We start from the raw sequence: 186,169 nt of genomic DNA on the forward strand, positions 1-186,169 counted from the left end.
AATGGAACCTGCCGGCTGCAGTGTCAAACTCCGGCGCTTCCGGCGCCATGTCAGAAACAACCACATTGCATCCCACGTTTAAAAATTCCTGGGCAACTGCTTTCCCGATTCCGGATGCTCCGCCGGTCACGATGACTGTTTTGCCTTCAAGGCCCAACCATGATTCGCTCATAAATAATCCTCCTAACATGTGACTTGTTTACTTGATGGTCTCATTATAAAGTCAAAGAGGAAGAAATTTAATTCTGTCTTTTTCCATGCCGATGAAAAGAAGTGTCTTATTTATAAAATAAGCGAAAATTATACTTTATATATTATTCAGATTTGTTTATAAAATATTTATACCCAAGGTATTTTATTATAACTTATGAAAAAATCATAATCTACTTTTTTTGTTCACTTTCACTCAAAAGTATCGCTCCGCCAACCGGGTCAGGCTGGTAAGAAAATTCATTTTCTCCACACTTTCTATGGCTTTCACCGGTTTTTTCAAGAGAATTTCATCTCCTCTTTTATAAATTATATAGCCGAGCACCTGGCCCTTTTTCACGGGAGCTTTTACCTGTCCGATGCGGATCTGTTTCTTTACATCACTTTTGCTGCCCTTCACCAAAACGATTTTGGCAGGAATATCCCTGCTGTAAGAGACCGTCTCTTTCTTGCCCTTTGTCACGGTGATCTTTCCGATGTCCTTCGCCCTCGTGTGGTCCTCCATCACCTGACAGTGAGAAAATCCATAGTCCAGCAAAGCACTTGCATCCTTCACCCTTGTTTTGGAATCGTCACTTGCCATGACAACGGCGATCAGATTGACTCCGTTTCTCGTAGCCGTGGCACTCAGACAGAATTTTGCGGTACTGGTACTTCCTGTCTTCAGGCCGGTACATCCATTATACTGCTTTAACAGTTTATTTGTATTGCTGAGACCGAATTCCTTAGTTCCCTTTTTCGTCTCATGGGTAAATTTGTCCATCCATATTTTCGTATATTTAAAAATATCCGGGTGTTTTGTCGTCAGTTCTCTTGACATCAAGGCAATATCATAGGCTGAAGTCTCATGTCCTTTGATATCCAGACCGCAGCTGTTTTTAAATGTGGTATTTTTCATGCCAAGCTGCTTCGCCTTTTCATTCATCCGCTTTACAAAAGCGCCCTCGCTTCCTGCGATATGTTCCGCCATGGATACAACCGCATCGTTGGCGCTGGAGATCACGATACATTTAAGCATCGTGTCCACTGTCTGGCTTTCTCCAGGCTCTAAGAACACCTGGGACCCTCCCATGGAAGCCGCGTGCTCGCTGACTGTCACTTTATCTGAATACTTAAGATTTCCTTTGTCCAGTTCTTCAAAGATCAGAAGAAGAGACATGACTTTTGTCACACTGGCCGGAGGCAGTTTCATGTCTTTGTCTTTTTGATACAGTATGGTACCGCTCCCCGCCTCCATCACAACTGCAGATTTTGCAGTCAGGTTAAGTCCTTCTCCGTCCTGAGCCACTGTAAGCAATGTTTCCGGTTCTGTGGCACGCACCACTGTTCCGGATGAAATGCATAACAGTAAAGAAAGAATAAAAATTGCTGCTTTTTTCATAAAATAAACCTTTCACCTCTTATGTTACAGTTTAATAAGGAACAAGCCGATTTATTACAAAAAAAGAACTGTAAATGGATTTATCCATCTACAATTCTTTTTTCATCTTCTTTGCCTGATTCCCCATTGATTTTTGGATTTTAGCTTTTTGTATTCTTCGTATGCTTCCTTTAAAATCTCTTTTTCATTCGGGAACTTTAACAAGTGGTAGGCTTCGTGAAATTTGTAGTACCCAGAGTCAACGAAAAACTCTTCTTTCTGCGGCTTTGAATGATACCCTTCTGCCTCCATCAAATACCAGTGAACGCTTTTTACGATCTGCTCATGGAAAGAGTAAAAGGAATACTCGCTCTTTCCGACATATTTGATAATACGGGCATTGGCATCTGTCTCTTCTTTTACTTCACGCAAAGCGGTTTGTTCATGCGTTTCCCCTTTTTCAACTGTACCTTTCGGAAGTACCCAGCCGTCATATCTGTTCTTGTAACTTTTGTACAACAGCAATATCTTCCCTCTGTAAATTACGACACCTCCACAGCTTGTTGCCTCTGTCATCGCGGCCTCCAATCATCCTGCCTCAACGCTATTTTGGGTCTCTCTAGAAATTATTATAACGTTAATGGATATGCATTTCAACATTGGATTTTGCTTTCCCTTTACTTACCTGAAATAAGCGTCAAAGACATTTTTTGCAATCGGAGCTGCCACGCGGCCTCCGGATCCGCCGCCTTCCACGATCACGCTTACGACGATCTTTCTGCCGTTATGCTCCGCACAGCCGATAAACCATGCGTGGGAATCCTTATCATCGTTATACTCCGCAGAACCGGTTTTTCCATAGACTTTATATCTTGAAGAGTAGGCTGATGTACCTGTTCCGTTTGTCACAACTTTCCTGAGCATTTTCCTGAGTTTTTTACACTCCGCGGCGCTGAGCGGGCTGGCGATCTCTTTCGTCTTCGTCTCTTTGATCACCCCTCCGTTTACATTTTTCACCTTGTCCACAAGGTATGGTTCCATCATGACTCCGTCATTGACGATGGTGCTCATGACTGCCGCATTCTGAAGCGGCGTAATCAGTGTGCTTCCCTGTCCTATTGCGATCTGGGGAACCTGGCTGTCTTTGGAACTGCCGTCAAATGTAAACCGGCTGGATACCGCCGCCAGATTAATCGGAATTCTGGAGTTAAACATCATATCCTCTGCGAGGGAAGCAAATTTACCTTTATTCAGCTGGGAAGCCATATGGACAAAAGCAGTATTGCACGATTTTTCCACTGCTCCTTCCAGATCTACAGTTCCATGGGCAGTTCCCCCATAACAGCGGATTTTTACATTATTGATGGTCGTATATCCGGTGCAGTGGTAGGTAAAGTTTTTATAATCTTTGTGTTCCCTCATAAACTCCAGGGCAGTGATCACCTTAAAGGTTGACCCCGGAGGATACAGTCCCTGTGTCGCCCTGTTGATCAAAAGTGCATCTTCATCCGTATTCAGTTCTTTCCAGTTTTCCTTTACCAGAGCCGGACGGAAATCCGGTTTTGAAACCATGGCGATCACTTTTCCGGTTTCAGGGTCCATGGCCACCACCGCTCCTTTTTCACCGCTCAGCGCATCATACGCTGCCTTCTGTACCCTTGTATCCAGCGTAGTATAAACATTATCCCCGATGCTCTTTTCTCCTTTCAGATTACTCTCAATCTGGGATAAAAGATTTGCATTGGATTTCAGCAGATCAAAATTACATTTGGATTCCAGGCCGGACTTTCCTTTGGCATTATATCCCACCACATGGGCGAACATCCGTCCATACGGATAATCCCTTGTCTCGCTGTCTCCGTCGCTGACGGTCTGGGCCAGGACTTTTCCGTTCGCACTGATGATTTTTCCTCTCACCACATATTTCTCCAATTCCTGAAGCCTTAAATTGTGGGAATCGGTGATCACATTCCGGCTGTCTCTGACGACAAAGTGTATGATATAACCGATCAGCACAAGGAACAATCCGACAAAGATATATGTAATCTGAAGGATCTGTCTATTTGCGTGCTTTTTCTTTCTTCCCGCGCTTCGTCCTGTTTTTAGAGAAGGAGATTTCTTTGGTATCTCCGTTTCCGCTTTCTTTCTGCGTTTGAATAAGCTCATTTTCTTCTTCCTCACTATTTGCTAACATGTGCAGTCCCTGAATGACACTTAAAATAATCAAAGTACTCAGCACCGATGTTCCTCCGTAGCTTACGAGAGGGATGGTAACACCTGTGGACGGTATGAACTTGGTCACCCCGCCGATACTTAAAAATACCTGAAAAATAAAACAAACACCAAAGCCCAGACAAAGCAGCTTGTTGAACAGTGTACGGCTTCTGGTGGAAATGTCCATAAACAAGATAAAACAGCTGATCAGTACGAAGATCAGACAGATCCCGAAGATCACACCGAATTCCTCGCTGATCACGGAAAAAATAAAATCTGATTCCCGGACCGGGATATCAAACGGTCTTCCCTGGGTAAGGCCCATCCCGAACCAGCCGCCGGTGCCGATGGCAAATAGAGACTGGCATACCTGTGCACCTCTCCCCTCGATCATGGAAAACGGGTCCTGCCAGACAGCTACCCGGACCTGTACATGGGAGAACAAATGATATGCGATCACTGCCGCAAATGCTCCTGCCCCTAATCCGCCCAGCAGATAGCTCGGCTTGGCAGTCGCAACATACAGCATCATCAGATAGATCATAAAATAGAGGAGCGCTCCTCCCAAATCCTTTTCCACCACAAGCACCAGAACATAGAGGCCTGCGATAACCGTGATCTTGACAAGATCTCTGAATTCTTTTGCTTTGCTCAGCATGGCCGCAGCAAAAAACACGAAGATGATCTTGACAAATTCGGACGGCTGGAATGCCAGACTTCCGAACTGAACCCAGTTATAAGCACCGTTTTTCATAACTCCGAAAACAAATACGGAGGAAAGCAGCGCAAAGCCGCCGATGGCATAGACCCATCCCAGCTTATTCCAGAATGACAGTTTATGCATCATCAGGGGGATCAGTCCTGTGACGAGCACCCCGATGGCTACGATGGCAAATTGCTTCATTGCCAGTTCAAAAGAAAGCCTTGTGAGGATCACAAATCCTGTTCCCAAAAGGAAACACATATTGTTGATCAGAAGCCTGGATGACCTCTTATAAATTTTCGGATATAAGATCATGACGATTTCAAAAAACACGATCTGTGCCGCAAAAAATATTAGAACTTTCAATTCCAGTGTCTTTAAAAACAAGACCAGATTGCACAGAAACAAAAATATAAACATATAAATGACCTGATTGTCAAGCAGTGCCTCCTGCCGTTTTTTATTTTTCGGCCGGAACATAGTAAAACAAGAAAATGTATAGACCAGACACATGATCAGTATCAGGTATTTTGCAGCCACTGCAATGATTTGAATCATATTACCACCTATAATATTCCTCTCTTAAAGTGTCCTTTTGTATAATTTGGGAATGGAAGTTCAGCCGTCTTTCCCTCCAGTATTTCACAGATAGCCCGGTAGACTGCAAAAGCTTCCTCTCCTGTCTCTTTCGTGAAATGAAGGCGCAGATTCTGGGGAGCCAGCCTGCAGACTTTTCGGATCTCAGATCCAAGCCACAGAGGCTCTCCATTGTAGATTTCATTAAAACATCCTTTACATTGATTTTTGACATAAAAATCTTTTCCATACCGGTCTTTTAATGTCATCCATGAGCTCTGCCGGTCACATCCTATACTGTTTTTTCTCTGGCACTGCGCCGAAACCATGAGGGGCAGATGTCCGTAAAACAGAAAATCTGCATCTGTACAGGTCAGGTCCTGCAGTTCGTCAAAATTTAGTTCTGCGGGCATTGTCATGCGGATATCCTGTCCATATATCTGTTTCAGCGTCCGGTATGCCTCCCTGTTGTAACAATAGACCATATAATCGGCCAGTACATTCTTCCTGCATTGTTTTTCTCTGAGCCATATGAGTTCTTCTAAACTGCGGACACAGATTTCATCCACATCCGGACCGGACAACAGATCCCAGGACTGTTCCAAGAGCCGAAGCTCCGGTTCTCTCACGACCTGAGGCAGCATGACCGTGACCTGCTTTCCTGCCCTCCTGCACTGTGATAAAATCTCCGGTTCCTCCGCTGCTTCATAAAAGGACAGATAGATCTTTTCTGCCCTGTCCCATGTTAGAACCTCAGGAAGCAGGGACCGGTCTTCCAGAGAAATGCACAAGGCAGGCGTCCCATTCCCCTGTATTTCTGCTCTAACCTGCAAAGCAGGCATCGAATATGCTGCTGATCTCCTGCGGCTTTTTTTCAGAATCTCTTCTGTAAGTTTTTCAAAGGCATCTCTTCTCAGCTGTTTCAATGCCGCTACCGGGAGAAAGATATCACCATGGATTTCTGCCTCAAGCTCTGTAAAGGTAAAATCACTCTCTCCGGTTTTGGTTATCTGCTTTATGATGTCCTCTTTGGAGAGGGGGCGTTTCCTGGCCGGTTCTGCCGCGGCGCCCGAAACCTCCACTTCCAATTCTCCTGAAGTTATCAAAAGTTTAGCATACTTTCCAGGAGAAATTATAATTTTTCCCTTAATATTTTCTTTCGATTTCTGTTTCAGATTCTCTGCCGCCCTGTCCTTTAAGGACTGGTTCTTCGTCCGGAATATATGCATACCCGGTTTCAAATGTTTCAGCTTCTGTCCGTTTAAGCGTACTTTGTCCCCCTTTTTTCGGGAATCCGGACAAGTAAGCTCCACTTTTTCTCCTCTTTCCAGAGATATCTCCAGCACATCTCCTTTTCCCAGATCCTCGGCTGCATGAAAAATAATATGCCGGCCCTGAACAGACTGGATTTTCCCAACGAAAATTCCCTGATGGTTCGGCCTGTATAATGACATCATGTCCCTGCCGTTATGCTTTTTATAATAGCCGGACGTAAATCCGCCCCTGTTAAAAAGCTCCAGAAGTTCCTTCTCATCTTTTTCATCCACCTGATACGGCTGTCCGCTTTCATAGAGATCCACATATTTTCTGTAAATCCTCGTGACAGTTCCCACATACTCCGGCTGTTTCATCCTGCCCTCGATCTTCAGCGAGTCCACGCCGTGTTCGATCAATTCAGGCAGTTCCCTGATCGTACAGAGATCTTTTGGACTGAGCAGATAATTCTGTCCTCTGTGGTTTAACTTTGTGCCGTTCTCATACAGATCAAAGGGCAGACGGCAGGTGCCGGCACACCTCCCCCGGTTGCCGCTCCTGCCTCCCAGCATACTGCTCATCAGGCATTGTCCGGAATAACAATAACAAAGGGCTCCATGGACAAAACACTCCATATCCAGCCCTGTATCTTTTTTTATCTTTTGTATTTCTGTAAGCGAAAGCTCTCTGGCAGGGACGACTCTGCTTCCTCCCAGCTCTTTTACTATTCTTGCCCCATGGATTCCGGTCACGGTCATCTGCGTGCTGGCGTGGATCTCCATGCCGGGAAAACAGCGGCGGATCACACTCACGGCTCCTAAATCCTGAACAATAACTGCATCCAGTCCTCTCTCATAATAAGGTTCTAAAAACCCTGCAAGTCCCGAAATCTCCTCCTGCTTCATCAGGGTATTGACTGCCAGATAGACCTTCCGCCCAAAAAGATGAGCGTAGTCTATAGCCCACGGCAGCTGTTCCTGATCAAAATTATTTGCGTAAGCTCTCGCCCCATAGCGGCTCCCACCCAGATAGACGGCGTCGGCTCCGTTTAAGACGGCAGCCTTCAGGCTCTCGGGAGAGCCAGCGGGGGCCAGTACTTCTGTTGACTTCATATGATTACCGTTCCTTTTTTGCAACTGATTCCTCTTCCAGTACCCGAATCCTTTCCCGGTACTCTGTCAGCTGTTTTTTCAGTGATTCATTCTTGATCTGGAGTTCTACCAGTTCATTTTTCATATGGTACAATTCCGTATCCTGTATTTCCATGTCTTCCCGGCTTTTCTCAAGCGTATTTTTCATACACATATATTCGTCGGCCACACTCAGTGCCAGATGAAAACTCTGCATATCCGGCGGCAGCTTCAGGTAATGCTCCGAAGCTTTCATGTCACGGATCTTTGCGTTCAGATAAGATGCGATCTGGTGCATAAACTCCTCCGGCTCTTCTCCGCCAAGATAATATAACTTTCCGTCTATGACTACTTCTACGACGTTTTTCTTCATAAGTAAGCCCTCCTATTCCGGGATTGGCAGTCCAAAATGCCGATAGGCAGCGTCGGTGACGATCCGTCCTCTCGGCGTCCTCTGGATCAGTCCGTTTTGGATCAAATACGGCTCATAGACATCCTCAATGGTTCCGGAATCTTCTCCTACGGCTGCAGCCAGTGTGTCGAGTCCTACCGGACTGCCGTGAAAGACTTCGATCATCGTCTTAAGCAGGGTCCGGTCGGTCTGGTCGAGTCCCAGAGTGTCTACCTCCAAATGGTTTAAGGCAGACATTGCCACCTCTTTTGTGATGACTCCATCGTACTTTACTTCCGCAAAGTCCCTGACCCTCTTTAAAAGCCTGTTGGCGAGTCTTGGTGTCCCTCTGGATCTTCTGGCGATCTCCCTCGCTCCTTCTTCTTCAATCGGAATGCCTAGCACCGCCGCCGAGTTAATGACAATGGTCATCAGCTCCTCTGTCTCATAAAAATTCAGCCGGTTGACAACACCAAACCGGTCTCTTAGCGGAGCCGTCAGCATCCCGGCCCTGGTCGTGGCACCCACTAAAGTAAATTTTGGAAGTTCCAGTCGGATAGACCGGGCGGCCTGTCCTTTCCCCACCAGGATATCGATGGCGAAATCCTCCATGGCAGGATACAATACTTCTTCTACTTGACGGTTCAGCCGGTGGATTTCGTCGATAAACAGCACATCCCCTTCCTGGAGATTGTTAAGCAGCGCGGCTATCTCCCCAGGCTTTTCGATGGCAGGTCCGCTTGTGACCTTTAAGTGTACTTCCATCTCATTGGCGACGATGCCGGCCAGCGTAGTCTTTCCCAGTCCCGGCGGTCCGTAAAGAAGGACATGGTCCAGGGACTCGCCTCTGCTCTTTGCCGCCTCGATGAAAATTCTCAGATTCTGCTTTACCTTTTCCTGTCCGATGTAATCGTCCAGGTTCTGAGGCCTTAGATTATTTTCTATTGTAATGTCTTCTTCCACCAGTTCCGTGGAAATCATTCTATCTAACATAATGTTCCTCTATATCAGCTTTGTCAGCGCCTTTTTCAGCAATTGCTCAGGGCCGTACTCTGCTGCATTCTCTACTTTCTTAATGGCCATCATCGCTTCAGACCTGGAGTAGCCAAGGCTTACAAGCCCCTGTGCCGTGATCGCCACAGAATCTTCTGCCGATGAATCCCCCACAAAGTCCATCGGTTCAGCCTGCTCAAATTCTTCAAAGTTCAGTTTGTCCCTGAGTTCCAGGATCAGCTTTTTTGCTCCCTTCGGTCCAAGCCCCGGAGTCTTTGATATCGTCTTGGAATCATCACTCATCACCGCAATCTTTAATTCATAGACAGACAGGGTGGACAGCACCGAAAGACCTACCTTAGGGCCGATGCCGCTGACTCCGATCAGCAGTTCAAACGCTTCCAGCTCCTCCTTCGTCCGGAATCCGAAGAGGCTTACATCGTCTTCCCTCACATGCATGTGGGTATAGATCTTGACTTCCTGTCCGATTCCTCCCGGAAATTCCTGTCCGGCCGGCATCATGATATCATATCCTATGCCGTTATTCTCTACCACCGCTCCCCCAGGCGTCATGGAAACTAAAATGCCCTTAATATATGAAATCACTCCATATCCTCCTTGCGACGTTTTGAAGTCATTATAACACAAATCTCTCGCCTGTGGTTAGGGATTGAAAAAATTTCACACAGGAACTATAATGAAGGACAGCAGTTTTGGAAAGGAAACCGGCCGATGGAAACAAAAGAAAAGCTTTTATATCTGGATATCGAGACTACAGGACTTTCGCCGGAAACCTCTGCCCTCTCAGTCATCGGATGCTGTGAGAAAGGCCGGGAGCCCAGGCAGTGGTTTAATGAATCCGGGCTGGAACAAAAAGATATTCTAGCCTCATTTTTAAGCTATGCGGGTCATTTTGACACCGTCGTCACTTATAACGGCGGAACCTTTGATCTGCCTTTTTTGAAAAAGAAATGTGAGGAATTTGGTCTTCCTTATTCTTTGGAGTGCAAACGCTGCATTGATCTTTATAAAAATCTCCGCTCCTTCAGACACCTCCTCCCATTAAAAAATCTCAAACAAACATCAGTGGAAGAATTCCTGGGGATTCAAAGAACGGACCACATATCCGGACGGCAGCTGATCAGAGTTTATCAGGACTACATAAAAACCAAAGAACCGGAATTAAAATCTGCGATTTTGCAGCATAATAAAGAAGACATCTTATCTCTTTCCCGGATTCAGTCCCTCCTGATCTTTGAACCTTTAGCCAGCGGCCATTTTTCAGTGGAAGAATACAGCCTGTCGGAACATGCTTTTTCTGTCCGCCTTTCTCTCCCTTTCAATACTCCGGTGCCTCTTTCTTTTAAGAAATCAGGACACCGGCTTGAGATCGCCGGGTCAGAAGCAAACCTTTACTGCCCCCTGATACACGGCCAGCTGAAGCACTACCATAAAAACATAAAGGATTACCGGTATCTTCCTCTGGAAGACATCGTAATCCCTGTATCCATGGCTGCCTTTGTAGACCGGTCTGCAGTTTTAAAGCCGGTTCCGGAAAACTGTTATACCAAGTTTTGCCCGGATGAAACTTTTTGCTCCGACCCCAGTGACCTCTTTCAATACTGCAAAGATATCGTATATTACTTACTTAGAAAGGATAAATAACATGAGACACTTATTACAAATGAGCTTCCTTTTCTTCGTCTGTCTGGCCGGGGAAGGGCTGGCTAAGCTGCTTCCGTTTGCATTTCCGGGAAGTATCATGAGCATGTTCCTGCTCCTTCTCCTCCTGCTCTCAAAAATTGTAAAAGAGCATCAGATCCAGGATATCTGTGATTTCCTTCTCCATCATATGGCCTTTTTCTTTCTCCCCGCCGGAATTGGCATTATGGAAAAATACCAGCTGTTACAGGGCCGGATCATACCGTTTCTCCTGATCTGCCTGCTCACAACCGTTTTCACATTTTTTACTACTTCGTTATCTATGAAGCTCATCTTCGCCCTGCAAAAGAAAGGAAATGACAATGAAAGAACTGACTGCTAATCCAATGTTTCCAATCGCGCTTTCTCTCTGTGTCTATGAAGGATTTCGTATCCTGCAGAGAAAAACGAAAATTTCTGCGCTGAATCCTCTGCTGCTCTCCATTGCATTTATCATCCTATTTCTGAATATATTCTCCATACCGCTTGAGGATTATAACAGCGGAGGTGCTGTAATCTCCATGTTCCTGGCTCCGGCCACCGCATCTTTAGCTCTCTCCATCTACCGTGAGTTTGATCTGCTGAAGAAACACTGGGTGCCTATCCTCGTGAGCTGTTTTGTGGGATCTGTAACATCTATGTTAAGTGTCTGTGTCCTCTGCCGTCTCTTTGGTTTTAATGAGCATCTTACGGCCTCCCTGATTCCCAAATCCGTCACGACCCCGATCGCCATAGAAGTCAGCAGCCAGCTTTCCGGCATCCCGTCCATTACAGTGGCTGCAGTCGTTATCACCGGCATCCTAGGGGCCGTGATCAGCCCTGTACTGATCAAAATCTTCAAAGTCAATGATCCTGCTGCCGCCGGTGTCTCCATTGGAACATGCAGCCATGCCGTCGGAACCTCCAAAGCAGTGGAACTGGGTGAAATCGAAGGGGCCATGAGCGGTATCTCCATAGGGATTTCCGGTATCATCACGGTCATTCTGGCATTAATTCTTTTCTAATACAAAAACCTGCGCAAAAATTTACGCAGGTTTTTTTTATTTTCTTTTATTGCTCAGTGCCTCTTTAAAGGCCTCGACAGAACGGTTCACCACCAATTCTTCCGGAAAATCAACTTCTGAAAGCAGGGCTTTTGCCTCATTCAGGTTGCCTACCGCATATGGAGTATGCGCATCGCTGTTGACAATCACAGGTACATTATGCTTCCTGCACAGATCCAGCATCACAAAATAGTTTTCTCTGGCATTGACCCGGAAGCTTTCGGGACAAAGGGAACTGTTGTTGACCTCTAAAAGTGTTTTCGTCTCTTTTGCTCCCATCACCAGTGCCTCATAATCAATCGGAATCCTTCCGTCATCGGGATGGCTTATGATATCCACCAGAGGATGCTTCATGGCTCCTAAGTATGCGGCGGTGTTCTGTTCCTCATCTCCTATTTTGTAACAAAGTTCATGAATTCCCGCAATCCTGATATCTAAAAATTCCTTCATCAAGTCATCATCAAGGCTGAGTCTTCCGTTATAATCGATAATGTTGATTTCTGAACCAAACATCATCTCGATGCCGTACAGCTGCCTCGGCAGTACTCTCAAATTTTTAAAATAAATGTCTGTACAGGTTCCCGGAATCCCTTTGGCATGTTCCGTGATCCCAAACAGTTCAAAACCGCTCTCCGCCGCAGCAGCAGCCATCTCGCTGACGGTTCCGAACGCATGTCCGCTGGCAATAGTGTGAGAATGCACGTCTAATTTAAACTCCATAAATCTTACTCCTTCTTTTCAGTCAGTCTGATTCTTTCCCTCTTAAAATTTACACATTATGTTTTATCATACTATAAAGTAAAAGAAATTGGAACCTCTCCAACGAATCTCTCCCCTGCCTCACGGTTTTCTTCTCCCAATACTTTGGGGCAGACCGTTTGATCCATCAGAAGATCCAGCAGCCCGATTGTGTCCTTTTCCATCAGACTGTCTAAGAGAAAACTGCTGGTCCCCCCGGTCATTACGGAATCAAGTCCAGTCATAAGAAGGTCTTTTCCCGGGCACTCATTCCACAGCATTTCTATATTTTCACCGATGAAACGGATCTTCAGCAGACGAGTCGATGCTTCCTCAATAAAGGAAAATTTCAGCTTCAGAACGGTATACCCGTCCTCATCAAAAGCTGCCTGTCCTTTTACCGCCACCAAATAAGGCTCTCCGTGCATATCGATTTCGGTGATCCTGGCTTCCTTCCATCCCACTTCCAGGCAATAAGGTTTCTCTCCTTCCCGGAAACAAAAATAGAATTTCCGGTTTTTTGTGAAAAATCCTGCCTCGCTGATCCCGTCCGTATAGTTATTGTGAAACACCTGCATGATCAGCGGGAAAAGGCCCACATGCTGTTTTTTCAGCTTAAAAAATCTGCCCCCAACTCCAAGGATCAGTTTTCTTCTCTTATAGGATTCACTTCCGCGCCAGAGAATTCTTTTCAGCCCGCGATAAGAGACCGCCGGAAATCTGGTGTCGTGTAGTCCTGTCTTATTCTGGAATTGTAAAAGCTTTTCATATGCCCGCCGGTTTTTCTTTAAATTCTCCCCGGGAGTAAACCCGTTTTCAAAATATTTGGCCACTGTGTCTAAGAGCAGGGATGTGTGGAATAATTCATTGCTTCCCGCATTGGTGACAATGACCATATCCAAATCGGGATATACCATGACATTCTGTCCCAGCATGCCGTTAAAGGCATAGCTCCCCGGACGGCCTGCCATCCACATTTGATAGCCGTAGCCATACTCGCCGAACTGCTTCGGGGTTTCCACATGACATATGGACGCCTCTTCAATCCATCGCTGCGGTATAAGCTGCCGCTGATTCCATACTCCTTTTTGAAGACAGAGCTGTCCGATCTTCGCCGCATCTTCCGGACAGAGAAATAACCCCCATCCTCCTTTCGTAATGCCTTTGGGACAGCTCTCCCAAAAGATCCTGGTAATGCCAAGGGGCTCAAACAGTCTGGGTTTCAAATACTCCATCAGAGATTGTCCGGTTATTTCCGTCACAATGGCGGACAGCATATAGGTGTTCATACTGTTATATTCAAATTTGGAGCCCGCCTGGCCATTTACCGGCGAATCCAGAAAACCCTGGACCCAGTCATTGCAGGCCACGGCACCTTTTTCATTGAATGCCACCCGACTGGTCATGGTAAGCAGATGTTCCACTGTCAGATTCCTCTGCTGAAATCCTCTGATAGAGAATACACTTTTATCGAATATCCCCAGAATCTTATCATCAAGCCTTAAACTGCCCTCTTCGATCAGTATGCCAATGGCCATTCCGGTTATGCTCTTGCACAGTGAATGGGTAATATGCCAGAGATTTTCCGGATATGGCGCATAATGGCACTCTCCGATCACATATCCATGTCTTAAAATCATCACCTGATGAATGTCCACTTTAGAAAGATTCAAAAGTTCCTCCATCAATCTCCTGACCTGATCCGATTCGATTCCCTGTTCCTCAGGCGCCGACCTGGGCAGCTTCTGCCCTGACTCGGGCAGACTGTAAAATGACGGTTTCTGTGGAATAAAATCTACTTTGCTTATATGTTCTGTGTTTCCTCTTACTAAATTAAAAACAAGTTCCAGCATTGCCTGCTGCTCTTTTAACATCGCACTGCACCCTCTTCTATTACTGCCTGTTCTTCTTTTGCTTTCTGTATAATATAGCACATATTTAAAAACGGAAAAAGCACCTTAGCATTACGATTCTTCTATGTTTAAAAAAATATACAAAGAATTTAAAATTTTGTCTTTACTTTTTCTAAAAAACCTATATAATAGATAAAGGTGACAGCAAGACGGCCCCATGGTCAAGAGGTTAAGACGCGACCCTCTCAAGGTCGAATCACGAGTTCAATTCTCGTTGGGGTCATACAGCCGGAACATCGTATTTATGCGGTGTTTCGGTTTTTTTGATTTTATTAAATAATTGATTGCCGCATTCTCGCCTTATATCCTGCTTGTATTATTTACCATTGGAAATATTTCGTAGATATTTTATAATAAAAGCACCAAAATACATAGGAGGAGCCGTAAATGAAATGTACAGGTGTTGTGAGAAAACTCGATGAACTGGGACGTATTACCTTACCAATTGAACTGAGGAGGAATTTGGGTGTCGGCGACAAAGATCCCCTCGAAATCTTTGTAGATGAGGATACAATTCTACTGAAAAAGTACAATCCGGCAGACATCTTTACCGGGGAAATGGATGATCTCATTGAATACAAAGGAAAGAAAATATCCAGGGCATCGATCCTGCGGTTAGCCGAGATAGCCGGCCTTAATATCTCAGAGTAAAGTTTATCCCAGGACAAACAGCGTCCTGGGATTTTCTAATTCTTCACTTCTGCTTCATGGGACAAACTCTCAGGTTCGCTGTGCAGCAGATGTTCAAATGTCTCATCACTGAACCAGTCCTCAATGTCGCTTTCTTCTATGATTATGGGCATCCGTTCATGTATTTCCCTGACCGAGCGATTTGCCCTGGTTGTCAATATGACAAATCTGCTGCTGTCTTCATCCGGCCTGTAAAAGCCGGCCATAAAAATCACCGGGGATGTCTCTTTAAAAAAAGCAATTTTATTTTTCTCCTTGTCCCACTCATAAAATCCTGCCGCCGATCAAAATATAACAGTCAAAAGCATTTTAAAACGTTCCTGCCCATACACCGCATGTGGAATCTCCGCCGGCATAACAATGCTCTCTCCATCATTTAAAATATACTCTTTTCCGTCTATGGTAAATTTCCCTGTGCCCTCGAGAACTGTTGCCATCGCATCACCGCCTGATTTGTGGGTGCTGATTTCCTCTCCTTTTTCAAAGGCAAACAATGTCAGACTAACTGCTTGGTTTTGGGACAATGTCTTGCTGACCACCTGTCCATCCTGATACTGCACTTCATCTTGCATATTAAATACCTCAGCCTTTTCTATGTTTTTTATCTTTGTTCCCATTTTTGTACCCCCTGTCGAATACTATTTAAGCTTTTGCTGATAGTATGCTTCCAATGCCTGTTCTATATACCGTGTGATCCTCAGTGATGAAGAGAAAAATAGCGCCCGGAAAATTCCTCTCAGAAAGTTCCGGGCACTATAATATATTCAGTATTTATCCTATTTGGCTCAACGCCTGGTCAAGGTCTGCAATGATATCCTCAGTATTTTCGATTCCCACGCTGAAACGGATCAGATCCGGCTGTACTCCGGCCTCCAAAAGTTCCTGGTCATTCATCTGACGGTGGGTATGACTGGCAGGATGCAGAACACAGCTTCTGGAATCTGCCACATGTGTTACGATGGCCACCAGCTTTAAGCTGTCCATCATCTGGATCGATGCCTCGCGTCCGCCTTTCAGGCCAAACGTAATAACCCCGCAGGTTCCGTTTGGCATATATTTCTGTGCTCTCTCATAAGCCTCATCGCCTTCCAGCATCGGGCAGTGCACCCATGCAACCTTATCATTGTCTCTCAGCCATGCAGCTACGGCTTTTGCATTTTCACAATGTCTGGCCACTCTTAAATGCAGAGTTTCCAGGCCAATGTTCAAGTAAAAAGCATTTTGAGGTGACTGGATGGAACCCAGGTCCCGCATCAGCTGGACCGTAGCCTTTGTAATATAGGCACCTTTACCAAACTTTTCTGTATAAACCACACCATGGTACGTCTCATCCGGCTGAGTAAGACATGCAAATTTGTCTCCGTATGCATCCCAGTCAAAGTTACCGCTGTCGACGATCGCTCCGCCCACACATACCGCATGGCCGTCCATATACTTTGTTGTGGAATGGGTGACGATATCCGCACCCCATTCAAACGGGCGGCAGTTGATCGGCGTTGCAAATGTATTGTCAACGATCAGAGGAACTCCGTGTCCGTGAGCCGCTTTTGCAAACTTTTCGAAATCAAGAACGACCAAAGAGGGATTTGAGATCGTTTCTCCAAACACGGCCTTTGTATTATCTCTGAATGCCGCATTTAAATCTTCTTCACTGACTTCCGGATCTACAAACGTTGCTTCCACGCCCATCTTCCTCAAGGTATGGGCAAACAGGTTATAAGTCCCCCCATATAGAGCCGTTGTACAGATGATATGGTCTCCCGACTCCGCGATATTCATGATGGCATAAAAGTTGGCCGCCTGTCCGGAAGAAGTGAGCATTGCCGCCACTCCGCCTTCCAAATCACAGATCTTTGCTGCCACCGAGTCGTTGGTGGGATTCTGAAGTCTCGTATAGAAATATCCCGCATCCTCCAGGTCAAAAAGGCGTCCCATCTGGTCACTTGTGTCGTATTTAAATGTAGTGCTCTGATATACCGGCACCACCCTCGGCTCCCCTTTTTTCGGCTCCCATCCGGATTGAATACATTTTGTCTCAATTTTGTAATCGCTCATGTTTCTTCCTCTCTCTTATGATAATAACATTCTGTCGTTGGCAAAATCTTCCCCGCTGGTTTCCTCAAACTTCTGCAGAAGATCAGTAACTTTCAGGTTCTTCTTTTCTTCTCCTGAAACATCATAGATGATCCTTCCGCTGTTCATCATGATCAGGCGGTTTCCAATGCGTATGGCGTCTTTCATGTTGTGAGTTACCATCATAGCGGTCAGACTGTCCCTCGCGATAATCTTCTCCGTAAGCTCCAGTACTTTTTTCGCCGTCTTTGGATCAAGGGCCGCCGTGTGCTCGTCTAAGAGCAGAAGACTCGGCTTATTCAGCGTAGCCATGAGCAGTGTCAGTGCCTGTCTCTGTCCTCCGGACAATAGTCCTACCTTTGAAGTAAGACGGTCCTCGAGTCCCAAATCCAGCATCGCCAGCTTCTCCTTATACAGCTTTTTCTCGCTTTTCGTAATGCCCCAGCGCAGGCCGCGGTTTTTCCCACGGCGGTGAGCCATCGCCATATTCTCCTGTATCTCCATACCGGCTGCGGTTCCCATCATTGGGTCCTGGAACACCCGCCCAAGCATATAGGCCCGTTTATGCTCCGGCAGGTCCGAAATGTCTTTGCCGTCCAGGAGGATCGTTCCCTGGTCGATAGGATATACGCCTGCGATCATGTTCAGCATCGTTGACTTACCTGCCCCGTTGCCTCCGATCACAGTCACAAAGTCCCCTGGATTCAGGTGAAGATCGATCCCGTCCAGCGCCTTCTTTTCATTGACAGTGCCTTTATTAAATGTCTTGTGCACATCGATGATGTTTAACATGCGGTGTTTCCTCCTTTTCCAGGAATTCTTTTCTGGGAATATCTGGACTTGATCGCCGGAATACCCAGAGCTAATGCCACGACTAATGCCGTAAACAGCTTCATATCGTCTGTGCTCAGTCCCATATACAGCACCAGTGAAATAATCATGCGGTAAATCACAGAGCCAAACACAACAGAAGCCAGTATATACATGAAATTAAACCGTTTTCCAAAGATTACTTCTCCGATAACGATAGATGCCAGACCGATGACAATGGCTCCGGTCCCCATTTTAATATCACCGTATCCCTGGCTCTGTCCAACCAGTGCACCTGAGACGGAGATCATTCCGTTGGAGATGACAAGGCCGATGACTTTTGATGTATTCGTATTGGCCCCCAAAGCCCGGACCATATATTCGTTGTTTCCGGTCGCCCTCAGTGCGCATCCGAGTTCAGTACCGCAGAACCAGTAGATGCACAGCACCACAAAAATGCTGATCACTGCTCCAACCAGCAGTGTTGCCATCGTCTGGTCCAGTTTCAGCGCATCAATGGCCTGAGTGAATGCGGTATCCTCTCCCAGCAGTGATGTATTTGGCTGTCCCATGATACGGATATTGACCGAATACAGGGCAATCATTGTCAGAATACCGGCTAAGATCGCAGGGATTTTTAATTTCGTATGTAAAAATCCAGTCACTGCTCCTGCCGCCATTCCCGCTGCCAATGCGATGACAAGAGATACAAAAGGGTTTACTCCTTTTACGATCATAACTGCGCTGATGCATCCCCCCAGGGCAAACGTACCTTCACAGGACAAATCCGGAATATCCAATATCCTGAATGTAATATAGACACCAAGCGCCATGATTCCCCACAGTGTACCCTGGGCAATCGCACTTTGCATGTTTACTGCTAAATCCATTCTTCTTCTCCTTTTCTTACTTTACTGTCCACGAAAATTTATTATATCACGATTTAAGGCTTTGCACCAGTAAAGTTCTGTGAATCCTGCACGAAGTACTTTTTTATTTCATTAGGGAAGTTCTGCGACCTTCCCTATGAAATAAAAAAACTGTCTTCTTTCAATTAACGAAAGAAGACAGTTTTGTACCCATCATTCAGGACGGTGCATTTATTTTTTCTTTTCTGTGATCGTTGTCACCATCTTGGCCTTTTTCTCTAAGTTTTTCGGAACTTTGATTCCCAGCTTCTTTACGGTATCTTTGTTGATGATCAAGTCAGCATTGCTCTGATATTCGATTGGCATTGTCTTTATCTCTGCTTTGCCTTCTAAGATCTTGACTGCCTGTGCAGCGGTCTGTTTTCCGAGTTCATAGTAATTGATTCCGTATGTAGCAAGGCCTCCGCCGGTACACATACCTTCCTCTCCTACGATGACAGGGATCTTGGCTTCGTTGGCTACCATAGATACAGTGTTCATTCCGGCTGCGATCAGGTTGTCTGTCGGCGCATAGATGGCATCCGCTTTCCCCTTCAGAGATTCCACTACCTGGCGGATCTCGCTTGATTCGGACACTGTGGCGTCCATGGTCTCAAATCCTAACTTCTTTGCCTCTTTCTTTGCCATAGCGATCTGGATCTTTGAGTTTGCTTCTGCTGAGCAGTATAACATAGCCACTTTCTTCGTCTTCGGAAGCATTTGTTTTAAGAGTTCCATCTGCTTTTTCACCGGTGTCAGGTCTGAAGTTCCGGAAACGTTGTTGCCTGGCTCATCATTGCTCTTTACAAGCTTAGATGCAGCCGGATCCGTCACGGCTGTCACCAGGATCGGAATATCCTTTGACTCATTCGCCATAGCCTGGGCCGCAGGTGTGGCGATCGCCAATACCAGGTCACACTTGTCATTGACAAACTGAGATGCGATGGTCTGACAATTGGACTGCTCATTCTGAGCATTCTTATATTCAATCTTGATCTTATCTCCGTCTTTATATCCGGCATCTGCAAGGCCTTCTTTAAAGCCTTTGTAAGCCGCATCTAAAGCTGCGTGCTCAGTAAGCTGCACAACACCGATTTTCTTTTGTTCCTTTTTTGCCTCGTCTTTCTTGTCACTTCCCCCGCATCCGGAGAGTAGCGCTGCACTCATCACGGCTGCAAGTCCCACTGCCATAAACTTTTTTAAACTCATAACTCTGTCCTCCGTCCTTGTTGTTGCGTCAGCACTTCAACGCTTTTATGTGCTAAATTATAACACTGCCGTTCCTCATTGTCAAGCAAAGAACAAAGTAGGCAAGCCCATCTCATCTCTTCAACTCTCATTCTTTAAGGGGCTTGACAACTTTGCGTGCCAGATGCGATTTGACGCAGTCAAATGATATCCTTACGCATCTGTGCACAACCTGCGGAGCGTTTTTTGTTTCTTAGAAAAAGACCTTGTCACGCTGATGCATGAAAGTTTTCCCCTAAGAAGCAAAAAACTGCCCCGGTCTCCCGGAGCAGTCGCTTATTTACTCTTATTCTGTGTTTTAACGAACTTAGCTGTTTTTTTCAGTTCGTCCGGGACCCGGATCCCCAGTTTTTTTACCTGGTCTTCATTGATGATCAAGTCATACTGATCCTGGTATCCTATCGGCAATTCAGAAACCTTTTTTTTGCCTTCCAGTATATCTTCTGCCTGTTTTGCGGTCTGCTTTCCGAGCCGGTAGTAATTGATGCCGTATGTGGCAAGCCCGCCTCCCGTGCAGAGAGCTTCCTCTCCGACGATCACGGGAATTTTAGCCTCATTGGCCACCATGGTGACGGTATTCATGCTGGCGGAGATGATATTGTCAGTCGGCACGTAGATCACGTCTGCCCTGCCTTTTAAAGACTCCACAACCTGCCGGATTTCACTGGATTCCGACACCGTTGCGTCCATCGTCTGAAATCCCTGTGTTTTAGCCACCGAACGGGCCTGTTTTACCTGGAGCACAGAATTTGCTTCCGCCGAACAATATAAAAACGCAGCTTTTTTTGCTTCTGGCATCAGCTTTTTAATCAGCCCGATCTGTTCTTTCACCGGAGCCATGTCAGAAGTTCCCGACACATTTGTATCCGGTTTTTTATTATCCTTTACCAGCTTGGCTGCCTGGTGGTCTGTCACTGCCGTGGCCAGGATCGGAATATCCTTCGTCTCCGTAGCCATGGCCTGTGCCGCCGGTGTTGCAATGGCCAGCACAAGATCACTCCGGTTTCCGACAAACTGGGAGGCGATGGTCTGACAGTTGGACTGATCATTCTGGGCATTTTTATACTGAATCTCAATATTTTTGCCGTCCACGTATCCGTCTTCTTTCAGACCGTCAATAAATCCTTTTCTGGCGTCATTTAACGCATCGTGTTCTACCAGCTGCAGAATTCCAATTCGCTTTACATTATCTGACTTTTTGTTTGCACATCCTGTAAAAGCCATCACAGCCGCAAACACTGCCAGGATGCCAAACGCTTGTGCTTTTCGTCTCATATTCTACCCTATGATAATTTTTCTTCCAGTTTTAAGTTGATTCTGCCCATCTTGTCAATTTCCAGTACTTTGACGGCTACGCGGTCCCCAATGTTGACCACATCTTCCACTTTCTCCACACGCTCTTTGGCAAGCTTGGAAATATGGATCAGTCCGTCTTTGTTCGGTGAAACCTGTACAAAGGCACCGAACTGCATGATCCTGACAACCTCGCCCTCATAGATATCTCCTACATTCAGCGGCTCTACGATGGACTTGATGATGCCGATGGCTTTGTCGATCATCTCCTGGTCTTCGCTCAAAATGTCCACTCTTCCGGACTCGTCGATATCGATCTTTACGCCGGTCTCATCAATAATGGCGTTGATCGTCTTGCCCTGTTTGCCGATGACCTCGGAAATCTTCTCCGGATCAATGGTGTACTGGGAGATCTTAGGCGCATATTTTCCTACATGGTCTCTCGCCTCTCCGATGACCGGATTCATGACCTCGTGAAGAATATAGGTTCTTGCTTCTTTTGTCCTTGCGATCGCTTCACGGATGATCTGGTCTGTGAGTCCGTGGATCTTGATATCCATCTGGATCGCTGTGATTCCCTTATCGGTTCCTGCCACCTTAAAGTCCATGTCACCGAAAAAGTCCTCCAGACCCTGGATATCGGTGAGGATCAGATAATCATCGTCGCTGTCTCCTGTCACCAATCCTACAGAAATACCGGCAACCGGTGCCTTCACCGGCACACCTGCTGCCATCAGTGACAGAGAGGATGCACAGATGCTTCCCTGGGATGTGGAACCGTTGGATTCCATGATCTCAGACACGGTACGGATCGCATACGGGAACTCTTCTTCTGTCGGAAGCACCGGTATCAGTGCACGTTCTGCCAAAGCTCCGTGTCCGATCTCTCTTCGTCCCGGACCTCTGCTCGGTCTTGTCTCGCCTACTGAGTAGGAAGGGAAATTATAGTGGTGCATATAGCGCTTGCTCGTCTCGTCCTGATCCATGCCGTCCAGTCTCTGAGCTTCTGAAAGAGAGCCTAGAGTGGTCACAGTCATAACCTGGGTCTGTCCTCTCTGGAACAGTGCAGAACCATGGACTCTCGGCAGACAGTCAACCTCTGCCGCCAGATGGCGGATCTCCGTGATATCCCTTCCGTCCGGACGCTTTTTATCTTTTAAGATCATTTTTCTCACTGTCTTTTTCTGGAAAGTATACACAGCCTCCCCGATCTGGGACAGCCACTCTTCGTTATCGGCATAGCGCTCCGCTAATTTTTCTTCAATGCCGCGGATATTTTCTTCCCTCACCTGTTTTTCGTCAGTGAAGACCGCTTCTTCCATGGCTTCCGGTGTGATAAAGGAAACCATGTCCTCATACATCTCCTGATCGATTTCATGGTGCTCATATTCATGCTTTTCTTTGCCGCATTCTGCCACAATAGTGTCGATGAATGCGATAATCTCTTTATTTACCTCATGCGCTTTAAAGATCGCCTCAATCATTACGTCTTCCGGCACTTCATTGGCTCCGGCCTCAATCATGATGACCTTATCTCTCGTAGACGCCACGGTCAGTGCCATCTCGGATACTTCTTTCTGGGCCGCAGTCGGATTGATGATAAACTCTCCTTCGATCAGTCCAACCATAGTGGATGCAGTAGGTCCGTCGAAAGGAATGTCAGAAATGCATGTCGCGATAGCAGATCCGAGCATTGCGGTGAGTTCCGGGCTGCAGTCCGGGTCTACGGACATGACAAGGTTGTCCAGCAGTACGTCATTTCTGTAATCCTTCGGAAACAGAGGACGCATCGGCCGGTCGATCACGCGGTCCGTAAGGATTGCATTCTCAGAAGGCCTTGCCTCTCTCTTTAAAAATCCTCCCGGGATTTTACCTACTGCATACTGTTTTTCTTCATACTCGACACTCAGCGGAAAGAAATCAATCCCGTCTCTCGGTTTGTCGGAAGCCGTAGCTGTCGAGAGGACAACTGTATCTCCGTAGTGCATAAATGCCGCACCGTTTGCCTGTGCCGCCACACGTCCTACTTCTACAGTTAAAGTGCGGCCTGCAAGTTCCATACTAAATTTTTTTACCATGTTTAATTCTCCTTAAAACGATATTTAAAAGACGCCGAAACAACTAAGCGGTCCACAGCACAGCCTATGGGCTCCTTAGTAGTCTCGGAATACGTCTTTCACAACTTTTTTATTGTATCACAACTGCATGAAAAAAAGAAGACAGGAATTTGACTTCCTGTCCCCATAATTCTGCTATTTTCTCAGTCCGAGTCTTTCGATCAGCGCACGGTATCTTGCAACATCCTTATTCTTTAAGTATGCTAAAAGATTACGTCTCTTACCTACCATCTTTAACAGACCTCTTCTGGAATGGTGATCCTTCTTGTGCATATCAAAATGCTCCTGAAGTTCTTCAATCCTTGCTGTAAGGATCGCGATCTGTACTTCCGGTGAACCGGTGTCATTGGCATTCCTTCCGAATTCTGCAACGATCTGTTTTTTCTTTTCTGATGAAATCATTTTGTTTCCTCCTTAAATTATATAAAATAGCCGCCAGATACTAAGACTTGGTCGGAGATGTCCGAAATCTGAGTACCGGTCAACTCGATGAGTATATCACAGAAAAATTTCCTTGTAAAGGATCATTTACATATTTCTGCTCACTTCCACAGCCGCGCTGGCCGCTTCCATGACAGCACTTCTGAGACCTTTTTGTTCCAGGACTCTCACGGCTTCGATCGTCGTTCCCGCCGGAGAACACACCGCATCTTTTAATTTACCCGGATGGTCTTTTGTCTCGAGGACCATTTTGGCACTTCCCAGCACTGCCTGAGCCGCAAAGGTATATGCTTTTTCTCTCGGAATCCCTCCGAGCACCGCAGCGTCTGCCAGCGCCTCGATAAACATATAGACGTAGGCTGGTGAACTTCCGCTGACACCGACTACCGCGTCAATGAGCTTTTCATCCACGATTTCTACCTTCCCGAAACTTTCAAAAATCTTCCGGACTTCCCGGGCTTCTTCCTCCTCAACATATGGATTCATACACATGCCGGTCATGCCTTCTCCTACCAGAGCCGGTGTATTCGGCATGGTACGGATAATTTTTGTCTCTTTTCCGAAGCTCCGCTCCACAGTCTCCATAGAAAGCCCTGCCGCAATGGTGACAACGATCTGGTCTTTGCCGACCTCGTCCCGGATCTCCCGGATTACCTTATCATACATCTGCGGTTTTACGGACAAAACAATGATCCTTGAATTCTTCGCCGCTTTTATGTTGTCTGCTGTTGTTGTTATGCCGAGCTGTTCTGAGATCTGATCCATTTTGTCCTCAGAAGGCCCGGAAGCAATAATCTCGTCTTTTGTATATGTGCCTTCTGCAAGAATTCCCGAAATCATGGCCTTCGCCATATTTCCGCACCCTATAAATCCAATTTCCATGCTGATTTCCTTTCTTTAACCTAAACGTTTTAAAAGCTCTTCAAAGTATGCAGGAAGCCCCACCTCAAACTCCATGTATTCCTTCGTCCTCGGATGGACAAATCCGAGGACTTTGGCGTGAAGGCACTGCCCGTCAAGGGAATACCTTGACTTTTTCGGACCATAGACGGTGTCGCCCAAAAGCGGATGGCCTATGGATGCCATATGCACCCGGATCTGATGGGTCCTTCCCGTCTCCAGACTGCATTCGATGTAGGTAAAACCTTCTTTCAGGCGTCCCAGCACCCGGTAATGAGTGACTGCTCTCCTGCCGGTCTCCCGGTCTATCGCCATCTTCTTCCGGTCTTTTCTGCTTCTTGCGATCGGTGCATCCACCGTTCCTGATTCTTCTTTTATATTGTGATAAACAATGGCATGGTAACGCCTTGTAATCGTGTGATCCTTCAGCTGTTCTGCAAGACACTGGTGAGCCATATCATTTTTGCAGACGATGAGAATTCCTGTGGTATCCTTATCGATCCTGTGGACGATGCCGGGGCGCAGTACCCCATTGATCCCTGACAGCTCATCCCTGCAGTGTTCCATCAGCCCGTTGACCAGAGTGCCCTCATAGTGGCCCGGCGCCGGATGAACTACCATATCCTTCGGTTTATTAACCAGGATGATATCCCGGTCTTCATAGACAATGTCCAGATCCATTTTTTCAGGCCTTATGGAGAGCTCGGTCGGCTTCGGAACCTTCAAAATGACCTGTTCACCCTCCCGGACTTTATGATTGCTCTTTTTTTCCGCGTCATCTACCAGCACCGCTGAATCCCTGCAAAGTTTCTGCAAATAGGATCTGGTAAATTCCGGGAACCTTCCGGCCAGACAGACATCCAGTCTGCTGCCGGCCTCTTTCTGCGAAACTGTAAATTGTCTCCATTGTTCCATCAGACCTGTTTCCTTTTTTCTAAAAATGCAAAATCGTCTTCTTTATAGTAAATGAGAATGAGAAAAAACAGCACTGTCATAGATACTGTCACATAGATGTCAGCTACGTTGAACACAGGAAAATTGATCGGTTTAAAATAGAAAAAGTCCACCACATACCCCCTGAAAATTCTGTCTATAAGATTGCCGACGGCTCCGGCACATAAAAAAACGTAGCAAAAGCGGAGCGGGCGGTATTTTTTCTCATCCGGCAGCTTAGAATAAGCAAATGTAAGCAGCGCCACAGCAAGCACCGTGATGACAAAAAACAGCCATTGCTGATTTTGTAAAATCCCAAAAGCCGCCCCCCTGTTTTCCACATACTGAAGTTCAAATATATCTTTCAGGATTGAAATCCCTTCTCTCCCTTTCAGGGACATCACCGCCGCTGCCTTAGAAATCTGGTCTGCAGCCAGAAAAATTACGATCGCGGCGAATACTTTTATCTGCTTCATCTCAGCTCTTCCTCTAATACTTCCATCATTTCTTTGTCGCTGACCGTGAGGTCAATGCAGGCCTCCCCGATCCTTTTTAAAAGAATAAAACGGATATGTCCTCCTGCCATCTTCTTGTCAGACTTTGTTGTCTCTATGATCCGCTCCGGCGTCAGCCTGTCAAACCTTTGATCCAGAGAAAAGGCATCAAACAATGCACATGCTTCCTCTGTCTCTTTTTCAGATAACATCCTGCGGTTTCTGGAAAGCTTCAGAGCGAGCCTGCACCCGGCCGCCACACACTCTCCGTGAAGCAGGGAAAAATCCATCAGAGTCTCCACTGCGTGGCCCAGTGTATGTCCAAAATTTAAAAGGGCACGCTCTCCCTGCTCTTTCGGATCTTCCTCCACGACCCGCCGTTTGATATCACAGCTTTTTCGGATCATCTCAAGCATTGTATCCGGATCTTTCGAGAGGATCTGTTTTTTATGGTCTCTGATCCAGCGGTAATACTCCTGATCTTTGATCAGTCCGTGCTTTACCACCTCTGCCATTCCGGACAAATACTCCCTCTTTGGAAGACTCTTTAATGTGTTGACATTGATATAGACCAGCTTGGGCTGGTGAAAAGCACCGATCATATTTTTGTATTGGATAAAATCTACGCCGGTCTTTCCTCCGATGCTGCTGTCCACCTGAGAAAGCAGAGTCGTCGGAATCTGAATGAAATCGATCCCTCTTAAATAAGTCGCTGCGGCAAACCCGGCCATATCTCCTGCCACACCGCCGCCCAGAGCCACAATCAGGTCCTTCCGGTCAAAATGATTCCGGATCAGCTGCTCGTATAAATGTTCCACGGTCTTCAGCTGTTTGTGGGCTTCTCCCGCACTGAAGCTGAATGTGGTCACTTTCGTGCAGACAGGGCCTAACAAGTCATACAACTCTTTTAAATAGAGCGGTGCTACATTGCTCTCTGTCACAATGCACACTTTTCTGTTTAATAGGCCAGCATCAGAGAGTGCCTCTGTCAGGTCATCAAAAGAGTCCCTGAAATAAATATCATATATCTTTTTCCCCTGTTCCCTGACGCTAAGCTTACTCTCTTCCATCATAATCAGGCTCCTCAGCAGCCGCTGCCTCTGTCTCTTCTGTCTCTTCTTTCTCTTTTTTGGAGATCTCCAGATCATATACCGGGTTCTTCAGATAATCCAGCTGCCCGTTGATAAACTGCATCATTCTGGATTTGTATGACACATAATCCCCAGTCAATTTGTTGATCTGTTTTTCCAGAGACGCGATCTCTCCCAGCTTTTCCTGGTTTTCTTTGTCAAATGCCTCTCTCGCCTGCCTTGCAAAATCCTCGGCTTCTCTTCTGGCTTTTTCAAGGATCTCCCTGGCTTCCATCTCTGCCTGCTCTTCCATGGCTTTGGCCGCCTTGTCGGCATTTGCGATCGTCTCCTTGGAAGTTTCCTCCGCAAGCACCAGTGCCTTTTTTAATGACTCTTCGATGACACGGTAATGATTCAGATTCTCTGTAAGGGCTGAGACTCTCTCTTTCAGCTCGTTGTTTTCTTTGTAAACTTTCTCGTAATCTCTGGCCACTTCTTCGAGAAATTCATCGACTTCAATAGCTTTATAGCCAAATCCTCTTTTCAGTTCCTTACCTAATAACTCGATTGGTGTAATCATGTGCATCCTCCTATTTATAAATTTGCAGCTTTACGTGAAATCTGCCCTTCTTCGTCTCTCTTCCCAGTTTCTGAAACCGGAATTTGCCGAATCCCCGGACAGATATGACGTCTTCTGGTTTTGCCTGGTAACTGTTCCTTGTCTCCATTTTTCCTCGGATGAATACTTTCTGACTCTGAAATAATGAAAGAGCCTTGCTCCTCGAGAGGCCGAAAGCCAGCCCCACAAGCGCATCCAGCCTTGGGGAAGACACAAATCCATCTTTTGTAATATATTCCTGGCAGTAATGAATGTCCTTAAAATCCATCTGGACGGTTTCCACCTGTGTATTCCTGACCTTTGTAAGTTCCCGGCACAGAAATTCAGCCATATGTCTGAAACAGAAAACATAAGCCTCCCCATCCGAAACTAAGATATCACCGATCTGGCTTCTCTCAATCCCCAGGTTCATGAGAGCGCCAAGGTAGTCCCTGTGGGTGAGCGTTTCTGCAAACTTTTTAAAAAGAGGCGAGATTTTGGCACATGCCAATGGAATCTCACCTTCATATCCAAACATCTCTTCTGAGCCGAACACAATAATACAGCGGTCATAATCTTCATGGCCGCCATAAAGTGATGCGTCTGCAAAAGAAAGATCCTGTCTCATCTCATGAAAGAGGCTCTGTTCCCTCTCCGACAAAAACGGTGTATGGGTATACACTGAATTCATAAATGCAGTCTGAGCCAATTCTTCCAGTCGCTTTTTAAACAGCTGCTCGTCCATGGCTTATTTTAGCTGAGGTGAGATGATATTTTCATTCATGATCTCACTTCTTAAATCTCCATTGACCTCAATGCTGTCCGGTGCCGCAATAAAAATATTGTTGGAAACAGCCTGAAGGGAGCCGTCAATCGCATAGGTCGCTCCGCCCACAAAGTCGATGCTTCTCTGGGCAACCGTCAGCTCAACTCCTTCTAAGTTGATGACAACTGTCTTGCCTTCTTTCAGAAGATCTGCTGCCGTCTGGGCCTCTGCAAAGTCCTGAGGCTTGATCACGTAAACTTCTACACCGTGTCCGTTCATGGATACTACTTTTCCGGAGCCGAAGCGGCGGGGTTTCGGATCTTTCGTTTCTCTGCTCGTATATGTGATCGGTTCAATCACATTTGACTCTTCTCTGACAGTGTCTTTTTTCCGGAAGAATGAGCGCCGTTCTGTATCCGGTTCTTCTTCTTCCTCTTCGTATTCGTCGTATTCATCATATTCTTCATCTTCCGTAAGTTTCATAAAATTCAACAGCTTATCCACTGCACCCATGCTCTTTATCCTCCACTATTTATTGTAGTCTCTTTCCCCAAAAATACCTGTTCCTACCCGTACCATGGTAGAGCCTTCTTCCACCGCAACCTGATAATCATTCGTCATACCCATGGAAAGGATGTTCATAGCTATATTATCAAAGTTTTTCTCTTTGATGTCAACAAATAATTGCCGCATCCTTCTGAAATATACCCGGTTATTTTCTGGATTTTCCACGAATGGTGCGATCTGCATGAGTCCCTGCACAAAAACACCCGGAAGGCTAGAAATTTCTTCCAGCGCACTGTAGAGATCTTCTTCCATAAAGCCGGATTTTGTCTTTTCCCTTGCCAGGTTCACTTGAATCAGTACCGGCACCTGGATCTTGTGTTTTAAGGCTTCTTTGCTGATCTGTCTTGCCAGCTTTATAGAATCCACAGAGTGGACCAGCGCCACCTTATCCACGATATATTTCACTTTATTTGTCTGGAAATGGCCGATCATATGCCAGCGCACCGGAGACTTGATCTCCTCATATTTCTTCATGATCTCCTGGACCTTGTTTTCCCCGAAATCCATGACCCCGCAGTCCATAAGCTCCTCGATCATAGACAGAGGTTTTGTCTTGCTGACCGCAATCACAGTAACCTCTTCCGGATCTCTCCCCACCTTTTCACAGGCAGCCTTTACATTTTCTTTCACTAGATTGTACTGATCGATTAACATATCACACACTTCCTAACTTTAATATATGATCTGGTTTTCCTTGATCGCTTTGCTGTCGAGAACAACAAAGTCATACAGTCGAATACCGTTTAACGTATCTGTCTGTACTATGGTATAGCCGTCTTTATTTACAATAACCTGTACCGGACGGAAATCAGCATAGCCCTGATTCGTGCAGTAGACTCCTTTCAGTCTCTTCTTTTCTCCTACGGTAAAGCGGTCACCGGCGTCCATTGCCTCAAAGGTAGTGCCTTCCTCCACCTCTTCCGGATTCAGATAACAGTAATTCTTTGTCTTCTTATAAATCTTAAATTCTTTTTGTTCTACCTTGACATTTCCGTCCTTGGACGTGGTTCTGACACTGAAGCCCTCGCTTGCTCCGTTATTGCCCTTTGTAATGTACTTGACCGGAACCTGATAAAACTGTTTTGAGACAATCGCAGAATCCGGAATTTTAAGTCCCTGGTAAGTATCCAGGAGCAGATCGATATCCACATACCGCTCTCCGATGTAACGGATCAGATATTGGTCCAGAGACAGATAGGCAAAATAGCCGTCTTCTTTTTTTTCGGTCTCAACGCCGGCCTCTGCTTTCATCTGGTCATCCACGAATTTCACGGTTACGGTCTTTCTGCCTTTAAGGCTGGTATACTGTTCTTTATCAAGAAGTACCGTCAGTGTCCATTTCTCATTTTTCGTCACTCTGCATACGGTGTCCCCTTTTTTCACTTTGTCTGTAGAATTCAGTTTTGTGACCCTGTAATTTTCTCTCTCAAAATCACTCGCTTTAATCTGGCCTGCCTCCCTGCCGTCGAAGGAATCCGAATAAAAGCTTGCAATGCCGCTTATACTGCTCCTTCTGGTAGAAAACGACGCATCCCCAACCTGTTCTTTCACCTGTTCCATGACCTTCTTCAAAGATTTTTCATTAATGCCCAGCACAGCATTTTTCAGGTCATATTTCAAGTCATAGACATCTTCAAAATCCTTGTCCGAGTAGATTGATTTAAACTCGGAAAGCCGGTTTTTAATCCTGGTATTCTCCTGGATATCTCCTCTTCCCTTCATCTCTTCCACCTGATTGGCAAACTCTTTCTGGACCTTACCGTTCTTGTCCAAAACATAGAGCATGCCGGACTTTTTGACCCTCTTTCCCTCTTCCGTATAATATGTAATATAACCGTCATCTTCGGCCTTCAAAAGTTTCTCGTTCCTGAGGGCGATTCCGGTGAGGGAATATGTCGATAAAATTTTATCTTCTGTCACTTTATAAACCGTCAGCTTTTCCTTGCCTACGAAGATCATTACATTGATCAGAACATAGATCAGCAGGACAAGAAAAACGATAGTCCCGATATTCCATCTCGATTTTTTTCTAGCCATCTATATCCTCCAGCGCCTCAAAGCTGCCCCGTCTAAATAATCACATCTGCATCCCTGGACATATCCTTTTTGTTTCATTGTTTCCTCAAACAGATCCTTTAGCTTCCACCAGCTGACTCCCCAGTTTGAAAATACGGCATCTTCCTCAGGCACTCTGCTGAACAGCCTCTCGATGACAATATCTTCTCTCAGGTTAGCCACAAACTCTGTCAGCCGGTTTATGTATTCTTCTTTTGTGCATAAAGATATTTTACCATCCCTGTATTCTTCATACAATACGGAGTTCTTCGGAATATAAAGAGAATGGGCTTTGACCACAGACACGGGCAGGGCAGAGATCACCCTGGCTGTCTCCACTGCATCTTCGGCTGTATCTCCGGGCAGATTCAGAATGACATGAGTGCAGATCTCAAACCCGTAGGGTGCCGTGAGAAGGACCGCATTCAAATACTCTGCCAGAGTATGGCCCCTTTTGATCTTCCTCAGAGTATGGTAATTGACCGTCTGAAGTCCGAATTCCATGGTCACGGCGGCTCCCCGCTCCTTTTGTATCTCATTTAAAAATTCCAGATAATCTTTCCGGATACAGTCGGGTCTGGTGGATATTGAGATCCCCACAATATCTTCTTCCTCCAGTGCTTCCAGCACATAGTCGCGAAATTCCCCAAGGGGCAGAAATGTGTTCGTGTAATTCTGAAAATAAGCTAAAAACTTTTTTGCCCCGTACCGTTTGCCGATATAAGCTTTTGTTCTATTCAGCTGGTCCTTTACGGGCACTGTTTCAGACATGGCTTCAAAGCCGGTCCCGACTCCGGCACAGAAACTGCAGCCTCTGCCTTCTATCCGGTTCGGACAGGTCACCGGGAGATTGACCGGGAGTTTATATACTTTCTCACCGAATCTCTTCTTCAAATGTGCCGAGTAAGTGTTGTAGCGTTCCATCTTCTTAATTTTCCTTTTTCAGTACTTCTGTCATCGTGTGATATAGAGTCTGTTTGCTGGAAGCCTTTAAGATGACAGAGATAAATTCTTCCCCCTCCTCGTTTTTCGTGAGAATGATCAGACAGGAACCGGCTTCTCCCGTTGTCCCCGTCTTTCCTCCCAGCATAAACACTTTGTGAGGAAGATTGTAATTGCCCAGCAGGTACTGATTGGTCGCTGCCATATCAAATGCCTGCAGCTTGTTCTTCTGGTTCGTATATTCTATATAACTGCTCGCCTTTCCTGCAATGGATAAAAATTCATTATGTTTCACCAGTTCCTGGAAGATCAGGTACAGGTCATACGCAGTCGTATAATGATTCTTCAAATGAAGGCCGTTTGGATTCTGAAAATTTGTATTGGTAGCTCCCAGCTCACGGGCTCTCTTATTCATCATCGCCACAAACTTTTTATCGCTTCCGGCCACCTTTCTTCCCAAAGCAATGGCAGTATCGTTGGCAGACATGACGATCAGTCCGTTTAAAAGTGCTTCCACCGTGATCTTGTCGCCCTTTTTCAGATGAAGGCTCACTGCTGCCGGGTCATCGAAGGTGATATCCCGGTCAATGGTCACAACATCATCAAGACTGCAGTTTTCCAGGACCAGAAGGGCAGTCATGATCTTTGTGATACTCGCAGGGTAGGCCTTGTCAAATACCTTCTGCGCAACGAGCACCTGATTTGTCGTATTGTTGACGAGCAGCGCCTCTTTCACTCCGGAATACTGCTCTGTGTCGGCATCCTCCCTGGATATAACGCCTACATAGGCTCCTTTCGACTTCCAGTTATCCCCCAGAGTCTCCGTTCTAAGCTCATCCTGGTTCTGCTCCAGATGTTTTTCATAAGTGACAGAAAGCTGCGTCAATGTATCCGCCGCGCTGCACCCGGTCAGAGAAACGAGCAATACTGCCGTCATACATATACATAAAATTCGTTTTTTCATTCTGTCCTCCTGATTTCAAGCAAATGTCCTAAGAAATGAAAAGAAAGACTGTCATGTGACAGCCTATTGAGTATACATCTCTCTCCAGTCCAGATCCCCCCGGTCCAGGGCCATAATCAGAGCCTCTGCCGTCGGCAGATTGGTGGCACACGGGATGTTGTGTTTGTCACAAAGGTTCAATACATCATAGAAGCCCTGTGTCCTCTGCTTGTTGTCCGGATCCTGCAGAAAGATAAGAAGATCCATTTCATTGTTTTCGATCAACGCCCCGATCTGATGCATGCCGCCGAAATGTCCCACCTGAAGCTTATGGATCGTCAGGTTTGTCACTTCCTCGATCACCTTTCCCGTGGTGGCTGTGGCGTACAGCGTATGCCGTCTTAAAATATCCTGATAAGCAATGCAGAGGTTCTGCATCAGCATTTTTTTCGCATCGTGCGCAATTAATCCTACATTCATAAAGGTTCCTCCTAATATTTTTTGCGTTGAAGATAAATATTCAGCATCAGGCCGATCGCAATGGATGCCGACAAGAGTGAACTCAGGCCATAGCTGATAAACGGCAGCGGAAGTCCTGTATTGGGCAAAGTCCCTGTGGCAACTCCTATGTTGATAAAGGACTGGAATCCCATATAGGCAGACACGCCCACAGCTACCATTTTGGCTGCTCCATTATCGGCTTTCCGGGCCACATTCAGGCACTGGGCTACTAAAAGAACCAGCAGGCCGATCACAACAAGACACCCTAAAAACCCGAACTCTTCTCCAACCACAGAAAAAATAAAGTCTGTCTGGCGTTCTGACACCAGATTTACATCGCTGGCAGAGACATCAGAGATCGTATTTGATCCGAATCCCTTTCCGAACAAACCTCCGGACCCGATGGCCATAACAGAGTTGGCTGTCTGCAGTGCCGTAGAATCCGCATAGGCAGCCGGGTTTAAAAAGGACATGATCCGCGCCACCTGATGAGACTCTAAAAGAATCTGTCCCGGTGTCTGGACATACCATATAAACACTGCAAAAAGAGGAATCCCTATGATCAAAACTCTCAGGATCAGCTTAGAGCTTAATCCTCCCACAAAGACGATGGCAAGAATGATAAAAACGATATCCAGTGTCGTGGACAGATTCGGCTGTTTCAGAATCAGATACAGCGGCGGTGCACATAAAAGTGCAAGTTTCCCCAATACTTTCGGTTCGTTCAGATCGTCCTCGTGGCGAACTACGAAATCTGCGATGACAATGATCATCACGATCTTGCTGAGCTCTGACGGCTGAAGCGTCCCCAGGGGCCCCAGTGAAAACCAGCGCTTTGCCCCGTTTACGTCTTTTCCAAACAGCTTAACGCCTATCAGCAACAAAAGATTGATGATATAGAGCAGATTGGAACTCCGAAGCCACGTCTGATAATCGATCAGAGAAACTACTGCCATGACCGCAAAACAAAGGATCAGACCCAAGCCCTGTTTCATCACAAAAGACGGATTTGCGCTGTGGATAAAAATAATTCCTAATGTGGCCAGCACCAATACATTGAGAACCAGCTTTATATTGTAGTTTTGCAGTCGGTAGTTTCTAAGCATTTTATCACTCCATGTCTATTTTTTCTTTTTCATTTCCCGGATCGGGATATTCGCAAACAGCGCCGGTCCGCTGTGTTCTTCGTCGTTCTGAGTAATCTGAATATCCAATCCCTGCGGATCGATCTCCATATATTTTGAGATCACCTTGATGATGTCATTTTTGATCAGTTCCATAGTTTCCGGAGAACAGTTGGAACGGTCAGATACCAGCAAAAGCTTCAGCCGGTCCCTTGCTTCATCAGCGGAATTTTTCTTTTTAAAAAAGCTATCAAACAAACCCATTCTTCTCCTCCTTGACTATTTCTTAAAAATGCCGGCAAGTTTCTCGAAGAATGATTTGGTATCCAAATCCAAAAACGGTACTTCTTGTCCCATAACCCTCTTACAGATGTTCATATAAGCTTTTCCTGCCATACTGTCGCTGCCCACAAGAGGTTCCCCCTGGTTTGTAGATACGACAATGTTTTCATCGTCCGGCACAACGCCGATCAGATCGATTGCCAGGATATCCAGGACATCATCCTTTGACAGCATGTCCCCTCTTTTTACCATGTCCATACGGATCCTGTTGATGACTAAATCGATCTTATGTATATCGTTGGCCTCCAAAAGTCCGATGATCCGGTCTGCATCACGGATCGCAGATACCTCCGGAGTCGTCACGATCAGTGCGCGGTCTGCTCCTGCGATGGCATTCTGGAATCCCTGTTCGATCCCTGCCGGGCAGTCCAGAAGGATATAGTCAAACTCTTCTTTCAGCTCATCCACAACTTTTTTCATCTGCTCAGGACTCACAGAAGATTTATCCCTTGTCTGTGCAGAAGGCAGAAGATAAAGATCCGGATATTTTTTGTCCTTGATCATCGCCTGTTTGATCCTGCAGTTTCCCTCTACCACATCGACAAGATTATAGACAATCCTGTTTTCCAGCCCCATGACCACATCCAGATTCCTGAGACCGATGTCCGTGTCGATCAGTACGACCTTTTTCCCTTCTTTTGCCAGACCGGTTCCTACGTTGGCCGTCGTGGTTGTTTTCCCAACGCCGCCTTTTCCTGATGTGATTACGATTACTTCACTCATTGTTTTCTTCCTCCATTGTTTTAAGCTGTAATTTCATTCAGAAGTGATTTTGATATAGGTTCTATGTAAATATTTTCATCCTCTACAAATGCAATCTTGGCTTCCTCGTCGCCTTGCTTTGCTTTTTTCCCAAACAGCCGCTTCTTTGCAGATACCTGATCGGATGATCTCGCAATATAGCTGCCGATCCGGATCTGCATCGGCTTCATCTCAAGGGCAGCGATGAAAGCCTTGTCATTCCCGTCCACTCCTGCAAACACATAGCCTTTTACACACCCCAGTACGACGATATTGCCCTTTGCCTTCACGGTAGCTCCGGGGTTCACATCCCCGATGACTACCACACTGGCATCGGATTCCAGACTCTGTCCGGATCTTAAAGTCCCCTGGTAAAATTGTCCGAAGGAGACTCCTCCGCTTTTTAAACGGGATTCGCTCCTGGACTCTTTCAGCCTGATGGCTCTCTCCTCGATCAGCTGTTTAAATTTGGTTTCCAGAACCTGGTCCCCTTCCATCACATAGGCGATGGAGAGGGAGCTGTTCTCTGTGATCGTTTCCAAAACCCGCTCCGTTTCCTCCACGCTTAAAACCCTTCCTTCGATTTTTAATACAACCTGAGTTTTGGTGTTGAAAAACTTCGCGGCTTCCACAAACTTTCTCGCGATAATCGCCAGCAGTTCTTCAAACTCTATCTTGTCATCCAGGACAATCGTCAAACCAAAATTGTTTCCTTTCAACAATACTGGTTCTTTCATATATTTTCACCTCTCTTAATCGGATACTGAACCGGCCGCAGAAATTACTTTCTTGTCCTTCCTTAATTTCGCCTTCTCTTTATCATTTGCAAAATAATACTTGTAGAGATCCTTCGCCGCGGCTGCCGCATTGGATGACGTATATCCGTAAGGGATGACTGCAGTGACCGTGATCTCCGGGTCTTCATAGGGACCGAAAGATATGAACAGCGCATGGTTCGGCCTCTTTTTATCTTCCTGTGCGGTTCCTGTCTTGCCCGCCACTTTCACATTAAGCCCTTTGAATATGCTGGTCACAGCGCCTTTCTTTCCTGAAACAACCCTGCGCATGCCGGACCAGACCGCATCCCAGTAAGAGTCATCATTCAGAGTGAGTTTGCTCTTCTTCTTGACACCGTATTTTTTCACCGTCTTTCCGCCCGAAGTGGTAACTTTGTCTAAAATACTCAGGTCGTAGACGGTTCCCTTATTTGACAGCGTCGTCACGTAGTTGGAAATCTGGCTCGGCGTGAAACTGTTCGTGCCCTGTCCGATGGCAGAACGCACAGAGGTTTCGTCTGAAATATGCGGAGCCATCTCGCTCAGCTCAATACCGGACTTTTTATTCAGGCCGACCTTGGTCGCATATTTTTTCAGGGCCTCCAGGCCTTTCTTGCTGCTGTAAGATGCCCCTGTCATTCCTAAGTCATATCCTACCTCATAAAAGAAGCAATTACAAGAGACTTCTAATGCCCCGGCCACATTATTGTAGCCGTGCCTTCCGTTGGGATAAATCCAGCAATGGGCCGCGGGACTGATCTTGTCAAACACGCCGGTACACTGTATCTGGGTGCCTGTGGAAATCGTTCCCTCATTCAGGGCGGTGATCGCAGATAAAGGCTTGAAGGTGGACCCCGGAGCCGTTCTGTGATTCAGCACCTGATTATAAAGAGGCGTCGCCGTGGAATTGGACAGCTGGCGGTAGTAGTCGTTGTCGATTCCATTGGACAGCTTATTGCTGTCATATCCCGGATAACTGACCATGGCTTTTACTTTTCCCGTGTCGGGATCTGTGATCACAATGGAGCCGGAACACGGGTCCAGGCCGAGCTGGGCCGGCGTGATTTCTCTTTTTGACAGCTTCTGCCGTATGAAGGAGTAGGCATCCAGGGAACCGTTTTTCAGACTCTGATAGGTCCCCGCGTCTTTTTTCTTATTCAGGACTCCCTGCTCGTACAAAAGCAGACATACAGACCTTCCACTGAGTTCACCGGTTCCGAGCTTTTGTTCACATACTGTCAGATCAAATTCATCATCCTTCTGAAGCTGTTCTTCAACATAGGACACAAGCGCGTCAAAGATCTGCTCTGTATCACTGTATTTGGACGGCAGATCCAGCATGGAAATATCGATCCATTCTTTATTGATGGCATATTTAAGGAACTCACCCAGGCCGATCTTTTCATCTTTCCACCTGAGATATGTCTTGTCCTTCGTGTCGACGGAGCCGGTTAGGAAAACTTTTTTCCTGGAAAGCATCTTATACACGTAGTCAGCATAATTCTGCTTTTCCTCACTCTCGTCTTTGTAGGCCTTTGTACTGCCTGTAAGATTCTTCCGAATCGTTTTGATACTGTCCTTTTTGAGGCTCTGAATCTTTTTATACATGCTCTTTTCATAAGAGTTTGCACGCTCTCCGTTCAGGTCCGTGATATCCACAATACTGTTTCCGATCAGTGAATAGTAGACGTCTTTGATTGGAATCCTTATATTGCTCCGGTCACCCTTGGAATCAGAGGTGGTGAGTTTGGACAGAACGATGCCTGTAATCCTTCTTTCTAACAGGTTATATGCATATTCCTGAAGATCACTGTCGATCGACAGGACTACGTTGTTTCCTGTTCCTGCCTTTTCCGTCTTGGTCGTCTTTACGATCTTTCCTATATTGTTGACGATCATGGTCTGGCTTCCGCTGCTGCCGTGCAGATAAGACTCCAGTTCTTTTTCAATGCCCGCCTTTCCGACCGCGTCGTCCATCGCATAATAGTCCTTGTCACTTTCTTTTTTTCCCTTATTATAGTCATCAAGTTCCTCGGTATTGATTGTACCGGTATAGCCGATTACATGAGACATGGCCTCACTGTTTTTATAAACCCGGATGGACTTGGTACTCACGTCGATCCCGGTAAGTTCATTGGAACGCTCTTCGATCTCCGCGATGCTCCTGCTGCTCACCTCTGTGGCAAAGGTCACCTTCATATATTGTGAATAACGGCTTAAGTAGGCGCTGTATCGGACAGACATGATCTTTAAAGCATCTTTGTCTGAATACTTCTCATCAATGTCAAACATTTTCCCGACTCCGGGACTTCCCATAGTCCCGTTTCTTAAGTACTCAAAGACTTCCTCCGCACTGGCATTAAGCTGCTGCTGACGGAGCTTTAAACGCTCCTTGGAAAGACCCTTGGTATCTGTTCCGATGCCGAATGCCTCCCTCTTGAACCGTTCCAGTCTGGAGCCTTTCTCCGTAAAGCGGAACGTGCCGTTTCCTGTGATCTCGATCGGGATATCGCTCTTGAAGGAATCTTTGTTCTTCTCTAAGATCTTGATCACTTCATAAATCACCTTATTTTTTTCATAATTCTCAGATGTATCGTTTTCCTGGGCTAACGTTTTGAATTTATTGTCATTCTGAAAATTGACTGTATAGACCATTTTGTTGTAAGCCAGAAGTTTTCCGTTGCAGTCATAGATATTTCCCCTCGTACCGGAAGTCTTGACGGTCTTTTCTACTTTGTAGGTGAAGTCTTCTTTATGTGACTGCCCCTGAACAATCTGAATGACAAACAGCCGGCAGACGAGTAAAAGAAAAAGCACTGTGAATAAAACAGCCATTGCCAGAAGCCTGTTTGCCAATAATTTTTCAACCCGGTTTTGTAACTTTCTAAACACTAGAACATGCTCCTTTTTTCTGAATCGCTGATGCGTACGTCGATGAACAGAAGAAGTTTATACAGCGGCAGAGCGATCAGCCCTGTATAGACTGCTTCCGGTATCATAATATCTTTTAAGTAACTGAAAAATGCAAATCTTCCTCTCAGTGCAAAGAAAAAGAAAAAAATTGCAAAGCTGTAAGCCAGGGTATTGATGACTAAAAGCCCGAACGGCAGAAGGACGTCGTCTTCATAAAAGAAAGAGTTGAAACATCCGTTGATATAGCCGATGAGCAAATAAAGAAGGGCATACTGCCCGAGAACGTCACCGAAAAATATATCGATCAGCAGACCGCAGGAAAATCCGATGCCGATCCCTGCTTTCTTTCCCCTGATCAATCCCAGGGTCACAGTGAGGATCAGCAGAACGTTCGGCATGACATCGGCAAGCTTTAAAAACTGAAACACCGATGTCTGCAGAAGAAAGCAAAAAATCACAGATAGAATATAAAATAAAGTCCTTTTCAGTCTCATCATCCCACCTGCCTATTCTTTTGTCTTTTCATCCAGGTTGACATTTTCTTTCAGGTCTGTGATCACCAGGACTTCCTTTAAATGCTTGAAATCCACGATCGGTGTGACCTTTGCGGTCTTTGTAAGCTTTGTGGAATCCAGTTTGATATCGGATACTTTTCCGATGGAGAGCCCTTCCACAAATTTAGAACTCAAATATGAGGTCACCAGCTCGTCGCCTTCTTTGACCTTTGCGGTCTTATCAATATATACGACTTCCAGGTAGCCGTCAGACATCGTACTCAGACTTCCCCTGACGATGCAGGAGTCCTTTGTCTTCAAAAACATGGCGCTGACCATGCTGGTGTCATTGATGATCGTCCGCACCTTCGCATAATGATCGGACACATCGTATACGATGCCCACCAGCCCGTTGTCCGCGATCACATTCATGTTTTTCTTAATGCCGTCTTTGCTTCCTTTGTCGATGGCGAAGATTTCAAACCAGTTGCCGGAGCCCTTACTGATAACTCTGGCCCCGACCGTACTGTATTTTTTATATTTTGCTTTGAGCTTTAGAAGTTCCTGGAGACGCTCAAGCTCTATCTGGTCCTGCGACAGAATCCGGTTCTGCATCTTCAGGGAATCGATCTTCTCCTGAAGAACTTTGTTATCTTCTTTCAGCTGTTCCTTGGTCTTTATATTTTCATTCCAGGAAAAAATACCGTTCCCAATGGAATTAATCCCTTTCTGCATAGGACTTAAAATTCCTGTGGCCAATGCTTTGACCGGAGACAGCACGCCCCCCGCAAAAACACTGATCCCGATTAACAAAAAGCACACTCCCACAAAAATAAACAGGTAATGCCTTGAACGCATATTTTTCTTCTGAAATTTCATTTCTCTTTCCTCACTGGTATTTGCAATCTTTGTTCATGATCGTCTTCAAGCCTCGGACAACACTCTCCTCCGGCTGTTCCCCGGGGCGGATATGAATGCCGATGGCATCTTCCATCCATTCCGGAATCTTCTGAAAGGAGGAACTTCCCCCTGACAGATAAATGCCCTCCACCATGATATCCGATGCCAGTTCCGGAGGAATCACCTCCAACATGGCTTTGGCCTCGATAATGATGTCGTTGACATAGCTTCTTACCTTTTCTTCTGCCAGATCTCCCGGAACCTGGATCTTCTTTGGAAGCCCGCTGACAAGGTCTCTGCCTTTTACATAGGCAGGCTTCCCTTCTTCTTCCCTTCTGGAATACAGAAGCTTTAACCGCTCCGCGCTCTTCATCCCGATCTCAATATTGTGGTTTCTCTTTAGCTTTGAGATCATCCACTGGTCGATCTGGCTGCCTCCCTGCTTTACCAGACGGCTTCTCACGATGCCCCCGAGGGAGATCACGGAGATCTCGGTCGTGTCGGCTCCCATATTGATGACCATGTTGCCGCAGGGGGCCCCTACATCAATGCCCAGTCCCACGGCATCCGCCATCGGCTTTGGCCATAGTATGACCTCTTTTACCGACCGGAACGACTCAAGCATCAGATCATAGAATGCTCTGCGCTCCACGCCGGTGATGTCTGACGGCACAGCCATGTAAAATTCATATTTTTTTAACTTCCTCAGATAACGTCTGAGAATCTCCGCAAGAAGCCTGCGCATATTCGTATAATCGCCGATCACCCCGTGGACCATCGGCGTAATGATCTGTATCTGGTGTGGCTCTTTCTCATACATTGAAAACGCTTCGTTTCCTACTGCTGCTGTCTCCGAATCTTCTGTCAGGGCAATGACATTTTTAAGCCTTAGAATCTGGTCTTTTTCTTTCGAATAGATCCTAAGATTCTTAGAGCCCAGCTCGATTCCAATCAGTCCCTTCTTCATAAGCACTCCATTCCATACCGCCCCATCGGGCTAAAGTAATTGTTGTTCTTTAAAACTTACGTAAGAACGGTCTCCGATGATGATATGGTCGGACAGATAAATGCCGAGCAGTTCTCCTGCTTCTTTTATCCGTTTCGTGACAGAGACATCCTGCCTGCTGGGAGTGGGGTCCCCGGAAGGGTGATTGTGCAGCAAAATTAAATAGACCGCTTCATACTTCAATGCTTCCAGGAATACTTCCCTGGGTGACGCCACTGTCTGATTGACCGTACCTACGGATACCTTCAGTTCTTTGATGACTTTATTCTTCCCATTAAAAAGAATTAAAATCATTTCTTCCCTGTTCAAGTGACGCATTTTTTCCATATAATAATCCGCAATGGACTTTGGAGTATGAAAACTGATCTTCTTATGTACTTTCTGTGAGGACAGCCGCATGGAAAGTTCTGCAATGCAAAGGATCTGTACTGCCTTCACCCTGCCGATGCCCCTGATCCTCATCAGTTCATTCATTGTAACATGACAGATGCCCAGCAGCCCCTCATAATATGGGTGCAGGCCTAAGATCTCCACAGCCAGGCCAGTGGCCCTTTTATCCTTCGTACCACTTCTTAAAACGGCGGCTAAAAGCTCCGCATCTGTCAGTGCCCCCGGTCCCAGCCGCTCGCATTTTTCATAAGGGCGCTCAGACTCCGGAAGCTCTTTTATTGTGTAATGTCTCTTTTCCATAGATTCCTTTCCTCAAAGGAATACGTAAAAAAACATTTCTCATTAATAAATCTTACCATAAGATCTTTTTCTTGTATACCCAGGAACTATGACGGTTTCCTTAAATTTTTCTTATTCTCCCGACATAAAAATCCGGCATCCGACATCACAGCAGTACGAGCCCTTTTTCCGCCATCCGCTGAAGGGACATTGTAATCCCGTACTTGGCATGTGGATAGGTAAGCCCCCCCTGGAAATAGGCTGCATACGGAGGTTTCATCGGACCGTCTGCACTGAGTTCGATGGAGGAGCCTGAGACAAACGCTCCTGCCGCCATAATGACCTGACTGTCATAGCCCGGCATATCCCACGGCTCCGGCGTCACATAGCTGTCCACCGGCGAAGCCGCCTGGATTCCCTGGCAGAACGCTTTGAGTTTTTCAGGGTCGTTGAATTCTACCGCCTGAATAATGTCGTGTCGGCTCTCCTTTCCGTCAGGGACCACTTTAAATCCGAGGCTTTCATACAGGTTAGCCGCAAATACAGCCCCTTTCAGGGCGCTGTTTACCACTGTGGGCGCGAGAAACAGTCCCTGCAGGAACTGGCGGTTGACTCCTAAAGATGCACCCACTTCTTTGCCAAGGCCGGGTGTAGTAAGTCTGTATGCACACTGCTCGATCAATTCCTTCTTTCCACAGATATAACCCCCGATGGGTGCCAGCCCTCCACCTGGATTTTTAATGAGCGAGCCTACGACTAAGTCTGCTCCTGCCTGGGACGGCTCCGTCTCCTCGACAAACTCTCCATAGCAGTTGTCCACCATGACGATGACTGACGGCTTTATATCCTTTACGAATGAGATCAGCTCCCCGATTCTCTCAACAGAAAGTGTCGGCCGTGTGGCATAGCCTTTCGACCGCTGGATCGTGACCAGCTTTGTCCTATCGTTTATGGCTTGTTTTATGGCTTCATAGTCAAAAGAACCGTCCGGCTTCAGATCCGCCTGGGCATAGGTGATCCCATATTCAGCCAGAGAGCCTTTGGATGGCCGGATACCGATCACTTCTTCCAATGTGTCATAAGGCTTTCCGACCGGAGACATGACTTCATCGCCCGGTCTTAAATTAGCATTTAACGAAAGGCCCAGGGCATGGGTACCGCAGGTGATCTGCGGGCGCACCAGGGCATCTTCTGTCTGGAAAATATCCGCATAGACTCCCTCAATTGCCTCTCTTCCGATATCATCATATCCGTATCCCGTGGTCTCTCCGAGATGTGCCTCTGAAATACGGTTCTTCTTCATAGCTTTCAGCACTTTCAGCTGATTAAATTCTGCCACTGCATCAAATTCTGCAAATCTTTCGGAAAGCGATGACTCGATGTTCTTTGCATAGTCATATACCTCTCCGGACACACCCAATTCTTTATAATATTCTTTTAACTGATCCATCCCATATGCCTTTCTCTCTGATCTTTTCCAGCATAAATGCCAGAATCTCGTCTTCAATTCGGTAATTCTGCCTGTTAATCATGGTGACTTCTTTTTCCCGCCGAAACCATGTGAGCTGCCGCTTTGCAAAGTGCCTCGTATCTTTTTTGATGCGCTCTGCCGTCTCTGAAAGATCCTGTTTTCCTTTCAGATAGTCAAAAACTTCTTTATAACCAATCCCCTGCATGGATACCATGTCTTTTGTATACCCTTCACCGGCAAGCTGCCTGACCTCATCGATCAGCCCTGCTTCTATCATCCGGTCAACTCTGTGGTTAATTCTCTCATACAGAATCTCCCGCTCATGAGTCAGGACAAAATAGACAAAATTATAACGGGATTCCTTGGTTCTCTCCTGTTCATTGTGCATGGAAATCTTGGTTCCCGTCTTTTCATAAAACTCCAATGCCCGGATCACCCTTTTTGTATTATTTTCATGGATAGCCTGTGCAGATTCCGGGTCAACTTCTTCCAGTATCCGGTGGAGATATCCATTTCCTTTTTCCTCTGCCAGCTTCTTTAGTCTGTCTCTGTATCCCCGGTCTGCATCTTCCCTGGAAAAGTCTATATCGTATAAGAGAGCCTGAATATAAAAACCGGTTCCTCCGACTACAATCGGAATCCTGCCCTTTTCATAAATCTTCTCTGCCGCTCGCTTCGCCATCTGCTGGAACCGGACTACATGAAACTCCTCATCCGGTTCCAATTCATCCACCAGATAATGAGGGATTCCATCCATCTCCTCCGGCATGATCTTTGCCGTCCCGATGTTCATTTTTTTATAGACCTGCATAGAATCGGCAGAAATGATCTCTCCTCCGACTGCTTTTGCAAGTCTTATAGACAGCTCCGTCTTCCCCGCCGCCGTAGGCCCGGTCAGTATGATCATCGGCTTCATAAGCTGTCAAATCCTTTCGGCAGCAGTTCTTTTAACGAAAAATCCTGCCAGCTTTCTCTATCCTGGCAGATCACCCGCATATCTTTAGAAAACTCATTCATCACCTGCAGGCAAATACCGCACGGATAAACACACCCGTCTCCCTCTGCCGCGATGGCAATGGCATCAAACTCCCTGTATCCCGCCGCCACGGCAGTGCTAACGGCATTGCGCTCCGCACAGATCGCCGCGCCGTAAGAAGCATTCTCCACATTACACCCGGTAAATACGGTCCCGTCCTTACACAACAGAGCCGCACCCACAGAAAAACCGGAATAAGGCGCATAGGCATGCCCCCTGGCCTGCTTCGCCAACTCCAACAACTCTCTATCGTTCATAATCCCATCCTTTTTCTATAACAGTTTTTTACCATTATTGGAGGAGCGCATTTCAAAACGCGACAGAAATAATGGTAAAAAACTCACACGATACGCTTAAATTTCTTCTCTAGCTCATACTTGCTCATCTTGATCATCGTAGGCCGTCCGTGGGGACATGTATACGGATTTTCACATTCCATCAGGAGTTCCAGAAGATGTTTTATTTCGGGAAACGACATTCTCTGGTTTCCTTTCGCCGACATTTTGCATGCCATGGAAGCGATCTTATCCGTAATCATCTCCGGATCTTTTTTCACCCCATCCGCGGTGAGAGAGTCTAAAAGCTCCATAAACAGTTCTTTCTCTTTCAGGCCGTATAAGTTTGCAGGCACCTGCCGGATGCAGAACTCATTGCCTCCAAACGCCTCAATCGTAAACCCAAGTTCCTGAAAGATGTCTTTTGTCTCATCGAGCACTTTTGCCTCCGCCATAGACAGCGTCACCACGTAAGGCGGCTCCACTCCCTGGCTGTAAATCTTTTTTTCCCTGAAGCTCTCCATAAGCTTTTCATAATTCACTTTCTCATGCGCCGCATGCTGGTCCATGATAAACAGCTGGTCTTCGTACTCGATCAGCCAGTAAGTCTTAAAGAGCTGTCCGATCACTTTCCGGTCCGGCTTTGCCTCCTCATCCAGAAGAGAGGTTTCATTGAGTGTCATCTGCTGTATATCTTCTTTCCCGGCATCTTTATGATAATTGACTCCTGCAAAGACAGACTTCTTTGCCTCCGGTTTCGTAGTATTTTTTTTCAGTGTCCCCTGCGGTTCGGCCGGAGTTTCGGGAGCAGTATATTTTGCTGCCTTATCCCCGTGATGTTCTTCCCTTCTCACCTGTTCAAAAGGCTCAGGCATTTTCCCCGGAAGTACAGGCTTTGCTTCCTTCTTCTGCTTCCCGAGTTCCGCTTTCGGTATCATTTCTCTGTGAGACAGCGTCTCCTTAATGCCTGACACTAAAAGCTCATACAGTTCTTTTTCGTTGCGGAAACGGATCTCCATCTTTGTCGGATGTACATTGACGTCCAGAAGTTCCGGCTCCACTTTTATGTTCAGACATACAAAAGGATACTTATGGGCCATGGTAAACGTTTTATACCCATCCTCAATGGCCTTGTAGATGATCTTGCTCTTAATATACCTGCCGTTTATAAAATAACTTTCATAATTCCGGTTCCCGCGGGAGATAAATGGTTTTCCCACATATCCGTCCACACTGACCGTTGGCCCCTTTAACGAAATCGGCAGGAGAGCTCCCGCTACGTCTCTGCCGTATAAATGGTAGATGATATCTTTTACGTTTCCATTTCCCGACGTATACATCTTATTCTTGCTGTTATGGATAAATTTAAACGCGATGTCCGGATGGCTCAATGCCATGTGCACCATGATCTGTTCCACATATCCCGCCTCGGTCACCGGACTTTTCAGGAATTTCCGTCTGACCGGCGTATTGTAAAACAGATTGCGCACGAGAAATGTCGTGCCGTCCGGAGCGCCTATCTCCTCAAAGCCCTGTTCCTCTCCGCCAAAGATCTTATAAGAAACCCCGGAAAAAGCCCCTGCGGTTTTGGTGATAACTTCCACCTGTCCAACCGCGCTGATGCTTGAGAGTGCTTCTCCCCGAAATCCCAGAGACGAAACGGATACCAGGTCCTCCACGGAGCGTATCTTGCTCGTCGCGTGACGCAGAAACGCGGTCCTCACTTCCTCTTTCGGAATGCCGCACCCGTTGTCCGTCACCCTCATAAGAGTCATGCCGCCGTCTCTGATCTCCACGGTCACCGCCGTCGCTTTGGCATCAATCGCATTTTCCACCAGCTCCTTGACCACGGAGGCCGGCCTCTCGATCACTTCCCCGGCGGCGATATTATCGATTGTCTTCTGATCCAATAACTGAATTTCTGCCATAACTATTCCTCTTCTCTAAGCCTGTTCTGCAGAATATATAAATAGTTCAGTGCTTCCAGCGGTGTCATGGAAGACAGGTCCTTTTTCCGGATCTCCGCCATAAACGGGTGCTCCATCGTAGGCTCACCGTCATTTGCAAACAGAGAAAGCTGCTGGGGCTCATTGCTCACCTGGATTTTCTGTGCCCTGGAAACAATATCACTGTCGCTCAGCTCTGACACAATCTCCTTTGACCTCTGAATAACCATATCCGGCACTCCTGCAAGCTTGGCAACCTGAATGCCGTAGCTTTTATCCGCTCCGCCTTTCACAATCTTCCTTAAAAATACAATGTTGTCACCCTGTTCTTTCACCGCGATACAGTAGTTATTGACGCTGCCGATCTTGCCCTCCAGCTCCGTAAGTTCATGGTAATGGGTAGCAAACAGAGTCTTGGCACCTAAAAGCTTTGGATTGCTTATGTACTCCACCACAGCCCATGCAATGCTCAGACCGTCATAAGTGCTGGTGCCCCGGCCGATCTCATCCAAAATCAGCAGGCTGTCCTTTGTGGCGTTCCTTAAAATATTCGCCACCTCGCTCATCTCCACCATAAAGGTACTCTGTCCGCTGGCAAGGTCGTCAGAGGCGCCCACCCGGGTAAAAATCCTGTCCACAATGCCGATGTTGGCTTTTTGGGCCGGCACAAAGGAACCTATCTGGGCCATGAGAACGATCAGGGCCGACTGTCTCATGTAAGTTGATTTACCTGCCATATTCGGCCCGGTGATGATGGAAACCCGGTGCCGTTTGCTGTCCAGATACGTGTCGTTGGAAATGAACATATCGTTGGACATCATCTGCTCTACCACAGGATGCCGCCCCTCCTTGATATCAATCAGCCCTTTTGTGTTCAGTTTCGGCCTCACATAACCGTTCTGCTCTGCCACACAGGCCAGAGAGCAGAGTACGTCCAGATATGCGATGACTCCGGCGGTTTTCTTGATCCGCTCCATTTCTCCTGCCAGGGTTTCCCTGATGGACGCAAAGGTCTCATATTCCAGTGCACACAGTCTGTCCTCAGCCCCGAGAATCGTGTCTGCCAGCTTATTCAGTTCCTCCGTTGTATATCTCTCGGAGTTGGTAAGCGTCTGTTTCCTTATATAATGTTCCGGCACTTTGTCCTTGTAGGAATTCGTCACATCCAGATAATATCCGAACACCTTGTTGAATTTCACCTTCAGGGTTTTGATTCCGGTGGCGCGCCTCTCCCGCTCTTCCAGCTGCATCAGCCACTGTTTGCCGTCCGTCTTGGCACGCTTTAACTGATCGATCTGCTCTGAAAAACCATCCTTGATCATACCGCCTTCTTTGACTGCAATCGGAGGCTCCTCCAGTATAGCGTCCTCTAGAAGGCCTGCCACATCGTCCAGCGTATCCAGGTCTTCTCTGAGGCCGGACAGCAGGCTGTCACCGCATTCTTCAAGGATCGTCCTGATAGGCGGAAGCCACTGGAGAGACACTTTCAGGGCGATCATGTCTCTTGGGTTTATTGTTTGATAGCTGACCTTTGTCATCAGACGCTCCAGATCATAGACCGGATTCAGGTATTCCCTGATCTCCTCACGGGCAATGGCCTGTTTTGTCAATGTCGTCAGCGCATCATACCTCTCCTCGATCTTTGCGCGGTCGATCAGAGGCTGTTCGATCATACTCCGCAAAAGTCTTGCCCCCATGGCCGTTTTCGTCTTATCCAGTACGCCCAGAAGGGAACCTTTCTTCTTTTTGTCCCTCAGCGTCTCGCATAGTTCCAGATTCCTCCGGCTGGAGCTGTCGATAATCATATATTCACTCGTCTCATACGGAGAGACGGACATCAGATGATTTAACGCATTTTTCTGAGTTTCATGCAGATATAAAAGAAGCGCTCCTGTGGCAATCTTCCCCATAGGATGGTCTGAAAGGCCCAGGCCGTTTAAATTTCCCACATGGAACTGGGATTTGATGGCGGCCTCCCCCTGCTCTTCGTCAAAATAATAATGGTCAATATTGGAAACAGAGACGCCCAGCTTATCTTTTATAAATTCTATGTCCGCACCGCTGATCATAAATGCATCATTGCATATAATCTCGGCAGGGGCAAACTTAAAGATTTCATCCACAACTTTGTGGAGTTCATCCATGGATGTGGTACGGAAATCTCCCGTCGTCACATCCACCACGGACAGTCCGAAACTATCGTCGCTGCAGAAGATACACATGAGATAATTGTTCTTCTCGTCTTCTAAACTCTGCTGAGAAATATTTGTTCCCGGAGTCACGATCCTGATGACTTCCCTCTTTACGATCCCTTTGGTCTGTTTCGGGTCCTCCACCTGCTCGCATATCGCAACTCTATATCCCTTCTCCACCAGTTTATTGAGATAGGAATCCACCGCATGGAACGGGACTCCGCACATAGGGGCCCGTTCTTCCATACCGCAGTTTTTTCCTGTAAGTGTTATCTCCAGTTCCCTGGAAGCCGTCAGTGCATCGTCAAAGAACATCTCATAGAAATCTCCCAGCCTGTAAAACAGGATACAGTCCTTATTCTGTTCTTTGATCGCCATATATTGTTCCATCATTGGAGTTAATTTAGCCATTTACCTGTTCTCCCATATAATAAAAACCTTTTTCTTCCGTGATCTTTACCCGGACGATCTGTCCGATAAGACTCTCGTCTCCTTTAAAATGTACTAAGATATTGTTGGAAAGCCGGCCGGTGACCATGCCGCTCTCGTGGGTATTTTTCTCCTCCACAAGAACGTCCTCCTCTTTTCCTATTCCTTCTTTCCTGTTGTCTTTGGAACTTTTCTTGATTACCTCAAGGAGCCGTCCGAACCTTTCTTTCACCACCGAAGGCTCCACCTGATCTTCCATGGCAGCCGCCGGCGTCCCCGTCCTCCTGGAATAGACGAACGTATAGGCGCTGTCAAACTTCACTTTTCTTACCACATCCAATGTCTCTTCAAAATCTTCTTCCGTCTCCCCCGGAAATCCTACAATAATATCTGTAGTCATCGCGATCCCCGGAATTTTCTCTTTGATCTTTTGGGCCAGCGCAAGATAGCTTTCCTTTGTATAATGCCGGTTCATTTTCTTTAAGATTCTGCTGCTTCCGGACTGTACCGGCAGATGCATGTGTCGGCATATTTTCTTCGACGAAGCCATCACTTCGATCAATTCGTCAGAGAGATCCTTGGGATGGGGTGTCATAAACCGGATGCGGGCAAGCCCTTCGATCTGTTCGATCCTCTGTAAAAGCTGTGCAAAACTCACAGGTTCAGCGAGATTTTTCCCGTATGAGTTTACATTCTGTCCGAGCAGCATCACTTCCCGGACCCCTTCCTTTACCAGACCTTCAATCTCCTTTATAATGTCCTCCGGCTTCCGGCTGCGCTCCCGGCCCCTCACATAAGGGACGATACAGTAACTGCAGAAGTTATTGCACCCAAACATGATATTTACGCCGCATTTAAAAGAAAACTTCCGGTCGCTCGGAAGGTCCTCGACGATCTGATCCGTATCTTTCCAAATATCCACTATCATTCCGCCGGAATCTGCCCTTGCTTTCAAGAGCTCCGCCAGCTTAAAAATGTTGTGGGTCCCGAATATAAGATCCACAAACGGATAGCTCTTTCTGATCTTCTCCACGACCTGCTCTTCCTGCATCATACAGCCGCAGAGGCCGATGATCATTTCTGGATTCTGTTCTTTTGCTTTCTTTACATGTCCCAGGTGGCCGTAAAGTTTCGTATTTGCATTCTCCCTCACGGTACACGTATTAAAGAGTACCAGGTCCGCATATTCTGTATCGGTCTGCCGATAACCGATGGTCTCTAAAACTCCCAGCAGTTTTTCTGAATCTTTTTCATTCATCTGGCAGCCAAATGTGGTGATATGACAGGTGAGAGGCCTTCCTAGGCGTTCCTCCTGTACCTTCACCCACTCTTTCATTTCTTCCATGTAGGAATACTGTTTTTGTGCTTCGTCGTTATATATCTGCATTGGTATTCTCCATTCTTTTTCATTTCATGGCATATAGAATTTATTATAACAAGATTTAAAAAATCGTGCAAACCCCCTAGGACAAAAAAAGACCGTTCAGAATTCTGTGAGAAATTCCAAACGGTCTTTTTAAATTTTTTCTGTTAACCCCGGCAGAATTTACACGAAAAGCATCACAGATTCAGCGTATCCTTCGTAAACCGCAGAGCAGACTCGATGACTTTATCCATATCGTAGTATTTGTACTCCCCGAGTCTTCCTCCGAACAAGACTTTTTCTTCTTTCCTGGACAATTCGCGGTATTTTTCAAACAGCCGGTTGTTTTTCTCATCGTTGACCGGGTAGTAAGGTTCCATCCCGTCTTCCCATTCTGCAGGATACTCTTTTGTGACTACAGTCTTTTCCTGCTTTCCGAATGCAAAGTGCTTGTGTTCGATCTTTCTTGTGTACGGCGTCTCCCGGTCCGTATAGTTCATGACTGCCACGCCCTGATGGTTTTCTTCTTCCAGCAGTTCGTGTTCAAATCTGAGACTCCGGTAGGCCAGCTTTCCAAAACAGTATCCATAGTAAGAATCAATCGTTCCGGTGTAGATGACCTTGTCCCCCATAGCCTCCAGCTCCTCTCTCTTTTCCAGATAATCTGTGGAGAGCATCACATCACAGCCATCATACAGCCTCTCGATCAGCTTGTTGTATCCTTCTTTCGGTATTCCCTGATGCGGATCGTTAAAATAGTTGTTATCATAGATGTACCGGACAGGAATCCTCTTAATGATCGATGCGGGCAGGTCCTTACAGTCTCTTCCCCACTGTTTTTCCGTATACCCTTTGATGAGTTTCTCATATATATCTGTACCCACCAGACTGACGGCCTGTTCTTCCAGATTTGATGGCTCTCCCTCCACCTTCTGTTTCTGTGACTCTATGATCTCTTTTGCCTCGGCGGGGAATGTGATTCCCCACATCTTGCTGAAGGTATTCATGTTAAAAGGAAGATTATATGTCTCACCGTGATAGTTGGCTACCGGACAGTTGATGTAATGGTTGAATTCTGCCAGCGAGGTCACATACTGCCACACTTCCTCATTGCCTGTGTGGAAAATGTGTGCTCCATACTCATGGACCAAGATCCCCTCCACATCTCTGCACATGATATTTCCTCCCAGGGCGTCTCTTTTTTCCACGACCAGACATGTTTTCCCCTGTTTTCCTGCTTCTCTGGCCACGACTCCGTTAAAAAGTCCTCCGCCCACTAAAATATAATCATAATGCTTCATAAACTTCCTCCTTATATTTGGTTTATTATACCTTGTACAATGAAAAATGACAATCTGTTTTTCTTGTCTCTTTGCTTATTTTAAAGTAAAATAGAAGTAACGTATTTGTAAAATCTATGTTAAATTTTATATAAACCAAGGAGGCAGCAATGAGTTCTTTTCTATTACCGATGGCCGGCGGCCTGGGACTTTTTTTGTACGGAATGAAATTGATGAGTGACGGTCTTGAGAAAGCCGCCGGTGCCAGGCTGAGAGGGATCCTGGAATTTTTCACAACCAACCGATTTTCCGGGATGCTGGTAGGCATCTTCTTCACAGCGATCATCCAGTCGTCCAGTGCCTCCACGGTCATGGTCGTAAGTTTTGTAAACGCAGGTCTTATGAATCTGTCACAGGCAGCGGGCGTGATCCTCGGCGCCAACATCGGAACAACCGTGACCTCCCAGCTGGTAGCATTTAATCTCTCAGATGCAGCACCTGTTTTTTTAATGTCCGGCGTGATCATGGTCATGTTCGTACAGAACCCAAGGATTAAAAAAGCAGGGGAAGTTGTTCTGGGATTCGGCGTGCTGTTCACCGGCCTTACCACCATGTCATCTACGATGTCATTCCTCAAGGACTCACCGGCTGTCATGCAGGCCCTTTCCGGATTGGACAACCATTTTGCCGCTGTATTGATCGGCTTTGTCATCACCGCTGTACTCCAGAGTTCCTCTGTGACGGTCAGCATCGTACTCCTGATGGCTTCCCAGGGACTGCTGGGACTTCCCATCTGTTTTTTCATCATTCTGGGCTGCAATATGGGTTCCTGTGTGTCTGCACTCCTCGCCAGTTTAAGCGGAAAGAAAAATGCAAAGCGCGCCGCAATGATTCACTTTTTATTTAACATCTTCGGAAGCGCTGCAATTTTTACAATGCTCAGCTTATTCCTCGGCCCGATCACCGACACGATCTTACATATATCAAGCGGCAATGTAGGGCGCAGCGTTGCCAACGCTCATACTTTTTTCAAAATCTTCGAAGTCCTGATCATGTTCCCGAGCACAGGACTGATCGTCAAACTGGCAGAAAAGATCGTCCCCGGAGACGAAGTAAAGCCTGCCCGCTCCGATCTTAACTTCATCGGCGAGTACCGCTCTCCGATCTCCGCGATTCCTCAGGTCCGGCAGGAGATTTCCCGCATGGCAGAGCTCGCGAACAAGAATCTGGAACTGGCTTTCCACGCATTTTTAAATTGCAGTACAAAACATTTGGGAGAGATTTACCAGAGAGAGGAGGAGATCGACAGTCTGAGCCAGAAGATCACCGACTTCCTCGTCAATTCCAATCTGCAGGAACTGCCCGTAGGCGACCGCGAGATTCTCGGCAGCATGTTCTATACCGTCGGCGACATCGAGCGCATCGGCGATCTTGCCGAAAATTTCGCTGACAGTGCCCGCTCAGCGGCTGACCACAATTCCCGTCTGAGCAAAGATGCGAAGCGCGAGCTGGTGAATTTGTACAACGCTGTATCTGCCCTTCTTAAGGACGCCGTGCTGATCTTTAAAGAGCACAAAAAAGAAATGATCCCCGACTTTTATAAACACGAACAGGCCATAGATGCCATGGAACGCCGCTATCAAAAACGCCACCTGAACAGAATGGCCCAGGGCATCTGTGAGCCCCGGGCCGGTCTGTTATTTTCTGATATGCTTTCATCCCTCGAACGGATCGCTGATCACGGGACAAATGTTGCATTCTCCGTCATGGATCATGCGGACGAAGAGTTATTGACGGAATTATGACAGACGCATGATCTTATAGTCTGATTTTTGTACCTTTGTGTGGACACGGGTATTGCCAAGCATCTTGACGAGACGCCTGTGTTCCTCCTCAGGCACCCCTTCCCTGTGATCCGCGATGTCAAATTCTATTTCTTCTTCCTCTTCTCCCGGATTGACAAGCAGGAGATAGGCCCCTTGTCCGCACGGTTCTCCAAATATATCTTTATTCCCGGCGACAAAACGCAGGACTGCCAAAACGTTTTCCGATGCACCGATGTACAGCGCATACCCTGTCTGAAGGATTTTCTCCCTGCTCCTGAACACAGAAACCGTCTTCAATTCTTCATAAATTTTCGTGTCATGTTTAAAATAAGGTCCCCGGTTAAACGGGTCCATCAGGCCGTTCATCCCATATTCATCCCCATAATAAATCGAGGGAATTCCCGGAATGAAAAACTGGATCGCAAATGCCAGCCTGGAAAGCACGGCTCCCCTGCGGTCATTTTCTGATGTGACCACATAGTCGATCTGGTTTTCCCTTGACGGCAGCATCTCATTCATGCCGGAAGCCAGTGTCGTCCGGATTCTTGGGATGTCGTGGGACGAAAGCAAATTCATCACACTGTAATAAAACGGCTTTGGATAATTGCACTGCTGCCCCAGCAAAAACTGCTGCATGGCATACGCATCTTCATTTCCAAGCAAAAAATTGACACAGTTTACCTTAAACGGATAATTCATAGTGCTGTCAAGACCCCTGCCGAGAGCATATTTTCTCTTGACCCCATAGCTTTCCTTGGTGGTCACATCTTCCCACACTTCCCCGATCAGGGCATAGTTCTTAAACATCTTTTTCATCGTTTTTCGCATCAGGAAAATAAATTCATCCGGAAGCTCATCTGCCACATCCAGCCGGAATCCCGATGCCCCCAGGTTAAACCAGTGCTTTAACACGGAATTCCTTCCCGTGATAATATAAGACAGGAAGCGGTCATCCAGCTCATTGACTTCCGGCAGACTCCGAAAGCCCCACCAGCTCTTGTAATCTCCCCTGCTGTCAAAAGAATACCAGTCATAATATGGTGAATCCTGGCTCTGGTACGCGCCCACGCTCTTATAATTCCCATTTTTATTGAAATACAGGCTGTCTGCTCCCGTGTGCGAGAAAACCCCGTCCAAAATAATATGGATTCCTTTTCTTCTGGCAACCTCGCATAATTCCCTGAAGTCATCGTTGTCTCCAAGGAACGGATCTACTTTTTTATAATCTCCCGTATTGTACCGGTGATTGGAGCTTGACTCGACGATCGGATTAAGATAAATGCATGTAACCCCAAGCTTTTTCAGTTCATCCAGCCGCTTTTTGATCCCTTCCAGATCGCCTCCGAAGAAATCACACGGATCGTAAAATTCTTTTCCCTCCATCGGTCCGAAAAGCGGGCGTTCCTCCCAGCTTTTATGCACATAAATATCACGGCCCATTTTTCTGTGGTATGCTTCCCCTCGTACGGTATTCTGCCGGTCTCCCCGGCAGAACCGGTCCGGGAATATCTGATACATAATGCCTTTTGAAAGCCATCTAGGCGTCTCAAACCCTCTTTCGTAAACCGTTATCTGAAAGCCCTGGACATCTTCTTCTACCCGAATGCCTTCCCCGCAGGTCCGTCCCGGCCTTGCTCCGTAATAATACGTGTAATTACCCTCTGTGATCCTGAAATAATACCACAGGATACACGCTTTTTCGGGCATCTCTATGATACATTCATAGAAGCCCTTTTTCTCTCTCATTGAAAAGGTCTTATGGTAATCTTCCGAATATAAGACCAGTTCCACAGTGACAGCAGTTCCCTCTAAGGCAAAAAGGCGAAGTTTTACCTCTTCGCCTTTTGTGACAGCCCCAACAGGTTCTCTGTACTGCTCAATTGATGCATTATGGATCATGTTCTCTCACCCTGCCTATTTGTATGTTGGTAAATTCCAGATTTTTTCATTGTATTCTTCGATTGTTCTGTCGGAAGAGAAAAATCCGGATTTGGCGGTATTGATCACCGCTTTCTTCACCCATTCATCGTGGTGATTGATATACATGTCGTATACCTTCTCAAATTCTTCCACATAAGAAGGCAGATCATACAGGACAAAATACTGATCCGGGATATTATGTTCTCCAAACAGCAGAGACTGATAAATATCAGAGTATTTTCTCTTTCCGTATCTCGGAAGTTCTCCGGCGATCAGACAGTTGCACACCTCACGGATCATTGGGTTTTGTTCAAAAATGGTTCCCGGATTGTATGTCCGGTACTGTTTCATGGAATTAATCTCATCCACAGTGGCTCCGAAAATAAAGATATTTTCTTTTCCTACCTGCTCAAAAATTTCTACATTGGCTCCGTCCATGGTTCCCAGAGTCAGCGCACCGTTCATCATAAACTTCATGTTTCCGGTTCCGGAAGCTTCCAGTCCGGCTGTTGAAAGCTGTTCACTGATGTCAGCCGCCGGTATCAGCACTTCAGCCACAGACACAGAGTAGTTTTCTACAAATACAACCTGCATCTTATCCTTCGTAGCAGGATCATTGTTGACCATATCTCCGATGGAGTTGATCAGACGAATGATCTCCTTTGCCCTCTGATATCCCGGAGCCGCTTTTGCCCCGAAAATAAAGGTGATCGGCTTGCTTAAGAAATCAGGATTTTTCTTCACCTGTTTGTACAGATAAATAATATGCAGGCATTTTAACAGCTGTCTTTTGTACTCGTGAAGCCGTTTGCACTGTACATCGATCAGAGAATCCGGATTGATCTCAATTCCCTGTTTCTGTTTCAGATACTTGGCAAGCCTTCTCTTATTGCGCTGTTTAATAGCATCATATTTTTTGCAGAATTCCGCGTCATCAGCCATCGGCATGATCTTTTCAAACAGACGGTAGTCACCGAGCAGGTCTCCCCTGACATTATCCTGGATCAGATCACACAGTTCCGGATTTGCCAGAGCAAGCCATCTTCTGTGTGTAATGCCGTTGGTAATGGCAAGGAATTTTTGAGGATAAATATTGTAAGAATCGTGGAACAGATTCGTCTTTAATATGTCTCCGTGAAGCTGGGATACTCCGTTTACCCTGTGGCAGACGGCAACACAAAGATTTGCCATGCGGATCTGGTTATTTCCGATGATCGCCATATAAGCAATCTTGGCCTCATCATTCGGATAATAAGTTCTCAGGCGCTCACAGTACTTCTGGTTCATGACACAGATGATCTGATAGATTCTTGGCAGAAGGAGCTTAAACATATTCTCGTCCCAGCACTCCAAAGCCTCGGCCATGATCGTATGGTTTGTATAGTTAAAGATCTGGCTTACGATGTCCTCTGCTTCTTCCCATCCAAAGCCTTCTTCGTCCATGAGAATCCTCATTAATTCAGGGATCGCAAGGGTCGGGTGAGTATCGTTGATCTGGACAGCCGCATACTCAGGAAGAGTATGGAGATCTCCTCTTTTTTCCTTGTGGTGTTTCACCATAAGCTGCATAGTGGCAGATGTCAGGAAATAAAATTGCTTTAATCTGAGCAGTTTTCCCTGCATATGGTCATCCGCAGGATAGAGAACCTTTGAGATCACCTCTGCAAACTCTGAGTCCGCAGAGGCCTTCTCATATCTTCCCTTATTGAAGGAGTGAAGGTCAAAGTTCTGCTTGCTCTTTGCACTCCAGAGTCTCAATGTGGCCGGGGCATTGGTCTTATATCCCATTACCGGCACATCGTACGGTACAGCCAGCACTGTGTGATAGTTGTAGTGCTCGATCTTTAAGCCGTCCTCCGTCCAGTTTTCCCTGATCTCTCCGTTAAAGTGGACTTCCATCGTCAGTTCCGGGCGTTCTACTTCCCACACAAAACCGTCTCTCAGCCAGTCATCTTCTACCTCTACCTGGCTGCCGTCGATGATCTTCTGCCGGAACAGTCCGTATTCATAACGGATACCGCATCCGATCGCCGGCAGATTTAATGTAGACAAAGAATCCAGGAAACATGCCGCCAGACGTCCCAGCCCTCCGTTTCCAAGCCCCGGATCGCTCTCTTCATCTAAAATATCGTCAAAGTCAATGCCCATCTTTTCGAAGGCCTCTTTATAGTCCCTCAAAACCCCGGAATTAATCAGGTTGTTGCTGTATGCTCTTCCCATAAGGAATTCTGCAGACATATAATATAATTTTTTCAGTCCCAGATCCTCTGTCTTTTTACGGCTCTTGGTCCAAAGATGCATGATATCATCCCGGATGCAGCCAGCTCCCGCTTTATAAAGCTCATCTCTGGTCGCCTCCTCCAATGTTGTTCCGAAGTTGTTGTTCAGCTTGTTCTCAACATTGCTGATGATCTCCTTCACCTTGCTGTTATTGTTTACAATTTTCATCCTCTGTTGCTCCTTTCACCAGTTGTCTAAAGAATGCTCTGGTATAATTCTAGATATTTTTTGGCTGATGACCCAAAACTGTTGTCAGACTCCATCGCCCTTTGAATCAAGCCTTTCCTGCGCTTTGGACTGTGCAGCGTATTCAATGCATAACGAATGATCGAAAGCATCTCATGCGCATTATAATTCCTGAAAGAAAATCCGTTTCCTGTCTCTTCAAATTCATTGTAGCTCTGGACCGTGTCACAAAGTCCTCCGGTCTCCCGCACGATCGGCAGAGTTCCGTATCGAAGTGCGATCATCTGTGAGATGCCGCACGGTTCAAACTTGGAAGGCATAAGGAACAAGTCGCTGGCAGCGTAGATCTGATGAGCCACCGCATTGTTGTATGCGATATATGAGCATACTCTTCCCTTATACTTATTCTCCATAAAGCGGAAAAATTCTTCATAATCATGATCGCCGGTTCCCAATACGACGAAAGCAATATCTTCCGTACACATCAGCTCATCCAGGATATACTTGACTAAATCAAGTCCCTTCTGTGCAGTAAGACGGCTGACCATGCCGATGATCGGCACTCCGGGAGAAATGCTCAGTCCCAGATCACTGATCAGTTTTTCCTTGTTCTTTTTCTTTCCTGTCAGATCATCTTTATTAAAATGATACTGCAGATACGGGTCCGTCTCCGGATCAAATTCTTCTGTATTGATGCCGTTTACAATTCCCCATGTATCCCAGGCTCTGGCATTCAAAATGCCTTCCAGCCTGTATGCAAACTCAGGAGTTTTGATCTCCTGTGCATAAGTGGGACTTACCGTGCTGATCCGGTCTGCAAATACGAGGGCTGCTTTCATGAAGCTTGCACACTCATAATTATGCATAAATTCCGGTGTATCATACCTCGGATCGATACCCAGCCAGTGATGAAAAGCCTCAAAGGCATACTCACCCTGATACATCATGTTGTGAATCGTAAAGATCGTCCTGGCACGCCCGATCTCCCAATGGCTGTACTGAGTCTTCAAAAGAAGCGGGATCAGCCCGGTCTGCCAGTCATTGCAGTGGAGCACATTCGGAAGGAATCCAATCCTTCCGGCAGCTTCGATTACAGCGCGGCAGAAATATGCGTACTGCTCTCCTTCTGCGTCCCCGCCCCTGTAAACCGCATCGCCGAAGTACTCTTCATTGTCAATAAAGTAATATGTGACATCGTTGAAAAATAATCCCTCAACGCCTACATATACGTCTCTTCCGGCAAAATGTATATAAAAATCTGCCATATGCTTTGTCTGTGCAGCATACTTATCCTTAATCTGACGGTGGAACGGCATCATGACTCTGGTATCCACATGGAGCTTGTTGAGCTCCTTCGGCAGAGTACCGATGACATCGGCAAGGCCGCCCAGCTTCACAAAGGGAGCACATTCCGCTGCAACCATCAGTACGTTCATCATACACTCATTCCTTTTATTCATTGACGCTGGCTCCCTTCGGTATGAACACCGGATGCTGTCTGGATCCGGATAAATGTGCGTTAGAATAGATCTTTACATGACGGTCCATGATCGTATGGTTGATGTCCGCACCCTTTCCGATAAAGCCTTCCGCCATAACGATAGAATTTCTGATCACTGCGCCTTTTTCAATCTGGCATCCGCGGAAGATAACAGAATTTTCTACGGTTCCGTCGACTTCACAGCCGCTGCTGATCAGACTGTTGCTGATATTCGCCTCGATACCATAGCGGGCAGGCGCACTGTCACTCGTCCTAGTATACACTTTATTCTTACCAAAAAACAGTTCTTTCTGCACATCCTGTTTCAATAAATCCATATTAATATTGTAATAAGCCTCCACAGATGTGATGCAGCCTACATATCCTTTGTATTCATAGCCCTGAATATACAGGCGGTCAAAATTCGGAATAAGTACGTCGAAGAAGAAATGTTTTCTGTTGTGGGAGACTGCCTCCTGGATAAAGTCGATCAGGAGTTCCCGTTTCATAATATACACATCCATGCTCTTCTTACCGTAGCGGTGCTTCGTCTCAGAATAGCACATATCCGTAATGCGTCCGGACTCATCCGGTTTCAGGTATACGCCGTCGTAATCACAGTTGGTGGCGTCATCACTGTTGTCAAAATACATCATGGAGATATCTGCGCCGCTGTCGATATGCTTTTCCAGCATGTCGTTAAAATCGGAATTAAATATCACATAAGAACGGCCAAGAAGAATATACGGCTCGGTAGCTTTCTTTAAAAATCCCAAAGTTCCCCTCAGACCATCCATGACACTGGCATATTCTCCGGATCTTCCGCTTCCTGATATGTACGGAGGAAATGTGTAAAGTCCTCCACGTTTTCTGTTGAGGCCCCAGTCTTTCCCGGAACCAACATGGTCCATCAGAGAGCTGTAATTGTATCTTGTCATGATTCCGACGTTTTTAATGGCAGAGTTGACCATATTGCTCAGGAGGAAATCTATGGTCCGGTATCTTCCGCCTACCGGGAGTGCCGATAAGCTTCGGGTGCGCACCAAATCCTGAAGTCTTCTGTTTTCTTCTCCTGCATTTATAATTCCAAGCATTTGATTTTCCATAGTTTCTACCTCCCTAGTGTAAAATAGATTCCGGATAGATCATTGCACCATCCTCAACGACAGCATCCTCAAGCACCACACTGTGATAGCCGATGACGGTAACTTCATTGCCCTCTCCGATTTTGCTTCCTTCTTCCACGACAACTTCTTCATCAATGATCGCTTTATTGATCTCGCTGTTTTCCCGGACGATGGAATCCTTCATGATGACACTGTTCTTCACCACCGCACCTTTTCCGATCTTTACGCCGGAATGAATGACACAGTTTTCCACGGTTCCCTCAATGAAAGAACCATCTGCGATGATACTCTTTTTCACACTGGCGCCTTCTGCTATGTAATGAGGCGGAAGTCCGTAAGTCCTTGTGTAGACTTTCAGCTTGTCATCATTTAAATTCAGCTGAGGATTCTCTTCCAGCAGCTCCATGTTGGCCTCCCACAGGCTTGATATCGTTCCTACATCTCTCCAGTATCCGTCAAAGCTGTATGCATACATCTTCTTTCCTTCTTCCAGCATTCTCGGAATGATGTTCTTGCCGAAATCGTGTTCTGAATCTGGATCATTGGCATCATCGATCAGGTACTGGCGGATCAGTTTCCATTTGAACACATAAATACCCATAGATGCTTTCGTGCTCTTAGGATGAGCCGGTTTTTCTTCAAACTCCTCGATCTTGTTGTCCTTATCGGTGTTCATGATCCCAAAACGCTTCGCTTCTTCCAATGTAACTTCCAGTACAGAGATCGTACAGTCAGCACCTTTCTTCTTATGGTAATTGAGCATTTTCTGGTAATCCATACAGCAGATCTGGTCACCGGACAATACAATGATGTGGTCCGGATCATAGTTGTCGATGAAATTGATATTCTGGTAAATGGCATCAGCAGTTCCGCGGTACCAATTCCCTTTTTCTCCTCTCACATACGGCGGAAGCACGAAGGCTCCTCCGTTCATATTGTCTAAATCCCAGAATCCTCCAGTTCCGATATAGGAATTAAGCTCCAGGGGTTCATACTGAGTCAGGACACCCACGGTATCGATCCCTGAATTCGCGCAGTTGGATAACGGAAAATCTATAATCTTATATTTACCGCCGTAGGGAACGGCAGGCTTCGCCTTCTTCTGGGTCAACGCAAATAATCGGCTTCCCTGGCCGCCTGCCAGCAACATTGCTACACATTCTTTTTTTGTAATCATAGTTTTCCTCCTTCTCACAATACCTATTTTGTTTCTTCTTTTTTATCTGCACTCTTCGCTGCTGTTTTCTTTTTAGTGGAAACTTCAGTCTGCTGCTTTACTTCTTTTTCGGCCTCCTTCTTTTTAGGTTTTTGTATATCTTTTGTTGTCTGTTCTTTTTTTGCTTCCGGCTTCTCGGCTTTCTTCACTGCTACCGGTTCCGCAGTTTTTGGGGTCTCCTTTTTTGCCGCTGCCGGTTCTGTAATTTTAGAAGCTTCCTTTTTCACCGGTGTCTTTACAGCCTCAGTTTTTACAGTCTCCGCTACTTTCGGTGACGGCTTCTTTGCTGCTGCCTTCTTTTGTTCCGCCTTCTTCTTGGCCGGAGTGTCTTCCAGCGTATATTTATACATAACAGCACTGAGCGGTTTTAATGTGATGACCGCATAATGCTCACAGGCGTTCCTCTTGCCTTTGATCTTCTTTTTCCGGACTTTCGCCGACTTCTGGCTGACTTCTCCGGTTCCTCCGTATACCTTATCCCCGGTATCCAGGATCTTTGTAAGCTTTCCGCCTTTCGGCATCGGGATATGGTACTTATCCCACTCTACCGGCGTAAAGTTAAAGATACACACGATCTGCTCCTGCGGTTTTCCTCTGCGCTTTTTAGATTTTCTGATGAATGCCACAACACTGTGATCTGCATCTCTCTGAAGCAGCCATTCAAATCCTTCCGGTTTGTTGTCCAGTTCGTACAGAGCCGGTTCGCTGCAGTAAAGTTCGTTTAACTTCGCCACATAATCGTTCATGGTTTTATGTGTCTCGTATTCATCGATCAGGAACCAGTCTAATTCTTCCTTGTCTCTCCACTCTACAAACTGTGCAAAGTCGTCGCCCATGAACAGCAGTTTCTTTCCCGGATGAGCAAACATAAATCCATACAGCGTTTTCAGTGACCCAAACTTCTGCTCGTATTCTCCGAACATTTTGTTAATCATGGAACCTTTTCCGTGCACAACTTCATCGTGTGAGTATGGCAGGATATAGTTTTCACTGTACGCATAGTCCATAGAGAATACAATGGCTCCATGGTTTTCTTTCCGGAACAGGGAATCCAGTTCCATGTAATAGAGGGAGTCGTGCATATATCCCATGTTCCACTTATATGTAAATCCAAGTCCTTCTTCATCATCTATACTGCTGGTCACTTTAGGATACGCGGTAGATTCCTCAGCCACTGTGATGAATCCGTCAAAATTAGAGCGCATCGTATGATTCAGCTTCTGAAGAAACTCTACGGCTTCGTAATTGATATTGGTACCGTCTTCATTGGGCACAAACTCTCCCGGCTTTTTGCCGAAATCCAGATACAGCATGGCGCTGACCGCATCAATTCGGATACCGTCGATGTGATATTTCTCGGCAAAAAATACGGCGCTGGAGATCAGAAAACTCTGCACTTCCGGCTTTCCATAGTTAAACAGCAGTGTGCCCCAGTCCGGCTGGCTTCCTTTTCTCGGGTCTGCGTGGTCATAAATGTGGGATCCGTCAAACAGGGCAAGTCCGTGTTCATCCCTCGGAAAATGTGCAGGCACCCAGTCTAAGATCACGCCGATATCTGCCCGGTGAAGCTTATCTATAAAATACATAAAATCTTCCGGTGTGCCGTAGCGGGAAGTCACAGAATAGTATCCGGTCACCTGATAGCCCCATGAAAGATCATACGGGTATTCTGTCACCGGCATCAGTTCTACATGGGTATATCCCATCTTCTGCAGATATGGAACGAGCATGTCTGCAATCTCACGGTAATTATAAAACTCCCGCTCTTCCTCTTTCGGCATCTTCCATGTGCCCAGGTGCATCTCGTAAACGGACATCGGCTGGCTTACATCCTGTTTTTTCTTTCTGCGGCTTAAATAGCGCTTGTCCCTCCACGAAAAACCGTCGAGCTCATCCCACACAACAGATGCCGTATCCGGTCTCATCTCTGAATAAAATGCGAACGGATCACTCTTATATCTGCATTTGCCGTCCATGCCTTCCACGTAGTATTTATATAAATCCCCTTTTTCCAGTCCTTCTACCTGGATCGAGTAAATCCCCGGTTCTGTCTGCTTCATCGGATGTGAAAGCGGATTCCACTGATTAAAATCTCCGACCAGACTGACAGACTTGGCATTTGGCGCCCATACCACAAACTCGTGGGAGTCCGCTTCTTTCAAGTAATGGCATCCAAACATTAAATATGCTTTCTGCGCTTTTCCCGTCTGAAATAAATATAAGTCCTCTTTGCTAATGTTTGTTTCCATGGGATAAATCCTCCTCCTTCAAATACATACTAAGTATTATATGTATAAGCTAATAAAAAAAGTGCAAATTTCACCATTTTGTCCTTGCAAATGGTCAAAATCACACTTCCTAATCTACGTATAATCAAATTCTGTATAGCTAAGAACGTAACCGATGCTGTCCTTTACAAGATCAAATTGCTGACATCTGTTTCATAAACCTATTATAACATAAAAAGGGGACTTTATACAACAAATTGTACAAAATTTAATACATTTTTTCCGTCCTTTTTTTGTTAATTTTGAAAACCTAATTTTTGCACTTATTGTAACACTGTGATGCACTAAAAAGTGCAAAAAAACAGTTTCTGTCTTCTGCGGAAACTGTTTTTTGATGACTTTTATTTATCCTTTGTAAAAACTGCTAAAACACACTTTTTGAGCTTCTGATTTCCGGTTTATAGCCGGTGTCCTGAAGCGCCTTGATGATCTTGTTTTTATGCTCTGTACCGAAAGCTTCCATCGTGATCGTAAGTTCCACTGCGCTGTTTCTGTTGATACTTACAAACTGGTTATGCTCTAACTTCACGATATTGCCCTGAGCCTGGGAGATAACCCTTGAAACTCTCGTGAGTTCTCCCGGCTTGTCCGGCAGAAATACGGAAACCGTAAAAATCCTGTCCCTGATAATCAGACCGTGCTGTACCAAAGATGCAATCGTAATAACATCCATATTTCCGCCGCTGATGATCGGGACCACTTTTTTCCCCTCTGCTTTTAGATGCTTCAGTGCCGCAATGGTAAGGAGGCCTGAGTTCTCTGCAAGCATCTTATGGTTTTCCAAAAGATCCAGAAAGCACGGGATCAGTTCTTCATCTTCTACCGTAATGATATCGTCGATATTGTTTTGTATGTAAGGGAATATCTTTTTCCCCGGCGTCTGAACAGCCGTACCGTCGGCGATGGTATTTACATGTTCGCAGGATACAACTTTTCCGGCCTCCAGTGAAGCCTTCATGCAGGCCGCTCCCGCAGGCTCAACACCGATGACTTTGATCTTTGGATTTAAAAGCTTGGCCAGGGTAGAAACTCCTGTCGCAAGTCCTCCCCCGCCGATCGGTACTAAAATATAATCCACGGTAGGCAGTTCCTTGAAGATATCCATCGCAATGGTCCCCTGCCCTGTTGCAACAGCCAGATCATCAAAGGGATGCACAAATGTAAATCCTTTCTCCTGTGCAAGCTTCAGCGCATGTTCACACGCTTCATCATAGACATCTCCGTAAAGGACCACTTTTGCGCCTAAATCTTTCGTCCGGTTGACTTTCAAAAGCGGAGTCGTAGTCGGCATAACGATGGTAGCCTTCACACCCTGTCTCTTTGCGGCCAGCGCCACTCCCTGCGCGTGATTTCCGGCAGATGCGGTGATCAGTCCTTTTACTTTTTCTTCTTCGTTCAGTGTGCTGATCTTATAATACGCTCCCCGTATTTTATAGGCACCGGTCAGCTGCATGTTTTCCGGCTTCAAATAAACGAGGTTTCCTGTCTGCTCAGAAAAATAATCGCTTTTGATCAGTTTTGTGGGCAGAACGATCTCCTGTACTTTGTCATATGCTTTCTCGAATTTGTTTAATGTTAACATCTACTCATCTCCTCTATCAAACAGTGCGTTTACAAACATATCCGGATCAAACGGCTGCAGGTCATCCACCTGTTCGCCGATTCCGATATATTTCACCGGAATTCCCAGTTCTGCCTGGATTGCTATGGCTATGCCTCCCTTTGCCGTACCATCCAGCTTTGTCAGGATAATACCGGAGATGTCTGTGGCCTCTTTAAACTGTTTTGCCTGTGCAAGGGCATTCTGACCCGTCGTGCCGTCCAGTACGATGAGTGTCTCCTTGTACGCTTCCGGGTATTCCCGCTCAACAATGCGGTTGATCTTCTTCAGTTCATCCATCAGGTTCTTTTTGTTGTGAAGCCTTCCGGCCGTGTCACACAGAAGCACATCTACATTCCTGGCTTTCGCAGCGGAAACCGCATCGTACACCACGGCTGCCGGGTCCGCCCCTTCAGCCTGGCTGATAATATCTACACCGGCGCGGCCTGCCCACTCTTTCAGCTGTTCAATAGCACCCGCACGGAATGTGTCCGCCGCCGCCATCATGACCTTCTTCCCCTCGCCTTTCAGCAGGGATGCCATTTTGCCCACTGATGTGGTCTTGCCCACGCCATTGACGCCGATGACCAGCACAACGCTCTTTTTATCTTTAAAATCATATGCCTCTTCGTCCAGCTTCATCTGCTCCTTAATGGAGTCAATGAGAACCTGCCTGCACTCTTCCGGCTCTTTGATCTTATCTTCTTTTACTTTCTTTTTCAGATTTTCAATGATGCTCATGGTAGTATCAATCCCCATGTCGCTCATGATCATTATCTCTTCCAGTTCTTCATAAAAATCATCGTCAATGCTGGAAAACCCTTTAAAAATAGAGTCAAAACCTGAGGCAATGTTATCTCTGGTCTTTGTAAGTCCTGCAGCCAGTCTGCTGAAGAATCCTTTCTTTTCTGCCATTTCAAATCTCCTTCCTATCAAAGCTTTATTCGTCCAGATCGTTTTCGATCAGACTCACGGACACCAGTGTGGAGATACCTTTCTCCTGCATGGTGATCCCATATAAAATATCCGCTGCTGTCATTGTACCACGTCTGTGGGTAATTACAATAAATTGTGTTTCTTTTGTAAGCTTATGCAGGTATTGTGCAAATCTTGCCACATTGGAATCATCCAGCGCAGCCTCGATTTCATCCAGCAGGCAAAACGGCGAAGGTTTCAGATTTTGAATAGCAAACAGAAGGGAAATAGCTGTCAGGGCCTTTTCTCCTCCGGAAAGCTGCATCATATTCTGCAATTTTTTCCCCGGCGGCTGTGCAATAATCCGGATACCGGACTCCAGCACATCGTCGTCGGTGAGTTCAAGCCTTGCATATCCTCCCCCGAAAAGTTCCTGAAACACCGTCTGGAACATCTCCTGAATATCCTTAAATTTCTCTCTGAACTGATTCCTCATGGCAGCTTCCAGTTCATTAATCAGCCCTGCCAGATGTGCCTCTGCCTTTACGATATCTTCGTGCTGTTTTTTCAGAAATTCATATCTCTCCAAAACATCTTTGTAGTCCTCTATTGCATTGACATTCACCGGCCCCAGTTCCCTGATCTGTGTCTTGATCTCAGCAATTTTCTTCTTCAATTCTGTAAGGCTTTCCTGAGGTTCTTCCCCTGACAGCGATTTTGCCTGATGATATGTAAGCTCATAATTCTCCCACATGTATTCCAGGAGCTCCTGCTGTTTTTCCTCAAGCTTTTCCCTTGCAGACGTAAGCCTCAGCACTTCTTTGTCAAAACCGTTGACTCTCTGCATAAGTTCTTCTCTGACTTTCAGACTCTCCTTATACTTCTCCTCAGTCTCTGAAAGCAGCCTCTGCTTTTGAGAAAGATTCTTCTCTTCTTTTTCGATCCAGAGACTTTTTGATTGGACCCCCTGTCTGCATGCTTCTATCTGCCTCTCAATGTCTCCGATGGATGAATCGACAGAACCGGTCTGCCTGCCAAGTGCCTCCAGATCCTCTTCAATTTTTAAAAGTTCCAGACGAAGCCGTTCTCCGCCGCTCATGATAAAATCCTGGCGCTGCTTCAACTGGCCGGCTTTCATATGTGCCTCGGAAACTTCCCTGGCCTTTTCTTCTGCCATGCGTCTGGCTTCCTCCAAATGTTTGGAAAGGCTGTGGATCTTCTGTTCTTCGGTCTGGTTTGCTTCCTCCAGCACCTGTTTTTTATCAGATAAAGATGTCACATCGCCATCCATGGACCGGTATTCTTGGCGCAGAGCCTGAGCCTGATCTAAATATTCCTGCTCCCTCTCTGCTTCCTCATGAATCTGTTTGTCAATGGATTTCATCGTCATCACCACAGTGTTTTCCCGAAGCGTATTTTCCTGAATCCTGCCTTTTAAACGGCTGATCTTCTTTTCCGCCTGCCCGTACTGCTCTGTCTTTTCCTCAAGCACTTTGGAGAGACGCAGAATTTCATCTCTGTCCTTTAGGAGCTTTTGCTCAAGTTCTTTTAATTCACGGTTTCTTCCGAGAAGATTGCTCTTATTCTTATAGGCACCTCCGGACATAGAACCCCCGGGGTTCAGTGCATCCCCTTCCAGCGTTACGATGCGGAAAGAGTGTTTGTACTTTGCTGCGATCCGAATCCCGTCGTCGATGGATTCCACTACGAGTACACGGCTGAGAAGTGACTGGAACAAGTCTGAAAACCTGTCTTCATAGCTGGCGAGACGGTCACAGGTGCCGATCACTCCCTTCTCATGCACTGCCTCAGGCCTTGGAAATCCGCCCCTGTGCTTTACTGCGTTGAGCGGAAGGAATGTCACCCTGCCGTACCGGTTTTTTTTCAGAAATTCGATCATTTCCTTGGCCGTCTGCTGGGTATCCGTGACTACATTTTGAATCGCTCCTCCGAGAGCAGTCTCCACGGCAAGTTCATATTTTTTCCTGACTTTCATGATATCGGCTACAGCACCGATAATGCCCGGATATCTCTCCTTCTGCTCCATCACCCTCTTGATGCCGAATCCATATCCCTCATAGCGTTCTGCCATGTTTCTTAACGTCTCATAGCTGGACTGGCTCCTGTGGAAACCCTCCTTTTTCAGGGTGAGCTCCTCCTGGACGGATCTTCTCTCATCTCCCAGTCCGCCGCAGATCTCCTGCTCTGTCTCCAGTTCCTTGAGGATCCGCCTTTTTTCTTCCGCCAGTCCGAGCCTCTTATATTCTTCCTGTTCTTTTCTCTTCTCCTGCTCTGCCCTGTGATGTCCGGAGTTTTCTGCCTGCGAGATCAGATGGCGAATCCGCACATCCAGCTGCTCCCTCACAGTCTCCACATGCTGCAGCCTGTTGGAAAGATTCATCTGATTGTTGGCAAAACTCTGCTGATTTCTGCGAAGCTTCTCAAGTTCTTTCTCCGTATCCTGAATATCCTTCTGGAGAAATGCGACTCTGCTCTCTCTTTCCACAGTATCTTCCTGGGCTTTCAAAACCGCCTCTTCGATTTCCCTGCGCTCTTTTCGAAGTTCAGAAAGCTGTGAGCACTTGTCCTCTTTTTCTCCGGTAAGCCGGCGGATGTCAGATGTCAGATGAGTCTCCCTCATCCGCTCCGTGTTCATCTGTTCTCTTAAGACCTTGATCTGGCCTTCCTGTTTCTCTTTGTCGACTTTGGCCATAGAAAGTTCTTCTGTCCCGGCCTCGATCTTGTGTTTCAGCTCATTTAAATACCGGTCCTGTCTCTCATACTCAGCTTTCGTCTGTTCCAGGCGCCTGTCCGCGTCATCCACTTCTCCCTGGGCGATCCGGATCTTCCCATCCAGACTCTCGATCTCATCGGACAGCCGGCCGTTTTCCATGAGGAACATTGATGTGTCATATTCCTTCAGCCTGTCTCTGTACGAGAGATATTCTCTTGCCTTTTCAGACTGAGACTTCAGAGGGCCAACCTGCCGTTCCAGTTCCGAAAGGATATCCGTTACCCGGTTTAAGTTTTCCCGTTCTGCCTCCAGAGATTTTTCTGTCTCAAGTTTATTCTTTTTATATTTTACGATGCCGGCAGCCTCATCGAACAGTTCTCTCCGATCCTCCGGCTTACCGCTCAAAATCTGGTCGATCTGTCCCTGACCGATAATAGAATAGCCCTCTTTGCCTATTCCGGTATCAAAAAACAATTCCACGATATCTTTCCGCCTGCACGGACTGCCATTCATCAGATATTCGCTTTCACCGGAGCGGTAAACTCTCCTGGCCACCGTGACCTCTTCAAACCCGATCGGCAGACTGTGATCGCTGTTGTCCATAGTGATGGCAACGTAAGCAGAACCCATCGGCTTTCTCATCTCCGTGCCGGAAAAAATCACGTCTTCCATCTTGGCGCCCCGGAGCTGTTTTGCGCTCTGTTCTCCGAGCACCCACCGGACCGCATCCGCCACATTGCTTTTTCCGCTTCCGTTGGGACCAACAATTCCCGTGATGCCGCTGTCAAATTTAAAAATCATTTTGTTGGCGAAGGATTTAAATCCATTCACTTCAATGCTTTTCAGATACATAGCTACCTCAATATCCCGTCCTTATGTTTCATTGCCTCATAGGCTGCCGTCTGCTCCGCACTTTTCTTGCTTCTTCCCGTTCCGGTTCCAATGACTTTTTCCCCGAGCCTGGCCTCCACCGTGAAAGTCTTCTGGTGGTCAGGTCCCTCTTCCTTTATCAGTTCATAAGTAAGGGGCTGCTTGGAGAAGCTCTGCACAAGTTCCTGGAGCGAAGTTTTGGCGTCATAAAACAACACCTTTTCATCCACGTCCTGAAGCAGATACGTTTCCACGAACTTTCTGGCCTCATCGAAGCCCTGATCCAGATATACGGCTCCGATCACGGCCTCAAACGCATCCGATAAGATGGAATCCCTCTCCCTTCCTCCGGTCAGGTCTTCCCCTTTGCTCAGCAGCAGATAATCGCCCAGAGCGAGATCCTTGGCGCAAAATGCCAGAGTAGGCTCGCAGACAAGGCTAGCTCTCATTTTTGTCAGTTTTCCCTCCGGTTCGTCTTTGTAAGTCTTAAACAGATAGTCGCTCATGATCAGTTCCAGCACCGCATCTCCCAAAAACTCCAGCCGTTCATTGTCTTTCCCCCGGGGAAGTTTCCGCTCATTTGCATAGGAACTGTGGGTCAGTGCAGTCGTCAGCAATTTCTTGTCATGAAAACGAATCTTGATTTTTTTCTGGAAATCTTCCTGATTTGATTGATTCATACCTTTTATTTTTCCTTTACAATCTGTTCTTTGATCTTTTCATTGATTTTTGCCTCTGAAAAAGCAATACACTGTATGATCGCATTCTTCGTCTCTTTTGCCTTGGAACTCCCGTGCATCTTCACGACCAGGCCGTTTAAACCGAGAAGAGGAGCTCCGCCGTGTTCCGATGCGTCAAAGCGTTTCAGGGTCTTTTTCAGTGACGGTTTTACGAGAAGCCCTCCGATCTTTCCGCGGAGACTCTGCATCATTCCGTCTTTTACAATTGACATCAGTGTTGAGGACAGGCCTTCTGACAATTTCAGGATCACATTTCCCACAAAAGCATCACAGACTACTACATCTGCCTGACCGGAATGAATTTCTCTGGCCTCGATGCTTCCGGTAAAGTTGATCTCCTCACATTCCTTCAAAAGAGGAAATGTTTCTTTTACAAGTGCGTTTCCCTTTGCCTCTTCCACGCCGACATTTACGATGGCAACTTTCGGATTTTTAACACCTACCACGTCTTCCATATAAATAGAACCCATCTTTGCAAATTCCAGAAGGTATTCCGGTTTTGCGTCCATGTTGGCGCCGCTGTCGATGATCAGGGAAACCCCTTTTGTAGTCGGCATCAGAGCGGCCAGAGGCGCGCGTTTCACCCCTTTGATCCTGCCCACCACGAACTGTCCTCCCACGAGAATCGCTCCTGAACTTCCCGCCGATACGAATGCATCTGCAGTCTGGTCTTTTACCATCTTCATCCCGACTACCATGGAAGAATCTTTCTTCTTACGAATCGCCTCTACCGGTGATTCATCACAAGAAATTTCTTCTTCTGCATTGATCACTTCGATCTGCTCGCTCTTATATCGGTATTTCTTTAATTCCTCGTGGATTCTCGGGGATTTTCCGACAAGGTAAACTTTAATATTGCTGTTTTCGTTCACCGCATCCACCGCGCCTTTTACGATCTCTCCGGGGGCATTGTCCCCTCCCATGGCATCCAGCGCTACTTTAACTATCTTTTCCATTTACAACCTCCTTGATACAAAATTACCAGATGAAAAGAAATGCCATCCGCTTAAACTCATAAAGTCTAAACGCATGGCAATTCATGACAACATATGCTGCTGTCAACTCTTACTGAGCATTTACGATTTCTCTTTTATTGTAAGATCCGCAGGCTTTGCACACTCTGTGAGGCATCATTAATTCACCGCACTTGCTGCATTTTACTAAAGCTGGTGCAGTCATTTTCCAGTTAGCTCTACGTTTATCTCTTCTCGCTTTTGAAGATTTATTCTTCGGACAGATTGACATTGGTATTACACCTCCTTAAAATTCTTAAAAATATCCTGGATAGCTGCCATCCGCGGATCTTTAACCGCCCGGTCACAGCCACACTCTTCCTTGTTCAGATTCGTTCCGCACACTGGACAAAGCCCTCTGCAGTCTTCACCGCATAACACCTTTGTTGGCAGCAGGGGAATCACTTCTTCAAGAATAAGTTTATCCACATTAAGACTGCTTCCATCTACGAAAGACACTTGATCCTTACAAGTTTCTTCTATGTCATCAAAATCCAATGTCTTTGAGACATTGAGCCTGATCTTTTCCGGAACCTCGGTGAGACACCGGTCACAGGGCATCCCGACTGTGATGCTTGTCTGAAATGAGACGGAAACCGTCCTCTTCCCTTCATTTTTTAAAATAACCGGAAAAGAAGGCTTTTCGAGGATCGGATAGCTTTCTCTTTTGAGAATAAGCTCCTCCATATCCATGGAACATTCCACCGTCTCTTCATGATCCGGCATTGATAACAATTTTGATAACTGAATCAGCATACTATCTCCTAAAATTTCATACTTGTCTATTATACAAACGCAATATTTGTTTGTCAAGTAATTTTATTTTACAAGGGCTACCGTATCCCTTGCGATCATCACTTCCTCGTTGGTCGGAATACAGAGCACTTTGACCCTGGAATCATCCGTTGAAATGACCGCCGCTTTTCCATGCACATCGTTCTTCTGAGCATCGATCTTTGCACCGATGCAATCCAGATATTCTCCGATGGCCGCTCTCGTGGCGTCGTCATTTTCTCCCAGTCCCGCTGTGAAGGCGATGGCGTCCACCCCGTTCATAGCCACAGTGTAAGCTCCGATATATTTTGCCACACGGTAAACATAAGCAGCCATCGCAGCCTCTGCCGCTTTGTTGCCCTCTGCCTTTGCGGCTTTGACATCTCTGAAATCAGAAGAAATACCGCTGGACATTCCGAGCACTCCGGATTCTTTGTTTAAGATACTGACTACTTCGGACACGGTTTTATTTTCTTTGTTAGCGATAAACTCAAGGATCGCCGGATCCAGGTCTCCGGAACGTGTACCCATGATCAGCCCTTCAAGCGGTGTCAGCCCCATAGAAGTATCTACAGACTCTCCGCCTTTGACTGCTGTGACACTGGCACCGTTTCCTAAATGGCATACGATGATATTGATATCCTTGATGTCTTTTCCGAGCATTTTGGCAGCCTCACGGGAAACAAACTGATGAGAAGTCCCGTGGAATCCATAGCGGCGGATTCCGTCTTCATCATAGTACTTTCTCGGGATTCCATAGAGAAATGCTTTTTCCGGCATCGTCTGATGGAATGCGGTATCAAAAACTGCCACCATCGGCTTATTCTTCATGAGTTCCCGGCAGGCCTCAATTCCGATCAGAGCCGCAGGGTTATGGAGCGGTGCAAATACGTTGCACTCCTCGATCTCTTTTAACACATCCTCTGTGATAATGCAGGATTTCGTAAACTTTTCTCCGCCGTGTACGACTCTGTGTCCCACGGCACTGATCTCGTCCAAAGATGCGATCACACCGTTTTCTTTGTCTGTAAGCTGCTCAAGCACAATGCCGATGGCCGTCTTGTGGTCCGGCATAGCCGGAGTAGTCTTGATCTTGTCTTTTCCGGCAGGCTCATGCGTCAGGGCTCCGTCAATCCCGATCCTCTCACAGAGACCTTTTGCCAGTACGTCTTCTGTGTCTGAATCGATCAACTGGTATTTGAGGGAGGAACTTCCGCAATTAATAACTAAAACTTTCATCTTCATTCTCCTATATATTCTAATCTTTTAATCTCTAATTGTTCTCCGTAAGCTGCGCCTGCACTGCTGTAATCGCCACAACTCCGACGATATCCTCCGCCTTGCATCCACGGGACAAGTCATTGACAGGCTTTGCAATCCCCTGGGTAACCGGGCCGTAGGCTTCCGCTTTTGCCAGCCTCTGGACTAATTTGTATCCGATATTTCCTGCATCCAGGTCCGGGAAGACGAGCACATTGGCTTTTCCTGCCACTTCGCTTCTCGGAGCCTTTGATGCAGCCACCTCAGGAACAATCGCCGCATCCAGCTGCAGTTCTCCGCAGATCAGTGTATCCGGATAATCTCTCTTTGCGATCGCTGTTGCTTCCACAACCTTTGTCACATCGTCGTGCTTTGCACTTCCCACTGTGGAATGGGAAAGCATGGCAACCCTCGGTTCTTCTCCAACCAGCTGTTTAAACGTCTGCGCAGAGCTTCCGGCAATGGCTGCCAGCTGTTCTGAATTCGGATTCTGATTCAATCCACAGTCTGCGAATACGAAAGTGCCGTTGGCGCCGAGTTCACAGTCCGGCACTACCATCAGGAAGAAGGCAGAAACGATCCTTGTCCCCGGAGCCGTCTTGACAACCTGAAGGGCAGACCGCAGAACGTTGGCGGATGAGTTTACCGCCCCCGCAACCATACCGTCCGCATCTCCGGCACGCACCATCGTAGCTCCGAAAAACAGCGGGTTGGAAAGCAGGATTTCTTTTGCGTCTTCCGGAAGCAGTCCCTTGCTCTTTCTGGCTTCGCACAAAGATTCGATGTATGTATTGAGTCTTTCGCAGTTATTTGGATCTACAAAATAGGCCTTGGATAGATCTAATCCCTCTGCGCGGCTTAAAATCTCCTCCTCGTTTCCCACAAGAATAATGTCAGCTATCCCTTCTCTCAGCACTGTGTCTGCCGCCTCGAGAGTACGGGGATCTCCGGTCTCAGGCAAAACAATCTTTTTTTTCTCACTCTTAGCTCGTACTTTAATCACATCAATAAAACTCATTACGTTGCTCCTTCCAACTTTCTACAAAGATGAATTCTTCTCATGGAAATTATACAATATTCGTTTGTTGTATACAATATGCCTTGTTGTACTTTTCCTAGTACATCTCATCTCATAATGTTTTCATTTTACTATCTTTTATTTTTAATAGCAAGTTTCAGCCTTTTATTTCCTCTTTTTTGTGCAATTTTACCTTTTTTGAGTTCTTTGTTATAATGATTTCACAAAAGAAAGGAGAGCAGCAATGAAAACTGCGGCAATTATCTGTGAGTATAACCCATTTCACAACGGACATCTTTATCATATCGAAGAGACAAAGCGCATCTTAGGCGCTGATTATATCATTGCACTGATGAGCGGAAATTATGTACAGCGCGGCGCCCCGGCCGTCATCGAAAAAAAAACAAGGGCCAGAATGGCACTCATGAACGGAGCCGACCTGGCGCTGGAGCTGCCGCTCTGGTTTTCCTCCGGCAGCGCCCCGTATTTTGCAGACGGCAGTGTCGCCCTCCTGGAAGGCCTTGGTGTGGTAGACATTCTCTCTTTCGGGAGTGAATGCGGATCTCTGAGCCTTCTGATCTCCCTCGGAAGCCTTCTTGCAGACAGAGAGGAGGATCTCACTGAGCAGATCAGAAAATTTTTAAAGACCGGCATTTCCTATCCCAAAGCGAGGGAAAAAGCGATTCTCTCACTTGGCTGTTCCAAGAGTGACGCCGATATCCTCAGAGAGCCAAACAACCTTCTGGGGCTCGAATATATCATGGCGCTGAAACGCAGAAACAGCAGCATCCGTCCATTCTGTATCCCAAGGAAACAGAGCAGCCACCGGAGTCTTGACCTGACCGGCAGCATCAGCTCTGCCTCCGCCATCCGGTCACAGCTGGCTGTTTTTGACGGCCTTAACAAGTGTCTGGAAAGCATGCCGGAAAATCTGCACCCGATCCTCCGTGAGGATTACCGGCGCCGGTTTCCCATCCTGCTGGATGATTTTTCCAATCTGCTGTCCTATAAACTCTGCATGGAAGATTCCTTTGAGGACTATTGGGACGTCTCAAAGGATCTGAGTGACCGTCTGATCAGTATGACCGTTCCGGGCCAGCCCTTTTCCTGCCAGATCGAAGCCGTCAAAAACAAAAGCCTGACCTGGAGCCGTATAAGCAGAGGTCTCCTGCACATCCTCCTCGGCATGAAGCAGGAAATAAAGGACAGCTATACCCGCTCAGAACAGCCCCTGTATTTTCAGATCCTTGGCTTTAAAAAAGAGGCTTCCTCTCTGATCCGGGAAATCAAAAAGAAAAAAACCTGGCCGATGGTCCGACATTTAAGACCGCTTCACGATCCGCTTACGAAGGTCCAGGAACAGATGCTTCAAACAGAGAGAAAAGCGGATGCCCTCTACCAGATGATGCTTCGGGCAAAATTTAAGACTCAGGTAAAAGAAGAACAAATCATAATATAACCGTCCGTCTCATAGGCTTAAGAGGACAGGGGGTTTTTCTATGGGTAAATACTTTTATCAGTTTTGTTTGATTTTAACTGCGTTCCTTCTATTTTTATTTCCGGAACAGTGCGTAGCAGGTGCCAAAAACGGCCTGCTGCTCTGGTCCGGAACCATCGTACCCACGCTCCTGCCATTTTTTCTTCTGACAAACCTTATGATGAAATACCAGACAGTCCACTATATTTCCTATCTGTTTTATCCTCTGTTTAAAATATTTCCATGGCTGAACAAAGACCTGGCCTATACGATTCTGATTGGCTTCTTGTGCGGCTATCCTCTGGGCGGCAAGATCATCAACGATCTGGTGCTTTCTGGTTCCTACACAAAAAAAGAAGGGGAATCCCTTCTTGTGCTCTGCAACAATGTAAGCCCGATGTTTTCGATCGGCTTTACGCTGACCCTGATCTTAAAAGGGACCCTTAATGTACCCCTTTATTTTTTCTGCCTTTATACGCCCAATCTCCTGTACTTTATCTTCATCCTCTGGAAATTCAGAGGTACAGGATTTTTACACGTGCATCAGAAACACCCGAGGACTGCGGCGATCAAATCCTTTGACGAGATTATTTTTGACAGTTTGAAGACGATTTTTACCATCGGTATTTTTATCATGGTATTCTCCATCGTATCTTCTCTTCTCCAAAGCGGCATGCTTCCCTCCTATGTCACGGCACCGGTAATCGGAATGCTCGAGATCACAACAGGGATCTCTCATATAAGTTTTCTGACCCTGGGCTTCAGACAAAAAGCAGCCGCAATCCTTGCCGTCAGCTCTTTCGGCGGCCTGTGCAGCCTGGCACAGGTCAAGAGCGTCTGCCAAAAATCACAGCTGTCTATGAAAAGCTATCTAATTTTTAAGATGCTCTTTGCCTGCATAAGCAGCGGAATGCTACTCCTCTTCCTGTGACACGAAATCTTCGGCGGTTCTCGCCTTTGTCCGGGAAGCCCCGTCAAGCTGCTGCCGGATTTCCTCGTAGTTGGTGCTGATCGACTCTATATCGCTGTCTAAGGTAGATAAAAGCTGTTCAAAAAGGCTCTGCTGACCCTCTTTTACTTTTGTTATGTAGTCCTGGACATCTTCCATAATATCGCAGGTGTACTGCAATGCGCCGTATCTCACCTGATCAGCCTCTTCATTAGCATTATGAATGACATCATTTGCGTGGTTTAAAGCAGCCTCTTCAATCTCTTTCGCACGCATTTTTGCCATCTCTACGATCTCATTTTCATCAATCAGCTCTCCGGCTTCTCTGGCCGCCTGGTCTACGATATTCTGGGCCTTGATCCTGGCATCTTCCAAGATGGCATCTTTGTTCATCATGACCTTGCGGCTGCGCTCCACCTCACCCGGAATCTGTTTTCTCAGCTCCTCGATGACCGTGATCAGCACATCCCTGTCAATGACAACTTTGCCCGGATTAAACCTTGCCGGCTTGGCCTCATCGATCAAAATTTCAATATCATCGATCATTTCATGCAAATATTTCTCACTCATGCTTCTCCCTCTATTCTTTCTCTAAATTTTTGCTTCAGCTTCTGTTCCACATACGGAGGCACCAGTTCACTGACATCTCCGTGATAGGATGCGATCTCCCTCACGATTGTAGAGCTCAAGTATGCATATTCCGTACTTGTAGTAAAAAACATCGTATCCAGATTAGAGTCCAGCTTATTATTGATCTGGGCGATCTGCAGTTCATACTCGAAATCTGTGACGGCGCGGAGCCCGCGGACCGTAATATCCGCGTTGTTTTCCCTTGCAAAGTCCACCAGCAGACCGGAAAAAGATTTCACCTCAACATTCTCCATATCCTTTGTGGCTTCCATGAGAAATTCCACTCTTTCTTCCATCGAAAATAACGGATTTTTTTCACTGTTCAGCAAAATCCCTATGACCAGTTTATCAAAAACTCTGATAGAACGTTTAATAATATCCAAATGCCCATAAGTTACCGGGTCAAAGCTTCCCGGATACACTGCGATGCTCATTTCTCAGCCCTCCTGCACTTTTTGCAAAAAAGTATGCTTATTAGTTTTATATTCCTTTATCTTTAGAACCTTGAGATACTCAAACATCTCATCTTGAATCTCTGTCTGTAAGCTGGATTCCGCAATGACCAGGGCGTTCTCCTTCAAGAGCTCCGAATGATCCAGCTCGTTAAGCACTGCATTCTCCATTCCTCTGTCATAAGGAGGGTCCATAAAAATATAGTCAAATTTCCGGCCCTCTGATCCAAGCTTCCTCAATGCACTTATGACATCTGTCACGAGGATCTGCGCTTCATCTGCAAGCTTCGTATGTACCAGGTTGTCCTGAATGCAGGAAGCCGCCTTTTTATTATTTTCCACAAAAACAGCATGCTTACAGCCCCTGCTCAGAGCCTCTATCCCAATGGCTCCGCTGCCCGCAAACAAGTCCAGAAAATCTTTTCCTGCAAGTTCATGCTGGATCATATTAAACAATGTTTCCTTAATGCGGTCCTGTGTCGGTCTCGTATCCATGCCTTCCACTGTTTTAAGCCTTAAACTTCTGGCTTTTCCTGAAATCACTCGCATTTTTTTATCTTCCTTTGTTTTTTCTCCCTACTATTGTATTATATTCAGATAATTTGTCAACTAAATAACAAAGAAATTCCTGCACCATGCAAAAGGAGCAGTCAGAACTGACGCTCTGATTGCTCCTCTTTTTTCTTTCGTTCTCTCATCAAAATTACGAGTAAAAACTGATTCGTTTGAATCCGTTAACTAACGGCCAGACATTTCCTCTTCCTGTCTGCGGATCATTTTACGAACCATTTCTCCTCCAACAGAACCTGCCTGAGCAGTTGTTAAATGTCCGTTGTATCCTTCTTTTAAGTCTACACCGATTTCATTAGCAACCTCGAATTTGAATCTGTCCAGTGCTTCCCTAGCCTCTGGAACTTCCACTCTGTTGTTTCCTTTGCTGTTTGCTGAAGTACGTTCTTCCATTTTGAAAGACCTCCGTTTCTTTTGTTGTTTTTTGTTACGAAGATAGTATGTTTAATAATACAAAAGATACACTGAGAGTTTTTACATGGAATAACATTTTTTTCTTTGGAAGTTTAATACTTTACTTTGAAGTCCTTTTCTCCCTCACTGAGCGGACATTCTTCAACTGTTACATGGTCGATCCGCATAAATCTGTGTCCGTGTTTCATGGCTTCCATAAAATCTTCAATCTGTTTTTTTGTCCCCTGGGCTTCTGCGGTGACAGAACCGTCATACATATTTTTCACCCAGCCTGTCACATGAAACTGTGCAGCATTCATCTGTGCAAAATACCGGAATCCTACTCCCTGGACTCTTCCTGTAAACCGCAAACGTACACGAATCATAGCGAACCTCCTTTATATCCTGTTGGCAAGCGAAATCTGTTTTTCCAGTCGGCTGTTTTTTAATGTGGAGAAATCAAATCCTTCCTCACACAGCTGATGTACCGCATCGCTTGCCTGTTTTAAAAGATCTGCGTTGGTATAAATATCGGCCAGGACAAAATCCATCATCCCGCTCTGCCGGACCCCGAAAAAGTCTCCCGGACCTCTGAGTTTCAAATCCTGATTGGCAATGTAAAATCCGTCATTGGACTTATTTAACACTTCCAACCGCTCCATAGTCTCTTTCTTTTTTGCTCCGCTCATGAAAATACAATAGGACTGGTGTTCTCCCCTCCCCACCCTGCCTCTCAGCTGATGCAGCTGGGCGAGGCCGAATCGTTCGGCGTTTTCCACCATCATGATCGTGGCATTGGGCACGTTGACACCGACCTCGACGACCGTGGTGGACACCAGGATGTGGATTTTCTGCTCCGAAAATTCATCCATGATCTTCTGCTTTTCCTTTGGTTTCATTTTACCATGAAGCACCCCGATCTGTACACCGGGAGGAAACTGTTCTCTCAGCATATTGGCATACTGGATCACATTTTCACCCTCCATGGCCTCGCTCTCCTCCACCATCGGACAGATGATATAGACCTGCCGCCCCTCTGCCACCTGCTTTTCCATAAACCGATATGCGTTCGGACGGTAACTCTGATTGACGACACAATTTTTAATAGGGAGACGATTTTTCGGCAGCTCATCGATGATGGACACATCCAGATCGCCGTACATGATGATCGCCAGGGTCCTCGGGATAGGCGTGGCACTCATGACAAGGACATGGGGCTCCTTCCCCTTCTTCGAGAGGATCTCTCTCTGCCGGACCCCGAACCTGTGCTGTTCATCCGTGATGACCAGGGCCAGCCGGTCATACTCCACAGCATCCTGGATCAGGGCATGGGTCCCGATGACAATATCATACTCATGGTTTTTAATCCCCTGATAGATTTCTCTCTTTTCTTTTGCCTTTGCAGAGCCTGTGAGCAGTGCCGCAGACACGCCGAACGGTCCAAGAAGTTCCTGGAAAGTCTCGTAGTGCTGGCTTGCAAGTACTTCCGTCGGAGCCATCAGAACGCCCTGATACCCGGCCTTCGCGCACATCAAAAGAAGGATCACCGCAAGGATCGTCTTCCCTGATCCCACGTCCCCCTGCACGAGGCGGTTCATGACCTTCTCTCCCATTAAATCCTTCTGCATCTCCAAAAGAGCCCTTTTCTGTGCTCCGGTCAGTTCATAAGGAAGTGACTTGATAAGCCTGTCCGCCTCCCCGCATACCGGGATCAGATAACGGTTTTTTTCCTCCCGGTGCTCCTGTTTCATCAGGTTCATCCCTGCCATAAAGATAAAAAACTCATCAAAGATCAGTCTTTTTTTTGCTTCTACCAGTGTCTGCTTATCTTTTGGAAAATGAACATTCCAGATGGCCTCGCTGTAATCCATTGGACGGTATTTTTGAAGGATCTGCTCCGGCAGATACTCCCGGATCTCCTTTATATACTCCTCGGTCTGCATGACAGCCTTGCTGACTGTTTTATTCGTAATTCCCGAAGTCAGCGGATAGACCGGCTGTAAGGTCTGCTGTTTTGCGCTGTAATCCTCCTCTTTAAAAATCTCCGGGTGCTCCATCATCAGGCGTCCGTTTTTAAATACCGGTGTACCCACGAAGATATAATCCTCTCCCCGGTGGATCTGTTTTTTTAAGTATGGCATATTAAACCAGGTAAATGTCATAGTGCCTGAACTGTCCCTTCCGAGACAGGAGACAATCTTTAATCCTCTTACGTATCGGATATTCACATCTGATGTAATCCTCACCTGAACTGCGGCTCTCTCCCCTGCCGTCAGTTCAGAGAGCAGGACAGGATCTTCATAAGTCAGATAGTATCTGGGATACATGGTGATCAGGCTGTCCACAGTCTCGACTCCCAGCTTTTTAAATCCGTTATATGTTTTTTCACCGATTCCCTTCAGGCATTGGATATTTGTATCCCCGTTCATAAATCAACTACTCCTTTATAAATGTGGACCTCCCTATGAAAAAGGAAAAGGGAACAGCATCTGCTCCCTTTTGATTGTCCATTCTTTTCTTATTCTACAGACAGCAGGAAATAATAAATCGGCTGTCCTCCATATTCCATCTGGACTTCACAGTCCGGATACAGTTCCTCTGCCTTTTTAGAAAGCTGCACAGCCTTCTCCTCCGGCGTCTCATTCCCGTAATATATACAGATCAGTTCGCTTTCCTTGTCCACCATACTGCGAAGGAGTCCCAGCGTCACCACCTCTACATCATTCCCAACTTCCTGAATGCCGTTGTCGTCAATTCCCATAATGTCATCGACTTTGATCGTCTTGCCGTCAATGGTCGTATCACGGACTGCATAGGTGACTTCTCCGGTTTTTACGCCGTTCATTATCTCGGTCATGGCAGCCTCATTCTCTTCCACACTGCTCTCCGCCTCAAATGCAATCAAAGCAGAAATACCCTGCGGTACAGTCTTGGTTGGAATAATAATGATCTCTTTATCTTCCACCAGGGCTTTCGCCTGCTGGGCAGCCAATATAATATTTTTATTATTCGGCAGGATGAACACATGATCCGCATTGACCTGTCCGATTGCATTGAGCATATCTTCCGTGCTCGGATTCATGGTCTGTCCGCCTTCTATCAGATAATCTGCACCCAATTCCCTGAAAATGTCGTTGAGGCCGCGTCCGATCGAAACCGCAACGAATCCCATATCCTTTCTAGGAGCCGTTTTCTTTTCCTCTGCCTGACGGCTTAGATTCAGACGCTCCTCATGCTCTTCCCGCATGTTGTCGATCTTCATGCTGGTCAGTGCACCGTAAGAAAGTCCCTTTTCAATAGCCTTGCCCGGATGATTCGTGTGGACATGCACTTTCACGATGTCTTCATCCGCCACAACTACAATGGAGTCTCCCATACCGGTCAGATAATCTTTAAACTCCTGTTCCTGCGCCGAACCAAATTCTCTTTCCAGCATGACAATAAACTCTGTACAATATCCGAACGTAATATCCGCTGTCTCTCCGGATACGGCTCCCATCGGTTTTTGCACCGGTTTGGAAACTGCTTCAACTTTCAGATCTACTTCCTTTCCGAGCAGAACATCATAGGCTCCCTGAAGAACTTCCAAGAGTCCCTGTCCGCCGGAATCCACGACCCCGGCTTCTTTTAAAACAGGCAGCATCTCCGGTGTCATCTGAAGTGCTGTATTGGCTTCCTGCATGACATTTCGGGCAAACTCTTCAAAATCGTCTGTCTTCTTTGCCGATCTCAATGCGCTGTCTGCAGCCGCCTTGGCAACGGTGAGGATCGTTCCCTCTTTCGGCTTCATAACCGCCTTGTAGGCAGTATCCACAGCCTTCTTAAATCCCGCCGCCACATCTCTGGTTGTCAGTCTGTCCAAATATTTGATCTGTTTTGTAAAGCCCCGAAACAGCTGGGACAGAATCACCCCTGAGTTTCCTCTGGCTCCTCTTAATGATCCACCCGAGATAGCCTTTGCCAGCTCCTCGATAGTAGGATCTTCTATCGCACCGACTTCTTTTGCCGCCGACATGATCGTCATCGTCATATTGGTTCCCGTATCGCCGTCCGGCACCGGGAATACATTCAATTCGTTAATATGCTCTTTTTGAGCTTCCAGTCTCTTCGCTCCGCCGATAAACATCTTTTTGAGCAAAGCTGCGTCAATCTGCTTCATTTATCCTGCCTCCGTAATTATCCTATATCTTTCACACCCTCAACGTATACATTGATCCGTTCTACTTCCAGACTGGTGAACTCTTCTACCTGGTACTTCACAGAAGACATCAGGTTGTCCGCCACCGCAGAAATGGATACACCATAAGAAACAATAATGTGAAAATCTATGGAAATTTTGTTGTTCTTCACAGAAACAAAAACACCTTTTCTTATATTATCTCTAGTCAGCAGCTTTACGATTCCGTCTTTCATATTGACCATTGCCATGCCGACAATACCAAAACAACCAAGGGCACAAATCCCGGCATACTTGGCAATCACTTGATTTTCGATAAAAATCTCGCCGTTCTTCGTGTTCATATGTCCTTTCATCGCTTTACCTCCATACTTCGTATTCTTGTGCGCCCACACAGCTCATTTTACCCGGAACGCTACTTAGATTATACTATTTACCTATGAAAAAGAAAAGAGAATTTCTTCTTGATTTTTAGAAATCAATCTGGTAGAATGAAATAGTTGTCAGTCCCAGAGAGGGATAAGATCGAGTTAAGGAGGTGCTAACATGGCAAAATGTGCTATCTGCGGTAAAGGCGCTCATTTTGGTAATGCAGTCAGTCATTCACATAGAAGATCAAATAAGATGTGGAAATCAAATATCAAATCTGTAAGAGTGAAGGTAAACGGTGCAGCTAAAAAAATGTACGTTTGTACTTCTTGTCTGAGATCAGGTAAAGTCGAAAGAGCGTAATCTTTCCCGATTATTATAAACCTAGGGAGCTGGAATATCCGGCTCTTTTTTTCATTATCTTCTCCCCGGCTCTCTCTGCCGAAAAATTTACTGAAAAAACAGAAAATAGGACAGCGTGATGCTGACTCCTGTCATGGCAAACTGTGTAAAATCTCTTTGGATGAACATTCCAATAAACAGCCCGAGGCCGAAAAAGAAAAAAGCAACTCCGCAAACACGTTTCATACATACACACCTAATTTAAGCTTATTAGCTAGTATATGCAGAACAACACAAAGTATTGAATAAAAAATACCCTGTATTACAGATTTCTGTTCATACAAGGTATTTTAAAGCAGGGAGGTTATCGTTCGTTTTCCAAGTCTTCCACTATATCTTCCAGTGTCTCTTCTTTTTTCGCAAATTTATCGATCACATCCGGCACCATATCCAGAAGCTTCGTGATGGTCTCCTGATTCTTGACGTTTACAAGCTTCGTCTGCCCGTCTCTGATCACGAGAACCGCGCTTGGCGTCATCTTGCCCCCGATACCTCCGTATCCCCTGGCTTTCCTGTCTCCGCGGTAATCCCCGGCTCCCATGCCAAAAGATACGTCTACCAGAGGCAGAATGATCGTGTCCTTCACATAAATAGGATCTCCGACCACTGTCTTTGAAGTCATAAATCCTTCGATTCCCTGAAATAACGAGTCCACGGTCTCATTAAACTTTTCTTTGTTCATAAAACTAACCTCCTATTGTTCTCATAATACGTTCCTTCTGTCTCCAAAGCTCCTTATCCCGGTAAACATCCCATAAGATCTTCAGAAAATGAAACGCGTATATCCGGCCTGAAACTGTCAGTGCGGCCTCAAATCTGGCTTCCGTAAAGTCCGGCTCCACAGACAGTCTGTCGTTAAACAGCGGCATAAAAACACTGACAGCAGCAAGTGTCTGTCCTGTCATAGAGGGATCATCAAAGCCGAAGGCCACGTCTCCCGAAAATTTCTTCGGCAGAAAATGCCTGATCCCTTTTTTCCCATATCCAAATAAGCGTTTGACGACGCGGATCAATTCCTCATCTCCCAGCAGTTCTTTGAAAGATTCTGCCTGTTTTAAGGCGCCTCTTAATCTCCGATACAGACGCTTACCTGTATTATAGCATCTTTGAAAGAAACTTTTCACCCTTTTTCTGAACGGCTGCTTTCCGGGCGGTTCCTCTGTGACAGATTCAAACTCTTCGCCGTCTCCGGTATAATCCAGAATATCTCCTGAAAAACCTGTCTCCGGATCAGGATCAGCCGATTGTCCGGTTTCTTCCCGGGGCACTTCTGTCCGGTCTCTTATATCCTTCCCAGATTCCCTGATTTCTACCACATCTTCAGCCGCTTTCCTGTTGAGCAGTGACCATCTTTCTTCATTCGAGTGATAGACGGGAAATCCCAGAATTCTAAAAGAAACTGCCGGTTCTTCTCCCTCTTTCCATGACACCTTCATGCGGATAAAGAAGAAAAGCCATGATACCCGGCCTTTGGCCCATTTCCCGCAGTCATTGTAAACTCCCCGGGCGCAATAGCCTGCCGGTGCGAACAAGATCAGAAACAGGAACACGAGGATACAGAGCAGAAGGATTCCTATGATTTTTATAATAATCCATAAAACTGCCATCGTCTCACTCCTCTTCAAAAAATTCCGGTATCCGAAACATAGAATCCTGCTGTCTGATGTCTTCCACAATCCTTCTGAGTACCACGAAGGCATCCTGTTTTGACACGGCACATCCCACAACCGTGACATCCCTTTGCCGATAATAATCTTTCAGCAGTTCCCGGTATTCGTAAATCTCCAGCACTCCTACGTTTCCAAGCGGAAGCGTAATACAATACAGCGAAGGAATGCTCTTTCCTTTTACAATCCGCTTTATTAACTTTTCTTTCGTTATCGTTAAAATTTCCGATATGTAAAACTTTTCAGCAGCCTTCATATATTCACCTTACCAAAAAGGGGATGTTTTCACACCCCCTGATCCTTTTTATTCGCCGATCTTTACAACTTTCAGCATGTTGGTCACACCTTTTCCGCGGTGGTCTGCCGGACCGCCTCCGGTCAGAACGAGAATATCATTCTCCTGTGCCAGATCTGCACTCGTTACGATTTCCGTAGCCTCATCCAAAAGTTCCCTCGTTGATGATGCTTTGTGAGATTTGAATGGACGCACACCCCAGTAAAGCTGCATTTTACGCACAACCGCCTCATCCGGAGATAATCCGATGATCTGTGCATCCGGTTTGAACTTGGATACGATCCTTGCCGTAAATCCGGACATGCTGGAAGCCAGAATACATTTTGCATTGATGTTATGCGCAGTCTGTACTGCAGAATAGGCAACTGCCGCTGAGATTCCCCGGTTCACATAGATAGAGCGGAAATCCTTGATCTTCGTATCCAGATGAAGCTCCGTAGAAATAGCGATCTGATTCATCATCTTGACTGCTTCCACAGGGTATTTTCCTTTTGCGGTCTCTCCGGAAAGCATGATCGCATCAGTGCCGTCATAGATAGCATTGGCAACGTCTGTTACTTCTGCTCTCGTAGGACGCGGGTTGCGGATCATAGAATCCAGCATCTGTGTAGCCGTGATAACCGGTTTAAATGCGTTGTTGCATTTTTTGATGATGGCTTTCTGCATGAAAGGAACTTCCTCTGCAGGAATCTCCACACCTAAATCACCTCGGGCTACCATGATCCCGTCGGAAGCCTGGATAATGGACTCGATATTTTCTACACCTTCTACATTTTCGATCTTGGAGATGACACCCACTTCCAGGTTGTGAGCTTTTACAATTTCTTTGATTTCATTGACTGCGTCAGCGTTGCGGATGAAAGAGGCAGCGATAAAATCAATGCCGTTTTCCAGTCCGAATTCAATGTCGCTCTTATCTTTTTCTGTGATAGAAGGAAGATTCACACGCACATTCGGCACGTTGACACCTTTGCGGCTTCCTAAGAATCCGCCGTTGATAATATCACATACGATATCTGTCCCGTCTTTGATCTCTTTGACTCTCAGTTCGATCAGACCGTCGTCGATCAGGATCGTGTTGCCTTCTGCTACGTCCTGAGGAAGTTCTTCGTATGTAATTCCTACGATAGAATCATTTCCTTTGATATCTCTTGTGGTAAGGACAAACTCCTGTCCCTCTTTTAATTCTACGTCTCCGTCTGTATCCAAAAGTCCGGTACGGATTTCCGGTCCCTTTGTATCCAATAAAATCGCAATCGGAATATTCAGTTCTTCACGGAATCTTTTAATCCTCTTAATCCTTCCAAGCTGTTCTTCATGGTCACCATGTGAGAAATTTAGTCTCGCAATATCCATTCCTTCCAGCATCAGCTGTTTGAGCACCGCGTCGTCATCCGTCGCAGGACCCATTGTGCAAACAATTTTTGTTTTTTTCGTCAGCATAGTTAATCTCCTTTTCATAACAATGTATAATAAATTAATCTATAAAAATTAATTATTTCCTTATTTGTCTTTTTTCACATGGACGTGTGTAAACAAATGATCCTGGCAGTATTCATAATTGCCTTCACACTTAGAACAGTAGCGGAATTCCAATGTGGGATCATCCAATTCTGTCCGGTGGCAGACAGCGCATTCATGCCTGGCGCCGTTCTTTTTCGGCTCCGCGTGTCCGGCAGATTCCCCGAAACTCGCTTTCCGCTTTCTCTGCCGCACCTTCTGGCCAAACATGGCACCCTTTGCCTTCATCTTTTTCGTTGAGAAAAAGAACAGAACAAAATTCAGCAAAGCGACTACTATTGATACTTTAATCGAAATTCCCGTAACTGTAAAGTCTGTTGCAATAAAAAATGTATAAAACAGGTATGCGGCGTCAAGATATGCCAGCCACTTTACCTTCATTGGAATGATCATGTAAAACAATACCTGCATGTCCGGGAACATCATGGCATAGGCCAAAAACAGAGATAAATTCAGATAGAAGGTATCCATCTGCACAAACATGGCATTAAACTCTCCCCCTGATAAGACAAGGATCAGGTATGTAAGAAACGCTCCTGAAATGGTCCCAAGCACACCGATCATATAGTACATGGTAAATCGGAAACTTCCCCAGACCTGTTCCAGCGATGAAGCGATAGAATAATAAAACAGCAGTACAAAAATCATAAAGAACAAATTGGTAGACGGTGCGATCAGAAGGAACGTAAAAATCCTCCAGACTTGTCCGTGCAGTATAAGGTATGGATTCAATGTAAACTGACTGTACAGCTCCGGCGCGGCAAACTGTACCATGATCCCTACGACATATAAAAGAATAATATACTTTGGAAGTCCCGGAATAGAAAACCGTCCAAACTTCCTCTCCAGCTTATTTAACCAATTCATAAGAAACCTTTCCTAAAATGTTTTTTTCTTTCCTAATACAATACTTCCGATCACTGTCAGCACCAAAGACACCCCTACCAGTCCGAAAAATCCGAATGGGCTGTCCGCAAACGGCACAGGCACGTTCATTCCCCAAAAGCTTGCGATCATGGTCGGTATGGACATGACGATCGTGATAACCGCCAGAACCTTCATAACGATGTTCAGGTTATTGGAGATAACAGACGCATAGGCGTCCATCGTACCGCTTAAAATATTACTGTAAATATCCGACATCTCGATCGCCTGCTTGTTCTCAATGATAACGTCATCAAGCAGTTCCTCATCTTCCGGATACTGTTTGATCTTTTCAATCTTTAACAGGCGCTCTAATACCAGTTCATTTCCCCTCAGTGATGTTGAGAAATAAACCAGTGACTTTTCCAGTTCCAAAAGCTCGATGAGCTCCTGGTTCTTCGTAGATATATGGAGCTGTTTTTCGACTTCGTCACTTTTTTTATCGATGATCCGCAGGTACTGAAGATAAAGGGATGCATTCCGAAACAGGATCTGCAGGATAAATCTGGTCTTCTTATATGTCCAGAAATTCCGTACCCTTCCCTCTTTAAAATTAGAGAGCACCGGCGTGTCCATCAGACAGATGGTGATCAGGCACAGTTCCGTCAATATGATCCCGCATGGAATCGTCACGAAATAGTTCTTCTCTTTTCTCTCCTCTGTGATCGGCACGTCCACGATGATCAGCGTATAGTTGTCCTCAACTTCGATACGTGAGCGCTCTTCTTCATCCAGCGGTGCTTTTAAATGATCCAGATCGATCTGGTACTTCTGGGAGAGTTCCACCAGCTCAGTGGCCGTTGGGTCTACCACGGAAATCCAGCAGCCCTCTATGGGCTCAGATATTTCATTGATCCGGCCGTCCATTGTCCGAAAAATCTGTATCATTTGAGTCTCCTTCCACTCCGCTGCGGTCACAGGCAGATGAGATCATCCGCCTGTTTTCCACGAGTTCACGTTTCATTATAGAGATATTATTTCCCTTTGTCAATTAAGAGCACTGTCCCGACAGGAAGGGTCAGCTCTCTGACGCTTTTGTTTGATTTTGCTAATTTTTCAAAGGAAACATTCTTATTTTTCATAATATTCATAAGAGTGTCTCCTTTTTTCACTACATATGGCTCAAAAGCACCCGAAATCACCGGTCCCGCTGACGGAATACATAATTCATCACCAATCTGCAGATTATAAATGTTCACATAAGGGTTTTTCCTCATGATCTCCCTTACACTCACATTATATTGTTTTGCGATTTGATATAAGGTATCTTTTTCCTTAATTACATAAACTGTTCCATTACAGTTTCCCCGTTCTGCCATATCTTATACTTTCCTTTGCCTTTTTATTATAGACTATGCCTTGTTTTTTATTTGTTTCCGATTAATTTTAGTGAATTTTTTTCTCATTTCCATTTTCTTCGCCTATTTAATAGGTAAGAAGACCACACTTGAATCTTGTTATTTCAAAATCTTTATTTTATAATAAGACTACTATCGAAAAGGAAAGTAGGTTACAGTTAGATGAAACGATTAGGAATTGATATCGGCTCTACCACCGTCAAAGTAGCGGTGATCGATGAGCAGCACAATATATTGTTCTCAGACTATGAGAGACATTATGCAAATATACAGGAAACACTGGCATCACTTTTAAGAAAGGCAAAGGATCAGATCGGAGACGTCACTTTTGCCCCAACAGTCACAGGCTCCGGCGGGCTTTCTATTTCCTCTTATCTGGAAATCCCGTTCTGCCAGGAAGTTGTCTGCGTCTCCACAGCTCTCCAGGACTATGCCCCAAGGACCGATGTCGCCATTGAGCTCGGCGGCGAAGATGCTAAGATCATTTATTTTACCAACGGCATTGACCAGAGGATGAACGGCGTCTGTGCGGGAGGCACCGGCTCTTTTATTGACCAGATGGCCTCACTGCTTCAGACAGATGCGTCAGGCCTCAATGAATATGCAAAGAACTACGATACGATCTACCCCATCGCAGCCCGGTGCGGTGTATTCGCGAAATCAGATATTCAGCCTCTGATCAATGAGGGGGCAACAAAAGAAAATCTTGCGGCTTCTATCTTTCAGGCAGTGGTAAACCAGACCATCAGCGGCCTGGCCTGCGGAAAACCTATCCGCGGCAACGTTGCATTTCTGGGAGGTCCGCTCCACTTCCTCTCCGAATTAAAAGAAGCCTTTATCCGCACACTCGGCCTTGAAGGAGAGGCGATCATCGCCCCGAATCATTCCCATCTGTTTGCCGCTGTGGGTGCCGCTCTGAATGCCAGGGAGGAAGTGACAACCAATTTCACGGATCTGCTGGATCATTTTAAAAGAAAAATCGAGCTGGGCCATGAGGTAGACCGCCTGAAACCTTTGTTCAAGGATGACCAGGAATACCAGATGTTCCTTAAGGAGCACAACCGCCACGTCGTAAAGCGCGGAGAGCTTTCTACATATGAAGGCAGCTGCTATCTTGGGATCGATGCCGGTTCTACTACTACCAAAGTAGCTCTGGTCAGCGACAAAGGCGACCTGCTGTACAGCTATTATACAAATAATAACGGAAATCCCCTGAATGCGACTATCGATGCGCTGAAGGAAATTCATGCACAGATGCCGGACACGGCACACATCGTATCTTCATGCTCCACGGGCTACGGGGAACACCTGATCAAAGCTGCCCTCAATCTGGATTACGGAGAGGTGGAGACCATCGCACATTATTACGCGGCTGCATTCTTTGATTCGAGCGTGGACTGTATTCTGGATATCGGCGGACAGGATATGAAATGCATCAAAATCAAGAACGGAGTCGTGGACAACGTTCTTCTGAATGAAGCCTGTTCTTCCGGCTGCGGTTCTTTTATTGAAACCTTTGCCAAGTCGTTAAACTATTCTGTACAGGACTTTGCAAAAGTCGCTCTGACAGCCAGGACACCGATCGACTTAGGTTCCAGATGTACCGTGTTTATGAATTCCAAGGTAAAGCAGGCCCAGAAGGAAGGGGCCAGCGTTGGTGATATTTCTGCGGGTCTTGCTTACTCTGTCATCAAAAATGCTCTTTTAAAGGTTATTAAACTGACAGATCCAAAGTCACTCGGAAAACACATCGTTGTTCAGGGCGGAACCTTTTACAACGACGCTGTATTAAGAAGTTTTGAACGGATCTCCGGCTGCAGTGCCATCCGTCCGGATATTGCCGGCATCATGGGTGCCTTCGGAGCCGCTCTGATCGCGAAAGAACGCTTTAAGACAGAACACACGAAGACACAGATGCTGCCGATGGAAGAGATCTTCGCTCTTTCTGTGGATACTTCTATGACACGGTGCAAAGGCTGTACCAACAACTGTCTTTTAACCATCAACAAGTTCTCCAACGGCGGCCGCTATATCACTGGAAACCGCTGTGAGCGCGGCATAGGCGGCAAGGCTAATAAGGACAATATTCCGAACTTGTATGAGTATAAATTAAAACGCACCTTCGGCTACGAATCCATTCCTGCCGGAGAAGCAAAACGCGGTGTCATCGGCATCCCCAGGGTTTTAAATATTTATGAAAACTATCCGTTCTGGCACACTTTCTTCACAAAGCTTGGATTTTCTGTGGTTCTGTCCCCTGAGTCTTCCAGGGAGATTTATGAGCTGGGCATCGAATCCATTCCGAGTGAATCCGAGTGCTATCCGGCAAAGCTTGCCCACGGGCACGTGATGTGGCTCATTAAGCAGGGCATTAAGGATATTTTCTACCCGTGCATCCCTTATGAACGGAATGAGACCGAAGAGGCCAATAACCACTATAACTGTCCGATCGTCACTTCCTATGCGGAAAATATTAAAAATAACATGGAAGAACTGCGGACAGAAAATATCAGCTTTATGAATCCATTCCTGGCCCTGGACAATGAAGAAGCCTTAAAGCCAAGGCTTTTTGAAGAGCTGGGTGAAAAATACGATATTGACGCGCCGGAGATCAACGACGCTGTGCGTGCGGCCTTTGAGGAACTCGACAGCGTGAGAAAAGACATTCAGAACCAGGGTGAGGAAGTCCTCGCTTATCTGGCAGAGACAGGACGTACCGGAATTGTACTCTGCGGACGTCCGTACCACATCGACCCCGAGATCAACCATGGAATTCCGGAACTGATCAATTCTTACGGAATTGCCGTGCTGACAGAGGATTCCATCTCCCACCTCTCCAAGGTGGACCGGCCGCTGAACGTATCGGACCAGTGGATGTACCATTCCAGACTGTATGCAGCTGCCAACTACGCCAAATCCAACAAGCAGCTGGAAGTGATTCAGCTGAATTCCTTCGGATGCGGCCTGGATGCGGTCACAACAGATACAGTCAACGATATCCTCACCCGTTCCGGAAGGATCTACACAGTATTAAAGATTGACGAGGTCAATAACCTGGGGGCAGCCCGGATCAGGATTCGTTCTCTGATCAGTGCCGTCCGTGTCAGAAAAAAACATAATATTGAGCCGAAACCGGTATCTGCTGCCATGAAGAGAATTGAGTTTACGAAAGAGATGGCAAAGGAATACACGATTCTGATCCCGCAGATGTCTCCGATCCATTTTTCCATGGTGGAGCCTGCCTTAAAATCCTGCGGCTACAAAGTCAAAGTACTCAGGCAGCAGGGAATGAAGGATGTCAACACAGGACTTAAATATGTCAACAACGATGCCTGCTATCCTTCTCTTATTGTCATCGGACAGCTGATGAATGCACTGCTGTCAGGCAAATATGATACAGACAAGATCGCCCTTGCGATCAGCCAGACCGGAGGAGGCTGCCGTGCAACGAGCTACATCAGCTTTATCCGCAGGGCTCTTGAGAAAGCAGGCTACGGACACATTCCTGTCATCGGAATCAGTACCCAGGGCATCGAAAAAAACAGTGGATTTAAGCTTACTCCGGGTCTTTTAAACCGTGCGGTCCAGGCCATAGTCTACGGTGACCTGTTCATGAGAGTGGTCTACCGCACCCGCCCGTATGAAAAGGAAAAAGGCTCTGTAAACCGTCTGCACAAACGCTGGGAAGCCAAGTGCAAGCGAGATGTCATGAAAGGAAATCTTTCTACCTTCAAGAAGAACATCAAAGGCATCATCCGCGACTTTGATAAGATTCCTCTGACGAATGAAAAGAAGCCGAGAGTCGGTATTGTAGGTGAAATCCTCGTAAAATTCCTGCCGGATGCCAACAATCATCTGGTAGAACTCCTGGAGCGTGAAGGCGCAGAGGCTGTTGTCCCTGACCTTTTGGACTTCTTCATGTACGGATTTTACAACAGCAATTTTAAATACCGTTACCTTGGAAAATCAAAGAAGACGGCGCTCATATGTAATTCCGGAATCTGGATCGTGGAACAGTACCGGAAAACGTTAAGAAAAGAACTGGCAAAGAGCAAACGATTTGATGAACCGGCATACATTAAGGATCTGGCTGCCTACGCCAAACCGTTCGTCTCCATCGGCAATCAGACCGGCGAGGGCTGGTTCCTCACCGGAGAGATGGTAGAACTGATCCACAGCGGTGCGCCGAACATCGTCTGCACACAGCCGTTTGCATGCCTGCCGAATCATGTGGTAGGAAAAGGCGTGATCAAGGAGCTGCGCCAGGCTTTCCCTGAATCCAACATCGTTGCCATCGACTACGATCCCGGTGCCAGCGAAGTCAACCAGATCAACAGGATAAAACTGATGCTGTCGGCAGCGATTAAAAATATGTGACATTTTCCTTGAATCTTTCGACATATTATGATATTATAATTTTATACAAAAGAGAAAAAACAGCAGTCTGTGATTTGCAGGCTGCTGTTTCTATTTTATATATTCTGTTTTTCATATTCTTTCTGAAGTATTTCTGCAAACTCCCTGATATATTCGTCTTCCCGGTCTTTCCTCCAGCAGGCAATGTAATTTCTTTTTAATTGCTTTCCATTTGCGCAAAGCGGAATGCTTCGGAGTGGGATATCATCCTGTCCAGGCCTTTCCCCTGTTTCTTCCGTGAGCAGAAATCCCTTATCCCAGGCTGCTAAAAGCCTGGCTTCTTCCGGAGTATCGGCAAATATAATGTTATCCTGTAATCCCAGCATATTTACACAGTCATCTCTCTGCCGTTCTCTCTGGTCATCAGGTGTGGCAATAATACAGGGGATTCTGCGTAACTCTTCAACATTCACATAATCCAGGGCACAGAGAGGACTTCTCTCCGATATCTCAATAAAAAATCTGCCTTTGGTCAGAGGAATATATTCAACGTCTTGTAAATCACCCGGCCTTCGGCTGCAAAGAATGACATCAGTTCCTCCGAAACATAGCATGTCAATCAGCTCTTCTGCATACCCTGCGGCGGTCTCCAACTCCATCGCGGGATACTTCTCAGATAATATGGCTGCTGCCCGGCAAAGTTCCGTTGCATGCAGATATTTTAAATATCCGACCCGGAGACACTGATTCATTTGTCTTCCGATTTGGGCGGTCTCTTTTTTCAGACGCCCCGCCTCATCCAGCAGCACAAGGCCGCGCCGATAAAAATATTCCCCGGCAGGTGTCATAAAAAATTTCCGGTTCCCTCTCCTAATCAGCTCTGTGTCAAGATTTTCTTCTAAAGCGCGTATCTGCTGCGACATGGCGGACTGGGATATCCCGCATTTCTCCGCCGCATCAGTAAAGCTTTGACATGTGATCACCTCTGTATAATACTTTAATTGTTTCAACAACAAAAAATCACCTTCCCTGCCATTTTTCATCCTGCTATATCTTACAGCTTCTCCAGAATATCGTCGAGAATCCGGACTGAGTCCTCCACACATCCCCGGCAGCTTCTGAGCATCGTGCCGGTAGTCATTCCTTTTAACTCCCTGCATACCGTACTTTGATTCTTCATCTGGAAACGCCTGATGAGCTCTCTTGTCAGCTGATATGTAGATCCTTTTGAGTCTGGTTTCGCAAGGTTCCCTGTGCTGTTCATCCTTCCCAGCACAGCGACTGCACCCGAAACCGCACCGCAGGTCCCTTCCATTCCTCCCATGCCGAGTCCAAAGCCTTCTGTCAGTTCAAACACGGTCTGTTCGTCAATGCCCATCTCCTCGCAATAACAGCATGCAACTGCCTGTGCACAGTTATAACCTCTCTCATGTCTTGCGGCCGCTTCTTTTATCTTACTCATTCTGATACCTCCTGTCTGTTCCTTCTAACTAATTAAAACATATCCAATCCCTAAATACAACTTATCTAAATTTTCCTTGTTTTACCATTGACAACTGTATATACGGCGTATATACTGTATATATACAGTCAGGAGGAATTCATGTGAATATTATTATCAGCAACCAGAGTGATCTTCCGATTTATGAACAGATAGCGGAAAGCTTCAAAGAAAAGATCCTCTCCGGAGAGCTGTCCGGGGGTGAACTTCTTCCATCCATCCGTTCTCTTGCCAAGGATCTGAGGATCAGTGTCATCACAACAAAACGTGCTTATGAAGAACTGGAAAAAGAAGGTTTCATAGAAACCATGCCCGGAAAGGGATGTTTTGTAAAAGCAAAGAGCACAGAACTTCTGAAGGAGGAAGTTTTGAGAAAGATCGAGGAGCATCTTGTAAACGCCGTACATATGGCAGTATCTTATGAAATTGAGCAGGAAGAATTGGAAGATATTCTTTCCTGCCTTTATGAGGAGGGTATAGATCATGGAAAATAATATAGAAATCAGGCAAATGACAAAAACATATCCCGCCTTCCGGCTGGATCGTGTGGATCTTTCAGTACCGAAGGGCTCCATCGTAGGGCTGATCGGTGAAAACGGAGCTGGAAAGACAACGCTGATCAAAGGAATGCTGGGCTTAGTCCATCCGGAAGAAGGCGAAGTCCTGATCTTCGGCAAAGATGCCAAAACTTCTATGAAAGAGATCAAAACGAACATCGGCGTTGTCCTGGACGGCAGCTTCTTTATGGAACTTTTAAAGGTTCAGGCCATTGACACTGTCATGAAAGGAATCTATGACAAGTGGGATACAGCTCTGTTTTACGATTACCTGCAGCGGTTCGGCATTGATCCCTCCAAAAAAATCAAGGAGCTGTCAAAAGGTATGCAGAAAAAACTGGAGATACTGACAGCTCTCTCCCACCATCCGAAACTTCTGATCCTGGATGAGCCGACCAGCGGCCTGGACCCTGTTGTGAGAAATGAGATTTTAGATATTTTTCAGGATTTTATTTTAGATGAGGAGTGCAGTATTCTGCTTTCCACCCACATCACAAGTGATCTGGAACATATCGCGGACTACCTGGCCTTTATCGACAACGGACAAATGATTTTCTTTGAAACACGCGACAAAGTGCTTGACAGTTACGGAATTTTAAAATGTGACCAGAAAAAGTTTGAGCGCCTGGAACCATCCGATGTCATCCGCTACCGCAGAAACCGCTATAATTATGAGGTGCTGGTAAATGACCGGCACAGTATCCGCAGGACATACCGCGATGCGGTCATTGAGAAAATTACAATCGAAGATTTAATGCTTTTATATATTAAGGGGGAAAAATTATGTTAGGGTTAATAAAAAAAGATGTGCTGCTTCTGCAGTCATACTTGAAGAATCTGCTGCTGATCACGGCAATGTTTTCAGGCCTTTCGCTGATCAACGAAAGTTACTCTTTCCTTGCCGCGTCTCTGCCATGTATGTTTTCCATCCTGTGCTTTACGCTCATAAGCTACGATGACTATTATCACTGGGATGCCTATTCATTAACGCTTCCCGTGAGTCCAAAAGACAGTGTGCGGAGCAAATATATCGTTTCCACATGTCTTTTGGCCTTTGGTACAGTTTTAGGAACTGTATTGTCATTCGTGGTCATTGCCATAAAGGATATATCTGTGCCCGGCAAAGAGGTCTTTCTCACAGCCTTAGGAGGTATCTTCATAGCATCCGTTTTGATGTCTCTGATGTATCCCATTGCCTACCGATTCGGAACGGAAAAGGGACGGTTTGTAATATTCGGCATATTTGCAGGAATTTCTATTTTTATAGTTTTATTAGGTAAAGCACTGATGACCATGGATCTGCAACTTCAGTCCGTCACCGACTTTTTCACAGGAAGCGGCAAATACCTGCTCATTCCTCTGATTCTGGTTATTATCTTTGTATCATACTGTATCTCCTGCAGCATCTTTACCAGAAAAGAATATTAGCACGCAAAAGCCGCTGGGTTACTCCCTGTTTATATGCTATAATATGTAGTAATTGGACAACAATTTGCAGAATTATCTTTCTGCAGACCTTGAAAAAAGCCATGGAGCACAGCCGCAGCCGGTTATTAGGCGAATCAGAAATGAATAAATTTATTGAAGCATTGACAAGCAAAAGTAAGAGTGCAGAACTGCCTGAAGAATATAATTATTTTGGAAAACTTGTCGGCAGCTGGAAACTCAATTATACTGACCACAGTCTGTCCTGTTCGGTTGTAGGAGAATGGTATATCAATGCTGAAATATATGCCGAGCGCACATAATTTCCATAGAACAAAGTTGTCAAGCCCCTCAATCTTTGAGGGGCTTGACAACTTTGCGCGCCAGCCTAGCCCGAAGTGTCATAATGAAAGAACTGAAACTCACGCCCGGCATGCTTCGTGAATCAAACGCGGGCTTTTTTACACATTAAAAGTTCTTCAGGATGCTCTCCGCACCTGACGGTATCTTAAAATTCAGCCGAAGGTTCAGGATTTCCGCGGATGCATAGGTACTGTCTTTGTAAAAGGTCAGAGATACCATCTTCTTCATGCTGCTCTCTGAATCCCCATTGAGTTTCTTTGTTCCTGCCTGATACAGGTCACACCGATATACGGCCTTCTCTTCATCCGGTATGGTTTTTACGGTCTTCCAGTCATCAATCCTAAGCTCATCGATCAATTTTTGGATACCATCTTTATTCTTCAGCACAGCAATCGTTTTCCGGTCCTTGCAGGATATGATTTCAATCTTCTGCGCTTTGCTGACCTGGCTGATATCGTCCTGCCTGCTTGTCACTTTGATCTGGCTTTTCTGCTTCCTGACAGAACATCCCTGGAACACACCGATGCTCAGGATAAGAACTGCTGTCAAACAAAATATCTTTTTCATATCTATTCCTCCCACATCATGTCAATAAAATCACCTGCGCATGCTGAGACCTCTGTCAGCCAGATAATCTTTTAACTCCATGATTTCCAGCTCTTTGAAATGAAACAGGGATGCCGCCAGAGCCGCATCTGCTTTTCCTTCTGTCAGGGTGTCGTAGAAATGTTCCTTTGTTCCGGCACCTCCCGACGCGATCACAGGAATATCTACAGTCTCTGCAATTGCACTGGTCAGCTCATTGTCATATCCTGCCTTCGTGCCGTCACAGTCCATACTGGTCAGAAGGATTTCTCCGGCGCCGCGGTGTTCTGCTTCAGCCGCCCAGGAAACGGCATCCAGTCCTACATCAATCCTTCCTCCGTTTTTATAAACATTCCATCCGGTGCCGTCTTCCCGGCGTTTTGCATCAATTGCCACGACCACGCACTGGCTGCCGAATTTATCTGCCGCGTCGCTGATCAGGTCCGGGGTGTTGATGGCAGAAGAATTGATGGAAATCTTATCAGCCCCTTCTCTGAGAATTGCCCTGAAATCATCTACCGTTCGGATTCCTCCGCCCACTGTAAACGGAATAAAAACTGTCTCTGCTACTTTTCTCACCATATCGATCATAATATTTCTCGCATCGGAGGACGCCGTAATATCCAGAAATACCAGCTCATCAGCTCCAGCCTTGTCATAGGCCGCACCAATGGCAACCGGATCTCCCGCATCGATCAGATTTACAAAATTGACCCCTTTTACTACACGGCCGTTATGTACGTCCAAACATGGAATGATTCGTTTTGTATGCATGTCCCTTTCCTCCTACAGTGAAATAAAATTCTTTAAAATCTGAAGACCTACCGTGCTGCTTTTCTCCGGATGGAACTGGCACGCAAATAGGTTGCCTTTTTCCACAGAAGCATGGATCACCTCCGAATACTCTGTGGTCGCCGCAACAATATCCGGTTCCGAAGCTTTCAGATAATACGAATGAACAAAGTATACATAAGGATCTTCCGGCACACCTTCAAACAGCCTTGCTCCCGCTTTTATCTTCAGGTTATTCCATCCCATATGAGGAATTTTTAACCCATCCTTTTTGGGGATCTTTACGATCTCACCTTTTAAAAGGCCCAAGCCCTCAACACCCGGCGCTTCTTCACTCTTTTCAAACATGATCTGCTGACCCAGACAGATCCCCAGAAAAGGAATTCCTTGCTCTGCAACCTGATGGATCGTGTCCGCCAGTCCATACTGATGAAGCTTTTCCATGGCATCTCCGAAAGCACCGACTCCCGGAAGGATGACGTGGGTGCTTCCTAAGATCTGTTTCCTATCTCTCGTAATCACCGCATCTTCACCCAGAAACTGGATTGCTTTTTCAACGCTTCTAATATTTCCTGCATCATAGTCAATAATCGCTACCATATCCTACCTCTCAATTTCAAGAAAATCTTTGCTGTCCATCTTTACTGCATCTGCTTTTCCCTTCAGTTCCTCACCTACCTGATATAAAGTGCGGTTGACCCTTACCATATAGGCTTTCTCATTATAAAAAGCCATCTTCTCAAACGGCCACCGAAACAGGCTCGGCACTCCAAAGCCTTCTCCCAGTTCCAGAATGAAAAGCTTCTTGTTCAGTGTAGTCTGAAGCCATTTTGTATACGCTGCCCAGCTGTTCAGATAAGCTCCCTCAATATACGTACTCTTCGTATCCTCGGTACGTATATTATAGATCAATGGCTCACCGCATTTTGGACACTCCAGGTGCTCAATCTCTCCAGTAGTCTCATAGTGGCGGATCAAATCTTCAAGGCCCGGTTTAGCCGGATACAGCTGTTCACTGCACGGCTCTTTACACTGAAAAAAGTCTCCGTTTCCGCACGGGGCAACCAGACGGTTTTTATCCAGAGCAGAATGGAAAATGAGGCCGTCATTATTGCTCGTGATTACAAAATAATCCTTTTGATCTAATACCTCCTCCAAATTCTTAAAATAAGGAACCTGGGAGAGATTCAGCAAATGGTGCCTTTCATACACCTGGCTCATCCATGCGGCATCCCTGTCTTCTTCATCCATCCTCAAAAGCTTCTGGTAATGCTCATTTTGTATCTCTGTTTCAAAATCCATTAACTCATATGCGCTAAGTTCCGGTCCAATTCCCACCAAAACCAGATCCGCATCCTGTATCCTGCTAACATAATCCTTTAACATATGCCGCTCCTTTGCTTCCATGTGAAATATCCACTATTTTATCACATTTTCAGGCATTTGCACAATCCACATCGAAGTAAAATTCAACGCCTCCCTCCACGTTGGCCACTCCATATTGTTTGCCATGGGCCTTCATGGTTGCGGCTACAATGGACAGTCCGATGCCGCTGCCTCCATATTCTCTCGTTCTTGCCTTATCCACTTTATAAAATTTCACCCAGAGCTTATCCAGATCTTCTTCCGGTATATGGCTTCCGGAGTTAAACACGGTCACCCTGAGATCATTCTCTATCCGTTTAAAGGAAATAGCAATCCTGCCGTTTTTTAAAACATGGTTTCTGGCATTGCTCAGATAGTTTCCAAATACTTCCTCCATCATAAACTCATCGGCCCATACATAGGTGGGCGGTTCATGAAATTCAACCGTAATATTTTCTTTCTGGAAAAAGATTGTGTTTGCAGAGAGCATATTCTGGATCAGCTCCTGAATATTGAACCGCTCCATGCTGACCTGGTGATTGCCAAACTCGATCTGGTTTAACGTCAGAAGTTTCTGTACCATTCGGTTCATCTTCTTGGCTTCGTCCGCGATCACATCACAGTAAAATTCACGGCTCTCCTCATCCGCTGAGACATTGTCTTTCAGGCCTTCCGCATATCCCTGGATCAGGGCAATCGGTGTTTTCAGCTCATGGGAGACATGAGATAAAAACTCCGTTCTCATCTCGTCAATCTGAACCTTTTGCTCGATGTCCTGGCGCAGCTCATTATTGGCTGTTTTGAGCTCCGAGATCGTGTACTCAAGCTTTGAGGAGAGTTCATTTAAACTCTCACCAAGATGCCCCAGTTCATCTTCACCGCAGTCTATGACCTTCACGTCAAAATCCAGATTGCTCATCCGGTTTGCAGCCGCAGCCATTTCTTCAATGGGCTTTGTAAACTGCTTGCTGTAAATATACATGGCGATTCCCCCGGCCACGATCAAAACAGCTCCCACGTAGGCAGTAAATCTCCCGGACAGCACCGCACTGGTCTGTATGCTTTCCATCGGAGTGTTGATCACCACGGCATAGCCGTTGTCAAAATATCCGAGAAGATTGATGCTGGTCCCGGTGGATTCCTTGTCGGACCCGCTCACTACGGCATAACCTTTTTCACTGATCTGCCTCTTAATCTTTCTCATATCCTCCAGCGTGCTGATCATGTCATTGTACATGAGCCCCTGTTTCCCCTCAGACGAATATATAACCTGTCCGTTTTCGTTGTTAACGATCAGCATCCGGTAATTAGACTCTCTGACGATTTTTGATATCTTATAGGAATTATTATCGGCGCCTTTTGTATTGAGCAGCTGGTTGATAGAGTCATAAACCTGTGTGATATTCTTTTTTTCCTTAAACACATAGTATGGTTCGATCATCAGGATGTTAATACAGATAGACAGAAGAATGGTGGATGCCATAATCACGATCAGCACCAGCGTCATTTTTACTTTGATGGATTGATTCTTCAGTATCTTTTCTTTCACTTACTCCTGCACCTCGAACTTGTAGCCCATTCCCCATATCGTGCGGATATATGCTCCTTTGCTTCCCATTTTATTTCTGAGTTTTTTTACATGGGTATCAATGGTCCTGGCATCTCCGAAATAATCATAATTCCACACCTGATTCAATATGTTTTCCCTTGTGAGTGCCCGTCCTTCATTTTTCATAAAGTAGGACAGAAGTTCAAATTCTTTAAAACTCAGATCAATGCTCTTATCATTGATGGTAACCATATGGGCTGCTTCATCCAGAACAATCCCGCCGGCTTTCAGCACTTCTCCGTCCTGCTGTCTGGTCCTCCTTAAAATAGCTTCAATCCTGGCCACTAAAATCTTCGGACTGAACGGCTTCGATATATACTCATCCACTCCCAAGTCAAAGCCCTGAAGCTCATCGTTTTCCTGATCTTTGGCCGTCAGCATGATGATGGGTACTTCGGAAACTTTCCGTATCTCCCTTACAACTTCCCATCCGTCCATCCGGGGCATCATCACGTCTAAAACGAGCAGATCAATCCCTTTAGTGGAAAAAAACACATCCACTGCCTCTTCCCCGTCTCCTGCCTCCAGCACCTGATATCCTGCCCGGTTTAAGAAATCCTTTACCAGTTTGCGCATCCTGCTCTCATCGTCAACTACTAATATTTTAAGATCATTCATCAAGGTTCCTCCTGCGGTTATATTCCAATTCACTATGTATAGTTTACCACAGGATTATGATAAAATTGTGAAAAAAAGACATCAGCACTGAAAATACTGATATCTCTTTCTCTTACATGATTTTTCTATTCTGCCTCAGATACTCCAGCCGCTGCTTCCTGTCTGTCAGACATAGCCTTCAGTTTCTGCAGTCCAAAGATAATTACCCCGCCGATGATGAAAAACAGGATACTGAAACTTCCTGATGTCAGTGCAGGTTTTGGAACTTCCAGTGTGGTCGGTCCCATGACAATAGCATAAAGAGATCCGATCATCATTCCGATGATGAAATATACCATCTGCGACCGGAACTTTTCAAGGCAGGTACGGATCAGCTTTACGACTGACGCAATCCCGCACAGGATGCCGCAGCCAAAAATCAGAATCACCGGAAAATAAGCCGTGTTAAAATTCATGGCTTCTTTCACTGCCGAGATAATCGGCACATACAGGCCGAAGATCAAAAGCATGGTAGAGCCTGAGATTCCCGGCAGGACCATGGCCGAAATGGCAATCATGGCCACGAGGAAAATATAGATTCCCAGTCCCAGCTTTAAATGCTCCACACTCACATTCATGCCCTTGCCGGATGCCGGATTAAAATAGGTGATCGCTGCCACCATGACAACTCCGAGCAGAGCAAACACAGCGTTGCCGTATTTATCTTTCAGACAGTCCTTTTCTTCAGACCAGATGATCGGTATAGCAAAAATAATCAGTCCTAAGAACAGGGAACTGATCTCATAAATCCTGTCACTGAAAATACCGGCCAGCACAGAAACCGCTGCCCCAAAGCCAACGACCCAGCCAATCCCGATGCGCAGCAAGAACTTCAAAGCCTCTATCTTTTTTTGTTTATTTCCTGTAATTAAATCGTCTAGCGATGAGATAAAATGGTCATAGAAACCGAGCAGAAAAGCCACGGTCCCGCCGGATACCCCCGGCACGCTGTCGGCTAATGCCATACAAAATCCCCGAATAAAATTTAGCATACTGACTCCTTTGTTATAAGAACACATACAAATGCTGGAATCTGTTCCAACACAACTTTTAGTATTATAGCACACGTTATGTAAAATAAAAAGTAAGAAAATCTTAAAGATTTATGAAACTATGTCTTTCTTTTGGCTTTTATGATAGTATATTATTACGAATATGAAGGAGGTTCTATATGATAAAATTAATTTCATCCGACATGGACGGAACACTGCTGGACAGCTACCGCCAGATCACTCAGGTCAATATCGATGCGATCCGCACACTCCAGGAAAGCGGCATCGAATTTATGATCAACACAGGACGCGAATACCAGAATGTGATAGATATTTTAGGAAAAGCAGGCCTTGAATGCGACATGATCTGCAGCAACGGCTCCTGCGGTTATGATAAAGAAGGAAACCTGCTGTTTGAACACTCCATTCCGACAGAGACGGTAAAACAGATCCTCGGGGTATTTCACGAATCCGGCCTGGTTCCGACACCATTTTCCCAGATGGGCCGTATTTCCCTGCTTTCCAGAGAGGAATTAAAAAAATATACGAAAGAAGTCATGATTCCATCCATGCAGATCAATCATCCCGACTTTGTGTATACAGATGAAGAATTTGAAGATTTAATCAGCCAGGTTACCTATGTAGACGGCGAGGCCGGACTGTTCGACAGCGAACACAGGGTTTTAAAGTTCATTTCCCAGTCAACAGAGCCTGATGCGCTGTTAAGGCTCAGGGCAGAATTAGAAAAAATCCCGGGACTTGCCGTAGTGTCCACCGTACCTACGGATATTGAGATCACCTCCTCAGAAGCCCAGAAAGGGATCGGCCTGATGGACTATGCCAAGCGAAAGGGACTGGTTCCGGATGAAATCGTTGCCATCGGAGACAGCGAAAATGACTATTCCATGCTCTCCATTCCGGGGATTCATTCCGTTGCCATGGCAAATGCCACGGAGGCCATCAAAAATATCTGTGTCTATCAGACCCGTGCCAATACGAAGGACGGCATTGCCTATATCATCCGCTGCATTCTCGCAGACCGCGATAATTTTAAACTGACATAAAATACCGTTTTATAAAAGAAGATCTGTAATCCCCTGAGAGGTTACAGATCTTCTTTTATTTTATCTTCATCCGCTTTTTCAGTTCATCCAGTGCCTCTTTATATCTGCCGGAATTAAATGAAGGAAACGCATTCAAAAGTCTCCTGCTGGTCTGACTTTTCTTCTCCGCAATCTCCTGATACCGGCTTTTCAGCTCTTCGATTCTCTGCTCCAGTTCTCCGCTGATCGTATCTTTCCGTTCTTTCAGACCTTCCGATACGGCATTTCTTTTTTCCACCAGTTCCTGGCCCGCCTCATCCAGCTTCTTTTTCGTCTCTTCCTGTTTTTCTACGGCAGACATGACACCAAGATAAATGTTTTCACCCAGCTGCTCTGAGATATTATGCAGTTCTTCTGCGATCTCACTCATTTTGCGCAGTCTCTGGTTCATCCTGAAGATGCCCGCCGCCGTTACCCAAAGATCGGCTATCATGCCGGCCAAAAGCACAATGAGCAGGACACTGCCGAAGAGACTGGGTATCAATCCCACAAATTTGGTAATCAGAGGATGAACCACATAGACGATGAGCATGCAGGCGGCACCCCAGATCAGTGAAAACGGAAGACAGATATATCCGTTTAAATTAAATGGCTGGTCCGAATAATCCCACCATCTGCTGTGGAAAATCTTCTCCAGCGCAAAGCCCGTGACCCACTCAATGGAAGATACGGCTGCGACAGAAGCAATGTACATGAAAAAAACATTGGACTTATACGGCATCAGCAAAGACACCACAAATCCAACGCCGAATCCATAAACCGGACAAATGGGTCCGTTTAAAAACCCCCGGTTCACAAATTTTCTCTGCTTAAATGCAGCAAAAGCTACTTCGCTGCACCAGCCGAGAATTCCGTAAATAAAAAAATATGACAAAAAATAATATACACTCATATTAAATTAAGCTCCCATCGGAATTACAGGATCGTAGCTCCTAAAGCCACATAATCGCCGTCATAAAACACTACCGCCTGTCCCGGGGTCACTGCCCTCTGAGGTTCATCAAACAGGACTTTTATCCTGTCCTTTCCTGCCATGCTCACCGTGCATGAAGCTCCCCTGTGGTTATAGCGGACTTTAGCCTGTAATCTCATCCCGTCTTTAACAGAAGATACCGACATTAAATTCACCTGGTCTCCATAGAGGGTATCTGTCATCAGGTCCGCATTGCTCCCGATCACCACTTCATTTCTCTCTTTATTTATTCGCACAACGTATCCCGGCTGTTTCAGGGAAAGGCCCAATCCCCTCCTCTGTCCCACAGTATAACATACAATGCCCTTGTGGGTTCCGAGGATGTTCCCGTTCATGTCCACAAAATTGCCCGGCCGGATCTTCTGTCCCGTGGTTTCTTCGATAAAGTCTCCATAGCTGCCGTCTACAAAACAGATGTCCTGGCTGTCCGGTTTGTGGGCCACCGGCAGATGTATCTTTTCTGCGATTTCCCTGATCTCATCTTTTGTATATTCACCCACGGGCATCAGCGTCTTGGACAGCTGGTTCTGGGTCAAATTATAAAGAGCATAGGTCTGATCCTTCTCAGGAGTCGCCGAGCGCTTCAGCGTATATCTTCCGTTGGAAAGCTTTTCAATCCTGGCATAATGTCCGGTTGCGATATAATCGGCGCCGATATCCAGAGACCTTTTCAACAGGGATTCCCATTTGACATAGCGGTTGCATGCAATACAGGGATTCGGAGTTCTTCCATCCAGATATTCGTCTACGAAATAATCAATGACATGTTCCTTGAAATCCTGTTTAAAATTCATGACATAATAAGGAATATCGAGCGCCTGGGCCACTCTCCTGGCATCATCCACAGCCGACAGGCCGCAGCACCCTCCGTTTTCTTCTAAAAGTGCCTGCTCCTCATCCTGCCAGATCTGCATGGTGACACCGATCACTTCATATCCCTGTTCTTTCAATAAATAGGCTGCCACGGAGGAATCCACCCCTCCTGACATGCCTACGACTACTTTCTCTTTCACGGATGCCTCCTAGTACTCTTCTTCCACTTCCTCTTCTCCGATATCGGATTTTGGTTTCTCAAGGCCTTCGATCTTAATGCCGTTCTTCTGTGCATAATCCCAGAGAGCCGCATGGATCGCTTCTTCTGCCAAAAGAGAACAGTGCACTTTGACCGGTGGAAGACCATCGAGGGCTTCCATTACCGCCTTGTTTGTGACTTCCAGTGCTTCCTGCACGGATTTGCCTTTCACCAGTTCGGTTGCCATGCTGCTGGTGGCAACCGCAGCTCCGCAGCCGAATGTCTTAAACTTCACATCCCGGATAATCTGGTCGTCATCAATGTCAAAATAGATGCGCATGATGTCTCCGCACTTGGCGTTTCCGACAGTACCTACGCCGCTGGCACCCTCAATCTCTCCTACATTTCTCGGATGCTCAAAATGATCCATAACTTTTTCACTATACATAACAGTACCTCCTGTTTTTCTTCTAAATATAAATCGAGCAAATAAACCCGTTTAATGTTTCTTTACAAAATCTTCATACAGCGGAGACATTTTTCGCAGTTTATCTACGATCTCTTTCAATTTCTCCACAACAAAATCCATATCCTCTTTGGTCGTTTCCTCCCCCAGAGTCATCCTGAGAGATCCATGTGCGATCTCGTGAGGGAGTCCAATGGCTAACAGTACATGTGACGGGTCCAGTGAACCGGACGTGCAGGCTGATCCGCTGGAAGCACAGATCCCCGCCATATCAAGCATGATCAAAAGGGATTCGCCCTCAATAAACTGAAAACTGATGTTGATATTGTTGGGAAGCCTTTTGTCTCTTCCTCCGTTTAACCGGCAATACGGGATCTCTGCCAGAATCCTGCGGACCGCGTAATCCCTCACCTCCTGCTCTTTGGCAGTTCTCTCCTCCATCGTCTCAAAAGCGATCTCGACAGCCTTTCCGAGTCCCACGATACCTGTCACATTCTCTGTTCCGGCCCGGCGCTTACGCTCCTGCGCTCCTCCGTGGATAAACGAGCGAAGTTTCAGTCCTTTGCGGATATACATAAATCCAATGCCCTTAGGTCCGTTCAGCTTATGGCCGCTGGCACTCAGCATATCAATATTCATCTCATCTACATTGATCGGAACCTGTCCGTATGCCTGTACCGCATCTGTGTGGAACAGAACTCCGTGTTCTTTTGCAATCTCTCCGATCTCCTTCACCGGCTGGATCGTTCCTATCTCATTGTTGGCAAACATGACAGTGATCAGAATCGTATCCGGGCGGATCGCCGCTTTTAACTGATCCAGCTTAATATATCCGTTCTCATCCACATCCAGATAGGTCACCTCATAACCGTTTCTCTCCAGATACTGGCAGGTGTGAAGAACCGCATGATGCTCGATCTTGCTTGTAATGATATGTTTTCCCTTTGAAGCATAGGCTTCGGCAGTCTCCTTAATGGCCCAGTTGTCCGCCTCAGATCCGCCGGCCGTAAAGTAAATATCCTGGCTCTGTGTGCCGAGGGATTCGGCAACCCTGTCCCTTACTTCGTTTACTGCCTTTTTTGCCTCAGAAGCCGGTGAATAGACGCTGGACGGATTCCAGAACTTCTCCGTAAAATATGGCATCATCGCTTCTACTACTTCCGGTCTCGCCGGTGTTGTTGCCGCATGGTCTAAATATATGATCTTTTCCATAACTTCTCCTATCTTTCACAATTTCGTTCCGCCGGTTTCCCCTGCTGAACAGCTCTTGCCTCGTCCGCCAGCTCATCTAAATAAATAGAATCCACTGTTTTAGCAATGCTGTCATTGATCCTCTTCCACACAGTTTTTGTCACGCAGTACTTAGAGCCGCTGCATGTTTCCTCTGTATCGGTAAGTTCTGTACAGTCTACCGGCGTCAGATCGCCTTCCAGTGCCCTCAGCACGTCTCCGACTGAAATATCTTCTGCATTTCCCGCCAGAACATATCCTCCCTGGGCTCCCCGGATGCTTTTTACAAGCCCCGCCTTCTTTAACTTGGAAAGAAGCTGTTCCAGGTATCGGATGGATATATCCTGCCGCTCTGATATCGCACTGACAGCCGCAGGTTCATTCTCCCCGAACACCGCAATATCTACGATCGCGCGAAGGCCGTATCTTCCTTTTGTTGATAATTTCATCTCACCACTCCAATCCCGACCAAAATAGTCGGATATCACACTGCTATGTTATCACCTGGGACTTCCGATGTCAACACAATCCCAATCATAACCGCGTATTTCTTGACATACAATAGAACAATATCAATTGGGGAGTTCTTATGAAAAAATCCAGCCCTTTTGTACAAGGTACATTAATTTTAACAGCCGCTAATATTTTTTCCAGATTTATTGGATTCTATAATAGAATATTTCTGGCTGGATTAATTGGTGCCCATCAGATGGGAGTCTATCAATTAATTTTTCCTATTTACCTGGTGGGTTTTGCCCTTTGCTTTCATGGATACGAGACTGCCCTGTCTCAGATCGTTGCCGCTCAGATGGCCAAAGGCCGTCCGGAAAACTGCAGAAAAATCTTGAAGATCACTTTGGCCGTCACGATCCTGCTCTCTGTGATCTGTGCCTGTTTCTTTTATTTCTTTGCCGACGAGCTCTGCATGAAATTTCTCCACGAGAAAGACTGCATCCCCTGCCTCAAAGCCGCTGTTTTTGCCATGCCATTTGTAGGCGTAAAAGCATGTATCCACAGTTACCATATCGGTCTCGGCAAACCCGGCCTCCCGTCTGTCTCACTTTGTATCGAACAAGTGTCCCGGATACTGGGGATTTATGCGGTTTCTGTCACCTTCTTTTTAAAGCTTGAGACACCTGCGCTGATCGCGGTTCTCGGAATGGTCGCCGGAGAAATGGCTTCCTGCCTTTACACTGTCGTTTATCACCTTTTAAAGACAAAGCAGCAAAGCAGCGGACTGCCGGCGGCTTCCTCCAGAAAGCTTTTTGGCAGCCTGCTTTCCCTCAGCTTTCCGCTGACCTGCAACTCCCTCTCCATTACACTGCTGCAGAGTCTGGAAAATATTTTAATTCCGATGATGCTGACCAGGTTTTACTGCAATCAGCACTATTCGGTAGAAGTATATGGTATCCTGACAGGAATGGCGATTCCCTTTATCAACTTTCCGTCCAGCATCACCAACTCCATCTCTGTGATGCTTCTGCCGAAAGTATCAGCCGCGACAGCGGAACAGGATTACCGCACATTACACAGGGCCACCAAATACTCCCTTTCCTTTTGCTTTCTGCTGGGGATCGTAAGTTTCTTTTTATTTTTTACTCTGGGGCCATCTATCGGACTGATCGTATTCCACAGTAAAGAGGCCGGCATGTTCCTGAGGATGCTCTCCTTTTTGTGTCCGGTGCTCTATCTTTCCGGAACCCTGTCGAGTATCCTGAACGGTCTTGGGAAGACCAAAACCACGCTGTTTAACAATTCGGTCTCCCTCCTGCTCAGGATCTCTTTTATCGTATTTGTGGTCCCAATGGTGGGGATCAACGGATATCTCTGGGGACTGATGGCAAGCACTCTTCTGGTGGTCATCATGCATTACCGGAAAATAAAATGAACTCCATACAGCTCCGGGCTTTTTAAAGCGCACAAAAAAGGAAGCTCTTTTTTTCTAACACCTGATAAGGAAGTAATTTAGGAAGTATTAACTGTACTGAATCATCTGGCATTGCAAAGGCACCGTGAAAAAAATCCGATGAATCGAAAGAAATTCGTATTCATCGGATTTTTGCTATCAATTATTTGCTCCGTTTTGATACTTTCAAAGCCTCCGCCCTTTCAGTCGGGATTGCGTTTTAACGCATATGCGGCTTACATGTTTTAACGTTTTCTTTTCAGCTTCAGCGCCAGTACTGCGCCGCCGGATACAATCAGCAGAGCAACCCATATGAAGATATTGCTGGTATCACCTGTCTGCGGAGAGTCTGTATCCGCTTTAGACAGCTTGTCGTTATCTCCGGAGGTTTCAGTACCGCCGGTTGCCGGAATTTCAACAGCCGCTTTCTCATAGCCGCAAACAGAGCATTCCTCATGCTTGATGCCCTTGCCGGTAGCCGTAGCTTCCTTATCGATAGCCCACTGGAATGTGTGAGCCGCTGCAGTATTTTTTTCACCACAGCCTGTGCATTCCTTCCAATGACTATTTTTATCATTCTTCCACTCATTTTCCCAGTTGTGCGATAATACCACTGACTTACCTTTTACCGCGTTATAATGAGCTATATCTTTCGGAGTAAATGTCCATCCGTACGCAGTTCCGCATGCCACAATCTGACTTGCATTATCCCAAGCGAACGTACCCTCAACTTCAGCGCCTAGTGCATTTTTCATCGTGCCTGACAGGGTAACTTCCGACAGAGCCACACCGCTGTTCACGGTGTTAACGGTGGGACTACCGGTGGGATTACCTTTCACGATGCTGTATCGGCGGGAAGCGTAGCAGTATGTCTTGGTATCCGGGTTGTATCCGTTCACAACGAAGGAATATACCCCCGGTTCTGTCGGAGCAATTTTTCTGATCTCCTCCGCAGTCAGTTCACTGCTCTTTTTATTATACAAGTGTGTTCCGGTAAAGAAGCTTCCCTCATCTACCGCATGGAAATGAACGGTAAACTCCGTAATGCTGTTTTGGCTATTTTTACCTTGTGTATATAATGTGGTCAGATTCCGTTCTGTCGGAACGATACCTTTTCCGCTGTACTCATACTCTTGACGGTCTTCAAAGCTCTTCAGAGGTTCTTTATCCCCTTTCAGATACATATCTACTTCGGTCAGTCCTTCTTCATGACAGTTAACATAAAGTACTATTGTATCTTTCGGCTTCCAATTTGTACCTACGGTGCAGAACCGGTAGTTCGGATTTTTCAGTTTCATTTCAACTCGGATACTGTGTGGATTTCCGTTTGCATCTTTCGTCGGGTGTATCGGCAATGTATCTGTCATAATGATATTGCCACTGACATCGTTTATATAGGTATATTCCACATCTCCATATTTTCCCATGCCTGGGGTTAGGTAGATTGGTCGTCTAGAAGTATCTGCTTCATAAGTGCCGTTTGGACCTTTTTTTGTCGGATAAAACCCTAGCAGCTCGCTGATTTTTGGCGCTGTGCCGTCTGCATTCAAGGCATATTCAATGTACGGGAGGCCATCCTTGTTAGTTTCGTTCGGTGTCCCGTAGATGATTGATAACGGTGTGACTGTAGCCTTAGCGCTAATAAAGGCTTTTTCAGTATTATTGATAACAATATAGCAAGTTATAGTTGCTTCGCCAGTTCCTTTAACGACTAAATTATTATCTTTAACAGATAAAACATCTTCATTACTGCTGCGATATTTTACCATATCGCCACTTGGAAGCTTTTTCGCATTAAAGAGTTTCAACAATGAAATGTCTGTTCCATATTCAACGGTTGCTTTATTGTGTTTTTGCAATGCATATTTGCTATCTGATACTTCAGAAAAATCCGTTGAAGGAAATCCATTGTATTGAATATAAAAACTATTTGTTGAACTTTTAATGTTTTGATTTGAGCAAATTCCCCCTACTGTTGCGTTTTGAGTTTCATTGCAAATTATTTCCACATCGGCAAACGTATTAGAAATTTCTGTTGATGCTACACCCGATCCGCAAACGCTGCCAAGTTTTAAGCTGGTCGGGGGGGTTTCAATTTTTGTAGTATCTATTTTAACATTGGATGCCAGGCAGTTTTCAATCTTTCCTGTAACATTAGCGCCCGAGCCTGCCCAGAGACCACCAGCAGTTTTATTGTTTGCAGTATTTCCAATCAGTGCTATATTCGTGTTTAATACTGCGTTATTTTTGAGGTTTACAGATATAGTGCCACCGTAGACAGTACCCTCAATGCCACCGGCATTTAATGTAGCATTGATTTGACAATCTGATACAATGCAATTTTCGATGAAGCTTTCCCAAGTACCGGCATAGTTACCCCCACTAATACCGCCTACACTTTCAGTTCCATTAATTTCACAATTAGTCACTGTACAATTCTTGATGGAACTTCCATATTGCATTCCGCAAACACCACCGGCCCCACGGCTTTCAGCAGTAATTTTACTGTCAGAAACTGAGCAATTTAGGATCTGTGCATTGGTATCTGCGTTGCCGCAAATTAACCCAGCTTTATCACCATTATTGTTGCTGCTATCTGGAGTTTTAATTGCTTTAACAGTAGTATTTTTCACCACGCAGTTCTCAACTATTCCGCCACTAAGCCAGGCAGTAATAGAACCCACATGCCCTCTTACTGCATAAAACCGACAGCCATCAATGGTTACATTAGAAATTGTTCCATGGAGTGCACCAGTAACGCCTCCTGTTGTTCTTCCATCCATCTTGCCTGATACAACTGTATAATTTTCATTAAAAATACAATTTTTGAGTGTGAAATTTTTTGCCACACCATCTCTCTGTGTATTATTGGCTCCAATTTTCCCGAATAGCCCTACGGAAGTAGTCTGATTTCCGGTTCTAATATTGCAAATTGAATGTCCATCTCCATCAAAAACGCCAGAAAAATAGTGGGCTAAAGAAGTAGCCTGGGCTGATTCCTTACCTATTGCAATCCATCCGGCTCCATCATTATAAAAAGCGCCGTTTTCTTCAAAATCGGAGTCATTAAAAACGATATCGTTTGCAAGTTTAAAGTAGCCAGTTATTGATGTTTTTCCATTTTCAGTGTGAGTATGTGTTCTAATTTTATCTAAATCAGCAGGTGTTGAAATTAAATGTGGTTTATCCTGCGAACAATCGACACACTCCTCCCATGAACTGTTATCCGAGAGCTTTGATGCCCTGGTCATCATATCCGCTGCTTTATCCCCTTCCGCAAAAACTGTAGCAGGAAACATAGTCAGCAAAATTGTGATCGCCAGCATAAGCGCCAGCAACTCACTTTGCTTTGCTCGTTTCATAATTGACCTTTCCTTTCTTCAAAAATATTTATAAACCTTTTTATTCTTGTTTTTGCTTATACGTAGTGTACGTGTAGCATAGAAATCGCATTTTTCAATGCTTTTAGGGAAATTCACTTACCGTTCTTCCCGGAAATAGTTTGTCCCGCAGGATGCCGGCTGATTATTTTCTTTTGACTGCCTGACAGAGGAAATTACAAGTACAAGCGCCGTGATCACGAATGGGAGCATATCATAAAATGCATTCGGTATACTGATGATGCTCTTCGGCACATAGTATTTCAAAACGCTGAAACAGCCGAAAGCCAGAGATCCATAGATCGCTTTTACCGGACTCCACGATGCAAAGATAACTAGTGCAACAGAGATCCACCCCAATCCATTGACACAGTTGCTGATCCATACACCTCCGCAGATAATCATAGCAGAATAGGCTCCTCCGATACCGCAGATCCCTCCGCCGATCAGTACATTGATATACTTTGCACGGATAACCCTGATTCCGGCTGCATCGGCAGCACCAGGATTTTCTCCCACTGCCCGGACATTGAGCCCGGTTTTTGTTTTCTGCAGATAGTACCAGCAGATCACAGCTGTCACAATACCGATATATACAAAGATATTGTAGGAAAACAGCAGTTTCCCCAACACCGGGATATCACTCAGCACAGGGATATGCAGATTTGCAATCTGTGCAGAAATGTGTTCCGGAAGTTTTAATGACTGAGTGGCAGAATGATTCAGCATATATTCGCCGATAAAATTTGCAAGTCCCACGCCAAAAATAGTCAATGTAAGCCCCGTTACATTCTGATCCGCCATAAACGTAATCGTCAGGACCGCATAGATCAGTGCCGCCGCCACCCCGGCAGCGAACGCAGCCAGAAGAGCAAGCACAACATTATCCGTCTGATACCCGACCATAAATCCTGCACATGCACCTATCGACATCATACCTTCTACACCCAGATTCAGATGTCCGACCTTTTCGTTCATGATCTCACCGACAGTGCCAAACAGCAGAGGCGTGCCGGCCAGCACTGCTGCCACAAACAAATTCAATACCGTACTCATTTCCCGGCACCTCCTTTTCTTCCGACAAATTTATAACGCACAAAAAACTCACATCCGAGAACAAAAAACAGGATGATCCCCTGAAGAACATCAGCCGAATAGCTGGAAAGCCCATAGGTGGACTGCATAACGCTGCTTCCCTTTTCCAGAATACTGAACAGGAAAGACACGATCACGATTGCAGCCGGATTCAGACGGGCCAGCCACGCTACGATGATCGCCGTAAATCCGACTCCTCCTGCCACAGAGGTTGCCAATGTCATGTCGGAGCCCGTTGCCTGCACCATACCCGCAATACCGCAGATAGCACCACTGAGAAACATGGTCCGCAGCATCATACGCTTTACCGGAATCCCTGCATATTTGGCCGTGGCATGACTGTCTCCCACTACGGAGATCTCATACCCCTGCTTCGTATATTTCAGATAAATATAGACGATCGCCGTGAGCAACAAAGCAATGATCCAGCCGGCCTGGACGCCCAGAACTGAATCCAGCTGTGCGTTGAGATCAAACCTTGCGATCTTGGGAAATCCGGAGGAGGCCGGATCTTTCCACGGGCCGTCCCTCAGATATACGATCACATTCAGAGCGATGTAATTCAGCATCAGAGTAAACAATGTTTCATTGGTATTGAACTTTGCCTTGAAAAACGCCGGTATCAAGCCGAACAGCCCTCCTCCGATCACACTGAATATAAACATAATGATCAGCAGAAGGACATGAGGCATCGCATTTTGATACAGTGCAAAATAGGTGGCAAAAATTGCTCCCATGATGATCTGCCCCTCTGCCCCGATATTCCAGAATCTCATCTTAAATGCCATGGTAACGCCCAGGGAAGAGATCAGCAGCGGTATCATAATGCGGATCGTAGCCTGGACTGCCATCTCACTCCGGAAGGCTCCGCTTATAATTGTCTGATACACAGTAAATGGGTTAAAACCGATGATCAGGAGGAAGATTCCTCCTGCCAGCAGGGCAAGCAGCACGGAAGCAGCGCGCAGGATCATGGTCTTTTTCCGGGAAAGCTCCGCCCGCTTCACTGTACGCAGCAGCGGTTCCCTTCCTGTCTTCTTACTTGCTTCCATCTGTGCTCTCCTCCTTCTCCTCTTTCGTTCCTTTTACTCCTGTCATAAGCAGGCCGACTTCTTCTTTTGTCGTTTTTCTCGCATCCACGATGCCGGAGACTTCTCCGTGACAGAGTACCAAAATACGGTCGCTGATAGATAAGAGCACATCCAGGTCTTCTCCCACCAGCAGCACCGCCACACCCTTTTTCTTCTGCTCATTAAGCAGGTCATATACAGTATAGGAAGAATTGATATCCAGTCCGCGGACCGGGTATGCCGTAAGGAGTACATTCGGCTCTGCAATAATCTCTCTTCCCAGAAGTACTTTCTGTACGTTTCCTCCGGACAGCATCCGCACCGGCGTATCCACACTCGGAGTCAGGATGCCCAGTTCCTTCACCATTTTCTCCGCCATCTTTCTCGGAGTTTTCCGATCTATAAAAATACCTTGCTGATCCTGATAGTGTTTCAGGAGAACGTTGTCCACCATCCCCATAGACGCCACCAGTCCCATGCCAAGCCGGTCTTCCGGTACAAAAGAAATACGAATGCCGCGGCTTCGGATATCCTTAAACGTCATACCCACCAGTTCTTCTTCTCTGTGAACGATGCTTCCTTCTTTGATCTCCGTGAGCCCCGTGATCGCTTCACACAGCTCTTTTTGGCCGCTTCCGGCGATTCCCGCCACTCCTAAGATCTCACCTTCCATCAGTTCAAAATTCACATTGGTAAGACCCGGTGTGCCGTCCGGACGTTCGACGTTCAGATTGCGAATGACGATTTCAGGAACTGCATCGGCCTTCCTTTCGGGACGGTCGATCTCCAGTGTCACCGGACGTCCCACCATCAGCTCTGTCAGCTTTTTCTCATCAATGTCTTTTGTGTCCACGGTCCCGATGCTCTCCCCTTTTCGAAGGATCTCAACACGGTCGCTGATAGCCAGCACCTCATTCAGTTTATGGGTAATGATGACGATGGCACAGCCCTGCTCTTTCATTCTCCGAAGGATCGCAAACAGTTTTTCTGTCTCCTGGGGTGTCAGCACCGCCGTCGGCTCATCCAGGATCAGGATGCTCGCTCCCCTGTATAAGACTTTCAGGATTTCCACAGTCTGTTTTTCACTGACCGACATATTATAGATCTTCTTTTCCGGATCCACCTCCAGGCCAAATTTTGAACTGATCTCTTCGATCTTTGCTTTCAGTTCTTTCGGACGGATTCTCTTTTCTTTTGTCCCAAGCACAATGTTGTCCATCGCACTGTGCACATCCACCAGCTTAAAATGCTGGTGGATCATGCCGATCCCCAGGCCGATCGCATCCGTCGGAGAATTGATGGAAACTTCCTGTCCTCCGATCCTGATGGTTCCGGCATCCGGGTGGTAGATCCCGGAGAGCATATTCATCAGAGTCGTCTTTCCCGAACCGTTCTCTCCGAGAAGGGCAAGGATTTCACCATATTTTACATCCAGATCTACGTTATTGTTTGCCACAACACTCCCAAAAGTCTTTCGGATGCCTTTGCACTCTATGGCATATGTATCCTTCTTCTCCTGTGCCATTTCATCACCTCGTATCATGTGTTTTCTGCCTCTCTTCTTTCATTAAGTTCCAAGAAAGAAGGGCACTGCCTTCTGTTTCAGAATATACAATGCCCTTCTCATTCATCCATGTCTCTCATGGAAATTTCTGCTGCGCTGCTTATTTTACAACGATGTTTTTGAAGTACCAGTTGATTTTTCCTTTGATGTCTTCGTCGCTTAAAGTCTCACCCTTTTTGCCGACCTTCTTGCCGTCGTTGGTCTCGATGACACCGTCAAATACATTGAAATCGCCGGAAAGCATCTTTTCTTTTGCCTCCTCGATCTTCTTTTCTGTACCTGGAGCGATCAGTTTCTTGTTAAGTGGAGCAATGTCAACCAATCCCTCTTTCATGCCGCCGTAGTAAACTTCCGGCTTCCATGTTCCGTCGATGAGCTCCTGAACTGCCTCTGTATAGTAAGCACCCCAGTTCCAAATAGTAGAAGTCAGCGTAGCTTTCGGAGCATCTTTTGTCATATCAGAGTTATATCCAACACCCCATACACCTGCTTTTTCCGCTTCCAGCTGTGGGTTCGGCGTATCACAGTGCTGTCCGATCACGTCACAGCCCTGAGAGATCAGAGCTTTTGCCGCATTTGTCTCTTCATTCGGGTTAAACCAGCTGTTTGTAACTTTTACATATACCTTTGCCTTTTTATTAACAGAGTAAATACCCATGGCAAATGCATCTACGCCCCCGGTAACCTCGGCATTGTCCTTGCCCATAGCGGCAACATATCCGATCTTGTTGCTCTTTGTTTTAAGGCCTGCCGCGATACCGCTTAAATATCTTGCCTGATAAATTCTTCCGAAATAGTTGTTAAAGTTGGAATCATTCTTCTTATATCCGGTTCCGTGAGAGAATGCTACATCAGGATACTCTTTTGCCATAGCTTCCATCGTGTCCATATAGCCCCAGCTTGTACCAAAGATCACATTGCAACCGTCTTCGATGCACTCTTTGATCGCAGTCTCTGTCTTGGTCGGGTCTGTGTCTGTGATATTGGTCTTTCTCACGATCTGGCTGTCTTTCAGACCAAGTTTCTTCTGCATCGCTATGATGCCCTGATCATGTGTATATGTATACCCTGACCCCTCTGAAGGATCAGAGATATGAATCACCCCGATCTTCAGATCTTTCTTTGCAATCTTGAACTGTTTTTTCTCCTCCTTCTTGTCGCTTGTGGTCTTTTTAGAGCCGCAGCCTGTCATCAATCCCAAGACAAGCACTAACGACAAAATAATGCCAGTGACTTTCAAAACTTTTTTCCTCATAAACCTTCCTCCTTCTGCCTGGCTTCCGTCTTGTGCACGGATGCCAAAACTGCGCCTGCGCGCATTAAATGATATTAAAATTATAACAAAAGTGCCTGTCCACTGCAAGGTACTTTTGCCTGCCTATTCAGGCCTCAAATGGCGAGCAATATGATCCCCGAATCAGTTTTCTGTTGCTCATTATAAACTTTCCTTATGCATCAAAAAATCCGGCGAAAACAGCCTCTTAAAGCTGCTCACACCGGATCTTGCTATTTTATACTCATATCCCGCACATATCAGCGGATACGGTCGGGAAATCCCACTTTGTGCTGTACCTTTCTCAATGTCTTCGTCGCATAGTAAGAAGCCTTTTCCCCATTATCTTTTATAATCTTATTCAAATAATCTTTATTCTTCATGATATCGTTATAGCGCTCCTGAATCGGCCGCAGTTCTTCTACAACCGTCTCTCCGACCCGCTCTTTCAGCCTGCCGTATCCCATGCCCTCAAATTCAGCCACTGCTTCCTCGGGTTTCTTCCCATTGATCGCACAGTAGATATCCAGCAGGTTTTTGATGCCAGGCTTCTGTTCAGAATATGCAATGCATGCCTCGGAGTCTGTCACCGCCTTCTTAAACTTTCTCATAATTGTGTCCGGGTCGTCCAAAAGCAGTATATGCGCATTGGCATTCTCGTCAGATTTGGACATCTTTTTCTCCGGCTCCTGGAGGCTCATGATCTTCTGTCCGACTTTGCCGATGTATGCTTCCGGAATCGTGAAGACATCACCGTAAATCTTGTTGAATCTTTCTGCAATATCTCTGGTGATCTCCAGATGCTGCGTCTGATCTTTCCCCACAGGTACCACATCGGACTGAAACAGCAAAATGTCTGCCGCCATCAGTACCGGGTAAGTGAAAAGTCCTGTGTTGATATTTTCCGGATGCTTCTGAGACTTATCTTTAAACTGGGTCATCCGGTTCATTTCCCCCATATAGGTGAAGCAGTTTAAGATCCACATGAGTTCAGCGTGTGCCGAAACGTGTGACTGGTAATAAATACAGTTTTCCACCGGATCAAGTCCTGCCGCTATATAGAGTGCCAAAAGGCTCCTGGCCCTTTTTCTAAGTTCCGAAGGCTCCTGTCTTACTGTAATGGAATGCATGTCCACAACACTGTAAAAACACATATACTGATCTTTATCAATGTCCACCCAGTTTTTTAATGCTCCCAGGTAATTGCCCAATGTAATAGTACCGGTGGCCTGCATGCCGCTGAATAATGATTTCTTTCCGTCTAACATCTGTCGTTCCTTTCTTCCATAAATTTTCTCTGGATTCATCATATCATATTGCAGGAAAGTTTCCAAACGTTCAGCGAAATCTTTTCACAGAACTTTTCAGTCGAGTCCGGAAAATCCTGTTTTAAAATCTTTAGTTCCAGTTTGTGTTACCTCCATATTTCTATTTATGTATTCCTAAATCAAACTATACTTTTTGACTATCTCTTTATAAGTTCTTATATGCTGGTATAGCCTGTATTTACAGGCTTTCCGGCATTTATCATATCGGAAGATGTTCTCAAATATTCTTATATCCCCTCATGTTTCTGCGTTCAAAGGTAGTAGAAAGAGTAGTAAAACCTCTATTTACTACTATGCAATCAGCCGTTCCATTTCCGCTAATGCACTGTCAGAAGTGGCATAAGCATAATAGTTCAACGTCATGTTGATGTTGGAATGTCCTATGATATACTGTAATGCTTTCGGGTTCATTCCGGCGTTTGCTAAATTGGTACAGAACCTATGACGTAAGGTGTGCGGCGTAGTCACGTTCGGTAATGCTTCCTCATGGCACTTGTTGTATTTCTTCACAAGCCCCCGGAACATACTTTCATAGTTTGCCGCCACCTTTGGCAAGCCGTTACGGTTAAGAAAAAGGAATTTACCGTAACCGTCAATAATGATAGGCTTTGCCCGTCCTCTGTTTTTCAGCACTCGCTCGAACGCTTCATATACTTTTGTACTCATGCGAAGCTGCCTGATACCGCTTTTTGTTTTCGGCGTTTCAATGTGATAACCAATTCCCGATACTTTTAAAAGTTGGTGGTCTATGTTGATTAGCCTGTTCTCAAAGTCAATATCATTTTCAGTCAGCCCGCAAAGTTCAGAAATGCGAAGCCCTGTTCCTCACAGTATGATAATCTCGTCATAATACTTCTGATAGACAACATCATTCTGCACAAAGGACAGGAAAGACGCTTCCTGTGTGGGGGATAAGGGAACCTTTGGTTCTGTGTTATCTTCTAACACTGTGTTCAACTGGAAGTCAAACGGATTTTTCCGAATACAATCATCCTGTATGGCTGTGTAAAAGGCAGCTTTCAGAGAACGCTTGTGGTTGTTGATGGTCTTGAACGAGTAGCCTTTTTCTTTCATTCGCAACGCCCATTCTTTCGCGTCAGACAGCTTTACATTTTCAATGCTGCAAGCTCCAAGACTATCTTCTTCCAATATTCGCATGAGCTGTTTGCGCCCCTGTTTGGTTCCATGCCGTATATTCGCCCGGTGTCTTATCTGCTTCGCGTAAAGTTGGCAGACAGTCATTTGTTTTCCTATGGGGTCGATACCGTCGTCAAGGTCTTTCTGAATTTCTTTTTCCTTTTCCCTCAATGAAATATCGTCCCGCTTTCCTGCCCACTATTCATAAGTTAAGCCCCCTTTCCAATCCGGGGGTCGGAGTAGTGTTATCCCCTTTCGGCAGCCCTCCACGACAGCGGCGGGAATATGCCAAAGAAAACAGCAAACTTTTTCAAAAAAGTTTTGCGAAAAACAAAATGCGCCCGACTGCAAAACGCAATCGGGCGCAAAGGAAATATAAACAGCATTATAATGATGTGTGTTCACCTATAAAATCAGAATATCCCGTGGTGGTGGGCGGGCTTTTTTTGAAAAAAGATTTGTCGGTTTATGTCGATACAAAAATAACACGGCAGCACCTCCTTGATACCACCGTGTCCTAAAATGGGCGACTTTAACACACCCTCCGTACTCTAATTTTTCAAAAAAACGGCGGCTTTAATTTATCAAAGCCGCCGACTAACTGGCTATCCCTTAGTCGCCATCTTTTGATAGTTATTTAGTTCATGTTCACCCATTCTAAAATTTCGTTCTTGACTTCATTTAAAATGTTTTGCCCGGTCACACTGTCCTCATTCTGACCTATTAAAGTGCAGTTTAGCGTACACACGTTTTGAAATGTGCTTACAGATAATTGAAAATCGGGTGGTAATCGGTATGTTCCTGTTGTATAGCAGCTTTTAATTTTGCAGCCCTCAAAGAACAGTTTTGTATGCTCTATTCTTCCGAAGTTCGTATAAGAAACAGGGAATAATTGGTAAGTCCATTTAATAATCTGTGCCATAACAGGGTGCGGTATTTTGTGAAACACATAGTCTAACGGGCGTATACCGACAAAACAACGATAACGTGATTTTTGCAGTTGCATTTCTATATGAACTTGCAATAAGGTTTCGTGGAAAGAGTGCTGCGGCTTAATTTCAACAACTATCTTTCTATAAATACCCGTCATGTTTGCTATGCTCAATTTATCCGACATAGACGAAAATCCACGCAAGTCTGCCGGACAGGGAATAACAATGGTCTGTATCTTATGCAAACGGGATATTACACGGGCATAAGCAGTAATAAATATGTCATTGAGCGTTACATTTTGTTTTTTACTTTTGCTGTAAAGAACTGAAAAGTCTTTAGGGCAAATACGGCTACACAAACAGAAATACAGTTTCCCATCGCTGTCCGCCCTTAAAGGTGGAACGGTAATGTGCCGTTGCCGCCGTGTCTGTTCCGTTGGTCGCCCAATATGGATATTCCTTAAAACAGGCGAAATATCTCTGCTATTCTCCAATGAAAAAGAGGGGGTCTGTCCGTTATAAAGGGAAGCCAACAAGTATAGATATTGCAAAAACCCCTCGCCGTCAGTCAGAATGTGGCTCATGCCGATTGTTATTTCATTTTCATCACCATTCATCACAATTTGAAGCTGCGGTTTTTTGCCTAAATCCCATTGTAGCAGGACAGAGGTGCGGCTAATGGTATCGTCCACGGTAAAGCCTTTATCAATAAAGCGTCCTCTTGTAAAATCGTAGGTGTAGAGGATTTCCGGCACATATTGACAGGATCGGGCGATAGCAGACCGCAAACGGCTTATATCTAAATTTCCCTCAACTTCCATGTGGCAATACATAAGAGGATATACCTTGTGTCCGTGTGCTGCTTCGACAAAATCCAAGCTCTCACATTTTGATGTTAGCCTTTTCTCTTTGTTTGCCCTGCTTTGACAGAAACGGATTACTCGCTCCTTAAAACCAATCCCAACTATCCCGATAATCCCCGTGACTAAAAATACGTTCAGAGAAACTTTCCATTCCCCCTGCCGCATAGTTGAGCCAATAATTGTTGAGGAAAGGACAGAGGGAAATAGTACAACGGTTATTCCTACAATAAGCCCTACAAATAAAATGCAATAAACAATCACTCGCTTACGAGTTTTCTTCTCCATACGCATTATCTCCGTTATCTAAAACAATCCTGTCTACAAATTGCAGCTTTCGGTAATAGTCAAGCTCTATAAAATCTGTTGGTCTGACGCGGGCGGCTTTCTGTTCAAAATAATTCAGCCCTGCAATTTCCAACATGGTATATGTGAATTGTGAACAGAACATAATATTGGGTTTCCACGAGAATTTGAATACCAATCCAATTAAGTTATAGGCGCTTCCCTCGTTGTTTATTTCCTGTACCTTGTCAAGCATGGTTTTTTTCTGCTGACGGGTCGCCGGAAGTTGATAAAGCATAATTGACGCGCCTGTTTTCTCTGTCAGATGTTCAAGCAGTTCAGGGTTAAGTCCGGGTGGCCTGATTTTTTCGCCGCCGTTATAGCTGATAATCGTCTGCAAATCTCTGTCAAAAGAAAGTGACACATGGTTAAATAGCCTGTTGGTAAACAGTCCGATTACTTCACTTGACGCACTTTTTGTCTGTGTAATGACAAGATAAATAAAGCCGTCGTTAAAACTTTCAGCAGCTTTTTGAAAATACTCTGCTGTAAGGCTTCCGTTGTTGATGTAAGAAAATGAGCTGTGGCGCGGCAAGTCATGTAAAATTTCCTGCAAATGCGCTTTAGACAATACCTGTCCTGTACTTTTCAGCTTTTCAATTTTAGAAGCTATTTCATTTTTGTTACTCAACAGTTCAGAATAGGTCAATGCCGGATATTCACCTAATACGCAAAAGGGAAAACCATTGCGCCTGTAAAAGAATATCTGCTTAATAATAATGGGAATAAAGATAAACAGTATTCCAAGTAATCGGCATAAACAGCCAATTATACCGTTGTCCTCAAACAAACTGCGTAATACTAAGGTATTGAAAAGTATCTGTACTACCATAACAAGTGCATATATAATAATCTGCACTATTTTTTCCAAAATTGTTGAAGCCGAAAAGAGAGCGTAAAAGAGCAGAAACACAAAGGAAAAAATGTATGCAAGGTTATATTCGGTGTAGCCGCCTCCAAAATAAAACGCGATGCAGGCTAAAATGACTACACCTAATATCAATATGGGAAAAAGCCGCTGTTTCATTGCGTCACCGCTATATTCCCGTTGTTGGTTTCTGTTTTTACCGTGACGGTGGGAGTGCTGCCGACAGTTCCACGGGTAGTACGTCCGTCAATGCTGATACTTTCTTGAAATGATGTAGAAACAGAGCCGTTTTTTGTAGTCGCTTCAAACTCAAATTCCAAATCCTGCGGGAGTATCAATTCAATATCGTCATTCTTGTTAAAAAATGATAGGTCGCCTGTCACTTCGGTATAAGCCACTTTTAGATTGCCGGAATTATTTGCCCGATAGCTTCCAGAGCCGACAGCAGATTTTACATCAATGTCACCACTTGTAGAGGTATAGGTGACAGCTCCGTTAAGCTCCGCACAAGTCACGTTACCGCTGGTGGTATCAAGTCTGATTTGTTCGCCTGTTATGTTCCCTAAATCCAGTTTTCCGCTTGTAGAGGACAGATGAACAACGGAAGCGTCGGCGTTGTCTAATTGTACTGTTCCGGCGGTGCTGTCAATACGAAGCGAGTTTAAGTCTAAGGCTAAATCAGACATATCAATGTTGCCGTCAGTAGTTGTAACAGTAAGGTTTGCCTGATATTCCTGCGGAAGATATACTTCTATGTACCTAGTAAAATTGCTTTTGAAGAATGGCTTTCCACCCTCGCTAACGTGAATACTTCCGCTGTCTTGCTTCACGTCAGCATAATAGCGGCTTTTGTTTTCAGTCATATATTCCTTGATTATTAACTCGTCATTTTCTGATTGGAAAAAGGTAATGTTTTCTTCATCATAAGAGATAGTTACGTCCGAAATACAGTTTAGATTAAATTGCAGCTCGTTTGCCGCTTGTGCAGGAGTAGAGTGTGAGCAGCCCGACAGGGTAAAAAGGCAAGCCGCCATAAGCATACCGTTAATGATTTTTCTTTTCATTTTCATTTTGAAAACCTCTCTTTCTTTAATAAATGAATTATTCATTCATATTGTGGTGAAAAATCAGGGGCAGTTGACTGCCCACTAATTTTTAGGATTTATATGCAGATATAATATTGTCTATGCAGATTTTTTTTGCGAGTTCGGGGGGAATGTCCTGTGTTTCAAAAGACGTGTACCGTATATCCATAGCCCACCATGATAAAATTTCAATAATCAAGGTAGTAGTCAGTTCAAGCTGCTCTAATGGTCGTACCTTGCCGCTTTCAACAAAGGCTGTTAAGTATTGTGTCATAGTTTCAAGAAATTTTTTGCGGTACGCTCTGTAATGCTCTGCTAAAAATTTGAAATCAAATTGATTTTTTTCAATGAATAGACAACCAACTGCATATTGAGCAAGAATGTCAAAAGCGTCAGACACAAGTGTTTCAAGGTCATAATCGACTGCTTTGTTCACAAGGTGCTTTGCAAAATCGCTTCCTGTTTTTTCAAATACGGCAATAATATCATTTTCCAAACCGACAAATAAATCATCTGTAATAGGTCTTTCAAAATTTTGATTGATAAATGCCGGGTCTATGGTACATTTTAAGACAAAGTGCATGATTTCCTTTTTCCCGGCAAAATCGAGATAGATTGTACCAACAGATACACCGACAGCTTTTGCAATATGGCTAATCTGTGTTTTAGAATAGCCTTGCTGTAAGAATAAATACGTTGCAGCGTCTGTGATTGACTTTATGCGATCATTCATGTTCCACCCTCCACTTCTTATGAATGAATTATTCATTTACATAATACCACCACGATATTTTAATGTCAATTACCGTTCAGATAAATTTTCCGGTCGTCGAGTCTGCATATATGCTCTATTAGAATATCTTCATGCAAATTATCCGGCTCAGGATTCACTTCCGAAATAGATTTCAAAATCACCTTGTAAATTGTATCTATATGCTTTTCCTCTCGACTTTGTCTCATGTATTGTTATTATATAGTTTTCGAACGTTTTTAGTAAAAGAAACGGCCCAAACCTATAAAATCATAGTTTGAGCCGTTTCTTACGATAAGCTGATGACGGGAGTTGAACCCGTGACCTCCTCACTACCAATGAGGTGCGCTACCACCTGTGCCACATCAGCAAGACCGTTATTAAATTTATCATACCGATCGATTCTTGTCAATAATTTTTCATATTTTTATATAAAATTCTTCCTGATCATTCAATCTCAGACAGCCAAGATTTTCACCATAGGCGGCCCCGCAGTCAATGGCGATCCTTTGATCCCATTTTGCGATATGAAATGCGGCAGCCTGCTTCCTGGCTTCTTCCGTCAAAGTCCCCGCATAATAAAGCAGTGCGCCTGTAGGCGTATGTCCAAAAATGACGGTATACGGACAGGAGAGGACGGCATTAAAAAACTCCCTGCGTGTCCACAGAAGAGTATCCCGGTCCATCTCTGAGAGCTTCTCCTCTGAATCTCCCAGTGCTGCATCAATGCCGGCATGAACCAAAAGATAACGCTTTCCTTCTACTGTGATCATCCGGTAAAGAGGGAGCTTTCGAACAAACTCGATACACTGCTCCTGTTCTTCTTTCGGAAACGACATAAGAGAAGCTAAAGTAACCCCTCCGCCGTTAAAAAGCCACGTCTCATACCATGATTCCTCATCATCCATAGTTCTTAGGAACATGTCTTCATGGTTTCCCATGAGAAGTTCCATATTCGGCTGTTCCCTTATATATTCCAGCAGCTGGATGCCGTCCGGCCCACGGTCCACCACATCTCCGATAATAAACAATTTATCCTCTGAAGAGAACCGGATCTTCTCCAGCATCTCAAAAAAAGCCCGGCTCTGGCCGTGAATATCGGACAACACATAAACATTCTGCATGTATACTCCCCCTCCGGGTGATTAACTTTCTTCCCCTAATTTTCTGCGGATCCTCTGAATCGCATTGTCGATGGACTTTTTCGGTTTGTCCAGTTTTACGGCAATCTCCACATAATTTTCTCCGCTCAGATAAAGTTCCATCACATCTTTCTCAAAGCCGCTGAGCTTTGTCTCAATTTTCTTATAGTAGTTAGAGATGTTTTCCTTTTGTATCAGAACCTGTTCCGGATTCGTGTCTTCTTCCATAAACTGGTCTTCCTCCCCCTGTTCATTAAACAGTGAGATATAGTTGTTCAATGGACCGTGTTTCTTTCTCTTGGAAGCCGTCACCGTCGTATAAATCTGCCGTTTTACACAAAGTGATGCAAATGTGGAAAATGAAGCGTTCTTTTCGTTGTCATAATTTTTTACAGCTTTAAAAAGACCGATCATCCCTTCCTGGATCAAGTCCTCCTCATCGGCCCCGGCCAGAAAGAACTTCCTGGATTCCCTGCGCACCAGTCCCCCATACCGGTTCAGCAGAAAATCCATCGCCTGATCGTCACCGCTTTTTATCTCATTTAACAGGTCCCTGTCAGAATAATGTTCAAAGTCTTTCATAGTTCCCCTATTTTAAAAGTCTCTGCCTCACGATCTCATAAGCCAGCACGCCGGCTGCAACCGATGCGTTCAGAGAATCAATATCGCCGTTCATCGGAATAGAAGCGGTATAATCACACTTCTCCTTCACAAGGCGGCTGACACCGCTGCCCTCATTTCCGATGACCAGTCCTATAGGACCGGTTAAATTCTGGCGGTACATGATGTCTCCATCCATATCGGCACAGACAAACCATAACCCCCGCTCCTTCAGTTCTTCCATCGTCTTTGACAAGTTGGTCACTTTCACCACCGGGGTATAATTAAGCGCTCCTGCGGATGTTTTTGCCACCGTCGGGGTCAGTCCCACTGCCCTTCTTTTAGGAATGATGACGCCATGAGCCCCGGCAAGATTTGCTGTTCTTATAATAGCTCCCAGATTGTGAGGATCTTCAATACCGTCCAGAAGAATAAAAAACGGATCTTCGTTCTTCTCCTCTGCCCTGGCAAACAGATCTTCTATCTGTGCATATTCATAGGCCGCGGCCATTGCGACCACACCCTGGTGATGTTCCTTGGTAAGCTGATCCAAACGTTCTTTTTCTACAAAATTCAGAACTGCGTCTGTTTTTTTTGCCTCCCGGACGATCGTCCGGACAGGACCGTCCTGGCATCCGTCCAGAATATAGATCTTATCGATGGGCTTTCCCGCTCTCAGTGCCTCCAGCACCGCATTTCTTCCCGCCAGCAGATATTCTTCGTAACTCATTCATTTTCTCCTACATCTAATCCTATTTTAATCAGCTCCACAGCCCGTGCCATCCTCCCGGATAAGTACAGATATCCGATCAGGGCTTCGATCCCTGTCGCCATCCGGTATTCCACGATCGAAGCATTTTTTGCGGCCGTAGCGGATTTGGCATTTCTGCCGCGCTTATAGACGGCTGTCTCTTCGTCTGTGAGCCTTTCTTTTATATTATCATAAACCCTGGCCTGAGTGGAAGCTTTTACCAAACTGCTGGACTTTTTGTGATATTTATTCACGCTCATGTTTCCTTCAGAGATAACCAGTGTCCGAACGGCGATCTCATAGACCGCATCTCCGATATAGGCGAGTCCGAGGGGTGAGTAAGTCTTAGGATCGATTTCAGGCAGGTCAAGCCCCTTTGTCATAAATTCAATTAAGCTCGTTTCCATTTTACGCCTTCTCTTGTATCCTTTAAAATAATCCCTTTTTCTAACAGTTCATCCCTGATCTCATCTGCTCTGGCGAAATCTTTTTCTTTTCTCGCCTGCTGACGTTCCTCGATCAGCCTTTCAATCTCTTCATCCAGAATTTCTTCTTCCTGCTTTGTCTCGATCCCGAGTACTCCGCACAGCGTTTCCATGATTTCCAGAAGCTTTGCCGCATAATCAGAGGATGACTCTTTTACGGTTGTATTGGCCAACTTCACAAGTTCAAAGATAGCAGAAACGGCATCCGCCGTGTTGAAATCGTCTTCCATGGCATCTTCAAATTTGCCGACCAGTTTTCCGGCTTCGTTAAGATGCTCTTCTTCCACTTTGTTCACGGCTGATCCTGTCTTTTCCGCCTGATCCCTTACAAGTTCAATGGCTGTGAGAATACGGTCCAGTCCGTTCTTTGCAGATTCAACCAGTGTATCGCTGAAATTCAGCGGATTGCGGTAATGAGCGCTCAGCATAAAAAACCGGATGACCTGAAGCGGATATTTTTCACTGATCTCCCTGACGGTAAAAAAGTTGCCGGCTGATTTGGACATCTTTTGATTGTCGATATTGAGGAATCCGTTGTGCATCCAGTAGTTTGCAAAACATTCGTCGTTGCAGGCTTCGCTCTGGGCGATTTCGTTTTCGTGATGCGGGAAGATAAGGTCTTCTCCTCCCGCATGAATATCGATCGTATCTCCGATATACTTTTTCGACATTTCGGAACACTCGATATGCCATCCCGGGCGGCCTTCTCCCCACGGAGACGGCCATGCGATCTCACCTTCTTTTTTAGGCTTCCAGAGTACAAAATCCAACGGATCTTGTTTGCCTTCTTCCCCGCGGACTTTGATGTCCCTGTGGCCTGCCTCCAAGTCATCGATGTTCTTTTTGGAAAGCTTTCCGTAGCCGTCAAAAGAACGGGTTTTAAAGTAAACGGTACCGTTTGCTTCGTAGGCATGCCCTTTTTCGATCAAGGTCCCAATCATGCGGATCATTCCGTCGATCTCTTCTGTGGCTTTCGGCTGGTGGGTCGCCGGCTTTACATTTAGGCCCTCCATATCTTTTTTGCACTCTTTGATGTAGCGCTCCGCGATTTCTGTGGCAGACACTCCTTCTTCATTGGCCTTTTTTATGATCTTATCGTCTACATCCGTAAAGTTAGAGACATAATTGACATCATATCCCTTGTATTCAAAATATCTGCGGACCGTGTCAAAAATGATCATCGGCCGTGCATTCCCGATATGAATGTAATTATAAACAGTCGGGCCGCACACGTACATGCCCACTTTCCCTGGATGTACCGGAACAAACTCCTCTTTTTGTCTTGTCAGTGTATTATAGATCTTCATTCTTTATCTCCTTTCGCAGCATCCTCTACACGTTTGCAGTGCTCCATAAATATATTGAGAGCACTTCTTAACTCAGCATTTTCCTTAGCCAGCTTCTCAATATCCATATCAACCGGATCCGGAAGGTCAATCTGGTTAAGTTCCAGACTCTGAATCCTGGTCCCGTCTCTCTTGATCACTCTGCCCGGCACTCCGACCACTGTCGAGTTGGGCGGCACATCGGAAACCACAACCGAACCTGCTCCTATCTTGGAATTCTTCCCAATCGTGATCGATCCTAGTACTTTCGCCCCGGCGCTGATCAAAACATTATCCTCAATGGTGGGATGGCGCTTCCCGGTTTCATTTCCGGTGCCTCCCAGCGTAACTCCCTGGTAAATGGTCACATTGTCGCCGATAATCGTAGTCTCGCCGATGACAACCCCATGTCCGTGGTCAATGAACAGCCCTTTTCCTATCTGTGCTCCCGGATGGATCTCAATTCCGGTCTTCCTGGCAATCTTTTGTGAAATCTTTCTGGCCTTATAAAAATTCCCTTCCTTATATAATTGGTGTGTGATCCGGTACCAATATAAAGCCCTGACATAAGGATAAAGATATACTTCCTTTTGGTTTTTAAGGGCCGGGTCCCGGTCCTTTATGATGTCAAACTGGCTTTTTGCAAACTCTCTAAAGCCCATACTTACCTCCAAACAAAAAAACTCCGTCTCAAAAAAAGAGACGAAGTTGTATCCGCGGTTCCACTCTTACTTAAAGTATCCTTAAGGATGCTTTCCCTTAACCTTCCGTTAACGCCGGCCACGTACAGGACTACTGCCGCTTCGCCCTGTCTGCTCCCAGAGGCATTCCCAACACATTTCCTAAAAACTGCTTTCAGCCGGTGACAGTTTCTCTCTGTTAGTTCCAGTGAAGGTACTCTTTCTGTTCTGCGCATTTCACTTACCATATAGTTTATGCGCTTTCCTTAAAAATGTCAACCGGGTTATTTGATATCCACTTGTTTAAAATGCATGACTCCGCCGGCCGCGGCAGCGATAAGAAATACGATTCCGGTTAATATCCCGGGAAGAAGTTCGGCATGTTGTACTCCGCTCTGTATGATCTGAGCCAGCATGTTGCTCGGCCAGTATTTTGACAGCTGCACCGTATGCCCCAAAAGTTTTGTGAGTCCCATATCCCCATATACTGCAATGATTCCAATAACGTCCAGCCCAATGATGGCAACTGGAAGGACAAATTGTGTCTTCCTTATTATAAATGCGGCCATAACATACAGAGATGTGATGCTGAGGACCAGAATATATTTTGTGAACAAAAAGCCTGCGGTATCGCTTATGACAGTCCCGCTCATATCCCCGGTTTTCCAGTAAAACATAGCAGTGATTCCCACAATTACAACGCTCGCCGCAAAATAAACCGTTGCCAGCAGGACGCTCACGATCCACTTGGAAGCAAAGATTTTATTTCTCTCATAATGCTTTGATGCCAGATTTTTAATGGTTCCACAGGTATATTCACTGCCTATGAACAGAGAGATAACGATTGCCAACAAAATCTGATAAGAGATATCTGTCCCCTGTATCCTTGAAATGACCGTCGTCTGCGTCCCTGTACCTCCGCCCATTTTTTCCACAAGATGATAAAGGAAATTCTCAGATCCCATCAGCAAAAGGAACAGGACTCCGCATACACGAAATGACGTTGATTTTAACAATTTATAAATATCTGCCCGAATTAAATTTAACATGCCGCACCTCCCACTGCTCTTAAAAAGTATTTTTCCAGATCCATATTTTCCACAAAGATTTCTTCTACCTGGATTCCTTCCTGCATAAGCACCTTATTGACTTTCCCCGGCTTTTCAAAAAATCCGTAGACCTTTAACTCTTCTTCTCCTACCATCTGGAATGCTTCTGCCGAAAAATGCTCTCTCATAACTTTGCACGCCTTCTCCCTCTGTTCCTTCGGCATCTTTACCGTAAGACTGGACTGACTCTGCCTGTTTAATTCTTCTTCCGTAAATTCCTGAATCAGCTCACCCTTATGGATGATACCGTATCTGGTAGCCAGTTTCGATAACTCTCCCAAAATATGGCTTGATATCAAAACCGTGATATGATGTTCCTGATTCAGCTCCTGGATCAATTCTCTGATCTCACGGATTCCTACCGGATCAAGCCCGTTGGTAGGTTCATCCAGGATTAAAAATTCCGGATCGCCCAAAAGTGCAATGGCGATCGCCAGCCTCTGCTTCATGCCAAGGGAGAAATTTTTCACCTTCTTCTTTTTGGTATCTGCAAGCCCCACCTTTATGAGGACTTCCTCAATCTTTTTCGGATCTTTCAGTCCCCTGAGCTTCATCTCCACCATGAGATTTTCTCTGGCCGTCATACCGGGAATCAGCGCCGGATATTCAATCACTGTCCCGATCTTTTCCCTTGCCTTGACCAGATCATAGGAACCGAACAGGGAAAGCCTGCCGGAAGAGGGTTTGGCCAATCCTGCCATCATCCGGATCATGGTGGTCTTCCCTGCACCGTTCTCTCCGATAAATCCGTAAATATCTCCCTTTTTTACTTCCATACTGACATTTCTCACTGCTATTTGTTTTCCAAAGGATTTTGTAATCTCCTCTGCATTCACAATCGTGTCCATAGAATCCTCCTTGTACCATCGTATTATTGTACTGATCTTTTAATACAATAATACGATGGTACAAATAATTTGTCAATAAAAAAGACATGAAAAAATTTCTTTTTCATGCCTTTTCTCTGCTATGAAGACGCTGACGCCGTTTGCTTCACCGTCTGCCGGATGCTGTTTCCTATCGCCGCAGCCAGTATCATTTTCACCAGGTCCCCCGGCAAATACGGGATGACTCCGGCCATGAGGCCCTGGAGCGGTGTAAGGTTCATCTGCGAACAGAGCCAAACAGTCCCGAACAGATATGCCGCCAGCGTTCCGATCACCATTCCCGCAAATTGTATGGTTCTTTTTCCTCCGGAATGATCCGCTGCAAATCCACAGACTGCAGCCGTCAATACGAATCCGATCAAATATCCTCCCGTAGGGCCGGCAAGCTTAGACAGGCCCCCCGTAAATCCTGAAAAAACCGGGAGTCCCGCTGTGCCAAGCAGCAGATAGATCACATAACTCACAGTGCCGGATTTGCACCCAAGTACAAATGCCGTCAAATAAATAACCAGATTTGTGAGTGAAATGGGAATCGGTGTAAACGGCAGCGGAACAGAAAGCGGTCCCGCAACGCACATGAGTGCCGACATCAGTCCTATGAGTGTCATCTGCCTTGTTTCTAGTCTCTTCATAGTCATTCTCCTCCTTATGTCAATGAAAATCCAAGCTGTGAAAACATCTTTCTGTCGTCTTCCACCCTGTTGCCGGATGTAGTGAGCATATCACCAGTGATCGCTCCGTTGGCCCCGGAACAAAACGCCTCTCTTCCGCAGTCTTCCATCAAATTCCGCCCTGCCGCCAGACGGATTTCTGCCTTGGGATTTAAGAGCCGGAACACTGCAACTGCCCTCAGTATTTCCTCTTCGCCGAGCCTTTTTCTGCCTTCCAGAGGAGTTCCTTCAATCGGCGTAAGAACATTGATCGGAATAGAATCAACTCCGAGTCCTGCGAGTTCAAGGGCCAAAGACAGCCTGTCCTCCTCTGTCTCACCCATTCCGATGATCCCGCCGGAACAGATCTCAAGGCCTGCTTTCTTTGCCCTCTCAATATTTGAGATCTTGTCAACATATGTATGAGTCGTGCAGATCTCAGAGAAAAAACGTCTTGATGTTTCTAAATTACAGTGATATCGTGTGACTCCATTTCTTTTCAGATCTAAAAAAGCTTCATAAGACAGAAATCCGTGGGATGCACAAAGGGAAACACTGCACTGTTCATACATAGCACGATAGGCCTTTAAAGCTCTTGAAAAATCTTCTCCCTCAAGAGATTTTCCGGCTGTCACGATAGAGTACCTGTGTATTCCTTTTCTTTCCTGCATCCGGCAGTCCTTCAAAATCTCTTCGGCCGGAAGAAATGCATATTCGTCCGCCTGAGTCCGGTGATGGGATGACTGTGCACAAAACCTGCAGTCCTCGCTACACTTTCCGCTTTTCCCATTGATGATCGTACAGAGATCGCCGTGGTCTTTGCAAAAATGCTTTCTGATCCTGTCTGCCGACCGGCACAGCATCTCAAGATCCGCATCCAGCAAAAACAATACATCTTCTATTTTGGTCTGTCCCTGTTCTCCTGAAAGGATCTGTCTTTTAAATTCCTCCAGCATATAAACTCCTTTCTCTTTCCCGCTTCGTTAATGAAGTATACGCTATGAATTCCAAATTGTCAACCACAATAATTATATAGGTTTACAATTCAGTTAAATGAAAACGTGCGCTGCATAATGACGCACGTCTCAGATTCTATTTTATTCTTTCTCTTCAAGGATGCCTAATTCCTTAATCCGTTCCTCAATCTTTTTCATAGATTCCTCATAGGTAAGTCCGTCTTCCGTATCTTTTTCCTGTACATCGGCACGCTTTTCCAGCAATTCGTCGATATCTTTACTGTATGGATTATTGTCTGTCACTCTTGTTAAAAGTCCCATGCATCTTCCTCCCTGCTTTCTTCTCTCCCTTTTCGCTGACCTTTATTTTATTCATTTTATCCGTTTCTTGTCAATATATTCTTATGAGAAATTTGACTTTCCGCTCAAAAAATTGTACCATGACATTGCATCAGCAAAGAAGAAAGGGGTGTTTGATATGAAAACCTATAAAATATTGTTAGATTCCATAGACAAAGTAAAAGACTTTGTCAACTTGATCAACCGGTTTAAATCCGAGATAGATTTAGCATCCGGCCGCTATGTTGTCGATGCAAAATCCATTATGGGCATTTTCAGCCTGGAATTGTCCAAACCGCTGCTCCTCACCGTTTACGGCGAAGACGAACTGGAAGACATTGAAAATGCATTAGAGCCATTTATTTTAAACTAAAAGGAAATGCCGTATCCCCGTTTTATTCTCTGGGGTACGGCGCTTTTTTATGAGTTTTTTACCACTATTTCCATCACGCTTTGAAATGCGTTCCTCCACGGCTGCTCCCCATACTGTACTTTGGATATGCAAAATAAGGCTTCAATTCCTTGGCATAGTAGGCGCCTCCCAATACATCATACTTTCCATCGGCCAGATCCTGTATAAAGGTATCTGATGTGGTCGGAACATATTCGTACTCCCAGTTCGTATATTTTGCGATCTCGTTCAGATAATCCGGCGTCAGCCCGGTATAATTTCCGTATTTATCTTTTTCGCATATCCCCTTTTTCTGATCATCACTGTCTCTATTCCGTTCTCTTCATTTTAAAGCTTTTCTCTCTTTCTGACAAGAAAAAGGGAGCCGATTCCCAAAATAAAATTAGGATTCGGCTCCTTTTGTCATCAACTTATAATATCCGCACTCTCACTCTTATGGCTTTCAGCAGCTGGATCAGCGGAAGATTTGCCAGTGCCAGTCCATATACGGTAAACAGCTGCTGCATATTCAGTGTCTGGACTTTAAACAATGTATGAAGCGAAGGTATAGTCATTACACATGTCATCAGAATTACTCCAAGTATAAATGCACCGATCAGATACATATTGTCGAAAAATTTTCTTGTAAACAGCACCGGATGATTTGACTTGCAGTTAAAGCTGTGCACCAGCCTCGACATACAGAGCGTTCCAAATGCCATTGTGCTTGCCAGAAGAGCATTTTGTTCACGGTATCCGATCATAAATCCGATCATCGTCATGACTCCGATCACAAATCCTTCGATCCCGATATTAACCAGGAAATCTTTTGTGAGTATAGATTCGTTCACAGGCCTCGGTTTCTCTTCCATCACCTTGTCGGTGTGGGGTTCCAGTCCGAGTGCGATGGCCGGAAGGCTGTCTGTAAGCAGGTTGATAAACAGTAAATGCACCGGAGCAAACGGAACCGGAAGTGCAGCGATAGACGCATAAAGCACCGCAAGGATTCCCGCAAAGTTTCCCGACAGCAGGAACTGGATCGCATTCTTTATGTTTCTGTACAAATTCCTTCCGTTTTCCACTGCCTTTACGATGGTCGCAAAGTTATCGTCTGTAAGCACCATTGAGGAAGCGTCCTTGGAGACTTCACTTCCCGTGATCCCCATTGCCACACCGATGTCTGCCTGCTTGAGCGCCGGTGCGTCGTTGACCCCGTCACCTGTCATAGAGACGATATTGCCTTTTCTCTGCCATGTCTGTACGATCCGGATCTTGTGTTCCGGCGAAACTCTCGCGTAAACAGAAATCCCTTCCACAAATTTTTCAAGCTCCTGATCGGACATATGATCGATCTCAGAACCCTCACAGGCTTCGCTTTCATGTTTTAATATCCCAATACGCTTCGCTATGGCAGCGGCAGTTACTTTGTGGTCTCCCGTAATCATAATCGGGCGTATCCCTGCCTGGATGCACTGCGCTACCGCAGACCTAGATTCATTTCTCGGAGGGTCCATCATAGAGATCAGTCCAAGGAAAGTATAGCCGTTTTCATCATCCGGCGTGAGCCGTTTCCCTTTTTCTATGGTCTTGTATGCGATTGCTAAAACTCTCAGGCCGTTCCGTGAAAATTCCTGGTTGCAGGCTTCAATCTGTTTTTTATCCCAGTTGGTAATCACTGTGGTTTTATCGCCTTTTTGAATGGATACCAGCCGGTTCAGAAGCACGTCCACAGCCCCTTTTGTTACCATGACATATCCGTTTTCCATGTCATGCACCGTAGACATTAGTTTCCGGTCACTGTCAAAGGGTATCTCCGCCACCCTCGGGTAGAAACACCGAACGCTCTCGGCTTTCCTTCCCAGCTTGTCCCCCAGATTGATCAGCGCAGTCTCCGTGGGATCTCCAATCTCCTCGCCGTTGACGTTCGTAGAGTCGTTGCAGAGCATACTGTAATCCAGCAGCTGTTTCTGGGCCGGTTTCTTCAGGTCAATATGGGCGGCAGGAATCCTGACACCTCCCACATAATAGTCTTCCACTGTCATCTTATTCTGCGTAAGCGTACCGGTCTTGTCGGAACAGATGACAGACACACTTCCCAGTCCTTCCACTGCCTGGAGTTTTCTGATGATCGCATGTTCCTTGGCCATCTTCTGTGTTCCAAAGGAGAGAACGATCGTCACGATGGAACTTAACGCTTCCGGGATTGCCGCAACCGCCAATGCTACGGCAAACATAAATGCGTCTCCCATATCCTCGCCCCGGATGACACTGATCCCAAACAGGATTCCGCAGAATACCAGGATCAAAAGGGAGAGTTTTTGTCCGAACTGATCCAGATTGACCTGGAGAGGAGTCCTTTTTTCCTCTGTATTTTTCAGCATTCCCGCAATCTTTCCGACTTCCGTGTCCATTCCCACCCCTGTCACGAGGAATTTCCCTCTTCCATAGGTGACAAAACTTCCCGAATACACCATATTGGTCCGGTCTCCCAGCGGAACCTGGCTGATGATGATGCCGGCGGTCTTTTCTACGCCCAGGCTTTCCCCGGTCAGCGCACTCTCGTCCACTTTTAAGCTGGCTGATTCTAAGATTCTTCCATCCGCGGGTATGGAATCCCCTGCCTCCAGGAGTATCTCATCCCCCACAGTCACTTCTCTGGACGGAATCTGTACGGTGATCCCGTCCCGGATCACCTTGGCCGTCGGTGCCGACAGCTGTTTTAAGCTGTTCAGGGATTGTTCTGCCTTCACGGTCTGAACGGTACCGAGGACGGCATTGACCGTGATGACGACCAAAATAACCGCGGTGCTCTCCACATCTCCCAGAAATCCTGATACAGTAGCTGCGATGATCAGAATAATAACGAGAAAGTCCTTAAACTGTTCGAGAAAGATCTGCAGTACACTTTTCTTTTTCCCTTCGACCAGTTCATTGTACCCATACTGTTTTTGATGTTCCGTGACCTGTGCAGCGCTCAAAGGTTCCATCGAGCCGTTCAGTCGCTTCCTGACTTCTTCTGCTGTCTGTTGGTAAAACTCTTTCATATTTCATCATTCTCCATTTCTATATGTATTTTCTTTCTTTTTCCGACGAAAAAAACAGCGAGACTTTTACTGCATCTTTCGTGCAATAAAAGTCTCGCTGTTTCATTACGATACGGATGAATTTCTTCATCGAGATTGACGACACCGCAAACGATTTGCTCGCCAGCTACTCCCTTTTATTAAAGTTTATATTAGCGGATTCTCTTTGGCTTGTCAACTAATTGTTGTCGACTTTCCGGCTCGAATTTTGCCTTATAAATGCTTGCCCGTCACCTTGAGCCTTGCTATGGCCCTGGAAAGCGCGGCTTTGCTGTGATAGTACTCCTTCTGGCTTTCCTTCTGCCTGAGTCTTTCCTGGGCGCGCTCTTTTGCTTCCTCTGCCCGCCGGATATCAATTTCATCCGGCCATTCTACCGTGTCTGCCAGGAGAACGACGAACTCCGGCATGATCTCTACAAAGCCGTCGCCCACAGCTGCTTCTTTCCACTCACCGTTTACTTTGAACCTGAGTGCTCCTGTCTTCACCGCGGTCACCATGGACTCATGGTTGGGCAGGATGCCCTGTTCACCATCGATCGCCGGAAAGATCATCATCTCACATTCACCGTTATAAAACTTTCGGTCACTGGCCGTAATCTCCAGATAAAAGGTCTTTCCCATGCTCATCCCTCTTTCTTACGCTTCCTTGGCCGTTTCGCTCTTTGCCTTCTCAATGACTTCATCGATTGTTCCCACCATAAAGAATGCATTTTCCGGATATTCGTCCAGCTCTCCGCTTATAATGGCTTTAAATCCACGGATGGTCTCGCTCACCGGCACATATTTGCCCTTCATGCCGGTAAAATTCTCTGCCACATGAAACGGCTGTGAAAGGAATTTCTGGATCTTTCGGGCACGGTAAACCGCGAGTTTATCATCTTCATCCAGTTCCTCCATTCCCAGGATAGAGATGATATCCTGAAGCTCTTTATACTTCTGAAGAAGCTCCTGAACCTGCATTGCCACCTCGTAATGTTCCTCCCCAACCACTTCCGCTTCCAGAATTCTGGATGTGGATTCCAGCGGATCTACCGCAGGATAGATTCCCTGTTCTACAATCTTTCTGGAAAGCACCGTGGTGGCGTCCAGATGGGCAAAGGTCGTTGCCGGGGCCGGGTCCGTCAAATCATCCGCAGGCACATAGACGGCCTGCACAGAAGTGATCGATCCATTTTTCGTGGACGTGATCCTCTCCTGAAGCTCTCCAACTTCATTGGCCAGCGTCGGCTGGTAGCCGACGGCAGAAGGCATACGGCCCAGCAGTGCGGATACCTCGGAGCCTGCCTGCACGTAACGGAAAATATTATCGATGAACAGCAGCACATTTTGATGTTCCCTGTCTCTGAAATACTCTGCCATCGTAAGACCGGTCTGTGCCACTCTCATGCGGGCTCCCGGCGGTTCGTTCATCTGTCCGAACACCAGGGCTGTCTTGTCGATGACCCCGGATTCATTCATCTCTGTCCACAGGTCATTTCCCTCTCTGGAACGCTCTCCCACGCCGGTAAAAATAGAATATCCGCCGTGTTCAGTGGCGATGTTGTGGATCAGCTCCTGGATCAGCACCGTTTTGCCCACTCCGGCACCGCCGAACAGTCCGACTTTACCGCCCTTGGCATAAGGCGCCAGAAGGTCGATGACTTTAATTCCTGTCTCCAGGATCTCCACGACCGGGCTCTGTTCCTCAAAAGTAGGAGGGTCCCTGTGGATGACCCACTGCTCTTCCCCTTCGACCTGCTCTTTTCCGTCAATATTCTGCCCCAGCACATTGAACATCCTGCCCAGTGTCTGTCTGCCTACCGGAACCGTAATTCCTGCTCCTGTAGCTGTCACCTCCATATCTTTTGACAGCCCTTCGCTGGATGCGAGCAGGATACAGCGGACAATATTGTTCCCCATATGCTGGGCAGCTTCCATGACAAGTTTTTTGCCGTTCAGTTCTACCGTCAGCGCATCTTTGATCAGCGGAAGATACCCGCCGTCAAATTCCACGTCCACGACCGGACCTAAAACCTGTACGATTTTTCCCTTTTCCATATCTTCACCACAATTCTTTCTATATCTAAATCAATTATTATTTCTTTTGAAACGCTTTCGCGCCGCTTACAATCTCTGTAATCTCCTGGGTGATTGCCGCCTGTCTTGCACGGTTATACAATAGTGACAGCTCCCTGATCATGTCTTTTGCACTTTCCGTGGCCCCCTGCATCGCCATCATACGCGCATTCTGCTCGCTGGAAAATGACTCTACCAGAGCTCCATAGATCAGGCCCTTTACATAGTTGGGCACCAAATGATCCATGACCACTTTTGGAGACGGAGAATAGTCGGCAATCTTGTGATACTTTTCGAGTTCCACATTCATTTCCTCAAAGCTCTGCCGTTTCAGCGGCAGGATCTGGATAATCTCAGGCTCTGCCTTTAAAGGCGTTACCATCTTTGTATAAATAATATAGATCTCATCCAGCTTTTCCTTCCTGTAAAGATCGACCAATGTTTCCGCAATATTTCTGGCACGCCACATGCTGGGGTCCTGGGCGGTATAGAGAAACTCCATGTCAATCCTGACATTCTTCTTCGTAAAATACTTCCTTCCCATCTGGCCGATGACAAACAGGGTATTATCATTTCCCTGTGCCAGGCGCTCCTGTGCAAGCTTCAGCACATTGTGGTTATAGGCTCCCGCCATCCCCTTATCAGCCGTCATGACCACATATCCCCGCTTTTTATCCTCCGGCTTAATCTTTTTTCTCTGGTCAAAAAAGGTATGGTTAATGTCCGGCGAATGAAACAGAATATCTTTGATCGTCGACTGGAGCAGTTCAAAATACGGAGCCGTGGCGTCCAGCTTTTCCCTTGCCTTCCGAAGCTTTGTGGAAGAGATCAGATACATTGCGTTGGTGATCTTCATGGTCTCCTGAATACTCTTCATTCTAGAGCGGATTTCTGTCATATTTGCCATGTATGCTCACCTACTTTTTAAATTCTTTTACTGCTTGAACGATCTTCTCTGCCATCTCATCTGTCAATACCTTCTTCTCGTCGATCTCACTGGCCAGTTCCCCGTATTTTGCCTCAAAGAAGGATACCAGATCTTCCGTAAAGGCTTTGACATCTTCTGTCGGAACATCCATGAGCAGACGGTTATTGGCCGCACATAAGAGAATGACCTGTTTGTGCAGGCTCATCGGATGATAAAGCGGCTGTTTCAATAATTCCACAAGCCTGTTTCCATGATCAAGGAGTTCCTTGGTCTGCGGGTCCAGATCCGAACTGAACTGGGTAAAGACCTCCATCTCCCGGAACTGAGCCAGGTCGATTCTCAGACTTCCCGAAACTTTTTTCATGGCTTTTGTCTGTGCCGCCCCTCCTACACGAGAAACAGACAGACCCACATTGACTGCCGGCCGGATGCCGGAGAAGAACAGATCACTCTCTAAGAATATCTGTCCGTCTGTGATGGAAATGACATTGGTAGGAATATAGGCGGATACATCGCCCGCCAGAGTCTCAATGATCGGCAGCGCCGTGATAGACCCTCCTCCGTGTTCTTCATTCAGTCTGCATGAACGCTCAAGCAGCCTTGAATGCAGGTAGAATACATCTCCGGGATATGCTTCCCGTCCCGGCGGCCTCTGTAAGAGCAGAGACATGGCACGGTAAGCCACCGCATGTTTTGACAGGTCATCATAGACTATCAAAACGTCTTTTCCTTTGTCCATGAAATACTCTGCCATGGCCGTGCCGGAATACGGCGCGATATACTGAACCGGAGCCACATCGCTTGCCGATGCGGATACGACGATTGAATAGTCCATGGCGTCGTGCTTCTTCAGTGTGGAAACAATTTTAGCCAGAGTGGATGCTTTCTGCCCGATGGCTACATACACACAGATGACGTCTTTGCCCTTCTGGTTCAAAATTGTGTCCACAGCGATGGACGTTTTGCCGGTCTGACGGTCGCCGATGATCAGCTCTCTCTGTCCCCGTCCGATCGGAAACATCGCGTCAATGGCAAGGATTCCTGTCTCCAGCGGAACGTCTACGGATTTTCTGTCGATGACTCCCGCCGCTTCTCTCTCAATCGGGAGATACGCGTCAGTCCTGATCGGTCCGTTACCATCAATGGGAGCGCCCAGCGCATTGACCACGCGCCCGACCAAAGCGTCCCCGACCGGTACTCCGGCACGCTTGCCGCTTCTAACGACTTTGGAGCCTTCGATCAGCCCGTGATCACTTCCCAACAGCACACAGCCGATGGTCTTCATTTCCAGATTCTGCACAATACCTCTGGTACCGTTCTCAAACTCTACCAGTTCCCCGTACATCGCATGATTTAAACCATGCACGGCCGCAATACCGTCGCCTACCTGGATGACTGTTCCTTCCTCCTGCACCTCGATCTTATTTTCATAATCTTCTATCTCACTTTTTAAAACGGAAATAATTCCTTCCGGATTTATATTGCCCAACTGTTTCACCTCCGCACAAGGCTGTTTTGTAATTTTGTAATGGAAGCCTTCACACTTCTGTCATATACATCATCACCCACAGTCAGAATGAATCCGCCGATCAATGACGGGTCTTCTTTCAGCTGCAGATTAACGCCTGTTTTATGATATTTTTGGCAGATCATATTTTTTATGCCTTCAATTCTCCTGTCATCCGGTTTGGTGACATAAGCAAAGACTGCCTTGACTACTTTATTTTTTCTTAAAACTAATTCATCATGTGAAGCAAATATCTCAAAGATGCTGTCTGCCTCACCATTGTCTGTGACGACCTTAAAAAAGCTCTGCACCGGCCCTGGGATCACTCTGTCAATGACCGCATGTTTTTCTTTTTTTGTGACTACCGGACTTGCCAGTGCTTTCACGAATTCCGGGCACTCACTGCAGATCCTTTTCGTCTCATGGATGTACTCTTCAGGAATCGTTAAGTCAAATAATGCTTTTGCATAATTATCTGTCAGCTCATTCATTGGCCTGCACCCGCTTCTCTCAAAAAGTCATCCAGTATTTTTTCATTGGATGCCTGGTCAACGTTCTCCTGAATTACTTTGGAAGCCGCCGCGATCGCCACCTGGGCAATTTCATTCTGTATTCCCTGTACTGCTTTTTCCCGCTCTGTCTCAATGGTTTTTCTTGCGTCCGCAATTATTTTGGACGCCTCCGCATCGGCATCTCTTAAAATCTTCTCATATTCTTCTTTGCCCCGCTCCTTGGCTGTCTTTACGATCCTGGCCGCCTCCTGATTGGCATTTTTAAGCTCGGCCTCGTATCTTTCTTTCAGCAGCCCGGCCTGGGTATTTTTTTGTTCCGCATCCTCTATCTGTCCGCTGATCATCTGTTCCCTTTTCTCAATCATGCCCATAACAGGCTGAAAAAGAAGCTTTTTTAAGATAATAAAAAACACAATAAGGTTCACGAACGTCCACAGGAGCCCTGAATTAAATGTTAACACCTATACCGCCTCCAAGCTTTATTTAAAGTACAAACATGATAATGATTGCAACAACCAGGCCATAGATTGCCGTTGATTCTGCAAGCGCACATCCAAGCAGCAGTGTCTTATTAATCTCCCCGGTTGCCTCCGGCTGTCTTGCGATCGCATCTGTTGCACCTGATGTGGCGATTCCGATACCTATACCTGCTCCAATACCTGATAATACTGCAATACCTGCTCCTAATGCTACTAATGACATAATCTACATCTCCTTATACTATAATTTATTGTTTCTGTTATTCTAATCCATAAGCTCTTTCATAAAGATGGCCGTCAGGAAAACAAACACATACATTTGAATCAGTCCATCAAATACGTCAAAATAAAAACTGAACGGGATCGGCACCAGAATCGGCGCTACAATCTTTAAGAGTTCCATTATGACGAATCCGCCCAGAATATTTCCGAAGAGCCGCATACACAGCGACAGAGGCCTTATAAAGACTTCCAGCACGTTAAGCGGTGCGATAAACGGAACCGGCTCGGTAAAGCTCTTTATGAACCCCTTAAAGCCCTTTTTCCTGATCCCCGAATATTCTATCAGCACGATGCTCATGACCGCCAGCCCTGCTGTTACGTTGATGTCCTTCGTAGGCGGTGTCAGTCCGACCAAACCGCTCAGATTGGAAAGGCCGAGATAGATTCCGACTGTCGCAAGATACGGGATATAGCCTTTTCCCTCGTCTCCCAGAATCCCGTGGAAAAACCGATATACTCCTCCCACCGCAGTCTCAATACAGGCCTGCTTTCTTGTAGGGACAAGCTTTAAATTTCTCACGAAGATCAGACACAGCAGGATGACAAAAGCCATAATACCCCATGTGACTACAACCGATTCCTGCACCGGAATCCCGCCGAAGAGAGGAATGGTGAACGCTGTCTTGCTCACAAGCTCTTCCATCAATTTCTCCGATAAACTCATCGACTGCTCCTCCTTTCCTAAATTTGTAGTGAGTATAATACTCCTATATTACTTTGTCAATTCTAAAAATTACCCTTTTTTTTATGCTTTTTTTCAAGAAAAATCACTTATTTTCCTCTTGAAATAAAATTTTCTTTGGTTCTACCAATTATTATTATATGTTTTATCTAATATTTTCAAGAATCCTATGTTAGTATTTGTACAATTCATACTACCCTTTTGTTCTCCACAAAAAAGAGGTCAGATTTTTCGATTTCTTCTTATTAAAAGAAGTTCATTTTTCTGACCTCGATTTTCCCGGTTCCTGCCCGTTTTATTGTCTTCTGATTCTTAGTGTATGCAATGCTTTTAAAACTGATAATTCAATAATCAATTATAATAATCTGATTTTTCTCAAATACCGGCTAAAGCATGCAAACGTATATTCATAAGCACCTCTGACACGGCTTTGTCCCCTGGACCTCACTCTTTGAGGGGCCTGACAACTTTTTCGTGCCAGATGCGATTTGCCAAAGGCAAATGATTTTCTTACGCATCTGTGCACAACCCGCGGAGCATTTTTATTTCATAGGGAAGGTCGTAGAGCTTTCCTATGAAACAAAAACAGAACGGTACATTCCATCCAAATGTACCGTTCTATTCTTCCTCAACCTATAAAAATAAATGAATGCGGATGACAGGAATCGAACCTGCACTCCGAAGAACTAGATCCTAAGTCTAGCGCGTCTGCCAGTTCCGCCACATCCGCATAAAAAATGCCATCTATACTATAAATGATAGATGACTAAGTGAGCGTGCGGGGATTCGAACCCCGGACAACTTGATTAAAAGTCAAGTGCTCTACCACCTGAGCTACACACCCGTACTGGGCTAGCTGGATTCGAACCAGCGAATGCAGCAGTCAAAGTGCTGTGCCTTACCGCTTGGCGATAGCCCATTATCTTTCAGGAAATCCAGTAGTCCTGTATTGATAAAACAAAAAGGGTGGGTAATGGGATTCGAACCCACGGCCTCCAGAGCCACAATCTGGCGCGCTAACCAACTGCGCTATACCCACCATAAACATAAACTATAAAACTATTATTTCAAACGAGCGAAATAAAAACGAGCCTGAGGGGATTCGAACCCATGACCTACGGCTTAGAAGGCCGTTGCTCTATCCAGCTGAGCTACAGACTCATATGCATAAATATCTTTACTTTGCTTCGCAAAGTGGAAGCGGGTGATGGGAATCGAACCCACGTGATCAGCTTGGAAGGCTGGAGTTCTACCATTGAACTACACCCGCAAAGTCGGGGTGACAGGATTCGAACCTGCGACCTCTTGATCCCAAATCAAGCGCTCTAGCCAAGCTGAGCCACACCCCGATATGTAATTCCTTCTTGAAAGACTTTCCAAAACTGCTGTTGTTTGGCTGCCCTCTTTCTCACAAGCAAGATTTATTATACTGGACAGGCGCGCAAAAGTCAACATCTTTTTTATATTTTTTTAAAACTGGGCTAAACCGCATAACTGCGCGCTTTGTGGCATATTCTTCCACAGTTTTATACATACTTTTTAAAAAAAGTTTTATATTATGAAGTTTCAAATAACGCTTCTGCCCCCCTAAATTTCATTTTTCGGATACGAAGCAGTCAGACCGCCTCATCTGCTCAATCCTCACACTTTGAATAACTTTACAACTTTTTTCCTGAACAACAAAAAAGAAGGCATCCCACAGCTGAGATGCCCTCTGTAAATTTTATTCTTCTTCCTCTTTTGCAGATAACTTTATATCATCTTCATCTTCAAAGAAATCATCATCAAAATCGTCATCGAAATCATCGTCAAAGTCTTCCATATAATCTGGAGTCAAATACTTGTAAACCGCATAAGCAATCCCTGCCACTGCCGCGATTGCACCGATGATTGCCAGAGCCCAGACAATTTTATTATCTTCTTTGTCTTTCTTGTGCATAATGTCTGATACTTTTGCTGCGCTTAGTAAATCGTCAAAACTTTTCATGTCATTCACCCTTTCTTATGTGTTTTTTTTATTATATCACTTATCCCGTTTCATTACTAATCTTTTTTCTAATTTTGCTCGGTTTTCTTTAATTTTGCAAAGGAAGCAAACATCTTTTTTACACCGTGTTTATCAAAGTCTACCGTAACCTCATAATCCCGGCCTCCGGAGACAATTTCCATGACGGTACCCTGGCCGAATTTGATATGGCTCACACGGTCGCCTGCGCCATAAGAAAGCGACTCTGCCTTTGGTTCTGCAAATTGATGTTTTTGGAACGGTTTTCGGAACTGAGTCCTTCGGTTGGATGAAAAAATATCATGATCCGGACGCTTGTCATTTAGATTAACGCCGTAATCCAGCTTTAAAAGCTCCTGAGGGATCTCATCGATGAAACGGGACACCTTGTTAAACTGAGTTCTTCCCTGCATCATCCTGCGCTTTGCGGCACTCAGATAAAGGCGTTCTTTGGCTCTGGTAATTCCCACATAACAAAGCCTCCGCTCCTCCTCCAGTTCTTCCTGGTCTTCAGAGATAATGGTCATATAACTCGGGAAAATCCCGTCCTCCATTCCGCTCATAAATACATATGGGAACTCCAGCCCCTTTGCACTGTGGAGTGTCATGAGGACGACCCTGTTGTCTGAATCTTCCAGGCTGTCGATGTCTGCTACCAGAGCGATTTCCTCGAGGAGACCCGAAAGTGTAGGGTCCTCCGCAGCCTCTTCATATGCAACGATTTTATTCAGAAGTTCATTGATATTTTCTATTCTGACCAGGGCCTCTTCCGTTCCCTCGGCCTCAAGTCCGGTTACATACCCTGTCTGCTTCAAAATATAGTGAAACAGGTCTTCCAGGCTTCCCTTCTGTGCCTGTTCCCTGAAATCCGCAATGAGTTCTGAAAACTTTTCGATTTTTCTCTTTGCATTGGCAAGGGATTCTATCTGTCTTGCCTCAAAGCAGGCATCCAAAAACCCTATATTCTGCTCGATCGCATAGGTCTGAACCTTGTCGATGGTCGTCGCGCCGATCCCTCTCCGGGGAACATTGATGATCCTTTTCACTGCCAGATCGTCAAGGCCGTTGTCCACAGCCTTCAGATAACAGATCACGTCCTTTACTTCTTTTCTCTGATAGAAATTCATTCCGCCCACGATCCGGTAAGGAATATTTTTAATCATAAATTTCTCTTCAAAAATACGGGACTGTGCATTGGTCCGGTAAAGAATCGCGATATTTTTATAGTTCACACCATCCTTTGCCAGGCGGCCGATCTCTTCGACGATCTGTCCCGCCTCTTCATATTCTGTCCCATATTGGTGAAATACAATCGAATCTCCGTCGTCATTTTCTGTCCAAAGGGCTTTTTCTTTCCGGCCCTTATTGTTTTTGATGACTTCATTGGCGGCATTCAGGATATTCTTCGTGGAGCGGTAATTCTGTTCCAATTTGATTACTTCGGCATCCTGAAATACTCCTTCAAAGTTTAAAATATTTTTGATATTAGCACCCCGGAATTTGTAGATGGACTGATCGTCATCGCCTACGACACAGAGATTCTGATACTTCCTTGCCAGCATGCTGATGAGCTGAAACTGGATGGTATTTGTATCCTGGTACTCATCCACCATGATATAGCGGAAGCGTTCCTGATAATAGTCCAAAACTTCAGGGTGAAACTGAAACAGCTCTACTGTTTTAAATAAAAGATCGTCAAAGTCCAAGGCATTGTTGGCCTTCAGCTGTTTTTGGTATTCCTTATAGATTTCTGCAATTTTCTTTTTCTTAAAATCAAAATTATACCGGGTCTCGTATTCTCCCGGTGTCATAAACTCATCTTTCGCTGAGGAGATTGCATTCATCACGGCACGCTCCGGCAGACTTTTTGTGTCCACCCTGAACTGCTTGCAGATGCCCCGGATCAAAGACTTCTGGTCATCGCTGTCATAAATGGTAAAACTGTTGTCATAGCCAAGCTTGTCGATATGTCTCCTCAATATGCGGACACAGGTAGAATGAAACGTGCTGACCCATATATGTTCCGCTCCGGAACCCACCAGGGCATCCACACGCTCTCTCATCTCTCTGGCTGCTTTATTGGTAAATGTTATCGCCATGATGTGGTAGGGATTGACTCCCTGTTCGATCAGATAGGCGATCCTGTGGGTCAGGACCCTTGTCTTGCCTGAGCCTGCGCCGGCCAGCAGAAGCAGAGGCCCTTCCGTACAAAATACGGCTTCCCGCTGCTGTTCATTCAATGTATCATATATGCTCATATGTAATATCCTTTCTTGCTTCTGTTCTACTTCTGTTTAACCTTCCTTTCCGGTAAGACTAACTACTATTATACTACATCCGGTCAAAACAAAGAAGCGATAAATGTGCCTGAGTTTTTACACCCCGCCTCCGGAACAGAAATTCTGCGGAAAATGTCATATCAGAGACTTGTCATATAGTTTAATAAACCGTATAATGTAGTTATCATGCAATCAAGGAGGACGATGTATGGATGATTTAAAAGAAAAACTTTCAAAGTGGCTGGAATTAGACTATATTCTACCGGAAGATATTCCAAATATCGACCTTTATATGGACCAGATCACGACCTTTATGGACACAGAACTAAAAAATTCCACACGGTTTAAGGGAGATAAGATCTTTACCAAAACAATGATCAATAATTATTCAAAAAATGATCTGCTGCCGCCTTCCAGCAAAAAGAAATACTCCAGAAATCATATGATTCTTTTAATCTATATCTATTACCTGAAAAACTTCATGTCTATCTCAGACATCAAGTCTCTTCTGGCCCCGCTGAAAAATCACTTTTATGACGATGACAGGGAACTGTCGTTTTTCGATATCTATGAGGAGATTTATCAGCTGGAACACAGACAGAAACCGGTAATCGCGGAATCTGTGGCGGATGACCTGAAAAAGGCCAGGGAATCTTTTGCTTTCGTGGAGGACGAAAAGGACAGGGATCTGCTTCAGCATTTTTCCTTCATCACACTTTTGTGCTATGATATTTATGCTAAAAAACAGCTGATTGAGAAAATGATCGACAATTTCTATACTGACAATCCAGAAAAAGAAAAAAAGAGAAAAAAATGAAGAAATAGACGAAAGCCTATTTCTTCATTCTGTTAAATACCAAATCATATCCGTCGCTTCCGTAGTTTAAAGAACGGTTGACCCTGCTGATCGTAGCCGTGGATGCGCCCGTCTTCTCTGCCACTTCCAGATACGTATGCTTTTCCCTGAGCATAGAAGCCACTTCAAAACGCTGCGCCAGGGATTCCAGTTCGTTCACCGTACATAAATCTTCAAAGAAAGTAAAACACTCTTCCTCTGTCTCCAACGTAAGAATCGCCTGAAACAGCCGTTTAGCGGCTTCCGTTTTAATCTTTTTGCTCATAATATGCTGCTCCTTTTCCTGCTTCGAAATTTCGATGCTTGATTAGTTTTAATATACAACATCAGCGCGTTAAAGTAAAGAAGATTTGCACCGATTTTTCCGCTGTGCATACTCTATGAAATAAAGTATTTTTTAGGAGTTTTTATGAAAGCAAAAAAACTTGCTGCCGTGTTCCTGACTTCTGTACTGGCTCTGGGCGTTTTGTCCGGATGCGGAACATCTAAATCCGAAGGAGAGACAAAAAAGCTCACCAAGGTCACCTTAAACGAAGTTACCCACTCTGTCTTCTACGCTCCCCAGTATGTAGCCATTGAAAAAGGATATTTCAAGGATGAGGGCATTGACCTGAAGGTTGATACAGGATTCGGTGCAGATAAGAGCATGACCGCTCTGATCTCCGGGAATGCAGACATAGGCTTCATGGGGCCGGAAGCCAGCATCTATCAGTACAACGAAGGAAACCAGGACTATGCCGTCAACTTTGCGCAGCTGACCCAGCGCGCAGGCAACTTCCTCGTTTCCAGAAAAAAGATCAAAAACTTCTCATGGAACGATATCAAGGGCAAAGAAGTAATTGGCGGACGAAAGGGTGTTGTTCACTAATCAATGTAAATCTTGAATCTATCGTTATTATATGTAACTGGATTGATGGTTTGACTAAGGCAAAAGCCTTACATTCAGCCATCATGTAACAATTTTATAAGACTTTTATCGAAAGGCGTTCCTTGATTGGAGCGACTTTTCTACATTAGGAGGAATTTACATTGAATAAAAACTTTTTAGAACACTATATGAAAACCAAACCAGAAACCAATGAACAGAAATATCTGTTTCTCGTAGATAATCAGGATATCGCATTTGCAATTCTTAGTGCGGAATATCCAGCTGTTACACTTTTATACGGACAGCAAGGCTATCATGATATAGACAGCTTCATCGAATATATGGATGAAATCGCCTATACCGGAACATATCAGATGGACTACATTTACGTTCCCGCCTGTTCCAGTAAGAAAACGAATGATTCTCTGGAGCAATATTTCCAGAATAATTATCTCACTTATCGTAAGGGATGGATTCTATTTAAAGACAAAGAATACCTTGCCAAACCAGAGCATTTGCTCCAGATAAAAGCAGTTATATCGGATTTTATCAAGCGGTTTGAAGGACAAGGAACAGACCAACCGGATTTAAACAAATTTCATAGATTTAACGAACAAGGAAAGCGAATCGGTGTATTTGATATGGAGATTGTAGATTATCTGATACAGACGGTTCCTTTTTTTATGCTAGAAAATACACCTTATATCTATGAAAGTGGCTGCTATCACGAAGATGCTAATGGAATTCGCTTAAAATCCCATATTCAGAAGCTGCTCTATCGTGATTGCATTAAAGCAACTACTATTCAGGGCATTTATAATCTTTTGGTATCTCAGCCACAGGTACAGAAACGATTTACAGACCTTAACAATCAGCCATCGCATTGGGTCAATTTCCAGAATGGATATTTTGATGTGATGGAGTGGAAATTAATTGAACATGAAACGAAATATCTGATGATTAATCAAATACCTTTTTCTTTTTATCCAGATCAAGCGGAAACTGTTCTTACTGGTGGAACACATATCCGCAAGTATCTGGATTTTTCTATTTCAGATGAAACCGATCAGCAGACTTTCTGGCAGTATCTTGGATATTGTATGACTACCGATACTCGTTTTCAAAAATTTCTAATGATAAAAGGGAAAGGCGGAACTGGTAAATCCATTGCAATTTCTTTTATACAACACATCGTTGGTTCTGGTAATTATGCCAGTATGTCACTACAGAATTTGAACCAGCGATTTTATCCTACGGGATTGTTTGGAAAGTTATTAAATGCTTGTGCGGATATTCCAAGCACCGCTATGGAAAGTGTTGATATCATCAAGAAAGCAGTTGGGGAAGATACGCTACTTTATGAAAAGAAAGGACAAGACCCGACACAATTTAACAGTAATGCAAAATTGTTGTTTTCAGCCAATAAAATGCCCTTGAATCTGGATGATAAAACAAACGCTTACTACCGCCGTTTATTGGTTCTAGATATTAACCGTACGATTCCAGAAGAAGAAAAAGATTCTAAGCTAAAAGAAAAAATGTGCAATGAATCTGACTATGCCATCCACATGGCAATGCTGGCATTGAAACAGTTATACACCGATAATCATTTTATTGAAAGTGATCACAGTAAAGAATGTATTGCACATCTTTATCGTTCCGCTGACAGCGTAAAAGCATTTACCGATGATATGCTCTGTCATAAACTCGGTGAGAAAATAAAACGTAGTGAAGTGTACAAGATGTATGAAGAATACTGTGAGGATAACGGACGAACACCGCATGGCAAGTCACGATTCTGGGAATATATAGCTGACAAAGGGTATATGATTAAACGTTATTCTGATGGAGCTTATTATTTTAAAGATACTTCTGTGAAAGAATCAGATTTTGAAACGATGGACGATACGATAGCGAATCCATTTGAACAGATGGATTTATCTTTATCGTAAAATGACAGAAATGATAGAAATGACAAAATGCAGATGGATATTCTTGGATATGGAGACTCATGGAAAATCGATTGATGTAGCATGGTATCATTTTTGCCATTTTGTCATACTGCGCTTGCTGCATTGAATATTGGTTAAATTTATTTCTTGTTAATTAACATCTGCTCAATTGTTGTTTTCTTTTGACTTTGTTATGATTGAACTATAGACAACGGCCGGTGTTAAAACTTTAAGGAGGCTTGAACGATGCAGATAGGAAAAACAATTCGAAAATATAGAAAAGAAAAAGGTATGACGCAAGAGGAAATGGCAAATCGTTTGGGTGTAACAACGCCTGCTGTGAATAAATGGGAGAATGAAAATTCGTATCCAGACATTACGTTGCTTGCACCAATCGCACGACTACTTGGGATATCTCTTGATACACTACTTTCTTTCCAGGAAGAACTGACAAAAGAAGAAATTGCTTCGATTGTCATGGAAGCAGACCAAAAACTGAAAACTGAAGCTTATGATAAAGTTTTCCGTTGGGCGAAATCTATCATCGAATCTTATCCAAATTGTTTGATGTTGATTTTGCAACTGGCAACGATTCTTGATGCACAGCGTTTGATAAAAGAAATTCCAAATGCCAGGGACTATGATGACTATATCTTAAAATGTTACAAGCGAGCATTAGAAAGTGACGAAGAAACTCTTCGCACCAGTGCCGCAGATTCTCTTTTTGGGTATTATTCAAGAAATGGACAATACGAGACTGCTGAACAATACTTACAGTATTATTCTATGCAAAATCCACTGCGTAAATTAAAACAGGGAATTATTTATAGCAAAACAAATCGAAGAGATGAAGCATATAAACTCTACGAAGAGATATTATTTTCTGAATACCAAATTCTCAGTATGACTTTGAACAGTTTATATGCTCTCAGTTTAGAAGAACAAAATTATGAGAAAGCCCATTTATTTACAAACAAGCAGCAAGAACTGGCAAAATTATTTGAAATGGGCAAATATCATGAAGTATCCAGTAAACTGGATCTGGCAACTACCGAACAAGATGTCGATACTGTATTAGACACAATGGAAACAATGCTTGCCTCCCTTAATGATATCACCAGTTTTTTGAACTCCCCACTATATGAACACATGGTGTTCAAAAAATCAAACAATACATTTTCGGAACAATTAAAACAAGAGTTATTGAATTGCTTCCAGGATAAAGAAACCTACGGATTTCTTGAAGGCAATGATCGATGGCATAAAATGATACAAAAATAATCAGCATAAATTTGTAACTGAATATGACCACTTAGGTCAGACGAAGCAGCCGATGTATTTTGAGCGAAGAGCCAATGCATCGGCTTTTCTTATGCCAAATTATCCTGCGAATGATTTGGAATAAACCGATAGAACTGAATGGAGTCATTTTTATGATGAAATCTGTTCTTTCGGTGCAGGTGTACAGAGGAATGCAATGCCTTTGTGCATGGGTACAGGGAATGCAATACCCCTGTGCAGGTCAAGGGCGCCGCCTTGCCCAGTTTAGTGGCGTTTCGCCACTTAGTACTGGGTATATTATATATTACTTGACGCAAAAAGCAACAAGGAATCAGCTTCGCTGTCTAAATCCCTTTCAGGGAAATTTTTCAAAGAATGGAGGAACATCAAAATGAAATTAACAAGGCACAATGGTCGTGCCGGAAAAAACGGTGCTTACAATCCCAAGCACAACGACCGCAGTTTTAATATTAACAATAGTGAACACATCAATAAAGAACGAGCAAAAGGAAATATTTACTGGGACTGCTTCAACGGATATCGTACTTTTTATGACAAAGAAAAAGAATGTGAACTGGCAAATACATTCGAAGAAGTGGAAGAACTTTATTACTCTAATCATTATAGAGAATTTATCGAAGGTCAAAATATTAGGAATATCAAAAATCGTCACCCAGAACGTAACCGTACCACATCAGATATCTTAAAACACAAAAAGACTTGCCCAGAAGAAACTATTTATCAGATTGGTAATTTGGATAATCATGTTTCACCAGATATATTATTACAAGTAGTTACAGATTTTATGGTTGAAATTACCGAGCGCTTCGGCACTCACGTTCACATATTGGACTGGGCACTTCATTTGGATGAGAGTACACCTCACATCCATGAACACCATGTATTCGATTGCGAAAATAAATATGGAGAATTGTTTCCACAACAGGAAAAAGCATTAGAACAGCTTGGATTTGATTTGCCCAATCCAGAAAAACCAGCAGGAAGAAACAATAATCGAAAAATGGTATTTGATTCTGCCTGTCGTGTATTGCTCTTTGATATTGCAAAAAATTATGGACTCCAATTAGAAGAAGAACCAGAATACGGCGGGCGAAAATATCTGGAAAAGCAAGATTTTATTCTTGCCAAGCAGAAAGAACAGTTGAAACTTCAAGAAGAAAAACTTGACGAGTTGACTATGAAAATTGAAGACATAGAAACTTTAATTGATGAGGTCTCCGATATTACTTATGACAAAGCTGTTGAAATTGTTACTGCTACCGTCAAAAAAGAAACCTATCTGGAAGATATCCGATTGGTGGAAGAATCAAAAAATTGGGTACTTTCTCCAGAACGAAAAGCGTCTAAGAAAGAGCGTGAATATGCAGTCAAACGATTAGACGGAGTAATTGCCAAGATCAAAAATGCTATGCAAAACACTGTCCAAAAAATCCAGGGCAAGCTCCTGCAACCAGACGTAAAGAAAGCCGGAACAGAACAAATGAAAACAAAAGCAAGGGCATCTGTTCTTTCAAAACTATCTAAAGCCAAAGTGACCGCAGATCAGAAGAATCAAGAACGTATTTCTCAAACAAAAATTCATGCGTTCAAAGAGAATTCTTTGTAGTTTTACAAAAGAAAGGGCGAAGCTCAATTATGAACTTCGCCTGCCTTTAAGAATTCTGCTCTTTATTTTTGAGGATGCAGATCACATGCGATAACTGTTTTTACAAAACGTTTTGATTTTACTCTTGTTGCAATCATACATACCAAATATACTACCACCAAATATATTACTGCTTTTTTGTCGAAAGTGATTAGCTTCATTACAAAAGACAGTAGTGTATACACAAATGTCATCAAAACTATTATAGTCGCCATATCTCTACACATCAAGTAATCTCTATGCGCAATTAAAACTTTTGTTTCTGATTCATGCTGACGTAGTAAATCATGCCACTTGCTGTTTTCATATTGACGACAAGCCTTTTTTTCAGACGGCAAATTATTATATATCTCTTCGTATGATTCAATGGCTTCTGCTGAGATAAAACGTCCATCTTTAGCATCTGTTTTTATGTCACTAAAAACAGTCTCTCCAGGCATTGGACACCACCAAAACACAATGTATCTTTTTAACTCACTTGAAATCATACAATCACAAACAGTAACCAGAGTATAAATAATGCTGGCAAATAAACCAGAGTTAATAATTGTAACGAGTAATTTCATATAATTATTTTCTTCCAAAATACCATCGAAGGTAATCAGTCCATTTAAACTTAAAATTACTAAAATATTTGCTATAACAAGTGTTTTTAATTCTTTTTCTCTATAGTCTTTTATATTCATTTTTTCTCCCTTTTAATAATATAATTTCGAGTATTTGAAGGCGATAAGATTGTCATTAAAAACACATCTTCGGATGGCTGTGTTTCACTAAATGTTTTCAAATCTCTCTGACTTGGTGACGCATCACCTGCAATATGCGTATGCCATTCTCCGATATATCTCAACAGACCATTTGTTTTTGCACGCAATGATTTTAGATATCCTTTTACACCCGATTTTCCCATCTCAACAGTATTATCTTTTCGGTCATTGTCTTCAGGAATAAATGTATCCACAATCGTAATCCGCTTAATCGTTTTTTCAATGCTTCCAATCCAAATACCTGCATTCTCCAGTTTTTCATTGGAATACTCATGAATTGTTTGATATAGAGAAGAACGAATGTGAATAGCCCATCCATCTACTTCTTGTAAAAATACCATCGGTTCCATTTCATAGATACCAACACCATTATTTGTTAAATTATCTCTATCAAAATAATTTACACACACAATTCCATTTTCTGTATCCTGGTATTTATTAATTAAATGGGGAACTACACTTGCATGATTACTTATTGTTCCATCATCCAAAATCGTAGTATCTGAGCTACACCCAAATCCAATATGATATCTCATATCTTCAGGCTGCTTATAATTAAGCCATTGTGAAATATGGGGTTCATCTAACGCTTTTCTGTATAACAATACTTGCATATCGTATATATCCGGATTTCTGCTCTTGCCTTCAATTACAGTAAGACCCATTTTCCCACCTAAATATATTTCGCTTCTAATTATGGATGATTTTATCTTATCAGTTAATGTAGCCCAAAACAGAATTCTTCTCGAAGCAGTACAATCAATAACGATACCTTCTGGTAATATATCGGTATTAAAAATATTTTCAGTATGGCTTGTACTATTATTATCATTGAACATACAATCCATCTCTATTTTCATTACCTCAGCCTTTGGATGACCAACCGCATAATTTCCACTTTCGTAATGTCTTACTAAATTGTGTGGCAAAATAACATCCTCATCATAAAAATGTTGCTCTGTATATCCCATGCGAGCCAAATTCATTGATACTTTAGATCCCAACGCACCACAGCCAAGCATAATAACGGGTTTCTTCGAGATATTTTCTGTACCTGATAATCTTTCTGCCATTGTATTGTTTAAAGCTTGTATTGGCACAACTTTCTTAATAGAACAGTTTCCTAAATTTGGAGAAGATTTAAAATCATACAACAATAGAACCGCTATAAATTCATATTCAGAAAAACCACCAAGAACTTGCATTGGACGTTTCACTGCAAGAACAACTAAGATATTTTTTAGGGAATCAATTTTGTGGGACTCATGGTATCTTCTTGAGATTTTTCGAATTCCATGTTGAATTCTACATTCACACGGAAAAATTTTCAAATCTTTCTCAGTACAAAGAGCTTGACTGATGTAATCATGAACTACATCTTCTCTATCAAATACAAATATACATGGCAGGATATCATCACTTAACTCTTTTGAATATTCTTGATTCAAAATCTGAAAATATCTGTTCGCTTTTTGTTTCATTTGTAATACTTGAGCACCATGAGTAGTTCCATACGTTGAGATTATCTTACATAAATAATCAAAATCCATTTCTGCAAATCCTGCTGTATTCTCATATCGAACAGTTTCAAATCCATCACCATTCATAAGTTCTCCATTAATCAAATCAGAAAACCAATCATTCACACGATCACAAAACGCCCTAGGACCATTCTGAAAAAACCATTCGTTAACATCCCCTCTATATAAACAAGGATTCAAAAGATGAATATTGCTATTTGCAATACCAAGATTTAGATGCGGAATTCGGCTGGTAGGAAAGTCATTCCTTACAAATAAAATCGCTGGTGCAAAGAATGGATAGTCCGATTTGACAAAAATTAATATTTCTTCATCAGAACGAACATCCAATTCTTTATATACGCCGTTAGTCGGGAGTGAAAGTTCCAATCTGCAATGAATAAATAGTCCATCAGAAAGCGAACTCTCATAAAGTCCCAATCTCTCCATACTATAATTTTCATCTATGGCCGATATCAACGGCATATATTTTTCACAACAAGTTTCCAATTTATGAAATTCATAACGTTCAAAAATTGTACCCGGCATACTATTCTCCACCATAAGATTTTTGTGTAAAGGAATTGTATTGACTTGTTGCTGTTGCAATAGATTTTATTGAAAATCCCTGACCAGTAATTTTAAATGTTAATGGTTTTGGATCATCAGCATTTGGATATTCTGCTGTACATTTATATCTATCTTGCTTTTTCAGGTGCTTAATATAGACGTTTTTAGCTCTGTAACTCGGTGGATTGTCACCATCACGTTTAATGACCTTGCTCGAAGAAACCACATATGCATTTTCTTTAGATTTTTCAAGAAATTCTTCAATAACAGGGTCTGCTTTTCCTGTATGAGTATCTTCAGAACTAACTGCATGCCAGGAGCAATGGTGTGGTGCCAATAATAAATCAAAAGTCATGTCTGGATTTAGTTCAATAACTTCTTTCCAGTTCTCACACTTGAGATCTCCACCGATAATTGCAATATATGTACCACCATTAATCTCAAAAGTAATTTTAAAAGAGGCGGTACAATCGTTCACGTCAGACTCTTCATCATCGTTTGCTTTCTTCACCGGTCTTAATACAAATATTTCTGCGCCATAATCCGTATTTCCATTTATATCAGAAATCGTTTCTCCTGCTGGAACAATAGCATCTGCGTAGTCTTTTAATTCCTTACTATATCCAACAATTTTAATACGATTTCCTGGCGTATCTGCTTCTTCAGTACCTAACAAGTCAAGTCTTCTTTGTGCTTCTTCTCTAATCGCATCTGCATCGTCATTGTAATGAGTCTCATCCATCATAAGTTTTGCAGGTACATACAATTCATCAATTCTGATTTTATCATCGTCAGAATCTTCTGGAGCACACAAATTAAAGTAATCTCTAATTCCACGACAATGATCATTATCTGAGTGAGTCAAGAAAAATGCATCCAAATAAATTTGTCCATTATCAATCGGCAGAGTATCTTGCAAGTATTCATTGCAATCATAAATTTTATCATCATTTTCTGCATTTCTCATGTTACAATCTATCATGATGTATTTATTTGTCTTTGTTTGAATCAATGTCATATCCCCATTACCCACAGGGAAAAATGTCATATAATTAGCCATATAATCACCCTTTAACCTTTCTTCTAATTTCACCCACCAGCTCATGCACCGTTGTTGCCGGACACATATGTGATGGAACTATTTTACCTTCTCTCAGACATTGCTCATATTTCTGAGCAGCAATCTGAAGTGCCTTATCTTCATCTCCGTTTTCACAGAGTCTTTTGTACATATCAGAATCAGCTTTTGAATAGTCTTGACCAGTTTTTACTTTATACAATTCACTGAATCTTGAGCAGCAGATCCAAGATTCCTGTATTACCGGCATATTACCAAAATAGGCAAACATCCAGATTTCAAAACACGGATTGGACCAACCCACGTTAATTCCAGCTTTCTCAGCATCTTTGATTATCTGATCAAAGTTTGGCACTTGATCACGATCGAATACAATCCACGGAATGCGATATTGTGCTTCGTAAGCAGTCATTTTAAGACACTTTTGAATCATATTCTGAGTCTTTGTCTCCACGACCTTGATAACAAGCTTCTTCTTTGTGTCTTCTGGAAGGTTATTATGTAATCCAGTGAAAAAACAGCGTTCAGTAGCTTCTGTATCGGTCACGACCAGATAGTATCCCATTTCTGGGATACGACGTACTGCACGCTGTTCTCTTGTTTTTCTGTTACCCGTTCTGTCTTTACGTGCCATAAGTTAACCCTCCTTAAAAAAGTCGATTGTCTTTAAGGATGGAATAGCTCCATATTTTCCTAACAGATAATTTTTTTCATAACTTTCGTCCTTACGGATACGGGAACCATCCTCGTCGATAAAATCAGCCAAGGAATATAATGTAGATAATCCCATATCATCTTTTTCCGTAAACCAGATTTCATCACGACGTAACAGCTGATTAGATAACTGCCATGTGTCATGCGTTGTAAATACGAGCTGTGCATGATTTACATTGATTTCTGGGTTAAGAAAAGTAAGAATGAAGTTGCGAACAAGAAGTGGGTGTAATCGAGCATTTAACTCGTCGATAAAGAATACCCCACCATTTTGCAATACATCCTGTAATTCTGGATAGAGTGCAAACATTTTTAAAGTACCTGCTGATTCATGAGCAAGTGGAATTTTTGCCATGTCTTCAGATCCGATTTTTTTATGAAGTGCATCTATCAGATATTTTTCTTCTTTAGAATCTTCCTGGGCAGGAAGTTTTGTAACTTCAAATCCTTTTATTGTTTCGTCAAAAGAAGAGAAGTATTTTACAACGTTTGCTCTGATTTTTTCGTCATCAATAAATCCCGCAGGAAGAACACGAGACATAAAGAAATTAGTAACAGCATCTCCAAAATCTGCAAATTCATTATTCAAAAACCAGTCCCTTACAAGTTTACATTTAGCAACTTTTAATTTTGCTCCTAATGAAACAATCAGAACCTCTTTTTCTAATGCAATTTCAATATTTTCTCTGCTTGTTTTTGGAACACCTACAAGATCCAACGTTTCCTCATCTCTGTAGAAAACAGTAGAATATTTGCGAGCTGTTTTTGCCTTGTAATTTAACCATTCTTCTGTAACACCAGTTTGCCCGATACAAAATCCGTAATTATAACATTTTTCAGTTTTGTCACCTGGTACGGTAAAATAAACTTCAAAACTTGTATCTGCTGTTTCAGAAGAAACGTCAAAAAGAAATGGACGTGGTCTGATATCATCGAAATCTTCTTCATCGCCATATTTGAAAGAGTTCACTACATACTCGCTCATATACTCAAATGCACCATAGACATTAGATTTTCCACTTGCATTTGCACCATAAACAGCAGCTACAGGCAATATCTTTTCGTTACCCACGGATATAACACGATTTGAAAATTCTGTCATTTTTGCTGCGGATAAATCCAGTGTAGCCTCATCACGAAATGATTTGAAATTTTTAAAATTAAATTGTATCAACATAGTTTAAACCCTTCCTTTCATAATCTATTATATCCATTTTTAGCAAAAAATCAACATCTAAATTCGATATTTTCTCATTTAGATGTTGATTTCTATTCGTTTGCACATTTTTTCAATTTTATCTGCGGCACCTTTTGCACCAGTACATTTACGGAATCCCTGAGAAATTTTTGACGCCTGTTCATAATAAGATTTTGTATTTAGTACATTTTCAATTGTCGTCCTAATAGATTTTACATTTATATTCTTCAATCTGACACCCGCACCAAGTTGTTCTACCCTTGTAGCCACGCCGTCTTGTTCAGATGTTTGCGGAAACATCACGAGTGGAACCTTATAATATAAACTTTCATTGACACTATTCATACCACAGTGGGTAAGGAATACATCCGCCTGACTTAATACAGCTATCTGATCTACAAACCTCGAAATCGTAATATTATCCGGTATAGCACCTAAGTCTTCAATATTTATCAAATTGCCAACTGACATAATAACCTGATACTTTGTATTGGCAAATGTTTCTATACATTTTTTGTAAAACTCTACGGAATCATTAATGACTGTTCCCATTGATATATAAATTAATTTATCCGACTTCTTCTCAATCGCATTTTCAACAGGTCGTATTGATGGCCCTACAAAAACGTATTTATCCGAAAATGTTTTGGAACATGGTTGAAATTCTGGAGATGTATATACAATCGTATCTATATTGTTGTCATTTTGAATAATATCGAGAACGCTTTTTACAGGATAACCTTTATCTTGTAAACGTTTGATGTTTTTATTGATTTTCAACATTGAGAAGATCATACCAAATATCTGTCCTGGACTTTGCTTCATTATCTTTGCTGAATGCTGATTGAAAGCAAAGGTTGTCGTTGAAGATACAAACGGAATCCCAAGTTTTAGTGCCACAGCTTTTCCCCATACAGCCATGGAATCCGCAACGATACAATCTGGATTTAATTCTTTCATATGTTCGCACACCGCATCATCCAGAGCTAATGTAGTATCAACCAATATCTGCGTTGAAAAAGCCAAATCTTTTCCTATTCGGGCTCCGTCTTTCGCATCTAATCGCTGTTCCTGATCGTATTCATCACAAGATACAAAAACAGCACCTGTGGATTCGATTTTGTCACGCATCATATTGTAGGAGTAATAAAAAACCTGATGCCCTCTACTGATTAATTCACGCACAACTCCTAACGTCGGATTTGTATGCCCATGCGCTGGGATACAAAAGAAAACGATTTTACTCATAGAATCTCACCATCCTTTAGGAATCCATTTCTGAAAAAATCCTTACAATATATTCTTTTTGCATTTCCTTTGGCAAGATTGCCAAACCTCTTTTTTCATCACCTAAAACTAAAATTTCCATTCCCGGCTGAAGATCAAATAAATTTCTTGCTTCTTTCGGGATAACAAATTGACCTTTTTCTCCAATTTTAACCATCCATGCATATTTTCCGTTATTAACTTCCATAAGCGCCTCCCGAAGTATGATTTATATGAATAATCATACTTCCATCATTAAAAAAAGTCAATATACAATGTTTTTTCAAAAAAAGGAGTCCACGCATGAACTCCTATGGGCTATGGGCATCTCAAGATTCCATAGCACAACCATATTGAATTAAAACGTATTTGCAACAACAGTTCAATCGCCAATTTCATCAACATACTTCCAAACATAACCACCTGCATGCTTCTGAACACCTTTTGCAGCATCTCGTATACTCTTGGAATTTACACCGGTTTCACGTACAGCTTGTGCAATAGTATCATATCGTTTGATTAAAGTCATATCATCCGTCAATTGCAAAATAGCACGCCCTGTTGTTTTCGTAGAAGTCTCAGAAATAATTTTTATATTTTCATTTTTTATCTGTTCTTTTTCTAATTTCTTTTTCTCAGCCTCTTGCTGTTTGTATAGCAATTGTATTGCTTTATCTCGTCGAGCTTCTAAACGACTAACATTTATTCCATTTTTTCTTTCACGCACAATGCCTTCGTCTAAAATATCTATTTCGTTTGCATAGTCTTTCAGTTTATGATATGCCATTGCATAAGAGTCATAAAGAACCGGAGCATCATATCCATTATATCTTGCCTGATCAAACAGTTTGATTGCATCTTCTACATTTCCCTCTTTACGGAGATTATCTCCTTTTTCCCAGAATGGATATCCTTCATCATAGCCCTTTTCCCAATTATTTTTATTGCGAATACCAGCTAATGGAACTCTATTATGAATAGGCTGAATAATGATATCTTCTCTAGAGATTCGAGATTTATCATTAGAATTCTCTATGGTTTCCGAAACAACTTTCTCCGTCAATTTTCTCCTTTCAGCACTTTCAAGCAACGCTGCAACATCCATATCAGAAAGATGGTTTAACATAGCTGGACTGTTTTTATGTTCTGCTTCATATCGCTTATTATATTTAAAATAATCCAATGCTGACTTACGACATTTCGCATAAATGCTAAATAAATATGATTCCAACGGCTCCAATTCGAACGGACTATTGAAATATACTCTTACATAATCCGAACCACCTTCACTCATTGTACATGGCTCTATATTACAATTTAGTTTTCCAGCACTTGACTTTTCAACAATAATGTATTTTCCCTTTTTGGCACATTTAAATTTCAAAATAGAATATAGGTAACTTACATCAACGTAATTGCTACTGTTTTTATAAAACCCTAACCATTTAGAATCACCACCATTTTTCATGATGCAATTCTGAATGTAAGCACATATCTCCATTTCTTCGTCACATGGTTTACTTTTTTCTAAGTTTCTTAATCTTTTTTCTTCCTCTTTTTCTTCTATTTGCAGTAAGTTCCAAAGAATTTTCCCACATATTTCTGCATCTGTAACAGCTCTATGAGATTGATTATTTACAAGGTCAAAATACATAGCAACCGTATCTTGTTTATAGTTATGCAACCCTTTGATCAAACTACGAGAAAGTGAAAGTGTATCTACATAAGAAATTTTTCCATCATATCCAAGACGCATTAATGTTTCTGAAAGAAAATTCATATCAAAAGACGCATTATGTGCACATATAGTAGTTTGCTGTTTTAAAGCATCTCCTAGAAAGTCTACTAATTCTGCATACACAATACATTCTTTCGGTGCGTCTTTTACCATTTCATTTGTAATGTGATTAATAGCGGTGGCACTGTATGGAATAAAGACTTCTGGATTAACCAATGAACTATATCCTTTGATAATCTCTCCATTTTCAAATAAAACAGCTGCAACTTCGATTATCTTATCATTCATCGGACTTAATCCTGTCGTTTCAACATCGAAAGCAATATAACGTTTTTTCAATTCTTTAACTGTAGCGTAATCCACTTGCTTTTTATATGTACCAACGTATCCTCTTTTCAATTGTTCTTTTACTGTTGGTTCCGCTTTTTGCATGACCATATTCACTGTAGTTTTTTCTTGTTTATCTTGCTTTACTGGTATACTCTGTTGTGATTCTATTGCTTTTTTCTTGAATAATTTATCAAATATTCCCATCTCAAATCTCCTATCTTTTCCTCTGTAACATATGCACCATCATTTTGTGAAACATTTCCTGTTCATACTCATCCAAGTCCATCCCCATACTTTGAAACATCCCCATAACAATTCTTGTCATATCATTTTCGTTAAAACTTGGCTTCTTCTTTTTCTGAAATATTGCCTGTTTTTTCATAGTGACTATTTGTTTTTTTAATTCTTCTGTACTGATATCTTGTTGTGGTACATCGTATTCTTTCTTAATATCTTTCAGCATGGACAGGAAAATGCTTTTGATTTTTTCAAGATCAGCCTCGGTTCCAGTAACCTTTTCTGCATTAAGTCTACGAATATCATGCCGTCCTTCGATTCTATGTTCCGGATGTTCCTTTATAAAATCTTTTATATTTGCAGTTCCTATATCTATAATTGCATTTCTACTAGCAAAACCAGTGTTATGAGCTTCTGTAAAATAAGCATTAGCAGTATCAAGAAGTACAGGAAAATATGGATGTTCTAACATTTTACTTAGTAAACTTCCATTTACTTTTCCTTGCAATAGTTGAAACAGTGCTTTATTGGTCAGTCCTAATTCTTCCAATTCAACATTCCTTCTAATACGAACATCTGATATGCAAAGTAAATAATCCGTTGACACATTATAATATTCTGCAAATTTTATAACCAAATCATGACTGACTGATTTTGTTTCTCCACGTTCAATTCGGCTTAATACCGATGCCTGGATATTTAATTCATCTGCAACTTCTTTTTGTGATTTCCCAGTTCCGTTACGAAGATCACATAATCTTTGATAGATGTTATCCGCTGGCAATGATTTCATAACATCATCCTTTCCATGTAACTTATTATTGCAATTCCATTTCATAATTCATCTTAGTGAATCCATATTTCTCATATAATGGTTTTCCCATATTTGTTGCTTCAAGAGAGATTGCATGTATTCCTCTCTGTTTTGCTTCAGCGACCAATAAATCCAACGTTTTATAAGCAATTCCTTTTCTTCGATATTCCGGCTTTGTATACATATTCATTATGTATGCCTTTTTGCCTGTTGGATTATGAAACGTAGGCATTACCTGAAAAAAACTTATCCCACCTGCACCAACAAATTCGTGACCATCAAAAACCAAGTATGCCACATGGTTATTTTCCAAAAGAGATTTTTGATAATATAGATACGATTATTCCTTAACATAAGACATATCCATATCATCACTAAGCTGATTTGCAGCACGAAGAACGTTAATTCTGGTTTCCGTTAGTATTTCTATATCCTTAAGGACCGCTTTTTTATAATTCAATTTCATAATTGCTTACCTCAATAATAACTCAGTTTCTTATATCATATCGCATCTAACCCTCTACCACAATTGCAAATTTGCAATTTTTCATCCCTCCGTCATTGCCAAATTGCAATCGTCGTCAATATTCAAGGCACTTCAAAAATTCGTGTTATCCTCACCTTATCAAAAGCAGAAATTGCTTTCGCACCTTGACAATTAGAGAAACCGGAATCGGCGGTAAGCATATAATGACACTCACTTCTAAGATAGACGATCGGGGAGGCTCGGCACTAAAACGGCGAGTTATGGATAAGTCCATAAGAGGAACGTGAAAGACCGTTCACCAAAGAAACTGGAATCTCGGCTCAGTCGATAAAGCTGCAAATGGGACTTGCAACAATAGGAACAGGGATTCATACAATAACGATAAGGCAGAGGGGATGTGATAACACTTGAGTAAACCAACCTATTATCTTTGGAAAAATGATTTTTCTACACAGGAAGATTTTGAAACAGCAAAGGAAAAATATAGGAAACTGGGATTTCGAGTTGTCACATATCTGGATGGGCAGAATGATAAGAATATTCACGATGGCTTAAAGGCAGTAATCAAAAATCACTACTGTAACACGAGCAGTTGATAAATTTTCTTCCTAAATATATTCTATATTTACATTATTCATGTTAATATATTTCATATAAAGAAAGGAAGTGAGTTTATGAATGTTGGATATGTACGTCTATCAAGAGATGATGACAAACGAAATTATGTTTCTATCGAAAATCAGAAATTAATTATTAGCCAATTTGCGGCAGAATGTAATATGGTTATCGACCGCTGGTATGAAGATGATGGCGTTTCAGGTTATATTTTTAATAGACCTGGACTTAACCAGTTAATGGATGATTTGGATAAAGACATTGATCGAGTGTTTGTAAAAGACCTTTCACGCGTTGGACGTCACAATGCAAAAGTGCTCCTTCTTTTGGAAGATTTTAAAGAGCGAAAAAAAGAACTGATTGTTGTTGATACAAATTATAATTCAGAAACCGATGATGATGATACAATCGGTATCACAACGTGGTATAATGAAAAATATGTAAAAGATATCAGCAGAAAAATCAAACGTGCTCTTGAAGCTCGTCAAAAAGAGGGAATATTGATGACACAGCCACCATTTGGATATAAAAGAAATGAAATAGACAAATCCAAAATAGAAATCATACCGAAAGAAGCAGAATATGTGAAGATGGTCTATGACCTTTATCTGAAAGGCTCCGGCTATCGCATGATTGCCAATTATCTGACTGAAAATAAAGTTCCAACACCTTCTATGGTTCGCCATGAGCGTGAACTGGAAGAAGGCAAAATCACAAAACGTCAGATTGCAACAGTGTGGTCTGACTCTATGGTCAAAGATATGCTTGGAAATGATTTTTATATCGGAACTTTACGTTTGCGAAAACGTGCTCGTTCTACCGTTCACGGGAAAGACAAGCGTGTTCCAAAGGATGAACAGTATGTTTTTGAAAACCATCATCCAGCCATCATTGACAAAGCTTCTTTTGATCTAATTCAGGATATGAAGGAAAAACGTGTCAAGAACAATTATCGTGGCAGTCGTGGGCAATGGATTGGTTCTGAGATACCGAATCCATTTGGAAGTTGCCTCTTTTGTAAAGATTGTGGAAGTCGTTTGACTCCGATCAGAAGAACAACTTCCAGTAGAGAACGCAAATATTATATCTGTACCACATACAACACCAAGGGCAAACGTTATTGTTCAAAATCACATCTTATCGAAGAAGAAGATCTGATGGAAGATGTTGTAACTTACATCAAGCTCTGTCGTGATTCACTCTGCGAAGTTATTGCCACCTATGATATGAAGGATTTCGATTCTGAAAAAAGAACGGTTGAAGAAAAGCGTTCCGAAATTCAAAATCAGATTGATGAACGAAAGAAACAACTGAAAGTTCTTTTTACTCAGAAAGTTAGAGATTTATCCAACGCTCACGGGAATGAGGATATTGTCAATGAAACCTATGATGCTCTGCAGAAAGATATTCTTTCACAGATTCATGGACTGGAAATGCAGTTAAAAGAATTAAATGATACCAGTCTAGAAAATGAAGATGTAAAAGAAAAACTCCAGAACGCACTACAGGTGGTTGATAAAATCATTGAGAAGGGCATTCTGGATCGCAAAGATATCGAAATCTTAATCGAACGAATTGAAGTGGATGAAGATGGATTTCCAGAAATCGAGTTAAAATATGGCTTGTCTGGTCTTATTAAATATAGTCCGGCACAGGAAATGAACCGTCGTGAAAATGAAATCATTTACCAAACCATGCGACTGATTTATGAAGAAGAAAGAGGTTATACTTCTGCAAAGTATTTATCCAAAGCACTTACGGATTGGGGATATCCGAAATCAAAGAAAAGTGTATTGCCTTATATTGGGTTTATGATAGACATGGGTATCGTAGTGCCAAGCGATAACTCATTGAAACCTTACACAATTGTTAAAACAAAAGAAGAAATACAAGAGATTATGGCAAATTTTTATAAAGGCATACCATCTGAAACTGACAATGGCTCACTATATGACCAAGATTTACATGATATAGTGAACGACAGGCGGAATGCCTCAGATGATCTTTGAGTATGTTCTGAAGAAACAAAAGATTGATCCGAAAAAAGATATCAGGATGGTCCAAAATATTGACTTTGCCAACACATCCGGGGCTTTTTCCGGCGGCACAGGAGACTTTACGGTGGAATTTGAACCCAATGCAACCGCTCTCGAAACACAGGGTGCAGGATATGTTGTTGCATCCATAGGCGTGGAAAGCGGGTTTGTTCCTTATACGACTTATTGTGCAAAGAAGAGTTATATCAAAAAGAATCCGAAGATCATACAGGGCTTTACCAATGCTATCAAAAAAGGCCAGCAATACGTAAATAAACATACTCCGGATGAGATTGCCTCTGTCATCGGCGGACAGTTCCCTGACGTATCGAAAAACGATTTGATTACCATCATCAAACGCTACAAAGATCAGGATACCTACAAAGAGAATCCTGTGTTCAGTGAAGACGGATTTACCCTTCTTCAGGATATCCTGAAAAACGCAGGGGAATTAGATGACACTGTCCCATTCGATAAACTGGTCGACAATACTTTTGCCGAAAAAGCAAAATAAACCTGTCTTTTGATTTCCTGATAAAAAGACTGCAGACAATAGTTCGTGATATGTCTGCAGTCTTTTTGTCTGGTGTTTTCTATGCAGTCCTTTTTTGTTTGCTCACAAGCATGGCCGCTGCAAACAGTGCCAGAGCAAATCCCGCCTGGATCAGGATTCCCTGCATCGCAGGCCATATATGGCTCATGTCCAAAACATCCAGCTGGTCGATCAGCTTATTGGACCTGATATACCAATAGGTCGGAAGGAATCTTGAGACAGTCAGCACCTGTTTGCTCATAAACTCGAGCGGCACAAACACCCCTCCCAGAAACGCACTTCCAAGAGACACCACATTTATGACTCCCTGAAGTGCGTCATCATTGGTGACGAGAAGCCCCGCGAGAAAGGATATGCCTGCCGAAACGCCTATGAACATTACGCTGTTGAGCATAAACAGCAAAAGGTTGCTCTGAAAAATCTCATTCCGGTACATCGCCATAGCCAGCAGCATAAACACCAGCCAGCAGCCCACGGATGCCGTCAATGTCCCAAGCGCCAGCTGAAGATTCCTGGATCTTTCTGTGGCCGCGGAGCACTGGTTTCTTCTTCTGATATCTTTTTTATAAAAGACCATGAATACCGGGCTCACTGCCACTGTGATCAGCGCAATAAAGATATAGGCAAGGTACTGGAAATAATATGCGGTATTGCTCTGTTCGCCGGCTTTTTTGCTTCCCATCAGGTCCACCTTTGCCGATGACCTCAATGTATTTTCAGCCCTCTCCACCGCCTGCTGTTCTGAAAATCCTGAGGCCAGATAGCTCCTCACCATCTTTGTAAACTTATTTACCTGCTGGTCAATCATATAGCCGCTGGTGGAGCCGGGAACCTTTACATTTTCTATTTGTGCCTTTTTATTTTCACTTAACAGGCTCTCTCCGAATCCTTTCGGCAGGATCAGAATATATTCTGCATTTCTGTAAAACAATTCATTCTGCATTGTTTTCTTCTCATCCTTTATATCTTTTACATTTTGTTCATTTGAAAGAAACGTTTTCAGCGCTTTGGAAACTGTGCTTTTGTCATGATCTACAATGCCTACATTAATTTTTGTTGTCTGAAATCCGGTATCACTGTTTTTTCCGAAGCTTGAAAACAAGATTGTCAGTGCGAAAAAAATTCCGGCATAAATAGACATTGAGAGTTTTTTACTTCTGACAATCTTAAAAAAACATTTAAATACTTGCATATTTTTTCCTCCTCATCATGAAAAAGCTCCCAAGGCAAAGTAAAACAGAAATTATGATCAGTGAAATACAGCTTCTGAAATAAACCGACAGGTCATCATAAATATTCAGGCTGTAAAAGCAGTCCGTGATCAGCGCTGCCGGATTGATCCTGTTGAAAATCGGTACATGTTTTTCCACAATGTCTTTCATATTTCCTACCATTAATCCGCTGAAAAAGCAGAAAAACATACTGATGCCTATGTTGAGCCCGCTTTTTGTATCTCTGGACATCCGGCCGATCGAACCGATGAACAGCCCTATGGACACCCCGGTAAAACATCCGAAGAATCCGGCCAGCAAAATAAATCCTGCCTGGCTTCCAAGATCAATTTTCAGCACCAGCCACATATAGCCGATCGCCACCAGGAATGCCAAAAACTGCACCGTCACGCCTACGAGGAAGTCAGCTGCTGTACTTTTCAGCTTCTCTGCTGGAGAAACTGCTTTTCTGGCCGCAATATCCGACAAGTTCGCCTGAGCATGGAGGGCACTCTGAAGCCCCATAAAACCTCCATAAAGACATACCATGGCAAGCAATGCATAAAAATACTGCACCATCATATTGGCATCTTCATTTCCCAGACTGATCTGCTGATTCTCTACCATATTTTGTGACATTGCTTTTACCAGTTTTTCCATCCCTTCCGGGTGTTCTTTTATCGTTTGCCGTACCATGTTATTCATCTGGATATATTGATCGCTGACCTCTTTTAAAATCGTCTGGTTGATACCATTTTCTTTTACTGTAAGCCTGACATTGTCTCCCAGAGTATAAAAGCCGTCAATCTTTCCCTCTTGGAGCAGCTTTTCGGCTTTCTTCAAAGATGTGTACTGCACTTTCAGAAGCTGATCTTCACCTTTTTTTGAAAGCTCTTCCGCAGTCTGCTTAAATCCTTCTGCACCTTTTGCCGCCTTCGTCTCCACGATTGCCACCGGGACTGCTTTCAGTTCTTCTGAATCGTTTAAAAGATTTCCGAATCCAAAATAAAACAGGGAAGCGAGTATGAGAGGAAATGCAAAACACCAAAAAATAGCGGACTTATTTCTAATGGATGCTTTGAAATAATATTTATATAAATGCCAAAACATAGTTTCCCCTCCTAATCTCTCAGCTGTTTTCCTGTGATCTCCAGAAATACGTCATTTAATGTAGGAAGCTCCGAATAAACTCTGCCGAAAGAAACTTCTCTTTCAGACAGGTATCCCAGAACATTTACCAGGTTATGACTGCCCCCGCTGCACTGCACATAGAGCTTTCCGTCTGTGTAATCCACCTGGAATACATGTTGCATATTACGTATTGCCTGAAGCTCCTCTCTCTTCAGGTCAGATACATCCACCGTGATCTTTTCTCCCATCTTGATCATCTGTTTCAGCTCTTCTTTCGTTCCGGTGGCCAGGGGCCTTCCCTTATCCATAATCAGTATCCTGCTGCATATCCGTTCCACTTCCTCCATGTAATGAGAAGTATAAACGACAGTTGCCCCCTGTCGGTTCAGTTCAAGAATCCCCTCCAGGATCTTATTTCGGCTCTGAGGATCAACTGCCACCGTAGGCTCATCTAAAAAGATCAATTTTGGTTTATGAGCAATGCCGCAGGCAATATTGAGGCGTCTTAACAGGCCTCCGGAAAGCTTGGGCGGGTAAAACTTCCGAAATTCCTCCAATTCCACAAATTGGACAGCTTCTTCCACAAGTCTCTTTCTCTCCTTCTTGTCTCTGACATAAAGTCCGCAGAAATAATCAATATTTTCAATGACCGTAAGTTCATTAAAGACTGCAACGTTCTGCATCACCACACCGATCTCTCTCTTGCTCTCATAGGAGTCGGCTTCCATGGGTTTCCCGAAGACTCTTATCTCACCTTTATCATAGGATAAGAGTCCCAATATACAGTTGATAGCTGTAGTTTTCCCCGAACCATTCGGCCCAAGAAGTCCGAAAACCTCTCCCTTCCTGACCTCCATATTTAAATGGTCCAGTGCCAAAAGATCCTTATATCTCTTAACTAAATTTTTTATTTCAATGATAGACTGTTCCATAATTCCACCCCTTTCATTTGATGTTTTAACTTTACCTGATCCTGCTGTATGGTTACAGTGCCTTGTGTCAGGAGTGGAGGTGACATTTGTCATGATTTTTTCAGCACTATTTCCGTCGCACTTTGAAATGCGCTCCTCCAATAGTGCTGAAAAAACCACGTCATGCTGTAGAATATACCTTCGGGTGGACGCGCTTCGCGCGATAAGGTATACTTAAAGTAATTTTTGAGGTGGGAGGGTTTTATGTCTGTACTTATTGATAAATTTGTTTTGCTGCTTTTTATTCTGCCCCTTCTTTCCAGAGAGCCAGGAACGATGCCTGTGATTGCTTTTCTTACTGCTTTTACGGCATCCTGTTTTCTTTCCCTTAAAAATGAAGAAAAACTGTCTTTCACAGTCTCAGGTTTCTATGGGGGTCTCTGTCTTTTTATCCCGGTTTTCAGTATTTTTCTGCCTCTGTTTTGTTATGACTGTGCCCGGACCAGGCGAAAATTTCCCGGTGTTATTTTAATTTTGGCGTCCGTGCCTTATTTCATAAACCGCCTTTTTTTCCTGCGCATCGATTTGGTGCTCAGTCTGCTGCTTTCCCTGTTTCTGGCTGTCCGCACCCAAAAACTTGAGAATATGAGGGAAAAGTTTAAGAAACTGAGAGATGACAGTACGGAACTGAATCTTTTGCTGAATAAGAAAAATCGGTACCTGATGGAAAAACAAGAGACGGAAATACACCTTGCAACTCTGAAAGAGAGAAATCGGATTGCCAGAGAGATCCATGACAACGTAGGGCATATGCTTTCCCGCTCGATCCTGCAGCTGGGTGCCCTCAAAGTCCTGAATCAAGACAGCAGGCTGTCATCTCCTTTGTCCGAACTGCTTAAAACTCTGAATACTGCTATGGACAGTATCCGCACCAGCGTACACGGACTTAAAGAATCATCTGTGAGTCTTCATGACTCTGTCGCCGAGATCATACACGGGTATCCGGAGTACAGCGTAGATCTGGAATACGATATATCCGAGCCTCCTCCTCAAAACCTTCAGTTTTGCTTTGCCGCGATCATAAAAGAAGCATTTACAAATGCTGTAAAACACAGCGACGCAACACGGATTCGTCTTGTACTGAGGGAACATCCATCGTTCTATCAGCTGCTATTTGAGGACGACGGGTCCAAGGCACCGGAATCTTATTCCTCCGGTATGGGCCTGCTCAATATGAAAGAACGGATCGAAGCTTTTCACGGCACTATAAACATTACATTTGAACGCGGTTTTAAAATATTTATCACTGTTCCGCGCAATACGGCATATTATCAGCCGGGAGGTAAATCATGAATATCATTATCGTCGACGACGACAAACTTGTGTCGGCTTCTTTGAAAACAATTTTAGAGACATCCGGTGATGTCCATGTGCAGGCCCTGGGGTCAAGCGGTGCTGAGGCTGTCTCTTTATATGAATCATATCATCCGGATGTTCTATTGATGGATATCCGGATGAACAGCATGAACGGCATCGAGGCTGCAAGAGAAATCCGCAGGAAACATCCGGATTCTAAAATCCTGTTCCTGACGACATTCTCTGACGATGAATATATCATCGACGCCCTGAATATCGGCGCAAAAGGCTACATCCTGAAGCAGGACTTCGAGAGCATCCTGCCTGCCCTCCACGCGGTGGAAAACGGTCAGAACGTTTTCGGAAATGAGATCATCTCAAAAATCCCAGATCTGATCTCAAACAAACAGCATTTTTCCTATTCTGACTATGGCATCAGCGAAAAAGAGCTGCTCCTGATCGAATACATAGCCAAAGGCATGAGCAATAAAGAAATTTCTGAATGTCTGTTTTTAAGCGAGGGAACAATAAGAAATTATCTGAGTGTGATCCTTGACAAACTGGAGCTCAGAGACCGGACACAGCTTGCTGTTTTTTACTATCAGCATAAATAACCGCCTTTAAGAAAGACGGCCGGCAAGGCAAAACTTGACACTTCCCCGCTTGACTAGTAAAATTATCGTAACTACAAAACATTTTCCGCAGGAGCTGACAACCTGAAAACAAAAGGCAGTATCCTGAAAATGACTTTACCACTATTCTAGAAGCGCATTTTAAAGTACGACGGAAATAGCGGTAAAAAAGCTCACACTATAAACCATATCATTTAGGAGGGATTTTATTTGGACCCCAGTGTCATATTAAGATTATGTATCTTAATTATCTTACTAACTCTGTCGGCATTTTTCTCGTCGTCGGAGACTGCGCTTACGACAGTAAACGTTCATACCATCCGCGCTTTAGTGGAAGACGGCAACAGACAAGCCAAAAGAGTACTTCAGCTGATCGAGAACCCGGCAGCCATGCTCAGCAGCATCCTGATCGGAAATAACCTTGTAAATATCTCTGCCACATCTCTGGCCACTACATTAGCCATTGATGTTTTCGGAAGTGCAGGAGCAGGGATCGCAACCGGTGTTCTTACGATTCTCGTCCTGATTTTCGGTGAGATCACTCCGAAGACCTATGCGACTATCAAAAATACGAACCTTGCACTCCGCTTCGGACCCGTCATCTACTATGTGACCAAAGTCCTGACCCCGGTAGTGATCGTCATCAATAAGCTCTCCACAGGCCTCCTGATGCTGCTGCGGATTGATGCAAAGCAGTCAAAACAGGTCATGACAGAGAGGGAGCTGAGAACGATCGTAGACGCCAGCCATGAAGACGGTGTTATCGAAAAAGATGAAAAAGAAATGATTTATAATGTCTTTGATTTTAAAGACTCCATTGCCAAGGACATTATGATTCCGAGAATCGATATTACGTTTGTATCTGCCGACGCTTCTTACGACGAGGTAATGGAGCTGTTTATGGCTACACAGTATTCCCGTCTGCCGGTATATGAGGAGACGAAGGACAAGGTCATCGGAATCGTATATTTAAAGGATATCTATTTCTACCGCACACTGCACCGCGGAGAAATCTTTCATATCAGAGACGTGTTAAGAAAACCGTTTTTCACCTATGAGACCCAGAAGATATCCAGCCTGTTAGCTCAGATGCAGCAGGAAAATGTCAGCTTCTCCATCGTTTTGGATGAATACGGGATTACAGCCGGTCTGATCACGCTGGAAGATATTTTAGAAGAACTCGTGGGTGAGATCCGGGACGAGTACGACGACAATGAATCAGAAAGCTTCCAGGAACTTGATGACGGCTCCTATCTGGTAAACGCGTCCTTAAAGCTTGACGATTTAAACGATTTAATCGATACAGAGATCGAGTCCGAAGACTACGATTCCGTAGGCGGATATGTGATAGAACTGTTGGATCATCTTCCGTCCGAGGGAGAGACCGCATCGGATGCGTCCTTCGATTTCAAAGTGCGAAAAGTTGAAAAAAACAGATTGGAACAAATCCAGATCATCAAAAAAACTCCGCAGATATAACGAAAGGGAAAGCAGATCACACATGCTTTCCCTCTTTTTTATCTTCTTGTCTTCTCATACTTCATCTTCGTCTTGATAAAGCCTTCCAGCTCACGAAGCTTCTTTTCCCGGTCATCGCCGCTTAACGGAAAGTCCATGGAAAGGCCGATGGAATCCAGTACTGTCTCAGAGATCTTGTCTTCATTCCTCCGAAGAATTTCCAGTCGTTCCTCATTGCTCTCAGCGTCCAGAAAACGGATCAGAAGATCCTGCTGTTCTTTTTCCTGACAGTGTCCCCCGGGCTTTGGCATCTCTTTTTCCGGCAGCGATTCCGGTGCTTTCGCCTCTGGTTTTGGTATCTCCCTGTGTCTTTCTAGAATATCGCTGATCTGATGGAGGTCTGTGATACTCTGGTACGTTCTGACATCCACGCGTTCAAACCGGTATTTTGCGCTGACTCCCGGATATTTTTCATCGTCCACTTCGCTCAGAAACATGGACAGCGGTCTGGCATAGGTTTTATATTCCCCGTACAAAGCCTGGTAAATGACAAGCGCCTCTCCGGTCTCTGAGTGTTCGGCCACCGTTATAATCTGATACAATTTATCTTTGAAATGTTTATAAAAATCCCCCGGTCTGGGTATTGCCCTCTGTTTCATATCACTGCGCTCCCTTCTGCTGCTTTCTCCTCTTCCCCTCTAAAGGAAGGATAAAATCCGACACTTTACTGTCTTTATTATACATCTTTTCCACAGAAAAGACATGCAGATATTTCTTTGCCCTGGTCATTCCCACATAAAACATCCGCCGCTCTTCCTCCAATTCTTCTGTCTTCACAGCCTTTTTATATGGAATTACCCCGTCATTGACATCAATGAGAAACACTCTCTCGTATTCCAGCCCTTTTGCGCTGTGAAGCGTGCTTATGACGACTCCCTGTTTTTCCTGATCTCCGCTCTCGGACTGTGCCTTCAGCTCCTCTGTATAACGCCTTATAAAATCAAACCACTCTTCATAAGTGTCATATCCTCTGGCAGTCTCCTGAAGTTCCTCCAGCACATCGGTGAGTTCTTCCTCCTTCAGTTTCCGTATTCTTGCATATTCCGCCAAAAATGCATTGTACCCGACAGACTTTCTTATGTAGGTGACCGCAAGAAACGGCGTCATATCCTTTAAAAGCCTCAGGTCTTCCTCCAACTCCTCGATATAGTCATAAAGCCATTCCTTGTTTCTTGTCTTCTCCTTCAGATTCTCAAAGGAAATCTCCGGCTGATCTATATATTCTCTGCTGATATAGCGCTTGGGCCGATTCATGATCCTCAAAAAAGTGCTCCGTCTCCGATCACCGAGCGCCATCCTCATATAATCTATGATATCTCTTGCGATCCAATGCTCAAACATACTTGGAATCCCGTCTTTCACCGTAAAAGGGATATTAAATTCCATCAGCTTTCCGAGCATAGTCCTGGCTCCAAGGTTAGTCCTGACCAAAATTGATGCCTCCTCATAGGGATGTCCCTTTTGATATTCGTCCCTGAGTCTCTTTGCCACATAAGTACATTCTTCCTGCTGGTCTTTAAATGTCCTGAGCTCTATTGGAATTTCTCTGTCCCGGCAGGATCTTATCTCTTTGTCAAACCTCTTTTTGTTGGCACGGATCACTTTCTGCGATGCCTCCACGATTTCCGGACTGGAACGGTAATTGATGTCCAGCCGGATCATTTCGGTATCTTTATAATCGTTGGGGAATCCAAGCATAATTTCCGGTTTCGCACCCCTGAACCGGTAAATAGACTGGTCGTCATCCCCCACAATAAACAGGTTATTTTTTGGCGCAGCCAGCATCTTTATGATCTCATACTGGATCGGACTGATATCCTGGAATTCGTCAATCAGAATGTATTGAAATTTGTTCTGCCAGGCAGCCAGCAGGTCCTCTCTCTCCTTCAGAAGGCTGTACGTATAGACCAGTATGTCATCGAAGTCCATCCACTGGTTTTTCCGGAGTTTTTCATTGTATTCCTTGTAAATCAGCTGAAATATACTGTCCGCACAGCTTTGGCTGTGATAATAGCCCATAGAAAGAAGCTGTCCTTTTACGAGGCTGATCTCACTGATCAGGGAACGCAGGAAATCCGGTTCATCTCCTGTTTCCAGATTCCGGTCCGTGATAATTTCACGGAGCAGATCATACTTTTTATGCTCCGGCAGAATACACCCCGGCCGAAAGCTGTACGCATGCTTCAAGATCGTAAAAAAAACTGCGTGAAAGGTACCGAAAGAAACTGGCAGGGATCTCCCTGCCAGTTTCAAAAAACGTTCCTTCATCTCAGCTGCCGCTGCCTTTGTAAAGGTGATGACCAGGATATTGGAGGGGTTTGCCCCGCAGTGTTCGATCAGATATTTTGTCCGTTCTGTGATGACTGTAGTTTTCCCGGACCCCGGCCCGGCAAGGACCATCATCGGGCCGTCTTTGTGGGTGATGGCCTTTGTCTGGGCCTCATTCCATTCTGTCATGAAAGCTCTGCCTCTAATTTTTCAACAGCAGCACAAAGCCTTTTTACAGACTCCTCTTTCCCCAGAATCTCCATGAGTTCAGATGCCCCGCCGGGAGTCATCTGCTTGCCTGACACAGCCGTGCGGACCGGCCACATGACATAGCCGTTTTTGACCTCGTGGCTCTTTGCAAACCCAAGCAGTGTCTGATAGAGGGCATCGTTGCTGAAATCTTCCTGCGCTTCAAATACCGGCACGATTTCTTTCAGCACTTCCAGCGCAGACTCTTTTGTTGTCTTCATCTTTTTGTGCTGGTACATGGCACTGTCATATTCCGGCACATTTTCAAAGAAATCAATATGGTCCTTAATCTCTGTAAACAGCTCGATCCGTGTCTTGACCATAGAAAGGATTTTATCAGTATCCACATCTCTTGTGATGACTTCCTTCACATACGGCATAGCCATTTCTTTGAATCTATCATCGTCCATAGCCTTGATATATTCCCCGTTCATCCATGCAAGTTTCGTCATATCAAAGACGGCCGGAGTCTTGGACATATGATGATAGTCAAATGCTTCTTCCAGTTCTTTCAGCGTAAAGATCTCTCTTTCCCCTCCCGGACTCCATCCGAGCAGGGCCACAAAGTTTACAATCGTCTCCGGCAGATACCCTGCCTCCAGCAGATCCTCGAAAGAAGAATGTCCGCTCCGTTTACTCAGCTTTTTGTGTTCCTCATCCGTGATGAGCGGGCAGTGTACATAGACCGGTTTCTCCCATCCGAATGCATCGTAGAGCCTGTTGTATTTCGGCGTAGATGAAAGGTATTCATTTCCCCGGACCACATGGGTGATCCCCATCAGATGGTCGTCCACAACATTCGCGAAGTTATAAGTAGGATATCCGTCGGACTTAATAAGGATCATATCGTCCAATTCCATGTTTTCCACCGTAATTTCACCATAAATTTCATCCACAAACGTTGTGGTGCCCTCGGTAGGATTGTTCTGGCGGATCACATAAGGGATGCCGGATTTCAATTTTTCTTCCACTTCTTCACTGCTCAGATTCAGGCAGTGTTTGTCATAATGGCTGACTACCACATCTCCTGATTTGACCTTCAGGCTAGAAAGCCTCTCCTCGTCACAAAAGCAGTAATAAGCCTCTCCCTTGTTGATCAGCTTCTTTGCATAATCCATATAGATGCCTGCCGCCTGACGCTCACTCTGGACGTAAGGGCCGCATCCGCCGTCCTTATCCGGCCCTTCATCATGGGCAAGTCCTGCTTTTGCAAGGGTATTATAAATAATGTCGACGGCTCCCTCTACGAGACGCTCCTGGTCTGTATCTTCTATGCGCAGCAAAAAATCTCCGCCTTCATGTTTTGCGATCAGGTAGGCATATAATGCTGTTCTTAAATTCCCTACATGCATTCTTCCCGTAGGGCTCGGGGCAAATCTGGTTCTAACTTTACTCATCTGTTTCAAATCCTTTCTTTCGTTATCTTGTCTATTATCTCAAGAACCCCGCTTCCGGTCAAGACTCCCTCCGGATTTTCAGAGTCCGAAAGGCTGAAGGCTCCGATTTAGAATTCCCTTCATGTCGGCGATCAAGACTCCATAGTTTACAATAGGCACTTCCGCTTTTACAGAGGACGCTATTCTGTGCTTCATTTCTTTCGGATTCAGCATACATCCCCCACAGTGAACAATCAGATCATAGCCGCTTAAATCCTCCGGAAATGTGCTCCCGCTGGACGTCTCAAAGATGAGCTGCTTTCCTGTATATTCTGTAAGCCATCCGGGTATCTTGACCGTTCCGATATCATCGCACTGACGGTGATGGGTGCAGCCTTCCGCGATCAGGACCCTGGAACCGTCCTTTAAATGCTTGGCAGCCCTCGCTCCCCTCACTTCCTCCAAAAGATCCCCTTTGTATCTGGCAAAAAGGATCGAAAAAGATGTCAGAGGAATATCTTCCGGCACGATGGCGGCCACCTGTTCAAATGCCTGAGAGTCTGTAATAACCAGAGAAGGCTTTCTCCCAAGATGCTTAAGTGTGTGCTCCAGTTCAGATTCTTTGACTGCAACAGAGCAGGCATCATGCTCCAGAATATCCCGGATCGTCTGCTGCTGCGGAAGGATGAGCCGCCCTTTTGGAGCCGCCGAGTCGATGGGCACGACAAGAACCACAAAGTCTCCCGGCGAGATCAGGTCGCCCACGATCTGTCTTGGCTGTTCTTCTTCTGGGAGAAGCTTTCCGATAGCCTCTTTCAGCTCAAAGATGCCTTCTTTGGTCACCGCGCTGACAAAACAGGTATGATCTGTATCTTCCGCCCTGTCTCTGCCTGCCAGATCTGTCTTGTTATATACGATCAGATAGGGCAGCTTTCTCTCCCTGATCAGATCAAGAATTCCCTGTTCAAACTCCGTAAGGCCTGTTTTCGCATCCGCTATGACCAGGGCGATGTCTGTCTTTCTCAGCACTTCTTTCGCCTTCTTCACCCTCTTTTCTCCCAGTTCACCCTCATCATCCAGCCCAGGGGTGTCGATCATCACAACCGGTCCCAGGGGCAAAAGTTCCATTGCCTTGCAGACCGGATCTGTGGTCGTACCTTTCACATCTGAAACAATAGCCAGCTCCTGACCGGTCAATGCATTAACTATGCTGGATTTTCCTGCGTTTCTCCTTCCAAACAATGCGATATGAATTCTGTCTCCTCTCGGCGTCTCATTTAAACCCATCGTCTGTCTCCTTTATCTCTTTCTTCGTCGGCTGATTTCTTTTTCAGTATATACCACCGGATGTTTTGAATCAATAGAACAAAAATAATAAAAGGCCGAACAGTCTTATGCTGTCCCGCCTGTTACCTTTTATCTTTATTGATTTTGAGTCTACCGCAGCAGCAGCGGGAGCATGGCGCCTCCCAGGCTGTATACCACGATCGTGACCGGCCTCCCCAGAAAAAGAATCGTTAAAAACTTTCTCCATGACATATCCGTAAGCCCCGCCAGCATACACAGTACATCATCCGGTGCACCCGGAAGAAGGATCGCAGCTGTAAACACAACGTCAAACTTTTTTCCGGTCAAAAACTTTTTCCTGGTCTTTTCATATGTCTCATCGTTTACAAAAAGCCTGATGAATTTTTCTCCGTATCGTCTTGCCAGGTAAAAATTAATGCAGGAACCGATGAGTATCCCGACAGCACTGTATAAGAACCCATACCAGGGTCCGAAAAAGACGACTCCTGCCAGACAGGTCAGTCCTCCCGGAATCACCGCTATGACAACCTGTGCGATCTGGATCACAATAAACAGAAGCGGTCCCCAAAAACTGCTCTGCCGGATAAACAGTTCCAACTGATCTCTGTTTGTAAAAATCCCTTTTTGGTAACCGTAAATTGAAAATATGATCAACGCTCCGATCAACACCAGAGTTGTGAAATTTGTCGCTTTTTTTACTGCTTGTCTGCTCATAAACTGACACCGCCTTTCTTTTACTATCTCTATCATAGCGGACAGTTCTGAAATCCGGCAGACAAAAACATAACAAAATTCTTACAATTCTATCGGATCAGCTATGAAATATACTTCTCTATCACAGCCGCAGCTTTTTTAATCTCCTCTGTATCGGTGACAAAACGTTCATACTCACTCATCATCGGCAGTCCCATGCTGACATCCGGTTTTCGGTATTCCATCCCGCTCTGAACCGTCTTCTTGCCAGACATATGGAATGCTTCAAAAGGAGCTTCTTTTAAAAATTCTTCGATCACTGCTGCGTTAACTCCTGATCCGACCATAACTGTGATATCTTTTCCTGCCACTTCCAGAAGGCTTTTCAGAAGTTCCTTTCCATCAGTACAGCAATTTTTCTGCCCGGATGTAAGTACGGCGTCAATGCCCAGTTCAATCGCCTGGACCATCGCCTCATAGGGATTCACACACATATCAAATGCCCTGTTCAGTGTGACGGACATCCCCATCGTCTTCTGCATCAGGCTTTCCATACGTCTCATATCCAGCCGTCCGTCTTTTGTAAGGCATCCGAACACCACGCCGTCTGCCCCAAGTTCCCTGAAATGGTGGATCTCACTTTTCATAAGAGAAAACTCATCATCAGTGTATAAAAAATCTCCGAACCTTGGCCGGATGAGCACATGGACTGGGATGTCGAGCCGTATCTTGATCATTTCCAATAATTTAGGACTGGGTGTGATCCCGCCGATCATCAGGTCAGCACAGAGTTCAAGCCTCTTTGCCCCTGCCTCTTTTGCTGCCCTTGCGGACTCAAAAGAGTCTACACAACATTCCAACATAATCTCTCCCATAGTCATTACCTCCTAGAAAAATGACAGCTGTTCTGCCTCAAACTGGGCATTTTTTTCTTTTATAATGCTTCTGAAATCCGTTTGGACTTCATACTTGGTGCGGACCTCCGAAATCCTTTGAAATAAATCTTTTTTATAATCCTTATATTCTTTTCCATAACTGAACAGCCTGGTCAGACGTTGTTCATACTGCGGAAATTCTTCTCTTACAAAGTTAAAAAATACGGCCCGGGTTGGTCCCTTTAAATTCAAATTCGATGTGATCAGATAATGGATATCTCTCTGTTTTGTCTCAGAAAATACAGCCTCCAGATTCTCTCTGGTGCTTGTAATGTCTGGAATAACAGGCATCATATGGACACCCGTGGACGCATTTGTCTTTCGAAATTCACTGAGAACATCAAACCTCCGTGAGGAAGAAACCCCTCCCGGCTCCAATACGCTCCTTATGTCTTCGTCCATGGTGGTGACCGTCGCCGCAATGTTTACGTAGGCTACTCTGGATAACTGATCGATCAGGTCATAGTCTCTCAATATTAAATCAGACTTTGTAGAAATGATAGCCGGATTCTCAAATCGGATCAAAAGCTTTAAAAGCTCCGGCATGATCCTGTACTGCTCCTCTGCCGGCTGGTAATTGTCTGTCACACCTCCAAGGTTAATAACCTGATGATCCCAGTTCCTGCTCTTTAACTGGCGTTCCAGCCGCTCTGCTATGTTCGTCTTGACAAAAATCTCATGGTAGAAATCATCCGACTCCATATATTGATGGGAATAAAGAGCGAAGCAATACTGGCAGCGGTGGGCACATCCCCTGTATATATTCAAATCCCAGTGGTAAGGAAATCTTCCGCGGACCCGGTTGCAGGCCGCGGAACATTGAATCTCTCTGTATTCGTTCTCCTGCACTTTTCCGGTCATCCCATAAGAAAATCCAGAATGTTCATACCTTCTGAAGTCTGGCTCTTATATAACTCGGTAAATCCGCAGCGGGTACAGCTGATGGTAATAAACTTTTTATTCTGTATATCAAAAATCTTGGCAAAATTCCCTCCGGTGGCCTGAAACTGATCATGTTCATAGGAGTTGCATCCGCATTTGTGACAGACAAACTGTCTTCTCTCAATATTTTGATCCATAATTAATGCTCCCTTCAAAGCTTTTCTAATTATTTCTTACTATCTATTATAGGATTAGGGTGTCAAAAGACACATTAATAAATATCTGATTTTGTTTGTACCTTGAAAATTTAACACGAATTGGTTTGAGAATATTAAATTTAGAACAATCAACAGAAGGTGAGCTTGATGTTTTGAGTATTAATTATGCTATCTCTTTTTCAGAGGCACAATAAACCAAGCTATTTTCATAATCCAATAGCTTTTGAAAATTCAAAGCTGCGACTTTGAATCCGAAATGCAGACG

At 44.7% G+C, this 186,169-nt stretch carries 173 protein-coding genes, 9 tRNA genes, 3 pseudogenes and 1 other annotated feature; of the genes and pseudogenes, 28 read left to right on the forward strand and 157 right to left on the reverse strand.

Features of this window, described 5'->3' with window-relative positions; all coding sequences use genetic code 11:
* The 9 genes from CI597_RS19355 to ruvA form a co-directional block, all read right to left on the reverse strand.
* The coding region (locus CI597_RS19355; protein WP_420313785.1) for an SDR family NAD(P)-dependent oxidoreductase at window positions 1-190 on the reverse strand (190 nt) is incomplete at its 3' end.
* A gap of 216 nt (window positions 191-406) precedes the next feature.
* Window positions 407-1,591, reverse strand: a complete 1,185-nt coding sequence (locus tag CI597_RS05425; protein ID WP_024727103.1) for a D-alanyl-D-alanine carboxypeptidase family protein — start codon at window positions 1,589-1,591, stop codon at window positions 407-409.
* A 102-nt stretch (window positions 1,592-1,693) separates the two neighbouring features.
* On the reverse strand, window positions 1,694-2,146 hold the full coding sequence (locus tag CI597_RS05430; RefSeq protein WP_006565785.1) for an NUDIX hydrolase: 453 nt from the start codon (window positions 2,144-2,146) through the stop codon (window positions 1,694-1,696).
* A gap of 105 nt (window positions 2,147-2,251) precedes the next feature.
* On the reverse strand, window positions 2,252-3,736 hold the full coding sequence (locus CI597_RS05435; protein ID WP_024727102.1) for a peptidoglycan D,D-transpeptidase FtsI family protein: 1,485 nt from the start codon (window positions 3,734-3,736) through the stop codon (window positions 2,252-2,254).
* Complete coding sequence (locus CI597_RS05440; RefSeq protein ID WP_024727101.1) at window positions 3,630-5,045, reverse strand: FtsW/RodA/SpoVE family cell cycle protein; 1,416 nt, start codon at window positions 5,043-5,045, stop codon at window positions 3,630-3,632. The genes CI597_RS05435 and CI597_RS05440 overlap by 107 nt, the downstream gene beginning before the upstream one ends.
* A gap of 8 nt (window positions 5,046-5,053) precedes the next feature.
* Entirely contained in the window at window positions 5,054-7,429 is a 2,376-nt protein-coding gene (locus CI597_RS05445) for a peptidase U32 family protein (RefSeq protein ID WP_024727100.1), read from the reverse strand.
* Window positions 7,430-7,433: 4 nt separating this feature from the next.
* Window positions 7,434-7,820, reverse strand: coding sequence for a cell division protein ZapA (locus CI597_RS05450; RefSeq protein ID WP_024727099.1), 387 nt, complete (start codon window positions 7,818-7,820; stop codon window positions 7,434-7,436).
* Window positions 7,821-7,832: 12 nt separating this feature from the next.
* Entirely contained in the window at window positions 7,833-8,831 is a 999-nt protein-coding gene (ruvB, locus tag CI597_RS05455; protein WP_024727098.1) for a Holliday junction branch migration DNA helicase RuvB, read from the reverse strand.
* A gap of 9 nt (window positions 8,832-8,840) precedes the next feature.
* Window positions 8,841-9,437 (reverse strand): Holliday junction branch migration protein RuvA, encoded by a 597-nt coding sequence (gene ruvA, locus CI597_RS05460; RefSeq protein ID WP_024727097.1) that lies wholly within the window; start codon window positions 9,435-9,437, stop codon window positions 8,841-8,843.
* A gap of 126 nt (window positions 9,438-9,563) precedes the next feature.
* Between ruvA and CI597_RS05465 the strand changes: the two genes are divergently transcribed.
* From CI597_RS05465 to CI597_RS05475, 3 genes are read left to right on the forward strand one after another with little or no spacing between them, the layout of a single operon-like run.
* Entirely contained in the window at window positions 9,564-10,496 is a 933-nt protein-coding gene (locus CI597_RS05465; protein ID WP_024727096.1) for a ribonuclease H-like domain-containing protein, read from the forward strand.
* Between the two features lies 1 nt (window position 10,497).
* A complete protein-coding gene (locus tag CI597_RS05470) occupies window positions 10,498-10,875 on the forward strand; it encodes a CidA/LrgA family protein (RefSeq protein ID WP_024727095.1) in 378 nt (125 codons plus the stop codon).
* A complete protein-coding gene (locus CI597_RS05475; RefSeq protein WP_024727094.1) occupies window positions 10,856-11,536 on the forward strand; it encodes an LrgB family protein in 681 nt (226 codons plus the stop codon). The genes CI597_RS05470 and CI597_RS05475 overlap by 20 nt, the downstream gene beginning before the upstream one ends.
* Window positions 11,537-11,572: 36 nt before the next feature.
* Here CI597_RS05475 and CI597_RS05480 read toward each other — a convergent pair whose 3' ends face one another.
* A complete protein-coding gene (locus CI597_RS05480) occupies window positions 11,573-12,295 on the reverse strand; it encodes a phosphatase (protein WP_024727093.1) in 723 nt (240 codons plus the stop codon).
* Window positions 12,296-12,366: 71 nt separating this feature from the next.
* Entirely contained in the window at window positions 12,367-14,187 is a 1,821-nt protein-coding gene (locus CI597_RS05485; RefSeq protein WP_024727092.1) for a serine hydrolase domain-containing protein, read from the reverse strand.
* Window positions 14,188-14,377: 190 nt separating this feature from the next.
* Between CI597_RS05485 and CI597_RS05490 the strand changes: the two genes are divergently transcribed.
* Window positions 14,378-14,449: transfer RNA gene (locus CI597_RS05490), tRNA-Glu, on the forward strand.
* 164 nt (window positions 14,450-14,613) lie between these two features.
* Window positions 14,614-14,877: an AbrB/MazE/SpoVT family DNA-binding domain-containing protein gene (locus CI597_RS05495; RefSeq protein ID WP_024727091.1), complete on the forward strand. Its 264-nt coding sequence runs from the start codon at window positions 14,614-14,616 to the stop codon at window positions 14,875-14,877.
* 35 nt (window positions 14,878-14,912) lie between these two features.
* On the opposite strand, the gene CI597_RS05500 is transcribed toward CI597_RS05495, so the two are convergent.
* From CI597_RS05500 to glf, 37 genes are all read right to left on the reverse strand, one after another.
* Complete coding sequence (locus tag CI597_RS05500) at window positions 14,913-15,158, reverse strand: SOS response-associated peptidase family protein (protein WP_235824563.1); 246 nt, start codon at window positions 15,156-15,158, stop codon at window positions 14,913-14,915.
* A 42-nt stretch (window positions 15,159-15,200) separates the two neighbouring features.
* The gene (locus CI597_RS05505; RefSeq protein ID WP_024727089.1) at window positions 15,201-15,533 is read right to left on the reverse strand and encodes a cupin domain-containing protein; all 333 of its coding nucleotides are present in this window, start codon (window positions 15,531-15,533) and stop codon (window positions 15,201-15,203) included.
* Between the two features lie 154 nt (window positions 15,534-15,687).
* Window positions 15,688-16,971: an O-acetylhomoserine aminocarboxypropyltransferase/cysteine synthase family protein gene (locus tag CI597_RS05510; protein ID WP_024727088.1), complete on the reverse strand. Its 1,284-nt coding sequence runs from the start codon at window positions 16,969-16,971 to the stop codon at window positions 15,688-15,690.
* Between the two features lie 15 nt (window positions 16,972-16,986).
* Window positions 16,987-17,781: an ABC transporter ATP-binding protein gene (locus CI597_RS05515; protein ID WP_024727087.1), complete on the reverse strand. Its 795-nt coding sequence runs from the start codon at window positions 17,779-17,781 to the stop codon at window positions 16,987-16,989.
* Window positions 17,775-18,689 (reverse strand): ABC transporter permease, encoded by a 915-nt coding sequence (locus CI597_RS05520; protein ID WP_024727086.1) that lies wholly within the window; start codon window positions 18,687-18,689, stop codon window positions 17,775-17,777. Before CI597_RS05520 ends, CI597_RS05515 begins: the two co-directional genes overlap by 7 nt.
* Window positions 18,690-18,899: 210 nt before the next feature.
* The gene (locus CI597_RS05525) at window positions 18,900-19,916 is read right to left on the reverse strand and encodes an ABC transporter substrate-binding protein (protein WP_024727085.1); all 1,017 of its coding nucleotides are present in this window, start codon (window positions 19,914-19,916) and stop codon (window positions 18,900-18,902) included.
* A gap of 315 nt (window positions 19,917-20,231) precedes the next feature.
* On the reverse strand, window positions 20,232-21,230 hold the full coding sequence (locus tag CI597_RS05530; protein WP_024727084.1) for an ABC transporter substrate-binding protein: 999 nt from the start codon (window positions 21,228-21,230) through the stop codon (window positions 20,232-20,234).
* Between the two features lie 8 nt (window positions 21,231-21,238).
* A complete protein-coding gene (locus CI597_RS05535) occupies window positions 21,239-23,326 on the reverse strand; it encodes a polyribonucleotide nucleotidyltransferase (protein ID WP_024727083.1) in 2,088 nt (695 codons plus the stop codon).
* Between the two features lie 174 nt (window positions 23,327-23,500).
* On the reverse strand, window positions 23,501-23,767 hold the full coding sequence (gene rpsO / locus CI597_RS05540; RefSeq protein WP_024727082.1) for a 30S ribosomal protein S15: 267 nt from the start codon (window positions 23,765-23,767) through the stop codon (window positions 23,501-23,503).
* 126 nt (window positions 23,768-23,893) lie between these two features.
* Window positions 23,894-24,688 (reverse strand): pyrroline-5-carboxylate reductase, encoded by a 795-nt coding sequence (gene proC, locus CI597_RS05545; protein WP_024727081.1) that lies wholly within the window; start codon window positions 24,686-24,688, stop codon window positions 23,894-23,896.
* 15 nt (window positions 24,689-24,703) lie between these two features.
* On the reverse strand, window positions 24,704-25,621 hold the full coding sequence (locus CI597_RS05550; protein ID WP_024727080.1) for an RluA family pseudouridine synthase: 918 nt from the start codon (window positions 25,619-25,621) through the stop codon (window positions 24,704-24,706).
* A complete protein-coding gene (gene lspA / locus CI597_RS05555; protein WP_024727079.1) occupies window positions 25,621-26,115 on the reverse strand; it encodes a signal peptidase II in 495 nt (164 codons plus the stop codon). The genes CI597_RS05550 and lspA overlap by 1 nt, the downstream gene beginning before the upstream one ends.
* The gene (gene aroB / locus CI597_RS05560; RefSeq protein ID WP_024727078.1) at window positions 26,112-27,203 is read right to left on the reverse strand and encodes a 3-dehydroquinate synthase; all 1,092 of its coding nucleotides are present in this window, start codon (window positions 27,201-27,203) and stop codon (window positions 26,112-26,114) included. The genes lspA and aroB overlap by 4 nt, the downstream gene beginning before the upstream one ends.
* Entirely contained in the window at window positions 27,190-27,783 is a 594-nt protein-coding gene (locus tag CI597_RS05565) for a DivIVA domain-containing protein (RefSeq protein ID WP_024727077.1), read from the reverse strand. Before CI597_RS05565 ends, aroB begins: the two co-directional genes overlap by 14 nt.
* A 10-nt stretch (window positions 27,784-27,793) precedes the next feature.
* Window positions 27,794-28,546, reverse strand: coding sequence for an RNA-binding protein (locus tag CI597_RS05570; protein WP_024727076.1), 753 nt, complete (start codon window positions 28,544-28,546; stop codon window positions 27,794-27,796).
* Window positions 28,547-28,549: 3 nt separating this feature from the next.
* A complete protein-coding gene (locus tag CI597_RS05575; RefSeq protein ID WP_006565815.1) occupies window positions 28,550-29,080 on the reverse strand; it encodes a cell division protein SepF in 531 nt (176 codons plus the stop codon).
* Between the two features lie 15 nt (window positions 29,081-29,095).
* Window positions 29,096-29,788 carry a YggS family pyridoxal phosphate-dependent enzyme gene (locus CI597_RS05580; RefSeq protein WP_024727075.1) on the reverse strand — a complete coding sequence of 231 codons (693 nt, stop codon included), beginning with the start codon at window positions 29,786-29,788 and terminating at the stop codon, window positions 29,096-29,098.
* A gap of 18 nt (window positions 29,789-29,806) precedes the next feature.
* A complete protein-coding gene (locus CI597_RS05585) occupies window positions 29,807-31,171 on the reverse strand; it encodes an HlyD family efflux transporter periplasmic adaptor subunit (RefSeq protein ID WP_024727074.1) in 1,365 nt (454 codons plus the stop codon).
* Window positions 31,172-32,113 (reverse strand): TIGR01212 family radical SAM protein, encoded by a 942-nt coding sequence (locus CI597_RS05590; RefSeq protein ID WP_034549105.1) that lies wholly within the window; start codon window positions 32,111-32,113, stop codon window positions 31,172-31,174.
* 4 nt (window positions 32,114-32,117) lie between these two features.
* Window positions 32,118-33,095, reverse strand: coding sequence for a D-alanyl-D-alanine carboxypeptidase family protein (locus CI597_RS05595; RefSeq protein ID WP_235824558.1), 978 nt, complete (start codon window positions 33,093-33,095; stop codon window positions 32,118-32,120).
* 63 nt (window positions 33,096-33,158) lie between these two features.
* A complete protein-coding gene (locus tag CI597_RS05600; RefSeq protein ID WP_022261002.1) occupies window positions 33,159-33,554 on the reverse strand; it encodes a methylglyoxal synthase in 396 nt (131 codons plus the stop codon).
* 11 nt (window positions 33,555-33,565) lie between these two features.
* Entirely contained in the window at window positions 33,566-34,681 is a 1,116-nt protein-coding gene (locus tag CI597_RS05605) for an FtsW/RodA/SpoVE family cell cycle protein (protein WP_009290510.1), read from the reverse strand.
* Between the two features lie 15 nt (window positions 34,682-34,696).
* Complete coding sequence (minE, locus tag CI597_RS05610) at window positions 34,697-34,963, reverse strand: cell division topological specificity factor MinE (RefSeq protein ID WP_009290509.1); 267 nt, start codon at window positions 34,961-34,963, stop codon at window positions 34,697-34,699.
* Window positions 34,964-34,978: 15 nt separating this feature from the next.
* Window positions 34,979-35,764 carry a septum site-determining protein MinD gene (gene minD, locus CI597_RS05615; RefSeq protein ID WP_009290508.1) on the reverse strand — a complete coding sequence of 262 codons (786 nt, stop codon included), beginning with the start codon at window positions 35,762-35,764 and terminating at the stop codon, window positions 34,979-34,981.
* 20 nt (window positions 35,765-35,784) lie between these two features.
* Window positions 35,785-36,519: a septum site-determining protein MinC gene (gene minC, locus CI597_RS05620; RefSeq protein ID WP_024727071.1), complete on the reverse strand. Its 735-nt coding sequence runs from the start codon at window positions 36,517-36,519 to the stop codon at window positions 35,785-35,787.
* Window positions 36,520-36,534: 15 nt separating this feature from the next.
* On the reverse strand, window positions 36,535-39,450 hold the full coding sequence (locus CI597_RS05625; protein WP_024727070.1) for a penicillin-binding transpeptidase domain-containing protein: 2,916 nt from the start codon (window positions 39,448-39,450) through the stop codon (window positions 36,535-36,537).
* Window positions 39,450-39,968, reverse strand: coding sequence for a rod shape-determining protein MreD (gene mreD, locus CI597_RS05630; RefSeq protein WP_006565826.1), 519 nt, complete (start codon window positions 39,966-39,968; stop codon window positions 39,450-39,452). The genes CI597_RS05625 and mreD overlap by 1 nt, the downstream gene beginning before the upstream one ends.
* 9 nt (window positions 39,969-39,977) lie before the next feature.
* A complete protein-coding gene (gene mreC, locus CI597_RS05635) occupies window positions 39,978-40,844 on the reverse strand; it encodes a rod shape-determining protein MreC (protein WP_024727069.1) in 867 nt (288 codons plus the stop codon).
* 10 nt (window positions 40,845-40,854) lie between these two features.
* The gene (locus CI597_RS05640) at window positions 40,855-41,832 is read right to left on the reverse strand and encodes a rod shape-determining protein (protein ID WP_024727068.1); all 978 of its coding nucleotides are present in this window, start codon (window positions 41,830-41,832) and stop codon (window positions 40,855-40,857) included.
* Between the two features lie 30 nt (window positions 41,833-41,862).
* Window positions 41,863-42,561, reverse strand: coding sequence for a RadC family protein (radC, locus tag CI597_RS05645; protein WP_024727067.1), 699 nt, complete (start codon window positions 42,559-42,561; stop codon window positions 41,863-41,865).
* A gap of 145 nt (window positions 42,562-42,706) precedes the next feature.
* Window positions 42,707-43,990, reverse strand: coding sequence for an aminotransferase class I/II-fold pyridoxal phosphate-dependent enzyme (locus CI597_RS05650; protein WP_024727066.1), 1,284 nt, complete (start codon window positions 43,988-43,990; stop codon window positions 42,707-42,709).
* On the reverse strand, window positions 43,965-44,927 hold the full coding sequence (miaA, locus tag CI597_RS05655) for a tRNA (adenosine(37)-N6)-dimethylallyltransferase MiaA (RefSeq protein ID WP_024727065.1): 963 nt from the start codon (window positions 44,925-44,927) through the stop codon (window positions 43,965-43,967). Before miaA ends, CI597_RS05650 begins: the two co-directional genes overlap by 26 nt.
* Window positions 44,924-45,304 (reverse strand): cytidine deaminase, encoded by a 381-nt coding sequence (gene cdd / locus CI597_RS05660; protein ID WP_024727064.1) that lies wholly within the window; start codon window positions 45,302-45,304, stop codon window positions 44,924-44,926. The genes miaA and cdd overlap by 4 nt, the downstream gene beginning before the upstream one ends.
* Window positions 45,305-45,387: 83 nt before the next feature.
* The gene (gene mutL / locus CI597_RS05665) at window positions 45,388-47,250 is read right to left on the reverse strand and encodes a DNA mismatch repair endonuclease MutL (RefSeq protein WP_024727063.1); all 1,863 of its coding nucleotides are present in this window, start codon (window positions 47,248-47,250) and stop codon (window positions 45,388-45,390) included.
* Window positions 47,251-47,252: 2 nt separating this feature from the next.
* Window positions 47,253-49,871: a DNA mismatch repair protein MutS gene (mutS, locus tag CI597_RS05670; protein WP_024727062.1), complete on the reverse strand. Its 2,619-nt coding sequence runs from the start codon at window positions 49,869-49,871 to the stop codon at window positions 47,253-47,255.
* Window positions 49,864-51,276 carry a tRNA (N6-isopentenyl adenosine(37)-C2)-methylthiotransferase MiaB gene (gene miaB, locus CI597_RS05675; protein WP_024727061.1) on the reverse strand — a complete coding sequence of 471 codons (1,413 nt, stop codon included), beginning with the start codon at window positions 51,274-51,276 and terminating at the stop codon, window positions 49,864-49,866. Before miaB ends, mutS begins: the two co-directional genes overlap by 8 nt.
* Window positions 51,277-51,449: 173 nt before the next feature.
* Window positions 51,450-52,553: a UDP-galactopyranose mutase gene (glf, locus tag CI597_RS05680; RefSeq protein WP_024727060.1), complete on the reverse strand. Its 1,104-nt coding sequence runs from the start codon at window positions 52,551-52,553 to the stop codon at window positions 51,450-51,452.
* Between the two features lie 149 nt (window positions 52,554-52,702).
* Here glf and CI597_RS05685 point away from each other — a divergent pair, with 149 nt between their 5' ends.
* Complete coding sequence (locus tag CI597_RS05685) at window positions 52,703-54,337, forward strand: Na/Pi cotransporter family protein (protein ID WP_024727059.1); 1,635 nt, start codon at window positions 52,703-52,705, stop codon at window positions 54,335-54,337.
* Here CI597_RS05685 and CI597_RS05690 read toward each other — a convergent pair.
* From CI597_RS05690 to pta, 15 genes are all read right to left on the reverse strand, one after another.
* On the reverse strand, window positions 54,332-56,257 hold the full coding sequence (locus CI597_RS05690) for a glycoside hydrolase family 13 protein (RefSeq protein ID WP_024727058.1): 1,926 nt from the start codon (window positions 56,255-56,257) through the stop codon (window positions 54,332-54,334). The two genes, CI597_RS05685 and CI597_RS05690, sit on opposite strands and share 6 nt — an antisense overlap.
* A gap of 15 nt (window positions 56,258-56,272) precedes the next feature.
* Window positions 56,273-58,726, reverse strand: a complete 2,454-nt coding sequence (locus tag CI597_RS05695; protein ID WP_024727057.1) for a glycogen/starch/alpha-glucan phosphorylase — start codon at window positions 58,724-58,726, stop codon at window positions 56,273-56,275.
* Between the two features lie 26 nt (window positions 58,727-58,752).
* Complete coding sequence (glgA, locus tag CI597_RS05700) at window positions 58,753-60,204, reverse strand: glycogen synthase GlgA (protein ID WP_198959573.1); 1,452 nt, start codon at window positions 60,202-60,204, stop codon at window positions 58,753-58,755.
* Window positions 60,197-61,330, reverse strand: a complete 1,134-nt coding sequence (gene glgD / locus CI597_RS05705) for a glucose-1-phosphate adenylyltransferase subunit GlgD (RefSeq protein ID WP_024727055.1) — start codon at window positions 61,328-61,330, stop codon at window positions 60,197-60,199. The genes glgA and glgD overlap by 8 nt, the downstream gene beginning before the upstream one ends.
* 13 nt (window positions 61,331-61,343) lie before the next feature.
* The gene (locus tag CI597_RS05710) at window positions 61,344-62,528 is read right to left on the reverse strand and encodes a glucose-1-phosphate adenylyltransferase (protein ID WP_024727054.1); all 1,185 of its coding nucleotides are present in this window, start codon (window positions 62,526-62,528) and stop codon (window positions 61,344-61,346) included.
* Window positions 62,529-62,551: 23 nt separating this feature from the next.
* Window positions 62,552-64,816: a 1,4-alpha-glucan branching protein GlgB gene (gene glgB / locus CI597_RS05715; protein ID WP_024727053.1), complete on the reverse strand. Its 2,265-nt coding sequence runs from the start codon at window positions 64,814-64,816 to the stop codon at window positions 62,552-62,554.
* Between the two features lie 403 nt (window positions 64,817-65,219).
* Window positions 65,220-66,437, reverse strand: coding sequence for a threonine ammonia-lyase (ilvA, locus tag CI597_RS05720; protein WP_024727052.1), 1,218 nt, complete (start codon window positions 66,435-66,437; stop codon window positions 65,220-65,222).
* Window positions 66,438-67,370 carry a signal recognition particle-docking protein FtsY gene (gene ftsY / locus CI597_RS05725; RefSeq protein WP_024727051.1) on the reverse strand — a complete coding sequence of 311 codons (933 nt, stop codon included), beginning with the start codon at window positions 67,368-67,370 and terminating at the stop codon, window positions 66,438-66,440. It lies immediately after the preceding gene.
* A 25-nt stretch (window positions 67,371-67,395) separates the two neighbouring features.
* The gene (gene smc / locus CI597_RS05730; RefSeq protein WP_024727050.1) at window positions 67,396-70,956 is read right to left on the reverse strand and encodes a chromosome segregation protein SMC; all 3,561 of its coding nucleotides are present in this window, start codon (window positions 70,954-70,956) and stop codon (window positions 67,396-67,398) included.
* A gap of 2 nt (window positions 70,957-70,958) precedes the next feature.
* The gene (rnc, locus tag CI597_RS05735; protein ID WP_024727049.1) at window positions 70,959-71,654 is read right to left on the reverse strand and encodes a ribonuclease III; all 696 of its coding nucleotides are present in this window, start codon (window positions 71,652-71,654) and stop codon (window positions 70,959-70,961) included.
* A gap of 5 nt (window positions 71,655-71,659) precedes the next feature.
* Window positions 71,660-72,670, reverse strand: coding sequence for a phosphate acyltransferase PlsX (plsX, locus tag CI597_RS05740; protein WP_024727048.1), 1,011 nt, complete (start codon window positions 72,668-72,670; stop codon window positions 71,660-71,662).
* 109 nt (window positions 72,671-72,779) lie between these two features.
* Window positions 72,780-72,959 (reverse strand): 50S ribosomal protein L32, encoded by a 180-nt coding sequence (gene rpmF, locus CI597_RS05745; RefSeq protein WP_006565851.1) that lies wholly within the window; start codon window positions 72,957-72,959, stop codon window positions 72,780-72,782.
* Between the two features lie 5 nt (window positions 72,960-72,964).
* On the reverse strand, window positions 72,965-73,483 hold the full coding sequence (locus CI597_RS05750; protein WP_024727047.1) for a YceD family protein: 519 nt from the start codon (window positions 73,481-73,483) through the stop codon (window positions 72,965-72,967).
* 63 nt (window positions 73,484-73,546) lie between these two features.
* On the reverse strand, window positions 73,547-74,740 hold the full coding sequence (locus CI597_RS05755; protein ID WP_024727046.1) for an acetate/propionate family kinase: 1,194 nt from the start codon (window positions 74,738-74,740) through the stop codon (window positions 73,547-73,549).
* 34 nt (window positions 74,741-74,774) lie between these two features.
* Entirely contained in the window at window positions 74,775-75,779 is a 1,005-nt protein-coding gene (gene pta / locus CI597_RS05760; protein WP_024727045.1) for a phosphate acetyltransferase, read from the reverse strand.
* Between the two features lie 244 nt (window positions 75,780-76,023).
* On the opposite strand from pta, the gene CI597_RS05765 reads away from it, so the two are divergent.
* Complete coding sequence (locus CI597_RS05765; RefSeq protein WP_024727044.1) at window positions 76,024-77,238, forward strand: nucleotidyltransferase family protein; 1,215 nt, start codon at window positions 76,024-76,026, stop codon at window positions 77,236-77,238.
* Window positions 77,239-77,278: 40 nt separating this feature from the next.
* Complete coding sequence (locus tag CI597_RS05770; RefSeq protein ID WP_024727043.1) at window positions 77,279-78,187, forward strand: sporulation protein; 909 nt, start codon at window positions 77,279-77,281, stop codon at window positions 78,185-78,187.
* Here CI597_RS05770 and CI597_RS05775 read toward each other — a convergent pair.
* From CI597_RS05775 to CI597_RS05810, 8 genes and pseudogenes are all read right to left on the reverse strand, one after another.
* On the reverse strand, window positions 78,170-78,775 hold the full coding sequence (locus tag CI597_RS05775; protein WP_024727042.1) for a hypothetical protein: 606 nt from the start codon (window positions 78,773-78,775) through the stop codon (window positions 78,170-78,172). The two genes, CI597_RS05770 and CI597_RS05775, sit on opposite strands and share 18 nt — an antisense overlap.
* Window positions 78,772-79,269 (reverse strand): pantetheine-phosphate adenylyltransferase, encoded by a 498-nt coding sequence (gene coaD, locus CI597_RS05780; RefSeq protein WP_024727041.1) that lies wholly within the window; start codon window positions 79,267-79,269, stop codon window positions 78,772-78,774. The genes CI597_RS05775 and coaD overlap by 4 nt, the downstream gene beginning before the upstream one ends.
* 3 nt (window positions 79,270-79,272) lie before the next feature.
* Window positions 79,273-79,851: pseudogene (rsmD, locus tag CI597_RS05785) on the reverse strand (16S rRNA (guanine(966)-N(2))-methyltransferase RsmD); the annotation flags it as partial.
* A 174-nt stretch (window positions 79,852-80,025) separates the two neighbouring features.
* Window positions 80,026-80,250 (reverse strand): alpha/beta-type small acid-soluble spore protein, encoded by a 225-nt coding sequence (locus CI597_RS05790; RefSeq protein WP_006565871.1) that lies wholly within the window; start codon window positions 80,248-80,250, stop codon window positions 80,026-80,028.
* A 113-nt stretch (window positions 80,251-80,363) separates the two neighbouring features.
* Window positions 80,364-80,636: an acylphosphatase gene (locus tag CI597_RS05795; protein WP_024727039.1), complete on the reverse strand. Its 273-nt coding sequence runs from the start codon at window positions 80,634-80,636 to the stop codon at window positions 80,364-80,366.
* Window positions 80,637-80,648: 12 nt separating this feature from the next.
* Window positions 80,649-82,679, reverse strand: a complete 2,031-nt coding sequence (recG, locus tag CI597_RS05800) for an ATP-dependent DNA helicase RecG (protein WP_024727038.1) — start codon at window positions 82,677-82,679, stop codon at window positions 80,649-80,651.
* Window positions 82,680-82,768: 89 nt separating this feature from the next.
* A complete protein-coding gene (locus CI597_RS05805; RefSeq protein ID WP_024727037.1) occupies window positions 82,769-84,409 on the reverse strand; it encodes a DAK2 domain-containing protein in 1,641 nt (546 codons plus the stop codon).
* A 17-nt stretch (window positions 84,410-84,426) separates the two neighbouring features.
* Window positions 84,427-84,783 (reverse strand): Asp23/Gls24 family envelope stress response protein, encoded by a 357-nt coding sequence (locus CI597_RS05810; RefSeq protein ID WP_024727036.1) that lies wholly within the window; start codon window positions 84,781-84,783, stop codon window positions 84,427-84,429.
* A 190-nt stretch (window positions 84,784-84,973) separates the two neighbouring features.
* Here CI597_RS05810 and rpmB point away from each other — a divergent pair, with 190 nt between their 5' ends.
* The gene (gene rpmB, locus CI597_RS05815; RefSeq protein ID WP_006565876.1) at window positions 84,974-85,159 is read left to right on the forward strand and encodes a 50S ribosomal protein L28; all 186 of its coding nucleotides are present in this window, start codon (window positions 84,974-84,976) and stop codon (window positions 85,157-85,159) included.
* A gap of 87 nt (window positions 85,160-85,246) precedes the next feature.
* On the opposite strand, the gene CI597_RS18105 is transcribed toward rpmB, so the two are convergent.
* The 8 genes from CI597_RS18105 to CI597_RS05850 all read right to left on the reverse strand — a co-directional run bounded on the left by CI597_RS18105 (window position 85,247) and on the right by CI597_RS05850 (window position 90,924).
* Window positions 85,247-85,384, reverse strand: a complete 138-nt coding sequence (locus CI597_RS18105) for a hypothetical protein (protein WP_006565877.1) — start codon at window positions 85,382-85,384, stop codon at window positions 85,247-85,249.
* A gap of 118 nt (window positions 85,385-85,502) precedes the next feature.
* Window positions 85,503-85,880, reverse strand: a complete 378-nt coding sequence (locus CI597_RS05820) for a GerW family sporulation protein (protein ID WP_024727035.1) — start codon at window positions 85,878-85,880, stop codon at window positions 85,503-85,505.
* A 4-nt stretch (window positions 85,881-85,884) separates the two neighbouring features.
* Entirely contained in the window at window positions 85,885-86,805 is a 921-nt protein-coding gene (locus CI597_RS05825; protein ID WP_024727034.1) for a DUF2953 domain-containing protein, read from the reverse strand.
* Window positions 86,806-86,809: 4 nt separating this feature from the next.
* On the reverse strand, window positions 86,810-87,121 hold the full coding sequence (locus tag CI597_RS05830) for a hypothetical protein (RefSeq protein WP_024727033.1): 312 nt from the start codon (window positions 87,119-87,121) through the stop codon (window positions 86,810-86,812).
* Between the two features lie 48 nt (window positions 87,122-87,169).
* Window positions 87,170-88,603, reverse strand: coding sequence for a pyruvate kinase (gene pyk, locus CI597_RS05835; protein WP_186992405.1), 1,434 nt, complete (start codon window positions 88,601-88,603; stop codon window positions 87,170-87,172).
* 60 nt (window positions 88,604-88,663) lie between these two features.
* Complete coding sequence (locus tag CI597_RS05840) at window positions 88,664-89,548, reverse strand: rhomboid family intramembrane serine protease (RefSeq protein WP_024727031.1); 885 nt, start codon at window positions 89,546-89,548, stop codon at window positions 88,664-88,666.
* Window positions 89,549-89,560: 12 nt separating this feature from the next.
* Window positions 89,561-90,493, reverse strand: a complete 933-nt coding sequence (locus tag CI597_RS05845) for a magnesium transporter CorA family protein (protein ID WP_022260798.1) — start codon at window positions 90,491-90,493, stop codon at window positions 89,561-89,563.
* An 86-nt stretch (window positions 90,494-90,579) separates the two neighbouring features.
* Entirely contained in the window at window positions 90,580-90,924 is a 345-nt protein-coding gene (locus CI597_RS05850; protein WP_024727030.1) for a lytic transglycosylase, read from the reverse strand.
* A 201-nt stretch (window positions 90,925-91,125) separates the two neighbouring features.
* Between CI597_RS05850 and CI597_RS05855 the strand changes: the two genes are divergently transcribed.
* Window positions 91,126-95,340 (forward strand): 2-hydroxyacyl-CoA dehydratase, encoded by a 4,215-nt coding sequence (locus CI597_RS05855; protein WP_024727029.1) that lies wholly within the window; start codon window positions 91,126-91,128, stop codon window positions 95,338-95,340.
* 95 nt (window positions 95,341-95,435) lie between these two features.
* Here the strand turns inward: CI597_RS05855 and CI597_RS05860 are convergent, their stop codons facing one another.
* Window positions 95,436-96,332, reverse strand: a complete 897-nt coding sequence (locus CI597_RS05860; RefSeq protein ID WP_235824560.1) for a LysR family transcriptional regulator — start codon at window positions 96,330-96,332, stop codon at window positions 95,436-95,438.
* A gap of 41 nt (window positions 96,333-96,373) precedes the next feature.
* Window positions 96,374-96,781, reverse strand: a complete 408-nt coding sequence (locus CI597_RS05865) for a C-GCAxxG-C-C family protein (protein ID WP_024727027.1) — start codon at window positions 96,779-96,781, stop codon at window positions 96,374-96,376.
* Window positions 96,782-96,924: 143 nt separating this feature from the next.
* On the opposite strand from CI597_RS05865, the gene CI597_RS05870 reads away from it, so the two are divergent.
* The 4 genes from CI597_RS05870 (at window position 96,925) to CI597_RS05885 (ending at window position 99,125) form a co-directional block, all read left to right on the forward strand.
* Entirely contained in the window at window positions 96,925-97,314 is a 390-nt protein-coding gene (locus CI597_RS05870) for a GntR family transcriptional regulator (RefSeq protein WP_024727026.1), read from the forward strand.
* Window positions 97,304-98,167, forward strand: a complete 864-nt coding sequence (locus tag CI597_RS05875; protein WP_024727025.1) for an ABC transporter ATP-binding protein — start codon at window positions 97,304-97,306, stop codon at window positions 98,165-98,167. The genes CI597_RS05870 and CI597_RS05875 overlap by 11 nt, the downstream gene beginning before the upstream one ends.
* Window positions 98,161-98,805: an ABC-2 transporter permease gene (locus tag CI597_RS05880; RefSeq protein WP_024727024.1), complete on the forward strand. Its 645-nt coding sequence runs from the start codon at window positions 98,161-98,163 to the stop codon at window positions 98,803-98,805. Before CI597_RS05875 ends, CI597_RS05880 begins: the two co-directional genes overlap by 7 nt.
* Before the next feature lie 140 nt (window positions 98,806-98,945).
* The gene (locus CI597_RS05885) at window positions 98,946-99,125 is read left to right on the forward strand and encodes a hypothetical protein (RefSeq protein ID WP_024727023.1); all 180 of its coding nucleotides are present in this window, start codon (window positions 98,946-98,948) and stop codon (window positions 99,123-99,125) included.
* Window positions 99,126-99,270: 145 nt separating this feature from the next.
* On the opposite strand, the gene CI597_RS05890 is transcribed toward CI597_RS05885, so the two are convergent.
* From CI597_RS05890 to CI597_RS05920, 7 genes are all read right to left on the reverse strand, one after another.
* On the reverse strand, window positions 99,271-99,732 hold the full coding sequence (locus CI597_RS05890; RefSeq protein WP_024727022.1) for a hypothetical protein: 462 nt from the start codon (window positions 99,730-99,732) through the stop codon (window positions 99,271-99,273).
* Window positions 99,733-99,762: 30 nt separating this feature from the next.
* Entirely contained in the window at window positions 99,763-100,524 is a 762-nt protein-coding gene (gene hisF / locus CI597_RS05895; RefSeq protein WP_024727021.1) for an imidazole glycerol phosphate synthase subunit HisF, read from the reverse strand.
* A gap of 12 nt (window positions 100,525-100,536) precedes the next feature.
* Window positions 100,537-101,142, reverse strand: coding sequence for an imidazole glycerol phosphate synthase subunit HisH (gene hisH, locus CI597_RS05900; protein ID WP_024727020.1), 606 nt, complete (start codon window positions 101,140-101,142; stop codon window positions 100,537-100,539).
* A gap of 3 nt (window positions 101,143-101,145) precedes the next feature.
* The gene (locus CI597_RS05905; protein ID WP_024727019.1) at window positions 101,146-101,928 is read right to left on the reverse strand and encodes a hypothetical protein; all 783 of its coding nucleotides are present in this window, start codon (window positions 101,926-101,928) and stop codon (window positions 101,146-101,148) included.
* A 49-nt stretch (window positions 101,929-101,977) separates the two neighbouring features.
* Entirely contained in the window at window positions 101,978-103,456 is a 1,479-nt protein-coding gene (locus tag CI597_RS05910; RefSeq protein WP_024727018.1) for a sensor histidine kinase, read from the reverse strand.
* Window positions 103,457-104,134, reverse strand: a complete 678-nt coding sequence (locus CI597_RS05915) for a response regulator transcription factor (RefSeq protein ID WP_024727017.1) — start codon at window positions 104,132-104,134, stop codon at window positions 103,457-103,459. It lies immediately after the preceding gene.
* 125 nt (window positions 104,135-104,259) lie between these two features.
* The gene (locus CI597_RS05920; protein ID WP_024727016.1) at window positions 104,260-105,165 is read right to left on the reverse strand and encodes a DUF368 domain-containing protein; all 906 of its coding nucleotides are present in this window, start codon (window positions 105,163-105,165) and stop codon (window positions 104,260-104,262) included.
* A 179-nt stretch (window positions 105,166-105,344) separates the two neighbouring features.
* Here CI597_RS05920 and CI597_RS05925 point away from each other — a divergent pair, with 179 nt between their 5' ends.
* The gene (locus CI597_RS05925) at window positions 105,345-106,229 is read left to right on the forward strand and encodes a Cof-type HAD-IIB family hydrolase (RefSeq protein ID WP_024727015.1); all 885 of its coding nucleotides are present in this window, start codon (window positions 105,345-105,347) and stop codon (window positions 106,227-106,229) included.
* A gap of 55 nt (window positions 106,230-106,284) precedes the next feature.
* Here CI597_RS05925 and CI597_RS05930 read toward each other — a convergent pair whose 3' ends face one another.
* Genes CI597_RS05930 through CI597_RS05950 form a run of 5 tightly spaced genes read right to left on the reverse strand, consistent with a single transcriptional unit; the run spans window position 106,285 to window position 110,398 of the window.
* Window positions 106,285-107,160: a putative ABC transporter permease gene (locus tag CI597_RS05930; RefSeq protein ID WP_024727014.1), complete on the reverse strand. Its 876-nt coding sequence runs from the start codon at window positions 107,158-107,160 to the stop codon at window positions 106,285-106,287.
* Between the two features lie 23 nt (window positions 107,161-107,183).
* Window positions 107,184-108,254, reverse strand: a complete 1,071-nt coding sequence (gene mnmA, locus CI597_RS05935; RefSeq protein ID WP_024727013.1) for a tRNA 2-thiouridine(34) synthase MnmA — start codon at window positions 108,252-108,254, stop codon at window positions 107,184-107,186.
* Window positions 108,255-108,263: 9 nt separating this feature from the next.
* A complete protein-coding gene (gene nifU / locus CI597_RS05940) occupies window positions 108,264-108,701 on the reverse strand; it encodes a Fe-S cluster assembly scaffold protein NifU (RefSeq protein WP_024727012.1) in 438 nt (145 codons plus the stop codon).
* A 51-nt stretch (window positions 108,702-108,752) separates the two neighbouring features.
* The gene (gene nifS / locus CI597_RS05945; RefSeq protein WP_024727011.1) at window positions 108,753-109,931 is read right to left on the reverse strand and encodes a cysteine desulfurase NifS; all 1,179 of its coding nucleotides are present in this window, start codon (window positions 109,929-109,931) and stop codon (window positions 108,753-108,755) included.
* Between the two features lie 8 nt (window positions 109,932-109,939).
* On the reverse strand, window positions 109,940-110,398 hold the full coding sequence (locus CI597_RS05950; protein ID WP_024727010.1) for an RrF2 family transcriptional regulator: 459 nt from the start codon (window positions 110,396-110,398) through the stop codon (window positions 109,940-109,942).
* 140 nt (window positions 110,399-110,538) lie between these two features.
* Between CI597_RS05950 and CI597_RS05955 the strand changes: the two genes are divergently transcribed.
* Window positions 110,539-111,837 (forward strand): polysaccharide biosynthesis protein, encoded by a 1,299-nt coding sequence (locus tag CI597_RS05955; protein WP_024727009.1) that lies wholly within the window; start codon window positions 110,539-110,541, stop codon window positions 111,835-111,837.
* A gap of 263 nt (window positions 111,838-112,100) precedes the next feature.
* On the opposite strand, the gene CI597_RS17720 is transcribed toward CI597_RS05955, so the two are convergent.
* The 7 genes and pseudogenes from CI597_RS17720 to CI597_RS05990 all read right to left on the reverse strand — a co-directional run.
* On the reverse strand, window positions 112,101-115,217 hold the full coding sequence (locus CI597_RS17720) for an LPXTG cell wall anchor domain-containing protein (protein WP_024727008.1): 3,117 nt from the start codon (window positions 115,215-115,217) through the stop codon (window positions 112,101-112,103).
* A gap of 117 nt (window positions 115,218-115,334) precedes the next feature.
* Window positions 115,335-116,291 (reverse strand): ABC transporter permease, encoded by a 957-nt coding sequence (locus tag CI597_RS05965; RefSeq protein WP_024727007.1) that lies wholly within the window; start codon window positions 116,289-116,291, stop codon window positions 115,335-115,337.
* Entirely contained in the window at window positions 116,288-117,382 is a 1,095-nt protein-coding gene (locus tag CI597_RS05970) for an ABC transporter permease (protein ID WP_024727006.1), read from the reverse strand. The genes CI597_RS05965 and CI597_RS05970 overlap by 4 nt, the downstream gene beginning before the upstream one ends.
* On the reverse strand, window positions 117,369-118,925 hold the full coding sequence (locus CI597_RS05975; protein ID WP_095142894.1) for an ABC transporter ATP-binding protein: 1,557 nt from the start codon (window positions 118,923-118,925) through the stop codon (window positions 117,369-117,371). Before CI597_RS05975 ends, CI597_RS05970 begins: the two co-directional genes overlap by 14 nt.
* 139 nt (window positions 118,926-119,064) lie before the next feature.
* Entirely contained in the window at window positions 119,065-120,219 is a 1,155-nt protein-coding gene (locus tag CI597_RS05980; protein WP_024727004.1) for a BMP family ABC transporter substrate-binding protein, read from the reverse strand.
* A 278-nt stretch (window positions 120,220-120,497) separates the two neighbouring features.
* Window positions 120,498-121,505, reverse strand: coding sequence for a tryptophan--tRNA ligase (gene trpS / locus CI597_RS05985; RefSeq protein ID WP_024727003.1), 1,008 nt, complete (start codon window positions 121,503-121,505; stop codon window positions 120,498-120,500).
* Window positions 121,506-121,856: 351 nt separating this feature from the next.
* Window positions 121,857-122,897, reverse strand: a pseudogene (locus CI597_RS05990) (tyrosine-type recombinase/integrase); the annotation flags it as partial.
* 47 nt (window positions 122,898-122,944) lie between these two features.
* Between CI597_RS05990 and CI597_RS05995 the strand changes: the two are divergent.
* A complete protein-coding gene (locus CI597_RS05995; protein ID WP_034549087.1) occupies window positions 122,945-123,223 on the forward strand; it encodes a hypothetical protein in 279 nt (92 codons plus the stop codon).
* A gap of 116 nt (window positions 123,224-123,339) precedes the next feature.
* Here the strand turns inward: CI597_RS05995 and CI597_RS06000 are convergent, their stop codons facing one another.
* From CI597_RS06000 to CI597_RS06080, 16 genes are all read right to left on the reverse strand, one after another.
* A complete protein-coding gene (locus CI597_RS06000) occupies window positions 123,340-124,782 on the reverse strand; it encodes a hypothetical protein (RefSeq protein WP_024727002.1) in 1,443 nt (480 codons plus the stop codon).
* On the reverse strand, window positions 124,763-125,866 hold the full coding sequence (locus CI597_RS06005) for a hypothetical protein (protein WP_024727001.1): 1,104 nt from the start codon (window positions 125,864-125,866) through the stop codon (window positions 124,763-124,765). The genes CI597_RS06000 and CI597_RS06005 overlap by 20 nt, the downstream gene beginning before the upstream one ends.
* The gene (locus CI597_RS06010) at window positions 125,863-126,777 is read right to left on the reverse strand and encodes a DUF4097 family beta strand repeat-containing protein (RefSeq protein WP_024727000.1); all 915 of its coding nucleotides are present in this window, start codon (window positions 126,775-126,777) and stop codon (window positions 125,863-125,865) included. Before CI597_RS06010 ends, CI597_RS06005 begins: the two co-directional genes overlap by 4 nt.
* A gap of 85 nt (window positions 126,778-126,862) precedes the next feature.
* Window positions 126,863-127,525: a TetR/AcrR family transcriptional regulator gene (locus CI597_RS06015; protein WP_024726999.1), complete on the reverse strand. Its 663-nt coding sequence runs from the start codon at window positions 127,523-127,525 to the stop codon at window positions 126,863-126,865.
* A gap of 315 nt (window positions 127,526-127,840) precedes the next feature.
* A tRNA-Thr gene (locus tag CI597_RS06020) sits at window positions 127,841-127,913 on the reverse strand.
* Between the two features lie 49 nt (window positions 127,914-127,962).
* On the reverse strand, window positions 127,963-128,667 hold the full coding sequence (locus CI597_RS06025) for a metallophosphoesterase (RefSeq protein ID WP_024726998.1): 705 nt from the start codon (window positions 128,665-128,667) through the stop codon (window positions 127,963-127,965).
* 21 nt (window positions 128,668-128,688) lie between these two features.
* A complete protein-coding gene (locus tag CI597_RS06030) occupies window positions 128,689-129,267 on the reverse strand; it encodes a sigma-70 family RNA polymerase sigma factor (protein ID WP_024726997.1) in 579 nt (192 codons plus the stop codon).
* 7 nt (window positions 129,268-129,274) lie between these two features.
* Entirely contained in the window at window positions 129,275-130,015 is a 741-nt protein-coding gene (gene rlmB / locus CI597_RS06035; RefSeq protein ID WP_024726996.1) for a 23S rRNA (guanosine(2251)-2'-O)-methyltransferase RlmB, read from the reverse strand.
* Window positions 130,012-130,443, reverse strand: coding sequence for a Mini-ribonuclease 3 (locus CI597_RS06040; protein WP_024726995.1), 432 nt, complete (start codon window positions 130,441-130,443; stop codon window positions 130,012-130,014). The genes rlmB and CI597_RS06040 overlap by 4 nt, the downstream gene beginning before the upstream one ends.
* Window positions 130,428-131,828: a cysteine--tRNA ligase gene (gene cysS / locus CI597_RS06045; protein ID WP_024726994.1), complete on the reverse strand. Its 1,401-nt coding sequence runs from the start codon at window positions 131,826-131,828 to the stop codon at window positions 130,428-130,430. Before cysS ends, CI597_RS06040 begins: the two co-directional genes overlap by 16 nt.
* Window positions 131,825-132,508, reverse strand: a complete 684-nt coding sequence (gene epsC / locus CI597_RS06050; RefSeq protein ID WP_024726993.1) for a serine O-acetyltransferase EpsC — start codon at window positions 132,506-132,508, stop codon at window positions 131,825-131,827. The genes cysS and epsC overlap by 4 nt, the downstream gene beginning before the upstream one ends.
* A 33-nt stretch (window positions 132,509-132,541) precedes the next feature.
* Window positions 132,542-132,766, reverse strand: a binding site (T-box leader).
* A gap of 44 nt (window positions 132,767-132,810) precedes the next feature.
* Complete coding sequence (locus CI597_RS06060) at window positions 132,811-133,575, reverse strand: ABC transporter permease (protein ID WP_024726991.1); 765 nt, start codon at window positions 133,573-133,575, stop codon at window positions 132,811-132,813.
* A complete protein-coding gene (locus CI597_RS06065) occupies window positions 133,569-134,483 on the reverse strand; it encodes an ABC transporter ATP-binding protein (RefSeq protein WP_024726990.1) in 915 nt (304 codons plus the stop codon). Before CI597_RS06065 ends, CI597_RS06060 begins: the two co-directional genes overlap by 7 nt.
* 119 nt (window positions 134,484-134,602) lie before the next feature.
* Window positions 134,603-135,160: a biotin transporter BioY gene (locus CI597_RS06070; protein ID WP_034549083.1), complete on the reverse strand. Its 558-nt coding sequence runs from the start codon at window positions 135,158-135,160 to the stop codon at window positions 134,603-134,605.
* A gap of 8 nt (window positions 135,161-135,168) precedes the next feature.
* Window positions 135,169-136,128, reverse strand: a complete 960-nt coding sequence (gene bioB / locus CI597_RS06075; RefSeq protein ID WP_024726988.1) for a biotin synthase BioB — start codon at window positions 136,126-136,128, stop codon at window positions 135,169-135,171.
* A gap of 141 nt (window positions 136,129-136,269) precedes the next feature.
* Window positions 136,270-136,449, reverse strand: a complete 180-nt coding sequence (locus CI597_RS06080; protein WP_024726987.1) for a hypothetical protein — start codon at window positions 136,447-136,449, stop codon at window positions 136,270-136,272.
* A 157-nt stretch (window positions 136,450-136,606) separates the two neighbouring features.
* Between CI597_RS06080 and CI597_RS06085 the strand changes: the two genes are divergently transcribed.
* Window positions 136,607-136,840 (forward strand): HPr family phosphocarrier protein, encoded by a 234-nt coding sequence (locus tag CI597_RS06085; RefSeq protein ID WP_024726986.1) that lies wholly within the window; start codon window positions 136,607-136,609, stop codon window positions 136,838-136,840.
* A 73-nt stretch (window positions 136,841-136,913) separates the two neighbouring features.
* On the opposite strand, the gene CI597_RS19360 is transcribed toward CI597_RS06085, so the two are convergent.
* The 19 genes from CI597_RS19360 to pcrA all read right to left on the reverse strand — a co-directional run bounded on the left by CI597_RS19360 (window position 136,914) and on the right by pcrA (window position 150,649).
* Entirely contained in the window at window positions 136,914-137,162 is a 249-nt protein-coding gene (locus tag CI597_RS19360) for a transporter substrate-binding domain-containing protein (protein WP_268876112.1), read from the reverse strand.
* A gap of 127 nt (window positions 137,163-137,289) precedes the next feature.
* Window positions 137,290-139,902 (reverse strand): cation-translocating P-type ATPase, encoded by a 2,613-nt coding sequence (locus CI597_RS06095; protein ID WP_024726985.1) that lies wholly within the window; start codon window positions 139,900-139,902, stop codon window positions 137,290-137,292.
* A 252-nt stretch (window positions 139,903-140,154) separates the two neighbouring features.
* Complete coding sequence (gene atpC, locus CI597_RS06100; RefSeq protein WP_034549080.1) at window positions 140,155-140,568, reverse strand: ATP synthase F1 subunit epsilon; 414 nt, start codon at window positions 140,566-140,568, stop codon at window positions 140,155-140,157.
* A gap of 9 nt (window positions 140,569-140,577) precedes the next feature.
* A complete protein-coding gene (gene atpD / locus CI597_RS06105) occupies window positions 140,578-141,978 on the reverse strand; it encodes a F0F1 ATP synthase subunit beta (RefSeq protein ID WP_024726983.1) in 1,401 nt (466 codons plus the stop codon).
* A 37-nt stretch (window positions 141,979-142,015) separates the two neighbouring features.
* On the reverse strand, window positions 142,016-142,903 hold the full coding sequence (atpG, locus tag CI597_RS06110) for an ATP synthase F1 subunit gamma (RefSeq protein WP_006568945.1): 888 nt from the start codon (window positions 142,901-142,903) through the stop codon (window positions 142,016-142,018).
* Window positions 142,904-142,913: 10 nt separating this feature from the next.
* On the reverse strand, window positions 142,914-144,413 hold the full coding sequence (atpA, locus tag CI597_RS06115; RefSeq protein WP_024726982.1) for a F0F1 ATP synthase subunit alpha: 1,500 nt from the start codon (window positions 144,411-144,413) through the stop codon (window positions 142,914-142,916).
* 5 nt (window positions 144,414-144,418) lie between these two features.
* Complete coding sequence (gene atpH / locus CI597_RS06120; protein WP_024726981.1) at window positions 144,419-144,922, reverse strand: ATP synthase F1 subunit delta; 504 nt, start codon at window positions 144,920-144,922, stop codon at window positions 144,419-144,421.
* Window positions 144,919-145,404 carry a F0F1 ATP synthase subunit B gene (gene atpF, locus CI597_RS06125; RefSeq protein WP_024726980.1) on the reverse strand — a complete coding sequence of 162 codons (486 nt, stop codon included), beginning with the start codon at window positions 145,402-145,404 and terminating at the stop codon, window positions 144,919-144,921. Before atpF ends, atpH begins: the two co-directional genes overlap by 4 nt.
* A gap of 22 nt (window positions 145,405-145,426) precedes the next feature.
* A complete protein-coding gene (gene atpE, locus CI597_RS06130; RefSeq protein ID WP_006568949.1) occupies window positions 145,427-145,645 on the reverse strand; it encodes an ATP synthase F0 subunit C in 219 nt (72 codons plus the stop codon).
* Between the two features lie 42 nt (window positions 145,646-145,687).
* Window positions 145,688-146,368, reverse strand: a complete 681-nt coding sequence (locus CI597_RS06135; RefSeq protein WP_024726978.1) for a F0F1 ATP synthase subunit A — start codon at window positions 146,366-146,368, stop codon at window positions 145,688-145,690.
* 668 nt (window positions 146,369-147,036) lie between these two features.
* Window positions 147,037-147,116, reverse strand: a tRNA-Leu gene (locus CI597_RS06140).
* A gap of 41 nt (window positions 147,117-147,157) precedes the next feature.
* Window positions 147,158-147,230 (reverse strand) — tRNA-Lys (locus tag CI597_RS06145).
* A 3-nt stretch (window positions 147,231-147,233) separates the two neighbouring features.
* Window positions 147,234-147,305 (reverse strand) — tRNA-Gln (locus CI597_RS06150).
* A gap of 46 nt (window positions 147,306-147,351) precedes the next feature.
* Window positions 147,352-147,425 (reverse strand) — tRNA-His (locus tag CI597_RS06155).
* Between the two features lie 48 nt (window positions 147,426-147,473).
* Window positions 147,474-147,547 (reverse strand) — tRNA-Arg (locus tag CI597_RS06160).
* 38 nt (window positions 147,548-147,585) lie between these two features.
* A tRNA-Gly gene (locus CI597_RS06165) sits at window positions 147,586-147,656 on the reverse strand.
* A 4-nt stretch (window positions 147,657-147,660) separates the two neighbouring features.
* Window positions 147,661-147,735 (reverse strand) — tRNA-Pro (locus tag CI597_RS06170).
* Between the two features lie 374 nt (window positions 147,736-148,109).
* Window positions 148,110-148,373 carry a DUF4366 domain-containing protein gene (locus CI597_RS06175; protein WP_095142895.1) on the reverse strand — a complete coding sequence of 88 codons (264 nt, stop codon included), beginning with the start codon at window positions 148,371-148,373 and terminating at the stop codon, window positions 148,110-148,112.
* A 68-nt stretch (window positions 148,374-148,441) separates the two neighbouring features.
* Window positions 148,442-150,649, reverse strand: a complete 2,208-nt coding sequence (gene pcrA, locus CI597_RS06180; RefSeq protein ID WP_024726976.1) for a DNA helicase PcrA — start codon at window positions 150,647-150,649, stop codon at window positions 148,442-148,444.
* Window positions 150,650-150,878: 229 nt separating this feature from the next.
* Here pcrA and CI597_RS06185 point away from each other — a divergent pair, with 229 nt between their 5' ends.
* Window positions 150,879-151,487, forward strand: a complete 609-nt coding sequence (locus tag CI597_RS06185; RefSeq protein WP_024726975.1) for a DUF1836 domain-containing protein — start codon at window positions 150,879-150,881, stop codon at window positions 151,485-151,487.
* 16 nt (window positions 151,488-151,503) lie between these two features.
* Here the strand turns inward: CI597_RS06185 and CI597_RS06190 are convergent, their stop codons facing one another.
* Complete coding sequence (locus CI597_RS06190) at window positions 151,504-151,791, reverse strand: YerC/YecD family TrpR-related protein (RefSeq protein WP_006568955.1); 288 nt, start codon at window positions 151,789-151,791, stop codon at window positions 151,504-151,506.
* Window positions 151,792-151,935: 144 nt separating this feature from the next.
* Between CI597_RS06190 and CI597_RS06195 the strand changes: the two genes are divergently transcribed.
* From CI597_RS06195 to CI597_RS06215, 4 genes are all read left to right on the forward strand, one after another.
* Window positions 151,936-152,394 carry an ABC transporter substrate-binding protein gene (locus CI597_RS06195; RefSeq protein WP_081723797.1) on the forward strand — a complete coding sequence of 153 codons (459 nt, stop codon included), beginning with the start codon at window positions 151,936-151,938 and terminating at the stop codon, window positions 152,392-152,394.
* A gap of 161 nt (window positions 152,395-152,555) precedes the next feature.
* Complete coding sequence (locus tag CI597_RS06200; RefSeq protein WP_235824561.1) at window positions 152,556-154,346, forward strand: DNA primase family protein; 1,791 nt, start codon at window positions 152,556-152,558, stop codon at window positions 154,344-154,346.
* A 246-nt stretch (window positions 154,347-154,592) separates the two neighbouring features.
* Window positions 154,593-155,627, forward strand: coding sequence for a helix-turn-helix domain-containing protein (locus tag CI597_RS06205; RefSeq protein WP_024726973.1), 1,035 nt, complete (start codon window positions 154,593-154,595; stop codon window positions 155,625-155,627).
* Between the two features lie 391 nt (window positions 155,628-156,018).
* Window positions 156,019-157,254 (forward strand): hypothetical protein, encoded by a 1,236-nt coding sequence (locus CI597_RS06215; protein ID WP_024726971.1) that lies wholly within the window; start codon window positions 156,019-156,021, stop codon window positions 157,252-157,254.
* 62 nt (window positions 157,255-157,316) lie between these two features.
* On the opposite strand, the gene CI597_RS06220 is transcribed toward CI597_RS06215, so the two are convergent.
* From CI597_RS06220 to CI597_RS06265, 10 genes and pseudogenes are all read right to left on the reverse strand, one after another.
* Window positions 157,317-157,979 (reverse strand): hypothetical protein, encoded by a 663-nt coding sequence (locus CI597_RS06220; RefSeq protein WP_024726970.1) that lies wholly within the window; start codon window positions 157,977-157,979, stop codon window positions 157,317-157,319.
* Window positions 157,976-160,129, reverse strand: a complete 2,154-nt coding sequence (locus CI597_RS06225) for a ThiF family adenylyltransferase (protein WP_024726969.1) — start codon at window positions 160,127-160,129, stop codon at window positions 157,976-157,978. Before CI597_RS06225 ends, CI597_RS06220 begins: the two co-directional genes overlap by 4 nt.
* 1 nt (window position 160,130) lies before the next feature.
* Window positions 160,131-161,243, reverse strand: coding sequence for a hypothetical protein (locus tag CI597_RS06230; RefSeq protein WP_024726968.1), 1,113 nt, complete (start codon window positions 161,241-161,243; stop codon window positions 160,131-160,133).
* Window positions 161,215-161,862: an RloB family protein gene (locus CI597_RS06235; protein ID WP_024726967.1), complete on the reverse strand. Its 648-nt coding sequence runs from the start codon at window positions 161,860-161,862 to the stop codon at window positions 161,215-161,217. The genes CI597_RS06230 and CI597_RS06235 overlap by 29 nt, the downstream gene beginning before the upstream one ends.
* Before the next feature lie 3 nt (window positions 161,863-161,865).
* Window positions 161,866-163,119 (reverse strand): AAA family ATPase, encoded by a 1,254-nt coding sequence (locus CI597_RS06240; protein WP_024726966.1) that lies wholly within the window; start codon window positions 163,117-163,119, stop codon window positions 161,866-161,868.
* Between the two features lie 78 nt (window positions 163,120-163,197).
* Window positions 163,198-164,388, reverse strand: a complete 1,191-nt coding sequence (locus CI597_RS06245) for a macrolide family glycosyltransferase (protein WP_024726965.1) — start codon at window positions 164,386-164,388, stop codon at window positions 163,198-163,200.
* Window positions 164,389-164,404: 16 nt separating this feature from the next.
* On the reverse strand, window positions 164,405-164,614 hold the full coding sequence (locus tag CI597_RS06250; RefSeq protein ID WP_024726964.1) for an AbrB/MazE/SpoVT family DNA-binding domain-containing protein: 210 nt from the start codon (window positions 164,612-164,614) through the stop codon (window positions 164,405-164,407).
* Between the two features lie 174 nt (window positions 164,615-164,788).
* Window positions 164,789-166,678 (reverse strand): exonuclease domain-containing protein, encoded by a 1,890-nt coding sequence (locus tag CI597_RS06255; RefSeq protein ID WP_024726963.1) that lies wholly within the window; start codon window positions 166,676-166,678, stop codon window positions 164,789-164,791.
* Window positions 166,679-166,688: 10 nt separating this feature from the next.
* Window positions 166,689-167,504: a helix-turn-helix domain-containing protein gene (locus tag CI597_RS06260; protein WP_158221710.1), complete on the reverse strand. Its 816-nt coding sequence runs from the start codon at window positions 167,502-167,504 to the stop codon at window positions 166,689-166,691.
* Window positions 167,505-167,529: 25 nt separating this feature from the next.
* A pseudogene (locus CI597_RS06265) lies at window positions 167,530-167,991 on the reverse strand (GNAT family N-acetyltransferase).
* A gap of 695 nt (window positions 167,992-168,686) precedes the next feature.
* Here CI597_RS06265 and CI597_RS06275 point away from each other — a divergent pair.
* Entirely contained in the window at window positions 168,687-170,636 is a 1,950-nt protein-coding gene (locus CI597_RS06275; protein ID WP_024726960.1) for a recombinase family protein, read from the forward strand.
* Window positions 170,626-171,177 carry an ABC transporter substrate-binding protein gene (locus tag CI597_RS06280; protein ID WP_235824562.1) on the forward strand — a complete coding sequence of 184 codons (552 nt, stop codon included), beginning with the start codon at window positions 170,626-170,628 and terminating at the stop codon, window positions 171,175-171,177. Before CI597_RS06275 ends, CI597_RS06280 begins: the two co-directional genes overlap by 11 nt.
* Before the next feature lie 79 nt (window positions 171,178-171,256).
* Here the strand turns inward: CI597_RS06280 and CI597_RS06285 are convergent, their stop codons facing one another.
* Genes CI597_RS06285 through CI597_RS06295 form a run of 3 tightly spaced genes read right to left on the reverse strand, consistent with a single transcriptional unit; the run spans window position 171,257 to window position 174,490 of the window.
* Window positions 171,257-172,408: an ABC transporter permease gene (locus CI597_RS06285; protein ID WP_024726958.1), complete on the reverse strand. Its 1,152-nt coding sequence runs from the start codon at window positions 172,406-172,408 to the stop codon at window positions 171,257-171,259.
* Entirely contained in the window at window positions 172,395-173,537 is a 1,143-nt protein-coding gene (locus CI597_RS06290; RefSeq protein WP_024726957.1) for an ABC transporter permease, read from the reverse strand. The genes CI597_RS06285 and CI597_RS06290 overlap by 14 nt, the downstream gene beginning before the upstream one ends.
* Window positions 173,538-173,548: 11 nt before the next feature.
* Window positions 173,549-174,490 (reverse strand): ABC transporter ATP-binding protein, encoded by a 942-nt coding sequence (locus CI597_RS06295; protein ID WP_024726956.1) that lies wholly within the window; start codon window positions 174,488-174,490, stop codon window positions 173,549-173,551.
* A gap of 243 nt (window positions 174,491-174,733) precedes the next feature.
* On the opposite strand from CI597_RS06295, the gene CI597_RS06300 reads away from it, so the two are divergent.
* The 3 genes from CI597_RS06300 to CI597_RS06310 all read left to right on the forward strand — a co-directional run bounded on the left by CI597_RS06300 (window position 174,734) and on the right by CI597_RS06310 (window position 177,936).
* Window positions 174,734-175,822, forward strand: coding sequence for a sensor histidine kinase (locus tag CI597_RS06300; protein ID WP_024726955.1), 1,089 nt, complete (start codon window positions 174,734-174,736; stop codon window positions 175,820-175,822).
* Window positions 175,819-176,439, forward strand: a complete 621-nt coding sequence (locus CI597_RS06305; RefSeq protein ID WP_024726954.1) for a response regulator transcription factor — start codon at window positions 175,819-175,821, stop codon at window positions 176,437-176,439. Before CI597_RS06300 ends, CI597_RS06305 begins: the two co-directional genes overlap by 4 nt.
* Before the next feature lie 228 nt (window positions 176,440-176,667).
* Window positions 176,668-177,936, forward strand: coding sequence for an HlyC/CorC family transporter (locus CI597_RS06310; RefSeq protein ID WP_024726953.1), 1,269 nt, complete (start codon window positions 176,668-176,670; stop codon window positions 177,934-177,936).
* 38 nt (window positions 177,937-177,974) lie between these two features.
* Here the strand turns inward: CI597_RS06310 and CI597_RS06315 are convergent, their stop codons facing one another.
* The 8 genes from CI597_RS06315 to CI597_RS06350 form a co-directional block, all read right to left on the reverse strand.
* A complete protein-coding gene (locus tag CI597_RS06315; protein ID WP_024726952.1) occupies window positions 177,975-178,574 on the reverse strand; it encodes a DUF1653 domain-containing protein in 600 nt (199 codons plus the stop codon).
* Window position 178,575: 1 nt separating this feature from the next.
* Complete coding sequence (locus CI597_RS06320) at window positions 178,576-180,432, reverse strand: ATP-dependent helicase (protein WP_024726951.1); 1,857 nt, start codon at window positions 180,430-180,432, stop codon at window positions 178,576-178,578.
* Complete coding sequence (gltX, locus tag CI597_RS06325) at window positions 180,429-181,889, reverse strand: glutamate--tRNA ligase (RefSeq protein ID WP_024726950.1); 1,461 nt, start codon at window positions 181,887-181,889, stop codon at window positions 180,429-180,431. The genes CI597_RS06320 and gltX overlap by 4 nt, the downstream gene beginning before the upstream one ends.
* A 78-nt stretch (window positions 181,890-181,967) precedes the next feature.
* The gene (hydF, locus tag CI597_RS06330; RefSeq protein ID WP_024726949.1) at window positions 181,968-183,155 is read right to left on the reverse strand and encodes a [FeFe] hydrogenase H-cluster maturation GTPase HydF; all 1,188 of its coding nucleotides are present in this window, start codon (window positions 183,153-183,155) and stop codon (window positions 181,968-181,970) included.
* 150 nt (window positions 183,156-183,305) lie between these two features.
* The gene (locus tag CI597_RS06335) at window positions 183,306-183,890 is read right to left on the reverse strand and encodes a TVP38/TMEM64 family protein (RefSeq protein WP_095142896.1); all 585 of its coding nucleotides are present in this window, start codon (window positions 183,888-183,890) and stop codon (window positions 183,306-183,308) included.
* Window positions 183,891-183,991: 101 nt separating this feature from the next.
* Window positions 183,992-184,744, reverse strand: a complete 753-nt coding sequence (locus CI597_RS06340; RefSeq protein ID WP_024726947.1) for a copper homeostasis protein CutC — start codon at window positions 184,742-184,744, stop codon at window positions 183,992-183,994.
* 12 nt (window positions 184,745-184,756) lie between these two features.
* Window positions 184,757-185,665, reverse strand: coding sequence for an SPL family radical SAM protein (locus CI597_RS06345; RefSeq protein ID WP_024726946.1), 909 nt, complete (start codon window positions 185,663-185,665; stop codon window positions 184,757-184,759).
* Window positions 185,662-185,883, reverse strand: coding sequence for a zinc ribbon domain-containing protein (locus tag CI597_RS06350; protein ID WP_081723795.1), 222 nt, complete (start codon window positions 185,881-185,883; stop codon window positions 185,662-185,664). Before CI597_RS06350 ends, CI597_RS06345 begins: the two co-directional genes overlap by 4 nt.
* Between the last annotated feature and the right edge of the window lie 286 nt (window positions 185,884-186,169).

It is taken from the genome of Anaerostipes hominis (ex Lee et al. 2021) (assembly GCF_002270485.1).
GTDB lineage: Bacteria > Bacillota > Clostridia > Lachnospirales > Lachnospiraceae > Anaerostipes > Anaerostipes hominis.

What these genes read in the sequence shown, in the direction of transcription:
- CI597_RS05425 (WP_024727103.1), bottom strand. Translation starts at nt 1,591, where the DNA reads ATGAAAAAAGCAGCAATTTTTATTCTTTCTTTACTGTTATGCATTTCA.
- CI597_RS05430 (WP_006565785.1), bottom strand. Translation starts at nt 2,146, where the DNA reads ATGACAGAGGCAACAAGCTGTGGAGGTGTCGTAATTTACAGAGGGAAG.
- CI597_RS05435 (WP_024727102.1), bottom strand. Translation starts at nt 3,736, where the DNA reads ATGAGCTTATTCAAACGCAGAAAGAAAGCGGAAACGGAGATACCAAAG.
- CI597_RS05440 (WP_024727101.1), bottom strand. Translation starts at nt 5,045, where the DNA reads ATGATTCAAATCATTGCAGTGGCTGCAAAATACCTGATACTGATCATG.
- CI597_RS05445 (WP_024727100.1), bottom strand. Translation starts at nt 7,429, where the DNA reads ATGAAGTCAACAGAAGTACTGGCCCCCGCTGGCTCTCCCGAGAGCCTG.
- CI597_RS05450 (WP_024727099.1), bottom strand. Translation starts at nt 7,820, where the DNA reads ATGAAGAAAAACGTCGTAGAAGTAGTCATAGACGGAAAGTTATATTAT.
- ruvB (WP_024727098.1), bottom strand. Translation starts at nt 8,831, where the DNA reads ATGTTAGATAGAATGATTTCCACGGAACTGGTGGAAGAAGACATTACA.
- CI597_RS05465 (WP_024727096.1), top strand. Translation starts at nt 9,564, where the DNA reads ATGGAAACAAAAGAAAAGCTTTTATATCTGGATATCGAGACTACAGGA.
- CI597_RS05470 (WP_024727095.1), top strand. Translation starts at nt 10,498, where the DNA reads ATGAGACACTTATTACAAATGAGCTTCCTTTTCTTCGTCTGTCTGGCC.
- CI597_RS05475 (WP_024727094.1), top strand. Translation starts at nt 10,856, where the DNA reads ATGAAAGAACTGACTGCTAATCCAATGTTTCCAATCGCGCTTTCTCTC.
- CI597_RS05480 (WP_024727093.1), bottom strand. Translation starts at nt 12,295, where the DNA reads ATGGAGTTTAAATTAGACGTGCATTCTCACACTATTGCCAGCGGACAT.
- CI597_RS05485 (WP_024727092.1), bottom strand. Translation starts at nt 14,187, where the DNA reads ATGTTAAAAGAGCAGCAGGCAATGCTGGAACTTGTTTTTAATTTAGTA.
- CI597_RS05495 (WP_024727091.1), top strand. Translation starts at nt 14,614, where the DNA reads ATGAAATGTACAGGTGTTGTGAGAAAACTCGATGAACTGGGACGTATT.
- CI597_RS05505 (WP_024727089.1), bottom strand. Translation starts at nt 15,533, where the DNA reads ATGGGAACAAAGATAAAAAACATAGAAAAGGCTGAGGTATTTAATATG.
- CI597_RS05510 (WP_024727088.1), bottom strand. Translation starts at nt 16,971, where the DNA reads ATGAGCGATTACAAAATTGAGACAAAATGTATTCAATCCGGATGGGAG.
- CI597_RS05515 (WP_024727087.1), bottom strand. Translation starts at nt 17,781, where the DNA reads ATGTTAAACATCATCGATGTGCACAAGACATTTAATAAAGGCACTGTC.
- CI597_RS05520 (WP_024727086.1), bottom strand. Translation starts at nt 18,689, where the DNA reads ATGGATTTAGCAGTAAACATGCAAAGTGCGATTGCCCAGGGTACACTG.
- CI597_RS05525 (WP_024727085.1), bottom strand. Translation starts at nt 19,916, where the DNA reads ATGAGTTTAAAAAAGTTTATGGCAGTGGGACTTGCAGCCGTGATGAGT.
- CI597_RS05530 (WP_024727084.1), bottom strand. Translation starts at nt 21,230, where the DNA reads ATGAGACGAAAAGCACAAGCGTTTGGCATCCTGGCAGTGTTTGCGGCT.
- CI597_RS05535 (WP_024727083.1), bottom strand. Translation starts at nt 23,326, where the DNA reads ATGGTAAAAAAATTTAGTATGGAACTTGCAGGCCGCACTTTAACTGTA.
- rpsO (WP_024727082.1), bottom strand. Translation starts at nt 23,767, where the DNA reads ATGATTTCATCAGAAAAGAAAAAACAGATCGTTGCAGAATTCGGAAGG.
- proC (WP_024727081.1), bottom strand. Translation starts at nt 24,688, where the DNA reads ATGGAAATTGGATTTATAGGGTGCGGAAATATGGCGAAGGCCATGATT.
- CI597_RS05550 (WP_024727080.1), bottom strand. Translation starts at nt 25,621, where the DNA reads ATGGAACAATGGAGACAATTTACAGTTTCGCAGAAAGAGGCCGGCAGC.
- lspA (WP_024727079.1), bottom strand. Translation starts at nt 26,115, where the DNA reads ATGAAGCAGATAAAAGTATTCGCCGCGATCGTAATTTTTCTGGCTGCA.
- aroB (WP_024727078.1), bottom strand. Translation starts at nt 27,203, where the DNA reads ATGGAAGAGAGTAAGCTTAGCGTCAGGGAACAGGGGAAAAAGATATAT.
- CI597_RS05565 (WP_024727077.1), bottom strand. Translation starts at nt 27,783, where the DNA reads ATGATTACACCAATCGAGTTATTAGGTAAGGAACTGAAAAGAGGATTT.
- CI597_RS05570 (WP_024727076.1), bottom strand. Translation starts at nt 28,546, where the DNA reads ATGGACGAGCAGCTGTTTAAAAAGCGACTGGAAGAATTGGCTCAGACT.
- CI597_RS05575 (WP_006565815.1), bottom strand. Translation starts at nt 29,080, where the DNA reads ATGGGTGCAGTGGATAAGCTGTTGAATTTTATGAAACTTACGGAAGAT.
- CI597_RS05580 (WP_024727075.1), bottom strand. Translation starts at nt 29,788, where the DNA reads ATGTTAATCGATCAGTACAATCTAGTGAAAGAAAATGTAAAGGCTGCC.
- CI597_RS05585 (WP_024727074.1), bottom strand. Translation starts at nt 31,171, where the DNA reads ATGGCTAGAAAAAAATCGAGATGGAATATCGGGACTATCGTTTTTCTT.
- CI597_RS05590 (WP_034549105.1), bottom strand. Translation starts at nt 32,113, where the DNA reads ATGGAACGCTACAACACTTACTCGGCACATTTGAAGAAGAGATTCGGT.
- CI597_RS05595 (WP_235824558.1), bottom strand. Translation starts at nt 33,095, where the DNA reads ATGAAAAAACGAATTTTATGTATATGTATGACGGCAGTATTGCTCGTT.
- CI597_RS05600 (WP_022261002.1), bottom strand. Translation starts at nt 33,554, where the DNA reads ATGAATGTAGGATTAATTGCGCACGATGCGAAAAAAATGCTGATGCAG.
- CI597_RS05605 (WP_009290510.1), bottom strand. Translation starts at nt 34,681, where the DNA reads ATGCTTAGAAACTACCGACTGCAAAACTACAATATAAAGCTGGTTCTC.
- minE (WP_009290509.1), bottom strand. Translation starts at nt 34,963, where the DNA reads ATGGGTTTGTTTGATAGCTTTTTTAAAAAGAAAAATTCCGCTGATGAA.
- minD (WP_009290508.1), bottom strand. Translation starts at nt 35,764, where the DNA reads ATGAGTGAAGTAATCGTAATCACATCAGGAAAAGGCGGCGTTGGGAAA.
- minC (WP_024727071.1), bottom strand. Translation starts at nt 36,519, where the DNA reads ATGAAAGAACCAGTATTGTTGAAAGGAAACAATTTTGGTTTGACGATT.
- mreD (WP_006565826.1), bottom strand. Translation starts at nt 39,968, where the DNA reads ATGATGAGACTGAAAAGGACTTTATTTTATATTCTATCTGTGATTTTT.
- mreC (WP_024727069.1), bottom strand. Translation starts at nt 40,844, where the DNA reads ATGAAATTTCAGAAGAAAAATATGCGTTCAAGGCATTACCTGTTTATT.
- CI597_RS05640 (WP_024727068.1), bottom strand. Translation starts at nt 41,832, where the DNA reads ATGAAGAAGGGACTGATTGGAATCGAGCTGGGCTCTAAGAATCTTAGG.
- radC (WP_024727067.1), bottom strand. Translation starts at nt 42,561, where the DNA reads ATGGAAAAGAGACATTACACAATAAAAGAGCTTCCGGAGTCTGAGCGC.
- CI597_RS05650 (WP_024727066.1), bottom strand. Translation starts at nt 43,990, where the DNA reads ATGGATCAGTTAAAAGAATATTATAAAGAATTGGGTGTGTCCGGAGAG.
- miaA (WP_024727065.1), bottom strand. Translation starts at nt 44,927, where the DNA reads ATGAAGCCGATGATCATACTGACCGGGCCTACGGCGGCGGGGAAGACG.
- cdd (WP_024727064.1), bottom strand. Translation starts at nt 45,304, where the DNA reads ATGAACGATAGAGAGTTGTTGGAGTTGGCGAAGCAGGCCAGGGGGCAT.
- mutL (WP_024727063.1), bottom strand. Translation starts at nt 47,250, where the DNA reads ATGGCAGAAATTCAGTTATTGGATCAGAAGACAATCGATAATATCGCC.
- mutS (WP_024727062.1), bottom strand. Translation starts at nt 49,871, where the DNA reads ATGGCTAAATTAACTCCAATGATGGAACAATATATGGCGATCAAAGAA.
- miaB (WP_024727061.1), bottom strand. Translation starts at nt 51,276, where the DNA reads ATGCAGATATATAACGACGAAGCACAAAAACAGTATTCCTACATGGAA.
- glf (WP_024727060.1), bottom strand. Translation starts at nt 52,553, where the DNA reads ATGAAGCATTATGATTATATTTTAGTGGGCGGAGGACTTTTTAACGGA.
- CI597_RS05685 (WP_024727059.1), top strand. Translation starts at nt 52,703, where the DNA reads ATGAGTTCTTTTCTATTACCGATGGCCGGCGGCCTGGGACTTTTTTTG.
- CI597_RS05690 (WP_024727058.1), bottom strand. Translation starts at nt 56,257, where the DNA reads ATGATCCATAATGCATCAATTGAGCAGTACAGAGAACCTGTTGGGGCT.
- CI597_RS05695 (WP_024727057.1), bottom strand. Translation starts at nt 58,726, where the DNA reads ATGAAAATTGTAAACAATAACAGCAAGGTGAAGGAGATCATCAGCAAT.
- glgA (WP_198959573.1), bottom strand. Translation starts at nt 60,204, where the DNA reads ATGAATAAAAGGAATGAGTGTATGATGAACGTACTGATGGTTGCAGCG.
- glgD (WP_024727055.1), bottom strand. Translation starts at nt 61,330, where the DNA reads ATGGAAAATCAAATGCTTGGAATTATAAATGCAGGAGAAGAAAACAGA.
- CI597_RS05710 (WP_024727054.1), bottom strand. Translation starts at nt 62,528, where the DNA reads ATGATTACAAAAAAAGAATGTGTAGCAATGTTGCTGGCAGGCGGCCAG.
- glgB (WP_024727053.1), bottom strand. Translation starts at nt 64,816, where the DNA reads ATGGAAACAAACATTAGCAAAGAGGACTTATATTTATTTCAGACGGGA.
- ilvA (WP_024727052.1), bottom strand. Translation starts at nt 66,437, where the DNA reads ATGTTAACATTAAACAAATTCGAGAAAGCATATGACAAAGTACAGGAG.
- ftsY (WP_024727051.1), bottom strand. Translation starts at nt 67,370, where the DNA reads ATGGCAGAAAAGAAAGGATTCTTCAGCAGACTGGCTGCAGGACTTACA.
- smc (WP_024727050.1), bottom strand. Translation starts at nt 70,956, where the DNA reads ATGTATCTGAAAAGCATTGAAGTGAATGGATTTAAATCCTTCGCCAAC.
- rnc (WP_024727049.1), bottom strand. Translation starts at nt 71,654, where the DNA reads ATGAATCAATCAAATCAGGAAGATTTCCAGAAAAAAATCAAGATTCGT.
- plsX (WP_024727048.1), bottom strand. Translation starts at nt 72,670, where the DNA reads ATGGAAAAGATAGTTAAAGTAGCGCTGGATGCCATGGGAGGGGACAAT.
- rpmF (WP_006565851.1), bottom strand. Translation starts at nt 72,959, where the DNA reads ATGTCAATCTGTCCGAAGAATAAATCTTCAAAAGCGAGAAGAGATAAA.
- CI597_RS05750 (WP_024727047.1), bottom strand. Translation starts at nt 73,483, where the DNA reads ATGCTGATTCAGTTATCAAAATTGTTATCAATGCCGGATCATGAAGAG.
- CI597_RS05755 (WP_024727046.1), bottom strand. Translation starts at nt 74,740, where the DNA reads ATGAAAGTTTTAGTTATTAATTGCGGAAGTTCCTCCCTCAAATACCAG.
- pta (WP_024727045.1), bottom strand. Translation starts at nt 75,779, where the DNA reads ATGAGTTTTATTGATGTGATTAAAGTACGAGCTAAGAGTGAGAAAAAA.
- CI597_RS05765 (WP_024727044.1), top strand. Translation starts at nt 76,024, where the DNA reads ATGAAAACTGCGGCAATTATCTGTGAGTATAACCCATTTCACAACGGA.
- CI597_RS05770 (WP_024727043.1), top strand. Translation starts at nt 77,279, where the DNA reads ATGGGTAAATACTTTTATCAGTTTTGTTTGATTTTAACTGCGTTCCTT.
- CI597_RS05775 (WP_024727042.1), bottom strand. Translation starts at nt 78,775, where the DNA reads ATGAGTGAGAAATATTTGCATGAAATGATCGATGATATTGAAATTTTG.
- coaD (WP_024727041.1), bottom strand. Translation starts at nt 79,269, where the DNA reads ATGAGCATCGCAGTGTATCCGGGAAGCTTTGACCCGGTAACTTATGGG.
- CI597_RS05790 (WP_006565871.1), bottom strand. Translation starts at nt 80,250, where the DNA reads ATGGAAGAACGTACTTCAGCAAACAGCAAAGGAAACAACAGAGTGGAA.
- CI597_RS05795 (WP_024727039.1), bottom strand. Translation starts at nt 80,636, where the DNA reads ATGATTCGTGTACGTTTGCGGTTTACAGGAAGAGTCCAGGGAGTAGGA.
- recG (WP_024727038.1), bottom strand. Translation starts at nt 82,679, where the DNA reads ATGAACGGGGATACAAATATCCAATGCCTGAAGGGAATCGGTGAAAAA.
- CI597_RS05805 (WP_024727037.1), bottom strand. Translation starts at nt 84,409, where the DNA reads ATGAAGCAGATTGACGCAGCTTTGCTCAAAAAGATGTTTATCGGCGGA.
- CI597_RS05810 (WP_024727036.1), bottom strand. Translation starts at nt 84,783, where the DNA reads ATGAAAGGACATATGAACACGAAGAACGGCGAGATTTTTATCGAAAAT.
- rpmB (WP_006565876.1), top strand. Translation starts at nt 84,974, where the DNA reads ATGGCAAAATGTGCTATCTGCGGTAAAGGCGCTCATTTTGGTAATGCA.
- CI597_RS18105 (WP_006565877.1), bottom strand. Translation starts at nt 85,384, where the DNA reads ATGAAACGTGTTTGCGGAGTTGCTTTTTTCTTTTTCGGCCTCGGGCTG.
- CI597_RS05820 (WP_024727035.1), bottom strand. Translation starts at nt 85,880, where the DNA reads ATGAACAAAGAAAAGTTTAATGAGACCGTGGACTCGTTATTTCAGGGA.
- CI597_RS05825 (WP_024727034.1), bottom strand. Translation starts at nt 86,805, where the DNA reads ATGGCAGTTTTATGGATTATTATAAAAATCATAGGAATCCTTCTGCTC.
- CI597_RS05830 (WP_024727033.1), bottom strand. Translation starts at nt 87,121, where the DNA reads ATGAAGGCTGCTGAAAAGTTTTACATATCGGAAATTTTAACGATAACG.
- pyk (WP_186992405.1), bottom strand. Translation starts at nt 88,603, where the DNA reads ATGCTGACGAAAAAAACAAAAATTGTTTGCACAATGGGTCCTGCGACG.
- CI597_RS05840 (WP_024727031.1), bottom strand. Translation starts at nt 89,548, where the DNA reads ATGAATTGGTTAAATAAGCTGGAGAGGAAGTTTGGACGGTTTTCTATT.
- CI597_RS05845 (WP_022260798.1), bottom strand. Translation starts at nt 90,493, where the DNA reads ATGATACAGATTTTTCGGACAATGGACGGCCGGATCAATGAAATATCT.
- CI597_RS05850 (WP_024727030.1), bottom strand. Translation starts at nt 90,924, where the DNA reads ATGGCAGAACGGGGAAACTGTAATGGAACAGTTTATGTAATTAAGGAA.
- CI597_RS05855 (WP_024727029.1), top strand. Translation starts at nt 91,126, where the DNA reads ATGAAACGATTAGGAATTGATATCGGCTCTACCACCGTCAAAGTAGCG.
- CI597_RS05865 (WP_024727027.1), bottom strand. Translation starts at nt 96,781, where the DNA reads ATGAGTAAGATAAAAGAAGCGGCCGCAAGACATGAGAGAGGTTATAAC.
- CI597_RS05875 (WP_024727025.1), top strand. Translation starts at nt 97,304, where the DNA reads ATGGAAAATAATATAGAAATCAGGCAAATGACAAAAACATATCCCGCC.
- CI597_RS05880 (WP_024727024.1), top strand. Translation starts at nt 98,161, where the DNA reads ATGTTAGGGTTAATAAAAAAAGATGTGCTGCTTCTGCAGTCATACTTG.
- CI597_RS05885 (WP_024727023.1), top strand. Translation starts at nt 98,946, where the DNA reads ATGAATAAATTTATTGAAGCATTGACAAGCAAAAGTAAGAGTGCAGAA.
- CI597_RS05890 (WP_024727022.1), bottom strand. Translation starts at nt 99,732, where the DNA reads ATGAAAAAGATATTTTGTTTGACAGCAGTTCTTATCCTGAGCATCGGT.
- hisF (WP_024727021.1), bottom strand. Translation starts at nt 100,524, where the DNA reads ATGCATACAAAACGAATCATTCCATGTTTGGACGTACATAACGGCCGT.
- hisH (WP_024727020.1), bottom strand. Translation starts at nt 101,142, where the DNA reads ATGGTAGCGATTATTGACTATGATGCAGGAAATATTAGAAGCGTTGAA.
- CI597_RS05905 (WP_024727019.1), bottom strand. Translation starts at nt 101,928, where the DNA reads ATGTTAAAGGATTATGTTAGCAGGATACAGGATGCGGATCTGGTTTTG.
- CI597_RS05915 (WP_024727017.1), bottom strand. Translation starts at nt 104,134, where the DNA reads ATGAATGATCTTAAAATATTAGTAGTTGACGATGAGAGCAGGATGCGC.
- CI597_RS05920 (WP_024727016.1), bottom strand. Translation starts at nt 105,165, where the DNA reads ATGCTAAATTTTATTCGGGGATTTTGTATGGCATTAGCCGACAGCGTG.
- CI597_RS05925 (WP_024727015.1), top strand. Translation starts at nt 105,345, where the DNA reads ATGATAAAATTAATTTCATCCGACATGGACGGAACACTGCTGGACAGC.
- CI597_RS05930 (WP_024727014.1), bottom strand. Translation starts at nt 107,160, where the DNA reads ATGAGTGTATATTATTTTTTGTCATATTTTTTTATTTACGGAATTCTC.
- nifU (WP_024727012.1), bottom strand. Translation starts at nt 108,701, where the DNA reads ATGTATAGTGAAAAAGTTATGGATCATTTTGAGCATCCGAGAAATGTA.
- nifS (WP_024727011.1), bottom strand. Translation starts at nt 109,931, where the DNA reads ATGGAAAAGATCATATATTTAGACCATGCGGCAACAACACCGGCGAGA.
- CI597_RS05950 (WP_024727010.1), bottom strand. Translation starts at nt 110,398, where the DNA reads ATGAAATTATCAACAAAAGGAAGATACGGCCTTCGCGCGATCGTAGAT.
- CI597_RS05955 (WP_024727009.1), top strand. Translation starts at nt 110,539, where the DNA reads ATGAAAAAATCCAGCCCTTTTGTACAAGGTACATTAATTTTAACAGCC.
- CI597_RS17720 (WP_024727008.1), bottom strand. Translation starts at nt 115,217, where the DNA reads ATGAAACGAGCAAAGCAAAGTGAGTTGCTGGCGCTTATGCTGGCGATC.
- CI597_RS05965 (WP_024727007.1), bottom strand. Translation starts at nt 116,291, where the DNA reads ATGAGTACGGTATTGAATTTGTTTGTGGCAGCAGTGCTGGCCGGCACG.
- CI597_RS05970 (WP_024727006.1), bottom strand. Translation starts at nt 117,382, where the DNA reads ATGGAAGCAAGTAAGAAGACAGGAAGGGAACCGCTGCTGCGTACAGTG.
- CI597_RS05975 (WP_095142894.1), bottom strand. Translation starts at nt 118,925, where the DNA reads ATGGCACAGGAGAAGAAGGATACATATGCCATAGAGTGCAAAGGCATC.
- CI597_RS05980 (WP_024727004.1), bottom strand. Translation starts at nt 120,219, where the DNA reads ATGAGGAAAAAAGTTTTGAAAGTCACTGGCATTATTTTGTCGTTAGTG.
- trpS (WP_024727003.1), bottom strand. Translation starts at nt 121,505, where the DNA reads ATGTTAGACGGAAAGAAATCATTATTCAGCGGCATGCAGGCCACCGGT.
- CI597_RS06000 (WP_024727002.1), bottom strand. Translation starts at nt 124,782, where the DNA reads ATGGAGAAGAAAACTCGTAAGCGAGTGATTGTTTATTGCATTTTATTT.
- CI597_RS06005 (WP_024727001.1), bottom strand. Translation starts at nt 125,866, where the DNA reads ATGAAACAGCGGCTTTTTCCCATATTGATATTAGGTGTAGTCATTTTA.
- CI597_RS06010 (WP_024727000.1), bottom strand. Translation starts at nt 126,777, where the DNA reads ATGAAAATGAAAAGAAAAATCATTAACGGTATGCTTATGGCGGCTTGC.
- CI597_RS06015 (WP_024726999.1), bottom strand. Translation starts at nt 127,525, where the DNA reads ATGAATGATCGCATAAAGTCAATCACAGACGCTGCAACGTATTTATTC.
- CI597_RS06025 (WP_024726998.1), bottom strand. Translation starts at nt 128,667, where the DNA reads ATGCAGAATGTTTATGTGTTGTCCGATATTCACGGCCAGAGCCGGGCT.
- CI597_RS06030 (WP_024726997.1), bottom strand. Translation starts at nt 129,267, where the DNA reads ATGAAAGACTTTGAACATTATTCTGACAGGGACCTGTTAAATGAGATA.
- rlmB (WP_024726996.1), bottom strand. Translation starts at nt 130,015, where the DNA reads ATGAGTTACGAAGAATATCTGCTGGCGGGAAGAAATGCGGTGCTGGAG.
- CI597_RS06040 (WP_024726995.1), bottom strand. Translation starts at nt 130,443, where the DNA reads ATGGAAACGAGCTTAATTGAATTTATGACAAAGGGGCTTGACCTGCCT.
- cysS (WP_024726994.1), bottom strand. Translation starts at nt 131,828, where the DNA reads ATGAAGATCTATAATACACTGACAAGACAAAAAGAGGAGTTTGTTCCG.
- epsC (WP_024726993.1), bottom strand. Translation starts at nt 132,508, where the DNA reads ATGGGCTTTAGAGAGTTTGCAAAAAGCCAGTTTGACATCATAAAGGAC.
- CI597_RS06060 (WP_024726991.1), bottom strand. Translation starts at nt 133,575, where the DNA reads ATGTTAAATTTAATTCGGGCAGATATTTATAAATTGTTAAAATCAACG.
- CI597_RS06065 (WP_024726990.1), bottom strand. Translation starts at nt 134,483, where the DNA reads ATGGACACGATTGTGAATGCAGAGGAGATTACAAAATCCTTTGGAAAA.
- CI597_RS06070 (WP_034549083.1), bottom strand. Translation starts at nt 135,160, where the DNA reads ATGACTATGAAGAGACTAGAAACAAGGCAGATGACACTCATAGGACTG.
- bioB (WP_024726988.1), bottom strand. Translation starts at nt 136,128, where the DNA reads ATGCTGGAGGAATTTAAAAGACAGATCCTTTCAGGAGAACAGGGACAG.
- CI597_RS06080 (WP_024726987.1), bottom strand. Translation starts at nt 136,449, where the DNA reads ATGGGACTTTTAACAAGAGTGACAGACAATAATCCATACAGTAAAGAT.
- CI597_RS06085 (WP_024726986.1), top strand. Translation starts at nt 136,607, where the DNA reads ATGAAAACCTATAAAATATTGTTAGATTCCATAGACAAAGTAAAAGAC.
- CI597_RS06095 (WP_024726985.1), bottom strand. Translation starts at nt 139,902, where the DNA reads ATGAAAGAGTTTTACCAACAGACAGCAGAAGAAGTCAGGAAGCGACTG.
- atpC (WP_034549080.1), bottom strand. Translation starts at nt 140,568, where the DNA reads ATGAGCATGGGAAAGACCTTTTATCTGGAGATTACGGCCAGTGACCGA.
- atpD (WP_024726983.1), bottom strand. Translation starts at nt 141,978, where the DNA reads ATGGAAAAGGGAAAAATCGTACAGGTTTTAGGTCCGGTCGTGGACGTG.
- atpG (WP_006568945.1), bottom strand. Translation starts at nt 142,903, where the DNA reads ATGGCAAATATGACAGAAATCCGCTCTAGAATGAAGAGTATTCAGGAG.
- atpH (WP_024726981.1), bottom strand. Translation starts at nt 144,922, where the DNA reads ATGAATGAGCTGACAGATAATTATGCAAAAGCATTATTTGACTTAACG.
- atpE (WP_006568949.1), bottom strand. Translation starts at nt 145,645, where the DNA reads ATGTCATTAGTAGCATTAGGAGCAGGTATTGCAGTATTATCAGGTATT.
- CI597_RS06135 (WP_024726978.1), bottom strand. Translation starts at nt 146,368, where the DNA reads ATGAGTTTATCGGAGAAATTGATGGAAGAGCTTGTGAGCAAGACAGCG.
- CI597_RS06175 (WP_095142895.1), bottom strand. Translation starts at nt 148,373, where the DNA reads ATGAAAAGTTTTGACGATTTACTAAGCGCAGCAAAAGTATCAGACATT.
- pcrA (WP_024726976.1), bottom strand. Translation starts at nt 150,649, where the DNA reads ATGAGCATATATGATACATTGAATGAACAGCAGCGGGAAGCCGTATTT.
- CI597_RS06185 (WP_024726975.1), top strand. Translation starts at nt 150,879, where the DNA reads ATGGATGATTTAAAAGAAAAACTTTCAAAGTGGCTGGAATTAGACTAT.
- CI597_RS06190 (WP_006568955.1), bottom strand. Translation starts at nt 151,791, where the DNA reads ATGAGCAAAAAGATTAAAACGGAAGCCGCTAAACGGCTGTTTCAGGCG.
- CI597_RS06195 (WP_081723797.1), top strand. Translation starts at nt 151,936, where the DNA reads ATGAAAGCAAAAAAACTTGCTGCCGTGTTCCTGACTTCTGTACTGGCT.
- CI597_RS06205 (WP_024726973.1), top strand. Translation starts at nt 154,593, where the DNA reads ATGCAGATAGGAAAAACAATTCGAAAATATAGAAAAGAAAAAGGTATG.
- CI597_RS06215 (WP_024726971.1), top strand. Translation starts at nt 156,019, where the DNA reads ATGAAATTAACAAGGCACAATGGTCGTGCCGGAAAAAACGGTGCTTAC.
- CI597_RS06220 (WP_024726970.1), bottom strand. Translation starts at nt 157,979, where the DNA reads ATGAATATAAAAGACTATAGAGAAAAAGAATTAAAAACACTTGTTATA.
- CI597_RS06225 (WP_024726969.1), bottom strand. Translation starts at nt 160,129, where the DNA reads ATGCCGGGTACAATTTTTGAACGTTATGAATTTCATAAATTGGAAACT.
- CI597_RS06235 (WP_024726967.1), bottom strand. Translation starts at nt 161,862, where the DNA reads ATGGCACGTAAAGACAGAACGGGTAACAGAAAAACAAGAGAACAGCGT.
- CI597_RS06240 (WP_024726966.1), bottom strand. Translation starts at nt 163,119, where the DNA reads ATGTTGATACAATTTAATTTTAAAAATTTCAAATCATTTCGTGATGAG.
- CI597_RS06245 (WP_024726965.1), bottom strand. Translation starts at nt 164,388, where the DNA reads ATGAGTAAAATCGTTTTCTTTTGTATCCCAGCGCATGGGCATACAAAT.
- CI597_RS06250 (WP_024726964.1), bottom strand. Translation starts at nt 164,614, where the DNA reads ATGGAAGTTAATAACGGAAAATATGCATGGATGGTTAAAATTGGAGAA.
- CI597_RS06255 (WP_024726963.1), bottom strand. Translation starts at nt 166,678, where the DNA reads ATGGGAATATTTGATAAATTATTCAAGAAAAAAGCAATAGAATCACAA.
- CI597_RS06260 (WP_158221710.1), bottom strand. Translation starts at nt 167,504, where the DNA reads ATGAAATCATTGCCAGCGGATAACATCTATCAAAGATTATGTGATCTT.
- CI597_RS06275 (WP_024726960.1), top strand. Translation starts at nt 168,687, where the DNA reads ATGAATGTTGGATATGTACGTCTATCAAGAGATGATGACAAACGAAAT.
- CI597_RS06280 (WP_235824562.1), top strand. Translation starts at nt 170,626, where the DNA reads ATGATCTTTGAGTATGTTCTGAAGAAACAAAAGATTGATCCGAAAAAA.
- CI597_RS06285 (WP_024726958.1), bottom strand. Translation starts at nt 172,408, where the DNA reads ATGCAAGTATTTAAATGTTTTTTTAAGATTGTCAGAAGTAAAAAACTC.
- CI597_RS06290 (WP_024726957.1), bottom strand. Translation starts at nt 173,537, where the DNA reads ATGTTTTGGCATTTATATAAATATTATTTCAAAGCATCCATTAGAAAT.
- CI597_RS06295 (WP_024726956.1), bottom strand. Translation starts at nt 174,490, where the DNA reads ATGGAACAGTCTATCATTGAAATAAAAAATTTAGTTAAGAGATATAAG.
- CI597_RS06300 (WP_024726955.1), top strand. Translation starts at nt 174,734, where the DNA reads ATGTCTGTACTTATTGATAAATTTGTTTTGCTGCTTTTTATTCTGCCC.
- CI597_RS06305 (WP_024726954.1), top strand. Translation starts at nt 175,819, where the DNA reads ATGAATATCATTATCGTCGACGACGACAAACTTGTGTCGGCTTCTTTG.
- CI597_RS06315 (WP_024726952.1), bottom strand. Translation starts at nt 178,574, where the DNA reads ATGAAACAGAGGGCAATACCCAGACCGGGGGATTTTTATAAACATTTC.
- CI597_RS06320 (WP_024726951.1), bottom strand. Translation starts at nt 180,432, where the DNA reads ATGACAGAATGGAATGAGGCCCAGACAAAGGCCATCACCCACAAAGAC.
- gltX (WP_024726950.1), bottom strand. Translation starts at nt 181,889, where the DNA reads ATGAGTAAAGTTAGAACCAGATTTGCCCCGAGCCCTACGGGAAGAATG.
- hydF (WP_024726949.1), bottom strand. Translation starts at nt 183,155, where the DNA reads ATGGGTTTAAATGAGACGCCGAGAGGAGACAGAATTCATATCGCATTG.
- CI597_RS06335 (WP_095142896.1), bottom strand. Translation starts at nt 183,890, where the DNA reads ATGAGCAGACAAGCAGTAAAAAAAGCGACAAATTTCACAACTCTGGTG.
- CI597_RS06340 (WP_024726947.1), bottom strand. Translation starts at nt 184,744, where the DNA reads ATGGGAGAGATTATGTTGGAATGTTGTGTAGACTCTTTTGAGTCCGCA.
- CI597_RS06345 (WP_024726946.1), bottom strand. Translation starts at nt 185,665, where the DNA reads ATGACCGGAAAAGTGCAGGAGAACGAATACAGAGAGATTCAATGTTCC.
- CI597_RS06350 (WP_081723795.1), bottom strand. Translation starts at nt 185,883, where the DNA reads ATGGATCAAAATATTGAGAGAAGACAGTTTGTCTGTCACAAATGCGGA.